The 225,977-nt window shown below is 71.2% G+C and carries 212 protein-coding genes, 4 pseudogenes and 1 riboswitch (1 of these 217 running past the window's edge); of the genes and pseudogenes, 117 read left to right on the top strand and 99 right to left on the bottom strand.

What is annotated here, in order from left to right; translation table 11 throughout:
• The 3 genes from ACZ5C2_RS19000 to ACZ5C2_RS18990 all read left to right on the top strand — a co-directional run.
• On the top strand, nt 1–317 hold the final stretch of the coding sequence (locus ACZ5C2_RS19000; protein ID WP_468792210.1) for a helix-turn-helix domain-containing protein. The gene continues 544 nt to the left of window position 1, outside the view; the window shows 317 of its 861 coding nt (coding positions 545–861); the start codon falls outside the window, past its left edge; it ends in the stop codon at nt 315–317.
• Nucleotides 318–602, top strand: coding sequence for a DUF397 domain-containing protein (locus ACZ5C2_RS18995; protein WP_468792207.1), 285 nt, complete (start codon nt 318–320; stop codon nt 600–602). It abuts the gene before it with no gap.
• A gap of 92 nt (nt 603–694) precedes the next feature.
• The gene (locus ACZ5C2_RS18990; protein WP_468792204.1) at nt 695–1,498 is read left to right on the top strand and encodes an SAM-dependent methyltransferase; all 804 of its coding nucleotides are present in this window, start codon (nt 695–697) and stop codon (nt 1,496–1,498) included.
• A gap of 237 nt (nt 1,499–1,735) precedes the next feature.
• Here the strand turns inward: ACZ5C2_RS18990 and ACZ5C2_RS18985 are convergent, their stop codons facing one another.
• The 3 genes from ACZ5C2_RS18985 to ACZ5C2_RS18975 all read right to left on the bottom strand — a co-directional run bounded on the left by ACZ5C2_RS18985 (nt 1,736) and on the right by ACZ5C2_RS18975 (nt 4,417).
• Nucleotides 1,736–3,226, bottom strand: a complete 1,491-nt coding sequence (locus tag ACZ5C2_RS18985; RefSeq protein ID WP_468792201.1) for a glutamate synthase subunit beta — start codon at nt 3,224–3,226, stop codon at nt 1,736–1,738.
• 99 nt (nt 3,227–3,325) lie between these two features.
• Entirely contained in the window at nt 3,326–3,808 is a 483-nt protein-coding gene (locus ACZ5C2_RS18980) for an anthrone oxygenase family protein (protein WP_468792198.1), read from the bottom strand.
• A gap of 45 nt (nt 3,809–3,853) precedes the next feature.
• Nucleotides 3,854–4,417: a DUF2293 domain-containing protein gene (locus ACZ5C2_RS18975; protein WP_468792195.1), complete on the bottom strand. Its 564-nt coding sequence runs from the start codon at nt 4,415–4,417 to the stop codon at nt 3,854–3,856.
• A 65-nt stretch (nt 4,418–4,482) separates the two neighbouring features.
• Between ACZ5C2_RS18975 and ACZ5C2_RS18970 the strand changes: the two are divergent.
• Nucleotides 4,483–5,114 (top strand): annotated as a pseudogene (locus ACZ5C2_RS18970) (nucleoside/nucleotide kinase family protein).
• Nucleotides 5,115–5,258: 144 nt separating this feature from the next.
• Complete coding sequence (locus ACZ5C2_RS18965; RefSeq protein WP_468792192.1) at nt 5,259–5,687, top strand: CBS domain-containing protein; 429 nt, start codon at nt 5,259–5,261, stop codon at nt 5,685–5,687.
• 25 nt (nt 5,688–5,712) lie between these two features.
• On the opposite strand, the gene corA is transcribed toward ACZ5C2_RS18965, so the two are convergent.
• The 3 genes from corA to ACZ5C2_RS18950 form a co-directional block, all read right to left on the bottom strand.
• Nucleotides 5,713–6,840, bottom strand: coding sequence for a magnesium/cobalt transporter CorA (corA, locus tag ACZ5C2_RS18960; protein WP_468792189.1), 1,128 nt, complete (start codon nt 6,838–6,840; stop codon nt 5,713–5,715).
• Nucleotides 6,841–6,999: 159 nt separating this feature from the next.
• Nucleotides 7,000–7,932, bottom strand: coding sequence for a carbohydrate kinase family protein (locus ACZ5C2_RS18955; RefSeq protein WP_468792247.1), 933 nt, complete (start codon nt 7,930–7,932; stop codon nt 7,000–7,002).
• On the bottom strand, nt 7,914–8,825 hold the full coding sequence (locus ACZ5C2_RS18950) for a pseudouridine-5'-phosphate glycosidase (RefSeq protein WP_468792186.1): 912 nt from the start codon (nt 8,823–8,825) through the stop codon (nt 7,914–7,916). Before ACZ5C2_RS18950 ends, ACZ5C2_RS18955 begins: the two co-directional genes overlap by 19 nt.
• A gap of 101 nt (nt 8,826–8,926) precedes the next feature.
• On the opposite strand from ACZ5C2_RS18950, the gene ACZ5C2_RS18945 reads away from it, so the two are divergent.
• On the top strand, nt 8,927–9,355 hold the full coding sequence (locus tag ACZ5C2_RS18945; RefSeq protein ID WP_468792183.1) for a VOC family protein: 429 nt from the start codon (nt 8,927–8,929) through the stop codon (nt 9,353–9,355).
• A gap of 27 nt (nt 9,356–9,382) precedes the next feature.
• Here ACZ5C2_RS18945 and ACZ5C2_RS18940 read toward each other — a convergent pair whose 3' ends face one another.
• Together ACZ5C2_RS18940 and ACZ5C2_RS18935 are read right to left on the bottom strand one after the other, a co-directional pair.
• Nucleotides 9,383–9,958 carry a methylated-DNA--[protein]-cysteine S-methyltransferase gene (locus ACZ5C2_RS18940; RefSeq protein WP_468792180.1) on the bottom strand — a complete coding sequence of 192 codons (576 nt, stop codon included), beginning with the start codon at nt 9,956–9,958 and terminating at the stop codon, nt 9,383–9,385.
• A gap of 63 nt (nt 9,959–10,021) precedes the next feature.
• On the bottom strand, nt 10,022–10,900 hold the full coding sequence (locus ACZ5C2_RS18935) for a glycerophosphodiester phosphodiesterase (protein ID WP_468792177.1): 879 nt from the start codon (nt 10,898–10,900) through the stop codon (nt 10,022–10,024).
• Nucleotides 10,901–11,179: 279 nt separating this feature from the next.
• On the opposite strand from ACZ5C2_RS18935, the gene ACZ5C2_RS18930 reads away from it, so the two are divergent.
• The 6 genes from ACZ5C2_RS18930 to ACZ5C2_RS18905 all read left to right on the top strand — a co-directional run bounded on the left by ACZ5C2_RS18930 (nt 11,180) and on the right by ACZ5C2_RS18905 (nt 19,717).
• The gene (locus ACZ5C2_RS18930) at nt 11,180–12,040 is read left to right on the top strand and encodes an MHYT domain-containing protein (protein ID WP_468792174.1); all 861 of its coding nucleotides are present in this window, start codon (nt 11,180–11,182) and stop codon (nt 12,038–12,040) included.
• Between the two features lie 40 nt (nt 12,041–12,080).
• On the top strand, nt 12,081–14,222 hold the full coding sequence (uvrB, locus tag ACZ5C2_RS18925) for an excinuclease ABC subunit UvrB (protein WP_468792171.1): 2,142 nt from the start codon (nt 12,081–12,083) through the stop codon (nt 14,220–14,222).
• Nucleotides 14,223–14,357: 135 nt separating this feature from the next.
• The gene (locus tag ACZ5C2_RS18920) at nt 14,358–14,936 is read left to right on the top strand and encodes a TerD family protein (protein ID WP_468792168.1); all 579 of its coding nucleotides are present in this window, start codon (nt 14,358–14,360) and stop codon (nt 14,934–14,936) included.
• A 79-nt stretch (nt 14,937–15,015) separates the two neighbouring features.
• On the top strand, nt 15,016–17,025 hold the full coding sequence (locus ACZ5C2_RS18915; RefSeq protein ID WP_468792165.1) for a TerD family protein: 2,010 nt from the start codon (nt 15,016–15,018) through the stop codon (nt 17,023–17,025).
• 304 nt (nt 17,026–17,329) lie between these two features.
• Complete coding sequence (locus tag ACZ5C2_RS18910) at nt 17,330–18,331, top strand: TerC family protein (RefSeq protein WP_468792162.1); 1,002 nt, start codon at nt 17,330–17,332, stop codon at nt 18,329–18,331.
• Between the two features lie 285 nt (nt 18,332–18,616).
• Nucleotides 18,617–19,717, top strand: coding sequence for a calcium:cation antiporter (locus ACZ5C2_RS18905; protein WP_468792159.1), 1,101 nt, complete (start codon nt 18,617–18,619; stop codon nt 19,715–19,717).
• A gap of 17 nt (nt 19,718–19,734) precedes the next feature.
• Here ACZ5C2_RS18905 and ACZ5C2_RS18900 read toward each other — a convergent pair whose 3' ends face one another.
• Nucleotides 19,735–20,781 (bottom strand): S66 family peptidase, encoded by a 1,047-nt coding sequence (locus ACZ5C2_RS18900; RefSeq protein ID WP_468792156.1) that lies wholly within the window; start codon nt 20,779–20,781, stop codon nt 19,735–19,737.
• 100 nt (nt 20,782–20,881) lie between these two features.
• Between ACZ5C2_RS18900 and aroQ the strand changes: the two genes are divergently transcribed.
• Nucleotides 20,882–21,355, top strand: a complete 474-nt coding sequence (gene aroQ / locus ACZ5C2_RS18895) for a type II 3-dehydroquinate dehydratase (protein ID WP_468792153.1) — start codon at nt 20,882–20,884, stop codon at nt 21,353–21,355.
• A 47-nt stretch (nt 21,356–21,402) separates the two neighbouring features.
• On the opposite strand, the gene ACZ5C2_RS18890 is transcribed toward aroQ, so the two are convergent.
• Entirely contained in the window at nt 21,403–22,056 is a 654-nt protein-coding gene (locus ACZ5C2_RS18890; RefSeq protein ID WP_468792150.1) for an MBL fold metallo-hydrolase, read from the bottom strand.
• Between the two features lie 39 nt (nt 22,057–22,095).
• Complete coding sequence (locus ACZ5C2_RS18885) at nt 22,096–22,788, bottom strand: maleylpyruvate isomerase family mycothiol-dependent enzyme (protein ID WP_468792147.1); 693 nt, start codon at nt 22,786–22,788, stop codon at nt 22,096–22,098.
• Between the two features lie 223 nt (nt 22,789–23,011).
• Here ACZ5C2_RS18885 and uvrA point away from each other — a divergent pair, with 223 nt between their 5' ends.
• Nucleotides 23,012–26,026 carry an excinuclease ABC subunit UvrA gene (uvrA, locus tag ACZ5C2_RS18880; RefSeq protein WP_468792144.1) on the top strand — a complete coding sequence of 1,005 codons (3,015 nt, stop codon included), beginning with the start codon at nt 23,012–23,014 and terminating at the stop codon, nt 26,024–26,026.
• A 74-nt stretch (nt 26,027–26,100) separates the two neighbouring features.
• Here uvrA and ACZ5C2_RS18875 read toward each other — a convergent pair whose 3' ends face one another.
• Nucleotides 26,101–27,018 (bottom strand): carbohydrate kinase family protein, encoded by a 918-nt coding sequence (locus ACZ5C2_RS18875; RefSeq protein ID WP_468792141.1) that lies wholly within the window; start codon nt 27,016–27,018, stop codon nt 26,101–26,103.
• Nucleotides 27,015–28,097, bottom strand: coding sequence for a LacI family DNA-binding transcriptional regulator (locus tag ACZ5C2_RS18870; RefSeq protein WP_468792138.1), 1,083 nt, complete (start codon nt 28,095–28,097; stop codon nt 27,015–27,017). The genes ACZ5C2_RS18875 and ACZ5C2_RS18870 overlap by 4 nt, the downstream gene beginning before the upstream one ends.
• A 292-nt stretch (nt 28,098–28,389) precedes the next feature.
• On the opposite strand from ACZ5C2_RS18870, the gene ACZ5C2_RS18865 reads away from it, so the two are divergent.
• Nucleotides 28,390–28,809: a Rieske (2Fe-2S) protein gene (locus ACZ5C2_RS18865; protein ID WP_468792135.1), complete on the top strand. Its 420-nt coding sequence runs from the start codon at nt 28,390–28,392 to the stop codon at nt 28,807–28,809.
• 6 nt (nt 28,810–28,815) lie between these two features.
• Here ACZ5C2_RS18865 and ACZ5C2_RS18860 read toward each other — a convergent pair whose 3' ends face one another.
• A complete protein-coding gene (locus ACZ5C2_RS18860) occupies nt 28,816–29,763 on the bottom strand; it encodes a hypothetical protein (protein WP_468792132.1) in 948 nt (315 codons plus the stop codon).
• 602 nt (nt 29,764–30,365) lie between these two features.
• Between ACZ5C2_RS18860 and uvrC the strand changes: the two genes are divergently transcribed.
• From uvrC to ACZ5C2_RS18800, 12 genes are all read left to right on the top strand, one after another.
• Nucleotides 30,366–32,453: an excinuclease ABC subunit UvrC gene (gene uvrC, locus ACZ5C2_RS18855; RefSeq protein ID WP_468792129.1), complete on the top strand. Its 2,088-nt coding sequence runs from the start codon at nt 30,366–30,368 to the stop codon at nt 32,451–32,453.
• The gene (gene rapZ, locus ACZ5C2_RS18850) at nt 32,450–33,454 is read left to right on the top strand and encodes an RNase adapter RapZ (RefSeq protein ID WP_468792126.1); all 1,005 of its coding nucleotides are present in this window, start codon (nt 32,450–32,452) and stop codon (nt 33,452–33,454) included. Before uvrC ends, rapZ begins: the two co-directional genes overlap by 4 nt.
• Entirely contained in the window at nt 33,451–34,518 is a 1,068-nt protein-coding gene (locus ACZ5C2_RS18845) for a gluconeogenesis factor YvcK family protein (RefSeq protein WP_468792123.1), read from the top strand. Before rapZ ends, ACZ5C2_RS18845 begins: the two co-directional genes overlap by 4 nt.
• Nucleotides 34,509–35,498 carry a DNA-binding protein WhiA gene (gene whiA, locus ACZ5C2_RS18840; RefSeq protein WP_468792120.1) on the top strand — a complete coding sequence of 330 codons (990 nt, stop codon included), beginning with the start codon at nt 34,509–34,511 and terminating at the stop codon, nt 35,496–35,498. The genes ACZ5C2_RS18845 and whiA overlap by 10 nt, the downstream gene beginning before the upstream one ends.
• A gap of 163 nt (nt 35,499–35,661) precedes the next feature.
• Nucleotides 35,662–38,616, top strand: coding sequence for a M14 family metallopeptidase (locus ACZ5C2_RS18835; RefSeq protein WP_468792118.1), 2,955 nt, complete (start codon nt 35,662–35,664; stop codon nt 38,614–38,616).
• 227 nt (nt 38,617–38,843) lie between these two features.
• Nucleotides 38,844–39,851, top strand: coding sequence for a type I glyceraldehyde-3-phosphate dehydrogenase (gene gap / locus ACZ5C2_RS18830; RefSeq protein ID WP_468792115.1), 1,008 nt, complete (start codon nt 38,844–38,846; stop codon nt 39,849–39,851).
• 153 nt (nt 39,852–40,004) lie between these two features.
• On the top strand, nt 40,005–41,216 hold the full coding sequence (locus ACZ5C2_RS18825; RefSeq protein ID WP_468792112.1) for a phosphoglycerate kinase: 1,212 nt from the start codon (nt 40,005–40,007) through the stop codon (nt 41,214–41,216).
• A 40-nt stretch (nt 41,217–41,256) separates the two neighbouring features.
• Complete coding sequence (gene tpiA / locus ACZ5C2_RS18820; protein WP_468792244.1) at nt 41,257–42,012, top strand: triose-phosphate isomerase; 756 nt, start codon at nt 41,257–41,259, stop codon at nt 42,010–42,012.
• Between the two features lie 101 nt (nt 42,013–42,113).
• Nucleotides 42,114–42,344, top strand: coding sequence for a preprotein translocase subunit SecG (gene secG / locus ACZ5C2_RS18815; protein WP_037938704.1), 231 nt, complete (start codon nt 42,114–42,116; stop codon nt 42,342–42,344).
• Between the two features lie 209 nt (nt 42,345–42,553).
• On the top strand, nt 42,554–42,889 hold the full coding sequence (locus ACZ5C2_RS18810) for an RNA polymerase-binding protein RbpA (protein WP_003957010.1): 336 nt from the start codon (nt 42,554–42,556) through the stop codon (nt 42,887–42,889).
• Nucleotides 42,890–43,025: 136 nt separating this feature from the next.
• Nucleotides 43,026–44,678: a glucose-6-phosphate isomerase gene (pgi, locus tag ACZ5C2_RS18805; RefSeq protein ID WP_468792109.1), complete on the top strand. Its 1,653-nt coding sequence runs from the start codon at nt 43,026–43,028 to the stop codon at nt 44,676–44,678.
• Between the two features lie 90 nt (nt 44,679–44,768).
• The gene (locus tag ACZ5C2_RS18800; RefSeq protein ID WP_468792106.1) at nt 44,769–45,707 is read left to right on the top strand and encodes a hypothetical protein; all 939 of its coding nucleotides are present in this window, start codon (nt 44,769–44,771) and stop codon (nt 45,705–45,707) included.
• A 228-nt stretch (nt 45,708–45,935) separates the two neighbouring features.
• Here the strand turns inward: ACZ5C2_RS18800 and ACZ5C2_RS18795 are convergent, their stop codons facing one another.
• Genes ACZ5C2_RS18795 through ACZ5C2_RS18785 form a run of 3 tightly spaced genes read right to left on the bottom strand, consistent with a single transcriptional unit; the run spans nt 45,936 to nt 49,523 of the window.
• The gene (locus ACZ5C2_RS18795) at nt 45,936–48,218 is read right to left on the bottom strand and encodes an ABC transporter permease (protein ID WP_468792103.1); all 2,283 of its coding nucleotides are present in this window, start codon (nt 48,216–48,218) and stop codon (nt 45,936–45,938) included.
• Nucleotides 48,219–48,258: 40 nt separating this feature from the next.
• A complete protein-coding gene (locus ACZ5C2_RS18790; protein WP_468792100.1) occupies nt 48,259–49,011 on the bottom strand; it encodes an ABC transporter ATP-binding protein in 753 nt (250 codons plus the stop codon).
• The gene (locus ACZ5C2_RS18785) at nt 49,008–49,523 is read right to left on the bottom strand and encodes a PadR family transcriptional regulator (protein ID WP_468792097.1); all 516 of its coding nucleotides are present in this window, start codon (nt 49,521–49,523) and stop codon (nt 49,008–49,010) included. Before ACZ5C2_RS18785 ends, ACZ5C2_RS18790 begins: the two co-directional genes overlap by 4 nt.
• 129 nt (nt 49,524–49,652) lie before the next feature.
• Here ACZ5C2_RS18785 and ACZ5C2_RS18780 point away from each other — a divergent pair, with 129 nt between their 5' ends.
• From ACZ5C2_RS18780 to ACZ5C2_RS18760, 5 genes are all read left to right on the top strand, one after another.
• Complete coding sequence (locus ACZ5C2_RS18780; protein ID WP_468792094.1) at nt 49,653–50,924, top strand: ABC transporter substrate-binding protein; 1,272 nt, start codon at nt 49,653–49,655, stop codon at nt 50,922–50,924.
• Nucleotides 50,925–51,119: 195 nt separating this feature from the next.
• Complete coding sequence (locus ACZ5C2_RS18775; RefSeq protein ID WP_468792091.1) at nt 51,120–52,745, top strand: glycoside hydrolase family 13 protein; 1,626 nt, start codon at nt 51,120–51,122, stop codon at nt 52,743–52,745.
• Nucleotides 52,746–52,837: 92 nt separating this feature from the next.
• On the top strand, nt 52,838–54,166 hold the full coding sequence (locus ACZ5C2_RS18770; RefSeq protein WP_468792240.1) for an ABC transporter substrate-binding protein: 1,329 nt from the start codon (nt 52,838–52,840) through the stop codon (nt 54,164–54,166).
• Nucleotides 54,167–54,171: 5 nt separating this feature from the next.
• The gene (locus ACZ5C2_RS18765) at nt 54,172–55,536 is read left to right on the top strand and encodes an ABC transporter permease (protein ID WP_468792088.1); all 1,365 of its coding nucleotides are present in this window, start codon (nt 54,172–54,174) and stop codon (nt 55,534–55,536) included.
• Nucleotides 55,533–56,372 (top strand): carbohydrate ABC transporter permease, encoded by an 840-nt coding sequence (locus ACZ5C2_RS18760; RefSeq protein WP_468792085.1) that lies wholly within the window; start codon nt 55,533–55,535, stop codon nt 56,370–56,372. Before ACZ5C2_RS18765 ends, ACZ5C2_RS18760 begins: the two co-directional genes overlap by 4 nt.
• Before the next feature lie 133 nt (nt 56,373–56,505).
• On the opposite strand, the gene pgl is transcribed toward ACZ5C2_RS18760, so the two are convergent.
• From pgl to tkt, 5 genes are read right to left on the bottom strand one after another with little or no spacing between them, the layout of a single operon-like run.
• The gene (gene pgl / locus ACZ5C2_RS18755; protein ID WP_468792082.1) at nt 56,506–57,276 is read right to left on the bottom strand and encodes a 6-phosphogluconolactonase; all 771 of its coding nucleotides are present in this window, start codon (nt 57,274–57,276) and stop codon (nt 56,506–56,508) included.
• The gene (gene opcA / locus ACZ5C2_RS18750; protein WP_468792079.1) at nt 57,273–58,325 is read right to left on the bottom strand and encodes a glucose-6-phosphate dehydrogenase assembly protein OpcA; all 1,053 of its coding nucleotides are present in this window, start codon (nt 58,323–58,325) and stop codon (nt 57,273–57,275) included. Before opcA ends, pgl begins: the two co-directional genes overlap by 4 nt.
• On the bottom strand, nt 58,322–59,845 hold the full coding sequence (gene zwf, locus ACZ5C2_RS18745; protein ID WP_468792076.1) for a glucose-6-phosphate dehydrogenase: 1,524 nt from the start codon (nt 59,843–59,845) through the stop codon (nt 58,322–58,324). The genes opcA and zwf overlap by 4 nt, the downstream gene beginning before the upstream one ends.
• A gap of 4 nt (nt 59,846–59,849) precedes the next feature.
• Nucleotides 59,850–60,968, bottom strand: a complete 1,119-nt coding sequence (gene tal, locus ACZ5C2_RS18740) for a transaldolase (protein WP_468792073.1) — start codon at nt 60,966–60,968, stop codon at nt 59,850–59,852.
• Between the two features lie 34 nt (nt 60,969–61,002).
• Nucleotides 61,003–63,108, bottom strand: a complete 2,106-nt coding sequence (tkt, locus tag ACZ5C2_RS18735; protein WP_468792070.1) for a transketolase — start codon at nt 63,106–63,108, stop codon at nt 61,003–61,005.
• Between the two features lie 343 nt (nt 63,109–63,451).
• On the opposite strand from tkt, the gene ACZ5C2_RS18730 reads away from it, so the two are divergent.
• From ACZ5C2_RS18730 to ACZ5C2_RS18715, 4 genes are all read left to right on the top strand, one after another.
• A complete protein-coding gene (locus ACZ5C2_RS18730; RefSeq protein WP_468792067.1) occupies nt 63,452–64,405 on the top strand; it encodes a heme o synthase in 954 nt (317 codons plus the stop codon).
• Between the two features lie 96 nt (nt 64,406–64,501).
• Complete coding sequence (locus ACZ5C2_RS18725; RefSeq protein WP_468792064.1) at nt 64,502–64,834, top strand: hypothetical protein; 333 nt, start codon at nt 64,502–64,504, stop codon at nt 64,832–64,834.
• 84 nt (nt 64,835–64,918) lie between these two features.
• Nucleotides 64,919–66,025: an amidohydrolase family protein gene (locus ACZ5C2_RS18720; protein ID WP_468792061.1), complete on the top strand. Its 1,107-nt coding sequence runs from the start codon at nt 64,919–64,921 to the stop codon at nt 66,023–66,025.
• An 18-nt stretch (nt 66,026–66,043) separates the two neighbouring features.
• Nucleotides 66,044–66,778 (top strand): nucleotidyltransferase domain-containing protein, encoded by a 735-nt coding sequence (locus ACZ5C2_RS18715; RefSeq protein WP_468792058.1) that lies wholly within the window; start codon nt 66,044–66,046, stop codon nt 66,776–66,778.
• Here the strand turns inward: ACZ5C2_RS18715 and ACZ5C2_RS18710 are convergent.
• The 4 genes from ACZ5C2_RS18710 to ACZ5C2_RS18695 form a co-directional block, all read right to left on the bottom strand.
• Complete coding sequence (locus ACZ5C2_RS18710) at nt 66,736–67,746, bottom strand: COX15/CtaA family protein (protein WP_468792237.1); 1,011 nt, start codon at nt 67,744–67,746, stop codon at nt 66,736–66,738. The two genes, ACZ5C2_RS18715 and ACZ5C2_RS18710, sit on opposite strands and share 43 nt — an antisense overlap.
• 71 nt (nt 67,747–67,817) lie before the next feature.
• Nucleotides 67,818–68,588, bottom strand: a complete 771-nt coding sequence (locus tag ACZ5C2_RS18705; RefSeq protein WP_468792055.1) for an ABC transporter permease — start codon at nt 68,586–68,588, stop codon at nt 67,818–67,820.
• The gene (locus ACZ5C2_RS18700) at nt 68,585–69,508 is read right to left on the bottom strand and encodes an ABC transporter ATP-binding protein (protein ID WP_468792052.1); all 924 of its coding nucleotides are present in this window, start codon (nt 69,506–69,508) and stop codon (nt 68,585–68,587) included. The genes ACZ5C2_RS18705 and ACZ5C2_RS18700 overlap by 4 nt, the downstream gene beginning before the upstream one ends.
• A gap of 31 nt (nt 69,509–69,539) precedes the next feature.
• Entirely contained in the window at nt 69,540–70,352 is an 813-nt protein-coding gene (locus ACZ5C2_RS18695) for an AAC(3) family N-acetyltransferase (protein WP_468792049.1), read from the bottom strand.
• A gap of 160 nt (nt 70,353–70,512) precedes the next feature.
• On the opposite strand from ACZ5C2_RS18695, the gene ACZ5C2_RS18690 reads away from it, so the two are divergent.
• The 12 genes from ACZ5C2_RS18690 to ACZ5C2_RS18635 all read left to right on the top strand — a co-directional run bounded on the left by ACZ5C2_RS18690 (nt 70,513) and on the right by ACZ5C2_RS18635 (nt 79,408).
• On the top strand, nt 70,513–71,226 hold the full coding sequence (locus ACZ5C2_RS18690; RefSeq protein WP_468792046.1) for a helix-turn-helix transcriptional regulator: 714 nt from the start codon (nt 70,513–70,515) through the stop codon (nt 71,224–71,226).
• A complete protein-coding gene (sufB, locus tag ACZ5C2_RS18685) occupies nt 71,223–72,644 on the top strand; it encodes a Fe-S cluster assembly protein SufB (RefSeq protein WP_468792043.1) in 1,422 nt (473 codons plus the stop codon). The genes ACZ5C2_RS18690 and sufB overlap by 4 nt, the downstream gene beginning before the upstream one ends.
• Nucleotides 72,645–72,724: 80 nt before the next feature.
• The gene (sufD, locus tag ACZ5C2_RS18680) at nt 72,725–73,912 is read left to right on the top strand and encodes a Fe-S cluster assembly protein SufD (RefSeq protein WP_468792040.1); all 1,188 of its coding nucleotides are present in this window, start codon (nt 72,725–72,727) and stop codon (nt 73,910–73,912) included.
• A complete protein-coding gene (locus ACZ5C2_RS18675) occupies nt 73,909–74,226 on the top strand; it encodes a non-heme iron oxygenase ferredoxin subunit (protein WP_468792037.1) in 318 nt (105 codons plus the stop codon). The genes sufD and ACZ5C2_RS18675 overlap by 4 nt, the downstream gene beginning before the upstream one ends.
• A 7-nt stretch (nt 74,227–74,233) precedes the next feature.
• A complete protein-coding gene (gene sufC / locus ACZ5C2_RS18670; RefSeq protein WP_468792034.1) occupies nt 74,234–74,998 on the top strand; it encodes a Fe-S cluster assembly ATPase SufC in 765 nt (254 codons plus the stop codon).
• Nucleotides 74,995–76,266, top strand: coding sequence for a cysteine desulfurase (locus tag ACZ5C2_RS18665; protein ID WP_468792031.1), 1,272 nt, complete (start codon nt 74,995–74,997; stop codon nt 76,264–76,266). Before sufC ends, ACZ5C2_RS18665 begins: the two co-directional genes overlap by 4 nt.
• A gap of 11 nt (nt 76,267–76,277) precedes the next feature.
• Complete coding sequence (gene sufU, locus ACZ5C2_RS18660) at nt 76,278–76,742, top strand: Fe-S cluster assembly sulfur transfer protein SufU (RefSeq protein ID WP_360403784.1); 465 nt, start codon at nt 76,278–76,280, stop codon at nt 76,740–76,742.
• On the top strand, nt 76,739–77,071 hold the full coding sequence (locus ACZ5C2_RS18655; protein ID WP_103542438.1) for a metal-sulfur cluster assembly factor: 333 nt from the start codon (nt 76,739–76,741) through the stop codon (nt 77,069–77,071). Before sufU ends, ACZ5C2_RS18655 begins: the two co-directional genes overlap by 4 nt.
• Before the next feature lie 89 nt (nt 77,072–77,160).
• The gene (locus ACZ5C2_RS18650) at nt 77,161–77,481 is read left to right on the top strand and encodes a DMT family transporter (protein WP_468792026.1); all 321 of its coding nucleotides are present in this window, start codon (nt 77,161–77,163) and stop codon (nt 77,479–77,481) included.
• Nucleotides 77,481–78,023 (top strand): TetR/AcrR family transcriptional regulator, encoded by a 543-nt coding sequence (locus ACZ5C2_RS18645; RefSeq protein WP_468792023.1) that lies wholly within the window; start codon nt 77,481–77,483, stop codon nt 78,021–78,023. The genes ACZ5C2_RS18650 and ACZ5C2_RS18645 overlap by 1 nt, the downstream gene beginning before the upstream one ends.
• A 112-nt stretch (nt 78,024–78,135) precedes the next feature.
• Nucleotides 78,136–79,125 carry a 2,3,4,5-tetrahydropyridine-2,6-dicarboxylate N-succinyltransferase gene (gene dapD, locus ACZ5C2_RS18640; protein ID WP_468792018.1) on the top strand — a complete coding sequence of 330 codons (990 nt, stop codon included), beginning with the start codon at nt 78,136–78,138 and terminating at the stop codon, nt 79,123–79,125.
• A 124-nt stretch (nt 79,126–79,249) separates the two neighbouring features.
• Nucleotides 79,250–79,408, top strand: coding sequence for a hypothetical protein (locus tag ACZ5C2_RS18635; RefSeq protein WP_468792015.1), 159 nt, complete (start codon nt 79,250–79,252; stop codon nt 79,406–79,408).
• A gap of 66 nt (nt 79,409–79,474) precedes the next feature.
• Here the strand turns inward: ACZ5C2_RS18635 and dapA are convergent, their stop codons facing one another.
• The gene (gene dapA, locus ACZ5C2_RS18630) at nt 79,475–80,353 is read right to left on the bottom strand and encodes a 4-hydroxy-tetrahydrodipicolinate synthase (protein WP_468792012.1); all 879 of its coding nucleotides are present in this window, start codon (nt 80,351–80,353) and stop codon (nt 79,475–79,477) included.
• Between the two features lie 131 nt (nt 80,354–80,484).
• On the opposite strand from dapA, the gene ACZ5C2_RS18625 reads away from it, so the two are divergent.
• Both ACZ5C2_RS18625 and ACZ5C2_RS18620 read left to right on the top strand, forming a co-directional pair.
• On the top strand, nt 80,485–80,901 hold the full coding sequence (locus ACZ5C2_RS18625; RefSeq protein ID WP_468792009.1) for a phage holin family protein: 417 nt from the start codon (nt 80,485–80,487) through the stop codon (nt 80,899–80,901).
• Nucleotides 80,898–81,305 (top strand): DUF3618 domain-containing protein, encoded by a 408-nt coding sequence (locus ACZ5C2_RS18620; protein ID WP_468792006.1) that lies wholly within the window; start codon nt 80,898–80,900, stop codon nt 81,303–81,305. Before ACZ5C2_RS18625 ends, ACZ5C2_RS18620 begins: the two co-directional genes overlap by 4 nt.
• 135 nt (nt 81,306–81,440) lie before the next feature.
• Here ACZ5C2_RS18620 and ACZ5C2_RS18615 read toward each other — a convergent pair whose 3' ends face one another.
• Nucleotides 81,441–83,249 (bottom strand): endonuclease/exonuclease/phosphatase family protein, encoded by a 1,809-nt coding sequence (locus tag ACZ5C2_RS18615; RefSeq protein WP_468792003.1) that lies wholly within the window; start codon nt 83,247–83,249, stop codon nt 81,441–81,443.
• 211 nt (nt 83,250–83,460) lie between these two features.
• On the opposite strand from ACZ5C2_RS18615, the gene ACZ5C2_RS18610 reads away from it, so the two are divergent.
• From ACZ5C2_RS18610 to ACZ5C2_RS18600, 3 genes are all read left to right on the top strand, one after another.
• Nucleotides 83,461–84,903, top strand: coding sequence for a hypothetical protein (locus tag ACZ5C2_RS18610; RefSeq protein WP_468792000.1), 1,443 nt, complete (start codon nt 83,461–83,463; stop codon nt 84,901–84,903).
• A 114-nt stretch (nt 84,904–85,017) separates the two neighbouring features.
• The gene (locus ACZ5C2_RS18605; protein ID WP_468791997.1) at nt 85,018–86,457 is read left to right on the top strand and encodes an alkaline phosphatase PhoX; all 1,440 of its coding nucleotides are present in this window, start codon (nt 85,018–85,020) and stop codon (nt 86,455–86,457) included.
• Between the two features lie 492 nt (nt 86,458–86,949).
• The gene (locus tag ACZ5C2_RS18600; protein WP_468791994.1) at nt 86,950–88,545 is read left to right on the top strand and encodes a TROVE domain-containing protein; all 1,596 of its coding nucleotides are present in this window, start codon (nt 86,950–86,952) and stop codon (nt 88,543–88,545) included.
• Between the two features lie 63 nt (nt 88,546–88,608).
• Here ACZ5C2_RS18600 and ACZ5C2_RS18595 read toward each other — a convergent pair whose 3' ends face one another.
• The 8 genes from ACZ5C2_RS18595 to ACZ5C2_RS18560 all read right to left on the bottom strand — a co-directional run bounded on the left by ACZ5C2_RS18595 (nt 88,609) and on the right by ACZ5C2_RS18560 (nt 96,486).
• Nucleotides 88,609–89,826 (bottom strand): TerD family protein, encoded by a 1,218-nt coding sequence (locus ACZ5C2_RS18595; protein WP_468792234.1) that lies wholly within the window; start codon nt 89,824–89,826, stop codon nt 88,609–88,611.
• An 85-nt stretch (nt 89,827–89,911) separates the two neighbouring features.
• The gene (locus ACZ5C2_RS18590; RefSeq protein WP_468791991.1) at nt 89,912–90,136 is read right to left on the bottom strand and encodes a hypothetical protein; all 225 of its coding nucleotides are present in this window, start codon (nt 90,134–90,136) and stop codon (nt 89,912–89,914) included.
• Nucleotides 90,137–90,282: 146 nt separating this feature from the next.
• Nucleotides 90,283–91,272 carry a zinc-dependent alcohol dehydrogenase family protein gene (locus tag ACZ5C2_RS18585; RefSeq protein WP_468791988.1) on the bottom strand — a complete coding sequence of 330 codons (990 nt, stop codon included), beginning with the start codon at nt 91,270–91,272 and terminating at the stop codon, nt 90,283–90,285.
• Entirely contained in the window at nt 91,269–92,147 is an 879-nt protein-coding gene (locus ACZ5C2_RS18580) for a carbohydrate ABC transporter permease (protein WP_468791984.1), read from the bottom strand. The genes ACZ5C2_RS18585 and ACZ5C2_RS18580 overlap by 4 nt, the downstream gene beginning before the upstream one ends.
• Nucleotides 92,147–93,091, bottom strand: a complete 945-nt coding sequence (locus ACZ5C2_RS18575; protein ID WP_468791981.1) for a carbohydrate ABC transporter permease — start codon at nt 93,089–93,091, stop codon at nt 92,147–92,149. The genes ACZ5C2_RS18580 and ACZ5C2_RS18575 overlap by 1 nt, the downstream gene beginning before the upstream one ends.
• Nucleotides 93,088–94,455, bottom strand: coding sequence for an ABC transporter substrate-binding protein (locus tag ACZ5C2_RS18570; protein ID WP_468791978.1), 1,368 nt, complete (start codon nt 94,453–94,455; stop codon nt 93,088–93,090). Before ACZ5C2_RS18570 ends, ACZ5C2_RS18575 begins: the two co-directional genes overlap by 4 nt.
• A gap of 115 nt (nt 94,456–94,570) precedes the next feature.
• Nucleotides 94,571–95,353 (bottom strand): DeoR/GlpR family DNA-binding transcription regulator, encoded by a 783-nt coding sequence (locus ACZ5C2_RS18565; RefSeq protein ID WP_468791975.1) that lies wholly within the window; start codon nt 95,351–95,353, stop codon nt 94,571–94,573.
• Nucleotides 95,354–95,664: 311 nt separating this feature from the next.
• Complete coding sequence (locus ACZ5C2_RS18560; RefSeq protein ID WP_468791972.1) at nt 95,665–96,486, bottom strand: NAD-dependent epimerase/dehydratase family protein; 822 nt, start codon at nt 96,484–96,486, stop codon at nt 95,665–95,667.
• A gap of 235 nt (nt 96,487–96,721) precedes the next feature.
• Here ACZ5C2_RS18560 and ACZ5C2_RS18555 point away from each other — a divergent pair, with 235 nt between their 5' ends.
• Both ACZ5C2_RS18555 and ACZ5C2_RS18550 read left to right on the top strand, forming a co-directional pair.
• A complete protein-coding gene (locus tag ACZ5C2_RS18555) occupies nt 96,722–97,681 on the top strand; it encodes a 5-dehydro-4-deoxyglucarate dehydratase (RefSeq protein ID WP_468791969.1) in 960 nt (319 codons plus the stop codon).
• Nucleotides 97,678–98,844, top strand: a complete 1,167-nt coding sequence (locus ACZ5C2_RS18550) for a hypothetical protein (RefSeq protein WP_468791966.1) — start codon at nt 97,678–97,680, stop codon at nt 98,842–98,844. The genes ACZ5C2_RS18555 and ACZ5C2_RS18550 overlap by 4 nt, the downstream gene beginning before the upstream one ends.
• 210 nt (nt 98,845–99,054) lie before the next feature.
• Here ACZ5C2_RS18550 and ACZ5C2_RS18545 read toward each other — a convergent pair whose 3' ends face one another.
• Complete coding sequence (locus tag ACZ5C2_RS18545) at nt 99,055–100,299, bottom strand: MFS transporter (protein ID WP_468791963.1); 1,245 nt, start codon at nt 100,297–100,299, stop codon at nt 99,055–99,057.
• Between the two features lie 84 nt (nt 100,300–100,383).
• Nucleotides 100,384–100,785 carry a hypothetical protein gene (locus tag ACZ5C2_RS18540; protein ID WP_468791960.1) on the bottom strand — a complete coding sequence of 134 codons (402 nt, stop codon included), beginning with the start codon at nt 100,783–100,785 and terminating at the stop codon, nt 100,384–100,386.
• A gap of 396 nt (nt 100,786–101,181) precedes the next feature.
• On the opposite strand from ACZ5C2_RS18540, the gene ACZ5C2_RS18535 reads away from it, so the two are divergent.
• From ACZ5C2_RS18535 to ACZ5C2_RS18455, 17 genes are all read left to right on the top strand, one after another.
• A complete protein-coding gene (locus ACZ5C2_RS18535; protein ID WP_468791957.1) occupies nt 101,182–102,396 on the top strand; it encodes a helix-turn-helix domain-containing protein in 1,215 nt (404 codons plus the stop codon).
• Between the two features lie 125 nt (nt 102,397–102,521).
• The gene (locus ACZ5C2_RS18530) at nt 102,522–102,944 is read left to right on the top strand and encodes an ATP-binding protein (protein ID WP_468791954.1); all 423 of its coding nucleotides are present in this window, start codon (nt 102,522–102,524) and stop codon (nt 102,942–102,944) included.
• Entirely contained in the window at nt 102,941–103,201 is a 261-nt protein-coding gene (locus tag ACZ5C2_RS18525) for a hypothetical protein (protein WP_468791951.1), read from the top strand. The genes ACZ5C2_RS18530 and ACZ5C2_RS18525 overlap by 4 nt, the downstream gene beginning before the upstream one ends.
• A 57-nt stretch (nt 103,202–103,258) precedes the next feature.
• Nucleotides 103,259–103,852: a TIGR03086 family metal-binding protein gene (locus tag ACZ5C2_RS18520; RefSeq protein WP_365899317.1), complete on the top strand. Its 594-nt coding sequence runs from the start codon at nt 103,259–103,261 to the stop codon at nt 103,850–103,852.
• Nucleotides 103,853–104,415: 563 nt separating this feature from the next.
• Nucleotides 104,416–105,105 carry a GntR family transcriptional regulator gene (locus ACZ5C2_RS18515; protein WP_468791948.1) on the top strand — a complete coding sequence of 230 codons (690 nt, stop codon included), beginning with the start codon at nt 104,416–104,418 and terminating at the stop codon, nt 105,103–105,105.
• Entirely contained in the window at nt 105,102–106,010 is a 909-nt protein-coding gene (locus ACZ5C2_RS18510) for a dihydrodipicolinate synthase family protein (RefSeq protein ID WP_468791945.1), read from the top strand. The genes ACZ5C2_RS18515 and ACZ5C2_RS18510 overlap by 4 nt, the downstream gene beginning before the upstream one ends.
• Nucleotides 106,007–107,737 carry an L-arabinonate dehydratase gene (gene araD, locus ACZ5C2_RS18505; RefSeq protein ID WP_468791942.1) on the top strand — a complete coding sequence of 577 codons (1,731 nt, stop codon included), beginning with the start codon at nt 106,007–106,009 and terminating at the stop codon, nt 107,735–107,737. The genes ACZ5C2_RS18510 and araD overlap by 4 nt, the downstream gene beginning before the upstream one ends.
• Before the next feature lie 109 nt (nt 107,738–107,846).
• A complete protein-coding gene (locus ACZ5C2_RS18500) occupies nt 107,847–108,779 on the top strand; it encodes a carbohydrate ABC transporter permease (protein WP_468791939.1) in 933 nt (310 codons plus the stop codon).
• Nucleotides 108,776–109,672 (top strand): carbohydrate ABC transporter permease, encoded by an 897-nt coding sequence (locus ACZ5C2_RS18495; RefSeq protein ID WP_468791936.1) that lies wholly within the window; start codon nt 108,776–108,778, stop codon nt 109,670–109,672. The genes ACZ5C2_RS18500 and ACZ5C2_RS18495 overlap by 4 nt, the downstream gene beginning before the upstream one ends.
• A gap of 50 nt (nt 109,673–109,722) precedes the next feature.
• Nucleotides 109,723–110,886 carry a Gfo/Idh/MocA family protein gene (locus ACZ5C2_RS18490; protein ID WP_468791933.1) on the top strand — a complete coding sequence of 388 codons (1,164 nt, stop codon included), beginning with the start codon at nt 109,723–109,725 and terminating at the stop codon, nt 110,884–110,886.
• Nucleotides 110,883–111,728: a DUF6807 domain-containing protein gene (locus ACZ5C2_RS18485; protein ID WP_468791930.1), complete on the top strand. Its 846-nt coding sequence runs from the start codon at nt 110,883–110,885 to the stop codon at nt 111,726–111,728. Before ACZ5C2_RS18490 ends, ACZ5C2_RS18485 begins: the two co-directional genes overlap by 4 nt.
• The gene (locus ACZ5C2_RS18480) at nt 111,725–113,263 is read left to right on the top strand and encodes a glycoside hydrolase family 43 protein (RefSeq protein WP_468791927.1); all 1,539 of its coding nucleotides are present in this window, start codon (nt 111,725–111,727) and stop codon (nt 113,261–113,263) included. The genes ACZ5C2_RS18485 and ACZ5C2_RS18480 overlap by 4 nt, the downstream gene beginning before the upstream one ends.
• Nucleotides 113,260–114,618: an ABC transporter substrate-binding protein gene (locus tag ACZ5C2_RS18475; RefSeq protein WP_468791924.1), complete on the top strand. Its 1,359-nt coding sequence runs from the start codon at nt 113,260–113,262 to the stop codon at nt 114,616–114,618. Before ACZ5C2_RS18480 ends, ACZ5C2_RS18475 begins: the two co-directional genes overlap by 4 nt.
• 148 nt (nt 114,619–114,766) lie before the next feature.
• Nucleotides 114,767–115,558 (top strand): rhamnogalacturonan acetylesterase, encoded by a 792-nt coding sequence (locus ACZ5C2_RS18470; protein WP_468791921.1) that lies wholly within the window; start codon nt 114,767–114,769, stop codon nt 115,556–115,558.
• A 33-nt stretch (nt 115,559–115,591) separates the two neighbouring features.
• Nucleotides 115,592–116,926, top strand: coding sequence for a pectate lyase family protein (locus tag ACZ5C2_RS18465; protein WP_468791918.1), 1,335 nt, complete (start codon nt 115,592–115,594; stop codon nt 116,924–116,926).
• Between the two features lie 81 nt (nt 116,927–117,007).
• Nucleotides 117,008–118,120, top strand: a complete 1,113-nt coding sequence (locus ACZ5C2_RS18460; RefSeq protein ID WP_468791915.1) for a pectinesterase family protein — start codon at nt 117,008–117,010, stop codon at nt 118,118–118,120.
• Entirely contained in the window at nt 118,117–119,181 is a 1,065-nt protein-coding gene (locus ACZ5C2_RS18455; protein ID WP_468791912.1) for a dienelactone hydrolase family protein, read from the top strand. The genes ACZ5C2_RS18460 and ACZ5C2_RS18455 overlap by 4 nt, the downstream gene beginning before the upstream one ends.
• 163 nt (nt 119,182–119,344) lie before the next feature.
• On the opposite strand, the gene ACZ5C2_RS18450 is transcribed toward ACZ5C2_RS18455, so the two are convergent.
• The 3 genes from ACZ5C2_RS18450 to ACZ5C2_RS18440 form a co-directional block, all read right to left on the bottom strand.
• Nucleotides 119,345–120,178: a pectate lyase gene (locus ACZ5C2_RS18450; protein ID WP_468791909.1), complete on the bottom strand. Its 834-nt coding sequence runs from the start codon at nt 120,176–120,178 to the stop codon at nt 119,345–119,347.
• An 82-nt stretch (nt 120,179–120,260) separates the two neighbouring features.
• On the bottom strand, nt 120,261–121,118 hold the full coding sequence (locus ACZ5C2_RS18445; RefSeq protein WP_468791906.1) for a hypothetical protein: 858 nt from the start codon (nt 121,116–121,118) through the stop codon (nt 120,261–120,263).
• Nucleotides 121,115–121,690 (bottom strand): SigE family RNA polymerase sigma factor, encoded by a 576-nt coding sequence (locus ACZ5C2_RS18440; protein ID WP_468791903.1) that lies wholly within the window; start codon nt 121,688–121,690, stop codon nt 121,115–121,117. Before ACZ5C2_RS18440 ends, ACZ5C2_RS18445 begins: the two co-directional genes overlap by 4 nt.
• 103 nt (nt 121,691–121,793) lie before the next feature.
• Between ACZ5C2_RS18440 and ACZ5C2_RS18435 the strand changes: the two are divergent.
• Nucleotides 121,794–122,342: pseudogene (locus tag ACZ5C2_RS18435) on the top strand (solute carrier family 23 protein); the annotation flags it as partial.
• A gap of 77 nt (nt 122,343–122,419) precedes the next feature.
• On the opposite strand, the gene ACZ5C2_RS18430 reads toward ACZ5C2_RS18435, so the two are convergent.
• The 6 genes from ACZ5C2_RS18430 to ACZ5C2_RS18405 all read right to left on the bottom strand — a co-directional run bounded on the left by ACZ5C2_RS18430 (nt 122,420) and on the right by ACZ5C2_RS18405 (nt 128,263).
• Nucleotides 122,420–123,877 carry a penicillin-binding transpeptidase domain-containing protein gene (locus ACZ5C2_RS18430; protein WP_468791900.1) on the bottom strand — a complete coding sequence of 486 codons (1,458 nt, stop codon included), beginning with the start codon at nt 123,875–123,877 and terminating at the stop codon, nt 122,420–122,422.
• Between the two features lie 86 nt (nt 123,878–123,963).
• Nucleotides 123,964–124,626: a response regulator gene (locus ACZ5C2_RS18425; RefSeq protein WP_468791897.1), complete on the bottom strand. Its 663-nt coding sequence runs from the start codon at nt 124,624–124,626 to the stop codon at nt 123,964–123,966.
• Nucleotides 124,623–125,921 (bottom strand): sensor histidine kinase, encoded by a 1,299-nt coding sequence (locus ACZ5C2_RS18420; RefSeq protein WP_468791894.1) that lies wholly within the window; start codon nt 125,919–125,921, stop codon nt 124,623–124,625. The genes ACZ5C2_RS18425 and ACZ5C2_RS18420 overlap by 4 nt, the downstream gene beginning before the upstream one ends.
• Nucleotides 125,918–126,931: a hypothetical protein gene (locus tag ACZ5C2_RS18415; protein ID WP_468791891.1), complete on the bottom strand. Its 1,014-nt coding sequence runs from the start codon at nt 126,929–126,931 to the stop codon at nt 125,918–125,920. Before ACZ5C2_RS18415 ends, ACZ5C2_RS18420 begins: the two co-directional genes overlap by 4 nt.
• A gap of 81 nt (nt 126,932–127,012) precedes the next feature.
• The gene (locus tag ACZ5C2_RS18410) at nt 127,013–127,486 is read right to left on the bottom strand and encodes a GNAT family N-acetyltransferase (RefSeq protein WP_468791888.1); all 474 of its coding nucleotides are present in this window, start codon (nt 127,484–127,486) and stop codon (nt 127,013–127,015) included.
• A 3-nt stretch (nt 127,487–127,489) separates the two neighbouring features.
• Nucleotides 127,490–128,263: an IclR family transcriptional regulator gene (locus ACZ5C2_RS18405; protein ID WP_468791885.1), complete on the bottom strand. Its 774-nt coding sequence runs from the start codon at nt 128,261–128,263 to the stop codon at nt 127,490–127,492.
• 141 nt (nt 128,264–128,404) lie between these two features.
• On the opposite strand from ACZ5C2_RS18405, the gene ACZ5C2_RS18400 reads away from it, so the two are divergent.
• Nucleotides 128,405–129,934 (top strand): aldehyde dehydrogenase (NADP(+)), encoded by a 1,530-nt coding sequence (locus tag ACZ5C2_RS18400; RefSeq protein ID WP_468791882.1) that lies wholly within the window; start codon nt 128,405–128,407, stop codon nt 129,932–129,934.
• Between the two features lie 6 nt (nt 129,935–129,940).
• Here ACZ5C2_RS18400 and ACZ5C2_RS18395 read toward each other — a convergent pair whose 3' ends face one another.
• Both ACZ5C2_RS18395 and ACZ5C2_RS18390 read right to left on the bottom strand, forming a co-directional pair.
• Nucleotides 129,941–130,603: a response regulator transcription factor gene (locus tag ACZ5C2_RS18395; RefSeq protein WP_468791879.1), complete on the bottom strand. Its 663-nt coding sequence runs from the start codon at nt 130,601–130,603 to the stop codon at nt 129,941–129,943.
• Between the two features lie 93 nt (nt 130,604–130,696).
• Entirely contained in the window at nt 130,697–132,421 is a 1,725-nt protein-coding gene (locus ACZ5C2_RS18390; protein ID WP_468791877.1) for a sensor histidine kinase, read from the bottom strand.
• 230 nt (nt 132,422–132,651) lie between these two features.
• On the opposite strand from ACZ5C2_RS18390, the gene ACZ5C2_RS18385 reads away from it, so the two are divergent.
• The 4 genes from ACZ5C2_RS18385 (at nt 132,652) to ACZ5C2_RS18370 (ending at nt 135,846) form a co-directional block, all read left to right on the top strand.
• A complete protein-coding gene (locus ACZ5C2_RS18385; protein ID WP_468791874.1) occupies nt 132,652–133,239 on the top strand; it encodes an LURP-one-related family protein in 588 nt (195 codons plus the stop codon).
• 54 nt (nt 133,240–133,293) lie between these two features.
• Nucleotides 133,294–133,902, top strand: coding sequence for a DUF1349 domain-containing protein (locus ACZ5C2_RS18380; protein WP_468791871.1), 609 nt, complete (start codon nt 133,294–133,296; stop codon nt 133,900–133,902).
• Between the two features lie 86 nt (nt 133,903–133,988).
• Nucleotides 133,989–134,696 (top strand): DsbA family oxidoreductase, encoded by a 708-nt coding sequence (locus ACZ5C2_RS18375; protein ID WP_468791868.1) that lies wholly within the window; start codon nt 133,989–133,991, stop codon nt 134,694–134,696.
• Between the two features lie 97 nt (nt 134,697–134,793).
• Nucleotides 134,794–135,846: an aminotransferase class V-fold PLP-dependent enzyme gene (locus ACZ5C2_RS18370; RefSeq protein ID WP_468791865.1), complete on the top strand. Its 1,053-nt coding sequence runs from the start codon at nt 134,794–134,796 to the stop codon at nt 135,844–135,846.
• Nucleotides 135,847–135,973: 127 nt separating this feature from the next.
• Here ACZ5C2_RS18370 and thpD read toward each other — a convergent pair whose 3' ends face one another.
• The 6 genes and pseudogenes from thpD to ACZ5C2_RS18340 form a co-directional block, all read right to left on the bottom strand.
• On the bottom strand, nt 135,974–136,870 hold the full coding sequence (thpD, locus tag ACZ5C2_RS18365) for an ectoine hydroxylase (protein WP_468791862.1): 897 nt from the start codon (nt 136,868–136,870) through the stop codon (nt 135,974–135,976).
• Nucleotides 136,871–136,876: 6 nt separating this feature from the next.
• The gene (locus tag ACZ5C2_RS18360) at nt 136,877–137,275 is read right to left on the bottom strand and encodes an ectoine synthase (RefSeq protein WP_468791859.1); all 399 of its coding nucleotides are present in this window, start codon (nt 137,273–137,275) and stop codon (nt 136,877–136,879) included.
• 35 nt (nt 137,276–137,310) lie between these two features.
• A complete protein-coding gene (gene ectB / locus ACZ5C2_RS18355; RefSeq protein ID WP_468791856.1) occupies nt 137,311–138,582 on the bottom strand; it encodes a diaminobutyrate--2-oxoglutarate transaminase in 1,272 nt (423 codons plus the stop codon).
• A gap of 71 nt (nt 138,583–138,653) precedes the next feature.
• Nucleotides 138,654–139,160, bottom strand: coding sequence for a diaminobutyrate acetyltransferase (gene ectA / locus ACZ5C2_RS18350; protein ID WP_468791853.1), 507 nt, complete (start codon nt 139,158–139,160; stop codon nt 138,654–138,656).
• Nucleotides 139,161–139,507: 347 nt separating this feature from the next.
• Nucleotides 139,508–139,669, bottom strand: a pseudogene (locus ACZ5C2_RS18345) (mycothiol transferase); the annotation flags it as partial.
• Nucleotides 139,670–139,718: 49 nt separating this feature from the next.
• Nucleotides 139,719–140,819, bottom strand: a complete 1,101-nt coding sequence (locus tag ACZ5C2_RS18340) for a pyridoxal-phosphate-dependent aminotransferase family protein (protein WP_468791850.1) — start codon at nt 140,817–140,819, stop codon at nt 139,719–139,721.
• Between the two features lie 189 nt (nt 140,820–141,008).
• Between ACZ5C2_RS18340 and ACZ5C2_RS18335 the strand changes: the two genes are divergently transcribed.
• From ACZ5C2_RS18335 to ACZ5C2_RS18315, 5 genes are all read left to right on the top strand, one after another.
• Complete coding sequence (locus ACZ5C2_RS18335) at nt 141,009–141,860, top strand: ABC transporter substrate-binding protein (RefSeq protein WP_468791847.1); 852 nt, start codon at nt 141,009–141,011, stop codon at nt 141,858–141,860.
• Nucleotides 141,861–141,864: 4 nt separating this feature from the next.
• Nucleotides 141,865–142,701, top strand: a complete 837-nt coding sequence (locus ACZ5C2_RS18330) for an amino acid ABC transporter permease (protein ID WP_468791844.1) — start codon at nt 141,865–141,867, stop codon at nt 142,699–142,701.
• Nucleotides 142,698–143,495 (top strand): amino acid ABC transporter ATP-binding protein, encoded by a 798-nt coding sequence (locus ACZ5C2_RS18325; protein WP_468791841.1) that lies wholly within the window; start codon nt 142,698–142,700, stop codon nt 143,493–143,495. The genes ACZ5C2_RS18330 and ACZ5C2_RS18325 overlap by 4 nt, the downstream gene beginning before the upstream one ends.
• A gap of 21 nt (nt 143,496–143,516) precedes the next feature.
• Entirely contained in the window at nt 143,517–144,608 is a 1,092-nt protein-coding gene (locus ACZ5C2_RS18320) for an amidohydrolase family protein (RefSeq protein WP_468791838.1), read from the top strand.
• A gap of 187 nt (nt 144,609–144,795) precedes the next feature.
• Nucleotides 144,796–145,749 (top strand): SCO1860 family LAETG-anchored protein, encoded by a 954-nt coding sequence (locus ACZ5C2_RS18315; protein ID WP_468791835.1) that lies wholly within the window; start codon nt 144,796–144,798, stop codon nt 145,747–145,749.
• A gap of 178 nt (nt 145,750–145,927) precedes the next feature.
• On the opposite strand, the gene cobC is transcribed toward ACZ5C2_RS18315, so the two are convergent.
• From cobC to cobM, 6 genes are all read right to left on the bottom strand, one after another.
• Entirely contained in the window at nt 145,928–146,995 is a 1,068-nt protein-coding gene (gene cobC, locus ACZ5C2_RS18310) for an Rv2231c family pyridoxal phosphate-dependent protein CobC (protein WP_468791832.1), read from the bottom strand.
• On the bottom strand, nt 146,985–147,890 hold the full coding sequence (locus tag ACZ5C2_RS18305) for a sirohydrochlorin chelatase (protein WP_468791829.1): 906 nt from the start codon (nt 147,888–147,890) through the stop codon (nt 146,985–146,987). Before ACZ5C2_RS18305 ends, cobC begins: the two co-directional genes overlap by 11 nt.
• Nucleotides 147,887–148,480: a precorrin-8X methylmutase gene (locus ACZ5C2_RS18300; protein ID WP_468791826.1), complete on the bottom strand. Its 594-nt coding sequence runs from the start codon at nt 148,478–148,480 to the stop codon at nt 147,887–147,889. The genes ACZ5C2_RS18305 and ACZ5C2_RS18300 overlap by 4 nt, the downstream gene beginning before the upstream one ends.
• Nucleotides 148,477–150,159 carry a precorrin-3B C(17)-methyltransferase gene (gene cobJ, locus ACZ5C2_RS18295; RefSeq protein ID WP_468791823.1) on the bottom strand — a complete coding sequence of 561 codons (1,683 nt, stop codon included), beginning with the start codon at nt 150,157–150,159 and terminating at the stop codon, nt 148,477–148,479. The genes ACZ5C2_RS18300 and cobJ overlap by 4 nt, the downstream gene beginning before the upstream one ends.
• Nucleotides 150,160–150,358: 199 nt before the next feature.
• Nucleotides 150,359–151,594 carry a precorrin-6y C5,15-methyltransferase (decarboxylating) subunit CbiE gene (gene cbiE / locus ACZ5C2_RS18290; RefSeq protein ID WP_468791820.1) on the bottom strand — a complete coding sequence of 412 codons (1,236 nt, stop codon included), beginning with the start codon at nt 151,592–151,594 and terminating at the stop codon, nt 150,359–150,361.
• On the bottom strand, nt 151,591–152,445 hold the full coding sequence (cobM, locus tag ACZ5C2_RS18285; RefSeq protein WP_468791817.1) for a precorrin-4 C(11)-methyltransferase: 855 nt from the start codon (nt 152,443–152,445) through the stop codon (nt 151,591–151,593). The genes cbiE and cobM overlap by 4 nt, the downstream gene beginning before the upstream one ends.
• Nucleotides 152,446–152,540: 95 nt before the next feature.
• On the opposite strand from cobM, the gene ACZ5C2_RS18280 reads away from it, so the two are divergent.
• On the top strand, nt 152,541–153,269 hold the full coding sequence (locus tag ACZ5C2_RS18280; RefSeq protein WP_468791814.1) for a ZIP family metal transporter: 729 nt from the start codon (nt 152,541–152,543) through the stop codon (nt 153,267–153,269).
• A 26-nt stretch (nt 153,270–153,295) separates the two neighbouring features.
• Here ACZ5C2_RS18280 and cobI read toward each other — a convergent pair whose 3' ends face one another.
• The 9 genes from cobI to ACZ5C2_RS18235 form a co-directional block, all read right to left on the bottom strand.
• Nucleotides 153,296–154,027, bottom strand: a complete 732-nt coding sequence (gene cobI / locus ACZ5C2_RS18275) for a precorrin-2 C(20)-methyltransferase (protein WP_468791811.1) — start codon at nt 154,025–154,027, stop codon at nt 153,296–153,298.
• Nucleotides 154,024–155,520, bottom strand: a complete 1,497-nt coding sequence (locus ACZ5C2_RS18270) for a cobyrinate a,c-diamide synthase (protein ID WP_468791808.1) — start codon at nt 155,518–155,520, stop codon at nt 154,024–154,026. Before ACZ5C2_RS18270 ends, cobI begins: the two co-directional genes overlap by 4 nt.
• Nucleotides 155,514–156,122, bottom strand: a complete 609-nt coding sequence (cobO, locus tag ACZ5C2_RS18265) for a cob(I)yrinic acid a,c-diamide adenosyltransferase (RefSeq protein WP_468791805.1) — start codon at nt 156,120–156,122, stop codon at nt 155,514–155,516. The genes ACZ5C2_RS18270 and cobO overlap by 7 nt, the downstream gene beginning before the upstream one ends.
• Nucleotides 156,122–158,179 carry a putative cobaltochelatase gene (locus ACZ5C2_RS18260; protein ID WP_468791802.1) on the bottom strand — a complete coding sequence of 686 codons (2,058 nt, stop codon included), beginning with the start codon at nt 158,177–158,179 and terminating at the stop codon, nt 156,122–156,124. Before ACZ5C2_RS18260 ends, cobO begins: the two co-directional genes overlap by 1 nt.
• Nucleotides 158,180–158,348: 169 nt before the next feature.
• On the bottom strand, nt 158,349–162,002 hold the full coding sequence (gene cobN, locus ACZ5C2_RS18255; RefSeq protein WP_468791799.1) for a cobaltochelatase subunit CobN: 3,654 nt from the start codon (nt 162,000–162,002) through the stop codon (nt 158,349–158,351).
• Nucleotides 161,999–163,510 carry a cobyric acid synthase gene (locus ACZ5C2_RS18250; RefSeq protein ID WP_468791796.1) on the bottom strand — a complete coding sequence of 504 codons (1,512 nt, stop codon included), beginning with the start codon at nt 163,508–163,510 and terminating at the stop codon, nt 161,999–162,001. Before ACZ5C2_RS18250 ends, cobN begins: the two co-directional genes overlap by 4 nt.
• Entirely contained in the window at nt 163,507–164,448 is a 942-nt protein-coding gene (locus ACZ5C2_RS18245; RefSeq protein WP_468791793.1) for a cobalamin biosynthesis protein, read from the bottom strand. Before ACZ5C2_RS18245 ends, ACZ5C2_RS18250 begins: the two co-directional genes overlap by 4 nt.
• Before the next feature lie 119 nt (nt 164,449–164,567).
• Nucleotides 164,568–164,689, bottom strand: a riboswitch (cobalamin riboswitch).
• A gap of 195 nt (nt 164,690–164,884) precedes the next feature.
• Complete coding sequence (locus ACZ5C2_RS18240) at nt 164,885–165,106, bottom strand: hypothetical protein (protein ID WP_468791790.1); 222 nt, start codon at nt 165,104–165,106, stop codon at nt 164,885–164,887.
• A gap of 31 nt (nt 165,107–165,137) precedes the next feature.
• On the bottom strand, nt 165,138–166,382 hold the full coding sequence (locus ACZ5C2_RS18235; RefSeq protein WP_468791787.1) for an inorganic phosphate transporter: 1,245 nt from the start codon (nt 166,380–166,382) through the stop codon (nt 165,138–165,140).
• Between the two features lie 155 nt (nt 166,383–166,537).
• Here ACZ5C2_RS18235 and ACZ5C2_RS18230 point away from each other — a divergent pair, with 155 nt between their 5' ends.
• From ACZ5C2_RS18230 to ACZ5C2_RS18220, 3 genes are all read left to right on the top strand, one after another.
• Entirely contained in the window at nt 166,538–167,245 is a 708-nt protein-coding gene (locus tag ACZ5C2_RS18230) for a class II aldolase/adducin family protein (protein WP_468791784.1), read from the top strand.
• 405 nt (nt 167,246–167,650) lie between these two features.
• Complete coding sequence (locus ACZ5C2_RS18225; protein WP_468791781.1) at nt 167,651–168,778, top strand: alpha/beta hydrolase; 1,128 nt, start codon at nt 167,651–167,653, stop codon at nt 168,776–168,778.
• Between the two features lie 147 nt (nt 168,779–168,925).
• Nucleotides 168,926–170,326 (top strand): hypothetical protein, encoded by a 1,401-nt coding sequence (locus ACZ5C2_RS18220; protein WP_468791778.1) that lies wholly within the window; start codon nt 168,926–168,928, stop codon nt 170,324–170,326.
• Nucleotides 170,327–170,422: 96 nt separating this feature from the next.
• On the opposite strand, the gene ACZ5C2_RS18215 is transcribed toward ACZ5C2_RS18220, so the two are convergent.
• The gene (locus ACZ5C2_RS18215) at nt 170,423–170,836 is read right to left on the bottom strand and encodes a VOC family protein (RefSeq protein ID WP_468791775.1); all 414 of its coding nucleotides are present in this window, start codon (nt 170,834–170,836) and stop codon (nt 170,423–170,425) included.
• A gap of 214 nt (nt 170,837–171,050) precedes the next feature.
• Between ACZ5C2_RS18215 and ACZ5C2_RS18210 the strand changes: the two genes are divergently transcribed.
• The 3 genes from ACZ5C2_RS18210 (at nt 171,051) to ACZ5C2_RS18200 (ending at nt 174,143) form a co-directional block, all read left to right on the top strand.
• Complete coding sequence (locus tag ACZ5C2_RS18210) at nt 171,051–172,649, top strand: ABC-F family ATP-binding cassette domain-containing protein (protein WP_468791772.1); 1,599 nt, start codon at nt 171,051–171,053, stop codon at nt 172,647–172,649.
• A gap of 362 nt (nt 172,650–173,011) precedes the next feature.
• Complete coding sequence (locus tag ACZ5C2_RS18205) at nt 173,012–173,233, top strand: helix-turn-helix domain-containing protein (RefSeq protein ID WP_029385158.1); 222 nt, start codon at nt 173,012–173,014, stop codon at nt 173,231–173,233.
• Nucleotides 173,234–173,339: 106 nt separating this feature from the next.
• A complete protein-coding gene (locus tag ACZ5C2_RS18200) occupies nt 173,340–174,143 on the top strand; it encodes an enoyl-CoA hydratase/isomerase family protein (protein WP_468791769.1) in 804 nt (267 codons plus the stop codon).
• Nucleotides 174,144–174,219: 76 nt separating this feature from the next.
• On the opposite strand, the gene ACZ5C2_RS18195 is transcribed toward ACZ5C2_RS18200, so the two are convergent.
• A complete protein-coding gene (locus tag ACZ5C2_RS18195) occupies nt 174,220–175,032 on the bottom strand; it encodes a nucleopolyhedrovirus P10 family protein (protein WP_468791766.1) in 813 nt (270 codons plus the stop codon).
• 68 nt (nt 175,033–175,100) lie between these two features.
• On the opposite strand from ACZ5C2_RS18195, the gene ACZ5C2_RS18190 reads away from it, so the two are divergent.
• The 6 genes and pseudogenes from ACZ5C2_RS18190 to ACZ5C2_RS18165 all read left to right on the top strand — a co-directional run.
• Nucleotides 175,101–175,595 carry an Asp23/Gls24 family envelope stress response protein gene (locus tag ACZ5C2_RS18190; RefSeq protein ID WP_468791763.1) on the top strand — a complete coding sequence of 165 codons (495 nt, stop codon included), beginning with the start codon at nt 175,101–175,103 and terminating at the stop codon, nt 175,593–175,595.
• 25 nt (nt 175,596–175,620) lie between these two features.
• Nucleotides 175,621–175,806, top strand: a complete 186-nt coding sequence (locus tag ACZ5C2_RS18185; RefSeq protein WP_437091831.1) for a hypothetical protein — start codon at nt 175,621–175,623, stop codon at nt 175,804–175,806.
• Entirely contained in the window at nt 175,803–176,186 is a 384-nt protein-coding gene (locus ACZ5C2_RS18180) for a hypothetical protein (RefSeq protein ID WP_468791759.1), read from the top strand. Before ACZ5C2_RS18185 ends, ACZ5C2_RS18180 begins: the two co-directional genes overlap by 4 nt.
• On the top strand, nt 176,183–176,809 hold the full coding sequence (locus tag ACZ5C2_RS18175; protein ID WP_468791756.1) for a DUF6286 domain-containing protein: 627 nt from the start codon (nt 176,183–176,185) through the stop codon (nt 176,807–176,809). The genes ACZ5C2_RS18180 and ACZ5C2_RS18175 overlap by 4 nt, the downstream gene beginning before the upstream one ends.
• On the top strand, nt 176,806–177,393 hold the full coding sequence (gene amaP / locus ACZ5C2_RS18170) for an alkaline shock response membrane anchor protein AmaP (RefSeq protein WP_468791753.1): 588 nt from the start codon (nt 176,806–176,808) through the stop codon (nt 177,391–177,393). Before ACZ5C2_RS18175 ends, amaP begins: the two co-directional genes overlap by 4 nt.
• A gap of 47 nt (nt 177,394–177,440) precedes the next feature.
• Nucleotides 177,441–177,524: pseudogene (locus ACZ5C2_RS18165) on the top strand (IS5/IS1182 family transposase); the annotation flags it as partial.
• Between the two features lie 755 nt (nt 177,525–178,279).
• Here the strand turns inward: ACZ5C2_RS18165 and ACZ5C2_RS18160 are convergent.
• The 12 genes from ACZ5C2_RS18160 to ACZ5C2_RS18105 form a co-directional block, all read right to left on the bottom strand.
• Nucleotides 178,280–179,035 (bottom strand): SDR family oxidoreductase, encoded by a 756-nt coding sequence (locus ACZ5C2_RS18160; protein ID WP_468791750.1) that lies wholly within the window; start codon nt 179,033–179,035, stop codon nt 178,280–178,282.
• 4 nt (nt 179,036–179,039) lie between these two features.
• Nucleotides 179,040–180,821, bottom strand: coding sequence for a glycoside hydrolase family 15 protein (locus tag ACZ5C2_RS18155; protein ID WP_468791747.1), 1,782 nt, complete (start codon nt 180,819–180,821; stop codon nt 179,040–179,042).
• 33 nt (nt 180,822–180,854) lie between these two features.
• The gene (locus ACZ5C2_RS18150; RefSeq protein WP_468791744.1) at nt 180,855–181,220 is read right to left on the bottom strand and encodes a hypothetical protein; all 366 of its coding nucleotides are present in this window, start codon (nt 181,218–181,220) and stop codon (nt 180,855–180,857) included.
• Nucleotides 181,217–181,846, bottom strand: a complete 630-nt coding sequence (locus ACZ5C2_RS18145; protein ID WP_468791741.1) for an RNA polymerase sigma factor — start codon at nt 181,844–181,846, stop codon at nt 181,217–181,219. Before ACZ5C2_RS18145 ends, ACZ5C2_RS18150 begins: the two co-directional genes overlap by 4 nt.
• Nucleotides 181,843–183,405 (bottom strand): sodium:solute symporter family protein, encoded by a 1,563-nt coding sequence (locus ACZ5C2_RS18140; RefSeq protein WP_468791738.1) that lies wholly within the window; start codon nt 183,403–183,405, stop codon nt 181,843–181,845. Before ACZ5C2_RS18140 ends, ACZ5C2_RS18145 begins: the two co-directional genes overlap by 4 nt.
• A 204-nt stretch (nt 183,406–183,609) precedes the next feature.
• Nucleotides 183,610–184,407 (bottom strand): SURF1 family cytochrome oxidase biogenesis protein, encoded by a 798-nt coding sequence (locus ACZ5C2_RS18135; protein ID WP_468791735.1) that lies wholly within the window; start codon nt 184,405–184,407, stop codon nt 183,610–183,612.
• 51 nt (nt 184,408–184,458) lie between these two features.
• Complete coding sequence (locus ACZ5C2_RS18130) at nt 184,459–184,692, bottom strand: hypothetical protein (protein WP_468791732.1); 234 nt, start codon at nt 184,690–184,692, stop codon at nt 184,459–184,461.
• A gap of 98 nt (nt 184,693–184,790) precedes the next feature.
• On the bottom strand, nt 184,791–185,774 hold the full coding sequence (locus ACZ5C2_RS18125) for a DEDDh family exonuclease (protein WP_468791729.1): 984 nt from the start codon (nt 185,772–185,774) through the stop codon (nt 184,791–184,793).
• Nucleotides 185,775–185,892: 118 nt separating this feature from the next.
• Entirely contained in the window at nt 185,893–186,891 is a 999-nt protein-coding gene (locus tag ACZ5C2_RS18120) for a CopD family protein (protein ID WP_468791726.1), read from the bottom strand.
• Between the two features lie 95 nt (nt 186,892–186,986).
• The gene (locus tag ACZ5C2_RS18115) at nt 186,987–188,375 is read right to left on the bottom strand and encodes a CoA transferase (RefSeq protein WP_468791723.1); all 1,389 of its coding nucleotides are present in this window, start codon (nt 188,373–188,375) and stop codon (nt 186,987–186,989) included.
• Between the two features lie 120 nt (nt 188,376–188,495).
• Nucleotides 188,496–190,034 carry a S8 family peptidase gene (locus tag ACZ5C2_RS18110; RefSeq protein WP_468791720.1) on the bottom strand — a complete coding sequence of 513 codons (1,539 nt, stop codon included), beginning with the start codon at nt 190,032–190,034 and terminating at the stop codon, nt 188,496–188,498.
• Nucleotides 190,035–190,089: 55 nt separating this feature from the next.
• On the bottom strand, nt 190,090–191,619 hold the full coding sequence (locus ACZ5C2_RS18105; RefSeq protein WP_468791717.1) for a S8 family peptidase: 1,530 nt from the start codon (nt 191,617–191,619) through the stop codon (nt 190,090–190,092).
• A gap of 266 nt (nt 191,620–191,885) precedes the next feature.
• On the opposite strand from ACZ5C2_RS18105, the gene ACZ5C2_RS18100 reads away from it, so the two are divergent.
• From ACZ5C2_RS18100 to moaA, 3 genes are all read left to right on the top strand, one after another.
• Nucleotides 191,886–192,242, top strand: coding sequence for a DUF485 domain-containing protein (locus ACZ5C2_RS18100; RefSeq protein WP_468791714.1), 357 nt, complete (start codon nt 191,886–191,888; stop codon nt 192,240–192,242).
• Entirely contained in the window at nt 192,239–193,867 is a 1,629-nt protein-coding gene (locus ACZ5C2_RS18095; protein WP_468791711.1) for a solute symporter family protein, read from the top strand. Before ACZ5C2_RS18100 ends, ACZ5C2_RS18095 begins: the two co-directional genes overlap by 4 nt.
• Nucleotides 193,868–194,027: 160 nt before the next feature.
• Nucleotides 194,028–195,017 carry a GTP 3',8-cyclase MoaA gene (gene moaA / locus ACZ5C2_RS18090; protein WP_468791708.1) on the top strand — a complete coding sequence of 330 codons (990 nt, stop codon included), beginning with the start codon at nt 194,028–194,030 and terminating at the stop codon, nt 195,015–195,017.
• Nucleotides 195,018–195,135: 118 nt separating this feature from the next.
• On the opposite strand, the gene ACZ5C2_RS18085 is transcribed toward moaA, so the two are convergent.
• Both ACZ5C2_RS18085 and ACZ5C2_RS18080 read right to left on the bottom strand, forming a co-directional pair.
• On the bottom strand, nt 195,136–195,357 hold the full coding sequence (locus tag ACZ5C2_RS18085; protein WP_468791672.1) for a hypothetical protein: 222 nt from the start codon (nt 195,355–195,357) through the stop codon (nt 195,136–195,138).
• Nucleotides 195,358–195,601: 244 nt separating this feature from the next.
• Nucleotides 195,602–196,000, bottom strand: a complete 399-nt coding sequence (locus ACZ5C2_RS18080; RefSeq protein ID WP_468791669.1) for a DUF3099 domain-containing protein — start codon at nt 195,998–196,000, stop codon at nt 195,602–195,604.
• A 250-nt stretch (nt 196,001–196,250) separates the two neighbouring features.
• On the opposite strand from ACZ5C2_RS18080, the gene ACZ5C2_RS18075 reads away from it, so the two are divergent.
• Nucleotides 196,251–196,535: a GlsB/YeaQ/YmgE family stress response membrane protein gene (locus tag ACZ5C2_RS18075; protein ID WP_468791666.1), complete on the top strand. Its 285-nt coding sequence runs from the start codon at nt 196,251–196,253 to the stop codon at nt 196,533–196,535.
• Between the two features lie 73 nt (nt 196,536–196,608).
• Here ACZ5C2_RS18075 and tyrS read toward each other — a convergent pair whose 3' ends face one another.
• From tyrS to ACZ5C2_RS18060, 3 genes are all read right to left on the bottom strand, one after another.
• On the bottom strand, nt 196,609–197,877 hold the full coding sequence (gene tyrS / locus ACZ5C2_RS18070) for a tyrosine--tRNA ligase (RefSeq protein ID WP_468791663.1): 1,269 nt from the start codon (nt 197,875–197,877) through the stop codon (nt 196,609–196,611).
• A gap of 66 nt (nt 197,878–197,943) precedes the next feature.
• Nucleotides 197,944–199,338, bottom strand: a complete 1,395-nt coding sequence (locus tag ACZ5C2_RS18065; RefSeq protein ID WP_468791660.1) for a metallopeptidase TldD-related protein — start codon at nt 199,336–199,338, stop codon at nt 197,944–197,946.
• Complete coding sequence (locus tag ACZ5C2_RS18060) at nt 199,335–200,858, bottom strand: TldD/PmbA family protein (RefSeq protein WP_468791657.1); 1,524 nt, start codon at nt 200,856–200,858, stop codon at nt 199,335–199,337. The genes ACZ5C2_RS18065 and ACZ5C2_RS18060 overlap by 4 nt, the downstream gene beginning before the upstream one ends.
• A gap of 149 nt (nt 200,859–201,007) precedes the next feature.
• Here ACZ5C2_RS18060 and ACZ5C2_RS18055 point away from each other — a divergent pair, with 149 nt between their 5' ends.
• The 4 genes from ACZ5C2_RS18055 (at nt 201,008) to fabI (ending at nt 203,369) form a co-directional block, all read left to right on the top strand.
• Nucleotides 201,008–201,232: a hypothetical protein gene (locus ACZ5C2_RS18055; protein WP_468791654.1), complete on the top strand. Its 225-nt coding sequence runs from the start codon at nt 201,008–201,010 to the stop codon at nt 201,230–201,232.
• A gap of 226 nt (nt 201,233–201,458) precedes the next feature.
• A complete protein-coding gene (locus ACZ5C2_RS18050) occupies nt 201,459–201,704 on the top strand; it encodes a PIN domain-containing protein (RefSeq protein ID WP_468791651.1) in 246 nt (81 codons plus the stop codon).
• Between the two features lie 171 nt (nt 201,705–201,875).
• Nucleotides 201,876–202,595, top strand: a complete 720-nt coding sequence (gene fabG, locus ACZ5C2_RS18045; protein ID WP_468791648.1) for a 3-oxoacyl-[acyl-carrier-protein] reductase — start codon at nt 201,876–201,878, stop codon at nt 202,593–202,595.
• 6 nt (nt 202,596–202,601) lie between these two features.
• Nucleotides 202,602–203,369 carry an enoyl-ACP reductase FabI gene (fabI, locus tag ACZ5C2_RS18040; RefSeq protein ID WP_468791645.1) on the top strand — a complete coding sequence of 256 codons (768 nt, stop codon included), beginning with the start codon at nt 202,602–202,604 and terminating at the stop codon, nt 203,367–203,369.
• A gap of 96 nt (nt 203,370–203,465) precedes the next feature.
• Here the strand turns inward: fabI and ACZ5C2_RS18035 are convergent, their stop codons facing one another.
• Nucleotides 203,466–204,158, bottom strand: a complete 693-nt coding sequence (locus ACZ5C2_RS18035) for a FadR/GntR family transcriptional regulator (protein ID WP_468791642.1) — start codon at nt 204,156–204,158, stop codon at nt 203,466–203,468.
• An 82-nt stretch (nt 204,159–204,240) separates the two neighbouring features.
• Between ACZ5C2_RS18035 and ACZ5C2_RS18030 the strand changes: the two genes are divergently transcribed.
• The 4 genes from ACZ5C2_RS18030 (at nt 204,241) to ACZ5C2_RS18015 (ending at nt 207,193) form a co-directional block, all read left to right on the top strand.
• The gene (locus ACZ5C2_RS18030) at nt 204,241–205,560 is read left to right on the top strand and encodes a CynX/NimT family MFS transporter (protein WP_468791639.1); all 1,320 of its coding nucleotides are present in this window, start codon (nt 204,241–204,243) and stop codon (nt 205,558–205,560) included.
• Nucleotides 205,561–206,108: 548 nt separating this feature from the next.
• Nucleotides 206,109–206,225, top strand: a complete 117-nt coding sequence (locus ACZ5C2_RS18025) for an SGM_5486 family transporter-associated protein (RefSeq protein WP_468791636.1) — start codon at nt 206,109–206,111, stop codon at nt 206,223–206,225.
• Between the two features lie 177 nt (nt 206,226–206,402).
• Entirely contained in the window at nt 206,403–206,609 is a 207-nt protein-coding gene (locus tag ACZ5C2_RS18020; RefSeq protein ID WP_468791633.1) for a hypothetical protein, read from the top strand.
• A 65-nt stretch (nt 206,610–206,674) separates the two neighbouring features.
• Entirely contained in the window at nt 206,675–207,193 is a 519-nt protein-coding gene (locus tag ACZ5C2_RS18015; protein ID WP_468791630.1) for a SixA phosphatase family protein, read from the top strand.
• Between the two features lie 85 nt (nt 207,194–207,278).
• Here the strand turns inward: ACZ5C2_RS18015 and serB are convergent, their stop codons facing one another.
• Both serB and ACZ5C2_RS18005 read right to left on the bottom strand, forming a co-directional pair.
• Nucleotides 207,279–208,487, bottom strand: a complete 1,209-nt coding sequence (serB, locus tag ACZ5C2_RS18010) for a phosphoserine phosphatase SerB (protein ID WP_468791627.1) — start codon at nt 208,485–208,487, stop codon at nt 207,279–207,281.
• 177 nt (nt 208,488–208,664) lie between these two features.
• On the bottom strand, nt 208,665–210,428 hold the full coding sequence (locus ACZ5C2_RS18005) for a streptophobe family protein (protein ID WP_468791624.1): 1,764 nt from the start codon (nt 210,426–210,428) through the stop codon (nt 208,665–208,667).
• A 239-nt stretch (nt 210,429–210,667) separates the two neighbouring features.
• Between ACZ5C2_RS18005 and ACZ5C2_RS18000 the strand changes: the two genes are divergently transcribed.
• Nucleotides 210,668–213,184: an ABC transporter ATP-binding protein/permease gene (locus tag ACZ5C2_RS18000; protein WP_468791621.1), complete on the top strand. Its 2,517-nt coding sequence runs from the start codon at nt 210,668–210,670 to the stop codon at nt 213,182–213,184.
• Between the two features lie 91 nt (nt 213,185–213,275).
• On the opposite strand, the gene ACZ5C2_RS17995 is transcribed toward ACZ5C2_RS18000, so the two are convergent.
• From ACZ5C2_RS17995 to ACZ5C2_RS17985, 3 genes are all read right to left on the bottom strand, one after another.
• Nucleotides 213,276–214,007 carry a transglycosylase SLT domain-containing protein gene (locus tag ACZ5C2_RS17995; RefSeq protein WP_468791618.1) on the bottom strand — a complete coding sequence of 244 codons (732 nt, stop codon included), beginning with the start codon at nt 214,005–214,007 and terminating at the stop codon, nt 213,276–213,278.
• A gap of 342 nt (nt 214,008–214,349) precedes the next feature.
• Nucleotides 214,350–215,393 (bottom strand): S-adenosylmethionine:tRNA ribosyltransferase-isomerase, encoded by a 1,044-nt coding sequence (locus ACZ5C2_RS17990; protein WP_468791615.1) that lies wholly within the window; start codon nt 215,391–215,393, stop codon nt 214,350–214,352.
• Nucleotides 215,390–216,088: an SDR family NAD(P)-dependent oxidoreductase gene (locus ACZ5C2_RS17985; protein ID WP_468791612.1), complete on the bottom strand. Its 699-nt coding sequence runs from the start codon at nt 216,086–216,088 to the stop codon at nt 215,390–215,392. The genes ACZ5C2_RS17990 and ACZ5C2_RS17985 overlap by 4 nt, the downstream gene beginning before the upstream one ends.
• 248 nt (nt 216,089–216,336) lie before the next feature.
• Between ACZ5C2_RS17985 and ACZ5C2_RS17980 the strand changes: the two genes are divergently transcribed.
• The 3 genes from ACZ5C2_RS17980 (at nt 216,337) to ACZ5C2_RS17970 (ending at nt 218,519) form a co-directional block, all read left to right on the top strand.
• Nucleotides 216,337–217,482 (top strand): GAF domain-containing sensor histidine kinase, encoded by a 1,146-nt coding sequence (locus tag ACZ5C2_RS17980; RefSeq protein WP_468791608.1) that lies wholly within the window; start codon nt 216,337–216,339, stop codon nt 217,480–217,482.
• Entirely contained in the window at nt 217,475–218,116 is a 642-nt protein-coding gene (locus ACZ5C2_RS17975) for a response regulator (protein WP_468791605.1), read from the top strand. The genes ACZ5C2_RS17980 and ACZ5C2_RS17975 overlap by 8 nt, the downstream gene beginning before the upstream one ends.
• A 157-nt stretch (nt 218,117–218,273) precedes the next feature.
• Nucleotides 218,274–218,519, top strand: coding sequence for a chaplin (locus ACZ5C2_RS17970; protein WP_468791602.1), 246 nt, complete (start codon nt 218,274–218,276; stop codon nt 218,517–218,519).
• A gap of 597 nt (nt 218,520–219,116) precedes the next feature.
• Here the strand turns inward: ACZ5C2_RS17970 and ACZ5C2_RS17965 are convergent.
• A complete protein-coding gene (locus ACZ5C2_RS17965) occupies nt 219,117–219,905 on the bottom strand; it encodes a hypothetical protein (RefSeq protein WP_468791599.1) in 789 nt (262 codons plus the stop codon).
• A 162-nt stretch (nt 219,906–220,067) separates the two neighbouring features.
• Between ACZ5C2_RS17965 and ACZ5C2_RS17960 the strand changes: the two genes are divergently transcribed.
• From ACZ5C2_RS17960 to ACZ5C2_RS17950, 3 genes are all read left to right on the top strand, one after another.
• Nucleotides 220,068–220,865 carry an ABC transporter ATP-binding protein gene (locus ACZ5C2_RS17960; protein ID WP_468791596.1) on the top strand — a complete coding sequence of 266 codons (798 nt, stop codon included), beginning with the start codon at nt 220,068–220,070 and terminating at the stop codon, nt 220,863–220,865.
• A 93-nt stretch (nt 220,866–220,958) separates the two neighbouring features.
• Entirely contained in the window at nt 220,959–221,390 is a 432-nt protein-coding gene (locus ACZ5C2_RS17955) for an NfeD family protein (RefSeq protein ID WP_468791593.1), read from the top strand.
• Between the two features lie 148 nt (nt 221,391–221,538).
• Complete coding sequence (locus ACZ5C2_RS17950) at nt 221,539–222,483, top strand: SPFH domain-containing protein (RefSeq protein ID WP_468791590.1); 945 nt, start codon at nt 221,539–221,541, stop codon at nt 222,481–222,483.
• Between the two features lie 84 nt (nt 222,484–222,567).
• On the opposite strand, the gene ACZ5C2_RS17945 is transcribed toward ACZ5C2_RS17950, so the two are convergent.
• From ACZ5C2_RS17945 to ACZ5C2_RS17935, 3 genes are all read right to left on the bottom strand, one after another.
• Complete coding sequence (locus ACZ5C2_RS17945; protein WP_468791587.1) at nt 222,568–223,074, bottom strand: HNH endonuclease; 507 nt, start codon at nt 223,072–223,074, stop codon at nt 222,568–222,570.
• Nucleotides 223,075–223,274: 200 nt separating this feature from the next.
• Nucleotides 223,275–223,814 (bottom strand): YbhB/YbcL family Raf kinase inhibitor-like protein, encoded by a 540-nt coding sequence (locus ACZ5C2_RS17940; protein WP_468791584.1) that lies wholly within the window; start codon nt 223,812–223,814, stop codon nt 223,275–223,277.
• A 41-nt stretch (nt 223,815–223,855) separates the two neighbouring features.
• Nucleotides 223,856–224,638, bottom strand: coding sequence for a sporulation protein (locus ACZ5C2_RS17935; RefSeq protein WP_468791581.1), 783 nt, complete (start codon nt 224,636–224,638; stop codon nt 223,856–223,858).
• A 159-nt stretch (nt 224,639–224,797) separates the two neighbouring features.
• Between ACZ5C2_RS17935 and ACZ5C2_RS17930 the strand changes: the two genes are divergently transcribed.
• Both ACZ5C2_RS17930 and ACZ5C2_RS17925 read left to right on the top strand, forming a co-directional pair.
• Entirely contained in the window at nt 224,798–224,980 is a 183-nt protein-coding gene (locus ACZ5C2_RS17930; RefSeq protein WP_468791578.1) for a hypothetical protein, read from the top strand.
• A complete protein-coding gene (locus ACZ5C2_RS17925) occupies nt 224,977–225,588 on the top strand; it encodes a DNA-3-methyladenine glycosylase (protein ID WP_468791575.1) in 612 nt (203 codons plus the stop codon). Before ACZ5C2_RS17930 ends, ACZ5C2_RS17925 begins: the two co-directional genes overlap by 4 nt.
• Nucleotides 225,589–225,977 lie beyond the last annotated feature (389 nt).

Genomic DNA, 225,977 nt, shown 5'->3' with positions numbered 1-225,977 from the left:
AGGTCGGCGGCCCGGAGGTGATGCGTGCCCAGATCGACAAGATGCTAGAGGCCACGAAGCTGCCCAATGTGACGCTGCAGGTCGCGACCTTCGCCGGCGGGCCGCACCCCGGCACGTACGGGCCGTTCGTGCTGTTCCGATTTGCCATGCCCGAACTGCCGGACATGGTCTACAGCGAGTACCTGACCGGCGCCGTCTACCTGGACGCGCGGACCGAGGTGGCGACCCACCTCGAGGTCATGGACCGCATGGCGGCGCAGGCCGCTACGGCACATCGCACGAAGGAGATCCTCCGGGACCTCCGCAAGGAGCTGTAAATGGAACTCATGGAGTCCCGTAAGTCCCTGTCCCCGTCGCGGGTCCGCACCGAACGGATCTACAACGGCATGCCCGCGCGGGAACTGGGCAGCGAGGGCTGGCACAAGCCGTGGAGCGGCGGCAACGGAGGGAACTGCCTGGAGGCGATGAAGCTCGACGACGGCCGGATCGCCGTACGCCAGTCCACCGATCCGGACGGCCCCGCACTCATCTACACCTCCGCCGAGATGACGGCCTTCATCGAGGGAGCCAAGGCGGGAGAGGCGGATTTCCTGCTGTCCTGATGCCCGTGGCTCGCTCTACCTTTGCGTTTGTTCCCCTTCTGACTTGGCACTGACTTGATCATTAACGCTTGCAGAAACTTATGGAGTCCGTCATGACCGGGCAGCACCCCGTGGAGATCGACACGAGCCGGCCGCACCCCGCACGCATGTACGACTGGTACCTCGGAGGCAAGGACAACTACCCGGTCGACGAGGCCATGGGCCGGCAGATGCTGGCCCTCGAACCGCGTGTGCCGGTGATGGCACGGGTGAACCGCGCGTTCATGCAACGGGCCACGCGCTGGCTGGCCGGCCAGGGCGTACGCCAGTTCCTCGACATCGGCACCGGCATTCCCACGGAGCCCAACCTGCACCAGGTGGCTCAGGGGGTCGTGCCGGACGCCCGCGTCGTGTACTGCGACAACGACCCCATCGTGCTGGCCCACGCGGCCGCGCTGCTGCGCGGCACGGACGAGGGAGCGACCGAGTACCTCCAGGCGGACGTGCGTGATCCGGACGCCATCCTGGAGGGCGCGCGGAAGGTTCTCGACTTCAACGAGCCGGTCGCGCTGTCCCTCATCGCGCTGCTCCACTTCGTCCCCGACGAGGACGGCGCGCACGAGCTGGTCGGACGCCTGGTGGCGGCCCTCCCCTCCGGCAGTCACCTGGTCATCACCCACGCCACGGCCGACTTCACCCCCGAGGAGTCGAAGGCGGCCACGGAGAAACTCAGGGCAGCAGGCGTCACCCTGGCCCTCCGTTCCCGAGCGGAATTCACCCGCTTCTTCGCCGGCCTCGACCTCGTCGCCCCAGGCGTCCGGGTCCCGCACGAATGGCACCCGGACCTGGGCGACCCGGTACCGGGCCAGGAGGACGGCGTGATCCCCGGCTACGGAGCGGTGGGCCGCAAACCGTAACCACCACCGAGGGCGCCCGCGAACCATGCCCGCCGCGGGCGCCCGAGCCCACCGAGAACCGCTCCCGCCACTCAGGCGCGCAGCCGTGCCCGCCTGAGCCCGGAGTGAAGCCGAGTCAGGAGGGCGGGCGCGGCGGCACGCCCTCACGCCGGGTCCGCGCAACCTCCCCGGCCGACGGCAGCACAGGTCACCCTGCCCGCACCGGGAGTGCGCCAAAGCGCTGCCCCGCAGGCCCACTCACACCGTCATCGGACGGTCGTACGGCCCGATCGGCGCCGGCAGCCGAGTGCGACCGCCGGTGAGACAGCGGTCCACCGCCGCCGCCACAGCCCGCCCCTCCGCGATCGCCCACACGATCAACGACTGTCCCCGGGCGGCATCCCCCGCCACAAAGACCCCCGGCACGTTCGTGTCGAAATCCGCTCCCCGCGCGATCGTGCCACCCGGCTCCATCTCCAACCCCAGCCGGGCGACCAGCCCGTCCTCCCGGTCGGGCCCGTGGAACCCGAGCGCCAGCAGCACAAGATCCCCACGCAACGCCCGCTCCGTCCCCGCCACAACCCTCCGCCCGCCGTCGACCTCCACGAGGTCCAGCGAGCACACCCGCCCCTCCGCGTCCCCGACGAACCGCAGCGTGGACGCCGCGAACACCCGGGCATCCGCATCCGCCTCCGGCGCCGTCCGCAACACCCCCGCCTCCTCATGTGCCGCCAAGATCCGGTACACCTTCGGATACGTGGGCCAAGGCTCCCTGTCCTCGTCGCGCGAAGTGCCCGGCTGTGGGTAGATGTCGAGCTGGGTGACCGACGCCGCGCCCTCCCGCACGGCCGTCCCCAGACAGTCCGCACCCGTGTCACCACCACCGACGATGACCACATCACGGCCCGCCGCGGACAACGGCGACGACTTCAGATCCCCCTCGCACACCCGGTTGGCCAGCGGCAGGTACTCCATCGCCTGGTGAATCCCCGCCAGCTCGCGCCCGGGCACGGGAAGTTCACGCCATGCGGTCGCCCCCGTGGCGATCACCACCGCGTCGTACCGCGCCCGCAGCTCCGCCGCGTCCACATCCCGCCCGACCGTCGTGGACGTGCGGAACCTCGTTCCTTCCGCCCGCATCTGCTCCAGGCGCCGTTCCAGATGACGCTTTTCCAATTTGAACTCGGGGATGCCGTACCGCATCAGCCCGCCGATCCGGTCGTCCCGCTCGTACACGGCGACCGTGTGCCCCGCCCGCGTCAGCTGCTGGGCCGCGGCCAGCCCGGTGGGGCCCGAGCCGATGACGGCGACGGTCCGGCCCGAGAGCCGGTCCGGCGGAGCCGGAGGCGCGAAACCCTCCTTCCACGCCCGGTCGGCGACGGCGCACTCGACGTTCTTGATGGTGACCGCCGGCTGATTGATGGCGAGCACACAGCCCGCCTCGCACGGTGCCGGACACAACCGCCCCGTGAACTCCGGGAAGTTGTTGGTGGCGTGCAGCCGCTCCGCCGCCGCCCGCCAGTCCTCCCGTGACACCAGGTCGTTCCACTCGGGGATGAGATTGCCCAGCGGACAGGCGTCGTGGCAGAACGGGACACCACAGTCCATGCAGCGGTCGGCCTGACCGCCGATGATGGGCAGCAGCGCACCAGGGACACAGACCTCGTCCCAGTCGCGGACCCGCTCCGCCACCGGCCTGCGCGGCCACTCCTCACGGGGCGTGGTCAGAAAACCCTTGGGATCGGCCATGGCCGTATTCCTTGCGTGCGCGGGTGACAGGCCGTGCGTCGGCCGGCGGCACTCCTCCGGCCACGATACGTCCGCTCGGTCCCGCACGCAGCGGCCCCGTCACCCGGTGAGAGCCAGCACGTAGGCCAGCGCCGCCCCGGCCGAGGCGAGCGTGCGAACGTGGTTCCACATCGTCCACTCGCGTACATAGACCGGCCAGTGGGCGGCCGCCTCGGTGCCCCCCGGTTCCAGCCGGGCCAGCGCGTCGTTGCGGGGTATGTTCGCGACCACGGTCAGCCCGAACGACCCCACCAGATACAGCGCACCGCCCACCAGCAGCTCGACCGCTCCTTCCTTCGGCCACAGCACGAACGTCACCACCGTGAGCACCGCGCACAGCACGGCCGAGCCCAGGAACACCAGCATGAACCCCGGCCGCACCGCGGCCACGTTCACCGCCTGCATCGCCGCCACACCCTGTGCGGGCGGCAGCGCCGCGAGCCCTCTCATCACGAAGGTCGAGAAGGCGCAGAAGACCCCAGCCGTCAGCCCGGTCCCGAGCACGCCCAACACCGTCAGCACGAAGTACAGCCCGTCGATCATGTCCTCACCCCCGTCCGCCGGCCGGGACCCTGCCCGGCCGGCCCGTCACCACCAGTGAACCGAACCGGGACCCACCCGGCCATGGCCGAGCGGCGCGGACGCATACGCGAGCGTCCAGCACCGCACGGTGAACGCCCCGGGCGTCACACCGTGGAATCCAGCCCGCCCTCCGAGCACCCTCTCAACCGTCTCCGCCGCCACGGTGATCCGCCGCCGCACCCAAGCACCGCGGCACCCGCTCCTCAGCAGGCGGTCGCACGGTGTATCCACATGCCGTACGGACGCCACGACAGCCGCGGTCACCGCCCCCTCGGACAGCGCACACCCGCCGCGCTCCGGCCCACCCGCCCGCTGCCCCGGACCGAGACGTACGTGGTGACGGTCCGGGCACGCTCGGCCGGGCAGCCGGGCAGCCGGGCAGCCGGGCAGCCGGGCAGCCGGGGAACAGCCGCCGTATCTCCGCCGCGAACGCGCTTGCGAACCGCACCCCCTCTGCCGCCCGCCGCCGGACGTCCCGTAGCCGGCGCCGCCGTCGTGCCTCCGTGTCCGCGAGACAGCGCCGCTCGGCCTGGACGAGTGCCTCCTCCTCGAGGGCGTGGGGCGCGCCATACGTACTCCCTTCTCCACGCGCCCCGGGCCACGTTCGGTACACCGGGCTGACGCATCATGGCCGTGTGCGACTCGAGGCGATCACCTGGGACCGGCTCGGCGACATCCTCGCCGACCGCCTGCTGGAGCTGGAGACGGCCGACGGCGGGCCCTGGCCCCGGGTAGCACTCGACGGCGCCCCGGCCGCCCGCCCGGGTGACCTCGCCGAGCGGGTCGCCGGGGCGCTGCGGATACGCGGCCGTCCCTCCCTGGTCGTGGACACCGCGGGTTTTCTGCGCCCGGCCTCGGTCCGGCTGGAGTACGGCCACCAGGACGTGGAGTCCTACTACAGCGGCTGGTACGACACCGGAGCCCTGTGGCGCGAGGTGTTCGACCCCCTGGAACCCGGCGGGAGCGGACGGGTCCTGCCCGACCTGTGGGACCCCGTCACCGACCGGGCCACCCGCAGCCCCTATGCCGAACTCCCGCCCGGCGGCGTGCTGCTGCTGCACGGCCCCTCCTTCTGCGCCACTGGTTCCCCTTCGACCTGCGCATCCATGTCCTCCTCTCCTCGGGCGCCCTGCGCCGTCGTACCCCTGAGGCCGACCACTGGATGCTGCCGGCCTTCGAACGCTACGAGCAGGAGACCGACCCGGCCGGCACGGCCGACGTGCTGGTGCGGGCCGACGATCCCCGCCGTCCGGCCTGGCGCGGCTGAGGCCGGCCGGCGCGGCAGGACGGCTCGCCCGGCACGACCCGTCCTTCCGGGTGCCGTCCGCGCCCGACGCGACGAGAATGAAGGGCGTCGGGACTCGCGGTGCGATCCGCGCCGCGCCGGCCGTCCGGAACCGGGAGGTACTCCATGACCACCGCCGGAGACATCATGCACCGCGGTGCCCAGTGGATCCCCGCTCACGAAACCCTCGACCGAGCGGCCCAGCTGATGCGCGAGCTGAACGTCGGAGCCCTGCCCATCAGCGACGAGAACGAGCGGCTCTGCGGCATCCTCACCGACCGTGACATCGTCGTCGGTTGCGTCGCCATGGGCCACGATCCCGCCAGGGTCACCGCCGGCGAGATGGCCAAGGGGACCCCACGCTGGATCGAGGCGGACGCAGGTGTCGACGACGTCCTGCACGAGATGCGGACCCACCAGATCCGCAGGCTCCCCGTCATCGACGACAAGCGCCTCGTCGGCATGATCAGCGAGGCCGATCTCGCCCGGCACCTGACGCAGGACCAGATCGCCACCTGGGCCGAGAGCGTCTACGCCAGGTCCGCCACGGGCTGACCCGGCCTCCGGGGCCGGCCCGCTGTCAGAGCCAGCGGCTGCGCCGGAACGCCCGGTACAGCAGCAGACACGCCACCGATATCACGGTGATGACCATGCCGTAGCCGTATCGCCAGTGCAGCTCCGGCATGTGGTCGAAGTTCATTCCGTACACCCCGCACACCATCGTCGGCACGGCCACGATCGCCGCCCATGCGGTGATTTTGCGCATGTCCTCGTTCTGCGCGACGGTGACCTGCGCCAGGTGCGCCTGGAGGATGGAGTTGATCAGCTCGTCGAAGGCCGCTATCTGGTCCTTCGCCCGCAGCAGATGGTCGGCGACATCACGGAAGTACGCTTGTATTTCCGGTGCGACCACTCGGATCGACCGGGTGGCGAGCTCCTCCAGCGGCCGGCCGAGCGGCACCACCGCCCGTTTCAGTTCGAGGAGTTCCCGCTTGAGCTGGTAGATGCGTCCTGGATCGACCCGCGCGCCGTGCTCCGCGAACACATCCGTCTCGACCTGGTCGATGTCCTCCTGGACCGATTCGATGACGGTCAGATAGTCGTCGACCACATGGTCCGCGATCGCGTGCAGCACCGTGGACGGGCCCTGAGCGAGCTGCCCCGGATCCGACTCCAGCCCCTCGCGCAGCGGTCCCAGCGAACCGTGCCGTCCGTGCCGCACGGTGACCACGAAGTCCTCCCCGAGGAACACCATGATCTCCCCGGTGTCCACCACCTCGCTGTTCGCGGTGAGTTGCTCGTGCTCGACGTAGCAGACCGTCTTGAACACGGCGAACAGCGTCTCCCCGTACCGCTCCAGCTTGGGCCGCTGGTGGGCCTCGACGGCGTCCTCGACCGCCAGCGGGTGGAGGTCGAACAGCTCGGCGATGCCGGCGAACTCCCGGTCGGTCGGCTCGTGCAGTCCCAGCCAGACGAATCCCTCTCCGGTTTTGCGGACGTTCTTCACCGCGTCCACCAGATCCCCGCGCGCCCGGACCCGGTGACCGTCCAGGTACGTCACGCAGTTGACCACCGAGGAACCCAGCGGGGACCGGGCCGGATGACTCAGATCCACGCGAGGACGCCGCCGGGCCAGCCGGGCCACCCGGCGCAGCCCGCCGACCCCGCCGAGACTCGTGACCTTCCGCAGATTCCCCGCCATGGACATCCGGCCCCCTTGCGTGATTCCCCCGCGCCGTTCCACTTCCCGCGCTGGGCCGTCAGTCTGCCAGCCTTGAACGGATCGCGTGCGGGCCTGTGGACAGCGGTCATCTCCGGGTGTTCCCGCCTGTGGACGACGGGCGTTCGCCCTGGTGGCGCCCGCTTGTCAGGCGAGCGGCGGCGGGCGGCCCCCGGTCCGCTCCACTGCCTGCGCGCCCGCCTCGCAGCCCTCCGCCGCCGCTTGTTCCGCGTCGGCCCCCGCGAGCAGCGCCGCGAGGAACGCGCCGGTGAAAGCGTCGCCGGCGCCCGTGGTGTCGCAGGGCGTCGCCGGAACGGCGGGGACCCGGGCGTACACCTCTCCGGACCGTGCGAGCAGCGCGCCCTTGGCGCCCTGCTTGGTCACCACCAGCGGGACGCCGAGACTCAGCCGCGCCGCAGCGTCCACCGCATCGGACGAACCCGTCAGCAGGCACGCCTCGTCGCGGCTGGGCAGCAGCACGTCCACGCCCTCGACGAGCGCCAGGAAACGGTCGGTGCCCAGTGTGACGACGAACCCGGCCGACGCCGGATCCAGACTCACCGGTACCCCCCGCGCACGCGCCGCCTTCAACGCCACCGCGACGAAGGCCCGGCTCGGTTCGGTGAACAGCAGATAGCCCGACAGATGCAGCCGCGTCACCCCTTCCAGCAGCGTGTCCGACCAGTCGGCGGGACCGAGCCGCAGCGACGCTCCGCTGTCCGTGAGGAAGGTCCGCTCGGCTGCCGCACCCTCGTCGACCAGACAGATCACCGTCCCCGTCGGTGCCTGTCCGTCCACGACCAGCAGGGGGCGGACCCCGCAGGCGGCCAGCTCTCTCTCGTGCCAGGCCGCCGTGTCCGCGCCCACCCGGCCCAGGAGCCGCACCTCGGCGCCGCCCCGGCGCGCCGCCCAGCAGGCCACATTGGCACCCGCGCCGCCCGGGACCGTCCGGATCGCGGCCGCCGTGTCCGTCCCCGGAGCGAGCGGTCCCCGGTGCCGGGCCACCACATCCGTGATCACATCACCGACGACCAGCAGCGCTCCGTCCCGCACGGCCTCCCTCACTCCCCGGCGGCCCAGGCCGCCGCGACGCGCGCCGCCAGACGTACGTTGCCCCGCACCGCGGCCAGGTTCGCGGCGAGGGAGGCGCCGTCGGTGCGCCGGACCAGATGGCCGAGCAGGAACGGGGTGACAGCCTGGCCGGTGACCCCCTCCGCCTCGCACGCGCGCAGCGCCTCGTCGAGCACCCGCGCGTGCACCCCGGGGTCCAGCTGCTCGTCCTCGGGCACGGGGTTGGCCACGATCAGCGCCGACTCGGGCCCGCCGAGCGCGTCCCGCGCCCGCATGACGTCCGCCACCTGCCCGGGTGTGTCCAGCCGCCAGTCCACCGCATGCCCCGAATCGGACAGGTAGAAGCCGGGGAAGCGGTCCGTGCCGTACCCGGCGACCGCCACCCCCAGGGTTTCCAGCCGCTGCAGGGTCGCGGGTACGTCCAGGATCGACTTCACCCCCGCGCACACCACGGTGATCCGCGTACGCGCCAGCAGGCCCAGGTCGGCCGACTCGTCCTGGGTCACCGTCCACTCACGGTGCACCCCGCCGAGCCCTCCGGTGGCGAACACCCGTACACCTGCCAGCGCCGCGAGCAGGGACGTGGCCGACACCGTGGTAGCTCCGCTCGCCCCGGCGGCCACCGCGAGCGGCAGATCACGATGGCCCAGCTTGCGGATGCCGTCCTCGTTCGCGACCCGCTCCAGTTGATCCTCGTCCAGGCCGACCAGGGGGCGCCCGTCCAGCACGGCGATCGTCGCCGGCACCGCGCCCTCCTGCCGTACGGCCGCCTCCAGCTCGACCGCCACCTGAAGATTGCGTGGCCGGGGCAGCCCGTGCGCGATGATCGTGGACTCCAGGGCCACCACCGGCCGGCCCGCGGCGATCGCCTCCCGCACCTCTTCCGACACCCTGAGCACCACGCGCCTGCCTCCTGTCCGCCGCCTCTCTCTCATCTCTGGCGGGCCGCGCCCCGGGCCAAACCCCTTGCGTGCCCTCACGCGGGTCACGGAGTCTGGCAGACATGACGGACCACACGACTCGTCTCGACCACATCGTCCTGTGGGTGCGGGATCCCCTCGCAGCCGCCGGCTTCTACCATCAGGCCGTGGGCCTGGAGCCCGTCCGGCTCACCGACTACTCCGCGGGCGAGGCGCCCTTTCCCTCTGTGCGGGTCAACGAGGAAACGATTCTCGACCTCATGCCGCTGACCATGGCGGAACGCATGACGATGCTTCCCGGCGCCGCCGAAAGCTCGGGCCACCCCGTCAACCATGTCTGCCTGTCTCTGCCGGCCGACCGCTTCGACGCCCTCCGCAGCCGCCTGGAGGAGCAGTCCGTACCGCTGACGGACCTCTCGCACGACTCCTTCGGTGCGCGGGGGCGGGCCAGGCGCAGCTTCTACTTCCGCGACCCGGACGGCAACGTGCTCGAAGCGCGGCACTACGACTGACCCCGGACGCCCGGCGTGCCCGAGCCGTCAGAACAGCGGCTCGGGCAGCACACCCTCCAGGGCGAGCAGCTGCCGCTTGGTCTCCAGCCCGCCCCCGAACCCGCCGATGCCCCCGTCGCGCTCCACGACCCGGTGGCAGGGCACGATCACCGGAAGCGGGTTGGCGCCCATGGCCGTTCCCACGGCCTGGGCACCGCCCGGCTGGCCCACCCGCCCGGCCAGATCGCCGTACCCCACGACCCTGCCGAACGGCACCCCGGCGGCCAGTTCCCGCAGCACCTCGCGGTTGAAGCCCGATATCAGCGACCAGTCCAGCGGCAGCTCGAAGGAGCGACGCTCACCCGCGAAGTACGCCTCCACCTGGCGTATCGCCTCGGCCAGCAGCGCGGAGCCGGACTCCTCGGCGGACGCCGTTCCCAGCTCGGCCGGTTCGGTGCCGAGCCGGGACGCCAGCCGCTCCAGCGCGCTGTCGCGCGTCTCGTCCGTGGCGTGGAACACGACGTTGACCAGGCCCTCGCGGGTCGCGGCCAGCAGCAGCGGGCCGATGCCGGTGCCCACGACGGCCCACACGACCCGCTGCTCGTACTGTCCATGGCTGTCCATGCGCCCCACCGTACGACCCGCCACCGACAACGCCGGGCGGACGCCGGTCACATGGACGGACGATCAGCCGCCCACCGCGTCCCGCACCACATCGGGCGTGTTGGTGATGATCCCGTCCACCCCGAACCCGGCGACCCGCCGCGCCGCGACCGCGTCGTTCACGGTCCAGGTGAGCACCTCCATCCGCTTGCCGTGCGGCCCCCGGAAGCCGTGTACGGCGGCGACGTAGGGGGCGGACAGCGAGCCGTGCGAGGGGTTGATCTGGTCGGTGAAGGCCGCGTACGAGGGCAGGTCCGCGACGGGCGGCGTGCCCAGGAACCCGGTCTTCACCGCGGGCTTCAGATCATGGACCGTCCGTATGCTGTCCGCGCTGAAGCTCTGCACGACGAGCCGGTGTTTCACATGCCGGCGGTCGAGCCACCCCTCGTTGCTCAGGACCTTGAGGGTTTCGCGTTCGATGCCCGGGTAGAGCTGGGGGTTCTTGAGCTCCAGCAGCAGCTTCTGGTCGTACCGCTCCATGCGGTGCACGAACTGCTCGAGAGTGGGGACACGCGCGCCCGCGTACGCGGGGTCGAACCAACTGCCCGCGTCGAGTCGGGCGATCTCCGCCGCGGTGAAGTCCCGCACCTTCCACGGAGCCCGGTCGGGGAAGACCTCCTCGACGTCGGTGGTGCGCTGCAGGCTGTCGTCGTGAAGGACGACGAGTTCACCGTCCCTGGTGCGCTGGACATCGTTCTCCACCCACTCGACATCGAGGGCGGCCGCCTTGTCGACAGCCGCAAGCGTGTTCTCGGGTGCGTATGCGGAGGCGCCCCGGTGGGCGACGATCACGGGCCCGGGGCCGCCGTGGTCGGCGGCGGCCTGCGCGGGGGAGAGCGGGAGCAGAAGGGCGGCGGTTCCCAGGAGCGCGGTGGTCGAGGCGGCGACGGCGCGTGCGTGCATGCGTACTCCTCGCGTCGAACGATCACGGTCAGGTCAACTGTGACAGCAGACGGTCAACGCGAGACGGGTGCAGGATGGCCAGAGATTGAACGGAGACATCCGAAGCCCGCACACGAGTGCCACACACCTGGGGCAAGGACGTGTTTCTTTGCCGGAGAGTCGTTCGACCGTTCCGGTGGGGGTCATACTCTCTGCGTCAACCCGGACCGCCGTCGCGGTCCCGGGAGGGGGACACATCGAGACATTGCGGGACGTACCGGGCGGGAAGGGCAGCCGCGCATGCAGGGCACGGTCGACGGATTCAGCTACGGCCTGGCCACACCGCTGGCGGCCTTTCTCATGGCCTGCCTGGGCGGCGCCCTGGGGTTGCGCTGTACCACCAGATCCATGTCGGCGCCCCGCCGCCACCGACCCGGCTGGCTGGCCCTGGGGTCCGTGGCCATCGGCTCCGGCATATGGACGATGCACTTCATAGGCATGATGGGTTTCGCGATCGAAGGCACCCCGATCCACTACGACCGTGCCCTGACGTTTGCGAGTCTCGCGGTCGGCATCCTCATGGTGGGAACCGGGATCTTCATCGTCGGATACCGGGGCGCCTCCGGAACGGCCCTGTTCACCGGGGGCACCGTCACCGGTCTCGGCATCGCCTCGATGCACTACCTCGGCATGGCCGGCATGAGCCTTGACGGACGACTGGAGTACAACACCGCCGTGGTCGCCGCCTCCGTGGCCGTCGCCATGGCCGCCGCCACTGCCGCCCTGTGGGCCGCCGGGCAGGTGAGGGGCTTCCTGTGGAGCGTGGGCGCGAGTCTCGTCATGGGGCTCGCGGTCACCGGAATGCATTACACCGGCATGGCCGCACTCGACGTGCACGTCCACGGCACGGCCACCCCGGCCGACGGGGAATCGGCCGCCGCACTCCTCGGGCCCCTGATGGCCGGCCCGCTCGCCTTCCTCGTCCTCGTGGGCATCGTGGTGATCTTCGACCCGCTGATGGTCACGGGCGGGCCGGGCAGCCCTCCCGCCGAGCGCAAGCCCGGCATCCCCGCCCACCCGGTCCACCACCGCCCGGCGCGCTCCCGGCTGCGGCTCCGCGGCCCCGTGGAACACCGCTCCCGGACCCCGCAACGACGCTGATCCGGACCCGTTGTCAGTGGAGGGCCGTACGGTGGATGACATGCGGCCCGTTTCCCAGATCGAACGCACGGTGGCGCCCTTCGAGGTCGTCAGCCCCTACCAGCCCAGCGGTGACCAGCCGACGGCCATCGCCGACCTCGCCCGGCGCATCGAAGCAGGCGAGAGGGACGTCGTCCTGCTCGGCGCGACCGGTACCGGCAAGTCCGCCACCACCGCGTGGATGATCGAGAAGCTCCAGCGCCCCACCCTGGTGATGGCGCCGAACAAGACCCTGGCCGCCCAGCTGGCCAACGAGTTCCGCGAGCTGCTGCCGAACAACGCGGTCGAGTACTTCGTCTCGTACTACGACTACTACCAGCCCGAGGCGTACGTCCCGCAGTCGGACACCTACATCGAGAAGGACTCGTCGATCAACGAGGAGGTCGAGCGGCTGCGTCACTCGGCGACCAACTCGCTGCTCACCCGGCGCGACGTCGTCGTGGTGGCTTCCGTCTCCTGCATCTACGGTCTGGGTACGCCGCAGGAGTACGTGGACCGTATGGTCCCCCTCCGCGTGGGCGACGAGTTCGACCGCGACGAGCTGCTGCGCCGCTTCGTGGACATTCAGTACACGCGCAACGACATGGCGTTCTCCCGGGGCACCTTCCGTGTGCGCGGCGACACCATCGAGATCTTCCCGGTCTACGAGGAGCTCGCCGTCCGCATCGAGATGTTCGGCGACGAGATCGAGGCGCTGTCCACGCTCCACCCGCTCACCGGCGAGATCATCAGCGACGACCAGCAGCTCTACGTCTTCCCCGCCTCCCACTACGTGGCCGGCCCCGAGCGGCTGGAGCGCGCGGTCAACGACATCGAGAAGGAGCTCGGCGAACGCCTGAGCGAGCTGGAGAGGCAGGGCAAGCTGCTGGAGGCCCAGCGACTGCGTATGCGCACCACGTACGACATCGAGATGCTCCGCCAGATCGGCTCCTGCTCCGGCGTGGAGAACTACTCGATGCACTTCGACGGCCGTGCCCCCGGCTCACCGCCGAACACCCTGCTCGACTACTTCCCGGACGACTTCCTCCTCGTCATCGACGAGTCGCATGTCACCGTCCCGCAGATCGGCGCCATGTACGAGGGCGACGCGTCCCGCAAGCGCACCCTCGTCGACCACGGATTCCGGCTCCCCTCCGCCCTGGACAACCGCCCGCTGAAGTGGGAGGAGTTCCAGGAGCGCATCGGGCAGGCCGTCTATCTGTCGGCCACCCCCGGCCAGTACGAGCTCTCCCGCTCGGACGGCTTCGTCGAGCAGATCATCCGACCCACCGGCCTCGTCGACCCCGAGGTCGTGGTCAAGCCCACCGAGGGCCAGATCGACGACCTGGTGCACGAGATCCGCGCGCGGGTGGAGAAGGACGAACGCGTCCTCGTCACCACGCTCACCAAGAAGATGGCCGAGGACCTCACCGACTACTTCCTCGAACTCGGCATCCAGGTCCGCTACCTGCACAGCGACGTCGACACCCTGCGCCGGGTGGAGCTCCTGCGGGAGCTGCGCAGCGGCGAGTACGACGTCCTCGTCGGCATCAACCTGCTGCGTGAGGGTCTCGACCTGCCCGAGGTGTCCCTGGTGGCGATCCTCGACGCCGACAAGGAGGGCTTCCTGCGCTCGGGCACCTCCCTGATCCAGACCATCGGCCGCGCGGCGCGCAATGTCTCCGGCCAGGTCCATATGTACGCCGACAGGATCACCCCGGCGATGGAGAAGGCCATCGACGAGACCAACCGCCGCCGGGAGAAGCAGGTCGCGTACAACCGGGCGAAGGGCATCGACCCGCAGCCGCTCCGCAAGAAGATCAACGACATCGTCGCGCAGATCGCCCGCGAGGACATCGACACCGAGCAACTGCTCGGCTCGGGCTACCGCCAGGCCAAGAAGGACGGCGGCGGCGCCAAGTCGCCCGTACCCGCCCTCGGCAACAAGGCCGTAAAGAACGCCAAGGGGGCCAAGGGCAAGGCCGCGGAGACCGTGCCGACCGACCGCCCCGCCGCCGAACTCGCCGCGCAGATCGAGGACCTCACCGCGCGGATGCGCTCCGCCGCGGCCGACCTCCAGTTCGAGATCGCGGCGCGGTTGCGCGACGAGGTGTCGGAGATGAAGAAGGAACTGCGTCAGATGCGGGAGGCCGGCCTGTCCTGACGTCCGCGTACGGGATGTGTTGCAAGAACGACACAAAGTGCGGACCTGGGTACGTCACTGTCAGTGCCCCTGCGTAGGGTTCTGGTCAACCGCGGTTCCGCGGCAACAGGGGAAGTTCGAGAGGGGAATCAGCGCGTGACCGTCAACATGACCAAGGGTCAGGCCATCAGTCTGCAGAAGAACGACGGCGGCAGCCTGACCGCGGTGCGCATGGGTCTCGGCTGGCAGGCGGCTCCCCGTCGCGGCCTGTTCGGCTCGCGCACCCGCGAGATCGACCTGGATGCCTCGGCCGTCCTGTTCGCCGACAAGCAGCCGGTCGACGTCGTCTTCTTCCGCCACCTGGTGAGCGACGACGGCTCCGTGCGCCACACCGGTGACAACCTCGTCGGCGGTGTCGGCCAGGGCGGCGACGACGAGGCCATCCTCGTCGACCTGTCGCGGGTCCCGGTCCACATCGACCAGATCGTCTTCACCGTGAACTCCTTCACGGGCCAGACTTTCCAGGAGGTGCAGAACGCGTTCTGCCGCCTCGTCGACGAGACCAACGGTCAGGAGCTGGCCCGCTACACGCTGGCCGGCGGTGGCGCCTACACGGCCCAGATCATGGCCAAGGTGCACCGCACCGGATCGGGCTGGACCATGACGGCGATCGGCAACCCGGCCAACGGCCGCACCTTCCAGGACCTGATGCCGGCGATCCTGCCGGTCCTCTAGGCACCGAAGGCGAACCGGCCTCGGGCGGGGCCGGTGAGCGGCAACGATCCATCAATCGCGAAGCAGGGGGACGAAGGCGATGACGGCCGAGCTGGTGCGGGGACAGAACCACCCGCTCTCCCAGTCCCGTCTGGAGATCCGGGTTTCGGCCGGCACGCCGGTCGTGGCCGCGGCCGCGCTCGGGGACGAGAACGGCCGGATCCACGGAGTGGAGTGGGTGGCCCACCCGGGCGCCCCCACCCAGCCCGGTCTGGAGGTGTCGCGTCAGGCGGCCGCCGACCACCGTCTCGCGGTGGACCTGGACGCCATGACGGACGCGGTCCACCGCGTCAGTGTGCTGCTCGCCCTGCCCGTCCGGGACGGCGGCCCGGGGCCCGCCCGGTTCGGCGCCGTGGCGGCCCCTTTCGTCGCCGTCACCGGCCTGGACGGCGACGAGGTCGCCAGCTACACCATCACCGGCCTGGAGTCGGAGTCGGCCGTCGTCGCGCTGGAGCTCTACCGGCGGCAGGACGCCTGGAAGGTGCGCGCCGTCGGCCAGGGCTACGCGGGCGGCCTGGCCGAACTCCTGACCGACCAAGGACTCCCCGAGGCCGTACAACTCGCGGGCAGTATCAGCGACGCGGTCGCGCGGGGCCTCGCCCGCTCCGTGCAGGCGCCCCCGACCCGCACCTCCGACGGCGACCGCTCCCGGCAGGCGGCCGCCCCCGCGGTCGGCCCAGACCAGAGCAGCACCGTCCCCCAGGGCACGCCCGGCCCGGTAGCGCCGTCGTACGGCGGACAGCAGGCCGGCGGGCCCGCTCAGGGCGGACCGCAGCCCGCTTACGGCGCGGCCGGCGCGACGGACCCGTCGCCGCCCACCGGCGGAGGCCCGGTCGACTACAGCCACCCCCGTCGGCAGAACTCCGCCCCGCCGCCGCCCCCGCCCACCGCGCCGCCACCCCGGCCCGGGCAGCCCGCGCAGCCGGTCGCGGGGGACGCGACCGGCTGGTCCATGGAGGAGCGGCTCTACAACCAGGTCTGGGGCATGTTCGAGGACCTGGCCCGCACCACCGCCGCCTACCGGAGCGCCGTCGACTTCGCCGAGTCGCGCATGGACAAGGAACTCGAGCAAGCCCTGTCCGACCCGCGCAGCCGGATCGGTGGACAGGGCGACGCCGCCCGCGGGACCGCCCGCGCCCGGCACGCCCAGCTCGTCGGCCAGGCGCGGGAGTCCCTCGACCGCGACCTCGCCCAGCTCGTCGCCGAGGCCGAGGTGGTCGAACCCGCCCTGCCTCCGGCGTTCGCCCGCTGGGACAACCCCGCCTGGCACGCCTACCGGGTGCCGATGGAGATACCCATGGCGATCCGCCTGGGCGATCTCCGACTCCCGGAGGCCGACCCGATCCGCATCCCGATGCTGCTCCGGCTGCCGCTGGAGCGGGGCATGTGGATCGACAGCGGCCGGGCCGACTCCATCGACGGGTCGTTCACCGACTCGCACGACGCGCGGCGCCTCGCCATGGAGACGGCGGTGGCGCACGCGGCCCGGCTGCTCGCCGTCTACCCGGCGGGCGAGTTCACCGTGCACGTCGTCGACCCGGCCGGATCCGGTGCGCAGGCGCTGGCACCGCTGACCCGGACCGGTGTGCTGGCCACCCCGCCCGCCCAGGGCGCCGGGGGTGTCACGGAGATGCTCGGCCGGCTCACCGAGCGGGTCGACCTGGTACAGATGGCGCTGCGCGGAGGCGCGCCGGACGCGCTGCCGCCCGGCTTCGACACCTCCCAGCAACTGCTGATCGTCAACGACTTCCCGCACGGCTTCGACGACCGGGCCGTGAACCAGCTGCGCTACCTCGCCGACGAGGGCCCGTCCGTCGGTGTCCATCTGATGATGGTCGCGGACCGCGAGGACTCCTCGGCCTACGGCCCGCTGCTGGACCCGCTCTGGCGTTCACTGCTGCGGCTGACCCCGGTGCCCGACGACCATCTGGCCGACCCGTGGGTGGGGCATGCCTGGACGTACGAGCCGCCGCTGGTGCCGCCCGGCAGCCAGATTCTTGATCAGGTGCTCACCCAGGTCGCCGCGGCCCGCCGGGCCTGGAACCGGTGACCCCGCGCATCTCTTGACCGCGCGTACCCGTTGACCCAGCTCACGTAGAGCCCTCTGACCAGCGCTTTTGTATGTTTCTTTACGTAGGCCTTTGCCAAGCCTTGGTGATTGGGTACTCTTGACCGCACGGAGGGGAGTACTCCCTGTCTGTGCGGCGACCCCGTCAATACGGATCAGGCCAGATCCCGGGGCGTCGGCCCGAAGGACCGTCCGGACGCGCTCAAGCGCCGGAGGCCCGGGTGGAAGAGACCTCCGGCAGCGACGACGCTGACATTGCCTGTGTGACGTATCTGCCGGAGGCGCAGTGGATGTATCCCTGACCCTATGGGTCCTGACCATCGTGGGCCTGTGCGCCCTCGTCGCGGTCGATTTCTTCATCGGCCGCAAACCGCATGACGTGTCCATCAAGGAAGCCGGGATCTGGACCATCGTCTGGATCATCCTGGCTGCGCTCTTCGGGCTCGGCCTGCTGATCTGGGGCGGGGGACAAGCCGGCGGCGAGTTCTTCGCGGGCTACATCACCGAGAAGTCACTGAGCGTCGACAACCTTTTCGTCTTCGTCCTGATCATGGCGAAGTTCGCGGTGCCGTCGCAGTACCAGCAGCGGGTGCTCCTGGTCGGCGTCCTCATCGCCCTGGTGCTGCGCGCGATCTTCATCGCCGCCGGCGCCGCGATCCTCGCCAGCTTCTCGTGGGTGTTCTACATCTTCGGTGCCTTCCTGATCTGGACCGCCTGGAAGCTCATCCAGGAGGCCCGGACCGACGGGGACGACGAGGAGTTCGAGGAGAACAAGCTGCTCAAGGCGGCCGAGCGCCGCTTCGGCGTGGCCGACCGGTACCACGGCACCAAGCTGTGGATCGAGGAGAACGGCAAGCGGGTCATGACCCCGATGCTCGTCGTCATGCTCGCCATCGGCACCACGGACGTCCTGTTCGCGCTCGACTCGATCCCAGCGATCTTCGGCCTGACTCAGGACCCGTACATCGTGTTCACGGCGAACGCGTTCGCGCTGATGGGCCTTCGGCAGCTGTACTTCCTCATCGGCGGACTGCTGCGGAAGCTGGTCCACCTCTCCTACGGCCTGTCGATCATCCTCGGCTTCATCGGTGTGAAACTGGTGCTGCACGCGCTGCACGAGTCGGGGGTCCATGTCCCCGAGATCAGCATCCCCGTGTCGCTGGGCGTGATCTGCTCGGTCCTGATCGTCACCACACTCACGAGCCTCCGGGCCTCCCGCAAGCAGGCCGAGGCCGAGGTGCCCGCAAGCCGGGGTGAGGGCTCCCCGAAGAACAACATCGACGTCTGAACCCGTCGAGCGTGTCCACACCGGCACCGGGAGCGGTGGCCGATGATGTGCTGCCCTTCGCTCCCGGTGCCGGCCTGTCCGCACCCGTGCCGCCCGTCGGCGCCGACCGTGTTCCACCCGTACCAGGAGGCCATGCGTGCCCGTGAGGACCGCGAGACGATCAGGAGGACGCATCGAAGGGACACGCCGAGCGGCCGTGACACCCTCCGTACCCACCATGGTCGGCCGTCGTGCGGAAGGCTCCAGCAGGGTGCGACGCACCCTCACGGCTGGGACGATCACGAGATGACCGCAAGGCTCAGGTCATTCGCGACACAGTGGACGACCTCGGTACCGACCCTTGCCGTGGTGCTGCTGGTGCTGATCTGGGGCCGCGATCTGTCCGGCGGGATCGTCGCGGTGGTCACCCTGGTCCTCGCGGCGTCGGTGCTTGCGGCCGTGCACCATGCCGAGGTGGTCGCCCACCGGGTGGGAGAGCCCTTCGGCTCCCTGGTGCTGGCCGTCGCCGTCACCGTCATCGAGGTGGCGCTGATCGTTACGCTGATGATCGACGGCGGGGAGCAGAGCGCGACACTCGCCAGAGACACCGTGTTCGCGGCCGTGATGATCACCGTCAACGGCATTCTCGGGCTGAGTCTGCTGGTGGGCTCGCTACGTCACGGCACGGCGGTCTTCAACTCGGAAGGCACCGGAGCGGCGCTCGCCACCGTGGCCACACTGGCGACCCTCAGTCTGGTACTGCCGACGTTCACGACGAGCAAGCCGGGCCCGGAGTTCTCCACCGTGCAGCTCGCCTTCGCGGCTGTCTCCTCGCTGGTCCTCTACGGCCTGTTCGTCGCGACCCAGACGGTCAGACACCGCGCCTACTTCCTGCCCACGGTCAAGCAGGGCAAGGCGGCCGAACCGGTGGAGCACGCCCCGGCGCCCTCCACCCGCACCGCCCTGATCAGCCTGGGGCTGCTGGGCCTGGCCCTGATCGGAGTGGTCGGTCTGGCCAAAGGGGTCTCGCCCACCATCGAGTCGGGAGTGGAGGCAGCAGGACTGGGCCACTCCGTCGTCGGTGTGATCATCGCCCTGCTGGTCCTGCTCCCCGAGACCATCGCCGCGGTGCGCGCCGCGCGCCGCAACCAGGTGCAGACCAGCATGAACCTCGCGCTCGGCTCGGCGATGGCCAGCATCGGCCTGACCATTCCCGCCGTTGCGCTGGCCTCCCTCTGGCTCACCGGCCCGCTCGTCCTCGGCCTCGGCAACACCCATATGGTGCTGCTCGCCCTGACCGTGGTGGTGAGCGCCCTGACCGTGGTGCCCGGCCGGGCCACCCCCCTCCAGGGAGGGGTGCACCTGGTGCTGCTCGCCGCCTACCTCGAACTGGCGGTCAACCCGTAGGGACAGCCCGTCCGGAGTCAGTACGTGACGGTGATACGCCGGGCGGGCCCGTCGACGCGGACCACACCGCCGTAGGGGATCACCAGCTGCGGATCGGTGTGCCCGAGGTCCACGTCGAAGACGACGAGGGTGTCGGGCGCATAGGTCCTCATCGCCCGTGTCACGGCCGCACGCTGTTCGGCGGCGTAGGCCGCACCCTCCTCGGGAGCGTTCGGCCGCTCGAAGGACCAGGTCTTCGGGCGGCCCATCAGGAGCGCCGAGAAGCGTCCGAGCAGTCCCCGCTCACCCATGTTCCGCAGGGTTCGGAAGACCTCCTCCCCGCTCGGCAGCTCCTCCGAGGTCTCCAGGAACAGCACGCCGCCCTCGTACGCGGACAGGTCCCGCGCGACCCCACGGCCGGCCATCAGCATCCAGCCGACGATCTCCAGACAGCCGCCCCAGGTGCGGCCCTCCACCACCCGGTCGGCGTTCACCCAGGTCCAGCCCGAGCCGGGGCGGGTCTCCGGCTCCGCGTCGAACGTGGCGGGGTCCGCCCAGTCACGATTCACGTCGTTCCACCGTTCGGCGGGGCGCAGTTCGTACGGGCCCGGGGTGAACAGAGCCGCCCGCAGGGACTCGGCGGTCTGCGGGTGCATCGCCCCGGGGCGGCCCAGCTCGACCATCACGCTCCCACCGTGGAACGCGACCATCCCGGTCTCGCGGAGAAGGGCGAGGAGGTTGGTGTTGTCGCTCATCCCGAAGAACGGCTTCGGGTGGGCGCGGATCAACTCCCGGTCCAGCAGCGGCACCACGGTGATCTGGTCGTCACCGCCGATCGACGCGATGACCGCCCTGATGTCCGGGTCGGCGAAGGCGGCATGGATGTCGTCGGCACGTTCCCGGGGTGTGGAGCCCATCCGGCGCGTCGCCGGATACTCGACCGGCTCCAGCCCGTACTCCTTGCGCAGCCGTTCCAGACCCAGCTCGTACGGGAGCGGGAAGAGCCCGGGAAGACCGGAGGAGGGGGAGATCACGGCGACGCGGTCGCCCGGTGAGGGCTTGGGAGGGTACGAAGGGGTCGTCATGACGGGAGGCTAGGGCCGGGCGGGCCCGCGTCGCACCGTGATAAACCGGGGGAGCAGCGGTTCCGTCGAGAACCGTCCACCCCGACGGACCGGAGAAACCGTGCCCCGCAACCTGGCCAACGCCCCGATCATGATCCTCAACGGCCCCAATCTGAACCTGCTCGGGCAGCGCCAGCCGGAGATCTACGGTTCCGACACGCTCGCCGACGTCGAGGTGATGTGCGCCGAGGCGGCGGCCGGGCACAACGGCACGGTCGACCTGCGCCAGTCCAACCACGAGGGGCAGCTCGTGGACTGGATCCACGAGGCCCGGCTGAACCACTGCGGGATCGTCATCAACCCCGGCGCCTACTCGCACACCTCCGTGGCGATCCTGGACGCCCTCAACGCCTGTGACGGGCTGCCGGTGATCGAGGTCCACATCTCCAACATCCACCGGCGCGAGTCGTTCCGGCACCACTCCTACGTCTCGCTGCGCGCGGACGGCGTCATCGCGGGCTGCGGCGTCCAGGGATACGTGTTCGCCGTGGAGCGGATCGCGGTGCTCTCGGGCCCGGGACTGGCCCGGGCGTAAGCCCCGTCCGCACAACGGGCGCTCATGACGAAGTCGCCCGCCGCCCGTCACCACCCCCGCGCGCGCCACTCCGGCAGATGCGGGCGTTCCGCGCCCAGGGCGGTGTCGTCGCCGTGCCCGGGATAGACCCAGGTCTCGTCCGGGAGGGCGTCGAAGATCTTGTTCTCCAGGCCCGACATCAGAGACTGGAAGTCGTCGGGGCCTGTTGTTCTCCCAGGACCGCCCGGGAACAGGCAATCCCCGGTGAACACGTGCGGATGTCCGTGGGGATCGTCGTAGACCAGGGCGATCGAGCCGGGTGTGTGTCCGACCAAGTGGCGGGCGGTCAGCTCCACCCGCCCCACGCGGATCGTGTCGCCGTCGTCGACCAGCACGTCGGTCGGCACCGGGATTCCGTCGGCGTCGTCCCGGCCTGCGTGGGTGCGGGCACCGGTGGCCGCCACGACCTCGGCGAGCGCCTGCCAGTGGTCACCGTGCCGGTGGGTGGTGACGACGGACGCGATGCCGTCGTCACCGATCGTGCCCAGCAGGGTCTCCGCGTCGTTGGCCGCGTCGATCAGCAACTGCTCGTCGGTGGCCCGGCAACGCAGCAGGTAGGCGTTGTTGTCCATGGGGCCGACCGCGACCTTCGTGATCATCAGGTCCTTGAGTTCGTGCACGTCGGCTGGGCCGCCGACCGTCACCCGACCGCTGTACGTCATGACCGCCAGCCTATCGCCGGAACCGGCGGGGGACAGACCTCAGAGCGGGGGAAGCGGCGGAAGACCGCCGCCCTTCACCGCCAGCCCGGAGCCGTCCCTGCGGCCGGCGAGCCAGCCCAGCAGGTCGGCCGCCGTCCCCTCGACCGCGAGCGGACCGCCGTCCGCCCCGCCACCGGTCGTCCAGGTCCGGCCGACGTCCACGGCGGCCAGCGAAACCGGCGCCACGTCCTGATGGCCGCTGAACCGCGCCGCGAGAAACCCGATCTCCCGCTCCGTGAACGTGGCCGGCAGGTTTTCCAGCTCGTAGCCGATCGCGAGGTCCACGTGGTGCAGCTCCACCTCGACCCACCGCCGGAACGGCACCCGCTCCGCGCGGTCGGTGACTCCGTTGCGCAGTTCCACCGTGCGCGACCAGTCCGCCGGGGCGGCGCACACCGCGCGGAGGCGCTCAGCGCTCTCCCGCACGTCGGCGAGCTGGACGTCGAGGGGGCGCGTGGCGTCCCGCTCGATGTCGGCGTCCCGGGCCTCGCCCGAGACGTACATGGGACGGCCCTCCAGAACGTTCACCACAGCGTCCGCGTTGCGGGCGAGGTGGGCCAGCACATGGCCGCGGGTCCAGCCGGGCAGGCGTGACGACTCGGTCACAGCCGCGTCGTCCAGTGCGCCGACCGCGGTGAGCAGCCGCTCGGTGGCGGCGTGTACCGACGCCAGGTCATCAGCGTGATCAATCATGGTACTGACCCTAGCCCTGTCGCACCTGCAGGTGAAGGTGGTCGAGTGCGACCCGAAATCGAATGCACGTGCTATAAGCTCGGATGTGGCGTCGGGCATGCTGGAGAGCCGGGGTTTGTTGACAACCCGTGAATCCGAACCGGCGTTGTCAGTGGCTCCCCCTAGTCTGAGAAGGACGGGGGCCCCGCCCCTGTCACTTCTCTCAAGAAAGGTGCGGACCGGCGTGGCCGACCGTCTCATCGTCCGTGGAGCGCGCGAGCACAACCTCAAGAACGTCTCGCTCGACCTCCCGCGCGACTCGCTCATCGTCTTCACGGGCCTGTCGGGGTCGGGCAAGTCCTCGCTCGCCTTCGACACGATCTTCGCCGAGGGCCAGCGGCGCTACGTGGAGTCGCTCTCCTCGTACGCCCGGCAGTTCCTCGGCCAGATGGACAAGCCGGACGTCGACTTCATCGAGGGCCTCTCCCCGGCGGTCTCCATCGACCAGAAGTCGACCTCCCGCAATCCGCGCTCCACGGTCGGCACCATCACCGAGGTCTACGACTATTTGCGGCTGCTCTTCGCGCGCATCGGCAAGCCGCACTGCCCCGAGTGCTCCCGGCCGATCTCCCGCCAGTCGCCCCAGGCCATCGTCGACAGGGTCCTGCAGCTGCCCGAGGGCAGCCGATTCCAGGTGCTCTCCCCGCTGGTGCGCGAGCGCAAGGGCGAGTTCGTCGACCTCTTCTCCGACCTCCAGACCAAGGGCTACTCCCGCGCTCGGGTGGACGGCGAGACCGTCCAGCTCTCCAGCCCGCCCACGCTGAAGAAGCAGGAGAAGCACACCATCGAGGTGGTCGTCGACCGCCTCACGGTGAAGGACGGCGCCAAGCGCCGCCTCACCGACTCCGTGGAGACCGCCCTCGGCCTGTCCGGCGGCATGGTCGTGCTCGACTTCGTCGACCTCCCTGAGGACGACCCCGAGCGCGAGCGCATGTTCTCCGAGCACCTGTACTGCCCGTACGACGACCTGTCCTTCGAAGAGCTCGAGCCCCGCTCCTTCTCCTTCAACTCGCCTTTCGGCGCCTGCCCCGAGTGCACCGGCATCGGCACGCGCATGGAGGTCGACCCCGAGCTGATCGTCCCCGACCCGGACAAGAGCCTCGACGAGGGCGCCATCCACCCCTGGTCGCACGGACACACCAAGGACTACTTCGGCCGTCTGATCGGCGCCCTCGCGGACGCACTGGGCTTCCGTACGGACATCCCGTTCGCGGGCCTGCCGCAGCGCGCCAGGAAGGCCCTGCTGCACGGCCACAAAACGCAGGTCGAGGTCCGTTACCGCAACCGCTACGGCCGCGAGCGCCGGTACACGACGGCCTTCGAGGGCGCCGTTCCCTTCGTCAAGCGCCGGCACAGCGAAGCCGAGAGCGACGCCAGCCGCGAGCGCTTCGAGGGCTACATGCGCGAGGTGCCCTGCCCCTCCTGCGGGGGCACCCGGCTCAAGCCGGTCGTCCTCGCCGTCACGGTCATGGGCAAGTCCATCGCCGAGGTCTCCTCGATGTCCATCAGCGACTGCGCGGACTTCCTGGGCGAGCTGAAGCTCACCGCACGCGACAAGAAGATCGCCGAGCGCGTGCTCAAGGAGGTCAACGAACGGCTGCGGTTCCTGGTCGACGTGGGCCTGGACTACCTCTCGCTGAACCGCGCGGCGGGCACCCTCTCCGGCGGTGAGGCCCAGCGCATCCGCCTGGCCACCCAGATCGGCTCCGGACTCGTCGGCGTGCTCTACGTCCTCGACGAGCCGTCCATCGGGCTGCACCAGCGCGACAACCACCGGCTGATCGAAACCCTCGTCCGGCTGCGCGACATGGGCAACACGCTCATCGTCGTCGAGCACGACGAGGACACCATCAAGGTCGCCGACTGGATCGTCGACATCGGCCCCGGCGCCGGTGAGCACGGCGGCAAGGTCGTGCACAGCGGCTCGCTCAAGGAGTTGCTGGCCAACGCCGAGTCGCAGACCGGCCAGTACCTGTCCGGCAAGAAGGCCATCCCGCTGCCCGACATCCGCCGCCCGCACGACCCCTCGCGCCGGCTCACGGTGCACGGCGCCCGCGAGAACAACCTGCAGGACATCGACGTCTCCTTCCCGCTGGGTGTGTTCACCGCGGTCACCGGTGTGTCCGGCTCCGGCAAGTCCACGCTGGTCAACGACATCCTCTACACCCACCTGGCCCGCGAGCTGAACGGCGCCCGCAGCGTCCCCGGCCGGCACACGCGTGTCGACGGCGACGACCTGGTCGACAAGGTCGTCCACGTCGACCAGTCCCCCATCGGCCGCACCCCGCGCTCCAACCCGGCGACGTACACCGGCGTCTTCGACCACGTCCGCAAGCTGTTCGCCGAGACGACGGAGGCGAAGGTCCGCGGCTACATGCCGGGCCGGTTCTCCTTCAACGTCAAGGGCGGCCGCTGCGAGAACTGCGCGGGCGACGGCACGATCAAGATCGAGATGAACTTCCTCCCGGACGTGTACGTCCCGTGCGAGGTCTGCCACGGCGCCCGCTACAACCGGGAGACCCTGGAGGTCCACTACAAGGGCAAGTCCATCGCCGATGTTCTGAGCATGCCGATCGAGGAGGCCATGCACTTCTTCGAGGCCGTCCCGGCGATCTCCCGCCACATGAAGACGCTCCACGACGTCGGCCTCGGCTACGTGCGGCTCGGCCAGGCCGCGACCACCCTTTCCGGCGGCGAGGCACAGCGGGTGAAGCTCGCCAGCGAGCTGCAGAAGCGCTCCACCGGCCGCACGGTCTACGTCCTGGACGAGCCGACCACCGGTCTGCACTTCGAGGACATCAGCAAGCTGCTGACGGTCCTGTCCGGCCTGGTGGACAAGGGCAACACGGTCATCGTCATCGAGCACAACCTCGACGTGATCAAGACCGCCGACTGGGTCGTCGACATGGGCCCCGAGGGCGGGTCCGGCGGCGGTCTGGTCGTCGCGGAGGGCACTCCCGAGCAGGTGGCCGGCGTTCCGGCCAGCCACACCGGCAAGTTCCTGCAGGAGGTCCTCGGCGCGGAGCGGATCAGCGACGCCACCCAGGTGCGTGCCCCGCGCAGGGCGGCGGCCAAGAAGACAGCCGCCGCCAAGGCCGGCACCAGGAAGACCGCCACCAAGACGGTCGACAGCGACGCAGCCGGGAAGACGGTCACCAAGGCCGTCCCGAAGAAGACGACGCGGGCCGCCAAGGCCTGACCGTCACGACGCGTACGGACACGCGCCGAGCCGCGCGGGGGCCCATGCCCCCTGTGGCGCGGCGCGTGCGTGCGTCAGGCGCCTTCCCTCTTCAGCTCATGTGCGTACGGGGGTTCCGCGCCCGCGCGGGAACAGGTGATCGCCGCCGCGCGGGCCGCGAAGCCGAGCAGACCCGCCCAGCCCTGTGCGCCCAGCGAGGCCACTCCCTCGGCACTGAGTGCGTCCCGCTCCGCGAGGCCGTGCAACAGCGCCGCGTTCACCGTGTCACCGGCGCCGATCGTGTCCACCACCTCGATCCGCTCGCCCGGCACGGAGTACTCGCCGCCCTCACTGGTGTACACGGTCAGCCCGTCGCCGCCCCGGGTGACCACGACGGCCGCCGGGCCGGCCGCCAGCCACTGACGCGGCGACCCGCCGAGCCACCGGGCGTCCTCCTCGGACAGCTTCAGCAGCGACACCGACGGCAGCCAGCTCCTGAACCGGGCCCGGTAGGCGTCGGCGTCCGGGATCAGGCCCGGCCGGACATTGGGGTCCAGTGCCGTGAACACGCCCTGCGCGGACGCGGTGCGCATCAGCTTCTCGTAAGCGCTCGCACCCGGCTCCAGCACGAGGGAACAGGTCCCGAAGGACACCGCGCGGGCACCGGCGGGCAGCGCCTCGGGCACCGAGAACAGCCGGTCCGCGGTCCCCTCCACGTAGAAGGAGTACACCGCCGAGCCGTCCCCGCCGACCGTGGCCACGGCGAGCGTCGTCGGCTCGTCGCCGCGCTGAACCGGCGACACGTCCACCCCGGTCTCCCGCAGCCGGTCCAGCAGCGCCTCACCGAAGGCGTCACGGGACACCCGGGAACAGAAGGCGGTGGGGGAGCCCAGGCGGCCCAGCGCCACCGTCGTGTTGAAGGGCCCGCCGCCGAGCGCCGGCGTCAGCGCCGCCAGCGCACCCGCGCCCTGCGGTACCAGGTCGATCAGTGCCTCACCTGCTACGACGATCACGAGGGGTTCCCTTCTCCGGGGCGGTCGGGCCGATCGGGTTGCTCGGTCGGGGTGATCGGGTTGTTCGGGCAGCCGCAGGACGTGCGGTGCACCAGGGCGCAGGGGAGCTGTTCTGTCCGAGCGGGCCGGTCCGGTTCGGCGAGGCGTTCCAGCAGCACGCGTACGGCCCGGGCGCCGATCTCCCTGCTGGGCTGGGCGACGGCCGTGAGGCGGGGCGAGAACAGGTCCGCCCAGGCGAAGTCGTCGAAGCAACACAGAGCGATGTCCTCGGGCACGGACAGTCCGCGGTCCCGCAGGGCGCGCAGCGCGCCGATCGTCATGGCGTTGTTGGCGGTGACCAGTGCGGTGGGCGGTGCGCCGAGGGCCAGCAGACCGGCAGTGGCCCGCTGCGCCCCGGCCGTCTCGGAGTCGCCGTGCACCAGGAGCCGTTCGTCGTACGGAAGACCGGCCGCCGCCAGCCCGTGCCGGTAGCCGGTGATCCGCTCGGTGGTCGTGCTGAGCCCCGGCAGCCCCGCGACCAGGCCGATCCGACGGTGGCCGAGCCCGGCGAGGTGGGTCACCAGACGGGCTGTCGGTTCTGTGCTCTCGGCGCAGACCTGGTCGAAGCGGAGCCCGTCTCCGTTCCGGGGCGCGTCGACCAGCCGGTCGAGGAACACGGTGGGTACCTGGTGGCGTCCCAGGTAGGCGAGGAGCTCGCGCGGCTGAGCCGACGGCGCGATGATCATGCCGTCCACCCGGCGCTCGTGCAGCAACTGGACGACCTTGCGCTCGTGTGCCGGGTCGTCGTGCGGGTCGGTGATGAGGAGGCTGTAGCCGTGCTCCAGGGCCGCGGCCTCGACACCCTGCAGGATCTCCGTGAAGTACGGGTTGCTGATCGCCGACACCGCCAGGCCGATCGACCGGGTCCGGGACGTCACCAGGGAGCGGGCCAGGGTGTTGGGGGTGTAGCCGAGTTCCTCGACGGCGTCGAGGACGGCCTGGCGGGTGCGCGGGAGTACCGGGCGGGTCTCGTTGAGGACGTGCGAGACGGTCGCGACGGAGACGCCTGCGCTGCGGGCCACGTCGGCCATGGTTGCCATCGGGGCGCTCGTTTCCTGCCGTCACCTACGGGTTGGTGGGCACCGTAACCCATGCGGGCGGTGTGCGTAAACGCTTGCGTAAACGTTTACGTAGTGCCGGCGCTGGGCGGGGGGCGTCTGCGCAGCCCGGTGCTTTGCGGGGTGCCGTCGCGCCCACCCGTGCCGCCCTGCGGCACGACTGCCCGCGGTGGCGGTGAGGCGGAGGCGGGTCACCCGCGCGCGGCCGGCCCGGGCGTTCCCGGTATCGTCCCTGGTGACCCCCGTCTGCTGCCGTTTCACCAGTGGAGCTCTCATGTCCGCCCGACCCGTCGCGAGCCGCCGTACCGTTCTGCGAGGCGCGGCCCTCACTCCCGTCGCAGCACTGGGGCTCACCGCGTGCAAGGGCGGCGACGACAGGCCCGCCCCGCTGAGCGGGCCCGTCGAGCTCGGACCGGAGAGCGAGGTCGGCAAGGGCGGCGCGAAGCTGTACCGGGACCACAATGTGGTGGTCAGCCGGAGCGGTGACGGCACCCTCAAGGCGTACGACACCCTCTGCACACACGCGGGCTGCCCCATCAACGAGCTGGACGGGACGAAGCTGGTCTGCCCGTGTCACGGCAGCGAGTTCGACGTCACCACCGGCAAGGTGCTGCGCGAGCCGGCCGTGGCGCCCCTGAATGCGGTGACCGTCGAGGTGAAGAACGGCACGCTGGTCGCCAGTCCCCAGGTCTGACCGGAGTCACTCCCAGTCCCAGGCGATCCCCATGTAACCCGACCGCACGCGCGGTTCCACGAGGTGCACCGAGTGGTGCTGCCCCCTGAGCGGCAGGTCCTGGCGCCCTCCGCGCGGTGCCGCCGTCGAATGCTGGGTGAACCGGTGGCAACGAACGGGGAGCGCTCCGGGGTCGAAGCACACCTGGAGCGCGTACTGGCCGCCGGGGGAGTCCGCCCCGCGCACGTACTCGCGCGAGACCCCGGCAGTGCCGTCCTCGACGGCGTAGCGGAAGAGGAAGGTGTCGCCGGCCCGCAGCCTGGTGTCGAAGAGCAGCTCGGCGGCGAGCACACCGGTGTCGTGGTGCCGGCGAACGCGCCCGGTACGGCAGTTCTCCAGGGCGTGCACGGTCATCCGCTCCGGCGCGGAGCCGGGGTCGCCGCGGTGGACGGCCACATAGCGGTCCACGCCGTCCCGGTGGGCCCGCACGATGTGGTGGGACTCGCACTGCGCCAGTTCGCGGTGTGCTCCGATCCGCACCCGTTCGTGGTGTCCCAGGGTGTGCAGTCCGCCGTCGCGAGGAGTGCCGAACTCGGCCAGCAGGCGTTCCAGGGCGCCCGAGGCCTCCACCAGGGAGCGGTAGGAACGGCCGGGGGAGCGACGGTTCACCGTGCGTTCGTCCGACTCGGCGAGCAGCCGGATCAGTGACTCCTCCGGCAGTTGCAGGATCTCCTCCAGGGCCCGGACGGCACGCAGCGACTCCGGGCGCTGCGGACGCCGGGCGCCCTGCTGCCAGTAGCTCAGGCTGGTGACGCCCACCTTCACGCCGTGGCGCGACAGGTGGTGCTGCACCCGCTGCAACGGCAGTCCCCGCGCGGCTATCGCGGCGCGCAGGGCGACGTGGAACGGGCCGCCACGCAGGGCCGAGTCCAGTTCCGCGGTGGCGACGTCCGCGTGCTGTGTGGCGTGCGGCATGCAGGGGCCTTTCTGTATATGTCCACAACGGCTGGTCAGACCGTTCGCGCGGGGCACCCCGGGGTCCGCCCCCGTCGGCGCGGCGGAGCCTTCACATCCGTACGCCGTCGTTCAGGGCCCCGAGTTCCCCCGCATTGAAGCGTGTTGACCAAGTCCGGACAACACCTGGAGCCCAACAGCGGCGCACACCTGCCGGGGGCCGCACCGGCCCTCGGGCCGGCACGGCCCCCGGGGCACGTACCGTGATGCGGTTTTCGTCCTGGCTAGGAGCCGTCGGCTCCGTCCTGCTCCTGAGGGCGCGACCGCAGGCGCTTCGCCCGCACGATGTCCGGATCGCGTGGGTCGAGCGATTCGAGGAGCGCGGACGTCTCGTCCGTATACCGGCGGGTCCGGGCCGGTCGTCGTGGTTTCTCGATCCGCGTCTGTCGCATCCGACCAGCCCTCCGACTCGTGACCGCCCACATCACCGTCCGCCGATCGCCTGAGGGACGGAACCCTCACCTTCCCGCTTCCCACCCGCCGTAACCCCATCCGCGCCCCGTCGACCTCCGCCTGTCCACAGCCCCGCCGCGCTGTCGGTCCCCGCCAGTAGGGTGTGAGACATGGCCGACCCCTCCAGCTACCGCCCCAAACCGGGTGAGATCCCCGACTCGCCGGGGGTCTACCGGTTCCGCGACGAGCACCGCCGGGTGATCTACGTCGGAAAGGCGAAGAGCCTGCGCCAGCGCCTGGCGAACTACTTCCAGGACCTGGCCGGGCTGCACCCCCGCACGCGCTCCATGGTGACCACGGCCGCGTCCGTGGAATGGACGGTGGTGTCCACGGAGGTGGAGGCGCTCCAGCTGGAGTACTCCTGGATCAAGGAGTACGACCCCCGGTTCAACGTCAAGTACCGCGACGACAAGAGCTACCCGTACCTCGCGGTGACGATGAACGAGGAGTTCCCGCGCGTGCAGGTGATGCGCGGTCACAAGAAGAAGGGCGTCCGCTACTTCGGTCCGTACGCGCACGCGTGGGCGATCCGCGACACGGTGGACCTGATGCTGCGCGTCTTTCCGGTCCGCACCTGCTCGGCGGGAGTCTTCAAGAACGCCGCCCGCACCGGCCGGCCGTGTCTGCTCGGCTACATCGACAAGTGCTCGGCACCCTGTGTGGACCGGGTCTCCGCCGAGGACCACCGGGAACTGGCCGAGGAGTTCTGCGACTTCATGGCCGGCCGCACGGGCACCTACCTCCGCCGTCTGGAGAGGCGGATGACGGAGGCGGCCGAGGAGATGGAGTACGAGCGGGCCGGACGCCTGCGTGACGACATAGGGGCCCTGAAGAAGGCCATGGAGAAGAACGCGGTCGTGCTCGCCGACGCGACCGACGCCGATCTGATCGCGGTCGCCGAGGACGAGCTGGAGGCGGCCGTTCAGATCTTCCACGTGCGCGGCGGACGCGTGCGCGGCCAGCGCGGCTGGGTCACCGACAAGGTCGAGGAGGTCACCACCGGCGCCCTGGTCGAGCACGCCCTGCAGCAGCTCTACGGCGAGGAGACCGGTGACGCGGTCCCCAGGGAGGTCTTGGTCCCCGCCCTGCCGGACCCGGTGGAGCCGGTCCAGCAGTGGCTCACCGGGCGGCGAGGATCGAACGTGTCCCTGCGCATCCCGCAGCGGGGGGACAAGAAGGCCCTGATGGAGACGGTGGAGCGCAACGCCCAGCAGGCCCTCGTGCTGCACAGGACCAAGCGGGCCTCCGACCTGACCACGCGCTCGCGCGCGCTGGAGGAGATCACCGACGCCCTGGAGCTGGACAGCGCCCCGCTCAGGATCGAGTGCTACGACATCTCGCACCTCCAGGGTGACGACGTGGTGGCCTCCATGGTCGTCTTCGAGGACGGACTGGCCCGCAAGAGCGAGTACCGGCGCTTCCAGATCAAGGGCTTCGCCGGACAGGACGACGTCCGCTCGATGCACGAGGTGATCACCCGCCGCTTCCGGCGCTATCTGGCGGAGAAGGAGCGCACGGGGGAGTGGACCGACGGCGAGGACCCCGGTGCTCGCACACCGGCCGGAGGTCTGGCCGAACCGCCCGCGAACACACTCACCGAGGACGACGGCCGTCCCAGGCGTTTCGCCTACCCGCCCCAGCTCGTGGTGGTCGACGGCGGTGCCCCGCAGGTCGCGGCGGCCCGGCGGGCGCTGGACGAGCTCGGCATCGACGACATCGCCGTGTGCGGCCTCGCCAAGCGGCTGGAGGAGGTCTGGCTGCCGGGCGACGACGACCCGGTGGTGCTGCCCCGTACCAGCGAGGGCCTCTACCTGCTCCAGCGGGTTCGCGACGAGGCGCACCGCTTCGCGATCACCTACCAGCGCGCCAAGCGCGCCAAGCGCTTCCGCTCCAGCCCGCTGGACGACGTACCCGGCCTCGGCGAGACCCGCAAGCAGGCGCTGCTCAAGCACTTCGGTTCGTTGAAGAAGCTGCGATCGGCGACAATCGACCAGATCCGCGAGGTTCCGGGCATAGGCCGCAAGACGGCCGAGACGATCGCCGGGGCCCTCGCTCAGACGGTACCCGCCGCCCCAGCCGTGAACACGGCGACGGGCGAGATCATGGATGACACCGAAGAACCCGGGCAGGCGACGGGTTATCCCGGGGAGCCCGTGTCCACGGGTGCCCCGGACGAACGACGGGGGCAGGAACGATGACGGAGCACGAGACAGGGCCCGCGGCAGAGCAGGACGGGGCGCGCCAGCACACTGGCGGGACCGAAACCCGCGGGAGCGCCCGCCGGAACAACGGAGCACAGGTGGAAACGGGCAAGGAACAGGCCGGGACGTCCGAGGCGGCCATCCCGGAGCTGGTGATCATCTCCGGCATGTCCGGGGCCGGCCGTTCGACGGCCGCGAAGTGTCTGGAGGACCTGGGCTGGTTCGTCGTGGACAACCTGCCGCCCGCGCTGATCCCCACCATGGTGGAGCTCGGTGCGCGCTCCCAGGGCAACGTGGCGCGGATCGCGGTCGTCGTCGACGTCCGTGGCCGGCGCTTCTTCGACAATCTGCGCGAGTCCCTCGCCGACCTCGAAGGGCGGGGCGTCACCCGGCGCACCGTCTTCCTGGAGTCCTCCGACGAGGCCCTGGTGCGCCGCTTCGAGTCGGTGCGCCGCCCGCACCCCCTCCAGGGCGACGGCCGCATCGTCGACGGTATCGCCGCCGAGCGGGAGCTGCTGCGCGAGCTTCGCGGCGACGCCGACCTGGTGATCGACACGTCCAGCCTCAATGTGCACGAACTGCGCGCCAAGATGGACGCCCAGTTCGCCGGCGAGGAGGAGCCCGAGCTGCGGGCCACGGTCATGTCCTTCGGCTTCAAGTACGGCCTCCCGGTCGACGCCGACCTGGTCGTGGACATGCGATTCCTGCCCAACCCGCACTGGGTCCCCGAGCTGCGCCCGTTCACCGGCCTCAACGAGGAGGTGGCGGCGTACGTCTTCAACCAGCCGGGTGCCAAGGAGTTCCTCGACCGGTACGCCGAGATGCTGCGGCTGATCGCCGCCGGCTACCGCCGTGAGGGCAAGCGCTATGTGACCATCGCCGTGGGCTGCACGGGCGGCAAGCACCGTTCGGTCGCCATGTCGGAGAAACTCGCCGCCCGGCTCGTGGCCGAGGGTGTGGAGACGGTGGTCGTCCACCGGGACATGGGACGGGAATGACACGACGTACTCCGCGGCTGAGCCGGCTGCGCAGAGCGGTCCCCGAGGGCCGCGTCGGCCGCCCGGTCGAAACCCGTGGCGCGAGACCGCGCCGCAGAGGCGCCCAGCCCAAGGTCGTCGCCCTCGGCGGCGGCATGGGCCTGTCCGCCTCACTCGCCGCCCTGCGCCGGATCACCGGCGACCTCACCGCCGTCGTCACCGTCGCCGACGACGGCGGCTCCAGCGGACGCCTGCGCGACGAACTGGGGGTGCTGCCCCCCGGCGACCTGCGCAAAGCCCTGGCCGCGCTGTGCGGGGACGACGACTGGGGCCAGACCTGGGCGCGCGTCATCCAGCACCGCTTCCAGTCCCACGGCGATCTGCACGAGCACGCGGTCGGCAATCTGCTGATCGTCGCCCTGTGGGAGCAGCTCGGCGACCACGTCCAGGCGCTGGACCTGGTGGGCCGGCTGCTCGGCGCGCACGGGCGCGTACTGCCCATGTCCGCCGTACCGCTGGAGCTCCAGGCCCTCGTCAAGGGCCACGACCCGGAGCGGCCCGAGGAGATCGACACCGTCCGCGGACAGGCCACCGTCGCCCTCACCCCCGGCGAGGTGCAGTCCGTGCACCTCGTACCGAACGACCCGCCGGCCGTCCCGGAGGCGGTGGAGGCGGTCCTCGACGCGGACTGGGTGGTGCTCGGCCCCGGCTCCTGGTTCTCCTCCGTCATTCCGCATCTGCTCGTGCCCGAACTGCTGGACGCCCTCATCGGGACGAAGGCCCGGCGAGTGCTCTCGCTGAACCTCGCGCCGCAGCCGGGAGAAACCGAGGGCTTCTCTCCGCAGCGTCATTTGGAGGTTTTGGGACGACACGCCCCTAAACTCGCCCTGGACGTGGTGCTGGCCGACGAGGCCGCCGTGCCCGACCGCGATGCGATGACCGATGCCGCCAAGCGGTTCGGCGCCGCGGTCGAGCTGGCCCCCGTGGCCCGGCCCGACGGAAGCCCCCGGCACGACCCGGAGCTGTTGGCCGCCGCGTACGACCGTATTTTTCGGATGCATGGAAGGATCGGCCCATGGCGATGACGGCAGCGGTGAAGGATGAGATCAGCCGGCTCCCCGTCACCCGTACCTGCTGCAGAAAGGCGGAGGTCTCCGCCATTCTGCGGTTCGCCGGCGGCCTCCACCTGGTGAGCGGGCGCATCGTGATCGAGGCGGAGCTGGACACCGCGATGGCGGCGCGCCGGCTCAAGCGGGACATCCTGGAGATCTTCGGTCACAGCTCCGAACTGATCGTGATGGCGCCGGGCGGACTGCGCCGCGGCTCGCGTTACGTCGTCCGGGTGGTGGCGGGCGGCGACCAGCTGGCCCGCCAGACCGGGCTGGTGGACGGCCGGGGCCGCCCGATCCGCGGATTGCCCCCGCAGGTGGTCTCGGGGGCCACCTGTGACGCCGAGGCGGCCTGGCGCGGCGCGTTCCTGGCGCACGGGTCCCTCACGGAGCCCGGCCGATCCTCCTCCCTGGAGGTGACCTGCCCCGGCCCCGAGGCCGCGCTCGCCCTGGTCGGTGCCGCCCGCCGGCTGCACATCGCCGCCAAGGCGCGCGAGGTGCGCGGTGTGGACCGGGTCGTGGTCCGCGACGGCGACGCGATCGGCGCGCTGCTCACCCGGCTCGGCGCGCACGAGTCGGTGCTGGCCTGGGAGGAGCGGCGGATGCGTCGCGAGGTGCGCGCCACGGCGAACCGGCTGGCCAACTTCGACGACGCCAACCTGCGCCGCTCCGCCCGCGCGGCCGTCGCGGCCGGTGCCCGGGTCCAGCGCGCGCTGGAGATCCTCGGCGACGACGTCCCCGAGCACCTCGCCGCGGCCGGCCGGCTGCGCATGGAGCACAAGCAGGCGTCCCTGGAGGAGCTGGGCGCGCTCGCCGACCCGCCGCTCACCAAGGACGCCGTGGCCGGCCGGATCCGCCGGCTGCTGGCCATGGCCGACAAGCGCGCCTCCGACCTCGGCATCCCGGGCACGGACGCCAACATCGGTGAGGATCTGGACGACAAGCTCGTCGTCTGACGGCCCGCATCGCCTGACGGCCGATCAGCACTCCGGCGTCGGCGCCCACTTGGGTGACCGGCGCCGGTGCTCGTGTGTCGCCGCGGCACCCTTGACTCGATCATGTTGTGTCATGAGCCTGGCATCTGTTCGCCGCTGTGGCGGACCACTCTCTGGGGGGCTCATGAGACACAGAGCGAGATCGATCCTCGCTGTCGGCACGCTCCTGATCGGCGGAGTGGGCTTCGCACCCACCGCCCAGGCACAGCCCGCGGGCCCCGCGGCCTCCGACCCCGAGGCGGTCAAGGTCTTCCGCGCCGACGTCACCAAGAAGCAGGTGTCCCTGCTCCTGGCGGCCGGACAGGACGGTCACGAACTCGGCGAGCGGGTGCCCGACAAGGGCACCGCCACCGTCGAGGTCTACCTCACCGACGGACAGGCGCAGAAGCTGGAGAGACAGGGCGTCGACCTGACCGAGCACACCCTCTCCGCCCGTGCGGAGGCCCGGGTCGAGGACGCCGCCGAGGGCGTGTTCCGCCCGTACGGCGCGAAGGGCGGACTCAAGGAGGAGATCTTCCGCACCGCGCGGGAGCACCCCGGCCTCACCAAGGTCGTCTCCATCGGAAAGACGGTGCGGGGCCAGGACATCCTCGCCCTGAAGCTCACCAAGAAGGCAGGGAAGACCAAGGACGGCTCCAAGCCGGCCGTCCTCTACATGTCCAACCAGCACGCGCGTGAGTGGATCACCCCGGAGATGACCCGGCGGCTGATGCACCACTACCTGGACACGTACCGGACGGACAAGCGGATCAAGAAGATCGTCGACACCACCGAACTGTGGTTCGTCCTGTCCGCCAACCCCGACGGCTACGACCACACCTTCGCCGACGACGCCAACCGCCTGTGGCGCAAGAACCTGCGGGACGTCAACGGCGACGGCGTCATCGGTACCGGTGACGGCGTCGACCTCAACCGCAACTTCGCCTACAAGTGGGGCTACGACGACGAGGGCTCGTCCCCCAACCCCACCAGCCAGACCTACCGCGGCGCGAGCCCCGGCTCCGAGCCCGAGACCAAGGCCATCGACGCCTTCCAGAAGCGCATCGGCTTCACGTACGGCATCAACTACCACTCCGCGGCCGAGCTCCTCCTCTACGGAGTGGGCTGGCAGGTCGCCACGCCCACCCCCGACGACGTCCTCTACGAGGCTCTCGCCGGGACGCCCGGCAACTCCGCGATCCCCGGCTACCACCCGCAGCTCTCCTCGGAGCTGTACACCACCAACGGCGAGGCCGACGGCCACGCGGCCAACGTCAACGGCATGGCGATGTTCACCCCCGAGATGTCGACCTGTCAGACCGTCTCCGAGACGGACCCCGACGACGAGTGGAACGCGGGCGACTGCCGGTCGGGCTTCAACTTCCCCGACGACGAGAGACTGATCCAGCAGGAGTTCGCCAAGAACATCCCGTTCGCGCTCTCCGTCGCCGAGTCCGCCTCGCACCCCGACCGGCCGTCCTCCGCGGTCGGCCTCGAGGCCGCGGACTTCACCCCGGCCGCCTTCGGCACGTCGTACGCGCGCGGCTCCGGCCAGGAGGTCTCCGTCGTCGCACGCAGGGCCGTACGCGACAAGGAGCTGAAGTACCGCGTCAACAACGGCCGTACGCACGACGTGGATCTCAGGCGCTTCAAGGGCGGCGAGCGGTACGGCGGGGAGGACAACCTCTACTTCGACGAGTACCGGGCGAAGGTGAGGCACGGCGGGCCCGGAGACAGGGTCGAGGTGTGGTTCACCGGCGAGGTCCGCCGGGGTGAGAAGAGCGTGAGCGAGCGCTTCACCTACACCGTGGCCGAACGCCCCCGCGCGGACGTTCTCGTCGTCTCCGAGGAGGGCGCGAAGGCGACACAGACGCAGACGTATGTCGACGCGCTGAAGGCCGGCGGCCGCCGCGCGGCGGTCTGGGACGTCGCCGAGCAGGGCGCCCCGGACGCGCTCGGCGTGCTGAGCCACTTCCGCACGGTCGTGCACCACACCGGTGCGGCCACCCCGGGCGTCGCCACCCAGCTCCAGCTGCGGGCCTTCCTCAACGAGGGAGGCCGGCTGATCGAGGCGGGCGAACAGGCGGGCGGCAGCGTCGACCTCGGCGGCGGCACCCTCTCCGACGACTTCAGCCAGTACTACCTGGGCGCCTACAGCCGCACCTCGACCCCGGGGGCCACCGGCTTCACCGGCGCCGGCGGGCTGAGCGGCTTCACCGGCCCGCTCGGCGACGTGCCCGGCAACCCGCTGGACCGGGCCGGCACCTACGGCGTCACCTCCGACGAACTGCCCGCCGAGCAGTACCCGCGGTTCGCGAGCGCCGGAGCCGGACAGTTCCCCGGGACGGTCAACCCCTACGGGCCCTACGCCGGCTCGTACATGGCCGCCGCCGTACACACCGACGACGCCTACAAGCGCCTCACCCGCACCGTCGACCTCACCGGCACCGCCGCGGCCGAGCAGCCCGCCCTGCGCACCCGGCTGCTGTGGGACACCGAGCCCGGATACGACAACGTCATCGTCGAGGCGCACACCACCGGCGCCGACGACTGGACGACCCTGCCCGAGGCCGGGGGCGCCACCCGCAGCACCGTGCCGGCCGAGTGCGCGGCCGGCTTCTACATCGGCGGGCATCCCTGGCTGGAGCACTACCTGACCCTCGCCGACGACGGCTGCACCGCGAGCGGCACCACCGGCTCCTGGAACAGCCTCACCGGATCCTCCGGCGGCTGGCAGCAGGTGGAGTTCGACCTGAGCGCCTACGCCGGGAAGACGGTCGAGGTGTCCCTCACCTATGTCACCGACCCGGGCAGCGGCGGCCACGGCGTCCTCGCCGACGAGGCCTCCCTGGTCGTCGGCGGCACGGCCACCGGGACCGAGGGCTTCGAGACCTCGCTCGGCGTCTGGAAGGCGTCCGGACCGCCCGCGGGCAGCCCGCCCGTACTGAAGGACTGGACACGCACCGGAGCGCTGTTCCGGACCCATGGCGCGGTCACCACCGACGACACCGTGCTGCTGGGATTCGGCCTGGAGCACCTGACGTCGGCGGCCGACCGGTCCGCGTTGCTGAGGAAGGCGCTGGCCGCCCTCGACGGGTGACACCGCACGTCAACACGGACCGACTTGCCGTAGCGAGATGGGGTGAGAAGGGTCCATCGGTAAGTGGCGGTACCTGCCCTACTGGCGGGTAGGTACCGCACTGCCGGGTATGGGGCAACTCGATGTCACGGCCGGGGCGCCGGAGAGGTAGGGTCGGCAGTGGTCGGGGACATCCCAAATACAGCTCGCCGGCGTCAGAGCCGGCGTACCAACGAGGAGATCGGTTCGTGACGATCCGCGTAGGCATCAACGGGTTTGGCCGCATCGGCCGCAACTACTTCCGCGCTTTGCTGGAGCAGGGCGCCGACATCGAGATCGTGGCCGTCAACGACCTGGGTGACACGGCGACCACGGCACACCTGCTGAAGTACGACACCGTTCTGGGCCGCCTCAAGCAGGAGGTCTCGCACACCGAGGACACCATCACCGTCGGTGGCAAGACGGTCAAGGTCCTCTCCGAGCGCAACCCCGCCGACATCCCGTGGGGCGAGCTGGGCGTCGACATCGTCATCGAGTCGACCGGCATCTTCACCAAGAAGGAAGACGCCGGGAAGCACATCACCGGCGGCGCCAAGAAGGTCATCATCTCCGCCCCGGCGAAGAACGAGGACATCACCCTCGTCATGGGCGTCAACCATGACCAGTACGACCCGGCGAACCACCACGTCATCTCCAACGCCTCGTGCACCACCAACTGTGTGGCGCCGATGGCGAAGGTGCTCGACGAGAACTTCGGCATCGTCAAGGGCCTGATGACGACGGTGCACGCGTACACCAACGACCAGCGCATCCTGGACTTCCCGCACAAGGACCTGCGTCGCGCGCGTGCCGCCGCCGAGAACATCATCCCGACCACCACCGGTGCCGCGAAGGCCACCGCCCTGGTGCTGCCGCAGCTCAAGGGCAAGCTGGACGGCATGGCCATGCGCGTTCCGGTTCCGACCGGTTCCGTCACCGACCTGGTCGTCGAGCTCTCCCGCGAGGTCACCACGGAAGAGGTCAACGCCGCCTTCCAGAAGGCCGCCGAGGGCGAGCTGAAGGGCTACCTCGAGTACACCGAGGACGCGATCGTCTCCTCCGACATCGTCAACGCCCCGGCATCCTGCACCTTCGACTCGTCCCTGACCATGGTCCAGGACGGCAAGAGCGTGAAGGTCATCGGCTGGTACGACAACGAGTGGGGCTACTCCAACCGTCTCGTCGACCTGACGGTCTTCGTGGGCAACCAGCTCTGATCGTGGAGCAGGCGACCTGATATGAGTGCAGGGCTCGGCCGGTGCGGCGACGCGCGGGCCGAGCCCTGACGCACGTATCGGAACAGTCGCCCTCTTTCGATCACGAGCGATCACGAGCGAACACGAGCTGCGAGCTCTAGCCAGGGAGCCCCTATGAAGACGATCGACGAACTCCTCTCCGAAGGTGTCGCGGGCAAGCGGGTCTTCGTCCGCGCCGACCTCAACGTGCCGCTGGACGGCACCACCATCACCGACGACGGCCGTATCCGCGCCGTGGTGCCCACCGTCGAGGCACTCGCCGGGGCGGGCGCCCGCGTGGTCGTGGCCTCGCACCTGGGCCGCCCCAAGGGCGCCCCCGACCCCGCCTTCTCCCTCGCTCCGGCCGCCGCGCGCCTCGGTGAACTCCTCGGCGCCGACGTGGCCTTCGCGAACGACACCGTCGGCGAGTCCGCCGGTGCCACCGTCGCCGGCCTCGCCGACGGACAGGTCGCGGTCATCGAAAACCTGCGCTTCAACGCCGGCGAGACCAGCAAGGACGACGCCGAGCGCGGTGCCTTCGCCGACCGGCTGGCCGCCCTCGCCGATGTGTACGTGGGTGACGGCTTCGGCGCGGTGCACCGTAAGCACGCCTCGGTCTTCGACCTCCCGGCACGGCTGCCGCACTACGCCGGACACCTCATCGCCACCGAGGTCGGCGTGCTGAAGAAGCTCACCGACGACGTCCAGCGGCCCTACGTGGTCGCCCTCGGCGGCGCCAAGGTCTCCGACAAGCTCGCCGTCATCGACCAACTGCTCGGCAGGGCCGACCGCATCCTCATCGGCGGCGGCATGGCGTACACCTTCCTCAGGGCCCAGGGCCACGAGATCGGCACGTCCCTGCTGCAGGAGGACCAGATCCCCGTCGTACGGGAGTACCTGGAGCGCGCCGGGAAGACCGGCGTCGAACTGGTCCTGCCGGTCGACACACTGGTCGCGGCCGAGTTCCCCGACATGAAGACCAAGGCGCCGGCCAACCCCACCACCGTCGCCGCGGACGCCATCCCGGCCGGTCACATGGGTCTGGACATCGGTCCCGAGACCCGCAAGCTGTACGCCTCGAAGCTCGCCGACGCCGCCACCGTCTTCTGGAACGGCCCCATGGGCGTCTTCGAGCACCCCGACTACGCCGAGGGCACCAAGGCGGTCGCCCAGGCCCTCGTCGACTCCCCGGGCTTCACCGTGGTGGGTGGCGGGGACTCCGCCGCCGCAGTCCGTACCCTGGGCTTCGACGAGCAGGCATTCGGCCACATCTCGACCGGAGGCGGCGCCTCCCTCGAATACCTCGAGGGCAAGACGCTCCCCGGCCTCGCCGCACTGGAGGACTGACCCTCACATGACCGCACTGGAAAACGGCCGCACGCCGCTGATGGCCGGCAACTGGAAGATGAACCTCAACCACCTCGAGGCCATCGCCCACGTCCAGAAGCTCGCCTTCGCCCTGGCCGACAAGGACCACGAGGCCGTCGAGGTCGCCGTCCTGCCGCCCTTCACCGACCTGCGCTCCGTGCAGACGCTCGTCGACGGCGACAAGCTGAAGATCAAGTACGGCGCCCAGGACATCTCGGCGCACGACGGCGGCGCCTACACCGGTGAGATCTCCGGCCCCATGCTGGCCAAGCTGAAGTGCACCTACGTGGCGATCGGTCACTCCGAGCGCCGGCAGTACCACGCCGAGACCGACGAGATCGTGAACGCCAAGGTGAAGGCCGCCTACAAGCACGGCATCACCCCCATCCTCTGCGTCGGCGAGGAGCTGGAGGTGCGCGAGGCGGGCAACCACGTCGGCCACACCCTCGCCCAGGTCGAGGGCGGTCTGAAGGACCTCCCGGCCGAGCAGGCCGGGACGATCGTGATCGCCTACGAGCCGGTGTGGGCCATCGGTACCGGCAAGGTCTGCGGCGCCGAGGACGCCCAGGAGGTCTGCGCCGCCATCCGCGGCAAGATCGCCGAGCTCTACACCCAGGAGCTGGCCGACCGGGTCCGCATCCAGTACGGCGGCTCGGTCAAGTCCGGCAACGTCGCCGAGATCATGGCGCAGGCCGACATCGACGGTGCCCTGGTCGGCGGCGCCGCCCTGGACGCCGACGAGTTCGTCAAGATCGTTCGTTTCCGCGACCAGTGAGTATGCCGTAGCGGCGATCCGTCGTACCCTTGCGGGGTCCAGCAGTGTGCTGGGCCCCGCGTCGTCCATCCGAGTCCGAGGAAGTTGGTCCAGCCGTGGTTATGGGGTTCTCCATCGCCCTGATCGTCTTCAGCCTGCTGCTGATGCTGCTGGTGCTGATGCACAAGGGGAAGGGCGGCGGCCTCTCCGACATGTTCGGTGGTGGCATGCAGTCCTCCGTCGGCGGCTCCTCGGTCGCCGAGCGCAACCTCGACCGGATCACCGTCGTGGTCGGTCTGCTCTGGTTCGCGTGCATCGTGGTGCTCGGCATCACGATGAAGGTGAACAACTGACCCAGGGCGAATTCCGCTCGCATTTCCACGTAAGGCCCCATGTTCGGTACGCGCAGCTGAGCGCGGCCTATCATGGGGCTTGCGTCTGGATGCGAGGGAAGGTAACTCCTATCACTGGACGCGCGTTGGGCCTTACGTAGACTGAGGCGCTCGCAGCGAAGCGGAAGGCCGACTCGCTTCGCGGCACCATCACGCAGGGAGTTACAACCGTGGCAAGTGGCAACGCGATCCGGGGAAGCCGGGTCGGGGCGGGGCCGATGGGCGAGGCCGAGCGCGGCGAGTCCGCGCCGCGGCTGCGCATCTCCTTCTGGTGCTCCAACGGGCACGAGACACAGCCGAGCTTCGCAAGCGACGCGCAGGTGCCCGATACCTGGGACTGCCCCCGCTGCGGATTTCCGGCCGGGCAGGACCGCGACAACCCCCCGGACCCGCCGCGCACCGAGCCCTACAAGACCCACCTCGCCTATGTGCGGGAGCGTCGCAGTGACGCGGACGGCGAGGCGATCCTCGCCGAGGCGCTCGCCAAGCTGCGAGGAGAGATCTAGGCCGGCCGGGCAGGTTCCGGGCCTCTCCACCGGGCGCGTTCGCACTCCGGACTCCCTCGGCCTTCTTCACCGCTGATCAATTAGGTTGGGAACAGCCGGCACAGCGGACACCCAAGGAAGAAGGCTGAAGTCCGAGATGAACGCAGACGGCCGTACGAGGCTCAACCAGACGCCCGAGTGGACCGCACTGGCCAAGCACCGCGAGGAGCTCGGTGAGGTGGGGCTGCGCGAGCTGTTCGCCGCCGACCCCGGCCGCGGCACCGGGTACACCCTCCGGGTCGGTGACCTGTACGTCGACTACTCCAAGCACCTGGTCACGGACGAGACCCTGCGGCTGCTGCGCGAACTGGCCGAGTCCACCGGCGTGTCCGGCCTCCGGGACGCCATGTTCCGCGGCGAGAAGATCAACACCACCGAGAACCGGGCCGTGCTGCACACCGCGCTCCGGGCCGCCCGGGACGCGGTGATCGAGGTCGACGGGGAGAACGTCGTCCCGGCCGTGCACGCCGTCCTCGACAGGATGGCCGACTTCGCCGGCCGGGTCCGCTCCGGCGAATGGACCGGCCACACCGGCAAGCGCATCCGCAACGTCGTCAACATCGGCATCGGCGGCTCCGACCTGGGCCCCGCCATGGCGTACGAGGTGCTGCGCGCCTGGACCGACCGTGACCTCACGGTCCGTTTCGTGTCCAACGTGGACGGCGCCGACCTGCACGAGGCGACCCGGGACCTGGACCCGGCCGAGACGCTGTTCATCATCGCGTCCAAGACCTTCACCACCATCGAGACGGTCACCAACGCCACCTCCGCGCGGACCTGGCTGCTGGACGCCCTCCAGGACGAGGAGGCGGTCGCCAGGCACTTCGTCGCCCTGTCGACGAACGCCGAGAAGGTCGCCGGGTTCGGCATCGACACGGCGAACATGTTCGAGTTCTGGGACTGGGTCGGCGGACGCTACTCCTACGACTCGGCGATCGGGCTGTCGCTGATGATCGCCATCGGCCCGGACCGCTTCCGGGAGATGCTCGACGGGTTCCGGATCGTCGACGAGCACTTCCGCACCGCCCCCGCCGAGTCCAACGCGCCGCTGCTGCTGGGTCTGCTGGGCGTCTGGTACGGCAACTTCCACGACGCGCAGTCGCACGCGGTGCTGCCGTACTCGCACTACCTGTCGAAGTTCACCGCCTACCTCCAGCAGCTCGACATGGAGTCCAACGGCAAGTACGTCGGCCGGGACGGGCGCGAGGTGGAGTGGCAGACAGGACCGGTCGTGTGGGGCACCCCGGGCACCAACGGGCAGCACGCCTACTACCAGTTGATCCACCAGGGTACGAAGCTGATCCCGGCCGACTTCATCGGCTTCGCCGAGCCCGTCGCCGAGCTGAGCGACGAACTCAAGGCCCAGCACGACCTGCTGATGGCCAACTTCTTCGCCCAGACGCAGGCTCTCGCGTTCGGCAAGACCCCGGACGAGGTGCGCGGCGAGGGGGTGCCGGAGGAACTCGTCCCGCACAAGACGTTCAAGGGCGACCACCCCACCACCACGATCCTCGCGCGCGAGCTCACACCGTCCGTGCTCGGCCAGCTCGTCGCGCTGTACGAGCACAAGGTGTTCGTGCAGGGCGCGATCTGGAACATCGACTCCTTCGACCAGTGGGGCGTCGAACTCGGCAAGGTCCTCGCCCAGCGCGTCGAGCCCGCCCTCACCGACGGCGCCGAAGTCCCGGGTCTGGATGCCTCCACCAAGGCCCTGGTCGCCACCTACCGGGAGCTGCGCGGCCGGCGGTAGTGCGATGCGGGGGAGCGGGCGGCGGGGCCGCCGTCCGCCTGCCGTAGAATCCCCGGCGATCATCACAGCGAGCGCTCGGGGGAGCACAAGGTGGCACGTACGCACGGAAGTTGGACCGGCGGCACACTCAGAGCCCGGACCTTCCTGAAGCCCCATCATGTCGCGAGGGCGGTGTTCCACCCCGCGTGGATCCCGCCGTCGATCGACCCCTCCATCGAGCGGCTCAAGCGCATCCGCGTCGTCGCCGGAGCGGTCGCGTCCATCGGCGTCTACACCGTCCTGGAGGGCGGCTTCGACATCACGGAGCTGCTGGAGAACGCGCTGACCGCCTCGGCGGTGCTGCTCTTCCTCACCCCCATGACGGTCGGTGTGATGCTCTTCGTCTGGCGGCGCACCGGCACCGTGCGCCGGCTGAAGGTGTCGCTCCTCAACTCCCTCAAGCTGCTCCTGCTGTTCATCGGCTGTGTGGTCGCCCTGGTGCTGCTGGTGCAGACGACGAACGCGGCCGCCGGCAACCCGCTGATGATCCTGGGGGTGGGCGTGACCATGATGTGGATGCTCGTCTTCGTGGGGCACGGAGCCGTGCGGGTCTCCGGCAACTTCTTCGGCACGGCCGCCGTGCACCGCTGTCTGCCCGCGCTGCTCGCCACGGTGACCACCTGGCTGATGGCGATCCCCGACCTCGTCACCGGCGATCTGCACGGTCTCGGCCTCACCATGGGCATCGTCTTCATCCTCGGGGCCCCGGTGACCGTCACGGCGATCGCCCTGCTGGAGACCGGTCGGCTGAAGCGCCGCTACGGCATCCGCCTGGGCACCCACCCCGCGAGCCTCCCGCCGATCCCCGGCCCCGTCCCGCCCATGGGACCGCCCCACGTACCCCCGCGGGGGAACCCGTACGGCCACCCGCAGCCTCCGTACGCACCCGGGGCGGGCGGCACCCCGTACGTCCCCGGCGTGGGCGCGAACCCGTACGCCCCGCAGTCGCCGTACACCGCGCATCCCCCGCACGGCCCCTACGCCGGCTGACCGCCGCCCCGCTGCGGACGTCCGCGAGGCGGCGGAGGGTGGCTCGTGGGGCGGGGTGGTGGGGTCCGGTGCGGCGGCTGTGGGGGACAGGACCGGTGGCGGGTCGGGACAGGACCGGTGGCGGGTCGTCCGGCCGCCCGGGGGCTGGGAACCGCTCGGCGTCGAGTGCGTGTGAGGTCGGCTGACGCTGGGCGTGTGGGCTCACCCCGGCCCGGGCGGGCCGGGGGTTCAGGCTGCGGCGCTCAAGGTGTCCGCGAGGCGGCGGCGGGCGGCCCGGGCGGCCGGGAGCGCGGCGAGGGCGGCGGCGCCCAGCACCGCGGCCGTCCCGAGCAGCAGGAGGAGCACGGGGGAGGGCCCCCGGGCGATCCCCGCGCCGATGCCGCTCGATCTTCCCTGGGCATCGATCAGCCAGTGCGCCAGCGGCAGTCCGAGGGCCATGGCGAGCAGCACGGCCCCCAGGGCCGTACTCGCGATGGCCGTGACCGTGACGGCGGTGATCTGCCGGGGGGAGAGGCCGATGGCCTTGAGCGCCAGCAGATCGCGTTCGCCTTCGCGGACCGTGCCGCCGATCGCCGTCAGCAGTTCGATCAGCCCGATCAGCGCGAGGATCACGATCAGCCCGAGCACGACCGCGCGCAGCGGGGACAGCCCGTCCGCCGGATTGGTCACGGTGTGCACGTCCAGGTGGCCGTGGCCGGCCGAGGCCAGCCGGGCGGCGACCGTGTCCGGGTCGGCGCCGGGGTCCAGCCGGAGCTGGTAAAGGCTCGGCCGCAGGTCCGGGTCGTTGGCGCGGAGGGTGTCGAGCGAGGTGGAGATGACCCGGCCGGCGTTCTCCGGTTCGATGCTGCGGCCGACGATGTGCAGGATCTGCGGCTGGTCGCCGACGGTCATCCGCACCCAGTCGCCGACGCGGACGTGCAGCAGGTCGAGCAGCCCCTGTCCGGCCACCGCCTCGTCCGGTCCCCGTGCGGCGCGGCCCTCGGCCAGCGTGAACGGGTACGGCTCCTGGCGGGTGCCGAGTCCGCGCAGGGCGATGGTGGCGGTCTGGCCGGGGACCAGCGCGGCCACCTCCACGCCGGGGTAGGCGGCGGCGACCTGCGGATCGCGCTCCAGCAGGGTGCGGGCCTCCCGGTCGCCCAGTGAGGCGTCCGCGCGGACCCCGAGCGCGGTGGGCAGTCCCATCTGCTCGGGACTGCTGTGGAAGCGGTCGATGGTGGTCCAGGCGCTCAGTGCCACGACGATCAGCAGCAAGGGCAGTGTCAGTCTGCCCACCGCGCCCAGCGAGCGCGGCCGGCGGGTGAACGCCTTGTGCCAGCCCAGGACCAGCGCCGGCGGTACCCGTGCCCCCAGAGCCCGCCGCGCCACTGCGGTGAGCGGTCCGGCCGGGGACGCCGCGGGCCGCGGCACCGGCACCGGCGGCACCCGTCCCGCCCGCCAGGCGGCCAGGCCGGTGGTCGCGCCGATGAACAGCACCGCCCCCGCCGGCACCGCGAAGAGCGTCACGGTGTGGCCTGGCAGCCCCTGCCACACGGCGACCGCGTCACCGATCCGCCCCGGCACCGCGCTGCCCAGCGCCTCGGTGAGTGCGGCGGCGGCCACGGCACCGAGCAGGGCGTAGACCAGGTGCTGGATCAGGAACACACGGACGACCTGGCCGGGCGTGAAGCCGATCGCCTTGAGAATGGAGAGGTCGCGCAGGTGCCCCCGGATCCGGGTGGCGATCGCCCCGTGCACGGCGAATCCGGCGGCGACCAGGGCCCCGAGTCCGAACAGGCCCAGCACCTGGCCGAGCAGCCGGTTGTCGCCCTGCGCCTCGGCACGTGCCTGCTGCCAGGTGGCCACCTCGCCGATCGCCCCGGCGCCCAGCTCGGTCACCGCCCGCTGCACGGCGTACCCGGTCTCGCCCGGGTCGGTCAGCCGCAGCCCCACCACCTGGCCGCCCGGGTCCGTCACGGTCGGCGGCAGGGCCCACACCAGGCCCGTCCGCTCACCCGGCCGGTAGCGTGGCTCGGCGCTGTCGGCGATGCCCACCACGGTCAGCTTCCGCGCGGTGCCGGGCACGCTGAGCGTGTCACCGGGGGCCGTCAGCAGCGCACGCGCGAGCCGGCTCTCCAGGACCACCCCGTCCGGAACGGCCGGGTCCAGCCAGCGCCCGGAGGCGATCAGCGGGCGGCCCACTTCCGGCTCGGCGGTGGTGCCGCGCAGTTCCACCGAGGCACGGCCGCCCCGTGAGGCGAGGGTGACCGAGGCCGTCGGGTAGGGGCCGGCGACGGACTCCACGCCGTCCAGGCCGGCCAGCTTCCCGGCGTCGGCGCTGGCGGTGGTGTGCAGCGTGACATGCGCGCCGTGCGCCTGGGTGAAGACCCGCTGCCAGGGGTTGGTGGCGTACCCGAACAGGGCCGCTGCCAGCAGCAGGGACGCGACGATGCCCGCGGTGGCGAGAATCAGGAACAGTGCCTCACCGCGGTGCGTCCGCAGATCGGAGTGCGCCCAGCGCAGAGTCGCTCGCACCGGCGGTCAGTCCCTGGGAGGGCTGTCGTGGAAGCGCATGTCAGTCCTTGAGCTCCAGTACGCCCGATGTTCCGGCCCGGCGGGGCGGTGTGCCGCCGTCGAGTTCCGCGTCGTCGGCGATCCGGCCGTCGAAGAAGCTGATCACCCGGTCGGCGGCGCTCGCCAGCCGGGCGTCGTGCGTGACGAGCAGGATGGTCTGCCCGCGCCGGTGGAAGCGGGACAGCAGCCGCATCACCTCGCGGGTGCCCTTGCTGTCCAGGCTGCCCGCGGGCTCGTCGGCCAGCAGCAGCGGCGGATGGTTGACCAGCGCCCGTGCGAGGGCGACCCGCTGCTGTTCACCGCCGGACAGTTCGCCCGGCATGCTGCGTTCCTTGCCCCGCAGTCCGAGCTCGGTGAGGAGTTCCTCCCGCCCGGCGCGTGCCTTCTTCGGTGGCGTCCCGGCGAGGAGGGCGGGCAACTCCACGTTGTCAGCGACCGACAGGTCGGAGACGAGGTTGAAGAACTGGAAGACGATTCCGATGCGCTTGCGGCGCTCCACGGCCCAGCGGGCCTCGCTGTAGCCGTCGGTGCGCTCGCCGTCCAGCCAGATGCTGCCCGCGTCCGGACGCTGGAGCCCGCCGAGCAGATGCAGCAGGGTCGACTTGCCCGCACCGGACGGACCGGTGATCGCCACGAACTCGCCCTGCGTCACCCGCAGGTCGACCCCGCGCACGGCGTGCGCGGGGGCGCCCTCGCCGTGGTGCGTCTTGACCAGGTGCTCGGCGCGCAGCACTTCAGCGGGGCTCTCGCTCACTGAAGCTCCTCCAACTCTTCCTGGCACCGTTCCAGCCAGTCGAGGTCGGCCTGCAGATGCAGCATCGCGCCCTCGATCAGCAGATGGGAGATGCGGTTGTCCCGGTTCTCTGCGGCGGCCAGCTTGGACAACTGCCGCATGGTGTTCAGGTACTGTCGTCGCTGCCTGTTGATCAGGGCGATCTGGTCGGCGAGACCCGTCTGCGGGGCCAGGGCCAGTTTCATGAAGAACTCGTCTCGCACCCGCGGCTCGTCCGCCGTCTCCTCGTACCAGCCGCGCAACGCCTCCCGCCCGGCGTCGGTGAGGTGGTAGACCTTCTTGTTGGGCCGGCTCGACTGCTCGATGTCCTCGCCCTCGATCAGTCCGGTCTTCTCGAGGCGGCCGAGGGTGACGTAGATCTGGCCGACGTTCGGCTGAGGGTACGCGGAGCCCAGCAGTTGCTCAAGGTCCTGCTTGAGCTCATAGCCGTGGGCCGGGCCGCGGGCGAGCAGCGCCAGGAGGGGCAGCCGCACTCGTGCTCTCCTCCCCGCGCGTTCCGGTTAATGTGCCGCGGGATCTAGTATCACGCATACCTAACAGGTATACATGGCCTCTGACTCCCGGACGATGGTGCCCGGGTGCCGGTGTACGGGGAGGAACCTATGCGGTGGATCCATGCCGCGGGTAGGGGCCTCCTTGTCCTGGTCGTCGTCCTGACCGGTTACGTCGCCTCCGGCGCGCGCGCCGACGAGGCCGGCGGGGGCGGTCGCGGACCGCTCACCCTGGCCACCGCCGGTGACCTCACCGGCTATCTCGGTTCGGTGCTCGAGGGCTGGAACCGCGCCCACCCCGGTGAGAAGGTCACCCTCGTCGAACTGCCCGACTCCGCCGACGAGACCCGCGCGCAGATGATCACGGAACTGCGCGGAGGTGAGCGCGGCCGGTTCGACGTGCTCAACATCGACGTCAGCTGGACCTCGGAGTTCGCCGCCGCGGGATGGATCCGCCCGCTGCCGCGCGACCGCTTCCCGCTCGGCACCTTCCTGTCCCCGGTCGTGGCCTCGGCGACCTACGACGACCGGCTGTACGCCGTGCCGTACGTCACCAACGCCGGGCTGCTCCTCTACCGCAAGGACATCCTGGCCGAGGCGGGTGTCCCGCCGCCGCGCACCTGGGCCGATCTGGAACGGGCCGCGAAGACCCTCGCCCCGCGGTACGGGCTCGACGGCTACGCGGGCCAGTTCCTGCCGTACGAGGGGCTGACCGTGAACGCGGCCGAGGCCGTCTACTCGGCGGGCGGCACCATTCTCGGCGACGAGGGCGAGCGGGTCACCGTGGACTCCCGGGCGGCGAGGGAGGGCATCGGCTTCCTGACCCGCGGCGTCCGCGAGGGCTGGATACCGAAAGAGGCGCTGGCGTACAAGGAGGAGGAGTCCAAGCAGGCCTTCCAGAACGGGCGGCTGCTCTTCCTGCGCAACTGGCCCTACGCCTACGTCGCCGCGTCCGCCCCCGGTTCCGAGGTCGCCGGCAAGGTCGGCGCCGTACCGCTGCCGGGACCGGACGGTCCGGGCACCAGCGTCCTCGGCGGCTCCAACCTGGCCGTCAGCACCCACGCCCGGCACCCCGACTCCGCCGCGCGGCTGATCGCGTACCTCACCAGCGAGCGCGTGCAGCGCCAGGTGCTCACGCGCGGCGCGCTGCCGCCCGTCCGGGCCGACGTGTACGAGGACCCGGCGCTGATCCGGCGGTTCCCGTACCTGCCGACCCTGCGCGAGAGTGTGCGCACCGCCGCTCCGCGCCCCAAGAGCCCGCACTACGACCAGGTGAGCCTGGTGGTGCAGGCGGTGGTGCACGACGCGATGACCGGGCGGCAGACGCCCGAGGCCGCGGTGCGCCGGCTGGCGGGCGAACTCGCCGCCGTCTCCTCGCGTTAGACCGACGCGCGGATCCCTTCCTAGTTACTTGTTAGGTAACGCGGACGTCTCAACTGTGCCCGTTATCTCTCGTTGCATCCTGATCTGCGGCTGCCAACCGCCCAGTAGCTTCGGCAACTTCATTGACACCCTCTCGACACCGTTACCTAACATGCATGCATAACGAACAGCGCTCCTCACAGACAGGTCAATGGGGTGAACAGGCACCACTGGTGGCGTGACGCGGTGATCTATCAGGTGTACGTCCGCAGCTTCCTGGACAGCACCGGTGACGGCATCGGTGATCTCGCCGGGGTCAGGGCGGGTCTGCCGTACCTGAAGAAGCTCGGCGTGGACGGGATCTGGCTGAGCCCCTTCTACCCCTCGCCGCAGCACGACCACGGCTACGACGTGGCCGACTACCGCGACGTCGACCCGGTCTTCGGCGACCTCGCCGAGTTCGACCTGCTGGTGACCGCCGCCCGCCGGCTCGGTATCAAGATCCTGCTGGACATCGTCCCCAACCACTGCTCCCACGAGCATCCCTGGTTCCGCGATGCCCTCGCCGCCGCCCCCGGCAGCCCCGAGCGCGCCCGCTTCCACTTCGCCGACGGCCGCGGACCGGACGGCGCCGAGCCGCCCAACAACTGGCACGCCATGTTCGGCGGCCCCGCCTGGACCCGCGTCACCGAGTCCGACGGCCGCCCCGGCCAGTGGTACCTGCACATGTTCACGCCCGAACAGCCGGACTGGAACTGGCGCGAGGCCGAGGTCGCCGCCGAATTCGACCGCACCCTCCGCTTCTGGCTGGACCGGGGCGTCGACGGCTTCCGCATCGATGTCGCCGCCGGCCTGTACAAGCACCCCGAGCTGCCCGACTCCCCGGACCCGGAGGCCGACGCCCGCACCCGCGATTCGGTCAACCCGCTCGCCTGGAACCAGCCCGAGGTGCACGACGTGTGGCGGCACTGGCGCGCCGTGTGCGAGGAGTACACCGACCGCGACGGCCGCGAACGCCTCCTGGTCGGCGAGGTCTCCGTCCCCACCGCCCGCGAACACGCCCGGTACGTCCGCGCCGACGAGCTCCACCAGGCCTTCTTCTTCGACCTGCTCGGTGCCCCCTGGGACGCCGACGCCTTCCGCAAGGTCATCACCGAGGCCATGCAGGACATCGCCGGCACCGGCTCGACCGTCACCTGGGTCCTCAACAACCACGACCAGGTCCGTACCGTCACCCGCTACGGAGAACCCGCCCCTGAGGGCAGCGGACTCGGCGCCGCCCGCGCCCGCGCCGCCGCGCTGCTGATGCTGGCGCTGCCCGGAGCCGCGTACATCTACCAGGGCGAGGAACTGGGCCTGCCCGAGGTCGTGGACCTGCCGGACGACGTGCTCACCGACCCGATCTTCCGCCGCACCGGCAGCCGGGCGCGCATACGCGACGGATGCAGGGTGCCGCTGCCCTGGTCGGGGCAGGCCTCCCCGTTCGGCTTCACCTCCGGCGCCGAAGGTGCCAAACCCTGGCTTCCGCAGCCGGAGTACTTCGCCGAGTACGCCACCCACCGCGCCCTCGCCGACACCCGTTCCTCCTGGCACCTGTACCGCGATGGCCTCCAACTCCGTGCGGCCCTTGCTCAGTTGGGCGAGGGAACGCTGCGCTGGCTGGACACCCAGCAGCCCGGCGTCCTCGCCTTCACCCGCGGCGGCGACCTCGTCTGTGCCGTCAACTTCACCGCCGCCCCCGTACCCGCTCCGGTTTCCGGCACCCCGCTGCTCGCCAGCGGACCCTGCCCGTCCGGAGTACTCCCCGGCTCCACCGCCGCCTGGTGGATCGACGGCTACTGAGGCAGCCCCCGAGGCGCCTCCCCCAACGGCTCCGAGACAGCCACTGCACAGCAAGTCCGGTCAACTCCCGTATCCCCGAAGGGACATCGATGATGATGCGACGACGTACCACCCTGCTCACCGGATGCACCGCCCTCGTCCTCGCGCTCGGCGCGACCGCCTGCGGCAGCGACGACCCCGTATCGGCCGGCGGCGGCGACAAGTCGCTCGACGGCCAGACCGTCACCGTCGCCGGAGTCTGGTCCGGCAGCGAGCAGAAGAACTTCCAGAAGGTGCTCGACGCCTTCACCGAGAAGACCGGTGCCAAGACCCAGTTCGTCTCCACCGGCGACAACGTCTCCACCGTCGTCGGCAGCAAGATCGAGGGCGGCAACGCCCCCGACGTCGTCATGGTCCCGCAGGTCGGCGTGCTCAAGCAGTTCGCCGAGAACGGCTGGCTCAAGCCGCTGGACGCGAAGGTCAAGACCACCGTGGGCGACAACTTCGCCGACGTATGGCAGACCTACGGCAGCGTCGACGGCACCCTGTACGGCCTCTACTTCAAGGCCGCCCACAAGTCCACGGTCTGGTACAGCCCCGAGGCCCTCGAACAGGCCGGCGTCACCCCGCCGAAGACGTACGACGCCATGCTGAAGGACGGGCGGACCATCTCCGACTCCGGACTCGCCGCCTTCTCCGTCGCCGGACAGGACGGCTGGACCCTCACCGACTGGTTCGAGAACGTCTACCTCTCCCAGGCCGGACCCGAGAAGTACGACGCCCTCGCCGCGCACGAGATCAAGTGGACCGACCCGACGGTCGTCGAGGCGCTCACCACCCTCGGCAAGCTCTTCCAGGACAAGCAGCTCATCGCCGGCGGCCAGAAGGGAGCCCTCAACACCGACTTCCCCGGCTCGGTGGAGAAGGTCTTCGGTCCCTCGGCCGAGGCCGCCATGGTGTACGAGGGGGACTTCGTCGCAGGTGTCGCCAAGGACCAGTTCGGCAAGAACATCGGCACCGACGCGAACTTCTTCCCCTTCCCGCCGGTCGGCGACGGCAAGGCCCCCGTGGTCAGCGGCGGCGACGCGGCCGTCGTCCTCAAGGACGGCAAGAACGGCAAGGCCGGCATGGCGCTCCTGGAGTACCTGGCGAGCCCCGAGGCCGCCGCCGTGTGGGCCGAGGCGGGCGGCTTCCTCTCACCGAACAAGAAGCTCGACCCCTCCTCCTACGGAGACGACGTCACCCGCGCCACCGCCAAGTCCCTGATCGCCGCCGGCGACTCGGTCCGCTTCGACATGTCCGACCAGGCCCCCGCGGCCTTCGGCGGCACCAAGGGCGCCGGCGAGTGGAAGATCCTGCAGGACTTCCTGCGCGACCCCGCCGACCCGGCCAAGACCGCGGCCGAGCTCGAGAAGGCCGCCGCCAAGGCATACGGGAACTGAGGACCATGACCGCCACACTGCTGAAAGAGGCGAGTCCTCCGGCACCTGTGCACCCCGACGGCGCGCGCGGCCGCCGCCTGCGCCGTCGGGGGCGGGTCATCGCCCTGCTGTTCGTCCTCCCCGCGCTGCTCCTGCTGGGCGCGCTGGTGGTCTACCCGGTGCTCTTCTCGGTCGGCCGCAGCTTCTTCGACGCTTCCGGCAACGAGTTCGTCGGCGGCGAGAACTACACCGAGATGTTCCGGGACCCGACCACGCTCAAGGCCGTCCGCAACACGGCCATCTGGGTCGTCGTGGCACCGACGCTGCTGACCGGGCTCGGTCTGATCCTGGCCGTCCTGGTGGAGAAGGTCCGCTGGGCCACCGCCTTCAAACTGCTGCTGTTCATGCCGATGGCGGTGTCCTTCCTCGCGGCCGGCATCATCTTCCGGCTCGCCTACGACGAGGACCCGGACAAGGGCGTCCTCAACGCCGCCGTCGTCTCCGTGCACGACGCGTTCGAGGGCACCTCCTCCTACCCGACCGCCCGTGCCCGCGACGGCGAGGGGCTGACCAAGCAGGCGGACGGCTCGTACGTCACCGGCGCGGACGTCTCGCCCGGCGGCACGGCCGCGCTGGGGCTGGTCGGCGTCGCACCCAAGGATCTGCCGGGCGACGCCGAACCCGCCGCCGCCGCGGCGGCGGGGAAGGCGGGCTCCGACGAGGTGCGCGGTGTGGTGTACCTCGACTTCACCCCCGGTGGGGGAGGGGAGCCGGGCGTGGTCGACCGGGAGGAGAGCGGCCTGCCCGGGGTGACGGTGGAGGCGGTGCGCGACGGGAAGACGGTCGCCGGCACCACCACCGCGGCCGACGGTTCCTTCCGCCTCACCGGACTGGACAGCGGCTCGTACGCGATCAAGCTGCCGTCCTCCAACTTCGCGGCACCCTACGACGGCATCTCCTGGCTCGGCCCGGCGCTCGTCACGCCGGCGATCATCGGAGCGTACCTATGGATATGGACCGGTTTCGCGATGGTGCTCATCGGCGCGGGGCTCGCGGCCCTGCCGCGGGACGCGCTCGAGGCCGCGCGCATGGACGGTGCCAACGAGTGGCAGATCTTCCGCCGCATCACCGTTCCGCTGCTCGCGCCCGTCCTCACCGTCGTCTTCGTGACCCTGGTCATCAACGTCATGAAGGTCTTCGACCTGGTGTACATCATCGCCCCGGGACCGGTGCAGGAGGACGCGACCGTGCTGGCGACCCAGATGTGGCTGGTGTCGTTCGGCGGCGGCAACAACCAGGGCCTCGGCAGTGCGCTCGGTGTGCTGCTCCTGCTCCTGGTCATCCCCGCCATGGTGTTCAACGTCCGCCGCTTTCGAAGGAGTCAGCGATGAACGCGATCCGGCGCGGACTCGGCAACACGGTGGTGCAGGCGTTCCTGGTCGTGATCGGCCTGGTGTGGATGACTCCGCTGGCCGGTCTGTTCCTGTCCTCGCTGCGTTCCGCCGAGGACACCGCCAAGGGCGGCTGGTGGACCGTGTTCACCGGCCCGGGCCAGCTCTCCTTCGACAACTACTCGGCGCTGCTGGAGAACTCCGGCATCACCCAGGCGTTCTGGAACACCGTGCTGATCTCGGTGCCGACGACGGTGCTGGTCGTGGTGGTGGCGGCGCTCGCCGGATATGCCTTTGCCTGGCTGGACTTTCCGGGGCGGGACACCGTGTTCCTCGTCGTCGTCGCGCTGTTGGTCGTGCCCGTGCAGATCGGGCTGCTGCCGGTCGCCAAACTCTTCGGACAGCTGGGGCTGTTCGGGACGATTCCCGGCGTCGTGCTGTTCCACGTGGCGTACGGGCTGCCGTTCGCGGTGTTCCTGCTGCGGAACTACTTCGCGGAGATGCCGAAGGAGATGCTGGAGGCGGCGCGGATGGACGGGGGGAGCGAGTGGCGGATCTTCACCCGGCTGGTGCTGCCGGTGGGACGGCCGGCGATCGCCTCTCTTGCGATCTTCCAGTTCCTGTGGGTGTGGAACGACATGCTGGTAGCGCTGCTGTTCGCGGACAGTTCGTCGCAGCCGCTGACGGTGCAGCTGCAGTCGCAGATCCGGCAGTTCGGGAGCAACATCGACGTGCTGGCGCCGGGGGCGTTCCTGTCGCTGGTGGTGCCGGTGGCCGTGTTCTTCGCGTTCCAGCGGCACTTCGTGCAGGGGGTCATGGCGGGGTCGGTGAAGTAGGGGTGGGGGCGGTGGGGATTTCGCCCCCGCCGCCCCTTCCCTTCCCGTCCCCGGGGCTGCGCCCCGGACCCCAACGGCCCGGACGGGCCTTGTCCTCAAACGCCGGACGGGCCGACTGTGCCGGACGGGCCGGTCATGCCGACGCCGGTGGGTACAGCGAGCGGGGCAGCTGTGAAGCTGCTGTCCTGTCCAGGAGCCACAGGGTGCGGGAGCGGCCCTGAGCGCCCGCTGCCGGGGCCTGGATCTCGCCGGCGCCCGACAGGGCGATCGCCGCTGCCTCCGCCTTGTCCTCGCCCGCGGCCAGGAGCCAGACCTCCCGGGCCGCCCGGATGGCGGGGAGGGTCAGGGTCACGCGGGTCGGCGGGGGTTTGGGGGCGCCGTGGACGCCGACCACCGTGCGTTCCGTCTCCCGGACCGCCGGGAGTTCCGGGAAGAGGGACGCCACATGGGTGTCCGGGCCCACGCCCAGCAGCAGGACGTCGAAGGTGGGGACGGGGTCGCCCGCGGCGGCCAGTTCCTCCGCGTAGGCGGCCGCCGCCGCGTCCACGTCGGATCCGTGCGGGCCGTCCGACGCGGGCATGGCGTGCACACGCTCGGGGTCCAGCGGCACCGCGTCGAGCAGCGCCTCGCGGGCTTGGGAGACATTGCGCTCAGGGTCGCCCTCAGGGAGGAAGCGTTCGTCGCCCCACCACAGGTCCAGCCTGGGCCAGTCGATCGCGTCCCGGGCCGGGGCCGCGGCCAGCGCGGCCAGCAGGCCGTTGCCGTTGCGGCCACCGGTCAGGACCACGGACGCCGAGCCCCGGGAGGCCTGCGCGTCCACGATCCTGGTGATCAGCCGTGCCGCGGCGGCCTGCGCCATCAGCTCCTTGTCCCGGTGCACGACGACCTGCGGTGTCGTACTCATTTCGCCGCCGCCCTCTTCACCGGTGCCTGCGCCGTCGCCTGGGCCGCGGGAGCTTTCGCAGCCGACTCGACGGGAGCGGGGACCGCTTCCCGTTCTCCTTTGGCCGGCGCCCCCTCCCCGTTCGGGCGCTTCAGGCGCTCCACGCCGTAGCGAAGGGCCGAGGCGTACGTGTCGTCCGGGTCGAGGCGGCGCAGCTCCTCCGCGATCAGCTCCGCCGTGTCCCGGCGCTTGAGCGCCACCGCGCGCCGGGGCTGGCCCTGTATGGACAGCGTCGCCAATGAGCCGTCGGCGCGGTCCAGCGCGATCGGGCCGCAGTCGGTGTCCATGCGCACCGCCGTGAGTCCCGGGCCGTCGGAACGGGAGCGCCTGACGGGGACGTCCAGCCGGTCGGCGAGCCACATCGCCAGCAGCTCACAGCTCGGGTTGAACTCCTCGCCCTCCACCTCCACGCCCTGCACCTCGCAGGCGACCTGGTCCAGCGCCGCGGCCAGCATCGAACGCCAGGGCGTGATGCGGGTCCACGACAGGTCCGTGTCGCCGGGGGTGTAGGCGTCGGCGCGGGCGGCGAGCTCCTCCACCGGCTTCTCGCAGGCGTAGGTGTCGGTCACCCTGCGCTGGGCCAGCGCGCCCAGTGGGTCCTGTGCCGGGTCCAGCGGGGCGTTGACCGGCCACCACACCACCACCGGGGCGTCCGGCAGCAGCAGCGGCAGCACCACCGACTGGGCGTGGTCGACGACCTCGCCGTAGAGGCGGAGGATGACGGTTTCACCGGTGCCGGCGTCCGCGCCGACCCGGACTTCGGCGTCGAGGCGGGACTGGGTGCGGTCACGGAGTGAGCGGGAGACGCGCTTGATGACCACGAGCGTGCGCGAGGGATGCTCGTGCGAGGCGTCGCTCGCCGCCTTCAGCGCGTCGTAGGCGTTCTCCTCGTCCGTCACGATGACCAGCGTGAGCACCATGCCGACGGCAGGGGTGCCGATGGCGCGCCGGGCCTTCACCAACGCCTTGTTGATCTTGCTGGCCGTGGTGTCCGTGAGGTCAGTTTTCATGGCCGGCGCCAGCTCCGTCCGTCTCGCTCGAGCATGTGGTCCGCCTCGACGGGTCCCCAGGTACCCGCCGGGTACTGGGCCGGCCTGCCGTTGGTGTCCCAGTACTCCTCGATCGGGTCGAGGATCTTCCAGGACAACTCGACCTCCTCCGTGCGCGGGAAGAGGTTGGAATCGCCGAGCAGGACATCGAGGATGAGGCGCTCGTACGCCTCCGGGCTGGACTCGGTGAACGACTCGCCGTAGGCGAAGTCCATCGACACGTCCCGGATCTCCATCGACGTGCCCGGCACCTTGGAGCCGAAGCGGACGGTGACGCCCTCGTCGGGCTGGACGCGGATGACGATCGCGTTCGAGCCCAGTTCCTCGGTGGCCGTGGAGTCGAACGGGGAGTGCGGGGCCCGCTGGAAGACGACCGCGATCTCGGTGACACGGCGGCCGAGCCGCTTGCCGGTGCGAAGGTAGAAGGGGACGCCCGCCCAGCGGCGGTTGTCGATGCCCAGCCGGATCGCCGCGTAGGTGTCGGTCCTGGAGGAGGGGTCGATGCCCTCCTCCTCCAGATACCCGACCGCTTTCGCGCCGCCCTGCCAGCCGGCCGCGTACTGCCCGCGCACGGTGTCCCGGCCCAGGTCCTTCGGCAGCCGTACGGCACCGAGCACCTTGGTCTTCTCCGCCGCCAGCGCGTCCGCGTCGAAGGAGGCCGGCTCCTCCATCGCGGTCAGCGCGAGGAGCTGGAGGAGGTGGTTCTGGATGACGTCACGGGCCGCGCCGATGCCGTCGTAGTAGCCGGCCCGGCCGCCGATGCCGATGTCCTCGGCCATGGTGATCTGCACATGGTCGACGAACGACCGGTTCCAGATCGGCTCGAACATGGTGTTGGCGAAGCGCAGCGCCAGGATGTTCTGGACGGTCTCCTTGCCCAGATAGTGGTCGATCCGGAAGACCTGGTCCGGGGCGAACACCTCGTGGACGATCGCGTTGAGTTCCTCGGCCGACTTCAGGTCGTGGCCGAAGGGCTTCTCGATGACCGCGCGCCGCCAGGAGCCGTCGGTCTGGTCGGCCAGACCGTGCTTCTTCAGCTGCTGGATGACCACCGGGAACGAACGCGGCGGCACCGACAGGTAGAAGGCGAAGTTGCCGCCCGTGCCCTGGGCCTTGTCCAGCTCCTCGATCGTGCCGCGCAGCCGCTCGAAGGAATCGTCGTCGTCGAAGGTGCCCTGCACGAAACGCATGCCCTGGATGAGCTGTTGCCAGACCTCCTCGCGGAAGGGGGTCCGGGCGTGCTCCTTCACCGCGTCGTGGACCTCCTGGGCGAAGTCCTCGTTCGCCCACTCCCGGCGGGCGAAGCCCACCAGTGAGAAGCCCGGGGGCAGCAGCCCCCGGTTGGCGAGGTCGTACACGGCCGGCATGAGCTTCTTCCGCGACAGGTCGCCCGTGACGCCGAAGATGACCAGGCCCGACGGCCCCGCGATACGCGGGAGCCGTCGGTCCGCCGGGTCACGCAGCGGATTGCTGCTCGACAAGGTGTCAGCCCTCCGAGGGGGCGAGGCGCTGCAGCTCGGCCTCGGTCGACTTCAGCAGGTCGTTCCAGGACGCCTCGAACTTGTCGACGCCCTCCTCCTCCAGAAGCTGCACCACGTCGTCGTACGCGATGCCGAGCGCCTCGACCGCGTCGAGGTCGGCGCGGGCCTGCTCGTAGGTGCCGGAGACGGCGTCGCCCCGGATCCCGCCCTGCTCCTCGGTGGCGTACAGCGTCGCCTCCGGCATGGTGTTCACCGTGTTCGGCGCCACCAGCTCGTCGACGTACATCGTGGCCTTGTACGCCTTGTCCTTCACACCGGTCGACGCCCACAGCGGACGCTGCTTGTTGGCGCCCTCGCGCTCCAGCGCGCTCCAGCGGTCCGAGGCGAAGACCTCCTCGTACGCCTGGTACGCCAGACGCGCGTTGGCGATGGCGGCCTTGCCGCGCAGCGCCTTGGCCTCGTCGGTGCCGAGCGCGTCGATCCGCTTGTCGATCTCGGTGTCCACGCGGGACACGAAGAAGGACGCCACGGAGTGGATCTTCGACAGGTCCAGGCCGCGCTCCTTGGCCTTCTCCAGGCCGGTCAGGAACGCGTCCATGACCTTGCGGTAGCGCTCCAGGGAGAAGATCAGCGTCACGTTGACACTGATGCCCAGACCGATGGTCTCGGCGATGGCCGGGATACCGGCCTCGGTCGCCGGGATCTTGATCAGCGTGTTGGGCCGGTCCACCAGCCAGGCCAGCTGCTTGGCCTCGGCGACCGTCGAACGGGTGTTGTGCGCCAGCCGCGGGTCGACCTCGATCGAGACCCGGCCGTCACGGCCGTCGGTGGCGTCGAAGACCGGGCGCAGGATGTCGGCGGCGTCGCGGACGTCCGCCGTGGTGATCATGCGGATGGCCTCTTCGACGGTGACCTTGCGGGCGGCGAGGTCGGTCAGCTGCGTGTCGTAGCCGTCGCCTTCGGAGATCGCCTTCTGGAAGATCGTCGGGTTGGTGGTGACGCCCACGACGTGCTGCTGGTCCATCAGCTCGGCGAGGTTGCCGGACGTGATCCGCTTGCGCGACAGGTCGTCCAGCCAGATCGCGACGCCTTCGTCGGAAAGGCGCTTCAATGCGTCTGTCATGGAAATTCCATCTCCTACGTGTCGAATATGGGCGTCAGCGCTGGGCTGCGGCGATCCCAGTAGTTGAATCAAGTACAGCCCTGGCGACGTCCGCCACGTTCTCGGCCGTGAAGCCGAACTCCTCGAACAGCACCTTGCCGTCGGCGGAGGCACCGAAATGCTCCAGGGAGACGATCCGGCCGGCGTTCCCGACGTACTTGTGCCAGGTGAGACCGATCCCCGCCTCGACGGCCACGCGCGCTGTCACAGAGGGCGGCAGGACGCTGTCCCGGTACCCCTGGTCCTGCTCCTCGAACCACTCCACGGACGGCATCGACACCACACGCGTGGGCACACCGTCGGCCTGGAGCCGCTCGCGCGCCCCGACGGCGACGTGCACCTCGGAACCGGTCGCGATCAGGATGACCTCCGGCTCACCACCGTCGGCGTCGAAGAGGACGTAGCCGCCCTTCGCCGCGTCCTCGTTCGGCTCGTACGTCGGTACGCCCTGGCGGGTCAGCGCCAGACCGTGCGGGGCGCCCTTGCCGAACTCCTTCGTCCAGCGGGTGAGGATCTCCCGCCAGGCGATCGCGGTCTCGTTGGCGTCCGCCGGGCGGACGACGTTCAGGCCGGGGATGGCCCGCAGCGAGGCAAGGTGCTCGACGGGCTGGTGGGTGGGGCCGTCCTCGCCCAGGCCGATCGAGTCGTGCGTCCACACGTACGTCACCGGCAGGTGCATCAGCGCCGACAGCCGCACGGCGTTGCGCATGTAGTCGGAGAACACCAGGAAGGTGCCTCCGTAGATACGGGTGTTGCCGTGCAGCGCGATGCCGTTCATCTCCGCGGCCATGGCGTGCTCACGGATACCGAAGTGGATCGTGCGGCCGTACGGGTCCGCTTCGGGCAGCGGGTTGCCGGCCGGGAGGAACGACGACGTCTTGTCGATCGTGGTGTTGTTGGAGCCCGCCAGGTCGGCCGAGCCGCCCCACAGCTCCGGGACCACCGCGCCGAGCGCCTGGAGCACCTTGCCGGACGCGGCACGGGTGGCGACACCCTTGCCCGGCTCGAACACCGGGATGGAGTCCTGCCAGCCCTTGGGCAGCTCACCGGCGGCGATCCGGTCGTACTCGGCGGCGCGATCCGGGTTGTTGTCCCGCCACTGCTGGTACGACTTCTCCCACACGGCCCGGGCCGCCTCGCCGCGCTCCAGCGCCTTGCGGGTGTGGCCGATGACCTCGTCGCTGACCTCGAACGTCTGCTCGGGGTCGAAGCCCAGCACGCGCTTGGTCGCCGCCACCTCGTCGTCGCCCAGCGCCGAGCCGTGCGCGGCCTCGGTGTTCTGCGCGTTCGGGGCGGGCCAGGCGATGATCGACCGCATGGCGATGAAGGACGGCCTGTCCGTCACCTTCTTCGCCTCCTGGATCGCGTCGTAGAGCGCGTTCGGGTCCAGGTCGCCGTCCGGCTTCGGGGCGACGCGCTGCACGTGCCAGCCGTACGCCTCGTACCGCTTGCAGGTGTCCTCGGAGACCGCCGTCTCGGTGTCGCCCTCGATCGAGATGTGGTTGTCGTCCCACAGCAAGACCAGGTTGCCCAGCTTCTGGTGCCCGGCCATCGAGGACGCCTCGGCGGAGATGCCCTCCTGGAGGCAGCCGTCACCGGCGACGCAGTACACGAAGTGGTCGAAGGGGGACTCGCCCTCGGCGGCCTCCGGGTCGAACAGACCGCGCTCGTAGCGGGCGGCCATCGCCATGCCCACCGCGTTGGCGACACCCTGGCCCAGCGGGCCGGTCGTGGTCTCCACGCCCGTGGTGTGGCCGTACTCCGGGTGGCCAGGGGTCTTCGAGCCCCAGGTGCGGAACGCCTTCAGGTCGTCCAGCTCCAGGCCGAAGCCCGCCAGGTACAACTGGGTGTACAGGGTCAGGGACGAATGGCCGGCGGACAGCACGAACCGGTCGCGCCCGACCCAGTCGGCGTCCGCCGGGTCGTGCCGCATCACCTTCTGGAAGAGGGTGTACGCGGCAGGCGCCAGGCTCATCGCCGTACCCGGATGGCCGTTACCGACCTTCTGTACGGCATCGGCGGCCAGGACGCGGGCGGTGTCGACGGCCCGCTGGTCCCACTCGGTCCACTCGAGGTCTGTGGTGGTCGGCTTTGTGCTCACCCTGAGTCAGGGCTCCTCTCCACATGAATTCGGATGCCGGTGACTGCCCACCGGCGAGGTCGAGCCTACCCCCGTAGGACGTGCGTTCTTCCGAGTCGTTCCAGAGTGCGGGCACTGCCTTGGATCCGCCTCCTGACTGGGAAGTTTCCGCATTCGGCAGATGAATACGGAGCCGCTCATCCGGGTGCTCAATCGAGCCTGGAGCCGCACCTCGGAGGGCGTCGTCCAACACGAGCCGACCCCCGCGAATGTCCGGGTCTGGGCAACGTCTACAGTGGCGTGGTACGCGCGAGCCTTTACCGCCACTTCACCTGGGGAGGCTTGCTGGGATGTCTCTGTAGGGGTGTACGTGACGGCCGTTGAATCCCGTCCAGCGGGAGTGCTGGGTACCAGTCAGAGCACCGCTCATCGGCCGTTCGGGGCCCGTGCGATGGCATTCGTGGCTCTCACCAAACCGCGGATCATCGAACTGCTGCTCATCACCACCGTCCCGGTGATGTTCCTGGCGCAGCAGGGCGTGCCCGACCTGAAACTGGTGCTGCTGACCTGCGTCGGCGGCTACCTCTCCGCGGGCGGCGCCAACGCGCTGAACATGTACATCGACCGCGACATCGACGCGCTGATGGACCGCACCTCGCAGCGTCCGCTGGTGACCGGCATGGTCAGCCCGTGGGAGTGCCTCGCCTTCGGCATCGCCCTGGCGGTCGTGTCGACGCTGCTGTTCGGCCTCACCGTCAACTGGCTGTCGGCCTGGCTCTCCCTCGGCGCGCTCCTCTTCTACGTCGTCGTCTACACGATGATCCTCAAGCGGCGCACGTCGCAGAACATCGTCTGGGGCGGCATCGCCGGCTGCATGCCGGTACTGATCGGCTGGTCCGCGGTCACCAACTCGGTGGCGTGGGCGCCGGTCATCCTCTTCCTCGTCATCTTCTTCTGGACGCCGCCGCACTACTGGCCGCTGTCCATGAAGGTGAAGGACGACTACGCGCGCGTCGGTGTGCCGATGCTCCCGGTCGTCGCCGGAAACAAGGCGGTCGCCAAGCAGATCGTGCTGTACAGCTGGGTCATGGTCGGGGTGTCCCTGCTCCTCACCCCGCTGGGCTACACCGGCTGGTTCTACACGGCCGTCGCCCTCGTGGCGGGCGGCTGGTGGCTGTGGGAGGCCCACGCGCTGCTGAACCGCGCGAAGGCCGAGGTGACGGGCGGCAAGCTCAAGGAGATGCGCCTCTTCCACTGGTCCATCACCTATGTGTCGCTGCTCTTCGTGGCCGTCGCGGTGGACCCCTTCCTGCGGTAACGGCTCCCGGAACGCCGCTCGGCGGGCGGGGTGCGTGGCCAAGGCCACGGACCCCGCCCGTCGCCGTTTGATCTACCCGTCGGTAGCATCCTGGTCATGGCAGACACGCAGCAGGTGGACCCGAAGGCCGAGAAGAAGGCGGCCCGGCTCGCCCAGCAGATCGGCGGCTTCGCCAAGGCGCACCGCGGCGCCGAGGGGAAGATCCAGTACCTCGGACAGCGCGGCGCCCGGATCGTCCTGGTCGGCGAGGACGGTGAGTGGGGCGATCTCTTCGCCCCCTCGATGGAGATCGCCCACAGGGCCGTCGAGAAGGCGGGCATCACCGTCCACGAGGACTTCGACGGCGAGTTCGCGGCGAAGGTGAGGACGGGCCCGTACGAGTGGAGCCGTATGGCGGGGATCCAGGTCGGCGGCCCCTCGAACGGCTGAGTCCGCCCCGGGCCATACCTACTCGCCGGTTCACTCGTTGGGACCTGTAGGCAATGACAGCGTCCACACGGGGAGAGCCGGGAGATGATCGACCCGCCGTACCTCGTGGACCAGTACTGCCACGGAGTGCTCCGTACGGAGCTGGGCCTCGGCACCTTCGAGGCCCAGCTGGCCCGTACCGAGGGCCCGCCCGCCCCCGGCACCACCCTCTTCGACACCCAGACCGGGTTCGCCGTACGCCGCTGGTGCCCGCCCCTGCTCGGTCTGGAGCCGCACTGTCCGCCCGCCCGGTATCTCGCCCGGCGCCGTGAGCTGGGCATGATCGAGGCGGGGCGCCGGCTGCTGCGGGGCAGCGGCATCACCGCCTACCTCGTCGACACCGGTCTGCCCGACGACCTCACCGGGCCCGCCGAGCTGGGCCGGGCGGGCGACGCGGACGCGCACGAGATCGTCCGCCTCGAACAGCTCGCCGAACAGGTCGCCGACACCTCCGGCACCGTCGAGTCCTTCCTCGCCAACCTCGCCGAGTCCGTGCACGGCGCGGCCGCGCACGCGGTCGCCTTCACCTCGGTCGCCGGGTCGCGGCACGGGCTGGCGCTCGCCCCCGAGCCGCCGGGGGCGGGGCAGGTGCGCGGTGCGGCAGGGCGCTGGCTGGCGGGGCGCCGGGCCGGGGACGAGCTGAGCGACCCGGTGCTGCTGCGGCACCTGCTGTGGATCGCGGTCGCCTCCGGCCTGCCCCTCCAGCTCCACGCCGGCCTCGGCGCACCGGGCGCCCGCATCGACCGCACCGACCCCGTCCTGCTCACCGACTTCGTCCGGGCCAGCGCGGGCCTCGGCACCGACCTCGTCCTGCTGCACGGCTATCCGTACCACCGCCACGCCGCCCACCTCGCCGGCGTCTTCCCGCACGTCTACGCCGACTGCGGCGCCGCCCTGGTGCGCACCGGCGCCCGCGCGGCGACCGTTCTCGCGGAGATCCTCGAACTCGCCCCCTTCGGCAAGATCCTCTTCTCCAGCGGCGCCCGGGGCCTGCCCGAGCTGCACGTGGTCGGCGCCCATCTCTTCCGCGAGTCACTCGGCCGGGTGCTCGGCACCTGGGTCTCCGAGGGAGCGTGGTCGCCGGCGGACGCCCAGCGGGTGGCCGGCCTGATCGCCTCCGGGAACGCGGGAAGGGTGTACGGGCTGGTCTGAGGCGGTAAGACTGGCCGGATGCCGACCGACGCCCTGCTCGACCGCTTCCTCACCGGTCTGACACCGCTCGGCCCCGTCGCGGTGTGGGCGCACGGCTCCCTGGCGGGCGGTGACTACCGGGAGGGCCGCAGTGACCTGGACCTGATCGCGGTCCTGAACCGTCCGATCCGCGCGCGGACGCTGTGGCGGATCGCGCTGCTGCACGCCCGGCTGCGGGTTGAGCCGCTCGCCGGCCTGCTGCACTGCACCTACCTCACACCGGACACCGCGGCGGACGCCGGCCGGCGCCATCTCACCTGGGCGCACCAGCAGCTGTTCAAGCGCCCCGTCACTCCCGTGACCAGGACGGAACTGCACATCTTCGGCCGGGTGCTGCACGGGGCGCCGCCCGCGGACGTGCTGCCGCCGGTACCGGACGGCGAGCTCGCCGCGTTCGTGGTGCGCGACCAGCGCGACTACTGGCGGCGTGAGGTGGACCGGGCCGCCAACTGGACGCAGGACGTATGGGTCGACCTGGGCCTGCTGACCTTCGCCCGCGCCACCGTCACCCTGCGCGAGGGCCGCCTGATCTCCAAGCGGGAGGCCCTGGACGTACTGCCCGGCCTCGGTGCGCCCGGCGAGGTCGTCGCGGACATCAGGAGGCGGCGCTACGACAGCGCCCCATCGCCCGCCGGGGAGTGGGTCCTGCGTCGGGCCCGGCTGACCCGGGACTACCTCGGACCGGCGATCGACGGGCTCGTGGCGGGCTCCTGAGCGGGCGGCTCAGGAGCGTCCGGGGCCGTCGACGCCGGGCGTTCGCGCAGCGACAGCAGGACCAGGAATACCCAGATCCACATCACGCACGAGCCGAACATGTGCAGGCCGACCAGGGCCTCGGGGAGGTCGGTGAAGTACTGGACGTAGCCCACCGCGCCCTGGGCGAGCAGGATCAGGAACAGCTCGCGGGTGCGGTCCAGGGGCGCCTTGGGGGCGTCGACCGCCTTGAGGACGAACCACAGGGCGAACGTCAGCGTCACCACGATCCACGCCAGCACGGCGTGCAGCTTGCTGACCGTCTCCCAGTCCAGCGGCATCCGCTCGACCTCGCTGGAGTCACCCGCGTGCGGGCCCGCGCCGGTGACCACCGTGCCGACCGCGATCAGCAGCACGGAGGCGGCCACCAGGAACCACACCAGCTGCCGCACGGCCTTGCCGACCAGCGGCCGGGGTGCGCCGTCGCCCTCGCGGGTGCGCTGCCACATCACCGTCGCGACCGCGATCAGTGCCGAGGACAGCAGGAAGTGCGCCGCGACCGTGTACGGGTTCAGACCGACGAGGACCACGATGCCGCCGAGGATCGCGTTGCCCATGACGATCCAGAACTGGGCCCAGCCCAGCCGGGTCAGGCTGCGCCGGTACGGCTTCTGGGAGCGGGCGGCGACGATCGCCCAGCCGACGGCCGCGCACAGCACGTACGTCAGCAGGCGGTTGCCGAACTCGATGACGCCGTGGATGCCCATCTCGCTGGTGTTGGTGATCGAGTCGTCGGTGCACTTGGGCCAGGTCGGGCAGCCCAGGCCGGAGCCGGTGAGCCGGACGGCACCACCGGTGACCACGATGACCACCGCCATGACGAGCGCGGCGAGGGCCGCCCGGCGGACGGTCCGGGGATCCGGGGTCCAGCGTGCGGCGATGAAGGCGAGCGGGTTGCGCGCGGTCGCCTGGGCGTCGGCGCGGGTCACGTTTGGCACCCGCCCATCGTAAGGCGCCGCTTGTGCACGCTTTCACGAGGGTCGGTACGGGGCATTCCGGCTCACTCCCAGCGGAAGAACGTCCCGGCCGCCGCGAGTCCCGCGACCGCCCACACGGCGAGGACAGCGAGGTTGCCCCACGGCATTCCGGCCCCGTGCTGGAGCACGTCCCGCAGCCCTTCCGAGAGAGCCGAGATCGGCAGCAGGCCGAGCACGTCCTGGGCCGCGTCCGGGAACCTGTCCAGCGGTACGACGACCCCGCCGCCGACGAGCAGCAGCAGGAAGACCAGGTTGGCGGCGGCGAGCGTCGCCTCGGCCCTGAGCGTGCCCGCCATCAGCAGACCGAGCCCGGAGAAGGCGGCTGTTCCCAGGACCAGCAGCAGGAACACCGCGAGGGGGTTGCCCTGGGGGGACCAGCCGAGCGCGAGGGCGATCACGGTCACGAGAAGTACCTGGAGCACCTCGGTGACCAGCACCGAGAGGGTCTTCGCGGTCATCAGGCCCCAGCGGGGCAGTGGCGAGGAGGCCAGCCGCTTCAGCACGCCGTAGCGGCGCTCGAAGCCGGTCGCGATGGCCTGCCCCGTGAACGCCGTGGACATCACCGCGAGCGCGAGGATGCCGGGGGCGAGGAAGTCCACCGCCTCGCCCTCACCGAGGTCCACCACGTCCACGGTGCCGAAGAGCACCAGCAGCAGCGTGGGGATGACCACCGTCAGCAGCAGCTGCTCGCCGTTGCGCAGCAGCATCTTCGTCTCGAGGGCCGCCTGGGCGGAGATCATGCGGGCCAGGGGCGCCGCACCCGGCTTCGGTGAGTAGGTGCCGGTGGCGGTCACGCGCGCAGCTCCCTGCCGGTCAGTTCGAGGAATACGTCTTCGAGGGTGTGCCGTTCCACGGAGATCCGGTCCGGCATCACACCGTGCTGCGCGCACCAGGACGTCACCGTGGCGAGCAGCTGCGGGTCGACCTCGCCGACGACCCGGTACGAGCCCGAGGTCACCTCGGCGGCCGTGCAGCCGTCGGGCAGGGCCTTCAGCAGCGAGACCACGTCCAGGCCCGGCCGCCCGGAGAAGCGGAGCGTGTTCTCGGCACCGCCCCGGCACAGCTCCTCGGGGGAGCCCTGGGCGATGACCCGGCCGGCGTCGATGACCGCCACGTCGTCGGCGAGCTGCTCGGCCTCGTCCATGTAGTGGGTGGTGAGGATGACGGAGACGCCGTCGTCGCGCAGATCCCGTACCAGGTCCCAGGTGGCGCGGCGGGCCTGTGGATCGAGGCCGGCCGTCGGCTCGTCCAGGAACACCAGCTCGGGGCGCCCGACCACGGCCATCGCCAGCGCGAGCCGCTGCTGCTGGCCGCCGGAGAGCCGACGGTAGGAGGTCCGGCCGCAGGAGCCGAGCCCCAGGCGCTCGATCAGCGCGTCCACGTCCAGCGGATGGGCGTGCAGCTTCGCCACGTGCCGGAGCATCTCGTCGGCCCGCGCACCCGAATAGACGCCGCCGGACTGGAGCATCACACCGACGCGCGGCCGCAGCGCCGCCGATTCCCGCACCGGGTCGAGGCCCAGGACGCGTACGGTGCCGGAGTCCGGCCGCCGGTACCCCTCGCAGGTCTCCACCGTGGTCGTCTTGCCCGCCCCGTTGGGGCCGAGCACGGCGGTCACGCCCTGCCGGGCCACCAGGTCGAGGCCGTCCACCGCGGTCTTCGTGCCGTACCGCTTCACCAGGGCCTGCACCTGGACCACGGGCTCGCTTCGCATGGGACACGAGTCTAGGGAGACCGCCCGGGTCTCAGACCGCGGGGTGCTGGAATTCCTCCTCGCGGGGCCGGTGCACCGGCAGCCAGCCCTCGGCGTAGGCCACCGCGTCCGCCACCGGGAAGAGCCGCGCCTCGGCCGCTCCGACCCTGCCGCGTACGACGGGGCGGTCCCGTTCGAAGTCGTGCCCCAGCTCGTCGAACCGCTCGGAGGTGATCGACACCTCGCTCACCGTCTCCCAGCCCTCCCGGCCGGGGCGGCCCACCTCCACGCGCGGGGAGGGGACACGGTACTCGGCGAGGTGGAAGCTGGTGCAGCTGCCGTAGCCGGTGCCCAGCAGCAGCACCCGCGCACCCAGCCGCTCCAGCTTCGCCAGCGGGCTGCGCTCACCGAGCCGGCAGTCGGTCGCGTGCCCGGCGACGATCTCCGCTGCGCGGGGCCCCACCGCCGCGAACGACGTCTGGGGATGTGCGCTGCGCACGGCGCCCGGCCAGGTCCGTACCGTCTCCGGGATGACGCCGACGCCGCGCGAGGGCGTGGTCAGCGGGTCGTAGGCGGGCATGGTCGCCCGAATGGCCGCCCACCACTCCTCGGGCACGGGCGGGGCCTGCCACAGCGCCGGGTCCGAGAGGTCGCCGGACTGGGTGGGGACCACCAGCGTGCCGTCCGGGCCGAGCGCGTCGAGCAACGACCGGACCACTGTGACCGGTCCGCCGTTGACCCAGCCCAGGGAGCTGAGCGAGGAGTGCGCGAGAAGGGTCTCTCCCAGCCGGACACCGAGCTCGCGCAGCTGCGCGGTGAGGGTGCCCCGGACGACGAGAGGGCCGGTCGGAGGGGGTACGGACATGGTCCGGAAGTGTTCCGGACGCCGCAGCCGGACGCCACCGATTTGATCGATCAAAGATCGTTTCCGCAGGTCGGATTAGGGTTACCTAAGTGACGCAGCGCACTTCGGGCCGTTCGGGCGCGGCTTGCCGGGTCCGGATGAATTACGCAACAATGGCGTTGTGAAAAACGTTGGCGAGGCTCCCCACGAGGAACTGGCAACCGGTGAGCGGTCCACCCGCAACCGCGTCGCCCGTTCCATCCTGGACCACGGCCCGTCGACCGTCGCCGAGCTGGCCGAGCGCCTCGGACTCACCCAGGCGGCCGTACGCCGGCACCTGGACGCACTGGCCGCCGACAATGTCGTGGAGGCCCGCGAGCGGCGGGTCTACGGCGCGCGCACCCGCGGGCGCCCGGCCAAGCTGTTCGCCCTGACGGACTGCGGACGGGATGCCTTCGACCAGTCCTACGACAAGCTGGCCGTGGACGCCCTGCACTGGATCGGTGAGCAGGAGGGCGGCGGTGAGGCGATCGCCGCGTTCGCCCGCGCCAGGATCGCCGCCCAGGCCGGGGCCTACCGCAGGGCGGTCGAGGGCGTGGCGCCCGAGGCGCGGACGGAAGCGCTGGCCAAGGCTCTGAGTGCGGACGGGTACGCTGCAACCGCGCGCAGCGCACCGGTCGGCGAGCAGCTCTGCCAGCACCACTGCCCGGTCGCCCACGCCGCCGAACAGTTCCCGCAGCTCTGCGAGGCCGAGACGGAATTCTTCGCCGAGCTCCTCGGTACGCATGTGCAGCGACTGGCGACCATCGCGCACGGCGACGGCGTCTGCACGACGTTCATCCCCAAGATTTCCCACCAAGCATCTGAAAGCACGTCCGGGAGGAACCCCGCATGACACTCCCCACGGAGACTGCCCACCCCGAGCTCGACGGGCTGGGTACGTACGAATACGGCTGGGCCGACCGTGACGACGCCGGAGCGTCGGCGCGCCGCGGCGTGGACGAGGACGTCGTCCGGGACATCTCCGCCAAGAAGGACGAGCCGGAGTGGATGACCAAGCTCCGCCTCAAGGGCCTGCGCCTGTTCGCGAAGAAGCCCATGCCGAACTGGGGCTCCGACCTCTCGGGCATCGACTTCGACAACATCAAGTACTTCGTGCGCTCCACGGAGAAGCAGGCTGAGTCGTGGGAGGACCTGCCCGAGGACATCAAGAACACCTACGACCGGCTGGGCATCCCCGAGGCCGAGAAGAACCGCCTCGTCGCCGGTGTCGCCGCCCAGTACGAGTCGGAGGTCGTCTACCACCAGATCCGTGAGGACCTGGAGGAGCAGGGCGTCATCTTCCTGGACACCGACACGGCCCTGAAGGAGCACCCGGAGCTCTTCAAGGAGTACTTCGGCACGGTCATCCCGGTCGGCGACAACAAGTTCGCGTCGCTGAACTCCGCGGTGTGGTCGGGCGGCTCCTTCATCTACGTCCCGCCGGGCGTGCACGTCGAGATTCCGCTCCAGGCCTACTTCCGGATCAACACCGAGAACATGGGCCAGTTCGAGCGGACCCTGATCATCGTCGACGAGGGTGCCTACGTGCACTACGTCGAGGGCTGCACCGCCCCGATCTACAAGTCGGACTCGCTGCACTCCGCGGTCGTCGAGATCATCGTCAAGAAGAACGCCCGCTGCCGCTACACGACCATCCAGAACTGGTCGAACAACGTCTACAACCTGGTCACCAAGCGCGCCGTGGCCTACGAGGGCGCGACCATGGAGTGGGTCGACGGCAACATCGGCTCCAAGGTGACGATGAAGTACCCGGCCGTCTACCTGATGGGCGAGCACGCCAAGGGCGAGACGCTGTCCATCGCCTTCGCCGGCGAGGGCCAGCACCAGGACGCGGGCGCCAAGATGGTCCACATGGCCCCGAACACCTCGTCCAACATCGTCTCCAAGTCGGTGGCGCGCGGTGGTGGCCGTACCTCCTACCGCGGTCTGATCGAGATCGGGGAGGGCGCCCCGGGCTCCAAGTCCAACGTGCTCTGCGACGCGCTGCTCGTCGACACGATCTCCCGCTCGGACACCTACCCCTATGTGGACGTCCGCGAGGACGACGTGTCCATGGGCCATGAGGCGACCGTCTCCAAGGTCTCGGAGGACCAGCTCTTCTACCTGATGAGCCGTGGTCTGAGCGAGTTCGAGGCGATGGCGATGATCGTGCGCGGCTTCGTCGAGCCGATCGCCAAGGAACTGCCGATGGAGTACGCGCTCGAGCTCAACCGGCTGATCGAGCTGCAGATGGAAGGCGCGGTCGGCTGACACCGGCCGGGGGTGGCCACCGGCCACCCCGCCGTTCCGTCAAGCCCCTTAAGCAAAGGAAAGCGAGCACTACGACAGCCATGGCTGAGGCTCAGAACATTCCCGTGGGTTCTACCACCGCGGGCTCGATCGCGGTGGCCGCCGAGTCGACCGTCGCCACCCGTATGAGCGCGCCGCCGTCCTTCGACGTGGCGGACTTCGCCGTCCCCCACGGCCGTGAGGAGGAGTGGCGGTTCACCCCGCTGGAGCGGCTGCGCGGTCTGCACGACGGCACCGCCACCGCCACCGGCGAGGGCGTCAAGGTCGCCGTCGAGGCGCCCGAGGGCGTCACCGTCGAGACCGTCGGCCGCGACGACGCGCGGATCGGCCGCGCCGGCACCCCGGTGGACCGGGTCGCCGCCCAGGCGTACTCCTCCTTCGAGCAGGCCTCGGTCGTGACCGTGCCGAAGGAGACCGTCCTCACCGAGCCGATCCGCATCGCGGTGCACGGCGAGGGCGGCGGCACCGCCTACGGCCACCAGGTGATCGAGCTCGGCGCGTTCGCCGAGGCGCTCGTGGTCATCGACCACACCGGTGACGCGGTGCTCGCCGCCAACGTCGACCTCGTCCTCGGTGACGGCGCCAAGCTGACCGTCGTCTCCGTCCAGGACTGGGACGACAAGGCGGTGCACGTCGCCCAGCACAACGCCCTCGTCGGCCGCGACGCCTCCTTCAAGTCGGTCGTCGTCACCTTCGGCGGCGACCTCGTGCGCCTCCACCCGCGGGTGACCTACGCCGGTCCCGGCGGCGAGGCCGAGCTGTTCGGCCTCTACCTCACCGACCAGGGCCAGCACCAGGAGCACCGTCTCCTGGTCGACCACAACATGCCGCACTGCAAGTCCCACGTCGTCTACAAGGGCGCGCTCCAGGGCGACGCCGCGCACGCCGTGTGGATCGGTGACGTGCTCATCGAGGCCAAGGCCGAGGGCACCGACACCTACGAGATGAACCGCAACCTGGTCCTCACCGACGGCGCCCGCGTCGACTCCGTGCCCAACCTGGAGATCGAGACCGGCGAGATCGTCGGCGCCGGCCACGCCTCGGCGACCGGCCGTTTCGACGACGAGCAGCTCTTCTACCTGATGGCCCGCGGCATCGCCGAGCAGGACGCCCGCCGGCTGGTCGTCCGCGGCTTCTTCGCCGAACTCGTCCAGCAGATCGGCGTCCCGGACATCGAGGAGCGCCTGATCGGCAAGATCGAGGAGGAGCTGGAGGCGGCGGTCGGATGACCTTTCAACGCGCCTGCGGGCTGAGCGAGCTGGAGGAGGACACCCCCAAGCGGGTGGAACTCGACGGCACGCCGGTCTCCCTCGTGCAGACCTGCGGGGAGGTGTTCGCGATCAACGACATCTGCTCGCACGCGAACGTCTCGCTGTCGGAGGGCGAGGTGGACGACTGCCACATCGAGTGCTGGCTGCACGGCTCGCGTTTCGACCTCCGTTCCGGCAAGCCCGACGCCCCTCCGGCGACGCGCCCCGTCCCCGTATACCCCGTAAAGATCGAAGGGGACGACGTGCTCGTCTCCCTCACCCAGGAGTCCTGAGGCACCCATGGCAACGCTTGAAATCCGAGACCTGCACGTCACCGTCGAGGCCGACAACGCCACGAAGGAGATCCTCAAGGGCGTCGACCTCACCGTGAAGCAGGGCGAGACGCACGCCATCATGGGCCCCAACGGCTCCGGCAAGTCGACCCTCGCCTACTCCCTCGCGGGGCACCCCAAGTACACGATCACCGGCGGCACCGTCACCCTCGACGGCGAGGACGTCCTGGAGATGTCCGTCGACGAGCGCGCCCGCGCCGGCCTGTTCCTCGCCATGCAGTACCCGGTCGAGGTCCCCGGCGTCTCCGTCTCCAACTTCCTGCGCACCTCCGCCACCGCCATCCGCGGCGAGGCCCCCAAGCTGCGCACCTGGGTCAAGGAGGTCAAGGAGGCCATGCAGCGCCTCTCGATCGACCCCGCCTTCGCCGAGCGCAACGTCAACGAGGGCTTCTCCGGCGGTGAGAAGAAGCGCCACGAGATCCTCCAGCTCGAGCTGCTCAAGCCGAAGGTCGCGATCCTCGACGAGACCGACTCCGGCCTGGACGTCGACGCCCTGCGCGTCGTCTCCGAGGGTGTCAACCGGGTCCGCGAGTCCGGCGAGGTCGGCACGCTGCTGATCACGCACTACACGCGTATCCTGCGCTACATCAAGCCCGACTTCGTCCATGTGTTCTCGGCCGGCCGCATCGTCGAGTCCGGCGGCGCCGAACTCGCCGACAAGCTGGAGAACGAGGGCTACGAGGCGTACGCGAAGGGTGGCGTATCCGCGTGACACAGCTGCCGGGCCTCCTCACTGTGCCCAATCTTCTGGGCGAGGCGATCCGCAAGGACTTCCCCATCCTGGACCGCCAGGTCCACGACGGCCGGAAGCTCGTGTACCTGGACAACGCGGCGACCTCGCAGAAGCCCCGCCAGGTGCTCGACGCCCTGAGTGAGTACTACGAGCGCTACAACGCCAACGTCCACCGCGGTGTGCATGTGCTCGCCGAGGAGGCCACGGCGCTGTACGAGGGCGCGCGCGACAAGGTCGCGGAGTTCGTCAACGCGCCCTCGCGCGACGAGGTGATCTTCACCAAGAACGCCTCCGAGTCGCTCAACCTCGTGGCCAACATGCTCGGCTGGGCCGATGAGCCCTACCGGGTGGACCACGAGACCGAGATCGTCATCACGGAGATGGAGCACCACTCCAACATCGTGCCGTGGCAGCTGCTCGCGCAGCGCACGGGCGCGAAGCTGAAGTGGTTCGGGCTGACCGACGACGGCCGCCTCGACCTCTCCCACATCGACGAGGTCATCACCGAGAAGACGAAGATCGTCTCTTTCGTGCTGGTGTCCAACATCCTGGGCACGGTCAACCCGGTCGAGGCGATAGTGCGCCGCGCCCAGGAGGTCGGCGCCCTGGTGTGCATCGACGCCTCCCAGGCCGCGCCGCACATGCCGCTGGACGTCCAGGCCCTCCAGGCCGACTTCGTGGCCTTCACCGGCCACAAGATGTGCGGACCGACCGGCATCGGTGTCCTCTGGGGCCGCCAGGAGCTGCTGGAGGACCTGCCTCCGTTCCTCGGCGGCGGCGAGATGATCGAGACCGTGTCGATGAGCTCGTCGACCTACGCGCCGGCCCCGCACAAGTTCGAAGCGGGCACCCCGCCGATCGCGCAGGCGGTCGGTCTCGGGGCGGCGATCGACTACCTGTCCGCCATCGGCATGGACAAGGTCCTCGCCCATGAGCACGCCATCACCGAGTACGCGGTGAAGCGCCTCACCGAGGTTCCGGACCTGCGCATCATCGGTCCGGCCACGTCCGAGGACCGAGGCGCCGCGATCTCGTTCACCCTGGGTGACATCCACCCGCACGACGTGGGCCAGGTCCTCGACGAACAGGGCATCGCGGTCCGGGTCGGCCACCACTGCGCGCGGCCGGTCTGCCTGCGGTACGGAATTCCCGCGACCACACGAGCGTCGTTCTATCTGTACTCCACGCCGGCCGAGATCGACGCACTGGTCGACGGCCTGGAGCACGTACGGAACTTCTTCGGATGAGGGGCTGAGGCGTGAGGCTGGATTCCATGTACCAGGAGGTCATCCTGGACCACTACAAGAACCCGCACGGCCGGGGTCTTCGGGATGGCGACGCCGAGGTGCACCACGTCAACCCGACGTGCGGCGACGAGATCACGCTGCGCGTGAAGTACGACGGTACGAAGATCAGTGACGTCAGCTACGAGGGACAGGGCTGTTCCATCAGCCAGGCGTCCGCCTCCGTGCTGAACGACCTGCTGGTCGGCAAGGACCTCGCCGAGGCGCAGAAGATCCAGGGGACCTTCCTGGAGCTGATGCAGTCCAAGGGGAAGATCGAGCCCGATGACGCGATGGAGGAGATCCTGGAGGACGCGGTCGCGTTCGCCGGGGTGTCCAAGTATCCGGCCCGGGTCAAGTGCGCCCTCCTCAGCTGGATGGCGTGGAAGGACGCGACGGCCCAGGCGCTGGGCGCCGACGCCGAAAGGACAACGGCATGAGCGAGACCGTGGAGATGAAGCCGGCTTCCGAGGAGGAGGTCCGTGAGGCCCTGCTGGATGTCGTCGACCCCGAACTGGGCATCGACGTCGTCAACCTCGGCCTGATCTACGGCGTCCACATCGACGACTCCAATGTGGCGACCATCGACATGACCCTGACCTCGGCGGCCTGCCCGCTGACGGACGTCATCGAGGACCAGGCGAAGTCCGCCACGGACGGCCTGGTCAACGAGCTGCGCATCAACTGGGTCTGGATGCCGCCGTGGGGACCGGACAAGATCACCGACGACGGTCGTGAGCAGCTTCGGGCGTTGGGGTTCAACGTCTGACATCCGCTTCGTCCGGGAACGGCGGCGCTCCTTCGGGGGCGCCGCCGTTCCCGTGTGGGGGCCGGGTCCCGTTGTGTACGCTCGTACATATGGGATACCTGCTGCTGGCCGGGGCCATCGCCGCCGAGGTGTGCGCCACCACCGCCATGAAGTACAGCGACGGCTTCAGCAGGCTCTGGCCCTCGCTGCTGACCGTGCTCGGATACGTGGTCTCCTTCGCCCTCCTCGCCCAGACGCTCCGCACCGTCGCCGTCGGCACGGCCTACGCCATCTGGGCCGGGGTGGGCACCGCCGCCATCGCCGCCATCGGCGTGGCGTTCCTGGGGGAGGGGCTGACCGCCGCGAAGGCCGCCGGGATCGCACTGATCATCATCGGCGTCGTGGTGCTGAACCTGGGCGGGACGCACTGATGGCCCGGCGCCACGATCCCGAGCGGCGGCAGCGGATCATCGACGCGGCGATCCGGGTCGTGGGCCGCAGCGGCATCGCCGGACTCAGCCATCGCAGCGCCGCCGCCGAGGCCGATGTTCCGCTCGGCTCCACCACGTACCACTTCACCACCCTCGACGAGCTGATGGTCGCCGCCCTGCGGCAGGCCAACGAGAGTTTCGCCAAGGCGGTCGCGGCGCGCGGCGGGCTCGAGGATCCGCGCACCGATCTGGCGACCGAACTCGCGGCCCTGATGGGCGAATGGCTCGCCGGTGAGCGCACGGGGGTCGAGCTGGAGTACGAGTTGTACCTGGCCGCGCTGCGCCGCCCCGCCCTGCGTCCCGTCGCGGCCGAGTGGTGCGAGGGGGTGGCCGAACAACTGTCCCGCCGCACGGATCCCGTCACGGCGCGGGCGCTGGTCGCGCTGGTGGACGGCATCTGCCTCCAGGTGCTGCTGACCGGTACGCCCTATGACGAGGGGTACGCCCGGGAGGTGCTGGGGCGGGTGATCCCGACGGGGTGAAAGCGTGGGGTCCGGGTGGCTCGCCCGGGACGGGTGCGGGCGGTTCGCCCGGCACGTGAGATGCCCGGGGACCGGTTCGCGTCCGTGGCCGCCGGGCGGTTAGGTTGCCCTTATGACCGACACGACTGCTCAGAGCACCACCGGCGCAGTGGCCGCCGGCCTCGCCACCCTCGCCGCCGACGGCACCGTCCTCGACACGTGGTTCCCCGCTCCCGTGCTGACCGCCGAGCCCGGACCCTCCGGCACCGAGCGGCTCTCTGCCGAGCGGGCAGCCGAACTGCTGGGCGGAGGCGCCACCGCGGCGGTCGGGCCGGACGCCCGCAGGGGCGTCGAGGTCGTCGCGGTCCGCACGATCATCTCGTCGCTGGACGAGAAGCCGGTCGACGCGCACGACGTCTACCTTCGTCTCCACCTGCTCTCCCACCGCCTGGTGCGGCCGCACGGCCAGAACCTGGACGGCATCTTCGCGCACCTCGCCAATGTCGCCTGGACCTCGCTCGGTCCGGTCGCGGTCGACGACCTGGAGAAGGTGCGGCTCAACGCCCGCGCCGAGGGCCTGCACCTCGCTGTGACGTCCGTCGACAAGTTCCCCCGCATGACGGACTACGTCGCCCCCAAGGGTGTCCGCATCGCCGACGCCGACCGGGTGCGGCTCGGTGCGCACCTCGCCGAGGGCACCACCGTCATGCACGAGGGCTTCGTCAACTTCAACGCCGGCACGCTCGGTACGTCGATGGTGGAGGGCCGCATCTCCGCCGGCGTCGTGATCGGTGACGGCTCCGACATCGGCGGCGGCGCCTCCACCATGGGCACCCTGTCCGGCGGCGGCAACGTGCGCATCTCCGTCGGCGAGCGGTGTCTGATCGGCGCCGAGGCGGGTGTCGGCATCGCCCTCGGTGACGAGTGCGTGGTCGAGGCCGGGCTGTACGTCACCGCCGGTACCCGGGTCACCATGCCCGACGGCGAGGTCGTCAAGGCCCGTGAGCTGTCCGGCGCCTCCCACATCCTGTTCCGCCGCAACTCCGTCACCGGCACGGTCGAGGCCCGCCCGAACAACGCGGTCTGGGGCGGCCTCAACGACGTTCTCCACAGCCACAACTGACCCACCTGTCACGCCCGTACGGGTTACTCCCCGTTACTTCGGGGTCGTTGTGGCGGATGAACGGGTGGACGCAGAGTCCGATCAAACGCCGGGACGACTGACACACAGGAGATGGGGACGGGCGATGACGAACAAGTGGGTGTGGGGCGTGCTCCGTTGTGCGGTCGGAGTGATGGGCGTAGCGGCCATACTGATGCTGTGCGGGACGCTGGCGGGCACCGCCCACGCGGAGGACGCGCTGGAGCACTTCCCGCTGCTCGGGGACGGATACGTCTGGGATTGACGTGTGGGCCGGGGGACTGCTCGGCGGGCCGGATCCTCATGTGGTGGGGGTCCGGCCCGCCTGCCGTCAGGCGGTCGCCAGGTCGTAGGTCCTTCTGAGTCCGGCCGTCGTGCGCGGGCCGGCCAACTGCAACGGCGGGCGCACCGGGCCCGCGGGGAGGCCCAGTTCGGCGAGGAGCGCCTTGGCCGTGACCGTGCCGGGAAGGCCGTTCGCCATCATCGCCTCGATGAGGGGCGTCACCTGGTGCTGAAGGCGCGTGGCGTCGGCCGTCCCGCCCGCGTCGAAGGCGTCCAGGACGGCACGGATGAGGGCGGGTGCCACGTTGGCGACCGTGCTGACGCAGCCGGCGGCGCCGACCGCGTACAGGGCGAGGTTGTGTTCGTCGCAGCCGGCGTAGTACGCGAGAGCGGTGCGGGAGATCACCTTCTGCGCCGACAGGAAGTCGTACGAGCAGTCCTTCACCGCCACGATCCCCGGGTGCTCGGCGAGGCGGAGCACGGTGTCCGGTTCGATGCGTACGCCCGTGCGGGCGGGGATGTCGTACAGGGCCAGGGGGAGAGCCGTCGCGTTCGCGACGTCGACGAAGTACGCCTCGATCGCGTCCTGCGGGGGGCGGCTGTAGTACGGGGCGGCCACCAGGAGACCGTCGGCGCCGGCCTTCTCCGCCCCGCGGGCCAGCTCGGTGGTGTGGGCCGTGTCGGGGGTGCCGATGCCCGCGACGATCGTCGCGCGGGTGCCGACCGCCTGGCGCACGGCCGTGATGAGGGCCGACTTCTCGGCGTCCGTGGTGGTGGGGGATTCACCCGTGGTGCCGGAGAGGACGAGGCCGTCGCAGCCGTGGGAGACCAGGTGGTCGGCCAGACGCTGGGCGCCGTCCAGATCGAGCGCGCCGGTGGGGGTGAACGGGGTGATCATCGCGCAGAGGATGCGGCCGAAAGGGGTCATGGAGGTAGTGTCGGCTTCCGCGCTGTGAAGTTCCACTTACATGTGATGACCGATATTGATAAGTATCGCTTTATGGATAACGGAGGGTGCACGGGGGTACTCGGGTCCCCCGACCCGAGAGGAGGCGCATCGTGACCGGAACCATCGAGCGACGGCCCGTTCGCGACGAGCACAGCGTGGGCGAGCTCGTCGGGCAGGCCACCGAACAGATCTCACGGCTCGCACGGCAGGAAGTGGCGCTCGCCAAGGAAGAGCTGGCGGAGAAGGGTCGCCGCGCCGGGAAGGGCGGCGGGATGCTGGGGGCGGCGGGCGCGTTCGGCTACGCCGGGCTGCTGGCGCTGGCCGGTACGGGTGTCGCTGCGCTGGACCTGGTGCTCCCCCTGTGGGCCGCGGCGCTGATCGTCACGGGCGTGCTGTTCCTCATCGCCGGTGTGCTGGCCCTCGCCGGTCGCGGGCAGTTGCGCCGGGCCACGCCGCCCAAGCCGGAGAAGGCGCTGGGCAGCGTGAAGGCCGATGTGGACGAGATCAAGGGAAGGGCGCACCGATGACGCACGATGTGAGGCGCGCGGGGTCCCCGGCAGGGGCCCATGTGGATGCGAAGGCGGAGGCCGCCGCTGCGGCGCAGGGGGCCAAGGGACCCGATGAGCTGCGACGCCAGATCGAACGGACACGGCACGAGCTCGGCGACACCGTGGAGGAGTTGGCCGGGAAGATGGATGTGAAGGGGCGGGCGAAGGCGCGGGCCGACGATCTGCGGGACCGGGCCGGGGCGATGACCGTGCAGATGCGGAGCAGCGCCGCGCACGCCGGGGAGGCCGGCAAGCGGCACCGCAAGCCGGTGATGATCGCGGGTGCGGTGGTCGCCGTTGTCGTGGGCGCGGTGATGGTGCGGCGCCATTCGTTGTTGACCGTGCCTGCGGCGCGGCGGTCGGTTGTGCGGGGGTGCGCGTAGCGCCCACGGTGGGCGGGGCCGGGTCGGGGGTTGCGCGAGTTCGGGCACCGGAGAGGTGCCCGAACTGACGCGCCGGCCGCTGCGGGCGGTTGTCCGCGCCCCGTCCCCCCGACCACCGTGGGTGGCCGCGTTCCCCTACGGGCGGAAGCGCAGGATCTGCGGGTCGTGGTCGCTGATCTGGTCGTGGAACTCCGCGTTGATGTGCACGCTGTCGTAGCTGAAGCGGCGGATGGACGGCGTGATCAGGATCTGGTCCAGGACCTGGCTGTTGCCCTGGTAGACGTAGGAGTAACGCTCGGATCGGGGGAGCGACTTGATCGCCGACCAGAGGGTGCCGCGGCCCTCGAGGATGTCGGTCGTCTCCGAGAACTCGAAGTCGTTGATGTCGCCCAGGGCGACGACCTTCGCGTTCCGCTGGGTCGCCAGGATCTTCGCCGTGAAGTCGTGCACCGCCTCGGCCTGGAGGTGGCGCTGGGTCTCCGAGCTGCGGGACGGGGGCTGGTACTGGGAGGTCAGGCTCTGGTCGCCGCCCTTCGAAGCGAAGTGGTTGGCGATGACGATGACCGTCCGGCCCCGGAACGTGAACTCGCCGGCCAGCGGCTTACGGCTGTCCTCGAACGCCTCCGAGGCCGGGTCGATCCGCCCGGGGGAGAGGGTCAGGGCCGCCCTGCCGTGAACCTTGGTCACGTCGGTGGGGGTGGTGGCGTCGCCGCCGGGACGGTCGGTGAAGGAGACCCGGGCGGGGTTGAAGAGGAACGCCTGGCGGATGTTGCCGCCCGGCTGGCCGCCGTCCTGTTGGTCGGCCGGGTCGACGGCGCGCCAGTCGTAGCGCGGACCGCCGGCCGCCTCGATGGCGTCGATCAGCTTGGCCAGGGTCCGGTCGGCGGCGACCGTGCCGTCGTCGGTGACGCCGTTGTTGTCCTGGATCTCCTCCAGGGACACGATGTCGGGGGAGCTGAGGTTGTTCACGATCGCGGCGGCGTGTGCGGCGAAGGTGTCGTCGGAGGGGTCGAGGTTCTCGACGTTGTAGGTCGCGATCGCCAGTTCGGAGCTGTGCTGTCCGCGAGTCGTCTCACGCTGCAGATTCCCGGACTCGAGGGAGCCCAGGGCGCCCGCCACCAGGGTGTAGCCGCCGAACTGGTTGTAGTCCAGGGGGCCCGTGGTCTCCCCGGCGAGGGTGTCGCCGACGTTCGCGTCGGGGAAGTCGGCCGCCTTGCCCAGCGACTGGATCTGGAGGCGGCCGGTGTTCTGGGAGTCGTACGAGCCGTAGACCGTGCCGCCGCGGAGGTTGCGGTGCTCCCAGGGCTTCACCGTGACCCAGAGTTCCGTGTACGGGTCGGTGGCGCCCACCACCCTGGTGTCGGAGACCTGGACGTTCATGCCCTCCAACGACTCGTAGAGGTCCAGGGCGTACTGGCCGGGACGCAGGCGGAGGTCGTTGACCGAGCCGTTCGGGGTGGCCGTGTACGCGGCCGGTACGGATCGCGCGGTGATCGGGGTCGCGGCCGGGACCGCGTTGCCGCTGGAGACGACCGTGAAGACCGGGCGGGTGATCTCCGTCAGGGACTGGTTGCCGGAGGACGTGCCGCCGGGGACGTACTCCGAGACCGTGCCGGAGACGGTGACGGCGTCGCCGACCGCGACACCCTTCGGCGTGGACCCCGTGAAGACGAAGACGCCCTCGCTGGTGGCCGGGTCGGCGTCCGGAGCGGGGTCCTGGATCCAGAAGCCGCGCGACGAGCCGTAGGTGCGGATGCCGGTGACGATTCCGGTCACATCGGTGACCTGCTCGCCCGCGTACGGCGATATGCGGGTGTCGCCCTGGACGTCATGGATGCGCACGGAGTCGGCGTGCGCGGGAGAGGTGAGGACGACGGTGGATGCCGCGGTGCACACGGCGGCAACGATGAGCGCGGCGATACGCGCGGACGACTTGCTCGGCAACGGATTCCCTCCGGGAACGTGATCTACGCCGGGACGAGGGTGGAGCGTGGTCACTCCCTGTCTACGCGCGTCAATCTCCAGCCTCGCCAAGCCACTTGTCAAGGTTTCGGCCATGTACGGTCCCCGAAGGGGAGATGAAGCGGGCGGCATGGGTGGAAATCCGTCTAGGCTGAGTGGCTGAGTCGTAAGAAGGCCTAGGAGAAACAAGCCGATGTCAGACAGCTCCATCCTGCCGCCGGCGCGGCTGCGCCCCGAAGCGGAGCTGGCGCGCGACGCCCTGTCCACCCCGGTGCTGTCCCGCGCCGCCCGGCTCGCCCGCTGGGCCGGGCCCGAGACCCGCGTGGACGCAGGTGGCGGGCTCGTCGAGGAGCAACTGCCCGCGGCCGCCGCGGAGCTCGAGCTGACCGGGGACGAGGCCGCGGCCCACGTCGGCGAGGCCTGGCGCATCGCCGTCGACACCGGACTCCTCGAGGTCGTCGACGAGGAGGAGGGCACGGTCGCCGCGGGCGCCGAACTGGCGCTGCTCACCGGGGGGTCACCGCAGGACGTGCTTCGCCTGTGGCTCGCCGCCCTGGAAACGGTGCTCGGCGACGCGAGCGTCCCGGACCTGGGCGGACTCCTCGACGCCATCGCCGACGGCGAGGGGTCCGGAGAGCTCGGCCTCGACGCGCCGGACTGGGACCCGGAGGCAGAGGCCGAGTTCCTGGACGGAGTGCTCGGCAACCTCTACCTGTTGACGGTCGGGGCGGAAGAGCAGGGTCCCGCAGGGGCGCCCGTGCCGCTGCCCGCGCTGGCCGCGTCGGTGATCGTGCCCGACGACATGGCCGAGCCCACCAACGACGTCCTGGAACAGGTGTCCGACGCGATGATGCGGCTGGACGACCGGTTCCGCATGCTCGAACCGGTGGGGCTCGTCGAGTACCAGCCGGTCGACGAGACGCTGATGGCCGACGCCGACGAGGAGCCCGCGGCACCGGGGGACGACATGGACGTCTCTCGTTACGGCATGGTGCGGCTCACCCCGCTCGGGCTCTACGGACTGCGCGCCCGGCTGCTGGAGGCCGGATTCGAGGCGCCGGTGGTCGGGGACCTCGCGGACAAGGGAGCCGACGTTCTGCTCGACGGCACGGCCGTCTTCCCGCCGGCGGCCGCCCACGCGGAAACCGAGTACTGGCTCGCCCGGCGCGAACCCCTGGCCTCCGCACGCGAGTTGCTGGCGGCGGCACGCGGCGCCGACAAGGGTGCGCCACTGCGGCGGCTGCGGTGCCAGCAGGCCCTGTCGCTGGTCGGCCCCTCGGCCGAGCCCGCCCTGCGGGAAGTCCTGGGCGATCCCGAACTGGGCGGGCTGGCGCGGGTGTGGCTGGCAGAGCACGGGGCGACCGAGGTGCCGCCACCGTCCGAGGCCCTGATCTTCTGGCTGACCGTCGACACGGTCGCCGCGCAGCTCGCCGCCGAGGGCAACTCCGAGGAACTGCGCTCCCTGGTGGAAGGGCTGGCGCGGCAGCACAGCGGCTTCTTCGACACGGCCTGGCGGGTGGACCACCCGGCCACGGCGGACGTACTGGAGGCCATGGGACGCCTGCATCCGGACAAGAAGGTCGCGAAAGAAGCACGGAAGGCCGCGTTCAAGGCCCGCTCCCAGCACGGGGGATGAGCTTCACGGGAGCGTGGGACGACGTGACCTCCCCCGTTCAACCGGCGTTCAGGTAGCGGCGGAAGCGTGACGGGCGCAGTGCCCACGGCCCGCCCACCGTCACCTGGAGACAGCATGTCGCTCACCCGCAGGGACTTCGCCGGAACCTCCGCCCTCACTGGTGCCGGCATCGCGCTGGCGGGCACGGCCGGCGCCCTCGCCTCCGCGCCCCACGCCCTCGCCTCCGCCGACATCGCCGGGGAAGCGGCCGACCGGCACGGGGGCGTCGGCTACGGGCCGCTCGTGCCGGACCCGGAAGGGCTCCTCGCCCTGCCCGCGGGGTTCACCTACCGCGTCCTCACCCACGCCGGCAGGACTCGGCTGGAGTCCGGTGAGTTCACGCCCGCCGAGCACGACGGAACGGCCGCCTTCCCCGGCCCCCGCGGGGGCGTCCTCCTGGTCAACAACCACGAGATGGACGGCCCGCGTGACGAGGCCGCGTTCCCGGTGCCGCTCACCGAGGGCCTGGTCTACGACCCGGCCGCACCCGGCGGCTGCACGATCGTCGAGGTGCGCCCAGGCGGCGCCGTCGCCGAATGGGTCGGCATCGCCGGCACCGCCAACAACTGCGCGGGCGGCAGCACTCCCTGGGACACCTGGCTGACCTGTGAGGAGAACTCCGACCTGGCCGGCGAGAACGGCATGACCAGGGACCACGGCTACGTCTTCGAGGTCGACCCCGCCGACCGCCGTGCCAACCGCGACCCCAAGCCGCTGAAGTTCTTCGGCCGCTACGACCACGAGGCCGTCGTCATCGACACCAAACGTGGCCACGCCTACCTGACCGAGGACGCCGACGGCCCCAACGGCCTCTTCTACCGCTGGACCCCGCCACAGGGCTTCCGCCACGGCCCCGGCAGGTTCCGCACCCTCGCCGACGACGCGGGTGTTCTCCAGGCGCCCAAGTGCTACGACTCCGGCGGCCGGTACGTCGACGACCTCTCCCGGGCCACCAGGACCGGCACGGTGTACGGCGTCGACTGGGTGGACGTGATCGACCGTGACGCCCGCGACGTGGCGGTCCGTGAGCAGTTCGGCCCGGGCGAGGTGACCCGCGGCCGGAAGCTGGAAGGCATGTGGTGGGGCGACGGTGGGGCGTACATCGTCTCCTCGTACGCCCGTGACGAGAGCCCCGTGCAGCACGACGGCCAGGTCTGGTTCTACGACCCCGGGCGCCGCACCCTGACGCTCAAGGTGCTGCTCGGCGTCGACCGGGACCCGGCGGGGGACGGCGCCTTCGACGGACCGGACAACATCACCGTGTCGCCGTACGGCGGTCTGATCATCGCCGAGGACGGCGACGGTGTGCAGCACCTGTTCGGGGCCACCGACAGCGGACGGACATATCCCGTCGCCCGCAACGAACTGAACGTCGGCACGGACGAGGAGCCGGAGTTCAGCGAATTCACCGGCGTGACCTTCTCGCCCGACGGCAGGACCCTGTACGCCAACATCCAGGAGCCGGGGATCATGGTCGCCATCACGGGGCCCTGGAAGCGGCAGAGGCGACGCTGAACTCGAGGACGAGAACAAATCGTTGGCCCGGCCCGCGGCGGTACTCCTAAAGTGATGCACGTCCAGGTGCGAAGGCAGGACCTACTTCCACTCATCATGGGGCGGTCACGGGTTCGAGTCCCGTCACCGGCACAACACGCCGGTGTAGCTCAGGGGTTAGAGCACCTTTGTCGGTTCCGCCGACTTCGATCTCTGGACACCACAACTTCACGCACCTCCCGGTGCGCGGGCGACGGCTACTTCACTTTCCATGAATCCAGGCCGCCGCCGACTTGATCTCGGGAGGCGCGGCATGTGGTGGGTGCCCGGTGCGCAGGCAGCGGGTCCTTCCGGGATCAGGTTCATTACGGGTTCGAATCCCGTCGTCGGCCCAGTGCCGACGTGGCGGAAATGGAAGACGCGCCTGACGTGTTCCGTCGCCGACCCGGTTCTCGGGCACCCTCCTCTGTCGCGCCTCCCTCCGCAAGCCACATGAGTTCGGGGGACTTCACCATGGCGCGATTCAACATCCGCTCCGCCAAGCCGCAGCCGACGTCGCGAGTGACGTCCACCGGCCGTGTGCTGCGTACGTACGAGGGCGGCCGCGGCCGCGAGCGGGACGCCCGCTCCGAGCTCTTTCTGCTCTCGGTGTCCCACTTCGTGACGCAGCAGACCTTCTACGAGAGCGGCGACCGCCGTGACGACCGGTTCGCGAAGCTCGTACGCGAGCTCGCCGTGAGCGACCCCTCCTGGACGGCAGGCCTGCTCGGCTGGCTGCGCGGCGAGGGCAACCTGCGGACCGCGTCGATCGTGGGGGCCGCCGAGTACGTCAAGGCCCGCCTGGACGCCGGCGCGACCGGCGGCCCGTCCAACCGGCAGGTCGTGGACTCCGTGCTGCGACGTCCCGACGAGCCCGGTGAGCTGCTCGCCTACTGGACCACCCGCTACGGCCGGAGCATTCCGAAGCCGGTCAAGCGCGGTGTCGCCGACGCCGTGCGCCGGCTCTACGGCGGCAGGTCCCTGCTGAAGTACGACACCGCCTCCAAGGGCTACCGCTTCGGCGACATCCTGAACCTGGTGCACGCGGCGCCCGACCCGGACAAGCCGTGGCAGGGCGAGCTGTTCCGGTACGCCCTCGACCGCCGGCACCACCCGGACACCGCGGTGCCGCCGGCCTCGAACCGTGTCCTCACCGCGCACCGCGAGCTGATGGCGCTGCCCGTCGAGGAGCGGCGCGCGGTCGTCACGGCGCCCGACGGCGCCGAGCGGCTCGCTGCCGCGGGCATCACCTGGGAGGCGCTGGCGGGCTGGCTGCAGGGGCCGATGGACAGGGCGGCCTGGGAGGCCGTGATTCCCTCCATGGGGCCGATGGCGCTCGTCCGAAACCTGCGCAACTTCGACGAGGCCGGCGTCTCCGACGAGGTCGCCGCCCGGATCGCCGGCCGTATCGCCGATCCGGCGGAGGTGGCGCGGTCGCGGCAGTTCCCCTTCCGGTACCTCGCCGCGTACCAGCACGCGCCGTCGCTGCGCTGGTCGTACCCGCTGGAGCAGGCACTCGGCCACTCGCTGGCGCATGTGCCCGCGCTGCCGGGCCGGACGCTGGTCCTCGTGGACCGCTCGGGTTCGATGTTCTACTCGCGGATGTCGGACCGCTCCGAGCTCACCCGCGCGGACGCGGCGGCGGTCTTCGGTACGGCGCTCGCGCTGCGTGCGGCCAAGGCGGACCTCGTCGAGTTCGGCTCGACCAGCAACCGGGTGAGGTTCGGCCGGGGCGAGTCGGTGCTCAAGATCCTCGGCCGGTTCGGCGACCTCGGCGGGACCGACACCACCGGGGCGGTGCGCCGGCACTACAAGGGGCACGACCGGGTGCTGATCGTCACTGACGAGCAGTACGCCCACAGCCACCACGGCGACCCGACCGAGCAGGTCCCGGCCCAGGTGCCGGTCTACACCTGGAACCTCGCCGGTCACCGCGCGGGCCACGGCCCGTCGGGTACGGCGAACCGGCACACCTTCGGTGGTCTGTCGGACGCCGCCTTCCGGATGGTTCCGCTGCTCGAGGCCGGGCGGGACGCCGACTGGCCGTGGGCAGCGGCAGCGGCAGCGTGAGGTGACACCGGGCGTCTCGTGACAGGGACGCCCGGTGTTCCGTACCCGGGGCCAGGGGGCTGTCTAGAGCGACTGGGCGGCCGGCTTCACCATGCTGCGGACCGTGCGGCCCTTCACGAAGTCGCCCATCGCGGTCATCTCCCACTCGCCGGAGAACTGGCGGATCAGCTTCGCCATCAGCACGCCGGTCTGCGGTTCGGCACTCGTGAGGTCGAAGCGGACCAGTTCCTCGCCCGTGGTGGCGTCCAGGAGGCGGCAGTACGCCTTGGCGACCTCGGTGAACTTCTGGCCGGAGAAGGAGTTGACCGTGAAGACCAGGCCGCTGACCTCCATGGGAAGACGGCCGAGGTCGACGGTGATCACCTCGTCGTCCCCGCCGCCCTCACCGGTGAGGTTGTCGCCGGAGTGGCGGATCGCGCCGCCCACGATCTGGAGCTTGCCGAAGTAGCAGCTGTCGATGTGGTTGCGCTGCGGGCCGTAGGCGATGACCGAGGCGTCCAGGTCGATGTCCTTGCCACGGTAGGCCGGCTCCCAGCCGAGGCCCATCTTGACCTGGGAGAGCAGCGGGCGGCCGCCCTTCATGAGGGAGACGGTCTGGTTCTTCTGGAGGCTGACCCGGCCCTTGTCGAGGTTGATCTTCCCGGCGCCGGGGGCGGCGGCGGGCGGCGCCGGGGGTGCGGCGGGGGCGGCGGGAGTGGTCGGCACGGAGGGCGCCTGCGGGGCGGCCGGCTGGACGGGCGGGGCCACGGGCTGGGCGGGGGCGGCTGCCGGCTGGGCCGGGGCGGCCGGTTCCTCGACCGTGACGCCGAAGTCGGTGGCGATGCCGGCCAGGCCGTTGGCGTAACCCTGGCCGACGGCGCGGGCCTTCCACGCGCCGTTGCGCAGGTAGATCTCGACGACCACCAGCGCCGTCTCGGTGCCGAGGCCCGGGGGCGTGAAGGTGGCCAGGACGGTGTTGTCGTCCGTGCCCCGGATGGTGGCCGTCGGTTCGACGCCCTGGAAGGTCTGGCCGGCGGCGTCGGGGCTCGCGGTGACGACGATCTTCTCGATGCCGGGGGGCACGGCGGTGGTGTCGACCGTGATGGCGTCGGGGCTGGAGCCGCCGCCGGAGCGGTAGGTCACGCCGGGGCCGGCGGGCTGGTTGTAGAAGATGAAGTCGTCGTCGGAGCGCACCTTGCCGTCGGCGGTGAGCAGCAGGCCCGATACGTCGAGCCGCACCGGAGCGGCGACGTCCACCGTCACGCGGGCGGTGGGGAGAGGGATGTTCGAGCCGGGGGTCATAGCTGTCATGCCGGGTGAACGAGCGGGACGGTTTTGCCGTTCCCTTACCTGTGGCCCGTTTGGCGCAGTCGGTTTTCGGCCGGACTCAGCGGCGGTTGCGGGGGTGGTTCCGGGCGGTTCGTTCGTTGCCGCGTTTGTAGTTTCCCGTCCAGCGGGCCATGACGAGCTGGGGGTCGGGGGCGGAGGTGACCTCGGTGAGGAAGCGGGTGGCCCGGTCGCCGTGGAGGGTGGTCGCGGGGCGATGGTGATGGGTGATGTGGACGGTGCCGGTGGCGTGTGCCTCGTAGGCGAAGCCGTTTGGTCTGGGCATGCCGGGGATGGTACGGGGGCGAGGGCGGGGCGACCCAGGGGTTTTCCGGTCCCGCCGCCCCTCCCCGTCCTGCCCCCCGGGGGGCTCCGCGCCCGGCCCCCGGAGCGTGTGCCCCGCCCTCACCCGAAGCGGTGGGCCGAGAGAGGTCAGGGAACCACCACGATCTTCCGGCCCACGCCCGCCGCGAACTGGTCCAGGGCCTGGGGGTACTGGTCCAGGGGGAGGCGGTCGCTGATGAAGACGTCCGGGTCCAGGACACCGCCGGAGAACAGTTCCGCCGCCCGCTCGTAGCTGTGCAGCACGGCCATCGACCCCGTGATCGTGATCTCCTGGTTGTAGATCCGGTACGGGTCGATCTGCACCCGCGTCGCATAGTCGGCGACCCCGAACTGCAGGAACGTCCCCGCCTTCGCCACCCGCTCCAGTCCGTCCTGGATCGCCGCCGCGTTCCCCGTCGCGTCGATGACGAGGTCCCACCCCTGCGGCCGGTCCAGCTCGTCGGGGTTCGCCGCCGACGCGGAGACCCCCAGCCGCCGCGCCGTCTCCAGCCGCGCCGGGTTCAGGTCGACCATGTCCACGCTCGCCGCCCCGGTCCGCTTGGCCAGCTCCAGCATCATCAGCCCCATGGTCCCGGAGCCGTAGATCAGGACGTGCGCGCCGAGGCGCGACTGGAGCACGTCGTAGCCGCGCACCGCGCAGGACAGCGGCTCGACCAGTGCCGCGTCCTGGGTGCGCACATGCTCGGGGAGTTTCACGCAGTTCGCGACCGGCGCCACCGCGTACTGGGCGGCGCCGCCCGCCGTGGTGACGCCGATCGCCGCCCACCGCTCGCACATGTTGTTGTGGCCGACACGGCAGTAGCGGCACTCGTGGCAGTAGAGGGAGGGGTCCACCGCCACCTGGTCGCCGAGCGCCACCTCCGTGACCCGGGAGCCGATGCCGACGACCTCGCCGGCGAACTCGTGGCCCGGCACGATCGGGAGCTTGGGGGCGAACTCGCCCTGGAGGATGTGCAGATCCGTGCCGCACAGTCCGCAGGCCGCGACCTCCACGACGACGTCGCGGGGCCCTGGCGTCGGGTCCGGGACCTCGGCGACGACGGCCTTGCCCACGGACTCGATGACGGCGGCCTTCATTTCACGGCTCCCAACGACAGGCCCTGGACGAGTTTGTCCTGGGCGGCGAACCCCGCGGCGAGCACCGGCAGGGAGATGACGAGCGACGCGGCGCACACCTTGGCCAGGAACAGGCCCTGACTGGTGATGAAGCCGGTCAGGAAGACGGGGGCGGTCTCGGCGACCACGCCCGTCAGCACCCGGGCGAACAGCAATTCGTTCCAGCTGAAGATGAAGCAGATCAGCGCCGTCGCCGCGATACCGGGCAGGGCGATCGGGGCGACCACGCGTCCCAGGACCGTCGGAAGTCTCGCCCCGTCGATCTGGGCCGCCTCGATGATCGCGACCGGCACCTCGGCGAGGAAGGACTGCATCATCCACACCGCGATCGGCAGATTCATCGCCGTGTAGAGGATGACCAGCGCCCAGATGTTGTCGAGCAGGCCGGTGTTCTTCGCGAAGAGGTAGATGGGCAGCAGGCCGGCCACCAGCGGCAGCATCTTGGTGGAGAGGAAGAAGAACAGGACGTCGGTCCACTTCTTCACCGGCCGGATGGACAGCGCGTACGCGGCGGGCACGGCCAGGAGCAGCGTCAGCAGCGTGGAGACCACCGAGGCGGTCATGGAGTTGATCATCGCGGGCCAGGGGCTGGCGCCGCCGGTCAGTCCGAAGAACTCGCGGTAGCCGTCGAGCGTCAGCGGGGCGGTCACCGAGGGCGGGTTGGTTGCCGCGTCGGCCTCGGAGTGGAAGGACGTGAGGACCATCCACAGCAGGGGCGCCACGAAGGCGAGACCGGCCAGCCAGGCGACGATGCCCAGGGCGCTCGCCCGGAGCCTGCCGCCCGGCCGGGGCCGGCGGGCCGGGGCGGTCGGGGTGGTGGTGGCGACGGTGGCCATCAGCGGGACACCTCCTCGCGGAACAGCGACGACACGACGCGCAGTGCGAAGGTCGCCAGGATGATCGAGCCGATCACGACGATGACGCCGGCCGCGGAGGCGAGACCGTTCTCGTGGGCCTGGTAGAAGGTCTGGTAGATCGTGTACGGCAGGTTGGCGGTGCCCAGTCCGCCGGAGGTGATGGTGAACACCGCGTCGAAGTTCTGCACGATGTAGATGGAGCCGAGCAGCACGCCCAGTTCGAGATAGCGGCGCAGATGCGGCAGCGTGATGTGGACGAACACCTGCCAGTCGCTCGCGCCGTCCATCCGGGCGGCCTCGACCAGCTGGGAGTCGCGGCTCTGCAGTCCGGCGAGCAGGATCAGCATCATGAACGGCGTCCACTGCCAGATCAGCGAGGCCTCCACCGCCATCAGCGGCATCTCGGAGATCCAGTCCGGCTGCGCGGCCCCGTCCCCGCCGATCGCGTGGAGAATGCCGTTGAACAGCCCGTACTCCGGGTTGAACAGGACGTGCTTCCACAGCAGCGCGGCGGCCACCGGCACCAGCAGGAACGGGGCGATGAGCATGGTGCGCACCGCGGCCCGGCCGCGGAAGCGGCGGTCCAGGAGCAGGGCGAGGAGCAGCCCGAGGAGCAGGCTGACCAGCACCACGGTGACCGTGAGCAGGATGGTCGTCCAGATCGACTTCCGCAGGGCGGGGTCGCTCAGCACATCGCCGTAGTTGGAGAATCCGGCAAACGTGCGGTCGTCCGGGTAGAGCGCGTTCCAGTCGAAGAACGAGATCACCAGCGTGGCCACGAAGGGCAGCTGCGTCACGACGATCATGAAGACCAGCGCGGGCAGGAGCGGAGCGCGGGTGGCCCAGGCGCGCATGCGGTTCGGCCGCGGGGCCGCCGGCCGCGGAGGAGCTGCGGCGGCCCGGGCCGTCTTCGTCAGCGTCATGACGCCTCGTACTTCTCGGCGACGGCCTCGGCGAGCTTCTGGGCCTTGGCCAGCGCGTCGTCCACCGACTGGCGGCCGGCGATGGCGGAGCTGATCTCCTGGGAGAACTTGGTGCCGAGGTCGGTGAACTCGGGGATGCCGACGAACTGGATGCCGGGCGCGGGCCGGGGCTGCACGCCCGGGTCCTCCGGCTTGGCATTCGCGATGGCGTCGCGGGTGACGTCGGCGAAGGCGGCGGCCTGCTCGCGGTACTCCGGGATGTCGTAGGTCGAGGCGCGCTTGCCGGCCGGCACGTTCGACCAGCCGATCTTCTCGCCGACGAGCTTCTCGTACTCCTTGCCGGACGCCCACGAGATGAACTTCCAGGCGTCCTCGGCGTTGTCGGACGAATTCTGAATGCCCCACGCCCAGGTGTAGAGCCAGCCGGAGCTGTCGGTCTTCTCGACCGGCGCGGGCACGTAGCCGATCTTGCCCTTGACCGGGGAGCCGTCGGCCTCCAGGGAGCCGGCGCCGGCCGTGGCGTCGTACCACATGGCGGTCTTGCCCTGGGTCATGTTGTTGAGGCACTCGGCGTAGCCGGACTGGGCCGCACCGGCCTCGCCGTGCTCACGGACCAGGTCGACGTAGAACTTCGTGGCCTCCTTGAACTCCTCGGAGTCCAGGCGAGCGGTCCAGTCCTTGTCGAACCAGGTGCCGCCGAAGGTGTTGACGACCGTGGTGAGCGGGGCCGTCACCTCGCCCCAGCCGGGCAGGCCGCGCAGGCAGATGCCCTTCATCCCGGCGCTCGAGCCGTCCACCTTCGCGGCCAGGTCGGCGACCTGGGTCCAGGTGGGCTTCTCGGGCATCTTCAGCCCCTCCTTCTCCAGGACGTCCTTGCGGTACATCAGGAAGGAGGACTCGCCGTAGAACGGCTCACCGTAGAGCTTGCCGTCCTCGGCGGTGAGTGCCTTGGTCATCGGGGGCAGGATGTCGTCCTGGTCGAAGGCCTTGTCGCCCTTGACGTACGAGTCCAGGGAGTGGAGCCAGCCGTTCTTGGCGTAGATCGGGATCTCGTAGTTGCTGAGGGTCGCGACGTCGTACTGGCCGGCCTGGTTGGCGAAGTCCTGGCTGATCTTGTCTCTGACATCGTTCTCCGGCAGCACCGTGAAGTTCACCTTGATGCCGGTGTCCTTGGTGAAGTTGTCGGCGGTGAGCTTCTGGAGCTCGACCATCTGCGGGTTGTTCACCATCAGGACGTTGATGGAACGGCCGTCGGACGATCCGGACCCGCCGGCGCCCGAACAGGCGGCGAGCGGAGTGATCAGCGCCACTGACGCGGCGACGGCGAAGAGGGAGCGGGGTATGCGTCGGCTGTCGGTTCGCATGCGGTACTCCTGGTCGTATGGGGACAAAACGGGAGCTGTGAGGTTGTGCGGGCCCGCGGTGGGTGGCTGAGCCGGTGGTGCGGGGACGTGGTGGAGCGGCGGGGCGGCCCGGCTGTCAGACGCGGATGACCTGCGGCCCGAGCAGGGAGTGGCGGTGGGCCTCGGAGGCGGGGAGCAGGGTGCTGGTGACGATCGCCTCCAGCGCGCCGATCTCGGCGAAGCGGCAGAAGCTGACCGCGCCGAACTTGGTGTGCACCCCCGCGAAGACGGTCCGTCGTGCCGACCGGATGGCCTGCGCCTTCACCTCGCTGACCGCCGGGTCGGGGGTGGTCAGGCCGTGTTCGCGGGAGATGCCGTTGGCGCCGATGTACGCCAGGTCGATGACGAATCCGGCGAGCATCTTCGTGGTCCAGTGGTCGACGGTGGCCAGCGTGCCGGAACGGACCCGGCCGCCGAGCAGCAGGACGGAGACGTTCTCGGTCTCGGCCAGGGCACCGGCGGTGGGCAGGCTGGCGGTGACCACGGTCAGGGCCCGGTCGAGGGGCAGGGCCTCGGCGATGAGCTGCGGGGTGAAGCCCTCGTCGACGAAGACCGTCTCCGCGTCCCCGAGCAGCTCGGCCGCCGCGGCCGCGATCCTGCGCTTCTCGGGGACGTGGCTGGTGGCGCGGAAGGCGAGCGTCGTCTCGAAGCCGGCGCTCTCCACCGGGCAGGCGCCGCCGTGGGTGCGGCGGAGCAGTCCGTGGTCCTCAAGTACGCGCAGGTCCCGCCGGACGGTTTCCCTGGCCACGCCCAGATCGGTGGCGAGCGCGGTGACCTCGACCGAGCCGGTGGCCCGGGCCAGGAGAACGATTTCGCGCTGGCGTTCCTCGGCGGTCTTCGCCGTTCTGGACGTCGTCATCGCCGCCACCCGCTTCCGTACGGTCTTCCTTGCCTGATCGCCTCCGTCCGGCCGAGCGGAGCTGCCCGTTCGGGCCCGGTGGCGTCCATGGGGCAAGTTGTACAGCGGTGCTTACGAGCTGAACAGGCCTGTTGCGGATCCGATGCTGCCCGCTTGTGCCCGTTTGGCGTGCTGCTTGCCCGTCTTCGACCTGCATGACCGCAGGCGTGGACGTGACTTCGGGCAGCACGGATGCCCGAATGCGGGAGCGGACGGGCCCGTTCGGTGCCCGTCCGCTCGTGTGAGGGTCGTGATTGAGCCGGGTCGAGGGGTCAGTACGGCCAGAGGGGCGGGTCGGTGACGAAGTGGCCGCCCAGGCAGGCGTGCGCCGGGTCGTCCGGGGCCGGCTCGCCCTGCTCGGCGATCAGCTTCCCGGCGTACGGCTCGGAGTCGTCCCGCGGTTCGTAGCCGAGCGCCCGCGCGGAGCTGAGGTCCCACCACAGCCGGGTGTTGGCGGAGGAGCCGTGGACCACGGTGTGCCCGACGTTCTCGGCGGTCAGCGCCGCGTGGAAGAGGCGGGCGCCGTCGGCGGGGCTCATCCACAGCGAGAGCATGCGCACGCTGGTCGGCTCGGGGAAGCAGGAGCCGATGCGCACGGAGACGGTCTCCAGTCCGTGCTTGTCCCAGTAGAGCTGGGCGAGGTCCTCGCCGAAGCACTTGGACAGGCCGTAGAAGGTGTCCGGGCGGCGTGGTGTGTCGATGCCGATGAGGGGGTCGTCGCCCCGGGGGCGCGGGGTGTAGCCGACGGCGTGGTTGGAGGAGGCGAAGACGATGCGCCCCACCCCCTCCTCGCGGGCGGCCTCGTACAGGTTGTAGGTGCCCTCGATGTTGGCCCTGAGGATCTTGTCGAAGGACGCTTCGAGCGAGATGCCCGCGAGGTGGACGATCGCGTCGACGCCGCGGACCGCGTCGCGCACGGCGTCCCCGTCGGCGAGGTCCGCGACGATCGAGTCGGGCTCGCCGTCGACCGGGTGCAGGTCGAGCAGGCGCAGCGTGTAGCCGTACTCGGGGAGCAAGTCCCGCATCAGGGTGCCGAGGCCGCCGGCGGCGCCGGTGAGCAGAACGGTGCGGGGAGCGGTGCGGGGAGCGGGCATCCTCGGGTCTCCTTGCGGCGCCGGCCGGGTCGCCCGTACATATGGGCGCACGACATTCATATTCATGGACACGCTAAGGAGGTGGGGTGCGGCCCGTCAAGTATCCCGCGACTCCCGCGCGACTTCCCGCGGAACGTCGGAATTGACTGGTGTGGGGCGCGACGCGGTGCTTGACCGGCGTCCCCGGGGCGCCTTAGCGTGGGGTCGTTCAGGGATATGGACGTGAATCAAGAATATGGACCAGGGAGAGCTTGTGACCTCAGCCCCTCTCGCCGCCCGACTCGAAGTCCCCAGCGGGCCGTTGTTCTTCCCGGTCACCGCGTACGGGCCGGACGGCGCCGTCGACCTCGACACCTACCGGCTCCATGTGCGGCGCGGAGTGGAGGCCGGGGCCGCCGCGGTGTTCGCCGCCTGCGGGACCGGTGAGTTCCACGCGCTGACGCCGGAGGAGTTCGAGAGCTGTGTACGGGCCGCGGTGGAGGCCGCGGAGGGACGCGTACCGGTCGTCGCGGGCGCCGGCTACGGCACCGCGCTCGCGGTCCGCCAGGCCCGGCTCGCCGAGCGCGCCGGGGCCGACGGGCTGCTCGCCATGCCGCCGTACCTGGTCAAGGCGGGCCAGGAGGGGCTGCTGCGGCACTACCGGGAGATCGCCGGTGCCACCTCCCTGCCGGTGATCGTCTACCAGCGCGACAACGCCGTCTTCACGCCGGAGACCGTCGTGGGACTGGCCCGCACCGACGGGATCATCGGCCTCAAGGACGGCCACGGCGACCTCGACCTGATGCAGCGGACCGTCAGCGCCGTACGCGTGGCGGGCCCCGGGGACTTCCTCTACTTCAACGGGCTGCCCACCGCCGAACTCACCCAGTCCGCCTACCGGGGCCTCGGCATCACCCTGTACTCGTCCGCGGTGTTCTGCTTCGTGCCCGAGATCGCCCTCGCCTGCCACACCGCCTTCCGTACCGGCGACGGTGCCACCGTGAACCGGCTGATCGACGGCTTCTACCGGCCGTTCGTCGAACTGCGCGCCAAGGGCGCCGGCTACGCCGTCTCCCTCGTCAAGGCCGGCGTACGGATGCGCGGCCTGGACGTGGGGGAGGTGCGGCCCCCGCTGCACGAACCCGCGGGGGATCATGTCAAGCAGCTCGCTCAACTGATCGAGCGGGGACTCGCGCTGCTCGAGGAGGGCCAGTGAAGGCGTCGGCGTTCGTCTACCCCTGGGACGTCAACGGGGACCCGGAGGCCCCCGCGCGGATCGCCGCGCTCGGCACCGCACAGGTGACGCTCGCCTCCGCCTACCACTCCACCCGCGCGCTGACCCCCCGTCACCCGCGCCACCGCGTCGTCACCGCCGAACACGCGGCCGTGCTCTACCCGGCCGGCGAGGACCGTTGGTCGGGCCGCGCCCTGCGTCCCTACGCGGCCGGTGACTGGGCACCCGGCGACGCCTTCGGCGAGGCGGCCGCCGCGCTCACGGACGCGGGCCTGGAGGTGCACACCTGGGTGGTCCTCGCCCACAACTCCCGCCTCGGCGCCGAGTATCCGTCGACCTCGGTGGTCAACGCCTACGGCGACCGCTACCCCTGGGCCCCGTGCATCGCCCAGCCCGCCACGCGCGCCTACCTGACCGGCCTGGCCGCCGAGGCGGCGGTCCGCCCCGGCGCCCGCGGCACCGAACTGGAGTCCCTCGGCTGGTACGGGCTCGCCCATCTGCACGCCCACGACAAGACCGCCGGTGTCGGCCTCGGGGACGCCGGGCAGTACCTGATGTCCCTGTGCTTCTGCCCGTCCTGCCGCGACGGCTACGGGGCCCGGGGCCTGGACGCCGACGAACTCGCCGCCTCCGTACGTACCGCGCTGGAGCCGGCGTGGCAGGGAGCACCCTCCGACGGCGGCTGGGCGGGCGTCGCGAGCCTCCTCGGCGAGACCCCGGCGACCGTCACCCGCGCGTGGCGCGACGAGACGGCCCGCACACTCCAGGAGCAGGCGGTGACCGCCGTACGGGAGGAAGCACCCGAAGGCTTCCAGGTGTTGTTGCACGCGGACCCGGTCTCCTACCGCTGCGGCGCCAACGCGGGCGTCGACCCGGCACACATCGTCTCCGTCGCCGACGGCGTGGTCGTCCCCTGCAGCGGAGGGCCCGGCTCGCTGACCCCCTTCGCCCGGGAGGCCGGCCCGGACACCGTGCTCGCCGCCAACTTCACCGTGGTCTCCGGCATGGGCGGCAGCCCCGGCACCCTCGCGGCGGACGCCGAGGAGGCCCGCCACCTCGGCGCCACGGAACTTCGGCTGTATCACGCCGGATTGGCGTCGGACGGGGATCTGTCGACGGTGCGCTCGGCACTGGCCGGGCTCTGAGACGACAGGCTCCAGGACGCCCACCCGAACCGGGACCCGCCGTGCTCTGCCGTGGGCCGGCCGCGGGGTCGCGTCACGCGGGGCCGGGCCGGAGCTGTGGGCGGGGACGGGGATGCGTTCGGCGGCTGCTCCGGCGCCCGCCGTGCTCCGCGGCGGGGCAGCGGGGATGGTGGCCGGAGGCCGGCTGTGGGCGGGGCGGGGGACGCCCTGTCATACGGGCCCGGGGCCGGGTGGTGGTCCGGTGACGCTGCCGTCGGTGACGGTGCGGGGGCCGGCGGGACGCCGGAGCAGCGCCGCCGCCGTCGCCGCCAGGACGCCCCCGAGCACGGCCAGCAGCAGCCGGTGGTCGACGAGTTCGACCAGCGCCGCGCCCGCCGCCAGACCGAGGACGTTCGGGGTGAACACCAGGGTGTTGGCGGTGGCGGTGACCCGGCCCAGCAGCGGCGCCGGGGTCTCCCGCTGCACGGCGGTCAGCGTGGCGATCAGCACGGCGGGCAGTCCCGCGCCGATCGCCGCGCTGCACACCCACGCCAGGGGGTCGTCCGGCACCGCGCGCAGTGCCACCGCGAACGCCAGTACGGCGATGCCGTACGCCGCGAAGCGCCGGGCGCCGAAGCGGCGCAGCGCCGGACCGGAGAGCAGCCCGACGATCACGGACCCCGCGCCCTGGACGGCGTACAGCACTCCGGCATAGGCGGGGGAGTGGCCGAGGTGCTCGACCACGGCGTAGACCAGTGCGCCGCTGAAACCCGCGCAGAGCATCGTGGCGCCGCCGGCCAGAACCAGTGGACGCAGCCCGGGGTGGGTCCACAGGTGGCGGGCACCCTCGGCCGTCCGCCCACGGCGGCTGCCCGTCGGGGGTGCCGGCCGGTCCTCCCGTACCCGCAAAGACGCGTACACCAGCGCGGCCAGCAGGAAGGTGACCGCGTCCAGGACGGCGACGCCCGCCCCGCCGTACGCCGCGTAGAGACCCGCCCCCGCCAGCGGGGCCAGCAGCTTCATGCCCTCGTTGGCGGTCATCCGCAGCCCGTTGAAGTCGCCGAGCAGGCAGTGGTCCACGGCGGTGGTGATCAGCGCCGACTCGGCCGCGTCATGGACGACGCCGGCCGCTCCGTACACGAACAGCACCGCGTACAGCAGCCACAGGCCGCCCGGCGAGTCGACGGTGCAGAGGGTGAGCAGCAACATCGTCATCAGCAGACTCGCGCCGATCAGCAGCGGCCGGCGGCGCACCCGGTCGGCGACCGTCCCCAGCAGCGGGCCGGCCAGGGTCGGCGACCACATCGCCAGCATGCACAGGGCGGCGAGGCCGTCCGAGCCGGTGAGGTCCTTGACCCACACCCCGGAGGCCAGCCACAGCGCGGAGGTACCGAACCCGGAGATCACCACCCCGGTGAGACAGAGCCCCGCATTCCGGTCCCGCAGCACGCGGGCCGTTGTCCACGTCGTCGTCATGCCTGGTCATCGTGGAGCTAAGGGCCGTCCGTCGGGATCGGGCAGGTGCCTTAGATCGCGTCGCGGCCGGCGATCCCGCCTTGGTCAAAGCCCGTACCATTCGTCCCGTTCGCCAGGCGTCCCTGCATGGAGGAAAGTGCGCACAACGCCCCATGCATGATCGAGGGACAGGATGAAGTCCCCGGTGAAAACGGCCGGTTCGTCCATGATCACGACTTCGAGTTCGGCATCCGGTGCGGCGGTCCCGTCACCCACATGAAGGGACGATCCGCCGGAGTCGTCGAAGAGATGGATGACCGCGTGATCACCCTGGAAGCCCAGAGCCAGCCAGGGGAAGCCGCCGCCTGGCAGCCGGACTTCGAGGTACCCCTGGCCGCGGATACGCAGTTCCTCCAGGTGGCCCGCAAGCTCTTCAACGGGCGTGTGTCTTTCGAACCCGGTGAACCGGCCGGTCTTCAGGGTTGTCGCCGCCCACACCGCGCTCATCCCTGCCCCTTCTGCCCCTGTCACGTTACTTGACCATCTCCTGAAGCCTTCAGAGACGTCCGGCTGGTGCACGGCGCGTCGGTAGCAGATGAGGGCCCTCGCCAACCAGCAAAGACGGAAATGCTCAGCCTCTCGCTCGGAGTGACGCTGCAGCGACCCAGGAACTGTTCGGGGGCCTCGTTGGCTCCCTGTGCTGCCGCGCTCGGCCTTCTTCACGTCACGTCCTGGTCGAGTGGGCCATCAGGCTCATCGTGACCCGAGAGAGTGACCGCCACTGCAAGCAACCACCGCACCGACGTGCGCTTGCGCAGGCCATGGCTTGACCGCCCTCGACGGGACGGAGGCGGGCGGAGATATCGGTGCTTTCTCCCCGTCGTGCGGGCGTACCGTGGCTGCGTGGCAAACGAAAACCTGGGGAAGACCCTGCGCCGCTTGCGCCGTCTGGCCTCTCTGACGCAAGAAGAGCTGGCCGAGCGCTCCGAAGTGTCCGTCGATGTGATCCGCCATCTCGAACAGGGGCGGAAGCACTCGGCACGCCTCCCCACGCTGCACGCGCTGGCGAACGGTCTCGGCGTGGAGTTGACCACGCTCCTGGGCGACCCACCGGCGGTCTCCTCGACAGGGGAGAACGATGGACCGCGTTTCGTGTCGGTGCGCCGCGCCATCATGCCGGCACTTTTCGGACCGGAGCCCGCGCCGCCAGGGCCCGACTTCTCGCCGGACCGGCTGCGGGAGCAGATCGCGGAAGGCTGGACGCAGTACCACTCCGCCGAGTTCGACACGGTGATGAAGGCGCTGCCGGAACTGATCTCGGATGCACACGCCGCCACGGCCTCGGGGAACCACGACGACCGCCGGGCCGGCTTCGCCGCACTGGGCAAAGTCCTTCAGCTCGCCGGACACGTCGCCGTGCGGATGGGAAAGACGGATCTCGCTCTCATCAGTTTGGAGCGTGCGATAGGCGCTGCGGGGCAGTCCTCTGATCCGCTGCTGCTGCCGATGATCGTCAATTCCACGGCGTGGACGTACCAGCGGCAGGGGCGTCTGGACGACGCGCTGAGTGTCGCGCTCCGGGCCGCCGAGGACATGGCGAACGCGGGTCGTACGGAGACAGCCGACGGCTTGAAGGTGTGGGGCGCGTTGACCATGAGTGCTGCCACGTCGGCCGCACGGAGCGGCGACTACGAGCGCGCGGCAGCGATGATGGAAGCGGCGGAGAAGGAAGCCGCCCGCGTCGCCACGTTGCCCGATGGCGGAGACAACCGCATGGTCAGCGTCTTCAGCCCGTCGTCGGTCCGCATCGAACGCGTCCGGCTCGCGGTGCAGTACGGGCACCCGCAGGACGCTCTGGTGTTGGCCAAGGGAATGCGGCTGAGCAAGGACACACCGCCCTCCTGGCGTACGTGGCTGCTCCTGGACGTGGCACGAGCCCACACGGACAGGGGCGACGCGGCTGGAGCGGTGAAGACCCTGGAGTCCTTGCGCCGTGTGGCACCGACCTGGATGCAGCACCACACGTTGGCCGTGGCCATCGTGCGTGACCTCTGGGCACTCCCCAACCACCCGCCGGGCCTGCGACCGTTGGCGGAGTTTCTGGGGGTCGGCGAATAGCGTGGTGAAAGTGGGGCGTTGCGTCCCTGCCAGCGTTCCCGGCATGTCGCTTGCATGAGAGGACAGCGCCCCGGCGGCCGTGCGATCGGCCTCTGGGCTTGGCTGATCCGAGAGAGCAGAACGACATGCCGCAACCTGCAACGCGGGCTCGTAGGACCGGACACCCCGGGTACGGCGAGACCCTGCCGCGTCGGCCCGAGAGTGCCGCGCCCGCTCGGCGCCTGGTCCGCGCCGCGTGTGCCGCGTGGTGCCTGGACGACTTGGCCGAGGACGGTGTCCTCATCGTCTCCGAACTGGTGTCGAACGCGATCCAGCATGCCCGGCGGGGCTCCATCCGGGTGGTTGTCGAGAGGCCTGACGCGACATGCGTGCGCATCGCCGTCGTGGACTTCTCGAAGGACCTGCCGGTGCGCAGGGCGCCGGGCCCCGAGGACGAAGGAGGGCGCGGGCTTGCTCTCGTGGCGGCGCTGGCGACGCACTGGGGTACCGAGCCACTGCCGTGGGGGAAACAGGTGTGGGCGGAACTGCACGGTAGGGGACGCGGATGACCGGCGAACAGACGCGGCGCGCGTGGGTGGGCGACCTGGTCCATGACGAGGAAGCCGGCCGGCGCGGGATCGTCGCGGACGTGCACGGCGGCGCGACGTGGATGCTGCGGTCGGAGCACGGGCCGGTTCGGTGGGCCTCGCAGCAGCCGGAGCGGCCACGGGTGGTCAAGACCCGTGAGGAGAGGCTGCGGGACCGCGATGCCCGACGCTCACCACGACGGCAGCCCCGGTTCGACAGGAAAGGCAGGGGGCGATGAGTTCCGTGGTTCCGGTCGGTCTTCCTCTCAAGGACCACCATCAGGAGGAGCAGCCCGATGACCGACAGCATGTTTGATCTCGGACCACAGACCCGGATCGTGGCGCGCCTCGCCGAGGGCGTCACCGAGCCGCAGCTGGCGCACGGGACGCCCTGTCCGGAGTACGCCGTACGCCACGTGCTGGGCCACCTCCTCGGGCTGGCCGTCGCCTTCCGTGACGCCGGGCGCAAGGATCTGGGCGTCACCACGGACACCAGCCCGGAGGGCGCCCTGCCCGACATCGGCCCCGGCTGGCGCGAGGAGCTGCCCAAGGTGCTCGACGAGCTCGCCGAGGTCTGGCGGGATCCGGCGGCCTGGACCGGCATGACCCGTGCCGGCGGCTTCGACATGCCGGGTGAGGTCACCGCCGCCGTGGCCGCCGACGAACTGGTGATCCACGGCTGGGACCTGGCCCGCGCGACCGGTCAGCCCTACGATCCCGACCCCGCCGCGCTGGAGGTCTCGCACGCCTTCCTGCTGGCCGCAGCCGAGGAGGGTGACCGGGGCGACGGGATCTTCGGCCCCGTTGTCCCCGTCCCGCCGGACGCAACGCTTCTGGACCGGACGATCGGCCTCAGCGGCCGGGACCCGGGCTGGACGCGGCCCGCATGACGCGGACACGCGGGCCGGCGAGCGGCGCGTAGCCTCCCTGCGCCGCTCGCACCCTCCAGGCGCCGCTCGCACCCTCCAGGCGCCGCTCGCACCCTTCCCGCGCCACTCGAACCCTCCCCGCCCCTTCCCGCCCCTCGGCTCCGGGCGCCTCCACCGCGGAGAACGGCGCCGAGGTGCGGGTCGGGCGCGGAGTTCCTGTGTGTTCGCAGAGTTGCGCCGGCACACGGATGCGGCGTGGATCGGCGCCGTACGGTCTCCTGTCCGCACGCCGGCCGCCGACCATGCGGGCGACGCCTCCCGCGCGCCAGGCGGCGGGGAGGCCCGCCGGGTTTTCGGCGCCCGGACACCCGTTCGCGTCGCGACAGCGAACCAGTTTGCCGGATGCGCCGCGCGAGACGGCAGTAAGCCCTTTCTGTCGGAACTCGACTTCCTCTGTCAGAAGCATTGACGAACCTCCGTGCCCGCTCCTACGGTCATCCGCGTCGTACTTCGTACGTCATATATGAGACGCGATACGCGAGATCCGATACGCGAGATCGACACGCGAGATCCGAGAGGCGCGCATGACCTCTGTGCCCACGCCGATCCCCTCACGCACGCAGTACGTGCTGGAGGAGATCAAACGCCGCATCCTCACCGGCCGGTTGACACCGGGCCAGGCCCTGGTCGAGACCGACCTCGCCGCACAGTTCGGGGTGTCCAAGACCCCGGTGCGGGAGGCGCTCAAGACCCTGGCCGGCACGGGTCTGGTCGTGATGAGCCAGTACAAGGGCGTCACGGTGCGCATGGTCGACGCGGACATGGCCCGCGAGGTCTACGACGTGCGGCTGCTCCTCGAACCCGAGGCGCTCAAACGCGCCGTGCGCCGCGGTGCCTCCCTGGACGCCGCACGCGACGCGCTGACCCGGGCCGACGGGGCCGGCGACACCGCCGAACGGTCCCTCGCCAACCGCGAGTTCCACCGCGCCCTCTACGTGCCGTGCGGCAACCCGCTGCTCGGCCGGATGCTCGACGAGGTGCGTGACCAGGCCGCTCTCGTCTCCGCCGTCGCCTGGGCCGCCGACCCCTCCTGGGAGCGGGAGGCCGGTGAGCACCGGGAGATCCTGCGGCTCGCCCTCGACGGGGACGCGGACGGCGCGGCACGCGCCCTGCACGCGCACATCGCCTCGTTCGTGCGGCGTGCCTTCCCCGGAGCGGAGTTCGACGGGGAGTTCACGGCCCCGGAAGCCCAGAGAGAGGACGGTCAGGCATGACGGCGACGTTCGAGACCCAGCGGGCGGCCCTGGCCGACGTGGTGGCGATCCCGGTGACCCCGTTCGCCGAGGACGGTTCCATCGCCCCGGACATCTACCGGGCCCTGCTGCGCCGTCTCCTCGACGGCGGCATCACGACCCTCACCCCCAACGGCAACACGGGCGAGTTCTACGCCCTGACCCCCGGAGAGCGCCGCCTGGTCACCGAGTTGACCATGGAGGAGGCCGGCGACCGCTCGGTGGTCCTGGTCGGGGTGGGCCACGACGTGCCCACCGCCGTCGACTCCGCGCGGCACGCCCGTGACCTCGGCGCGCAGATGGTGATGGTGCACCAGCCCGTCCACCCCTACGTGTCCCAGAGCGGCTGGGTCGACTACCACCGGGCCATCGCCGGGGCCGTGCCCGAACTGGGCGTCGTCCCCTACATCCGCAACGCACAGCTCACCGGCGCCCGCCTCGCCGAACTCGCCGACACCTGCCCCAACGTCATCGGCGTGAAGTACGCCGTGCCGGACGCGGCGAAGTTCGCCGCGTTCTCCCGGGACGCGGGACAGGAACGGTTCGTATGGGTCGCGGGACTCGCCGAGCCGTACGCCCCCTCCTACTTCTCGGCAGGCGCCACCGGCTTCACCTCGGGCCTGGTCAACGTCGCCCCGTCCGTCTCGCTGAACATGCTGGAGGCGCTGCGCTCCGGCGACTACCCGACCGCCATGAAGGTGTGGGAGCAGATCCGCCGCTTCGAGGAGCTGCGTGCCGCCAACGGCTCCGCCAACAACGTCACCGTCGTCAAGGAGGCCCTCTCCTCGCTCGGCCTGTGCCGCCGTGAGGTCCGCCCGCCGAGCCGGCCGCTGCCGGAGAGCGAGCGTGCCGAGGTCGCCGCGATCGCCGCGGGGTGGTCGATATGAACCCCAGGAAGTCCCCCGAACAGCTCCGCAGCCACCAGTGGTACGGCACCGACGGCCTGCGCTCCTTCAGCCACCGCGCCCGCACCCGCCAGCTCGGCTATCTGCCCGAGGAGCACTTGGGCAAGCCCGTCATCGCGATCCTGAACACCTGGTCCGACATCAACCCCTGCCACGTCCACCTGCGCGACCGCGCCCAGGCCGTCAAGCGGGGGGTCTGGCAGGCCGGCGGCTTCCCCCTCGAATTCCCGGTCTCCACCCTGAGCGAGACCTTCCAGAAGCCGACCCCCATGCTCTACCGCAATCTCCTCGCCATGGAGACCGAGGAACTGCTGCGGTCGTACCCGGTCGACGGGGCCGTGCTGATGGGCGGCTGCGACAAGTCCACACCCGCCCTGCTGATGGGCGCGGCCAGCGCCGATCTGCCCGCCGTGTTCGTGCCGGCCGGACCGATGCTGCCCGGCCACTGGCGGGGCGAGGTGCTCGGTTCCGGCACCGACATGTGGAAGTACTGGGACGACAAGCGGGCCGGTGTCATCGGCGACTGCGAGATGCAGGAACTGGAGAGCGGCCTGGCCCGCTCGCCCGGCCACTGCATGACGATGGGGACGGCGTCCACACTGACCGCCGCCGCCGAGGCCCTCGGTGTCACGGTCCCGGGCGCGTCCAGTATCCCGGCCGTCGACTCCGGGCACGACCGGATGGCCGCCAGGGCGGGCATGACGATCGTCGAACTGGTCCACAGGGACCGGAAGCTGAGCGACATCCTCACCGCGGACGCCTTCGAGGACGCGGTGACGACCGTCCTCGGACTCGGCGGCTCCACCAACGCCGTCATCCATCTGATCGCCATGGCCGGACGCGCCGGCGTCAAGCTCACCCTCGACGACTTCGACCGCGTCGCCCGCACCGTCCCGGTGCTGGCCAACGTGCGGCCCGGCGGACAGACGTACCTGATGGAGGACTTCCACTTCGCGGGCGGTCTGCCCGGGTTCCTCTCCCGGATACCCGACCTGCTCCATCTCGACCGTCCCACCGTCTGCCACGACACCCTGCGCGAGCAGCTCGCCGGCGCGCGGGTGCACGACGACGACGTCATCCGGCCCCGCGACAACCCGGTGGCGGACGAGGGCGGGGTCGCCGTCCTGCGCGGCAACCTCTGCCCCGACGGCGCCGTCATCAAGCACATCGCCGCCGCACCGCACCTGCTCGCGCACACCGGTCCCGCCGTCGTCTTCGACGACTACCGGCAGATGCAGCGGACCATCAACGACCCGGCGCTGAACATCACCGCTGACAGTGTGCTGGTGCTGCGGGGCGCCGGACCCAAGGGCGGGCCGGGCATGCCCGAGTACGGGATGCTGCCGCTGCCCGACCACCTGCTCAAGCAGGGCGTGCGGGACATGGTGCGGATCTCCGACGCCCGGATGAGCGGGACGAGTTACGGCACCTGTGTGCTGCACGTGGCCCCCGAGTCGCACGTCGGCGGGCCGCTGGCCCTGGTGCGCACCGGGGACTCGATCACCCTCGACGTCGGCAACCGCGAACTCCGGCTCAACGTCGACGACGAGGAGCTCCAGCGGCGCAGGGCGCGGTGGACGCCGCCGCCCGAGCGCCACGAGCGCGGCTACGGCGCGCTCTACAACGACCAGATCACCCAGGCCGACACCGGCTGCGACTTCGAGTTCCTCGCCCGCCCGGGCACGGTCCAGGACCCCTACGCGGGCTGATCCTCCGCACCGGGTGGATCCCGCACACCTACGAAGAAAGCGCTTGCTCCGCTCCACGTGCCAGCTCACGCACCACACAGCACGACGTACCGAGAAACGGAGAACAGTCATGGCCCAAGCCGCAGCCGTGGCGAAACCGCCCACGCCACCCCGGCGGCGCCGTGCCTCCGCCACGCCCCGCAGGCTCCCTTACCTGCTGATCGCGCCGGCCGCCCTGCTCATGCTGGGGTTCATCGCGTACCCGGTCATCAGTGTCTTCTACTACAGCCTGCAGGAGTACAACCCCACCAAGCCCTGGAGGAACGGCTTCGCGGGCTTCGACAACTTCACCCACATCTTCACCGAGGACCCGCTGTTCTGGGACACCCTCGTCTTCAGCGCCAAGTGGGTCTTCGTCGAGGTCACCCTGCAACTGCTGTTCGGTCTCGCCCTCGCCCTCGTCGTCAACCAGACCTTCGTCGGCCGGGCCCTGGGCCGCGCGCTGGTCTTCTCCCCGTGGGCCGTCTCCGGTGTGCTGACCTCCGCGATCTGGGTACTGCTCTACAACTCCCAGACCGGCATCACCCGTTACCTCGCGGACATGGGTATGGGCGACTACGGGGTCAGCTGGCTGTCGGACACCTCCACCGTCTTCCCGGCGGCGATCGTCGCGGACCTGTGGCGCGGTGTCCCCTTCTTCGCGATCCTCATCCTCGCCGACCTCCAGTCCGTCTCCAAGGACCTCTACGAGGCCGCCGAGGTCGACGGGGCGAGCCGCTTCCAGCAGTTCGTCCACATCACGCTGCCGCACCTGAAGGACGCCATCATCCTGTCCACCCTGCTGCGCGCGGTGTGGGAGTTCAACAACGTCGACCTGCTCTACACCCTGACCGGCGGCGGACCCGCGGGCGTGACCACGACCCTGCCGCTGTACATCGCCAACACATCCGTCGACGCCCACGACTTCGGCTACGCGTCGGCCCTCACGACGGTCGCGTTCGTGATCCTGCTCTTCTGCTCGATGGTCTACCTGCGGCTGAGCAAGTTCGGAGGCGAGAAGTGATCACCAAGGAGGCCATCGTGGCCGCCCCCGCGCCCGTACGTACCGCCCCCGAACCGCCGCGGCCGGCGAAGAAGCGCCGCGCCTGGGACGAGGCACCCCGCTGGCAGATCTACCTGCCCCTGGGCGTCTACCTCGTCTTCACCCTCATCCCCTTCTACTGGATCCTGCTCTTCGCGCTGCGCCCGGCCGGCTCCACCTCGCTGGTGCCCTGGCCGATGACCACGGCCCACTTCGAGAAGGTCTGGACGGACCGCAGCTTCGGCACCTTCTTCCAGAACAGCGTGCTGGTCGGCGTCGCCACTCTGATCATGACGACCCTGGTCGCGCTGGCCGGCGGTTACGCGCTCGCCCGGTTCGACTTCAAGGTCAAGCGGGCGTTCATGCTGGCCCTGCTCTGCTCCCAGTTCGTGCCCGGCGCACTGCTCCTGGTCCCGCTGTTCGAGATCTTCGCCGGACTGCAGATGATCAACTCCCTGGTCAGTGTCATCATCGCCGAGACGGTCTTCCAACTGCCGCTGTCGATGATCCTGATCAGCAACTTCATCAAGAACGTGCCCTACTCCCTGGAGGAGGCCGCCTGGGTCGACGGCTGCAACCGGTTCCGGGCCTTCCGGGTGGTCGTCCTGCCCCTGCTGCGGCCGGGCCTGATCGCCGTCGGCTCCTTCGCCTTCGTCCACTCCTGGAACCACTTCCTGTTCGCCCTGATGTTCCTCAACAACCAGGAGAAGCAGACCATCCCGGTCGGCCTCAACACCCTGATGAGCGCGGACAGCGTCGACCTCGGCGCGCTCGCCGCGGGCGGCATCATCGCGGCCGTCCCCGTGGTGATCGTCTTCGCCTTCATCCAGAAGTGGCTGATCACCGGGTTCAGCGCGGGGGCGGTGAAGGGATGACCGCGCCTACGACCGCACCCGGCCCGGGGATGACACCCGGCCCGGGGGTGATGCCCGGACAGCCCCTCCCCGTCGTCCTCGCCGGTGCCCGCGGCCACGGCCGCTGGCACGTCGAGAACATCCGCCGGCTCCAGGAGAAGGGAGTCGTCACGCTCGTCGGCATCTGCGAGCTCACCCCGCTCACCGAGGACGAGTTCGGTGGCGAACTCCCCAAGCAGTCAGCCGACTTCGGTGCGTTGCTCGACTCCACCGGCGCCCGGATCGCGGTGATCTGCACCCCGATCCCCACCCACACCGACCTCGCCCTCGCGGCGGCCGGGCGGGGCGTGCACCTCCTACTGGAGAAGCCTCCGGCGCCGTCGTACGCCGAGTTCCGCCGGATGGCCGACGGGGTCGCCGCGGCCGGCGTGGCCTGCCAGATCGGCTTCCAGTCGCTGGGCTCGGGCGCCGTGCCCGCGATCCGCGAGCTGGTCGCCGAGGGTGCCGTCGGCCGGGTGGTGGGCATCGGCGGGGCCGGTGCCTGGGTGCGGCCCGAGGCGTACTTCCGGCGGGCGCCCTGGGCGGGCCGGCGCCGGCTGAACGGCGTCGACGTGATCGACGGGGCGCTCACCAACCCCCTCGCGCACGCCGTCGCCACCGCCCTCGCGGTGGGCGGGAGCACCCGCGCCGAGGACGTCGCCGGCATCGAGACCGAGTTGCTGCGCGCCAATGACATCGAGTCCGACGACACCTCCTGCGTGCGGATCACCACCACGCGGGGCGGTTCGGTGACCGTTGCCGCGACGCTGTGCGCCGAGCGGGCGGACGAGCCGTATGTCATGGTGCACGGCACCAGCGGCCGGATCACCCTCTGGTACAAGCAGGACCGCGTGCTGCTCCAGCGCGCGGACCACGGCCCCGAGGAGATGGGCTTCGGCCGCACGGACCTGCTGGAGAACCTGGCCGCCCACCTCACCGACGGCACCCCCCTGCTGGTCCCCCCGGACGAGACGGGCGCCTTCATGCAGGTCGTCGAGGCGATCCGCGAGGCTCCCGAGCCGGCCCCGCTGCCGCCCGGCGCCTGGCACCGCGTCCCCGGTGAGGACCGCCGGGTCGTGCCCGGCATCGACGGTCTCGTGGCGGCCGCCGCCGACACCCTTTCCCTCTACTCCGAGCTGGGTGCCCCCTGGGCACTGCCCGCCCACCACCTGCCGAAAGAGGTGAGCACCCGATGACCGGCAACGACTCCGTGGTACTGCGCGTCGCAGGCCGGCCCGTCGGCCGGTACGTCACCCGGCCCGAACTGCCCGTCCGCCTCTCCCCGCGGCCGTATCTGCACCCCGTCACCACCCTGGCCGGCACGGCCGTCACCGAGCTGAGCCCCGCCGACCACGCACACCACCTCGGCGTCGGTGTCGCCGTTCCCGACGTCGAGGGGTTCAACTTCTGGGGCGGACGCACCTATGTCCGCGACCGGGGGCCGACCGAACTGGACAATCACGGTTCCCAGCGGCACGCCGCCTACCAGCTGCGCGACCCCGACGGGTTCGTCGAGGAACTGCGCTGGGTGGCGGCGCCGGGCGAACTGCTGCGCGAGCGCCGTACGGTCGCCGCCACCGAACTCACCAGCGCCGCCTGGGCGCTGGACCTCACCTTCTCCCTCACCAACGTCACCAGTGCGCCGCTCTCCTTCGGCAGCCCCGCCACCAACGGCCGCCCCGGCGCCGCCTACGGCGGCTTCTTCTGGCGGGCCCGCAAGGAGGAGACGGCACCGGACGTCTTCACCGCCCACGCCGAGGGCGAGAGCGAGGTCCACGGCCGGACCGCCGGCTGGCTCGCCCTCGCCGGATCCACCTGGACCCTCGTCTTCGCCGGGGTCACCGCGCCGACCAGGCGCGACCCCTGGTTCGTCCGCACCGCCGAATACCCCGGTGTCGGCTCCTCCCTCGCCCACGACGCACGGCTGCCGCTCCCGCCCGGCGAGACGGTGGTCCGCCGGATCGTCACCGTCGTCGCCGACGGCCGCCTCGGCCGCGACGAGGCCGCCGCCCTGGTCCGCAGGGCGGTGAGCGCATGAGCGTCGAGCAGAGGGACCTCACCTACCGCAACCCGGTCCTGAACGCCGACTGGTCCGACCCGGACGTGATCCGCGTCGGCGACGACTTCTACCTGACCGCCTCCAGCTTCGGCCGCGTCCCCGGACTGCCCCTGCTGCACTCCCGCGACCTGGTGAACTGGACCCTCGTCGGCCACGCCCTCGAACGCCTGGAACCCGAGGGGGAGTTCACCACCCCCCGGCACGACTGCGGGGTCTGGGCCCCCGCCCTGCGCCGCCACGACGACCGCTTCTGGATCTTCTGGGGTGACCCCGACCAGGGCATCTTCCAGGTCAACGCCCCAGAGATCCGAGGTCCCTGGAGCCGGCCGCTCCTGGTGAAGGCCGGCAAGGGCCTGATCGACCCCTGCCCCCTGTGGGACGACGAAACCGGCGAGGCGTACCTCGTGCACGCCTGGGCCAAGTCCCGCTCCGGCGTCAAGAACCGACTGACCGGCCACCGGATGCACCCGCACGGCACCGAACTCCTCGACGAGGGCAAGGTGATCGTCGATGGTGACCGCATCCCCGGCTGGTTCACCCTGGAAGGGCCCAAGCTCTACCGGCACGACGGCTGGTTCTGGATCCTCGCCCCCGCCGGGGGAGTGGAGACCGGCTGGCAGGGCGCCTTCCGCTCCCGCGCGTTCTTCGGCCCGTACGAGGAGAAGGTGGTCCTCGAGCAGAAGGACACCGACGTCAACGGCCCCCACCAGGGAGGCTGGGTGCGCACCCCGTCCGGCGAGGACTGGTTCCTGCACTTCCAGCAGCGGGGTGCGTACGGGCGGGTCGTGCACCTCCAGCCGATGCGCTGGGACGAGGGAGGCTGGCCGGTACTCGGGGACGACGGGGCCCCCGTCGCCGTACACCGTCGTCCGGACCTGCCCGCGCAGCCGCTCGCCGCTCCGGCCACGGACGACGACTTCCCCGGCGGCCGCCACGGCCGCCAGTGGCAGTGGGCCGCCAACCCCCGGGACGGCTGGGCGACCCAGCACTCCGCCGACGGACTGCGGCTGACCTGCGTACGCTCCGCCGACGCGCACGACCTGCGCACGCTGCCCAACGTTCTCACCCAGCGGCTGCCCGGCGCCCCGTGCACCGTCGAGGTGGAGCTACGGCTCGACAGCGAGGAACCGGGAGCGCGCGCCGGACTCGCGGTCCTCGGGGACGCGTACGGCTGGATCGGGCTCCAGCGGGGCACGGACGGCACGGCGCACCTGGTGCACCGGTTCGCCGAAACGGTCGCCGAGAGGGAACGGGACGCCGCTCATCCGCGGCCCGCTCCCGGCGGCCGGGCACGGCTGCGCATCGACATCGGTGACGGTGCGCGCTGCCGCTTCTCGTACGACACCGGGGACGGCCTGCGCCCCTCCGGTCAGATCTTCGCCGCCACGCCGTGGCGCTGGGTCGGTGCCCTGCTCGGCCTGGTCGCCCTGGCGCCCTCCGGTCAGGGACACGCCGGCACCGCCACGTTCACGCAGTTCAGGATCAGTATCCAGAAGAAGAGAGCCGACCAATGAAGATCAGCATTCTCGGAAACAGCACCGGCAGAGGCCGCCGCACACCGGCCGTCGTCGCCCTGGGGGCCGTGCTCGCCCTGACCGCCACCGCCTGCGGTGACGACGGCGGTGCCGGCGACGACGGCGCCGAGGGCAGCGGCAAGGGCAAGATCGTCTTCTGGGACAACAACGGCGGTGTCCGCACCGAGATCTGGAAGGAGATCATCGCCGACTTCGAGAAGGCGAACCCCGACATCGACGTCCAGTACGTCGGCATCGCCTCCACCGAGTACCAGTCCAAGGTCGACACCGCCATCCAGGCCGACGGTCTGCCGGACGTCGGCGGCATCAGCGCCTCCATGCTCGCGGGCTTCGCCGCCCAGGGCGCACTCGACCCGCTGGACGACCGGCTGGGCGAGTCGTCCCTGAGCGGCAAGCTGAACAAGGACATGGTCGAGTCGCTGCGCGCGGCCGGCGGCGGTGACGACAAGCTGTACTCGGTCCCGACCTCGGCCAACAACGGTGTCCTCTACTACCGCACCGACCTGTTCGAGAAGGCGGGCCTGGAGGAGCCGACCACCTGGGACCGGTTCTACGAGGCAGCGGAGAAGCTCACCGACAAGGGTGACAACAAGTTCGGCTACACCATCCGCGGTGGCGCCGGCTCCATCGCCCAGGCCCTGGACGCGATGTACGGCCAGTCCGGCATCACCTCGTTCTGGGACTCCACCGGCAAGAAGACCACGGTCAACGACCCGAAGAACGTCGAGGCCCTGGAGAAGTACGCGGGGCTGTTCAAGCGGGCCACCCCCGCCGCCGACCTCAACAACGACTTCACCAAGATGGTCGCGCAGTGGGACTCCGGTGAGATCGGCATGCTGAACCACAACCTGGGCTCGTACCAGGACCACGTGAAGGCGCTGGGTGCCGACAAGTTCCGGGGCATTCCGCAGCCCACCGGGCCCGCCGGCAAGCGGGTGCAGGTCTCCAACCCGGTCGACGGCGTCGGCATGTTCAAGAGTTCCAAGAACAAGGATGCCGCCTGGAAGTTCATCGAGTTCGCCACGTCGGCGCAGTCCAACTCGAAGTTCAACGAGTCCGCGGGGCAGGTGCCGGCGCACCTGGACGCCGCGAAGGACGAGTGGATCGGCAAGGCCGAGCCGACGAAGCTGGCGGCGGACGCGTTGAGTGACGGGTCGACGAGCATTGTGCAGCTGCCGTACTACCTGCCGGACTGGAACACGATTTCCAAGGCGGAGAGCGAGCCGAGCTTCCAGAAGGTGCTGTTGGGGGACATGAGTGCGAAGTCCTTCCTGGACGGGTTGGCCGAGAAGCTGAACGAGGCACAGGCCGAGTGGGATGAGCAGATGGGGTGATCTGTGCGGTCGCGCCGTGGGGCGGCCCGTGGGTTCCGGGCTGCGGGCCGTCCGTGGTTGATCGCGCCCACGCGGCGGAGCCGCATGTCGATACAGCCCCGCGCCCCTTCGGGGCGCTTCCCGTCCCCCTCGCTGGAAGGCACAGTCCGTGTCCCTTACGAGAAGACACCTTTCCGCCGTTGGGCTGGGAATACCCCTGGCCCTGGCCTTGACCAGACCCGTCGAAGCCGCCGGCCGGCACCGCACTCTCTACATCGCCGGCGATTCGACGGCGGCCCAGAAGTACGCCGATGCCGCGCCCGAGACCGGGTGGGGAATGGCGTTGCCGTTCCTGCTCGGCCGGCGTCTCGATGTCGCCAATCACGCCGTGAACGGGCGGAGTTCCAAGAGTTTTGTCGATGAAGGGCGGCTCGAGGTGATCCTCTCCTCGATCCGGCCAGGCGATCTCCTGCTCGTCCAGTTCGCGCACAACGACGAGAAGAGCGCCGATCCCAGCCGCTCCACCGAGCCCTGGACGACGTACCAGGAGTATCTGCGGATGTACGTGGACGGGGCCCGGGCCCGGGGTGCCCGGCCCGTGCTGGCCACCGCCGTGGAGCGGCGGCGGTTCGACGCGGACGGGCGGGCCGTGCCCAGCCACGGGGAGTACCCGGCGGCGATGCGGGCGCTGGCGCGGCGGGAGCGGGTTCCGCTGCTCGATGTCCAGTCGCTGTCACTGGCGTTGTGGCAGGAACTCGGGGCCGAGGAGACCAAGAAGTACTTCAACTGGACGGCGACCGAGCAGGACAACACGCACTTCAACCCGCCGGGCGCGATCGCCGTGGCACGGCTGGTCGCCCGGGAGCTGCTGCGCACCCGGGTGCTCGCACCGCGCGATGTGCGGCGGCTGGACGAGGGATTCCCGGAGTCGTGGATCACCTGGCCGGAGGCCGTCGCGTAACACCCCCTGGACCGTGAAAAGGAGAGCCGCACCATGAACGCAACTGGATGGCATGGGCATGCCACACTGAGAGCCGCCTCGCTGGCCGGCTGCACCGCCCTCGTGCTTGCCCTGACCGGCACCGGCGCCCAGGCCCACTCCCCGTCGCACCACCACCGTGACGCCGCCCGGCAGTCGCTGGGCGCGGGCGACGGCTGGGGTTCCCACGGCACCGGCACCACCGGAGGCGCCGACGCCGACCGCGAACACGTCTACACCGTGGACACCTGGGCCGAGTTCAGGGCGGCCCTGGACGACGGCGGTGACGCACCGAAGATCATCAAGGTGAGAGGGACCATCGACGCCGTCTCCGAGGGCTGCGCCGCGCTCGCCGCGCCCGGGTACGACTTCGACGCCTACCTGGAGAAGTACGCACCGGAGACCTGGGGCCTGGAGCAGGACCTGAGCGCCGAGCCCGACGACAGCCCCGAGGGGCTGCGCAGGGCGTCCGCCGCGGTCCAGGACGCCGCCATCAAGGCGGACATCCCCTCCCGCACCACGATCATCGGCGTCGGCCGGAACGCCGGTATCAAGGGCGCCAGCCTGCAGATCAAGGGCGTGGACAACGTCATCGTCCGCAACCTCACCCTCGAGAGCCCGATCGACTGCTTCCCGCAGTGGGACCCGACCGACGGCAGCCGGGGCAACTGGAACTCCGAGTACGACACCGCCGTCGTTTACGGCTCCACCCATGTGTGGCTGGACCACAACACCTTCACCGACGGCGAGCACCCCGACAGCGAGGCCCCGACCCACTTCGGCATGCTCTACCAGCAGCACGACGGCGAACTGGACATCGTGCGGGGCGCCAACTACGTCACCGCCTCCTGGAACGTCTTCACCGAGCACGACAAGACGATCCTCATCGGCAACAGCGACAGCGAGTCCACCGCCGCCGGCGACCGGGGCAAACTGAAGGCGACCTTCCACCACAATTTGTTCGCGGACCTGGTCGAGCGCGCGCCGCGGGTCCGCTTCGGGCAGGTCGACGTGTACAACAACCACTTCGTCGCCGACGCCGGCTACTCCTACAGCTTCGGCATCGGCAAGGAGTCCCAGCTCGTCGCCGAGCACAACGCGTTCACTCTGCCCGAGGGCACCAGCCCGGCGAAGATCCTCAAGCGGTGGAACGACTCACCCCTCACCGCCAAGCACAACCTGGTCAACGGCAAGCGGGTCGACCTGATCGCGGCGCACAACGCGGAGTTCCCCGACGCGCCCCTGCGGTCCGGCGCCGGGTGGACCCCCGCCCTGCGCGCCGCGGTCCACCCGGCCTGGGCGGTCCCGGTACTGGTCGAGCACGGCGCGGGAGCCGGCCGTATCAGCTGACCCGCCCGCCGGCCGGCGCGGTCCGTCCCCGCTCTGCCGCGGACCGCGCCGACCCGTCTGCCGTCATCCAAGGAGCCCCGCATGCCCTCGCCCCTGTCCCGAAGGACCTTCCTGCTCACCGGTGCCACGGCCGGCACCGCGCTCGCCCTGTCCGCCGCCCCCGCACAGGCCGGTCACCGGCCCCGCGGCGCGTTCGGCCGCTACGGCTCACCGTCCGCCCGGCTCACCCCCGGCACCCTGTACGTCCACCCGCGCGGCGCCGGTGACGTCACCTCCGTCCAGGCCGCCGTGACCGCCGCGACCGGCACCGGACGCACCCTGGTCATCGCGCCCGGCATCTACCGCGAGACCGTCTCCGTCGACGCCGGCCGCACCGGCATGACCTGGCTCGGAGCCTCCGAGAACCCCCGTGACGTGGTGATCGTCCACGACACCGCGGCCGGCACCCCCAAACCGGACGGCTCCGGCACCCACGGCACCTCCGGCTCCGCCACCACCACCGCGCGCCCCGACGGCTTCACCGCCCGCTGGATCACCTTCGCCAACGACTGGCTGCGCACCGACCTCCCCGGAACCAGCGGCACCCAGGCCGTCGCCCTCAAGGTGCAGGGCGACCGCAGCACCTTCACCCACTGCCGGTTCCTCGGCCACCAGGACACCCTGTACGCCGACTCCCTCTCCCCGGACGCCTTCGCCCGCCAGTACTTCTCCCACTGCTACGTCGAGGGCGACGTCGACTTCGTCTTCGGCCGGGCCACCGCCGTCTTCGAGCACTGCCACTTCCGCACGCTGATCCGCCCCGACCTCACGGCCGCCCCGTACGGCTTCGTCTTCGCGCCCTCCACCGCCGGCGCCAACCCGCACGGCTACCTGGTCACCCGGAGCAGGATCAGCAGCGAGGCCCCCGACGGTTACTACAAGCTGGCCCGGCCCTGGGTGCCCAGCTCCGACCGCACCGCCCGCCCGATGCTCACCGTCCGGGAGACCCGGCTGGGCGCCGGTGTCGACGCGGTCGCGCCGTACACCGACATGGCGAGCGGCCACCCGTGGCAGGAGCAGCGGTTCGCCGAGTACCGCAACACCGGGCCCGGCGCGGTGATCAGCGTGCCCGGGAACAGGCCCCAGCTCACCCGCGCCGAGGCCGCCTCCCGCACCAGGGAGACCCACCTCGGCGACTGGCGGCCCCGCGGATGACCTCCGTCCCGGGCCCGCCCGGCCTCCACCAGGCGCTCAGGGACGACCTGACCTTCCCACTCGCCTGGGGTACCTCGCCCGTACGGGACGTCGAGGCGTGGCGTCGGGTGGCCCGGGCCAAGGTCGAGGAACTGCTCATCGTGCCGGAGCAGGAAACGGTCCGGTACGCGCCCGAGTACACCGCCGGACCCGACGCGGACGGATACAGCCGGGAGCTGCTGACCCTCTCGCTCACCCGCCACACCCGCGTCCGCGGCGCCCTGCTCACCCCGCACGGCACCGGTCCGTTCCCGGCCGTACTGCTGCTGCACGACCACGGATCCCGCTTCGACATCGGCAAGGAGAAGTGTGTCCGGCCCTGGTACGACGACACCCGGCTCGCCTCCGCCGAGGAGTGGGCCGGGCGGTACTTCGACGGACGCTTCACTGGCGACGAACTCGCCCGCCGTGGCCATGTGGTGCTCTGCCTGGACGCGCTCGGCTGGGGTGAGCGCGGGCCCCTCGGCTACGAGCGGCAGCAGGCGCTGGCGAGCAACCTCTACCACCTCGGCTCCTCCCTCGCCGGACTTCACGCCCGCGAGGACCAGCGGGCCGCGGCCTTCCTGGCGGGCCTCGACCGGGTGGACGCCCGCCGGGTCGCCGCCGTCGGGTTCTCCATGGGCGGCTACCGCGCCTGGCAGGCCGCGGCCCTCAGTGACCACATCGCCGCGGCGGCGAGCGTGTGCTGGATGACGGGGCTCAAGGACATGATGGTGCCCGGCAACAACACGCTGCGCGGGCAGTCGGCGTTCCACATGCTCCACCCGGGGCTCGCCCGGTACCTCGACATCCCCGACGTGGCCAGCATCGCCGCGCCGAAGCCGATGCTGTTCTTCCACGGCGGGCTCGACGCCCTGTTCCCCGCCGACGGGGTACGCGTCGCCCACGACAGACTGCGTGCCGTCTGGCGTGCCTGCGGCGCCGAGGAGCGGCTGCTGCTGAGGACCTGGCCGGAGTACGGCCACACCTTCAACACCGTGATGCAGGACGAGGTGTACGCCTGGCTGGACTCCGCTCTCTGAGGAGACCGGGAGGCGTGTCCGGGGAACGCCCCCGCCGGTCGTCACCGGCGGGGGCGTCCGAGGGCCGGCCGAGTGGGGGCTCGGTCACGGCCTTCCGGTGCGTGTCCGAGGGGGGCTCGGACGACGCGCACCGGCCCGGGGGGCGGGCCGGTGGATCGGGGGGTCACTCGTAGCTGATGTCCGAGCCGGAGAAGTTGCAGGTCCGGCCGTACGGGCCGACCGGTGAGAGTTTCTTGGGCTCCTTGCCGGTGTTGTTGCCCGTGAAGCGGACGCAGGTCTCGATCTTCTTCTTGCTGTCGCCGTGGATGCGGACGTCGCGCAGGGCCGCCGTGTCGCCGTAGTTCTCGTTGACACCGACGATGGACTTGCCGGGCGCGGTGATGTCCACGTCGTTGATGATGACCGTACGCGGGTACTGCTTCTTGCAGTTGCCGCAGGAACGGACCAGCTTGCCGAAGTTCTCGACCCGGAACTTCGAGACGACGAGCTTGCCCGCGCCGTTGAACTGCAGCACCTTGTCCTCGGCGTTCCTCGCGCCGCCCCCGTACACCGTGTACACGGCCGACGACGACGTGCCCTTGAAGCTGGCCGCGTCCTCGCCGACGTCCAGCCACCACACGTTCTGCAGTGTGCAACTGCCCTTGCAGTGCACGCCGTCGGCGGCCGGGGTGCCGATGATCACGTTCTTCAGCGTGGCACCGTCGGCCAGTTCGAAGACCGGGTCCTGGCCCTCGTCCTGGCTGTCCCCGCCCAGGGCGCCGGTGCCGTAGAACTTCTTCATGCCGCCGTCGTAGACGCCGGAGACCGGCACGGTCCTGGACACCGGCTTGCTGCCGGTGTCGGACGGCCAGGACGACGCGGCGCCCGCGGTGGACAGCATCGTCGTGGTGACGATCGCCGTACCCGTGACGCCGAGCGCACAGACCCCGGCGATCACGGCCCGCCGCCTGGTGGTCCGGCGGCGGTGGGAGACGCGCTGTTCGGCTCGTGCAGTCATGCTCGTTCCTTGCGTGGGAGAGTCTTTGCGTCTCCTGGTCGCCACCGGTGCGGGAAAGGTTGCCGTGTCCGGCGACATCCTTCTACGAGCCGCCTCCGGCCGCCGCGTCCTTGTCCTCCTGCTGTGCGAAGTCGCCGCCGACGGCCCGCTGTTCCGGCCCGGCACCGGCCGTCACCGCGTAGGTGTCGCCACTGGCGTCCCGGCCGCCGCGGTCATGGTTGTACTGACCCGCGAACACCCATGTGCCCGCCGGGACCGTACGGCCCTTCCTCAGCGTCCAGGTGTACACGAGGAGGCCGTCCCGCTCGTCCACCACGAGGTCGAAATCGCCCTCGGGCAGAGAACGCCAGGCGCCCGTGGAGGTCACCCCGCCGGTCTGCTCGATCCGCAGCTCCACGGTGAGCGCGGTCAGCCGGACCCTCGTCTTCAGCGTCACGTTGCTCTGCGCCCAGAACTCGTTGCTGTGCGGGTCCACCGAGCCGTCCGACCACAGCGGGCCGTCCTCGGTCCCGGCCGGCGGCCGGGAGGCGACGCCGGGCGAACTCGGCGTGCCGGCCGTCGGAGTGGACGTGTCCCGGGGCTTGCCGGGGGCGTCCGATGAGGGGTTGACCGGCGGCTTCGGCGCTCTGCTGGTCGCCTCCGGCGACGGCGTGGACGTCGGGGAGACGGCCACCTGCCGGTGCGGCGGAGCCTCTTCGCCCTTGACCGCGGAGGCGACCGCGTACCCTCCCACCGCCAGCACCCCGGCCACCGCGGCCGTCGCACCCGCCACCCGCACCCAGCCGAACACCGGCGGACGCTTCGCCCGGTGCTCCGGACGCGCCGGCCCGGCCATGCCGCGCTCCACCCGCGCCAGGATGCGCTCCCGGTCCGGCTCGTGCGCCCCCGCCGCCTCACGCAGCCGGGCGCGCGCCTCCTCGTGCGCGTCCCGCCGCGTCATCGGTCCCCTCCCGCGGCCTCGTCGGCGCGCGCGGTCGCCGCCACCGCCGCGTGCACGCGTCGCGGCGCCTCATGCGTGCCCAGCAGCCGCTGCAGTTCGGTCATCCCCTTCGAGGTCTGGCTCTTCACCGTACCCACCGAGATGCCCAGGGCCAGCGCGGTGTCCTTCTCCGACAGGTCGAAGGCGTGCCGCAGCACCACACACGCCCGCTTGCGGAAGGGCAGCCGGCGCAGCGCCTCCTGGACATCCACCACCCCCGGCACGTCGGGGTTCTCGGTGCGTTCCTCCCGCGGCGACCAGAACAGCGCGACCCGCCGCCGCTCGCGCACCGCGCTGCGGATCCGGGTCCGGGCCAGATTGGCCACCACACCGCGGGCGTACGCGACGGGATGGTCGGCCGCGCGCACCCGGTCCCAGCGGTGCCACAGCGCCAGCAGCGCGTCCGCCGCCAGATCGTCGGCGGTGTCCGCCTCGCCCGTCAGCAGATGGGCCAGCCGGGACAGTTCGGCATAGTGGCGTTCGAAGAACGCGTGGAACTCCACGGAGGCGTCGTCGTCGACGACGGTGCCCACGGCGACCTCCCCTCACACGGCGTGAGTGGTGGAGCGTAGCAGTGATCATTCACGTGTCCGTGCGGTGGGTCGAACGGTGTCCGGTCCACCGGTAGTCGACGCGGGGTTCGTCAGCCGTATCCCGGCCGAGGCCGGGCTGCTCGACGAACAGGGCAAGGAGCCGGGCCTCGGCCGGGTGCTGCTCATCGACGGTGCCGCGGCCGTCGCGGGCGGCGCCGCCTCCGCCTCGTCGGCGACCTCGTACATCGAGTCGGCGGCCGGTGTCGGTGAGGGCGCCCGTACCGGCTTCGCCAACCTGGTCACCGGCGGACTGTTCGGTCTGGCGCTGTTCCTGACCCCGCTGCTGACCATCGTCCCGCTCCAGGCGGCGGCCCCCGCGCTCGTCGCCGTCGGCTTCCTGATGATGACCCGGGTCAAGCACATCGAGTGGGACCGCTACGAGATCGCCATCCCGGCGTTCCTCACCATCGCCATGATGCCGTTCGCCTACTCCATCACCAACGGCATCGGCGCCGGCTTCGTCGCCCACGTCGTCATCAAGACGGTGCTGGGGCGGGCGAAGGAGGTCCACTGGCTGCTCTGGGAGACTTCGGCGCTGTTCCTGGTGTACTTCGCCATCGACCCGATCGAGCAGCTCCTCGGCGTCAAGTAACCGCGCGGAGTGACGGGCCGCCCCCCGGGGGGAGGGGGACGGCCCGTCCATACAGACGGCCCGGCGGCCGGAAAGGTTCAGTCCCGCAGCGCCGCCTTCATCGCGGCCTTGGCGACCGGGGCCGCCAGACCGTTGCCGCTGACCTCCGAGCGGGCCGCGTCGGACTGCTCCACCACGACCGCCACGGCGACCTCCTCGTCCGAGGAGTCGGACGTGGCGTACGAGGTGAACCAGGCGTACGGCGACTCGCTGTTGTTCTCCCCGTGCTGTGCGGTACCGGTCTTGCCGCCCACGGTGGCGCCGGAGATCCGCGCGTTGGATCCCGTGCCCTCGGCGACGACCGTCTCCATCGCCGACCGGAGCTGCTCCGCGGTCGAGGCGCTGACGATCCGCTCGCTCCCCGCCGCCTCGTCGTAGTCCCTCAGCACCTCGCCGCCGCTGTCGGTGATCTGCCCGACCATGTGCGGCGAAGCCAGCTCGCCGCCGTTCGCGATCGCCGCGGACACCATCGCCATCTGCAGCGGCGTGGCGGTCACGTCGAACTGGCCGATCCCGGTCAGCGCGGTCTGCGACCGCTCCATGTCCGAGGGGTACACGCTGGTGTGGGCACGCACCGGCACGTCCTGCGTCCCGTCGTTGAAGCCGAACCTCTCGGCCATCTCCCGCACCTTGCCCTCGCCGAGGTCGACGGCCATCTTCGCGAAGACGTTGTTGCAGGAGTACTGCAGCCCGACCCGGATCGAGGCATCCTCACAGGGGGCGCTCGGGTTCTCGTTGGTGAGCTCCGTGACCGTGCCCGGCAGCGTGTACGGGTCGGGGCTGTCGGTCTTCTCGTCCACCGACGCGTACAGCCCGTCCTCCAGCGCGGCCGCCGCGACGACCAGCTTGAACGTCGACCCCGGCGGCAGCGGCTGCCGCAACGCCCGGTTGGTGAGCGGCTTGTCCGGGTCCTCGGTGAGCTTCTCCCAGGCCCTGCCCGCGGTGTTGGCGTCGGTCAGCGACTCCGGGTCGTACGACGGGGTCGACACCACCGCGAGGATCCGGCCCGTCCCCGGTTCGATCGCGACCACCGCGCCCTTCTTGTCGCCCAGCGCCTCGTAGGCGGCCTTCTGCACCGCCGGATCGATGGTCGTCACCACGTTGCCCGGGCCGGCGCGCCGGCCGGTGACGGTGTCCATCACCGTCTTCAGCCGGGGGTCCGTGCCGTTGAGCAGATCGGCGTAGATGCCCTCCAGCTGTGTCGGGGCGTAGGCCTGTGAGGCGTAGCCCGTCACCGCCGCGTACAGCGGGCCGTTCACGTACGTGCGTTTGTAGGTGAGGTCGCCTCCCTCCGTGCGCGCCGAGCCGGTGACCGACTCGCCCGCCACGACGATGTTCCCGAGCGGCTCCGCGTACGTCTCGATCGCGTTGCGCCGGTTGTTCCTGTCGTCCGCCAGTGCCCGGCCCTCGTAGAACTGCACCCAGGTCGCCCTGATCAGAAGGGTGAACACCAGCAGCAGCGTGAAGACCGAGGCACGCCTGATCGTCTTGTTCATCGCATGCGGACAGACGAACCGGAGGGGGCGAATCGTTCCCTTCCGGCCGATTTCTCATCGGGCGTTCATGAAAGCCGGCCGACCGCTCATCCCTCGCGCAGGAAGCCCGCCTCGTACGCCGCGATGACGGCCTGGGTGCGGTCCCGGGTGCCCGTCTTGGCCAGCACCGAGGCCACATGCGTCTTCACCGTCGCGGAGCCGACCGCCATCCGCCGGGCGATCTCCGCGTTGGTCAGCCCGCCCGCCATGTGCCGCAGCACCTCGCTCTCGCGTCCGGTCAGCCGTGCCACCCAGGCGGGAGGCGCGGGGCGGGTCCGTGCGTGCTCGGTGGCGAGGGTGCGCACGGCCGCCGGGAACAGCAGCGTGTCGCTGCGGGCCACCAGCCGCACCGCCCCGACCAGCGCGTCGGCCTCCGCCCGCTTGAGGAGGAACCCCGCGGCTCCGGCGCGCAGGGCGTCGTACACGTAGGAGTCGTTCTCGAAGGTGGTGACGACGACGATCCGGGGCGGCGAGTCGAGACCGGCCAGGATCTGCTCGGTGGCGCGGATGCCGTCGGTCTCCGGCATCCGGACGTCCATCAGCACGACGTCCGGCCGTCGTTCGCGTACGACGGCCACCGCCTCGGCGCCTGTCGAGGCTTCACCGACCACCTCCAGATCCGGCTCGGCGGACAGGATGGCCCGCAGGGCGGTGCGCACCATGCGTTCGTCGTCGGCGAGGACGACACGGATGAGGGCGGGGCCGGTCATGGGCGTTCCTCGGGAGGGTGATGCGGTCCGGAAGGACCGGGTGCGGCCGACGGGTGGGTCACGGGCAGCCGTATGTGCAGGCGCCAGGTGCCGTCCGCCGGGCCCGCCCGGGCCGTGCCGCCCAGGAGACGGGTGCGGGACGCGATGCCGGTCAGGCCGTGGCCGCCGTCGGGGCGGGTGGGGGCGGGTGCCGTGAGCGGGTTCTCGACGGTGATCTCCAGGTGGCCGGCGCGCAGTTCGGCGCGGACGGTCACCGTGACGCCCGCACCGGCGTGCTTGAGGGCGTTGGTCAGGCCTTCCTGGACGATGCGGTAGGCCTCCCGGGAGAGCACCGGCGGCAGGGTCGTGAGCGGTGCGCCGATCGTGGCCGTCACCGTCGCCCCGGAGGCCCGGGTGCGGCGCAGCAGACCGTCCAGGTCTGCGGCGAGCGTGGGCGCAGGAGTCGCGCCCGGCGCGTCGCCGTCCCGCAGCACACCGAGCACCGCGTCGAGTTCGCCGACCGTGCGCCGGGTGGTCTCCTCGATCGCCGTGAGGGCCTCGCGGACGAACTCCGGGTCGGTGTCGAGGACCCGGCGGGCCGCGCTCGCCTGCAGGGTCACCGCGCTCAGCGCGTGCCCCACCGAGTCGTGCAGCTCGCGCGCCAGCCGGTTGCGTACGGCGAGGTCGGCGGCGCGTGCCTCGGCGGCGGCGAGCCGGTCCTCGGGGGTCGGGCCGAGCAGCGCGGGCGCCCAGCGGGCCAGCAGCGCGCCCGCGCCCGCCGCGCAGGCGGCCAGCGCGAGGAGCGACGCCACCCCCGCGACGGGCGCGAGCGCCAGTGCCCACGCGTGGTCCAAGACGGCCGGCAGCCCGAAGCGGGGGTCCCGCAGCCCCGCAGCGAGCGGCAGCACGATCAGCACGGCCGCGAACGGCGGCAGCGCCAGGGACATCCCGGCGATGATCCCGCCGAACCCCAGATGCAGCGTGAACCAGGCCGCCGTACGGCTCTTGGCGGCCCGGCCGCGGGCGGGCCCGTCGGCGAGCAGGGCCGCGTCCACCCCGCACAGCCAGCGCACGGCGGCGCTCTCCAGCGGCCGGGTCAGCGGGAACAAGGAGGTGACGGCGGCGAGCGGCAGGCCCACGGCGAACGAGGCGAACTGGAGGACGATCGACGAGAAGACGGCGTCGGAGCCGGTCAGGGGGCCGATGACGACCGTGCCGACCAGGACGTACGGCATGGCGAGCGCGCCGCCCAGGATCAGATGGATCCAGCGCAGCCGCGCCTGCCGGCCGAACAACGGCCGCAGGAACCCCCTCACGTCACCGGGTGCCCGGAGGTCCCGGCGGACCGCGCCGCGAGGAAGCGGGCGCCGACGGTGGCGACGAGCAGGCCGACGATCATCTGGCCAGCGTAGGTCAGCAGCATCAGCGCCGTCGGGCGGTCGGCGGGATCACCCCCGGAGAGCAGTGCGGCCGCCGTCATCCAGCCGCCCCAGCAGGCCACGGCGCCGGAGCCGATCGCGGCGAGGGCCAGCGGTACCCGCACCGGCAGCGTGGGAAGGCGCCGGAAGGCCAGCACGAGAGCCCCGGCGACCGCGGCCAGGAGGGAGACGACGTACAGGGACTCCAGGACGTGGAAGTCGCTGCCCCGGTCCGTGACGACGCCCTCGTTCAGCCCGGCGGTGCCGCCGCAGGCCCACACCGTCCGCAGCGTCAGCGGGAACAGCGCGAACGCGGCGGCCGTCACCGCGACGGCCCGCTGTGCCGTGCCCGTCGCCCCGGCGGGCAGGTCCCCCACCGGGCCCTGCCACAGACGGCCCCAGCGTTCCCGGGCGTACAGCACGAACAGCGTGCCCAGGGCGAGGCCCTGGACGATGAACCCGGTGTAGACGAGGGCGAACACCCACGCGTGCAGGAAGGGCTCGCCGTCGCCGCCCGAGGTGCCCGCGGCGCTGCCGCCGAACACGCGCACCAGCAGCTGGAGCGGATAGCCGGCCATGATCGGCGTCAGCAGTCCCGTCGCCACCCACATCGGCACCGCGAGCGCCCACGCGGGCACCGCGCGGCCCCACGGCCGGGTGAGCAGCAGCGCGAGCGCGATCACCGCGCCGTCCATCAGGATCGTGAGGACGTTGGCGACGGCCATCCCGGTGGGGTGGTCCAGCAGCGGACTGCCGGCCGGGATGCCGGCGTGACTGCCCGCCACCCACGCGGTCTTGAGGGTGAGATACGGCAGGCAGGCCACGACGGCGACGGCGCGCAGCAGCCTGCGGGGACGGGGGAGCGCGGGGCCGCCGTCGGTGACGGCGGGGGCGAGTGTCTGCGACATGCCCTCACGGTCCCGCGCGGCGGCCTGCCGCCACGTCCTGCACGGTGACGATCCGCCTCCGCCGTGCGGAGGAGGGCCGGATCAGCCTTCCAGGGTGAGCACGAGCTCCTCGATCTCCGCCCCCCGCGCGGGGGCGTACGCGGTGGCCCGCGCGGTGACCTCGAAGCCGCACCGCTCAAGGACCCGTCGCGACCCGGCGTTGTCCGCGGCCACGCGCGCGTACAGCGGGCGTTCGTCCACCTCGGCCAGCAGGGCGCGCAGCGCGGCCGTGGCGACGCCCCTGCCCCAGTAGGCGCGGTCGACCCAGTACGTCACCTCACGCTCGCCCGCCTCCCCGTACACCGCCGCGTTCCCCACCACGTCCCCGTCGCCCAGCACCGTGCGTGCCACGATCTCCGGGGAGCTGCGGATGAGCGCCCAGTGGGCATCGAAACGGTCCTGGTCGGCCGGGTCCTCGGGCGTGAAGGCGGCCATGCGCAGCGCCTCCGGATCGTTCAACTGGCGGTAGAAGACCGGCAGATCACTGTCGTGCACCGGTCGCAGGGCGATATCCACGGGTCAGAGCCTCCGGGTGGCGAGGGCGAGTCGGTCGCGGGCGTCGAACAGGGCGTCCTTGACCAGCTGCTCGTGCGCGGGGGTGAGCCGGGCCACCGGCACCGAGCAGCTGATCGCGTCCCGCGCGGGGGTGCGGTACGGGATCGCCACACCGAAGCAGCGCAGCCCCAGCGTGTTCTCCTCGCGGTCCACGGCGAAGCCCTGCTCCCGCACCAGGTGCAGCTCCTCGATGAGCTTCTCCCGGTCGGTGATGGTGTGCTCGGTCAGGGCGGGCAGGGTCTCCGGGAGCATCTTGCGCACCTGCTCGTCCGGATACGTGCTCAGCAGCGCCTTGCCCAGCGACGTCGAGTGTGCGGGCAGCCGGCGGCCGACCCGGGTGAACGGGCGCAGGTAGTGCTGGGACTGGCGGGTGGCGAGATAGACGACGTTGGTGCCGTCGAGCCGGGCGAGGTGGATGGTCTCGGTGGTGTCGTCCGAGAGCCGGTCCAGCGTGGGCCGGGAGGCCGCGACGACCTCGTCGCCGTCGATGTAGGACGTGCCCACCAGCAGCGCCCGCACGCCGATGCCGTACCGCGTGCCCGTCGCGTCGGTCTCCACCCAGCCGAGCTCCACGAGGGTGCGCAGCAGCATGTAGAGGCTCGACTTGGGGTACCCGACGGCCTCCTGGACCGCCGCCAGGGAGTGCATGCCGGGGCGCCCGGCGAAGTATTCGAGCAGTTCCACGGTCCGCACCGCGGACTTGACCTGCGCCCCGCCGCCTGTCTCGCCAGCCGACATCGCCCTTGACCCCTTCGTTCGCCGGAAATAGTCTCCGAAGCGCATTCATCTACAGAGACAGCGTTCAGTATATCGAACACCGCTGATGGATGACGTACATACTGCGGCATCGCATGCGGCAATCAAGTGGAGGGACCCCCGGTGGCAGCAGCACCAGTCTGGAGTGTCGACCCCCGAACCGGGAAGCAGCGCGAACAGGTTGCGGTGGAGGCCACAGCCCAGGAGGTGGACGCCGCCGTCGGCGCAGCGCACGAGGCGCGCGGCGCGCTGACGGACCGCGCCGTCCGCGCGGCCTTCCTGCGCACGGCCGCCGAAGAGCTCGAGGCCGCCCGGGACCAGCTCGTCGAGGCGGCCGACGCGGAGACCGCGCTCGGCCCGGCCCGGCTCACCGGCGAACTCGCCCGCACCTGCTACCAGCTGCGCGCCTTCGCCGGCATCGTCGACGAGGGAGCCTTCCTCGACGTCGTCATCAACCACCCCGACGACACCGCGACCCCGCCCATCCCCGACCTGCGCCGCTACAAGATCCCGCTCGGCGTCGTCGCCGTCTACTCCGCCTCCAACTTCCCCTTCGCCTTCTCCGTGGCCGGCGGCGACACCGCCAGCGCGCTGGCGGCCGGCTGCCCGGTCGTCGTCAAGGCCCACCCCGACCATCCCGGACTGTCCGAGCTGGTCGCCAAGGTGCTGCGCCGGGCCGCGGCCCGGCACGACATCCCCGAGGGCGTACTCGGCCTGGTGCACGGCTTCGAGGCCGGCATCGAGCTGATCAGGCACCCGAGGGTCGCGGCGGCCGGTTTCACCGGCTCCGTCCGCGGGGGCCGCGCCCTCTTCGACGCGGCCGCCGCCCGGCCGGTCCCCATCCCCTTCCACGGTGAACTGGGCTCCCTGAACCCCGTCGTCGTCACCGAGGCCGCCGCCGCCGAGCGCGGTGAGGCCATCGGCGCCGGGCTGGCCGGCTCGATGACGCTGGGCGTCGGCCAGTTCTGTGTGAAGCCCGGTCTCGTCCTCGCGCCCGCCGGACCGGCCGGTGACGGACTGCTCAAGGCCCTGACCGAGGCGGTCAGTGACACCGACGCGGGCGTCCTGCTGGACCACCGCATGCGCGACAACTTCGTCGCCGGGGTCGCCGAGCGCACCGGACTGCCCGACGTGGAGTCCCCGGTCACCCCGGGCGCGGGCGGCGAGCACACCGTCAGCGCGGGCTTCCTCACCGTCCCCGCGAGCCGGCTGGCCCAGGACGGCGTGCACGACCTGCTCCTGGAGGAGTGCTTCGGGCCGGTCACCGTGGTGGCCCGCTACGAGGACGACAGCGAGGTGCGCGGTGTGCTGTCGCGGCTGCCGGGCAACCTCACGGCGACCGTGCAGCTGTCCGCAGGGGAGGCGGCGGGCGAGGGCCGCGGGGCCGAACTGGTGCGGGAGCTCACGCCGCTCGCGGGACGCGTGCTGGTGAACGGCTGGCCGACGGGGGTCGCGGTCGCCCCGGCCCAGCACCACGGCGGGCCGTACCCGGCGACGACCTCCACGTCCACGTCGGTGGGCGGTACGGCCATCGAACGGTGGCTGCGGCCGGTCGTCTACCAGGGAACGCCCGAGGCACTGCTGCCCGCGGAGCTCACGGACGACAACCCCCTGGGACTGCCCCGACGGTTCAACGGCACGCTGGAGCGCTGACGTCACTCACCCCGCGGTCGGCTCCAGGCCCGCGTCCCGGGCCAGGAGCGCCGCCTGGACCCTGTTGTCGCAGTCGAGCTTGGCCAGGATGCGGCTGACGTACGTCTTCACCGTGGCCTCGCTCATGTGCAGCCGGGCCCCGGCGTCCGCGTTGGACAGGCCCTCGCCGAGCAGGGCCAGTACCTGGCGTTCGCGTTCCGTCAGGCCGGCCAGGCGCCGGCGCGCCTCCTCGCCGCGCACGGTGGCGGCCGGGGAGGCGAGGGTGTCCACCACGTGCCGGGTGGCGGCCGGGGACAGATAGGCGTTGCCGGCCGCCGCCGCGCGCACCGCGTGGATCAGCTCCTGCGGTGCGGAATCCTTCAGCAGGAAGCCCGCGCTGCCGTGCCCGAGCGCTCGCAGGACGTTGTCGCGTTCCCCGAACGTGGTCAGGATCAGTACGCGTACTCCCGGTGCGGCGCGGCCGATCTCGGCCAGCGCGGTCAGCCCGTCCATCACGGGCATCTGGATGTCCAGCAGGGCCACGTCGACCGCGGTGCTCCGGGCGGTCTCCACCGCTTCCCGGCCGTTCCGCGCCTCGGCGACGACATCGATGTCGTCGGCCGAGGTCAGGATCATCCTGATGCCGGCCCTGATGAGCGGCTCGTCGTCGGCGACGAGGACCCGGATCACGCGGCCTCCTGCGCGGTGTCGGTGTGACAGGCGGATGGTGGAGCCCGCCCATCATGCCCGATCCCGTCGCGGGTGCGGCCCTGTACCGTCGGGTCATATCTCGTGCGGGTAGGACTCCTTGGCGGACAGCTTCCCGTCGCGGAAGCAGAACCGGTAGACGATGTCCTCCTCGTCGTCCACGAAGTGCTCGCAGGCGGCGTCCTTGGGCAGCGGCGGGCCGTCCTTCTCCACACCGTCGAGCAGTATCGAGTCACCCTGCGGGAACTCCTTCCTGAGGTCCCGCTCGGCGTCGCCGATCTGTGCCGACTCGTACACGCTCGCCGGGATGACGCCCGCCTCCACCTCGTCCATCAGCTTCGACACACCCCACACCAACAGGGCGATCACGCCCGCGACGAGGACGACGGCGGTGAGGGCACATCCCAGGGCGAGGTTCTTCTTGCTGCTCATGATGGCGGCGAACTCCTTCTGCGGATCGGAGCGGTGTTCGTTGACCGCTCCACCGTCGCCCGCCGGACCCGCACCGGTCTGCCACCGGAAGTCGTCGTCCGCGGCGACGGAAGTCGCGCCGTGCGGGCGGGACCGGGCCTCGCCGTCCTTGTAGGGCAGCACCCCGGCGAGACGGAAACCGCCGTCGGGGGTGTGGCCGGTGTGCACCATGCCGCCGACGAGCCGGGCGCGCTCCCGCAGGCCCGCCAGTCCCTGCCCCCCGCTGATCGGGGGCGGTCCGTCCGGTGCCCCGGCCGGCACCGGACCGTTGGCCACCTCGACCACCAGGCTGTCCGGTTCATAGCGCAGGGACACGGTGATCAGGGCGCCCTGCGCGTGCTTGTGCGCGTTGGTCAGGCCCTCCTGGGCGATGCGGTACACCGCGTGGTCGGCGGCGGGCGCGAGCGGCCGTTCGGTGCCGGTGCGGCGCAGCTCCACCGGCGTGCCCGCGGCCCGGGACGACTCGACCAGCTTGTCGACGGAGGCCGCCACGCGGGCGGTCGGGGGCCCGGTGTCGTCCTCGGGTCCCGGCGCGGGCGCCTCCACACCGTCCCGCAGGATGCCCACGGCCTCGCGAAGCTCCTGCATCGCCGTTCTGGAGGCCTCCCGGAGGATGCCCACCCCTTGCCGCTGGCGGCCCTTCAGCTCCGGGTCCACCTCCAGGGCCCCGGCGTGCACGGCGATCAGGGCGAGCTGGTGGCCGAGACTGTCGTGCATGTCCTGGGCGATGCGCTGGCGTTCCAGAAGCCGGGCCTGCCGTGCCACCATCGCCTGCTCGCGCACCAGTTGGGCGTTGTGCCGCTGCAGGGCGTCGAGCAGGCTGTGGCGCTGCGCGCGGTACCGGGAGGCCAGACCCGGCACGACCGCCAGCACCAGGAAAGGGGATCCGCTCAGCACGGCCGCCATCAGCAGCGACATCCCGAGGTCCTCGGAGCCCACGTTCAGGGCGGAGGCGATCAGATAGAGCACGAGCCCGGCCGCGTACGCGCCCAGCGCCCGCCACGGCCGCTTGATGCGGCTGCCCGCCGACCAGCTCGCGTACATCAGCAGCGGAAACGTGCCGACGACCGTTCCGGCCAGGACCGACGACACGAGCAGCACGGTCGCCGGCAACGCGCGGCGGGCGAGCGACAGGAGGGCGACGACCAGCGCCGCGGCACCGCCCCGGGCACCGGATCCGGTCTCCGTCATGTACAGAAGCCCCGCGATACCGGAGAGCACCACCGCGAGCGCGATCTCCCCGACGAGCCGTTTGCGGGTCCAGGGAGAGGCGGCGGCGAGGCGGCGGCGCAGCGGCAAAGGGGTGGGTGGTATCTCTGCTTGGTCCACGCGCAGACCATAGAGGGCCGCCCCCGGGCGCCCGCATCCCCCCTTCGACGCGGTGCCGGACGACGAAAGAGAACACGCCTCCGCCACCGGCCCTGCCTCTTTGGTCGCTGCGGCCGACGACTTAGGGAGACTGCCCCGGACCGGGACGCGGGGCGAGGATGGCTCCCCCGGACGCGAACGTGAGCGACGGCGCCGGATACCGACGACTTGGGAGTACAGCGGTGGACACCATGCGAAGGCACGCGAACGACCGTTTCACCGTCCGGCAGAAGACCGCCCTCATGATCAACCGCTATGTCGTGACCGAGACGCTGCCGAACGGCTCCGACGGCAAGGTTCTCGCCTTCGCCGAGCAGAAGCGGATGTCGCTCAGGGAACAGATGACGTTCTACACCGACGAGTCCAAGAAGTGGGTCCTGTTCACCGCTTCGGCACGCCAGACCATCGACCTCGCCGCCGTCTACGACGTGCGCGACGAGGAAGGAAACCCGGTCGGCACGTTCAGCAAGAGGTTCGGTGCCTCCCTGCTGCGCTCGACGTGGGAAATGGACCAGCCGGGCTCGATCGCCGCCGTCGGGCGGGAACGCAACCGGTTCGTGGCGGTGGCACGCCGGCTCTGGGGGCTGGTGCCGGTCGACTTCGTGCCGTTCATGTGGCCGTACCACTTCGACTTCACCTCGGACAGCGGGCCCGTGATGAGGGTCGACAAGAAGTTCGGGCTGCGCGACCGCTATGCCGTCGAGGTGTCCTCGCCCACGCTCGACCTGCGCCTCGCCATCGCCCAGGCCGTGGCCCTGGACGCCCTCCAGTCCCGCTGACCGGGACGCCGTCCTTCGGCCCCGGCGCCGGGACCCGCCTGGGACAATGCCGCCATGGACCTGAACATCGCCGAACTTCCCTTCCCGCTGCGCACCTACGGCCCCGGCGGCTCCTGGTCCTATGAGGACGGTGTCCTCACCGGATGGGCCGGACCCCGGCAGGACCGTTTCGTGCCGCCCACCGGTGAGGCCCTGGAGCCCGCCGCCGACGCGCCGCGTCTCCTGGGCGCACCCGAGGGCGACTTCCAGCTGATCGCCCGGGTCACGGTCGGCTTCGCCGGTACCTTCGACGCCGGGGTGCTGTACGTCCACGTGGGCGAGCGGGCCTGGGCCAAGCTCTGCCTGGAGTACTCCCCGGACGTGCCCACCGTCTGCACGGTGGTCACCCGGGGCCACTCCGACGATGCCAACTCCTTCACCGTCGAAGGCAGTTCGGTGTGGCTCCGGGTGAGCCGCACCGGCCGTGCCTTCGCCTTCCACGCCTCCCGCGACGGCGAGCACTGGACCTTCGTCCGGTTCTTCACCCTCGGGGAGGAGAAGGAGACCGGCGCCGCCCTGGTCGGCTTCATGACGCAGTCGCCGATGGGGGAGGGCTGTGTGGTGACCTTCGACCACATCGAGTACCGGCCGCACTGGCCGCGCGATCTGCGGGACGGCAGCTGAGGGGAATGGAAGCAGCTGTTTGAATGTTCATATAGTTCCCGGTGGGAGACTCCCTCCCTCGTGACGACCCTGGAGAGAGCCGACTCATGCGCGTCGAGATCTGGAGCGACATCGCCTGCCCCTGGTGCTATGTCGGAAAGGCCCGCTTCGAGAAGGCGCTGGCCTCCTTCCCGCACCGTGAGCAGGTCGAGGTGGTGCACCGTTCCTTCGAGCTGGACCCGGGGCGGGCCAAGGGCGACACCCAGCCGGTGATCACCATGCTCACCAGGAAGTACGGCATGAGCCAGGCACAGGCCGAGGCCGGCGAGGACAACCTGGGCGCCCAGGCCGCCGCCGAGGGCCTGCCCTACCGCACCCGGGGGCGTGACCACGGCGGCACCTTCGACATGCACCGCCTGCTGCACCACGCCCGCGAGCACGGGCGGCAGGTGGAACTGCTCGACCTGCTCTACACGGCGAACTTCGCCGAGGAGCGGACGGTCTTCGACGACGAACGGCTCGTCGAGCTCGCCGGCGCCGCCGGTCTCGACGCCGACGCCGTACGCCAGGTCCTCGCCGACCCGGAGGCCTACGCCGATGAGGTCCGCGCCGACGAGCGCGAGGCCGCGGAGCTCGGTGCGACCGGTGTGCCGTTCTTCGTGCTCGACCGCAAGTACGGCGTCTCCGGCGCCCAGCCCGCCGAGGTCTTCACCCAGGCACTCACCCGGGCCTGGGGCGAGCGCCCGCCTCTGAAGATGGTCGACGACGGCGCCGAATCCTGTGGCCCGGACGCATGCGCGGTGCCGCAGCACTAGAAACGCGCAGGTCAGCGCGTACGCATAAGCCTTCCTTGGCGATATCGCGCAGAATTCGGCAATGGACGGGGAGATCCCTGGGCCGCAGAGTGGTTCCATGGAGACCTTCGACCACCTCGTCCGTGCCGAGTTCACCCCGAAGAACACCTACCTCAACACCGCGAGCAGCGCTCTCCTGCCCGCCCGCACCGTGGCCGCGCTCCAGGAGGCCGCGCGGCTGCGCGCGGAGGGCCGCCCGCTCGATCCGCTGTTCGCCGATGTCGAGGCATGCCGCGCCGCGTACGCCCGGCTGGCCGGCGTCCCCGTCGAGCGGGTGGCGGCCGGTGCGACCGTCGCGCTGCACACCGCGCTGATCGCGGCCTCGCTGCCGCCGGGCGCCGAAGTCCTCACGGCGGAGGGCGACTTCACCTCCGTACTGAACCCCTTCCACACACGCGGCGACCTCAAGGTGCGGTCCGTGCCGCTGGAGCGGCTCGCCGACTCCGTACGGCCCGGCACCGCGCTCGTCGCGGTCAGCGCCGCGCAGTCCGCCGACGGCCGGATCGCCGACCTCGCCGCCCTGCACGAGGCGGCGCGCGGCCACGGCACGCGCACCTACGTGGACTTCTCCCAGGCGGCCGGCTGGCTGCCGGTGACGGCCGACGCCTGCGACTACAGCGTCACCATCACCTACAAGTGGCTGCTCGGCCCGCACGGCGCGGCCTTCCTCATCGTCCCCGAGGACTTCGGCGATCTGACACCGGTGCAGGCGGGCTGGGTCGCGGGGGAGAACCCGTGGGACAGCTGCTACGGCCCGGTCGCCGAACTCGCCCACTCCGCACGGCGGTTCGATACCACCCCGGCCCTGCTCGACTACGCGGGGCTGCGGGCATCCCTCGAACTCGTCGAGGAGATCGGCGTGGACGTCATCCGCGCCCACGACCTGGCCCTCGCCGAACGTTTCCGCTCCGGGCTCGCGACCCTGGGCCGCACGCCCGTGCCGTCACCCGGCTCGCCGATCGTCTCCGTACCCGGACTCGGCCGGTTGCAGGCGGAGTTGGCGGACGCCGGCATCCAGGTGTCGAACCGCGCGGGCAATCTGCGGGCATCCTTCCACCTCTACAACACGGCCGACGACGTGGACCGGTTGCTGGACGTGCTGTCCGGCTGACCGTCCACAAGGGCACACGGCAGCGGGCCGGTGCCTCCCTGTCCCACACGAGGAGGCCCGGCCCGCAGTCCTGTGGTGCGCCTACGTCACCGTTGTCACAACCCCCGGACCCCCGGCCGGAGCCGGGTCACCGGACGGGAGTGAAGTCCCGTGCCCCGATGAACTCGGGCCGCCGGATCGGGGCCGCGAACGGCTCGACCGCCGCGTTCTCGACGCTGTTGAACACGATGAACACGTTGCTGCGCGGGAACGGCGTGATGTTGTCCCCGGAGCCGTGCATGGCGTTGCAGTCGAACCAGGTCGCCGAGCCGGCCTTGCCGGTGAACAGCCTGATGCCGTACTCCGACGCCATCTTGGTCAGCGCCTCGTCGGACGGCGTCCCCGCGTCCTGCATCTGCAGGGACTTCTTGTAGTTGTCCTTCGGCGTGGCCCCCGCGCACCCGAGGAACGTCTTGTGCGACCCCGGCATGATCATAAGACCGCCGTTGGTGTCGTAGTTCTCGGTGAGCGCGATCGAGACCGAGATCGTACGCATGTTCGGCAGGCCGTCCTCGGCGTGCCAGGTCTCGAAGTCCGAGTGCCAGTAGAAGCCGCTGGCCCCGAAGCCCGGCTTGACGTTGATCCGCGACTGGTGGACGTAGACGTCCGAGCCGAGGATCTGCCGGGCCCGCCCGACGACCCGCTCGTCGCGCACCAGCTTCGAGAAGACCTCGCTGATCTTGTGTACCTCGAAGACGGACCGGATTTCCTTGGACTGCGGCTCCACGATCGAACGCTCGTCCGCGCGGATCGCCGGGTCGGTGACGAGCCGCTCCAGCTCGCGCTGGTACACGCCGACCTCGTCCGGTCCGATGAGCTGGTCGATGGCGAGGAAGCCGTCGCGGTCCAGGGCCTGCAGATCACCGGCCGAGACGGGCCCCGGGGTGTCCGGGCCGCCCCAGACGACCGGGTCCTGCCGGGGGGTTGCCACCTCGGTGGCGCCGCGGGTGGGATAGAGATCGGTGACGTTCGTGATCGTGGTCACGGTGACTCACACCTCCTCGGTGAGCAGCGGGTATACGCCGTTCTCGTCGTGGTCCTCCCGTCCGGTGACGGGCGGGTTGAAGACACAGATGCAGTGGAAGTCCTCCTTGACCTTGAGCGTGTGCCGCTCGTGGCCGTTGAGGAGGTACATGGTGCCCGGGGTGATGCGGTACGTCTCCCCGGTCTCACGGTCGGTCAGTTCGGCCTCGCCCTTGGTGCAGACAACGGCCTCGATGTGGTTCGCGTACCACATCGACGTCTCCGTACCCGCGTACAGAATCGTCTCGTGCAGGGAGAAGCCGACCTTCTCCTTGGCGAGGACGATGCGCTTGCTCTCCCATGTGCCGGACGCCGACTTCACGTGCCGGTCGGTGCCCTCGAGCTCCTTGAACGAACGGACGATCACGGTGTGGCGATGCCTCCTTGGCTCGGATGCGTGGTTCAGGCGGTTTCACGGACGGCGCGGGCGAGGGTCCTGAGGCCCTCGTCCAGCTCGTCCGGGGTGATGGTCAGCGACGGGAGCAGCTTGACGACCTCGCTCTCGGGGCCGGACGTCTCGATCAGCAGTCCGAGTTCGAAGGCGCGTGTGGCGATCCGGCCCGCGCGGTCCTTGTCGTGGAACTCCATACCCCACACCAGGCCGCGGCCGCGGTACTCCTTGACGTCGGCCGGGTTCTCCTCGGTGATGGCGATCAGCGCCTGCTCGACCTGCTCGCCGCGCGAACGGGTCTGCTTCTCCATCGCGGAGCCGTCGGCCCAGTACGCCTCCAGGGCCGCGGTGGCCGTAACGAAGGCGGGGTTGTTGCCGCGGAATGTGCCGTTGTGCTCGCCCGGCTCCCAGACGTCCAGTTCGGGCTTGAAGAGGGTGAGCGCCATCGGCAGTCCGTAGCCGCTGATCGACTTGGACACGGTGACGATGTCGGGCGTGATGCCGGCCTCCTCGAAGGAGAAGAAGGCGCCGGTACGGCCGCAGCCCATCTGGATGTCGTCGACGATGAGCAGCATGTCCTGGCGTTCGCACAGGTCGGCCAGGGCACGCAGCCACTCGGGCCGGGCGACGTTGATGCCGCCCTCGCCCTGCACGGTCTCGACGATCACGGCGGCGGGCTTGTTGAGACCGGAGCCCTGGTCCTCCAGGAGCCGCTCGAACCACAGGAAGTCCGGCACCTGGCCGTCGAAGTAGTTGTCGAACGGCATCGGCGTGCCGTGCACCAGCGGGATGCCGGCGCCGGCCCGCTTGAAGGCGTTGCCGGTCACGGCGAGCGAGCCCAGCGACATGCCGTGGAAGGCGTTGGTGAACGACACGATCGACTCGCGCCCCTTCACCTTCCGCGCCAGTTTCAGCGCGGACTCCACGGCGTTGGTGCCCGTCGGGCCCGGGAACATGACCTTGTACGGCAGGTCGCGCGGGCGCAGGATCCAGTTCTGGAAGGACTCCAGGAAGGCGCGCTTGGCCGTCGTCGACATGTCGAGGCCGTGCGTGACGCCGTCCCGCTCCAGGTAGTCGATCAGCGCGCGTTTCAGCACCGGGTTGTTGTGCCCGTAGTTGAGCGAGCCGGCTCCGGCGAAGAAGTCGAGGTACTCGTGGCCGTCCTCGTCGTACATACGGCTGCCGTGCGCACGGTCGAAGACGGTGGGCCAGCCGCGGCAGTAGCTTCGTACCTCGGATTCGACGGTCTCGAAGACGCTGAGGTCGGGCTGGGTGATGGTCACGAAAAATCGCTCCTCGGTGGCGTGGGAGGTCAGAGGGAGTCGGAAGATCGGGGGCGGGCCGGACGGACCGCTCAGGGCGCGAGCGGCCCGATGCGGTACAGGACCTCGGGGTCGTGCGGCCCGTCGGGGAACTGGCCGGCGTCGAACAGCACCTCGCGCTCCAGCAGGGCGCCGTGGCGCTCCGCGAACGCGGTGAACAGGCGCTCGGACGCGGTGTTGCCCGGCGTGATGGTGGTCTCGACGGTGTCCACCTCGTGCTCGGCGGCGGTGCGGGCGGCCAGACCGTCGAGCAGGGCGGCCGCGAGACCGCGGCCGCGGTACGACGCGTCGACCGCGACCTGCCAGACGAGCAGGGTGCGCGGGCTGTCCGGCCGCAGGTATCCGCTGACGAAGCCGATCGGCTCTCCGCGCTCGTCGCGAGCGACGGCCGAAGTGGCGGCGAAGTCACGGCACCACAGCAGATAGCTGTACGACGAGTTCAGGTCGAGGACCTTCGAGTCCCTGGCTATCCGCCACAGCATGGCTCCGTCCGCCACGGTGGGGCGGTCGATTTGCAGGTCTGCTTGTGCGGCAGTCATGCGAATTGAACTTACCCAGGTAAATTCAAAATTGCATCGTCTGTCGGGGTTACGTACGGGCGCGATCTATGTTATCGCACGGGTGGGCGGGTCCGCGCGAGAGTCTGCCGAGATGCCCCATTTCTCCTGGTGGATAGGGTGTAAATCGGGCGCCATGTGGAACCGGTCACAAGTGTGTAACTCCCGTGACGCTGCACTTCCCGTTATCAAAATTGTGGCGTTTAGGGCCGGGGAAAGCGGGCAGAAGAAGACGGGAAGCTGCTCCGCAAGGTAATCAAGAAATAAGTGAAAGAATGCTGCAGGAGAATGCGTGCGAGGGATTCTGATAATCCCACAGAATTCACGTTCCGGTCGAACCGGTTTCGCTCGACCTCGGCGAGATGCTGTACCAGCCCGAGCAGGGTCGGCGCCGACGGCTCGACGGAGGGCGGCCGCAGCTGCGCGTCGTCCAGCCCGGCACACTTCAGCGCCGACGTCCCCCGCTGATCGTCCAGCCACTCCTCCAGCATCGACCGCTCGTCACCGGTGAACCGGGGGACGGGGCGCCCGTCGGGCCGGTCAGCGCCAGGCCGCCTCGGTCGCGGACAGGGCCGCCGGGAGATCCACCGTCAGACCCGCGTCCGTCATCGCGGTGCCGAGGGCCGTCAGGCAGGCGCGTACCGTGCCCGGGGCCGCCTCGGGGCCGTAGTGGTTGACGCGGATCATCTCCCCGGCAAGGGCACCTCCGCCCGCGGCCAGCGGAAGGGCCGGGTCGGCGGACAGGGCGCGGGCCACCAGATCCGAGGCCACCGTGCCGGCCGGCGCCCGCAACGTCGTGGCGACGGGTGCCGCCTCCGCCGCGTCGCGCACGTACGGCTCCAGCCCTCCGCCCAGCGCGAGCGCACCCGCCCGCGTCGCGGCGGCGGCCGACGCGTGCCGGGCCATCACCGTCTCGAGGCCCGCCGCCTCGATCCGCTCCACGCACGCCTGAAGCGCCAGCATCTCCAGCTGTGCCGGCGCGTGCGGCAGCGCCTTGCGGCCGCCGTCGATCCAGCGCTCCCTCCAGTCCAGCAGCGAGAGGTAGGAGCGGCGCGGCGCCCGCGGATTCGCCACCATCCGGGCCCACGCCCGTTCACTCACGGACACCGCCGACACCCCGGCCGGACCGCCCATCGCCTTCTGCGCCCCGATCACGCACAGGTCCACACCCCACGCGTCCGGCAGTACGGGCTCCGCCCCGATCGAGGCGACCGCGTCCAGGTAGAACAGCGCCCCGTGCGCCCGCACCACCTCGCCGATCTCCGCCACCGGGTTGGTGTTCCCGGTGGCCGCCTCGGCGTGCACCAGGGACACGAAGTCGATCTCGGGGTGCTCCGCGAAGGCGGCCCGGATCTGCTGGGCCGTGACCGCCGTGTGGAAGGGCACCGTCAGATCGATCACGGTGGCACCGCAATCCCTCAGCCAGTCGCCGAAGGTCCGCCCGTAGGGGCCGGTGATGACGTTCAGCGCGGTCGTGCCGGGGCCGGCGCTCCCTCGGATCGCGCCCTCCAGCGGCAGCAGCGCCTCACCCTGCATGATCACGACGTCCTGCCGGGTGCCGAGCAGCCGTGCCACCCGGTCCTCGATCGAGGCGAAGTGCGCGGCGCCCATGGGGGGCAGGCCGAGGAGAAGGTGGGTCACAGCGGTGCTCTCTCTTTGCTTCGCGACTGCGCGGGTACGGACGACGAAGTCGAGGGTAGACCTTCGCCCGAAGGGAAGCCCGACCGCAGGGATCTCAGGTCGGACGGCCCCGCGACCATCGGTTTGGTTTGAGATGCTCAAACCTCTCCTTATAATCGGAACTTATCGTTCCTTGAACAGGAGGCTCCCGTGAAGACGCACCCCGGCCGCCGGACCCGCATTCTGGCCGCCACCACCGCGACGGCCGGGCTGCTGCTCCTGACCGCCTGCACCTCCAGCGACGACGGTGGCAGCGGCTCCACGACCGCCGCCGGCGGTGTCGAGCTCGTCAAGGCGGGCCAGCTCACCACCTGCACCCACCTCCCGTACCCCCCCTTCCAGTCGGAGATCGACGGCAAGGTGCAGGGCTTCGACGTCGCGCTGATCGACCTGGTCGCCGAGGACCTCGGTGTGCGGCAGGAGATCCTCGACACGCCGTTCGAGAACTTCAAGACCGGCGCCTTCCTCAACTCCGGCGAATGCGACCTGGCCGCGGCCGGTATGACCATCACCGAGGAGCGGAAGAAGAACGTCGACTTCTCCGACCCCTACTTCAACGCCACCCAGGCCGTCCTGGTCGACAAGGACAGCGGGGTCACCTCCCTCGCCGACGTGAAGTCCAGGAACGTCAAGCTCGGCGCCCAGGCGCAGACCACCGGCGAGGACCACGTCAAGAAGGAAGGCTTCGACCCCGTCTCCTTCGAGTCCTCCGACGCCGTCCTCAACGGCCTGCGCACCGGCCAGGTCAAGGCCGTCGTCATCGACTACCCCGTCGTCCAGGGCTGGCTGAAGGACAAGGCCAACGCCGACGCCTTCGAGGTCGCCGAGCAGATCGACACCGGCGAGCAGTACGGCGTCACGGTGAAGAAGGGCAACACGGCGCTGCGCGAGGCCATCAACAAGGCACTCGCGGACGCCAAGGCCGACGGCACGTACAAGAAGCTGTACGAGCAGTGGATCGGTCCGTACGACGAGTCCGCCGCCTCGCCGGCCGCATCCTGATCCCATGGCCGACACGGAGAAACTGCCACTCCAGCCGAAGAAGAAGGGCCTGACCAGGCGCCAGAAGCGCAGCCTGTCGCGCGGCATCCAGTACGCCGTCTTCGTCGCGGCCGTGATCGCCTTCGCGGTCTCGGCCGACTGGGACCGGCTGCGGAACCAGTTCGCCCAGGTGGACATCGCCGAGCGGATGTTCCCGGACGTCATCACGCTGGCGCTGAAGAACACCGTGCTCTTCACGGTGACCGGTTTCGCCGTCGGGCTCGCCCTCGGCATGGTGATCGCGCTGATGCGGCTGTCGTCCGTCGGGCCGTACCGCTGGCTGGCCGGCATCTACATCGAGATCTTCCGCGGCCTGCCCGCCCTGCTGATCTTCATCTTCATCGGCGTGGCCGTGCCGCTCGCCTTCCCCGGCACGGAGATCATCGGCGGCACCTACGGCAAGGTCGCCCTCGCGCTCGGCCTGGTGGCCGCCGCGTACATGGCGGAGACGATCCGGGCCGGCATCCAGGCCGTGCCCAAGGGACAGATGGAGGCCGCCCGTTCGCTGGGCTTCTCGCCCGCCCGGGCCATGATCTCCGTCATCGTCCCGCAGGCCTTCCGGATCATTCTCCCGCCGCTGACCAACGAACTCGTGCTGCTGTTCAAGGACTCCTCGCTGGTGCTGTTCCTCGGCGTCACCCTGGAGGAGCGCGAACTGTCCAAGTACGGCCGCGACCTGGCCAGCCAGACCGCCAACTCCACCCCGATCCTGGTGGCCGGCCTGTGCTACCTGCTGATCACCATCCCGCTCGGCTTCGTCGTGCGCCGCATGGAGGCCAAGGCCCAGGAGGCCGTGAAATGACCCCGAGCCCGCCGGAGATCCGCGTCAGCGGTCTGCACAAGTCCTTCGGTGACAACCATGTGCTGCGCGGCATCGACCTGGAGATCGGCCAGGGCGAGGTCGTCTGCGTCATCGGCCCGTCCGGCTCGGGCAAGTCGACCCTGCTGCGGTGCGTGAACCTCCTGGAGGAACCCACCAGCGGTGAGGTGCACGTCGGGGGTACGGAACTCACCGACCCGGACGTCGACATCGATGCCGTACGCCGTCGTATCGGCATGGTCTTCCAGCAGTTCAACCTGTTCCCGCACCTCACCGTGACCGAGAATCTCACGCTGCCGCAGCGCCGGGTCCTGCGCAGGGGCAAGGCGGAGGCCGCGAGGGTCGCCGCCGGGAACCTGCGGCGGGTGGGCCTCGCCGAGAAGGCGGACGCCTACCCGTCCTCCCTCTCCGGCGGCCAGCAGCAGCGCGTCGCCATCGCCCGCGCGCTGGCCATGGGCCCCGAGGTGATGCTGTTCGACGAGCCGACCTCGGCGCTCGACCCCGAGCTGGTCGGCGACGTCCTGGCCGTGATGCGGATGCTCGCGCACGAGGGCATGACGATGATGGTCGTCACCCACGAGATGACCTTCGCCCGCGAGGTCGCCGACCGGGTCGTCTTCATGGACGGCGGGGTGATCGTCGAGGACGGCACCCCCGAGCAGGTCATCGGCAGGCCCCGGCACGCACGCACCCGGCACTTCCTCTCCCGCCTCCTCGACCCCGCCATGGCGGACGTCGAGGAGGAGACCTCCGACCAGGTGGGCAAGTCGCTGTAGCGCCTGATTAAGGTGCCGTGTATGAGCGAACGCGCGGTGCTGCACGTGAAGGGGCGGATCCTCGTCGGCCCGGACGAGGTCCAAGACGAGCTGTGGGTCGTCGACGGGCGGATCTCCTACGACCGTCCCGTCGGCGCCCGTGACGTCCGCACCGTCGACGGCTGGGTGCTGCCCGGACTGGTCGACGCCCACTGCCATGTGGGCCTGGACCGGCACGGCGCCGTCCCCGACGAGGTCGCCGAGAAACAGGCGCTCACCGACCGCGACGCCGGTGCCCTGCTGCTGCGCGACGCCGGATCGCCCTCCGACACCCGCTGGACCGATGACCGCGACGACCTCCCGAGGATCGTCCGGGCCGGCCGGCACATCGCCCGCACCCGCCGCTACATCCGGAACTACGCCTGGGAGGTCGAGCCCGACGATCTCACCGCGTACGTCGGCCAGGAGGCCCGGCGCGGCGACGGCTGGGTGAAGCTGGTCGGCGACTGGATCGACCGCGACCTGGGCGACCTGTCGGCCTGCTGGCCGCGCGGCGCCGTCGAGGCGGCCATCGCCGAGGCCCACCGGCTGGGCGCCCGCGTCACCGCGCACTGCTTCGCCGAGGACTCCCTGCGGGACCTGGTCGAGGCCGGCATCGACTGTGTCGAACACGCCACGGGCCTCACCGACGACACGATCCCGCTCTTCGCCGAACGGGGTGTCGCGATCGTCCCGACCCTCGTCAACATCGCCACCTTCCCCGCGCTCGCCGACGGCGGCGAGTCCAGGTTCCCGCGCTGGTCGGCCCATATGCGCCGGCTCCACGAACGCCGCTACGACACCGTGCGCTCCGCCTACGACGCCGGAATACCCGTGTTCGTCGGCACGGACGCCGGCGGCAGCCTCCCGCACGGCCTGGTGGCCGACGAGGTCGCCGAACTGGCCAAGGCCGGCATTCCGCCCGTCGAGGCCCTGGCTGCCGCCACCTGGGCGGCCAGGACGTGGCTCGGCCGCCCAGGCCTGGAGGAGGGCGCCCCGGCCGACCTCGTGGTCTACGCCTCCGACCCGCGTGCGGACGTACGCGTGCTGGCGGACCCGCGCCGGGTGGTGCTGGGCGGGCGCGTGGTCGGATAGCGACGCCCGCCCGGCGAGGTCGGTGGGGTGTACGAGGGTGACGGCGGGGAACAGCCGTACCTCGGGATTCGAACGGGCCCACTGGTTCACCCCGAAGGAGTGAAGAGTCGGCGGATCACTGACGGCCCGCTGTTCGCACGGACATTCTTTCCGGGTCCCAGTCATGTCTCATGGGGGTCCCACCACCTTGAACACCATCAACTTCCGCATATCCGCCCGCCGTTGGGCCACCGTCGCCGCGGCCACCGCCCTCGCCGCGGGTCCCGCCGCGCTGGCCGGCGCGGGCCCCGCGCACGCCACCGAGGGACACGGCAGCGCGAGCGCCGCCGTGCTGCGCACCGGGCTCGACGTGTCCCTGCTCAACAAGACCGTGCGCGCCCCGCTCGCCGTCACCCTCAACGAGGTCCACGCGCCGCAGAGCGCGCGGAAGACGGCCCTCACGGCCACCCTCGACGGCGTCGACGGCGGCAAGCCCTTCAGCGTGCTGCGGGCGGAGGTGGCCGACGCGAAGGCGACGGTGAACGGCGACCGGGCCGAGGCGTCCACCACCCTCGCCAAGGCCCGGCTCCATGTGCCCGGTCTGCCGCTGCTGTCGGTCGTCGAACTCGACGCGGTGAGCTCCAGGGCGGTCTGCGAGGCCGGGCAGGCCCCGCACGCCTCGGTGACCCTGCCCGCCTCCGTGACGGTGCTCGGCAAACGCGTCGCCCTGACCGCCGGCGGCCCCACCCATGTCGAGGTGCCGGGCGTCGGCGAGGTCCGGCTGGACCTGTCGAAGACCCGGACCACCTCGACCACGGCCGCGGCGACCGCGCTGCGACTCGATGTCGCTGTCAATCCGTTGAAGCTCGGTGTTGCCGAGGTCGACGGCACGCTCACCCTGGCGGAGGCCGCGTGCGAGGCCCCTGCCGGGGGGAAGCCAGAGGCGGCGCCGGCCGAGGCGGGGGAAGCGGAGCCGGACGCGCCCGAGGCCGCGGGTGTCCATCCGCAGGGAGCGCGGGCGGAGCGGGCCGCGCCCGCCGAGACCAATCTGGCCGAGACGGGCGGCGACTCGATGACTCCGTACGTCGCGGGCAGCGCGATCGCCCTCCTGGCGGCGGGCGGCGGAGCGGTCGCGTTGTCGCACCGGGGCCGCAGGAGCTGAGGCGGGACCGTTGTCCGCGGGCCCGGCTCAGGGGTTGTTCTCCGCCCCCGCCGCCCCTTCCCGTCCCCCGCCGGAGGGGCTGGGTCCAGCCCCTCCGGCGTTTGAGGAGCGGGGTCTGGGGCGGAGCCCCAGGGTTGGGACGGGAAGGGGCGGCGGGGGCGATGCAAGGTGCGGTGATTCAGGGGGATCCCAAGACCCGCCCCAGCACGGACAGGAAGCCGTCCGTCGTCTCCCGGTCCCGTACCGCCAGGCGCAGCCAGTCCCCGCCCAGCCCCGGAAACGTGTCCCCCCGGCGTACGGCGTAACCGAGGGTGCGCAACCGTCGTCGTACCGTCGCCGCCTGCGGCAGCCGGACCAGCACGAAGGGGCCCGCGGCCGGCTCGGCGACCCGGACACCGTGGGCGGTCAACTTCTCCAGCCCCGCCACCAGATGCGCGCGGTCCGCCGCGATGCGACGGGCCGCGTCGGCCGCCTCCGCGAGCGCCCGGGGACTTACGCACGCCTCCGCCGCCGCCAGCGCCGGTGTCGAGACCGGCCACAGCGGCTGGGCGCGCTCCAGTTCCGCGACGGTCTCCGGGGCCGCCAGGACGTAGCCGATCCGCAGCCCCGCCAGCCCCCACGTCTTGGTGAGGCTGCGCAGCACCACCAGACCCGGTACATCCGTACGCCCGGCCAGCGCCTCCCGCTCACCCGGCACCGCGTCCATGAACGCCTCGTCCACCACCAGCGTCCGCCCGGTGCGGGCCAGCCCGGCCACGGTGGCGGCCGGGTGGAGTACGGACGTCGGGTTCGTCGGGTTGCCGATCACCACCAGGTCCGCGTCCCCGGGCACCGCCGACGGGTCCAGCCGGAAGCCGTCCGCCTCCCGCAGCAGCACCCGGTCCACCGTGTGCCCGGCGTCCCGCAGCGCCGCCTCCGGCTCCGTGAACTGCGGGTGCACCACCACCGGCCGGCGTACCTTCAGCGCCCGCGCCAGCAGCACGAACGCCTCCGCCGCACCGGCCGTCAGCAGCACCCGCTCCACCGGCAGCCCGTGCCGCGCCGCCACCGCAGCCCGTGCGGCCCGCCCGTCGGGGTAGGCGGCGAGCCCGGACAGCGACGCGGCGATGTGCTCACGCAGCCACGCCGGGGGCGTGCCGGTGCGGACGTTCACCGCGAGGTCGACCAGTGCCGAACCGTCGTCGCGGACCTCGGCGTCGCCGTGGTGGCGCAGATCGTGCCCGCCGCCCACGGGATCAGTGCGCATGGGAGTGGGCGTGGCCGTGCCCGTGGTGGTGGTGACCGCTGTCGTCGGGGTGGAAGTGAGGCTGCTGCGGCTGACCCACCTTGTCCTCGAAGCCCGGCAGCGCGATCCGGTACACGCACGAGTCGCAGTTCATCCTGAGATCACCCTTCACGGCCTCCTCGTACCGCTCCATCACCAGATCCAGCAGCTCCGGTTCCGGACCGATGACGTCCGCCGACCGTACCCCGGTCTCCGGATGGGCCGCCGCCCACCGGGCCGTCTGCCGCCGCACCCGGTCCGGCAGGATCCCGGTGAACAGGAAGTACGGCAGCACCACCACCCGCCGGGCACCGAGGCGCGCACACCGGTCCAGCCCGCTCGGCACGTCCGGCGCCGCCAGCGACACGAACGCCGTCTCCACGGCCGCGTAGCCCCGCCCCTCCCACAGCAGCCGCGCCGCCCTGAACACCTCGGCGTTCGCATCCGGGTCCGTCGACCCGCGCCCCACCAGCAGCACCGTCACCTCGGACACGTCCCAGGACGGGTCCACCGCCTCGGCCAGCCGCCGCTCCAGCACACTCAGCAGCGCGGGGTGCGGGCCGAGCGGACGGCCGTAGGCGTACGAGACACCCGGGTGGCGCTCCTTCTCGCGGGCCAGCGCCGCCGGGATGTCCCCCTTGGCGTGCCCGGCGGACACCAGCATCAGCGGAACGGCCGCGAACCGCCGCACTCCCCGCTCCACCAGCTCGGCGACGGCCTCACCCAGCGGCGGCGGGGACAGCTCGATGAAGCCGCCCGCTACGGGCAGTCCGGGATGACGGCGCCCCAGCTCCCGCACGAAGTCACGGAACGCCTCCGCTCCGGCGTCGTCCCGGGTGCCGTGGCCGGCGATGAGAAGGGCGGGCGGGGTGGTCACAGGTTCTCCTCGGGTCCGGGGGAAACGGGGTGGTACAGCAGGGCGTTGAGCGCGGCGGCGGCAACCGCCGACCCGCCCTTCTCGGACACGTTGCTCACGGCGGGCAGCCCGCTCTCGCGCAACGCGGCCTTGGACTCGGCCGCCCCGACGAAACCGACGGGCAGCCCGATGACCAGGACGGGGGAGGCGTCGAGCGTCAGCAGCTCCTCGAGGGCGGTCGGCGCGCAGCCGATCACCCACAGGGCGCCGGGCCCGACCTCCTCGTACGCCAGCCGCACGGCGTGGGCCGAACGCGTGAGCCCCGGCCCGGAGGCGGCTTCCCCCAGCCGGCACACGGTCTCCCGGCGGGTGATGCCGGCCGCGACCATCTCCACGTCCACCACGACCGGCGCCCCGGCGTGCAGCGCGGCGTGCGCGCGAACCAACTCGCCCTCGTCCAGGACGAGATCACCGGCGTAGTCCAGGTCGGCGGCGGAGTGGACGACCCGCTCCACCACCGCCCGGGTCAGCGGCGGGAAGTGCGAGGTGTCCAGGCGGGCGCGCAGCCGCCGGAAGGACTCCTGCTCGATGGGGTGCACCACGCGGTTCACCGGGCCTCCTCCTGCCAGCGGTAGCCCCGCGGGGTGACCATGCGTCCCGCGATCTCCCGGGTCGCCCTGTTGCCCACGGTCACGACCGTCATCATGTCGACCGTCGCCGGGTCCAGCGCGGCCAGCGTGGTCAGCCGGCTCGACTCGTCCGCGCGGGACGCGTTGCGCACGACCCCGACCGGCGTCGCCGGCTCCCGGTGCTCCGCGAGGATCGCGAGGGCCTTCGGCAGCTGCCAGTCACGGCCCCGGCTGCGCGGGTTGTAGAACGTCACCACGAGGTCCGCCTCGGCCGCCGCCCGCACCCGCCGCTCGATGACCTCCCACGGCGTGTGCAGGTCGGACAGGCTGATCGACACATGGTCGTGGCCCAGCGGCGCCCCCAGGACCGCCCCGGCCGCCAGCGCCGCCGTCACTCCCGGCACCCCGAGCACGTCGATGTCGTCGGACGCCTCGGCGAGCGCGGGGGAGGCCATGGCGTAGACCCCCGCGTCGCCACTGCCGATCAGCGCGACCGCATGCCCGCGCCGGGCCTCCGCGACGGCCGTACGGGCCCGCTCCTCCTCCGCCCCGAGCCCGGACTCCAGTACGCGCGTGCCCGGTCGCAGCAGATCGCGGATCTGGTCGACGTACTGGTCGAGGCCCACCAGCACGGAGGCGCGCCGCAGTTCTGCCTTCGCCCGCGGGGTGAGCAGATCCCGCGCGCCCGGCCCCAGGCCGACCACCGCGAGCCGCCCGCGCCCCGGACGCCGCACGACGGCACAGGTCGCCATCGCGGGACGTCCCGCCGACTTCCTTTTGGGCACGAGCAGTTCACCCCCGTTCACCAGCGCGGCGGCCTCCGCCACCGACGGGGTGCCGACGGCGGCGAGCGGCGCGTCGGAAGGGTTGGGCACCTCGACGCGGGCCAACTCCCCCGCGGTGTGCGTCACCAGGGGCACCCCGAGCCGCCGGGCCGCCTCCACGATGCCGGGCTCGCCGGCCTTGGCGTCCACGGTGGCCAGCTCGGCGAGCGACGCCGCCGACAGCCCCGCCCCGCGCAGGACGCCCTCGACCAGAGCGAGAACCTCCTCCACGGGGACACCCTTCGAGGCACCGATCCCAGCGACCAGGGTGGGTGGCCGGAGCACCGCCTCCCGTGCGCCCCACTCGACCAGACGGTCCGTGACACGGATCGTGTACGACCCTTCGCCGGCGACCGGGAGCGGCGGCAGCGGCCAGCCCACCTCGGCGCGCAACGCGACCGCCTCACCGTCCAGCAGCGCCCGCGACACGGCGGCGACGTTCCCCTCCACCGGCAGACCGAGGGTGTCCAGACCCGGCAGTCGGACCGCGTCGGTCGCCGTCGTCACCACGGGCTCCGCACCCAGCACCTCGCCGACCGCACGGGCCAGCTCGTTCGCCCCGCCGCCGTGCCCGCCCATCAGCGACACGGCGTACCGTCCGCCCTCGTCGACACAGACCACACCGGGATCGCTCGCCTTGTCACCGAGCAGCGGCGCCACCAGCCGCACCACGGCCCCCGTGGCGAGGAAGCACACGAGCTGCTCGCACTCGGCGAACGCGGCCCGCACGGCGTCCCCCACCGGACCCGCGTACACGCGCGTACGGTCCGGCCACGCGGCGGCGAGCCGGTCCCCCGCGGCCCTGCCGGCCGCCGTCGCCGCGATGAGACCGATCATCGGGTACCCCCCACCAGTGACCGGTCCGGTCGCGCAGCACCGAGCGAGCCCCGGGCCGCCACAGCTGTACCTTCCGACGACGTCGTGAGCCGGGCCGGTGTCGAGTCGGGCCGTGCCGATCGGGTCGGGCTCGGCGGCCGCCTGTCGGGCGGACGAGGGGAGTGAGCCGGGGACCGCCCCTGCTCGCTGAGGAGAGCGTTCAAAGCCCGGCTCCTTCGGTACGGCCGCGGGGCCGGACGCCCCACAGCAGGAAAACGGGGTTGGCCGCCGCCAGCCGGGTCACGTCCCCCGGCAGCGGCGCCAGCCGCGACGACTGCAACAGCACCCCGTCGCAGCCGAACCCGGTGCCGGTCAGCGCCTCGCGCACGGCCGGCACCCGGTCGAGCGCGGCCAGCGCGACCACGACCGTCCGCCGGGCCCGCCGCGCGCAGGCGGTGACAACGGCGGGCAGCTCCCGCCCGCCCCCGCCGACGAACACGGCGTCGGGATCGTCGTCGAGCCCGGACAGCACCTCCGGCGCCGTCCCGTGCACCACGCGCACGTCGACCCCGTGCGCGACGGCGTTGGCGCGGACCCGCTCGACCCCGTCCGGCGTCTTCTCCACCGCCGTGACGGCGGCACCGAGCCGCGCGCACTCCACGGCCACGGACCCCGACCCCGCACCGACGTCCCACACCAGCTCACCGGGACGCGGCCCCAGCCGGGCCAGGGCCAGCGCCCGTACCTCGAACTTGGTGATCATCGAGTCGCGGTGTGCGAACTCAGCCTCCTCCAGCGCCCATCCGGTGGGCCCCGCCGACGGGCCCGCGACCGTACGCACCGGCCCCGGCGCACGCGCCTCGTCCAGACACAGCACGACGTTCACCGCCGTGCCCCAGTCACGGACGGCGGCCTCGGCGGGCGTCACCCGCTCCACCCGCTCCCCACCGGAACCGAGCGCGGAGGCGACCACCAGGACGCGCGGGTGACCGAGCAGCGCGGCCCCCAGCTCGGCCGGACCCGCCGCGGGCCCCGTCAGAACGGCGACCTTCGGGTGCGCCCGGCACAGGTTCACCGCCGTACGCGGATCCCTGCCGTGCGCGCTGACCACCACGGCGTCGTCCCACGGCAGCCCGGCCCGCGCGAAGGCGGCGGCCACGGAGGAGACCCCGGGCCGCACATCGAGCCGCTCGGCACCGAACCGTTCGGCCAGCGCCCGCACGATCCCGAAGAACCCGGGGTCCCCCGACGCCAGCACCACGACCGGCCGTTCCTCGGCGACGTACTTCTCCATGGTGTCGAGCGCGGGTGCCACCGGACCCAGCACGACCCGTTCTGCCCCCTCCGGCAGCCGCACGGCGTCCAGATGCCGCCGCCCGCCGACCACCAGCTCCGCGCCGGCTGCCACCCGGGCGTCGAGCGGCGCGCCCGTTCCCGTCCCGATGATGGTGATCACGTGCCCGCACCCCGTGAACGCAAGGCCCTGCGCGCCTCCGGGTCGGCCTTGCGGAACCCGTGGAAGTGTCCCGGGTGGTACAGGTGCGAGCGGGTGCCGTGCGCGTCGAGCGCCGGACCGACCAGGAACAGCGTGTGCTTCCACAGCTTGTGTTCCTTGACCGTCTCCTCCAGCGTGCCGATCGTGCACTTCACGACCAGCTCCTCCGGCCAGGTCGCCTGATACGCGACGACGACCGGCGTGGACGTCGGGTAGCCACCCTCCAGCAGCTCCCGCACCAGCTGACCGCTGCGGGCGGCCGACAGGAAGACCGCCATGGTGGTGCCGTGCCGCGCGAACTCGCGGACCTCCTCACCGGGCGGCATCGGCGTCTTGCCCCCGCCGAGCCGGGTCAGGACGACGGACTGCGCCACCTCGGGAATGGTCAGCTCGCGCCGCGCGAGCGCCGCGACGGCCGAGAAGGACGACACACCGGGCACGATCTCGGTCGGGATGCCGAGCTCCGCACACCGGTCGACCTGCTCCTGCGTGCCACCCCACAGCGCCGGATCGCCGGAATGGATCCGTGCGACCTTCAGTCCCTCCGCGCGGGCCCGCCCGTAGACGGCCACCACGTCCTCCAGGGACATGGTCGCCGAATCGAGGATCTCCGCGTCCTCCCGCGCATGCCGCAGCACGTCCTCCTGCACCAGGCTGGCGGCCCAGATGACCACATCGGCCTCGGCGATGGCCCGGGCGGCACGGAACGTCAGCAGATCGGCGGCGCCGGGTCCGGCCCCGACGAAGGTCACCCTGCCGGTGAAGGTACCGGCGGGGGAGCCGGTGGAAGCACCGGTGGCGGCATCGGCCATGGGATGCGGTCCTCTCCTGGGAATGATCGAAGACGGTGGGCGGTGAGCGGCTGTCACGCGTGCGTGACCGGCCACCGATCGGATACGAAGAACGCATGGCGGTCTTCGTCGCGCTCGGCGCGTTCCTGATGACGCTGGCCGGCGGCTGGTCGGCACATCGCGTGACCGACCGCCGCCATCTGGTGCTGGGCCTGGCCGGCGGGCTGATGCTGGGCGTCGTCGGCCTGGAACTCCTCCCGGAGTCCCTGGAAGCGGCAGGCACCGAGATCCACGGGGTACCGGCGGCCCTGCTGCTCTTCGTCGGCGGTTTCCTGCTCGCCCATCTGGTGGAACGCCTGCTGGCCCACCGACAGGCCGCCCACGGCGCCGGGGAGAGCGAGGGCCGCACTCCCGAGGTGGGCCTCACCGCCGCCGCCGCGATGGTCGGTCACAGCGCCATGGACGGTGTGGCGATCGGCGCCGCCTTCCAGGTCGACGACAGCATGGGCGCCGCCGTCGCGGTGGCCGTCATCGCCCACGACTTCGCGGACGGCTTCAACACGTACACACTCACGCGGGTCTACGGCAACGCCCGCCGCCGCGCGCTGATGATGCTGTTCGCGGACGCGGCCGCACCGGTCGTCGGCGCGGCGTCCACTGTCTTCTTCACGCTCCCGGAACCCCTGCTCGGTGGCTACCTGGGCCTGTTCGGCGGCGCGCTCCTCTACTTGGCGGCGGCCGAGATCCTCCCGGAGGCCCACCACGAACACCCGGCCCGCTCCACACTGCTGTGCACGGTCGCGGGGGTGCTGTTCATCTGGCTGGTGGTGGGCGCGGCGCACTGAGCACGACCCGCGCCGGCCCGGGCCGTTCACAGTTTCCCGCCCCGCCCGCCGTCGCGCCGCGGCGGCGCGATGAGCGTGGAGAGGTACGGCAGGGGCGTCCCGTCCAGCTCGGCGGCCCGCCGCACCGACTCCTCCGGCAGGCCGAGCGCCGACCCCCACACCGCGTCGCCGATCCGCCCGGTCTCCCGCAGCGCCTCGGCCACCTCACCTGCCTGCCGCCCGAACTTGTACGCGACGACCGTCCCGGGCCCGGCCAGCGCGTCCTTCAGCACGGCGGCCCCGGCGGTCACCGGCACCAGCGTGAGCGGTTCGGTCCCCTCGGTCAGCACCGCACCCGAGCGCGCGGCCAGATCCTGCATGGCGGTGATCCCCGGCACGGTCTCGACAGCGGCGTCGGGCACCAACTCGCCGACCGTCTGCGCGAGATACGTGAACGTCGAGTACACATGGGGGTCCCCGATGGTCGCGAAGGCGACGCAGCGGTGCTCCCGCAACAGCCCGGCGACCCGCTGCCCGGCTGCGTCCCAGGCCGCCTCGCGCCGCGTCCGGTCGGTTCGCTCGTTCAACGCGAACACCACCCGGACGACCTTCTCCGCGGCCACATAACGCAGCACGGTCGCCTCGGCCCGCCCCCGCTCACCGCCGTCCATGACGGGTACGACGACGACATCCGCCGTCCGCAGCGCCTTGACCCCCTTGACGGTCACCAGCTCCGGATCCCCGGGTCCGACCCCGACCCCGACCAGCCTGCTGCTCATGACGTCCGGCACCTCTCCACGAACCGACGGGCGACACCGGGCTCGGACGCCCAGTGCGTGTGCAGATAGCTCGCGTGCACACCGCGCTGTACGAATCCCTCGACGCTCCGTTCGGGCGCCCGCACACCCCACGCGGGAGCGGCGCCGGCGCCCGGCTCGACGACGGTCCGGTGGAACTCGTGCCCCCGCATCCGCGTCCCGGCGGCGGCCAGCACACTGTCGGTCACGGCCACGGCGTCCCGGTAACCCAGGGTCAGCCGCTCCGCCATCCGCGCGGAGGCATCGAGCACCCCGCACATGGGCAGTCCCTCCAGTTCACGGCACAGATACAGCAGCCCGGCACACTCGGCGGCCACGGGAGCCCCGCGGACGGCCAGTTCGGCAACGGCCTTGCGCAGGGGCTCGTTGGCGGACAGTTCGGAGGCGTACACCTCGGGAAACCCACCCCCGATGACCAACCCGGCCGTCCCCTCGGGGAGCTCCTCGTGCCGCAGCGGGTCGAAGGGGACCACCTCGGCCCCGGCGGCGGAGAGCAACTCGGCATGCTCGGCGTACGAGAACGAGAAGGCGCTCCCACCGGCAACGGCGACCCTCACGGCCCGTCCGGCCACTCCCGGCCCGCCCGGGGATCGGGGACGAGACCCGTCCGGGGCCGAAGGGGGATCCGGGGGCACAGCCCCCGGGGACGAGGGGGGTCCCCCCGCTCGAGCGAAGCCGAGAGTGGGGGAGGGAAGGGACGGCGGGGGCGAGGAAGCCACGGCCCCACCCGCGTCCCATCCCGAACAGCCCAGCGCACCCGCACCCCGCGCGAGTGCGGCCAGCGCTTCCAGATCGCAGCCCGCGGCCACCTGTGCGGCCATCGCCCCAACGGCCTCGACCGCCTCGGCCCGCCGCTCGGCAACCGGCACCAACCCCAGATGCCGAGACGGCGTCTCCACCCGCGCGGCCCGCCGCAGAACCCCCGACACCGGAACCCCGACGGACTCCAACGCCTCCCGCAACAACCCCTCATGGCGGTCCGAGGCGACCTTGTTGAGGATCACGCCCCCGACCCGCACCTCCGGATCCCAGCTCACGAACCCGTGGACCAGTGCCGCCACCGACCGCGCCTGCGACGACGCGTCGACCACCAGCACCACCGGGGCCCGCAGAAGCTTCGCCACCTGCGCGGTGGACGCCAGTTCACCCTCCCCCGAGGCCCCGTCGTACAGCCCCATCGCACCCTCGACCACGGCGATGTCGCACCCGCGCGCACCGTGCGCGAACAGCGGCGCGATCAGCTCCGGCCCGCACAGGTACGCGTCGAGGTTGCGCCCCACCCGCCCGGTGGCCAGCGAGTGATACCCGGGATCGATGTAGTCGGGCCCCACCTTGTGCGGGGACACGGCGAATCCCCGCGCGGACAGCGCGGCCATCAACCCGGTGGCAACGGTGGTCTTCCCGCTCCCCGACGAGGGCGCGGCAATGACCAGCCGTGGAACGGATCTCACCACTCGATGCCCCTCTGCCCCTTCTGCCCGGCATCCATGGGGTGCTTCACCTTCGACATGTCGGTCACGAGGTCGGCGAACCCGACCAGCTTCTCCGGCGCGTTCCGCCCCGTGATGACCACATGCTGTGTCCCCGGACGCTCCCGCAGCACGGACACGACCTCATCGGTGTCGATCCATCCCCAGTGCATCGGGTAGGCGAACTCGTCCAGCACGTACAGCCGGTACGTCTCGGCGGCGAGGTCCCGCTTGACCTGCTCCCAGCCCTCGCGGGCCTTCTGCTCGTTGGTGGAGTTGTCCCCTTGCGGATCGCGCTGCACCCACGACCAGCCCTCACCCATCTTGTGCCAGTCGACGCTCCCGCCCTCACCGGAGGCGCCCAGCACGCGCAGCGCGTTCTCCTCGCCGACCTTCCACTTCGCCGACTTGACGAACTGGAACACCCCGATCGGCCACCCCTGGTTCCACGCCCGCAGGGCGAGCCCGAACGCAGCGGTGGACTTGCCCTTCCCCACACCCGTGTGCACGACGACCAGCGGCCGATTGCGCCGCTGCCGGGTCGTCAGCCCGTCATCGGGTACGGCACTCGGCTGTCCCTTCGGCATTACGCGGCCCTCCTCGAAGTCCCCTGTACGTCCCTGACCAGCCCGGCGATCGAGTCCGCCCGCAGTTCGTCCAGCGTCACGGCACCGCCGCCCAGCTCACCGGCCAACCGCCCGGCGAGCCCCAGCCGTACCGGCCCCGACTCGCAGTCCACGACCACCGACGCGACACCCTCGGCCGCGAACAGCCGTGCCGCACGCCCCGCCAGCGCGACCGGCTCCGGACCACCGGTCGCCCGTCCGTCGGTCACCACCACGACCAGAGCCCGCCGCGCCGGGTCCCGCAACCGCTCCACCCGCAGCACGTCGTGCGCTGTGAGCAGCCCCGCCGCCAGCGGTGTGCGCCCACCGGTCGGCAGCGACTCCAGCCGGGCCGCCGCGACGTCCACCGACGACGTGGGTGGCAGCGCCACATCGGCCGCCGACCCCCGGAAGGTCACCAGCCCCACCTTGTCCCGCCGCTGATAGGCGTCGAGCAGCAGCGACACCACGGCACCCTTCACGGCCCCCATCCGCTGCCGCGCGGCCATCGACCCGGAGGCGTCCACGACGAACAGCACGAGGTTCGACTCACGCCCCTCGCGCGTGGCCTGCCGCAGATCGTCCCGCCGCACCACCAGACCCGGCCCGGACCGGCCCCGCGCCCGCTGGTGCGGAGCCGCCGCCCGGACGGTCGCCGCCAGGTGCAGCTTCGTCAGCGCGCCGTCCGGCCGCCGCGCGCCCGTCGTCCGTCCGTGCTCGGTCCGCGCCCGCGACCGCCGCCCGGCGGAGCCCTCGCCGATCCCGGGCACGCTCAGCACCTTGGTGCGGAACGGCTCGGCGGCACCCACCGGGGGCCGCTCACCGGAACCGGCCCCCGAGGGACGCGACTCCCCGGCCCCCTCGGACCCGTCGGAGCCCTCGGACTTCTCGGACCTCTTGGCCTCCCAGGCCTCGGGCGTCGCCCCCGCGTCACCGTCCTCGGGACCGTCGGCAGGTGACTCCCCGCCACCCCCGCCACCCCCATCGGGTCCGTCCGGCCCGTCCGGATCGGTGTCGGGATCGTCGTCGCCCCCGAACTCCTCCAGTGTCTCGTCGAGCTTGTCCTCGTCGAGGCCCGGCGCGTCGAAGGGGTTCCGCCTCCGCCGGTGGGGGAGGGCCAGGAGCGCAGCCTGCCGCACGTCCTCGGCCAGCACATCCGTCCGCCCGGCCCAGGCCGCCAGCGCGGTCGCCGTACGCGCCATCACGATGTCGGCCCGCATGCCGTCCACCTCGAACGCCGCGCAGGTCGCCGCGATCTGCCGCAGCGCCCCGTCACCCAGCCGCACCGACGGCAACAACTCCCGCGCCGCCACGATCCGCGCCCGTACGGCGGCCTCCTCACCGGACCACCGCGCGGCGAACCCGGCGGGGTCGTCGTCGTACGCCAGCCGTCGCCGTACGACCTCCACCCGCTGGTCGGGCTCGCGCGAGGCGGCCACCTCGACGGTCAGCCCGAACCGGTCCAGCAACTGGGGTCGCAATTCGCCTTCTTCGGGGTTCATGGTCCCGACGAGCAGGAATCGCGCCGCATGCCGTACGGAAACGCCCTCGCGCTCCACATACGAGGCACCCATCGCCGCGGCGTCCAGCAGCAGGTCGACCAGATGGTCGTGAAGGAGATTGACCTCGTCGACGTACAGAATCCCCCGGTGCGCGTCGGCCAGCAGCCCCGGCTCGAACGCCTTCACGCCCTCCACCAGCGCCCGCTCGATGTCGAGCGCGCCCACAAGCCGGTCCTCGGAGGCACCGACGGGCAGCTCGACCATCCGGGCCGGCCGGGAGCCCGAGGCCCCCGGCTCGTGTGGCCCGTCCGGGCAGGCGGGGTCGGGAGAGGCCGGGGCACAGGAGAAGCGGCACCCTGAGACGATCTCCACCTCCGGCATCAGCGCCGACAGCGCACGCACAGCCGTGCTTTTCGCGGTCCCTTTCTCTCCCCGGACCAGGACTCCACCGACCGCAGGGCTTACGGCGTTGAGAAGCAAGGCCAGGCGAAGGTCTTCCTGACCCACTACAGCGGTGAAGGGGTAGGGCGTGCTCACGCGGTGATCACTCCTTCGGGTGACTCAAGGTGAAGCGGCCCGAGGTGAGGCCGATCGCCGGTCAATGTGGTGGCGTGCTCCCCGCACGCGCGGGGGTGTTCCGGGCACTGCCAAGTCGACCGCGGTTCGTGCACTGTGCTCCCCGCATCCGCGGGGATATTCGGGGAGATCACTCGTCTCCCTCCAGATCTCCCTCGAGTTCGAGGTAGGCCGCCCGGAGCCGGTCCAGGGTCTCCTGGTCCGGTTCCGCCCAGAGCCCACGGTCTGCCGCCTCCAGCAGACGTTCCGTGATGCCCCGCAGCGCCCAGGGGTTGGACGTGCGCATGAACTCCTGGTTCTCCGGCGAGAACACGTACTCGGACGCCAGCTTCTCGTACATCCAGTCATCGACCACGCCCGCCGTGGCGTCGTACCCGAAGAGGTAGTCGACGGTCGCGGCCATCTCGAAGGCGCCCTTGTAGCCGTGCCTCCTCATGGCACTCATCCAGCGGGGGTTGACCACCCGTGCACGGAAGACCCGGTGCGTCTCCTCGCCCAGCGTCCGGGTCTTCACCTGGTCCGGGACGGCGGAATCCCCGACGTACGCCTCGGGGCTCGCACCCGTCAGGTGCCGCACCATGGCGACCATGCCGCCGTGATACTGGAAGTAGTCATCCGCGTCATGGATATCGTGCTCGCGCGTGTCCACGTTCTTCGCCGCCACCGCGATCCGCCGGAACGCCGTCTCCATGTCCCCCCGCGCCGCCCGTCCGTCGAGCCCGCGCCCGTAGGCGTAGCCGCCCCACACCGCGTACACCTCGGCGAGGTCGGCGTCGGAGCGCCAGTTCCGCGCGTCGATCAGCGGGAGCAGACCGGCACCGTACGCGCCCGGCTTGGAGCCGAAGATGCGGGCCGTGGCACGCCGCCGGTCGCCGTGCTCGGCGGTGTCCTCATCGGCGTGGGCGCGTACGTGGTTCTGCGAGGCGGGCTCGTCCAGCTCCGCCACCGCCCGCACCGCGTCGTCGATCAGCCCCACCACGTGCGGGAACGCGTCCCGGAAGAACCCGGAGATACGCACCGTGACGTCGATCCGCGGCCGGCCCAGCTCATCGAGGCCGACCACCTCGAACCCGGTCACCCGCCGCGACGCGTCGTCCCACACCGGACGGCAGCCCAGCAGTGCCAGGATCTCGGCGATGTCGTCACCCTGGGTGCGCATCGCCGACGTGCCCCACACCGTCAGGCCGACGGACTTCGGGTACTCACCCGTGTCCTGCAGATACCGCCGCAACAGCGAGTCGGCCAGCGCCTGCCCGGCCTCCCAACTGAGCCGTGAGGGGATCGCCTTGGGGTCGACGGAGTAGAAGTTCCGCCCGGTCGGGAGCACGTTGACCAGCCCGCGCGTGGGCGAACCCGACGGTCCCGCCGGGACGTAACCGCCGTCCAGCGCCCGCAGGATGTGCCCGATCTCGTCCGTCGTACGCCCCAGCCGGGGCACGACCTCCTCGCATGCGAACCGCACCACGGCCACCGCGTCGGAAAGTTCGGCGCCCAGCACCTCCCGTACCAGCGGGGGAGCCGAGCCGGTCGCCCAGCCACGCTCCTCCATCCCCTCCGCGATCCGCCGGCACAGCTGCTCCAACAGGTCGATCGCGTCGGCGCCCGTACGCGACGGACCGTCCACCAGGCCCGTCAGCTCCACGGGCACCTTCACCGGCGCACCCGGTTCGGCCAGCAACTCCTTCTCCACCAGCCCGAAGTGCTCGGCCAGCGCGGCCCGCAGGCCCGGCAGCGCGTTCGCCCGCCCGCCCCACACCTGTGAGGCGCGCAGCACCGCCAGCACCAGGTTCACGCGCGGTTCGCCGACCGGACCACCGCCCAGGATGTGCAGGCCGTCGCGGATCTGCACGTCCTTGATCTCGCACAGATAGCCGTCGATGTGCATGACGAACGCGTCGAAAGCGTCGTCGTCCGGCTGATCGTCCACCTGCAGGTCGTGGTGCAGTTCGGCCGCCTTCACCAGCGTCCAGATCTGCGCGCGCACCACCGGTGCCTTCGCCGGGTCCAGGTCGGAGACCAGCGCGTACTCGTCGAGCAGCTGCTCCAGCTTCGCCAGATCGCCGTACGTGTCGGCCCGCGCCATCGGCGGAACCAGGTGATCGACGACCGTGGCGTGCCCGCGCCGCTTGGCCTGCGTGCCCTCACCGGGGTCGTTGACGATGAACGGGTAGATCAGCGGCAGGTCACCCAGCACCGCGTCCGGAGCACATCCGGCGCTCAGTCCCAGCCCCTTGCCCGGCAGCCACTCCATCGTGCCGTGCTTGCCCATGTGCACGATCGCGTCGGCGCCGAAACCGCTCTCCAGCCAGCGGTAGGCCGCCATGTAGTGGTGCGACGGCGGCATGTCGGGGTCGTGGTAGATCGCGATCGGGTTCTCCCCGAAGCCCCGCGGCGGCTGGATCATCACCACGACGTTCCCGAACCGGAGCGACGCGAGGACGATGTCCTCCCCGTCGACGTACAGCGACCCCGGCGGCTCGCCCCACGCCGTCCGCATCCCGTCCCGCAGCTGTGGGTCCAGTTCCTCGAACCAGGCCCGGTAGTCCGCCAACGGCACCCGCGCGGGCGCGGCGGCCAGCTGCTCCTCGGTCAGCCACTCGACGTCGTGCCCGCCCGCCTCGATGAGCCGGTGGATCAACTCGTCGCCGCCAGGGGGGTATCCGTCGACCGTGTATCCCGCGTCCCGCAGCGCGTCCAGCACCCGTACCGCCGAGGCCGGGGTGTCCAGCCCCACCGCGTTGCCGACGCGCGAGTGCTTCGTCGGGTACGCGGTGAAGACGAGCGCCAGCTTCTTCTCTGCGTTCGGCTTGTGCCCCAGCCGGGCGTGCCGTACGGCGATCCCGGCCACCCGCGCGGCCCGCTCCGGGTCGGCGACGTACACCGGGACGTCGTCGGGGCCCTGCTCCTTGAAGGAGAACGGCACCGTGATCAGCCGGCCGTCGAACTCCGGGATGGCGACCTGCATCGCCGCGTCCATGGGGGACAGAGCGGCGTCCGACTCCTCCCACGCGGCGCGTGACGACGTCAGACAGAGCGCTTGCAGCACCGGTACGTTCAGGTCGGCGAGCGCCCCGATGTCCCAGGCCTCCTCGTCGCCTCCCGCCGACACCTGCGAGGCGTGCGTGCCGCCGGCCGCGAGCACGGTGGCGACGAGGGTGTCGGCCTCGGCCAGCAGCTCGTACAGCTCCGGGTCGGCGCCGCGCAGCGAACCGCAGTAGACGGCGAGGGCGTTGGCGCCCCGAGCCTCGATCGCGTCGCACAGCGTGTCCACGAAGGCGGCGTTGCCGCTCAGTTCGTGCGCGCGGTAGAAGAGCACGCCGACCGTCGGGCGGCCGGTGTCCAGAGGGCGCTCGCCGTGGACGCCGTACTCCGGCGTCCTTCGCGGCTCCTCGAACCCCTCACCGGTCAGCAGCACGGTGTCCGACAGGAACCGGGCCAGTTCGGCGAGGTTGCCCGGGCCGCCCTCGACGAGATACCGCAGTGCCTCCGCGACCACCCCGGCCGGTACGGTCGACTCGGCCATCAACTCCGCGTCCGGGACGGTCTCCCCGCCGAGCAGCACGGTGGGGATCCCGGACGCCTTCAGGGCGGCGAGCCCGTCCTCCCACGCCCGCTTGCCGCCCAGCAGTCGTACGACGGCGAGGTCCGCGCCGTCGAGCAGCGCGGGCAGCCCGTCCGCCACGTCCACGCGGGTCGGATTGCCGATCCGGAAGGAGACACCGGTGGCGGCCCGGGCCGCCAGGAGGTCCGTGTCGGCGGTCGACAACAACAACACTGTGCTCATGCGGGCGCTCCCGGTGGAATGAAGGGCAGTCCTCGTGGCGCGCCGGACTCGATGAGCCGCCACAGCGCGTCGGTGTCCGCGTGCTGTTCGATCAGGTCGCCGAGCCGGTCGAGCTGCTCCTCGCGCAGCGCGGCGAACGAGGTGTCGGGGGCCGGTACGAAGCGCCGTCCCGCGGCGGTGGCCACCTCGCGCAGGAAGGCGCGCCGGAAGCCGTCCGACTCCAGCGATCCGTGCCAGTGCGTGCCCCAGGTATGGCCGACCCGGCAGCCGTCCAGGAAGGCTTCGCCCGCCACGACGTCGGCGACCCCGTGATGGATCTCGTACCCCTCGACGGACTCCCCGAGGGCCCGGCCCACGGGCCGGGTGAGCGTCTTCTCGCGGGCGAACCGCACCCGCACGGGCAGGATGCCGAGCCCGTCCACGTGCCCCGCGTGGCTCTCGACCTCGTCCTCGATGTGCTCGCCGAGGATCTGGAAGCCACCGCAGATTCCGAGCACGGGGCGCCCCTCGGCCGCCCGGCGCCGCAACGCGTCCGCCAGCCCGCGTTCGCGCAGCCACCGAAGCGCCCGTACGGTGCCGCGGGTGCCCGGGAGCACCACGAGGTCGGCGTCGGCCAGTTCCTCCGGCCGGTCCACGAACCGCACCACGACACCCGGTTCGGCGGCGAGGGCGTCGACGTCGGTGAAGTTGGACATCAGCGGCACCGCGCACACGGCGACCCGCAGGACGTCCTCGCCCACCGGCGCGGCCACGACCGACTCCCGTACGGCGCCCCGCAGGGACACCCGCAGGCCGTCCTCCTCGTCGATGCCGAGGCCGTGTTGGAAGGGCAGCACGCCGTACGTCCGCCGCCCGGTCAGGCCGCGCAGCATCCCAAGACCCGGTTCCAGCAGTGAGACATCGCCCCGGAACTTGTTCACCAGGAACCCGGCGACCAGCGCCTGGTCCTCGCGGGACAGCAGGGCGACGGTGCCGAAGAAGGACGCGAAGACGCCGCCCCGGTCGATGTCGCCCACCACCAGGACCGGCAGCCCGCCGCCCCGGGCGATCCCCATGTTCACGATGTCCGTGCGCCGCAGATTGATCTCGGCCGGGCTGCCGGCGCCCTCGCAGATCACCGCGTCGTACGTGCCCCGCAACCGCTCCAGGCAGTCCAGCACCGTGCCCAGCAGTCGCTGCTGCCGTCCGCCGTGGTAGCCGCGCGCGCTCATCTCACCGACGGGCCTGCCCAGTAGCACCACCTGGCTGGACCGATCGCCGCCCGGTTTGAGCAGCACGGGGTTCATCAGCGCCGTCGGCTCGACCCGGGCGGCCTGCGCCTGCATGGCCTGCGCCCGCCCGATCTCGGCGCCCTCCCGGGTGACGTACGAGTTCAGCGACATGTTCTGCGCCTTGAACGGCGCGACCTTGACGCCGCTTCGCACCAGCCACCGGCAGATCCCGGCGGTGATCACGCTCTTGCCGGCGTCCGAGGTGGTCCCGGCGACCAGCAGACCCCCACCGCTCATGACGTACGCCCCTTCACGACGCTCCGCGCGAGGACGCCGGCCCCGAGGGCGAGCCAGCCGACGCGCCGTGAGAGCCGTACCGCCCGGTCGATGTCGGACACGGCCACGGCCCGGCCGCCGCCGCCCAGGACGGGCCGCTGCTCGACCCGTCCGCCGTAGGAGAGGGTCCCGCCGAGCCGCACGCCGAGGGCGCCCGCGAAGGAGGCTTCGACGGGCCCGGCGTTGGGGCTCGGATGCTTGCGTGCGTCGGCCCGCCACGCCCGCAGGGCACCACGCGGGTCCGGGCCGCCGAGCGCGGCGAGTACGGCGGTCAGCCGCGCCCCCGGCCAGCCGACGACGTCGTCGAGACGGGCGGAGGCCCAGCCGTAGCGGAGGTGGCGGGGCGACTTGTGGCCGACCATCGCGTCCAGGGTGTTGACGGCCCGGAAGCCGAGCAGGCCCGGCACTCCGGCGACGGCACCCCACACCAGCGCGCCGACGACGGCGTCGGAGGTGTTCTCGGCGACGGACTCGACCACCGCGCGGGCGATCTGGTCGGCGTCCAGCGCCTGCGGATCCCGGCCGCACAGGTGCGGCAGGCGGGCCCGTGCCGCCTCGACGTCCCCGGCCTCCAGTGCCCGTCCGATGGTGCGGGCCTCACGGGCCAGCGAGGTCCCGCCGACGACGGCCCAGGTGGCGACACCGGTCAGGGCGGCGGAGGCGGCGGGGGAGGAGCGTACGCAGCGGGTGGCGAGGCTTCCCAGCGCGACGGCCGAGCCGACACACACGGCGGTGTGCACGGCGCCCCGGCCCCGGTCGTCCCGCCACAGCACTCGTTCCACGGCAGCCGCGGCCCGCCCGAAGGCGGCGACCGGGTGCCCGCGGCGGGGATCGCCGAGCAGCAGGTCGCCGAGGAGGCCGGCAGCGGCGCCGTACGCGAACACGCGATCGGCACCCATGGGTTCAGCCGGTGACGGATCCGGAGGGAGCGGCCCCGAAGCGGGGTGGAGTGTCGCTGATCGACCTCGACAGGCTGCCGCGCATGGCGATATGTCCTCACTCAGGGTGTCCACGCCCTGGTTCGACGAGACCGGCGGCGAGAGTTCCTGGCTCCCGGGGGTGTTCCACCCCCGGTGACAGTGGCGGGACCGCGCCGGAATCGCACCGGCTTCCTCTCCTGCCGCCGTATTGGCTCAGGCAGTCCACCACGCCTCCGGAAGGGCCGTCAACTTGCCGTTGACCAGCGAGGCTGAAGTGTGCTGAGGCCCACAGAGGGGCTCCGGTGGGTGAACCGCGGCGGGGCGTGCATACGGCGACGGGCGGTGCGGGGGCCGAGGCTCCCGCACCGCCCGTCGGACGGAGACGATCCGCGGTCAGGTCATGACCGGGGAAAGGTCAGGCCATGATCAGGTAGATCCCGTACGCCACCGCCGCCGCGCACGCCGCGAAGCAGGCGTAGGCGCCGGTGACCGCCAGGGCCGCGGACTGGCCCTGCGTGGCGGCCCGCTCACGGCGGGACAGGCCACTGATGCCGAGGGTGAACAGGCCCACCAGGGCCACGGTGACCACGAGGCTGATGCCGAAGACGGAACCGAGGGCCGCCCAGTCGATCTTCATGGTGCTCTTCTTCCTTCGTACCGGGTCGCGGTCAGGCGGGGGTCTTGGCCGACGGTGCCGGGCTGGTGAGGGCCGGGATCGTGGCCGCGAGTTCCTCGGTCACGGTGCCCGCGGGAGGCGGGTTCACCGCGGCCATCGCCTGGGTCACCACGCCGGACGGCTCCTCGTCCGGCACCTCGTGGTCGTTGACGTTGGTGTGGTCGATGACCTCACGCCGGGAGATCTTCCAGATCGCCGCGCTGGAGGCGACCAGGAAGACGGCCACGACGGCGGTGCCCCCGGAGCCGAAGCCGCAGACCCACTCGGCGAGGGCCGCCACGAGGGCCGCCGCCGGCAGCGTCAGACCCCAGGCGACGAACATGCGGGTGGCGGTCGACCAACGGACGACACCGCCCTTGCGGCCCAGGCCGGCGCCCATCACGGAACCGGAAACGGAATGCGTGGTGGAGAGGGAGAAACCGAGGTGCGAGGAGGCCAGGATGACCGTCGCGGCACTGGTCTGGGCGGCGAAGCCCTGCTGCGGCTGGAGGTCGGTCAGGCCCTTGCCCATGGTGCGGATGATGCGCCAGCCGCCGAGGTAGGTGCCGAGCGCGATGGCGATGCCCGCGGAGAGGATGACCCACATGGGCGGGTCGGAGTCGGGGGCGACGGCGCCGCCGGCCACCAGGGCGAGCGTGATGATGCCCATCGTCTTCTGGGCGTCGTTGGTGCCGTGGGCCAGGGAGACCAGGCCGGCGGAGGCGATCTGGCCGGCGCGGTAGCCCTTCTCGGCGGCCTTGCCATCGGCCTTCTTGCCCATGCGGTAGGTCAGCCGGGTCGCGAACATCGCGGCGAGGCCGGCCACCAGCGGGGCGGCGATCGCGGGGAGCAGGACCTTGGTGACGAGGACGTCGCCGTGCACCGCGCCGAAGCCGGCGGAGGCGACGGTGGCGCCGATCAGACCGCCCATGAGGGCGTGCGAGGAGCTGGACGGCAGGCCGACCAGCCAGGTCATGAGGTTCCAGAGGATCGCGCCGACCAACGCGGCGAAGATGACCTCGGGACGGATGCCGGCCTCGTCGACGAGGCCTTTGGAGATCGTGTTGGCGACCTCCACCGAGAGGAATGCGCCTACAAGGTTCAGCACGGCGGACATGGCCACCGCGACCTTGGGCTTGAGGGCACCGGTCGAAATGGTCGTTGCCATCGCGTTCGCGGTGTCGTGGAAACCGTTCGTGAAATCGAACGCGAGTGCGGTTACCACCACAATCGCGAGGATCAGCGAGAAGCTTTCCATTTACCCAGGCAATCGTTCGAGGTCATTGGCTGGTCGAACGTAAGTAACCAGGGTGAACGGAAGATGAACTGGAATGGGCATCGTGGTGACCGTAAGAGGGGGCGGTCGCTCCGCCGGTCGGCCCATGCCGCGGGGCCGCCTGGCAGGATCGCGGTATGGCTGAACAGAGGCGGGACGGTCGGGAAACGGGTACGGGGGAGCCGCGGGGGAGACGCGTGCTCGAGGAGGAGGCGCGGGCCTGGACGGAACTCGTCGAGGCCGCGCGCCGGACTGTCGCCGACGGACTCGTGGTCGGCACCTCCGGCAATGTCTCGGTGCGGGTCGGCGATACGGTCCTGGTCACCCCGTCGGGCGTGCCGTACGACCGGCTGACGGCGGACGACGTGACCGGAGTCGACCTCGACGGCCGGCAGGTGCTCGGCACGCTGGTCCCGACCAGCGAACTGCCCATGCATCTCGCGGTGTACCGCACCACCGGCGCGAACGCCGTCGTGCACACGCATGCCGTGCACGCCACGGCCGTCTCCACGCTCGTCGAGGAGCTGCCACTGATCCACTACATGGCCGCGGCGCTCGGCGGCCCCGTCCGGGTCGCCCGCTATGCGACGTACGGCACCGACGAGCTGGCCGGGAACATGCTCCGCGCCCTCGACGGCCGCACCGGCTGCCTGCTGCAGAACCACGGCACGGTCACCCACGGGACGACCCTCGCCCGGGCCTACGACCGCACGGCCCAACTGGAGTGGATGTGCAGGGTCTGGCTGACCGCGTCATCCGTCCCGGGCCTGTCCCCGCACCTCCTGAGTGCGGAGCAGCTGACAGAGGTGGCCGGGCACCTGCGCGGCTACGGACAGCGTGGCTGACCGGAACCGGGCGGCACTCCTCCGGAACCCCGGACACCAACCGGGGCGAGCGGGCCGGGAGGGGGCGAAGCGAGTCCGGAGCGCCTGGGGGGTGACAGCGAGCGGGCGTATTCCCTGAGCGGCGCGGAGAACCGCGCGAACGGGGGTTCGGGGGCGGCGCCCCGGTGGGTGGGACGGGAAGGGGCGGCGAGGGCGATGAAGCTCCCGGGTGCTGCGCCCGGGGCGCGCACATGCCTGAGGGGAGCGGCCTCAAGCGGAATCGGGCGGCCGGTGCCGACCGGAGTGGCCAGGGCCGAACCGCGGTGGAGGTGAGCCGGACCAGCCGGGGCCGGTTCCCGCCCGTCCGGACCGGCGCGGCACCGCGCCCACTGGCCGGTTGTGCGTTGCGACCGGACACTGGAAGGCGTGCGCACTGTCAGAGCGACGGCCGCTGCCGTCACCGCCGTGATAGGGGCCGGCGCCGCCGCAGTGGCCGCCGGCCGGTTCGCCAGCGACGCCGCCCTCAGGATCCCGCCGGACGGCCCCCTGCCCACCGAACCACGGCTCACCGTCCACGCCACCGCCGCCGGCCAGGTCACCCTCACCCGCGATCTCGCCGCGCTCCGGGCCGGCCGCCACGGTCTCACCGGCGACGGCTTCCACGCCGTCGTCGGACCCGTGCTGTCCGGCGCCTCGACATCCGCCGACACCGTCGTGCGCCGGCTGGAACGCGTCACGCACGGCACCCCGGAACCCGGCGACCGGGCCTGGCTCACCCCGAACCTGTACGCCGGCGACCCGGGCACCGCCCTCGGACTGGACCACACCGCCCTCGAAGTCCCCGGCGAACTCGGTTCTCTGCCCGTCTGGTTCGTGCCGGGCGCCCGGGACACCTGGGTGATCGCCGTGCACGGTCTCGGCACCACCCGGGAACACGCCATGAACGTCATGGAGTTCCTGCACCGCCACCGCTTCCCGGTGCTCGCCCCCGCCCACCGGGGCGACCCCGGCGCACCGAGTTCCCCGGACCGCCTCAACCACCTCGGCGAGACGGAGTGGCGCGATCTCGACGCGGTCCTGCACCACGCGGTGCGCTCAGGCGCCCGGCAGGTGATCCTCTACGGCTGGTCCAGCGGCGCGGCCATGGCACTGCGAGCCGCAGCCCGCTCCGAGGTGCGCGAACGCGTCGCCGGCCTCGTCCTCGACTCGCCCGTGCTCAGCTGGGAGGCGACCCTGCGCGCCCTCGCCGCGGCCCACCGCACCCCGGGCGTGCTGCTGCCGCTGGCCGTCCGCGCCGCCCAGGGCCGCACGGGCCTGTACGGCGAGCGCAGCCCCGGCGCCGTCCACCTGGACCGGGTCGGTGTCCCCACGCAGATCTTCCACGGTCCCGACGACACGGTGGCTCCCTGGCGGTTCTCCCGCCGCCTCGCCGCGGCCCACCCGAACACCGTCACCCTGCACACCGTCAGGGGCGCTGCCCACGCCGCCATGTGGAACGCCGACCCGGAAGCCTACGAAGAGGCCCTGCGGCGCTTCCTCACCCCGTTGATGTGAAGCCGGTTCCGAAGATTCCGTTTAGTCGCGTACGAGTGGCCTGATTCCCTCCCTCCGCCCGCTTCCAGACCCCGGGTGCGGGCCGCCCCCGCGCCCCCGCCGGCATTCCGTTTGGGTTTTCGGACCGTCAACCGCGAGACTGCATCCGTGACGTCCCGTATCCCGCGCGACTCCAGGCTTCGACTCGTCCGCCCGCGACCCCTGGCCGCCGCCCCCACAGCGATCAACCAGCAGCGCCCGCGCCGTCCCGCGCCACGCCCTCCGGAGGGCACCCCCGCACCGGCGGAGCTGGCCAGAATGGCGCGCTCCGGTCTGGCCGCGGCGGCCCGCGTAGCCCGCTGGGCCGACGCCGCCCTCGGCCCCGGCGGGGACAGCGCCACCGCCGACGGCAAGGCCACCCTCTCCGACGCGACCGCGGAACGGGCGGCCCTCGCACTCGGCCTGACCCCCACTCAGGTCCGCGCCGACTGGGACACCGCCCGGCTGGCCGGCCTCATCGAGGTGCACGGCGACACCGCCCGTCCCGGCTGGCGGCTGCGGGCCTGGAACCGCGACGACAGCGCTGTACTGCGCGGCTGGGTCGCCCTGTGCGACGCCTGGTCGCTGGCCCATCCCGAACCCGCGGCGTACGAGCCCGCCGCCGTCGCCGAGGTCGTCACGGCCATGCCGCAGGTGCTCTCCTTCCTCCAGCTGTCGGCCGGCCCCGTCCCCGTACCCCAGCTCCTCGACCTGTTGCAGCAGCGGGTCACCGAGCTCCGTACCGAACGCTGCGAGATCGACTACGTGCCGCAGGCCGATGTGCCCCGCCCCGCGCCGGCCACCGCCGACGCCCCGCTCGAGCCGCTGCTCGACTGGGCGCTGCGCGCCCTGGCCTCCGTCGGCGCCCTCACCTACGGCGACGGGCAGGCCACGCTCACCCCGCTCGGCAGCTGGGCGGTGTGGGTCAAGCTGGAGCAGATCTGCGTCGCCGCGCAGAGCCCCGCCGGGAACATCGAGCAGGGCGCCGAGGACATGCTGCGCGGCTGCGGCCGACTGCGCCCCAACGCGGCCCGCGCCGAATACCGGGCCTGGCTCGCCGCCCGGCCGGTCGGCAGCGCCGTCACCGAGCTGATCGACGCCGCCCGCGGCGAGGACGCCCTGCTGCGCGGCCTCGCCTTCGAGGCGCTGCGCGTGGTCGGCGCCCCCGCCGAACCCGAGGTCCGCGCCGTGCTCGACGAGCCGACGCTGCGGCCGTACGCACTGCTGTGGCTCGCCGAGCACGACGGCGCCGACCCCGAGGACGCCCACGAGGTCCTCACCCGGGAGGAGTCCACCTGGCTGTGGGTGGACACCGCCGCCGCCGTCGCCGACCACGGTGAGGCCCCGCTGCTGGTCCGGCACCTGGAGTCCGCGGTGCAGCCGACCGTCCCCGCGCTTCTCAGCGAGGTGCGCGCCGTCGGCCATCCGCGTACCGTGCAGGTCCTGGTCGCCCTCGCGGCCGCCCATCCCGACCCGGCCCTGGCCAAGGCGGTCCGCCGAGCCGCCTTCCACGTCCACACCGGCGGCTGACCCCGACGCCACCGTCCCGAGCACCGCTCGGCCGCACGGCTGCTCCGGGGCAGGCTCCCGGGACAGCGCCTCCGCGCCGTCCCGAGGACCGGTCCCTCAGCCCCCGGTCTCCGGGGCGTACGTGCCGAAGCTCCAGACGTTGCCCTCCACGTCCCGGGCCATGTAGTCCCGTGAGCCGTAGTCCTGGTCGGTCGGAGGCATGAGGATCTCGGCGCCCTGCTCCACCGCGCGGCGGTGGTGTGCGTCGACATCGTCCACGACGATGTACACCCCGGCCGGGCCCGCGCCCTTCATCGCCGTGTCGAACGCCCCGCCGCGGCCCTTCGAGCCCAGCATCACCACGCCGTTGCCCTGCACCAGCTCGGCATGCATCACCATGCCGTCCTCGCCCTCGTAGACGGACAGCTCCCTGAAGCCGAATGCCTCCGTGAGCTGCCGGATCGCCGCCTTCGCGTCCCCGTACAACAACGTCGGAATGACGCTCGGACGCCCGCCGCCCGTGCCTGCCATGACGATCACTTCCCTGTGTCTCGCGTGCACCGGAATGTCCAGTTGCCACCCAGTCTGGCATCGGGCACTGACAACCACCGGGACGCCGGCACGCAGAAAAAGCTGTTGCACGGCCCCGTTAGAATGGTTCTCATGGCCATTCTCCTCGCGCATTAGACGGCGGGAACGTCCTCAGCCGCCCACCGCCACCCCATACCTGCCCAGGAGTCTGTCCGTGATCTCCGCCTCCGGCATCGAGCTGCGCGCCGGTGCCCGCGTCCTCATCGAAAGCGCCACCTTCCGCGTCGCCAAGGGCGACCGCATCGGCCTGGTCGGCCGCAACGGCGCGGGCAAGACCACTCTCACCAAGGTCCTCGCGGGCATGGGCATCCCTGCCGGAGGCACCGTCACCCGCTCCGGCGAGGTCGGCTACCTGCCCCAGGACCCCCGCACCGGCGACCTCGACGTCCTCGCCCGTGACCGCATCCTCTCCGCCCGCGGTCTCGACGTACTGATCCGCAAGATGCGCGACAACGAGCAGCGCATCGCCAACGGGCAGGGCGCCACCCGTGAGAAGGCCCTCAAACAGTACGAGCGCCAGGAGACCGAGTTCCTCACCAAGGGCGGATACGCCGCCGAGGCCGAGGCTGCCACCATCGCCGCCGCGTTGAACCTGCCCGACCGGGTGCTCGGCCAGCCCCTGCACACCCTCTCCGGTGGTCAGCGCCGCCGCGTCGAGCTCGCCAGGATCCTGTTCTCCGACGCGGACACCCTGCTGCTGGACGAGCCGACCAACCACCTCGACGCCGACTCGATCGTCTGGCTGCGCGACTACCTCAGGACCTACCGCGGCGGCTTCATCGTGATCTCCCACGACGTCGACCTGGTCGAGACGGTCGTCAACAAGGTGTTCTACCTGGATGCCAACCGCGCCACCATCGACGTCTACAACATGGGCTGGAAGCTCTACCAGCAGCAGCGCGAGGCCGACGAGAAGCGCCGCAAGCGGGAGCGGCAGAACGCCGAGAAGAAGGCGTCCGCGCTGCATTCTCAGGCCGACAAGATGCGCGCCAAGGCCACCAAGACCGTCGCCGCGCAGAACATGGCCCGCCGCGCGGACAAGCTGCTGGCCGGCCTGGAGGCCGAGCGGAAGTCCGACAAGGTCGCCAAGCTGCGCTTCCCCGAGCCGTCCCCGTGCGGCAAGACCCCGCTCATGGCGGAGGGACTGTCGAAGTCCTACGGCTCGCTGGAGATCTTCACCGACGTCGACCTGGCCATCGACAAGGGTTCCCGCGTCGTCATCCTCGGCCTCAACGGTGCGGGCAAGACCACCCTGCTCCGTCTCCTCGGCGGCGCCGAGAAGCCCGACACCGGCCAGGTCATCGAGGGCCACGGCCTCAAGCTCGGCTACTACGCGCAGGAGCACGAGACCCTCGACCCGGAACGCACGGTTCTGGAGAACATGCGCTCCGCCGCCCCCGACCTCGACCTCGTCGAGGTCCGCAAGACGCTCGGCTCGTTCCTGTTCTCCGGCGACGACGTGGACAAGCCCGCCGGTGTCCTCTCCGGCGGCGAGAAGACCCGTCTCGCGCTGGCGACCCTCGTCGTGTCGTCGGCGAACGTGCTGCTCCTCGACGAGCCCACCAACAACCTCGACCCGGCCAGCCGCGAGGAGATCCTCGGCGCCCTGCGCACCTACAAGGGCGCGGTCGTCCTCGTCACGCACGACGAGGGCGCCGTCGAGGCGCTCCAGCCGGAGCGGATCATCCTGCTGCCGGACGGCGTCGAGGACCTGTGGGGTGCCGACTACGCGGACCTGGTCGCCCTCGCCTGAGGCGCCGGAGCGGTCAGCCGGGGTTGATCGAAGAGGTGATCCACTGCGTATGGATCATTCGGCCCATCGGTGATCCATCATTCGTGTGAGATCTCCTCATCCCGAGGTGTGTCCTACACGGATTTCGCGGCCGCGTTCCCGCCGACGCGGGGGCCGGCCGCCGCGCCTTTCTGACCAGGTACTTCTCGGAAGAACCCGAGGAGAGGTGTCGACGGCACCTCCCGGAATCAGTAATTCCGTATGTGGGGATGCGCTCCCGTCGTCACAACCTTGTCCCATCGACCTTGCCGAATGGGTGGCCATCGAGGCCGGGAGGGGTGATCATGAGGAGACCAGAGCGCACTTCCCATGAGGAGGCACGGGTGGCCGAGACTCTGAAGAAGGGCAGCCGGGTGACCGGCGCCGCGCGCGACAAGCTCGCGGCAGACCTGAAGAAGAAGTATGACGCCGGTGCGAGCATCCGGGCGCTGGCCGAGGAGACCGGCCGCTCGTATGGCTTCGTGCACCGCATGCTCAGCGAGTCGGGCGTCACGCTGCGAGGGCGTGGCGGGGCGACACGGGGCAAAAAGGCCCCTTCGGCCTGACCCCGGACGACACGAGAACCCGATGGTGGCCACCCGGTCGGTCGACTGACCGGCCGGGTGGTTACTGTGCAGTCACTTAGATGACCGCACCCATCGGAGGCGCCCCATGGCTTCGTCCGCCCAGGACCTCGGTCCGGTACTCGACAAGGACGGCGTACGGCTCACCGTCGACGACACGATCGCCACGGTGACGCTGACCAACCCGGCCAAGCGCAACGCGCAGAGCCCCGCTCTGTGGCGGGCGCTGTCCGAGGCGGGCAGGCTGCTGCCCGGCTCCGTCCGGGTCGTGGTGCTGCGCGGGGAGGGCAAGTCCTTCTCCGCCGGGCTCGACCGGCAGATGCTCACCCCCGAGGGAATCGAGGGCGAGCCGTCGTTCATCGACCTCGCGCGCGGTGACGACGCCGCACTGGACGCCACCATCGCCGTGTACCAGGAGGCGTTCACCTGGTGGCGGCGCAGCGACATCGTGTCCATCGCCGCTGTGCAGGGACACGCCATCGGAGCCGGTTTCCAGCTGGCCCTCGCCTGTGACCTGCGCGTCGTCGCGGACGATGTGCAGTTCGCCATGCGCGAGACCAGCCTCGGCCTCGTCCCCGACCTGACCGGCACGCACCCTCTCGTCGGCCTCGTCGGTTACGCCCGCGCGCTGGAGATCTGCGCGACCGGGCGCTTCGTCACGGCCGAAGAGGCCGTGAACACCGGCCTGGCCAACCTCGCCGTTCCCGCGGCCGGTCTGGACGCGACCGTCCAGGACCTCGCCGCGGCGCTGCTGGCCGCGCCCAGGGACGCCGTCATCGAGACGAAGACCCTCCTGCGCGGCGCCCAGGACCGCACCTACGAGGAGCAGCGCGCCGCCGAACGAGCTGCCCAGGCGCGCCGCCTGCGCGACCTGGCCGGACTCGGCGAATAGGACACGGGCGACGCCCGTCCCCGGCAGTGGGCGGTCACCGGCCGCCGGCAGGTCCGGCGGTACCTCCACCACGGCCTCATGCGCTGCTCGCACCGCCTCCCGGGGACGGTGACCCGCCCGCACCGCGGGTCCCGGTGGGGGCCGGTCGGTCGAGCGCGGTCACCAGGACGGCTACCGTCGGCCGGTCCGGCAGTGTCGCCGCCACGGCCTCGCGGACCGCTCGGGCCACCTCCAGGGGCCGGCGATCCGCCCGTACCGCGAGGTCCACGCGCACGTGGCGGCGGGGCAGGGCCGCACCGCCCGGGTGCTCGGACAGATGGACCGGGCGGCCCAGCGTGCCCGTCAGCCGGGTCACCCCCGGGACGGCGAGCGCGGCAGCCGCGACACGGCCCGCCACCGAGTCGCCGGGGTCCGGCCGGTCGGACGGCTCGGGCTCGCGCGCCGGCGCGACGGGCGGTGCGGGCGGCGGCTCGGCGTCCAGCAGCTCCGTCACCCGCAGGTCGACCTCCGTCACCACCAGCCCGATCCGTTCCGCCGCGGCCTCGGCCAGTGCCGCACGCAGACGGGACGCCGTCACCGGCAGCGGCTGCACCGCCGTGGCCGCGAACTCCACGGTCAGCCGCAGCGGCCCCGGCGGCAGCGCGCTCGGCGGGGTCGGCACGGCCGGCTCGCCCGCGTCCTCCGGTCCGGCGAGCCCGATCCGCAGACCGTCCATGCGCACGCCGGGCGCACCCCGTGCCACCGCGCGCCGCAGCAGTACCGCCGCCGCCCGCTCCGCGATCCACGCGCCGTCACGCGTTTCCCCCAGGGGCACGATCCTGCCCAATCCCACCTGTTGCCTCACCGCGTGCGTCCATCGGTCCGCTGTCACTCCTCCAGCCTGCCGCATTCCTGGCGCGATATCGGGCAACCATGCATACGGTTGTCGAAGGAGGACGACCGAAGGGATGTACGGCGATGACCGACATGACCGACGGAGGCTCGGTACGAGCCTCCGACCCCGAGAAGAACCTCGTGGAGAGCACCCCGCGGAAGGGTCAGGGAAGCCGGCGTGGCGGAGGTGACCCCTCCACCCGTGGCCGCACCACGGTCGCCGACGGAGTCGTGGAGAAGATCGCCGGGCTGGCCGCCCGGGACGTGCTCGGTGTCCACGCCATGGGCAGCGGGCTGTCGCGGACCTTCGGAGCGGTACGCGACCGGGTGCCCGGCGGCACCAAGTCGGTCGCACGCGGTGTGAAGGCCGAGGTCGGAGAGGTGCAGACCGCACTCGACCTGGAGATCGTCGTCGACTACGGCGTCTCCATCGCCGACGTCGCCAGGGATGTACGGGAGAACGTCATCGCGGCGGTCGAGCGGATGACCGGATTGGAAGTGGTCGAGGTCAACATCGCGGTGAGCGACGTGAAACTGCCCGACGAGGAGGACGAGGAGCCGGAGGGCCGCCTTCAGTGAGACTCGGTGAGCGGAGGAGCGCACGATGAGCATGGCCGTGGTCGGCATGATCGCCGGCATGGCACTGGGCTTCGCCGGATACTTCGGCGGATTCGGTGCCTTTCTGTTGGTGGCTGCCCTGGGCGCCGTCGGTTTCGTCGTCGGGCGGTTCCTCGAGGGGGACCTGGAACTCGGCGACTTCTTCCGCCCTCGTGACGAACGGCGGCGGTGACCGCGGTGAGCACGGGTGCCGTCGAACTGGGCGGACGTCCGGCCGACGTCGTGGCGGGCGAACGCGGGGCGACCAGGATCGCCGACCGGGTGGTCGCGAAGATCGCCTCGCAGGCGGCGCGCGAGGCCCTCGGCACGCCGGCGCCGGGCGCCGCACCACCGCATGCGAACGTGGTCGTAGGTCACGACGCCGCCCGGGTCCGCGTGCACATCGAACTCGACTACCCCGGCGACATCGGCCGCCGGTGCCGACAGGTGCGGCGCCGAGTGGTCGACCGGGTGCGCGCCCTGACGGGCATGACCGTTCCGGAGGTCGTCGTCCAGGTGGAGCGGCTGCATCCGACGGCGGCCTTCGGCGCGGAACACGGGAGGACGCGATGAGCGAACCCCACGGTGCGGTCGCGGAGCAGAGCCCGCCGCCCGCGGAGGACCGGGCGGCCGAGGCCGGAGGGGCCGACGACGGGCACAGGCGCTTCTGGACGGCACGCCGGGTCCCCGCGGCCCTGCTCGCGCTGGTGACCCTGGTGATCGCGGGTGCGTTCCTGTATGACATCGCCGCCGTACGCGCCCACCGGGACGGGATGAGCTGGCGCCGGGAACTGGCCCGGCAACTGGCTGAGCGGCCCCTGGACGACATCTGGGTGCTGACCGGTGCGGGCGTCGCGGCCGCGCTCGGTCTCTGGCTGTTCCTGCTCGCCGTGACGCCCGGCCTGCGCTCCCTGCTCCCGATGCGCCGCACCCATCCCGACGTACGCGCGGGACTCCATCGAGACGCCGCCGCGATGGTGCTGCGTGACAGGGCCATGGAGGTGGCCGGGGTGCAGTCGGCCCGGGTCAGGGTGAAGCGCGCCCGCGCCGATGTCCGCGCGGTGTCGCACTTCCGTGAACTGGATGACGTACGTGCCGACTTGTCCGCGGTGCTCGACGAGGCGGTCGAAGGGCTGGGCCTGGCCCGGCCGCCCGCACTGTCGCTGCGTGTGCGGCGGCCCGGACGGAAGGGGTGACAGCCGTGCTCAAGAGCGTCAACCGTGTGCTGCTCGCACTCGCCGGCCTCGTGCTGCTCGCCCTCGGCGGTGCGGTGCTGGCGATTGGGCTGGGGGCGCCGGCCCCCTCCTGGTGGCTGCACGACGGACGGCACGACGTGCTGCTGGACGAGGCCGAGCGGACCCGGTGGCGGGACGCGGGCTGGTGGTGGCCGGTCGTCATCGCCGCCCTCGCCGTACTGGTCCTGCTCCTCCTGTGGTGGCTGCTCGCGGTGCTGCGCAGGCGGAGGCCGGCCGAGCTACTCGTCGACACCGGCGACGGCGAGGGAGCGGCCCTGCGCGGCCGGGCACTGGAACACGTCCTGGCCCAGGAGGCCAACGGCCTGGACGGCGTCGCGGAGGCCCACGTCGTGCTCACCGGCCGCCGCGGCAACCCCCGGACGCGGATGCGCCTCACCCTGGAACCGCATGTCGACCCCGGCAGCGCCCTGCACACACTCACCACCGGCGCCCTCACCCACGCCCGCGACTCGACGGGCCTCACCACCCTGCCGACGGAGGTCCGCCTGCATGCGGCAAAACACCGCCCCGAACGAGTAACCTAGCCCGCTCCCGCATCGGCTCCTGCTTTCGTGGCGCCCCCGTTGCCGCTCGCAATGACGTCACCCAGCTCATCCCGCTGCTGCAGGCCGTGCCGCCGGTGCGGGGCAAACGCGGCAGGCCCCGGCGCCGCCCGGACGTGGTGCTGCCGCCCAGTCTGGGACCTCGGGGTGAAACCAGTGATCGCTCGCCGTGGCACCGAACACGGCTGGCAACCCTAGAAGGCGGGCCAGCAGGAACCGGGGGGAGGCGTGGGGTTGACACGATTCCCGCGACGCATTTCCAACGGCCAGCGCTGGTCAATGACCTCCGCGGCCTCCTTGCAGGCGCCACACGCGTTGCTCCGATCCGGCATCCACCAGTACGGAGAGACCGAGAGACCCTCGTGTTCTATGCCGCACAGGGTCGCGCCGGAACCTGTGTAGGCGTAGGCCGTGTCATAGGCATGGGCCACGTTCTCAGGGAGGCTCGGTGATTCTGCCCGCTCCCAGCGCCCGTGCAGGGGCTGGTACTGCGGCCGCGAAACCTCATGGGGATCATGTCCCTGCTCGGTCCACGCATAGCACCAGCAGCAGAACCACCGCTCCTTCACCGGCAAGTCCCACGCCTCTCGCCGTTCCGCTACCGGCGCCTGCCGCATCTCGTGTCCACACACATCACACGTCACAGCCGGATCCTGCCATGGCAGCTCTACACCTACCTCTGGCAGCAGACTCTCGGCCGAACCGCGTTCCGATAGGGGTTCTGAGGGCCTGGGAGGTACCCCGGGGCGGCACGGGTGGGCGGTGGGGTTACCTCCCGCTCGAGCGCAGCCGAGAGTGGGGGAGGCACCCCGCCGGCGCCGGGCTGCGCAGCCAGCCCCTGCCCCGCCCCGACTCCGCGCCGGGTGGATCAGAACCCGTGCCGGAGACCCCCGTCCACCGGCACCATCACCCCCGACATGTAAGAAGCCGCCGGCGACAGCAGAAACGCCGCCGTCCGCCCGAACTCCTCCGGCGTCCCGTACCGCCGCAACGGAATCCGCGACTCGGCGGCCTGCCGCGTAGCCTCCGGATCCGCGGACAGCGCATCCAGTTCCCGCACCCGGTCCGTATCGATCCGCCCCGGCAGCAGCCCCACCACCCGAACCCCCCGCGGCCCCAGCTCGTCCGCGAGCGACTTGGCGAACCCGGCCAGCCCCGGCCGCAGCCCGTTCGAGATCGTCAGCCCGGGAATCGGCTCGTGCACCGACCCCGACAGCACGAACCCGATGACGCCCCCCTCGCCCAGTTCCCCCGCCGCCGCCCGCGCCATCCGCACCGCGCCGAGGAACACCGACTCGAACGCCGACCGCCACTGCTCGTCGGTGGTGTCGGCGACGAACCCCGGCGGCGGCCCGCCCACGCTGACGAGAATGCCGTCGAAGCGCCCGAACCGCTCCCGCGCGGCAGCGATCAGCCGCGCCGGCGCCTCAGGGTCCGCGTTGTCGACGGCCACCCCGACCGCGTCCGGCCCCAGCGCGGACGCCGCCTCAGCGACGGACTTCTCCTCCCGCCCCGTGACGACCACCTTCGCCCCGTCGGCGACGAGCGACCGCGCGGAGGCGTTGCCCAGTCCGCGGGTCGCCCCGGTGACGACGTACACCCGGTCCTTCAGCCCAAGATCCATGGCTCTATCCTGCCCCCTCGCCCCCGTACAGGGCGAGGGCGGTGTTCACCAGACCGATGTGACTGAACGCCTGCGGAAAGTTCCCCAGCATCCGCCCGCCCACCGGGTCGTACTCCTCCGCCAGCAACCCCACGTCGTTGGCGAGCCCCAGCAGCCGTTCGAACAGCTCGCGCGCCTCCTTCGTCCGGCCGGTCATGTGCAGGGCGTCCGCCAGCCAGAACGAACACACCAGGAACGTGCCTTCGTGGCCGGGCAGCCCGTCGAGGGCCGCGGCGTCCGAGGTGTAGCGGCGTACGAACCCGCCCTCGCACAGTTCCGTGCGGACCGCCTCGATGGTGCCGAGCACCCGGGGATCGTCCGGCGGCAGAAAGCCCACGCGGGGGATCAGCAGTAGCGCCGCGTCGAGCTCACGTGAGCCGTAGGACTGCGTGAACGTGTTCCGCGCGGGGTCGTACCCCTTCTCGCACACCTCCCGGTGCACCTCGTCCCGCAGCTCCCGCCAGCCGTCCAGGTCCCCCTCGAGATCCGGGAAGTCCTCCATGGCGCGCACCGCGCGGTCGGCCGCCACCCACACCATCACTTTGGAGTGCACGAACTGGCGCCGGCCGCCGCGCACCTCCCACAGCCCCTCGTCCGGCTGCCGCCACGCCGTGCGCAGAAAACGGAACAGCGCCGACTGCAGGGCCCACACGTCCGGTTGTGCCGACAGCCCCGAACGCCGGGCCAGGGCCAGGGAGTCCACGACCTCGCCGTACACGTCCAGCTGGAGCTGGTTCACGGCGTCGTTGCCGATCCGCACCGGCGTGGCGCCGCCGAAACCGGACAGCCACGGCAGCTCGAACTCCGGCAACCGCCGCTCGCCCGCGAGCCCGTACATGATCTGCAGGTCCGCCGGGTCGCCCGCGACCGCGCGGAGCAGCCAGTTGCGCCAGGCCTCCGCCTCCTGCTGGAATCCGGCGGCCAGCAGCGCGCTCAACGTCAGCGTGGAGTCGCGCAGCCAGCAGAAGCGGTAGTCCCAGTTGCGCACCCCGCCCGGCTCCTCCGGCAGCGAGGTGGTGGGCGCGGCGACGATGCCGCCGGTGGGGCGGTAGGTGAGCGCCTTGAGCGTGATCAGCGACCGGACGACCGCGTCCCGGTGCGGGCCGTCGTAACAGCATTGGGCCGCCCAGTCCTGCCAGTCCTTGACGCTGTGCCGCAGGGAGGAGTAAGGGTCCACCAGCGCGGGCCGCGGCTCGTGGGAGGGATGCCAGGTCAGTACGAACGCGACCCGCTCACCCTCCTTCACCGTGAACTCCGAATGGGTGCCCAGGTCCTCGCCCCACGTGGGCACCTCCGGGACGCTGCGCAGCCACGCCGAGTCCGGACCGGCCACGGCCACCCGGTGCCCGTCGGACCTGCGTACCCAGGGGACGACCGAGCCGTAGTCGAACCGCAGCCGGAGCGTACTGCGCACGGTCACCTCACCCCGTACGCCCTGCACGATCCGCACCAGGTCGGGTGCGCGGTGACGCTGCGGCATCAGGTCGGTGACCAGCACCGCCCCCTCGGGGGTCTCCCATTCGGTGTCCAGGACCAGGGTGTCCCGGCGGTACGAGCGACGGGTGTACCGGTCCGCCCCGACCGGGGCGATCCGCCAGTACCCGTTGTCCTCGTCGCCGAGCAGCCGGGCGAAGCAGGCCGCCGAGTCGAAGCGTGGCAGGCAGAGCCAGTCGACCGAGCCGTCCGCGCCCACCAGGGCAGCGGTCTGTTCGTCGCCGATGAGCGCGTAGTCCTCGATACGGTGCACGGAGTGCGGGTTCCCTGCCATCGGGTGCGGCAATCAGTGGCGCAACCGGGGGAGTGACGGACCGTCGGCCGCGGCGGCGCCGTTGCCGGAGAAGATGACACCGGGGTCGGCAGGGGCCTGGTTGAGCACCCACAAACCGATCAGCGTGGCCAGCGCGAAGACGACGGCGACGAGTACCGCGAGGACGAGCCGCCGCCGGCGTTCCCGGCGCAGCCACTCGCCGCGCGCGGTGCGGTAGGCGTCGGGATCGGGCAGTACCCCTCCGGCCAGCGCCTGGAGAGCGTCGCGCAGTTCCCGTTCGGTGCGCTCCGTGGCCGGCGGGCGGGGCGGCTCGGCCCGGTCGTGGTCCGTGCGGTCCGTGCTGGTGCCACGCGACGGAGTCGCATCTCGATGCGTCATCGCCGGGCCTCCATCGCCTGGGTCAGCGCGGCGATTCCGCGCGAGGTGTGTGTCTTGACGGAGCCACGGGTGATGCCCATCGCGGCGGCTATCTCGCTCTCCTTCAGCCCGAGCCAGTGCCGCAGCACCAACGCCTCGCGCTGCCGGGCCGGAAGATGCTGGAGGGCGTCGATCAGCACCCGCTGGTCGTCGTGGAGCAGCGCGGTGTTCTCGGCGGAGGCCACGGTCTCGTCGGACGGGGCCGGCGGACGCTCCTCGTGCCGGCGGGCGACCTGGAGGTGGCGTATCCGCATCCGGGTCAGATTGCAGACGGTGGAGCGCAGATACGCCTCCGCCGCGGCCACGTCCTTCAGCCGCCGCCACCTGCGGTAGATCTGGTAGTACGCCTCCGCCACCACGTTCTCCGGGTCGTCGGCGCCGAGCAGCACGGCGAGCCGCAGCATCGAGGAATAGTGCAGCTCGAAGAGACGGGCGACCCCCGCCTCCCGCTCCAGATCGGCCGGTCCGGTGACGGCGGGCCCGAGCGGTCCGGCCGGGACCGCCGCCGCAGGCGGGGGCGAAGGCGGGGGTGGGGGCGCCGCGAGGGCCGGCGGCAGAGTGGTCCGGGCATGCTGTCGGCGTCTCATGGGTGGTTCGCTCCCGTCTCCGGACGCCGCCCGGCCATCAGGCGGGACGGCAGGTCGGTGGCGTCGGCGCCGCGTGCGACACCGAGCCGTGCGAGGACCGCGGTGCCGGCCACCGCGACGGTCAGATTGAGCAGCAGGGCGGCGACCCCGGCGTAGATCTCCACCGGTCCGGCGCCGGTGTCGAGCGGCACGATGGAGGAGAACCCCTCGCGCACCACCAGGTACGTTCCGGCGGCCATGCCCACGGTCCACCCGGCGAGCAGCGCCCGCGGATGCAACCACCGCGTGTACAGGCCGACCGCCACCGCCGGGAAGACCTGCAGGATCCACACCCCGCCGAGCAACTGGAGGTTGATGGCGTCCTGGTCGCGCAGCCCGAACACGAACGCCACGGCACCGACCTTCGCGGTCAGCGACACCGCCTTGGCGACCCGCACCTGCCGTTTCGGCGTGGCCGTCGGGTGGACGTACTCGACGTACACGTTCCGTACGAAGCTGGTCGCCGCGGCGATCGACATCACCGCCGCCGGCACCAGCGCCCCCACGACGATCGCGCCGAACACCAGCCCGGCCAGCGGGCCCGGCATCAGCCGGTCGACCAGCATCGGCACCGCCGCCTCGGCACCGCCCTCGGGGGCCCGCACCCCGGCCGCCAGGGCGGCGATGCCGAGGAACCCGAACAGCGCCAGCAGCGCGGTCCAGGCGGGCAGCCCCGCCGACACCTTGCGCAGCGTGCGCGTGCCGTCGGCGGCGAACCCGGCGGTGAGCACATGCGGGTACATCAGCAGGGCCAGCGCGGATCCGAGCGCGAGCGTGGCGTAGGCGGGCTGCTGCTCCGGTGACAGCAGAAGCGGGGAGTGCGCCGCGTCCGTACCGCCGAGGGCCCGCGCGGCCCCGTCGAAGACCGCGCCGAAACCGCCGAACCGCCTGAGGACCAGCCAGCAGACGGCGGTGAGCGAGACGAACACCGCCACCGCCTTCAGGGCGGAGATCACCGTGGGCGCACGCAACCCGTGCCGGTAGGTGGCCACGGCCAGTCCGGCGAACACCGCCACCATCACCAGGTCCCCGGTGGCACCGCGCGGATACAGTCCGCCCGCGCTGAGCACCGCGCGGATGCCGAGCAGTTGGAGCGCCAGGTACGGCATCGTCGCCAGGATCCCGGTCAGCGCGACGACGAGGGCCAGCGGGGGCGAGCCGTAGCGGCCGCGCACGAAGTCGGCGGCGGTGATGTAGCCATGCCGCCGGGCCACGCTCCACAACCGGCTGAGCAGCACGAACGCGAGCGGACAGACGATCACCGTGTACGGCACCGCGAAGAAGGCGGGTGCGCCGTTGCCGTACGCCAGACCCGGTACGGCGGTGAAGGTGTACGCCGTGTAGATCGTCCCGCCGAGCAGGAGCCAGGTCCAGCCGGGGCCGAGACTCCGGTCGGCCAGCGCCCAGCCCTCCAGCGAGGGCAGCCTGTCGCTCGGCCGGAGCCGTCGCGCGGTGACGGCGAGCAGCGACGCCCCGCCGATCACGGCGAGGAACGTCGCGGTCATGGCATTGCCGGCCATGAATCACCGTCCCCGTCCTTGGAGTGCTGGGCCCTCGGGGGAGAGTTGCGCGGAGGGCCCGCCCGGATGACACCGGACGGATGGCCCATCCGTCCGGCACGCCGCGTCACTCTCGCACAGAGTGCCCAGAACCGGGAGAGGAGCGCAGGTCACAGCACGGTCCGGTGATTCCCGGCTACGGCGCGTGGCTCCTGAACGGGCCGGTTACACCACCGCGGGTTCCGCATCCTCGACGTCCGCGTCCTCGGTCGCCGTCCGTGTCCGCTCCCGGCGCTCGCGGCGCACCAGGACGACCCAGCCGACCGGCACGGCCGCCGCGAACAGCCACCACTGGATGGCGTACGCGTAGTTCAGCGCCGCGTTCTCCTCGCCGGGGTTCCCGAGCCGTTCCGGTGTGCCGTCCTTCGGCTCCGGCGCAGTCTGCGCCACATAGCCGCCGAGCACCCGGGCGCCGAGCCGCCCGGCCTCCCGCTCGCTGTTGATCAGCATGATCTGCCGGTCCGGCAGACCCTCGAGGTCCTTGATACCGCTCGCCTCGGTGGTCTCGTCGGGCATCAGCCGGCCCCGGATCGTGATCTCACCGCGCGGTGGGGCGGGGACCTCGGGGAAGGCGGTCTGGCTCGGCCCGTCCGCGGGGATCCAGCCCCGGTTGACGAGCAGGACCCTGCCGTCGTCGAGGACGAAGGGGGTGAGGACGTGGAAGCCGACCTTGTCGTCGGCATTGGTGCGGCGGCGGACGACGACCTCGCGGGCCGTGTCGAAGTGCCCCTCGGCGGTCACGGTGCGGTACCGCTCGCCGCGGGTCACGGCGTGTCCGGGGGACGCCAGCCGCTGCACGGGCACCGGATCGGCGGCCAGCGCGTCGGTGACCAGCTGGTTCCGGGCGGCGCGCTCGTCGTGGCGGCCCATCTGCCAGCTGCCCAGCCAGATCATCGTGGGGATGAGCAGCAGGGCGACCAGGGTGATGATCACCCATTGGCGGGACAACAGAAAGCGGTACACCCCACGACCGTACAACCCGGCCGCGGGGTGCATTGAGGCGGGTACGTCCCTTCACACCCGATCCACGATCCCCGCCTTTCCCTCCGCGCGGGCGCAGTGGGCGCCGCAGTACCAGTGCCCGTCTGCCTCGACGCCCTGGCCGATGATCTGCACCCGGCAGTGCTCGCAGATCGGGGCCATGCGGTGGATCGCACAGGAGAAGCAGTCAAAGACGTGCACCACGCCCTGCGCGTGCACCTCGAAGGTCATTCCGTAGCTGTTGCCGCACACTTCGCATGTCGCCATGGGCCACAGGGTGGGCCGTCGGCCCGGGCGGGGCGAGCGGGTGGCGGGCGAGTCGCCCGTCAATCACCCGTCCGTACGGTCCGGCCGTCGCGCCCCGCTCAGCCCGACGACGCGGACTCGACGTCCCCGAGCAGCTGGCCGAACGCCGCCTCGTCGACCACCGGTGTGCCGTACTGCCGGGCCTTGACCACCTTGGACGTGCCCGATTCCGGGTCGTTGGTGACGAGGAGGCTCGTGAGCCGGGACAGACTGCCGGCGACATGCAGCCCCGCCTCGGTCGCGCGGTCCTCCAGCAGGTCCCGCTCGACGGAGGTGTCACCGGAGAACGCCACCCGCATCCCCTGCTTGAGCCGCTTGCCCGGTTCGTACCGCCCCGGGTTGGGATAGGGGCACGCGGGCCGCTTGCGGGACGGGCGCCAACTGGCCGGCCGGTAGCCGCCGTGACCCGCCTGCTGCCCGATGCGGGGCCGGTCCGTCCACTCCGTCAACGGCAGGCACTCGTGCAACGGCAGCCGTACACCACCCGCCGCCGCGGCCCGCAGACTGGGCCGGAACGCCTCGGCCAGCACCCGTGCGTCGTCCAGTGCGTGGTGCGCCCGCTGCTGCACGACGCCGAAGTGCGCGGCGAGCGACTCCAGCTTGTGGTTGGGCAGCGGAAGCTTCAGCTCCTTGGAGAGGGCGATGGTGCACAGACGCTGCTTCACCGGCGCCTCACCGCGCGCGCGGGCGTACTCCCGGGCGATCATCTGCCAGTCGAAGACGGCGTTGTGAGCGACCAGTACCCGGCCCTCCAGCCGGGTCGCGAACTCCGCGGCGACGTCCCGGAAGAGGGGCGCCCCCTCGAGCATCCCGCTCGTCAGGCCGTGGATCCACACCGGGCCCGGATCCCGCTCCGGATTGACCACCGTGTACCAGTGGTCCTCGACCTCGCCCCGCGCGTCCAGCCGGTAGACGGCCGCGGAGATGATGCGGTCGTCCCGGGCCAGCCCCGTGGTCTCCACGTCAACGACCGCGTATCCCCGGGGATACGCGGTCGGCCACGCGGTGGGGGAGGAGGCTGCGGCGGTGAGGTCTTCGAGCATGGTCCATGAGGATACGGGCCGCGACCGACACCGCTCTCCGTCAGGTGCCCTGTACGGGCCGCCCGTTCGGATACAGGACATGTCCGGACGGGTTCCGGGAACCGTTCGGGGCGCGCGTTCACCAGCGGATCGGCACCGGCAGCGCCGTCAGCAGTCCTGACACCGCGACCACCAGCGCGAGCGCGTACACCTCCGCCCGCGCGGGTGAACTCGCGCTCAGCGGATCGGCCGCGCGGGCCAGCCGGATCCGCGCCCACAGCGCCAGGGCGGTGACACCCGCCATGAGGATCACCTTGGCGACCAGCACACGCCCGTACGCCGTGTCCGTCAGCTGCTCCAGGATGGTCTCCGACGGCATCCGGCGCAGCGAACTCCACACTCCCGTCCCGGTGATGGCGGCGAGCAGAACGGTCGCCGCGCGCGCGTAGCGCCCCAGCAGCGCGGCTCCCGCCTCCGTCTTCTGCCACAGCCTCAGCGTGCGCAGCGCGTACACCAGACCGCCCGCCCAGAGCGACGCGCACGTCAGATGCACCAGTGTCAGCCCGGAGCCGATCAGCGGGCTGTACTCGGTGCCCGGATGCGCGCGCAGGGCCTCCGCGACGACGATCGCGGTCAGGGGCCAGACCTGTGTCCCGGGACGGCCGGAGGCGGCGCACAGCGCCGCCACGAGGAAACCGTTGACCTCCAGCAGGGCGAGTTTGCCGTCCCGGGAGTCGTAGAGGCCGCCGACGTCGATGTCCGCGATGCCGTCGGGGATCAGATTGCCGGTGGCCACGACGGAGGCGAGGCCGAGGGCGGCCACGAAGCCGGTGGAGTTCGCCGCGGCGGACCAGCTGTGGGGCAGGGCGGCGGGAGCGCCGGGAACGGAGCGGGCGAGCCGCCGTACGAACAGTTCGCCGACGGGTATGGCCAGCGCCGCGAACAGCGCCGTGCGCAGCAGGGCTATCCCGCCGGTGCCGGGCGCGTCCGCCTCCCCCGTGCCGTGCAGCGCCGGGGACGGACCGAGCAGCGGTATCAGCGCGCCCAGCGCCACCAGCACGAGTACGGCAGTGGCCCGCCCGGCGCCGGGACGCCGTGCGCCCCCGTGCGCACCGGTCACCCCGGACCTGGGTTTCATCGGAGTCACCCCAGGATCTTCACAAGATCGCACAGGCGAGGGCAAGTGCCGGGCGGAATGCGAAGATTGCGACTCCATTTGTGTGCCGGAATCCGTCAGTTCCAGCGTGCCGGGTCGGATCCCCATCTCCCCGGCGATCGCACCCAGTCGCCCGGACCGTCGGCGAACGTCACCGGCGGCAGGGCGTGGCGCAGCCTGCCCAGCGCACTGTCCGCCTCCGCGAGCCAGGGGCCGGGACGCACCTCACCGGCGGTCGGCTCCTCCGCGCGCCCCGCCCCCTCCAGCAGCCACCCCGCCGCCCCCTCCAGCAGCCACCCCGCCGTCCGCGCCAGTGCCACCCGTACGAGCCTGCTCCCGCCCTCGTCCGTCTGCCCGGTGAGTGCCCGCAGCACCCCGGCCGCCAGCAGGTACCCCGTGCCGTGGTCGAGCGCCTGGGCCGGCAGTGCTCCCGGCCGGTCCTCCGTCCCCTCGACCGCGGCGATCCCCGTGGCCACCTGCACCAGGCTGTCGAAGCCGCGCCGGCCGCCCCACGGCCCATACGCGCCCCACGCCGACAGCTCGGCCACCACCACTCCGGGCCGCCGCTCGGCGAGCGCCTGCGGAGTCAGCCCGAAACGGTCCAGGGCGCCCGGCCGGTATCCGGTGACCACCACGTCCGCCGTGGCGAGCAGCTCCTCGAAGGTGTCCCGGCCGGTGCCCAGGTCCAGCAGCGCCGACCGCTTCCCGAAGCCGGTGTCGGCGTGCTGGTCGGGGAGTTCCGGCAGCCACGGGGCGTCCACGCGCAGGACGTCCGCGCCGAGCAGCGCGAGGGTGCGGGTGGCGACCGGGCCGGCGATGACCCGGGTGAGGTCCAGCACCCGCAGCCCGGCGGCCGGCAGGAGCGGATCCCGGCCCACCCGCGTGAGCACCCGCGCGGGGGAGGCGTCCAGCCGCGCGAACTCGACCAGGGGACGGGACCGCAGGGCCGCGGCCTGTTCGTGCGCCGCCCACTCCTGCGGCCCGCGCAGGGCGACGGCGAGGCCGCCCGCCGCGTACACCGTCTCCTCGGCCTCGCGCGCGGACCGCTCCGCGAGCGCCGCCGCCACCGCGTCCGGTTCCTCCGCCACGCCCAGCGCGGCGAGCAGCCGGCTCCGGTGGTGGGGATAGTTGGCGTGCGTGCGCACCCACCCGTCCGCCGTGCGCCAGAACCGCGACAGCGGCGCGAAGCTCTCCGGGGCCCGCCCGGCGACCAGCAGATGCCGCTCGCTGACGAACGCCGTCGCCACCGCCCCGTCGTCCACCCGCACCGCCGGCACCTCGCCGCCCCCCGCCCGCCGGGCCCCGAGTTCGGCGGCGGCCAGCGCGCACGCGCCCACACAGGCGCGCGCCACATCCCGTACCGGGAGCCGGGCGGGCAGCACACCGGGCCGTTCGACGGCCGACACACGTGTGAGGAGGGCGGGATCGCCGCCCAGGGCGGACCAGGCGGACGCGATATCAGTCATGACGGCACTATGCGGGATCGACTCGGTCAACGTACGGGAGGGTCGCGGTGAACGGACTGCGACGGCGAGGGGGCCGGGCGCATCCGCCCGGCCCCCTCTTCTCGACGACGTCCGTACGGACTACCGCGTCACGGCGTCCAGCGCGTCGGCGGTGCCCCAGCCGTAGAAGCCGTTGCGGTTCTTCGGGCCCTCGCACACCGCGTCGACCTTGCCGTCGCCGTTGATGTCGTACGGGTCCGTGCAGGCGGTGGCGTCGGCCTGCGCGTACAGCAGGGCCTTCACCAGCGCCGGCGGGGCGTACGGGTGCGTCGACTTGATCAGCGCGGCGACACCCGCGACATGCGGGGAGGCCATCGACGTACCCGCCATGTAGCCCCACTTGCCGCCGGGCAGCGTGCCCAGGATCAGACCGCTGGTGGCGGGCGGGGCCGGCGTCTGATAGGCCGTCGAGTCGCCGCCGGGCGCGGCGATGTCGATGACCCCCAGGCCGTGGTTGGAGAACGACGACTTCAGACCCTTGGCGCCGGTCGACGCCACCGTCACGACACCCGGCAGCTGGGTCGGGATGTCGAGGCACTCGCTCGGGTCGACGACCCGGTCCGACGGGGTGCCGTCGTTGGGGGAGACCGGGTCGGTGATCTCGTCGGCCGCGAGGTCGTAGTTCTCGTTGCCGGCCGCGGCCACATTGACCGCGCCCTTGCGCTCCGCGTACTTCGTGGCCCGGGTGACGGCCTCGAGGAGCGCCTTCTGGTCCGGGTCGTCCTCGCAGTTGAAGTACCAGGGGTCGGTGTAATAGCTGTTGTTGGTGACGTCGACCCCGTGTTCGGCCGCCCACATGAAGCCGCACACCACGGCCTCGGTGTAGAAGTAGCCGTCCGGGTTGGACACCTTGATGCCCGACACCTTCACCCCGGGCGCCACCCCCGTCATGCCGATGCCGTTCTTGGCGGCGGCGATCTCACCGGCGACATGCGTGCCGTGCGGGCTCTCCTCCGCGCTCGGCCGCCAGGCACCGTCGCTCGTGTCCGGCTTGCCCGTCACACAGTTGACGGACGCGGCCCGGTCGAAGTTGGGCGCGATGTCCGGGTGGGTGTCGTCCACGCCGGTGTCGATGACGGCGACGGTGACCTTCGAGCTGCCCAGCGACTTCTCGTGCGCCTGGTCCGCCTTGATGGCGGGCAGGTCCCACTGGAGCCCCTGGAGCGGATCCTGCCCGTCCGCGGCCTCGGCCCGCGCCTCGGCGGCCTCGGAGGCACTGAGCACCTTCGGGGTCCCCATGTCCGCGGTGACCGCCGAGGGCAGCGGGGCGTTGCGGGTGGCACCGGCCGACTGAACGCCGCGCACCGTGCGGACGGTCTTCGCGAAATCGGCGTTGGAGGAGTGGACGACGATGACGCCGATCCTGTCGTACGACGTCACGATCGTGCCGCCGGCCTTGGCGATCGCCTTCTTCACATGCGCCGGTGTGCCGTGTCCGCCCCGGACGTTGACCACATAACTGAGCGAGGCCGCGTCGGCGTCGGCGGCGGCCGCGGCCGGCCGGCCGTCGGCCGGGGCGGCGGTGGCCGCGGTGTTCGGCAGGAACGCCAGCGCGGTCGCCATGGCCATTCCGGCCGGGACGACGAGCGCGCGGCGGTGGCGCGGGTGAGACGCTGTCATGAAGTCTCCAGTTCGTTCACTGTTGCGGGAGGACGGGACGGGCGGGACCGCGGGCTCACTTGACGGCGCGCAGCGCGTCGACGATGCCGAAGCCGTAGAACCCGTTGACCCGGTTGCCGCCCTCGCATGTCGCGTCCTGCACGCCGTCACCGTCCTGGTCGTACGACTCCGGGCAGCCCGGGTTGTTCGCCTGGGCCTTCAGCAGCGCCTGCAGCGCCGCCGGAGAGGCCCACGGATGCTTGGACTTCAGCAGCGCGGCGACACCGGCGGCGTGCGGCGAGGCCATCGAGGTGCCCTGCAGGAAGGCGTACTCGCCGTTCGGCATCGTGGACAGGATGCGTCCGTTCTGTGACGGGGTGTCCGGGATCTGGTACTTGCGGTCACCGCCCGGCGCGGCCACGTCGACGACCCGGTGGCCGTACGTGGAGTAGTACGACTTGAGGTTCTGCACACCCGTCGCGCTGACCGTGACCACACCCGGGAGCTGGGTCGGGAGGTCGTAGCACTCGCTTGGGTCGATGGTGCGCTCGACCGGAGTGGTGTCGTTCGGGCTGGACGCGTCGTCGATGGCGTCCGAGGCCAGGTCGTGGTTGGAGTTGCCGGCCGAGGCGAGGTGCAGCGTGCCCTTGCGCTGCGCGTACAGCTGGGCCCGGTTGACCGCGTCGACGATCGCCTTCTGGTCCGGGTCGTCCATGCAGTTGTACAGCCACGGGTCCACGTAATAGCTGTTGTTCGTGATCTCCACACCGTGGTCGGCGGCGAACACGAAGGCGCAGACGACGTTCTCCGGGTAGAACAGTCCGTTGTCCGGGTCGCTGACCTTGATGCCGGCCACCTTGACGCCGGGCGCGACACCGGCGACGCCGATGCCGTTGCGGGCCGCGGCGATCTCACCGGCCACATGGGTGCCGTGGTAGTCCTCGTCCGTGTACGGCCGCCAGGCGCCCTCGCTGGTGTCCGCCTTGCCGCCCACGCAGTTGGCCGACTGGGAGGCGGAGAAGTTCGGGGCCAGGTCCGGGTGGGTGTCGTCGACGCCGGTGTCGATCACGGCGACGGTCACCTTGCTGCTGCCCGGGTTGATCTTCGCGGCCTTGTCGGCGCCTATCGCCCGCAGGTCCCACTGGTCCGCCTCGAGCGGCTCGCTGCCGGGAGTGTCCGCGGAGGCGGCCTTCGTCCGCGCCGCCTCGGCGGCCGTCACATAGTCGGCGGCGCCCTCGTCGGTGGTCCCCGCGCGGGTCAGCGGCGCGGTACGGGTGGCGCCGGCCGACTTCACGCCGCGCGCCTCACGGATCTCCTTGCCGAAGTCCGGGTTCGCCGAGTGGACGACGATCACACCGATCCTGTCGTACGTGACCACGACGGTTCCGCCGGCCTCGGCGACCGCCCGCTTCACCGAGGCGATCGTGCGGCGGTCCACCTCGGTGTTGACGACGTACGCCAAGGTGGGCGCGTCCGTCGCCTGCTCGGCCGACACCGTCCGCGGGGCCGCCGAGGCCGCCCCCGGCAGGAAGCCGAGCGAGGCGGTCAGGGACAGCACGACGGGTACGGCGAGAGCGAGCCGGCGTCTGGAACGCAGATGAGCCATGGGATCTCCACATCATCCGGAAACGAAACCGGCCCGAGACACGGGTGGTGCTCGGGCAGGTACATGACGGGGTAGTGCAGGGTGAAGCTATCCCGCGCGCTCGCCGGCCAGCAATCATTTGCGGGAAACGGCTTCGCGAAGCGGCCGGGAAAAGAAGCGCCGGCCGTTGAACCGGTCCTCGCGTGGCGCCGTGCCCTTGGTCAGGAAGCGCGAGGACACTCGCTCTTCGTCCCCGCCCGAACCTGACCGCAACGCGAGGAGACTCCGTGGCCGCCGAAACACCGCCCCCCTCCACAGAACAACACAAACTCCCCACGCCCGAGGAGTTCACCAAGGTGCAGGAGAGCGCTGAGTTCGGTGAACTGCGCCGCTCCCACCGCTCCTTCGCCTTCCCGCTGACCATCGCCTTCATCGCCTGGTACCTGCTGTACGTCCTGCTGTCCAACTACGCGGGCGGCTTCATGGGCGCCAAGCTGTTCGGCAACATCAACGTCGCCCTCGTTTTCGGTGTGCTTCAGTTCCTCACCACGTTCCTCATCGCGTGGTGGTACTCCCGGCACGCAGCCGCCAACCTCGACCCCAAGGCCGAGGCCATCAAGACCCGTATGGAGGGTGGCGCATGAGCCCCTCGATCACCCACGTCACCCTCGCCGCGAACGAGGCGAGCGAACACCGCACGCTGATCATCGCGCTGTTCGCGCTGTTCGTCGTCGCCACCCTCGGCATCACCGTCTGGGCGGGCCGGCAGACCAAGGACGCCGCCGACTTCTACGCCGGCGGACGCCAGTTCAGCGCCTTCCAGAACGGCCTCGCGGTCTCCGGCGACTACATGTCGGCCGCGTCCTTCCTCGGCATCGCGGGCGCCATCGCCATCTTCGGCTACGACGGCTTCCTGTACTCCATCGGCTTCCTGGTCGCCTGGCTGGTCGCCCTCCTCCTGGTCGCCGAGCCACTGCGCAACTCCGGCCGCTACACGATGGGCGACGTCCTCGCCTACCGCATGCGCCAGCGCCCCGTGCGCACCGCCGCCGGTACCTCCACCATCGTCGTGTCGATCTTCTACCTGCTGGCCCAGATGGCGGGCGCGGGCATCCTCGTCTCGCTGCTGCTGGGCATCACCTCCGACGCCGGAAAGATCCTCATCGTCGCCCTCGTCGGTGTCCTGATGATCGTGTACGTCTCCATCGGCGGCATGAAGGGCACCACCTGGGTCCAGATGGTCAAGGCCGTGCTGCTCATCGGCGGCACGATCCTCATCACGTTCCTGGTGCTGCTGAAGTTCAACTTCAACATCTCCGACCTGCTGGGCAGTGCCGCCGAGAACAGCGGCAAGGGCGACGCCTTCCTCGAGCCCGGCCTGCAGTACGGCGCCGACAGCGTCACCAAGCTGGACTTCCTCTCCCTCGGTATCGCGCTGGTGCTCGGCACCGCCGGTCTGCCGCACATCCTGATCCGCTTCTACACGGTGCCCAACGCCAAGGCCGCCCGTAAGTCCGTGAACTGGGCCATCGGCATCATCGGCGGCTTCTACCTGATGACCATCGCCCTCGGCTTCGGCGCCGCCGCGCTGATCTCCCAGGAGGAGATCATCGCGTCCAACCCGTCCGGCAACACGGCGGCCCCGCTGCTCGCGCTGCACCTCGGCGGCGTCGACTCGGCCTGGGGCGCCATCCTGCTCGCCACCATCTCGGCGGTCGCCTTCGCGACGATCCTCGCCGTGGTCGCCGGACTCACCCTCGCCTCGTCGTCCTCCTTCGCGCACGACATCTACGCCAACGTCATCCGCAGGGGACAGGCCACGGAGAAGGAGGAGATGAGGGCGGCACGCTGGGCGACCGTCCTCATCGGCGTCGTCTCCATCGCGCTCGGCGCCCTCGCCCGCGACCTGAACGTGGCCGGCCTGGTCGCACTGGCCTTCGCGGTCGCCGCGTCCGCCAACCTGCCGACCATCCTCTACAGCCTGTTCTGGAAGCGGTTCACCACCCAGGGCGCCCTGTGGTCGATCTACGGCGGTCTCATCGTCGCCGTCGGCCTGGTGCTGTTCTCGCCCGTGGTCTCCGGCGACCCCAAGGCGATGTTCCCGGGCGTCGACTTCGCCTGGTTCCCGCTGAAGAACCCGGGCATCATCTCCATCCCGTTCGGCTTCCTGATGGGCTGGCTCGGCACCGTCCTGTCGAAGGAGGAGCCGGACGTCAAGAAGTACGCGGAGCTGGAGGTCCGGTCCCTCACCGGCACCGGCGCCCACTGATCCACACCTCACGCGGCGGCCGCGTCGCAGGGACCCCTGGAGGCCCCTGCGACGCGGCCGTCCGGCATCTCGTCACCTCGGGCCGCTGTGGGTTGTCGGTGGTGTCACGTACGCTCACAGGTACGGGCATGAGTGATCCGCGTCGAGGGAGGGGGCCCACGTGCTCATCGACACCTACGGCCGAGTGGCCACCGACCTGAGGGTCTCGCTGACCGATCGGTGCAATCTCCGCTGCACCTACTGCATGCCCGAGGAGGGACTGCAGTGGCTGGCCAAGCCCGACCTGCTCACCGACGACGAGATCGTCCGCCTCATCGACATCGCCGTCACCTCCCTCGGTATCGAAGAGGTCCGCTTCACCGGCGGCGAGCCCCTGCTCCGTCCCGGTCTCGTCGGCATCGTCGAGCGCGTCGCCGCCCTGGAACCCCGGCCGCAGATGTCCCTCACCACCAACGGCATCGGCCTCGGACGCACCGCGACCGCGCTGAAGGAGGCGGGCCTGGACCGGGTCAACGTCTCCCTGGACACCCTGCGCCCCGACGTCTTCAAGACCCTCACTCGCCGCGACCGCCACAAGGACGTCCTCGACGGCCTGCACGCGGCCCGTGAGGCCGGTCTGACCCCCGTGAAGGTCAACTCGGTCCTGATGCCGGGGCTCAATGACGACGAGGCCCCCGACCTCCTCGCCTGGGCCGTGGAGCACGACTACGAACTGCGCTTCATCGAGCAGATGCCCCTGGACGCCCAGCACGGCTGGAAGCGCGACGGCATGATCACCGCCGGGGACATCCTCGCCTCCCTGCGCACCCGCTTCGAGCTGACCCCCGAGGGCGACGAGGCGCGTGGCTCCGCGCCGGCCGAGCGCTGGCTGGTGGACGGAGGCCCGCACCGCGTGGGCGTCATCGCCTCCGTCACCCGCCCCTTCTGCGCCGCCTGCGACCGCACCCGTCTCACCGCCGACGGACAGATCCGCACCTGCCTGTTCGCCACCGAGGAGACCGACCTGCGCGCGGCCCTGCGCTCGGACGCCCCCGACGAGGAGATCGCCCGCATCTGGAAACTGGCCATGTGGGGCAAGAAGGCGGGCGCGGGCCTGGACGACCCGTCCTTCGTCCAGCCGGACAGGCCGATGTCCGCCATCGGCGGTTAGGGGCTGCGCCCCTCAGGGGCGCGGGGCTGTATCGATGTGCGGCTCCGACGCGTGGGCGCGACCAGCCACGACGCGCCCGCAGCCGCGGACGACCGCCGCCACCCCGGCCCAAGGGCCCTCACACGTCCCGCGTCCCCCACTCCTCGAACCGGACGACGTCCTTCAGGAACCCACGCACCCCGAGGAACTGCGACAGATGCTCGCGGTGCTCCTCGCAGGCGAGCCACGTCTTGCGGCGCTCGGGGGTGTGGATCTTGGGGTTGTTCCAGGCGAGCACCCACCCGGCGGCGGCACGGCAGCCCTTGGCGGAACAGATCGGGGTCTCGGGATCAGGGGTCATCACACCGCCGACCCTAACCCGGTCGGCGCAGCCCGAAGTCCCCGGAAAAGGCGACGCCGAGCAGCCACGGGGGGAGCTGCCCGGCGTCGGTCAGTCGCTCCGACGGGGGATGCGGAGCGCGTACGAAGTATGTCATGGGTCACCCCGCCCCCGGCACCGGAAGCACATGATTGATCTGAGCTTTTCTTGAGCTTGGCGGAGAAGTGACTTCCGCTTGCCGCCGTTTCCCCTCACGCCCCGATCCTCAGCGTCTCTCGGGCCGCTCCGTTCGTCCGCCCGGCGAAGGCTCTGACGCCACATCTTCCGTAGGGGATTCCGCGGAACCGTCATTCGTCCGCGACGGTGCGATCATCGGCTTCATCGGCGTCGTCACGAAGGTCGACGGCAGTGACGGCGTGTTCTCGCGCCCCGCGTTGGCGATCACCACTGCGACGTACGGCAGAACCGCTCCGAGTACCAGCGCCACGATCGCGACATGCCGCTCCACGTTCCACAGCGTGGTCGCGAGGATGACCGAGATCGTACGGACGACCATCGAGATGACATACCGGCGCTGCCGCCCGCGCACGTCTTCCTGGAGGCCCGTCCGGGCGCCGGTGATCCGGAACACCTGGGCGCTGCCGCCGCCATGCTGCTTCCGCATCACATTTCACCATCCGCCCGCAATCGGACTCTTTCCCGCCCTGGCCGCCTGCCGCCCGGCCGGGGAACCGGGGTCCGGACAGCTCAACGTTACGCCGCCCCCCGCACGGGTCACGAGCCCGGGTCGGCTCCTGTCCCGGCCTTACGGCGTGCGCGTCGTCGCCCGTACGCCCTGCTCGACATGCGGCGTACGGCGTGTCGTCCGACACTGGTCGCAATGCTCGCGTCAAGCCGTTGTAAGGAGGCATCCCATGGGCTGGTTGTGGGCGATCATCGTGGGTTTCGTGCTCGGTCTGCTTGCCAAGGCGGTGATCCCCGGCAAGCAGCACATCCCGCTGTGGCTGGCCACCATCTGCGGCATGATCGGCGCTGTCGCGGGAAACGCCCTCGCACGGGGCTTCGGGATCGAGGAGACGCGGGGCATCGACTGGGGCCGGCACATCTTCCAGCTGGGCGCGGCGATCGTCATCGTCCTGCTCGCGGAGATGCTGTACACCGCGATGCAGCGCAGGAAGCACCAGCGGCAGCGGGTCTGACGCCCAGCCGTAGGGTGACGAAGGGGCGGTTCCCGGCCCGCCGCCGGAAACCGCCCCTGAGCAAGCCGTCGGCTCAGCCCGCCGTGACCTCCACCGCCGCCAGGTTCTTCTTGCCCCGGCGCAGCACCAGCCAGCGCCCGTGCAGCAGGTCCTCCCCGGCGGGGACCGCGTCCTCCGCGGTGACCTTGACGTTGTTCACGTAGGCGCCGCCCTCCTTCACGGTGCGCCGCGCGGCCGACTTGCTCGGCACCAGACCGACCTCGGCGAACAGGTCGACCACCGCCGAGAGCTCGGCCACCTTGACGTGCGGTACCTCGGAGAGCGCCGCGGTCAGCGTGCGGTCGTCCAGCTCGGCCAGCTCGCCCTGGCCGAAGAGGGCCTTGGAGGCGGCGATCACGGCGGCCGTCTGCTCGGCGCCGTGCACCAGCGTCGTCAGCTCCTCCGCCAGTGCCCGCTGCGCCGCCCGGGCCTGCGGACGCTCCCGCGTCCGCTCCTCCAGTTCCTCCAGCTCCTCCCGGGACCTGAAGGACAGGATCCGCAGGTACGACGAGACGTCCCGGTCGTCCGCGTTCAGCCAGAACTGGTAGAACGCGTACGGCGTCGTCATCTCCGGGTCGAGCCAGACCGCGCCGCCCTCGGTCTTGCCGAACTTGGTGCCGTCCGCCTTGGTCATCAGCGGGGTCGCCAGCGCGTGCACGTCGGCGTGCGGTTCGAGCCGGTGAATCAGGTCCAGGCCCGCTGTGAGGTTGCCCCACTGGTCGCTGCCGCCCTGCTGGAGCGTGCAGCCGTGGCGCCGGTAGAGCTCCAGGAAGTCCATCCCCTGCAGCAGCTGGTAGCTGAACTCCGTGTAACTGATGCCCTCGGCGGACTCCAGACGCCGCGCGACCGACTCCTTCGTCAGCATCTTGTTGACGCGGAAGTGCTTGCCGATGTCCCGCAGGAACTCGATGGCCGACAGACCGGCCGTCCAGTCGAGGTTGTTCACCAGCGTCGCGGCGTTGTCGCCCTCGAAGGACAGGAAGGGCTCGATCTGCGCGCGCAGCCGGGTCACCCAGTTCGCGACCGTCTCCGGGTCGTTCAGGGTGCGCTCGGCCGTCGGCCGCGGGTCGCCGATCTGACCCGTCGCGCCACCGACCAGCGCCAGCGGACGCAGGCCCGCCCGCTGGAGGCGGCGCATGGTGAGGACCTGGACCAGGTGGCCGACGTGCAGGCTGGCCGCGGTCGGGTCGAAACCGCAATAGAACGTGACGGGACCGTCCGCGAGCGCCTTGCGCAATGCGTCCTCGTCAGTGGACAGGGCGATCACGCCACGCCACTTCAGCTCGTCGACGATGTCCGTCACGGTTCTCGTGTCTCCTCGATGATCTACGGCCGGTCGGGCGACGGCCGGTGGTGAACGCCTACGAGGTTATACGCCCTGGCTGACAGAGCTCATATGGAAATCGGGGACCCGCAGCGCCGGCATCGCCGCCCTGGTGAACCAGTCGCTCCACTCCCTGGGCAGCGTCCTCTCCGTACGGCCCGCCTCCGCCGCCCGGCCGAGCAGGTCCACCGGCGACTCGTTGAACCGGAAGTTGTTGACCTCGCCGGTGACCTCGCCGTTCTCGACGAGGTACACGCCGTCCCGGGTCAGCCCGGTGAGCAGCAGCGTCGCAGGATCGACCTCGCGGATGTACCACAGGCAGGTCAGCAGCAGCCCGCGCTCGGTGGCCGCGACCATCTCCTCCAGCGACCGGTCCTCGCCCCCGTCCAGGATCAGGTTGTCGATCCCGGGTGCCGTCGGCAGTCCGGTCAGGCCCGCGCTGTGCCTGCTGGTCGTCAGCCGGTTCAGCTCCCCTTCCCGCACCCAGTCCGTGGCCGTCAGCGGCAGCCCGTTGTCGAACACCGACTGGTCACCGCCGGAGGAGTGCGCGATCACGAAGGGCGCCGACTCCAGACCCGGCTCGTCCGGGTCGCTGCGCAGGGTCAGCGGCAGCTCGGTCAGCCGCTCTCCGACCCGGGTCCCGCCACCCGGCGTGGAGAACACCGTGCGCCCCTCGGCCGCGTCGCGACCGGAGGCCGACCACAGCTGGTAGATCAGCAGATCCGCCACCGCGGACGGCGGCAGCAGCGTCTCGTACCGGCCCGCGGGCAGATCGAGCCGGCGCTCGGCCCAGCCCAGCCGTACGGCCAGCTCGGCGTCGAGTGCCGTCGGGTCGACGTCCTTGAAGTCCCGCGTGGAGCGCCCCGCCCACGCCGAACGGGTCCGGTCCGGCGACTTGGCGTTCAGCTCCAGCGTGCCGTTCGGCTGGTCGTGCCGCAGTCGCAGTCCCGCCGAGGTGCCCAGGTAACTGGAGACCAGCTCGTGGTTGGCGAAACCGTACAGCTCCCGGCCACCGGCACGCGCGCGGGCGAACGCCTCGCCCAGCGCCGGAGCGAAGTCGGCGAACACGGCGGACGAGGTCTCCGCGGGTGCTTCCGTGAACCCGGGGGAGGGGGCCACCCCGGTGACCAGCGGCTGGGCGTCCTCGGCCGGACCCGCACCCCGCGCGGCGGCCTCGGCGGCCCGCACCAGCGGCTCCAGCTCGTCCACGGTGACCGCCGACCGGGAGACCACCCCGGAGGCCGTGCCCTGCGCGCCGTCCACCGTGGCGATCACGGTGAGCGTGCGCCCGCGCGTGACGCCGTTGGTGGTGAGCGCATTGCCCGCCCAGCGCAGATTGGCGGTGGACTCCTCGTCGGCGATCACGACACAGCCGTCGGCCCGGGACAGCTCGAGCGCGCGCTCGATGATCTCGTGCGGCTTCTTCACAGGCGCGCTCATCGCCCGGCCTCCTGCGTCGTGTTGAGGATGTTGACTCCCTTGAAAAGGGCGGACGGGCAGCCGTGCGACACCGCGGCCACCTGCCCCGGCTGGGCCTTGCCACAGTTGAAGGCACCGCCCAGGACATACGTCTGGGGACCGCCGACCGCCGCCATGGAACCCCAGAAGTCCGTGGTCGTGGCCTGGTAGGCGACGTCCCGCAGCTGGCCCGCCAGCCGGCCGTTCTCGATCCGGTGGAACCGCTGCCCGGTGAACTGGAAGTTGTACCGCTGCATGTCGATCGACCAGGACCGGTCGCCGACGACGTAGATGCCCCGGTCCACGCCACCGATCAGATCCTCCGTCGACATCCCGGCCGGATCCGGACGCAGCGACACGTTGGCCATGCGCTGCACTGGCACATGGCCGGGGGAGTCCGCGAACGCGCACCCGTTGGACCGCTCGAACCCGGTCAGTTTCGCGATCCGCCGGTCCAGCTGGTAGCCGACGAGGGTGCCGTCCTTCACCAGGTCCCAGGACTGCGCCTCGACACCCTCGTCGTCGTAGCCGACGGTCGCCAGGCCGTGCTCGGCGGTGCGGTCTCCGGTGACGTTCATCAGCTCGGAGCCGTATCTCAGCTTCCCCAGCTGGTCGAAAGTGGCGAACGACGTCCCCGCGTACGCCGCCTCGTAGCCGAGCGCCCGGTCCAGCTCGGTGGCGTGCCCGATGGACTCGTGGATGGTCAGCCACAGGTTGGACGGGTCCACCACCAGGTCGTACAGCCCCGCCTCGACGCTCGGCGCCCGCATCTTCTCGGCGAGCAGCTCCGGGATCCGCGCCAGCTCGTCGTCCCAGTCCCAGCCGGTGCCCGTCAGATACTCCCAGCCACGCCCGACGGGCGGCGCGATGGTCCGCATCGAGTCGAACTCACCGCTGGAGCCGTCGACCGACACGGCCGTGAACACCGGATGCAGCCGCACCCGCTGCTGCGTCGTCACGGTCCCGGCGGTGTCGGCGTAGAACTTGTTCTCGTGCACGGTGAGCAGCGAGGCGTCGACGTGGTCGACCCCGCTCGCCGCCAGCAGCCGCGCGCTCCACTCGGCGAGCAGCCCTGCCTTCTCCCCGTCGGGCACGGCGAACGGATCGATGTCGTACGACGACACCCACGTCTTCTCGGAGTGCACCGGCTCGTCTGCCAGCTCCACCCTCTCGTCCGACCCGGCCGCCCGGATCACCTTCGCGGACAGCTTCGCCATGGCCACGGCCTGCGAGGCGACCTTGGCGGCGGCGTCGAGGGTCAGATCCACCCCGGACGCGAACCCCCAGGTCCCCCCGTGCACCACGCGCACCGCGTACCCGAGGTCGGTGGTGTCCGACGACCCGGCGGGCCGGGCGTCCCGGAACCGCCAGGACGCGCTGCGCACCCGCTCCAGGCGGAAATCCGCGTGCTCCGCCCCGAGCGCCCGAGCGCGGGCGAGGGCGGCGTCGGCGAGGGCCCTCAGCGGCAGTGCCAGAAACGACTGATCGACTTCATGGGGCACGGGTGGAAATCCCTTCGGGGCTTGCCTGTACTGACCATTGGGGGCAGTGAACCACGTCTCACGCAGCGGGCTCCCCTGAAATGCCTGGCGCGCGCACGACCGGCAAACCGCCGGCGAAAGGGGTGGGGTGGGGCAGTAGGGTGAATCAGTTGCGTGGTCCCATGTGGCGCCTCTTCGAGGCCTACCTGGCCCGCGCCGTCGGCGAAGCCCCTGCCTCCGGCAGACCCGGAGTCGTGGAGGTGCCGGTAGGGGAAGGGCGACTGAGGATCTGGCGACACGTCGTCGACCTCTCCCGGCCCTGGCGGAACCCGGCCTCGGACATCGACGCCCTCGCCGCGTCGATCGACACCGTGCGCGGCAGGGGAACCGCATGAAAGCGACTGCGGCGGCCCGGGTGTAGGTACCTTCAGGGATATGTACGCACAACCTGCCCGCTGTGAAGGGGGCGCGGTATGAGCACCATTTCCGTCCGTGAGTTCTCGTACAACCCCAGCGCGGTCTTCGCCCGCGTCGAGAAGGGCGAGGCGATCGAGGTCACCCGGCACGGCAACGTGATCGCGATACTGCCACCGGCCGGAAGTCCCATGGACCCTGGACCTCATGGGGCACTTTCCGAAGGCCATGGAGGATCTGGACGCCCGGATCACCGAAGTTCTCCTCACCCGAGAGATACGTGATGCGGCGGCTCTGCTGGTCGGGCGGCTGAGGACGCTGGACGCGATTCACGTGGCCAGCGCGCTCTCCCTGCGGGACGATCTGACCGCCCTGGTGACCTACGACCGCAGGATGCTCGAGACAGCTCGCGCCGAAGGACTGTCGGCTCACGCGCCTGGTATGGCGGACTGACCCGGGCGCTGGACTGTAGGAACCCGACAGGAGGCCGCGAGCGCCACTGTCGGTGCCCGAATGTCCCGCGGCGGGCGCGGACCGATAGGTTTTCGGGTAGGCCGCCCGTCATCGCCGCCCGTCGTCCGGGCGTTCGGGCGGGTAAAGAACCGCTATCGAAAGGGTGATCCGTTGAGCCGCTCGGTTCTCGTCACCGGAGGCAACCGGGGCATCGGCCTCGCCATCGCCCGCGCGTTCGCCGACGCCGGCGACAAGGTCGCCATCACGTACCGCTCGGGGGAGCCGCCGGCGGTCCTCACCGAATTGGGCTGCCTGGCCGTCAAGTGCGACATCACCGACACCGAGCAGGTGGAGCAGGCCTACAAGGAGATCGAGGAGGCGCACGGCGCCGTCGAGGTCCTGGTCGCCAACGCCGGCATCAACAAGGACCAGCTGTTGATGCGGATGTCCGAGGAGGACTTCACCTCGGTCGTCGACACCAACCTCACCGGCACCTTCCGGATCGTCAAGCGTGCCAACCGCGGCATGCTGCGCGCCAAGAAGGGCCGCGTCGTCCTGATCTCCTCGGTGGTCGGACTGCTCGGCTCCGCGGGGCAGGCGAACTACGCCGCCTCCAAGGCCGCGATGGTCGGTTTCGCGCGCTCCCTCGCCCGTGAGCTGGGTTCGCGCAACATCACCTTCAACGTCGTCGCGCCCGGCTTTGTCGACACCGACATGACCAGGGAGCTCACCGAGGAGCAGCAGACGAAGATCCTCTCCCAGGTGCCGCTCGCCCGGTACGCGCAGCCCGAGGAGATCGCCGCGGCCGTGCGGTTCCTCGCCTCGGACGACGCCTCGTACATCACTGGAGCCGTCATTCCCGTTGACGGCGGACTGGGAATGGGTCACTGAAACACCATGAGCGGAATTCTCGAGGGCAAGCGCGTCCTGATCACCGGTGTGCTGATGGAGTCCTCCATCGCCTTCCACACCGCCAAGCTGGCCCAGGAGCAGGGCGCTGAGATCATCCTGACCGCGTTCCCGCGGCCCACGCTGACCGAGCGCATCGCCAGGAAGCTTCCCAAGCCCACCAAGGTCATCGAGCTCGACGTCACCAACGACGAGCACCTGGGCCGCCTGGCCGACGTGGTCGGCGAGGAGCTCGGCGGCCTCGACGGCGTCGTGCACTCCATCGGCTTCGCGCCCCAGGACGCGCTCGGCGGCAACTTCCTGAACACGCCGTTCGAGTCGGTCTCCACCGCCATGCACGTCTCGGCGTTCTCCCTGAAGTCGCTCACCATGGCCTGCATGCCGCTGATGCAGAACGGCGGGTCCGTCGTCGGTTTCACCTTCGACGCGCAGTACGCCTGGCCGCAGTACGACTGGATGGGCCCGGCCAAGGCCGCCCTGGAGGCGACCAGCCGGTACCTGGCACGTGACCTGGGCAAGCAGAACGTCCGCTGCAACCTCGTCTCGGCGGGCCCCATCGGCTCGATGGCCGCCAAGTCCATCCCGGGCTTCGGCGAGCTGGCCTCGGTGTGGGACAACCGCTCCCCGCTGGAGTGGGACCTGAAGGACCCGGAGCCGGCCGGCCGCGGTGCCGTCGCGCTGCTGAGCGACTGGTTCCCGAAGACCACGGGCGAGATCGTCCACGTGGACGGCGGACTGCACGCCGTCGGCGCCTGACCGGACGCCTCACGAAGGCCCGCGTTCCGTAAGGGGCGCGGGCCCTCCGCGATGCACGACCCCGTACGGCCGGTGCCGCGCCTCGTACGGCGTGGCTCAGCCGGCGGAGGGCGGACCGAACCGCCCCGGACGGCACACGAACGGATAGGCGGCGGCCTCCTCGGCCGCTGTCGCCGCGTCACCCGCGCGGATCGCGTCCACCAGCCGCCCGTGGTCCATGTGCGTCTCCGGGGACATGCCCTCGCTCACGTCTCCGCGCAGCCAGTCCCGCAGCACCTCGCTCAGGTCCGCGTACATCGCGGTCATCACGTCGTTGTGCGAGGCGGCCACGACGGCCAGGTGGAACGTGGCGTCCGCCGCCACGAACGCCTCCGCGTCCCTCGACTCCCAGGCGTCCTCCCGGCGCAGCAGCAGGGCGTCGATCTGCTTGAGGTCCCTGTCCGTACGCCGCTCGGCGGCCATCCGCGCGGCGGCCGACTCCAGGGTCGAACGCAGCTCGGCGATGTGCCGGGGGTCGGCGTCGGCGAAGCGGCGGTGCATCACACCCGCCAGTTCGCTCGTGGCCACCACGTACGTGCCCGAGCCCTGGCGGATGTCCAGCAGCCCGTTGTGTGCCAGCGCGCGGACGGCCTCGCGGACCGTGTTGCGGGCCACTCCCAGCTGCTCGACCAGCTCCGGCTCGGTGGGAATGCGTGCGCCGACCGGCCACTCGCCCGAGGTGATCTGTGCCCGCAGAGCGGTGATGACCTGTTCGGACAGCGCCGAACGGCGCGGATGGCTCAGAGGCATGACACACCTTCGCACGACAGGGGTGCCCTTCGGCGACCTCGGCATGGACAACCAATCATCCCATGATTCTATGATGGACCTCATGGCTCGCGAGGTAACCCGGACCCTCAGGTCCACGACCGCACGTATGTCGGCCACCCCCGAAGTCCGAGCGGCCTTCGGGGACGGCGCCGTGCGCGCGTGGCGGACGCGGCTGATCGTCGTCGGCATCGTGCTGGCCGCGCTGAACCTGCGCCCCGCCATCACCAGCCTCGGCGCGCTGCTCGAGGAGGTGCGCCACGGGCTGGGCATGAGCGGCAGCGTCGCCGGACTGCTCACCTCCGTGCCCGCGCTGTGCTTCGCCGTCTTCGGTGTCACCGCCCCCCGCCTCGCCCGCCGCTTCGGGGCGGGCGCGGTGGTCTGCGCCGGCATGGTCGCCATCGTGGCCGGCCTGCTGATACGCCCGTACACCGGTGGCACGCCGGCCTTCCTGGCCACCAGCGCCCTCGCACTGATGGGCATCGCCGTCAGCAACGTCCTGATGCCGGTCATCGTCAAGCGCTGGTTCCCCGACCGGGTCGGCTCCATGACCGGCCTGTACTCCATGGCCCTCGCCCTGGGCACCGCCACGGCGGCAGCGGTGACCGTCCCGGTGACCGGCGCGCTGGGCGGGAACTGGCAGTCCGGCCTCGCCGTGTGGGCGGGTCTGGCGGCCGTCGCCGTGCTGCCGTGGATCCCCTTCGTACGGGAACGGGGCGGGGCGCCGGACGAGCGGGCCCCCGCGCGGGACGGGGGTGGTGCCGCGCGGGCGCGCCGGGCAGCCGCCGAGGTGCCCGCGCTGCGCATCACCCGCAGCCGTATCGCGTGGGCGCTGGCCGTCTTCTTCGGCCTCCAGGCCACCGCCGCCTACATCACCATGGGCTGGATGGCGCAGATCTTCCGGGACGCGGGCGTCCCCGCGGGCACCGCCGGGCTGCTCCTCGCGGTCACCATGGTGATGGGTGTGCCGCTGGCCTTCGTCATACCGCGCCTCGCCGCCCGCCTGCCCCACCAGGGCCCGATCGCCCTCGCGCTGGGCGTGAGCGGCCTCGTCGGATACGCGGGCCTGTACCTCGCGCCGGCCGCCGGTGCCTGGGCCTGGGCCGTGCTGCTGGGCATTGCCAACTGTGCCTTCCCGCTGGCGCTGACCATGGTCGGGATGCGGGCCAGGACGAGCGCGGGCGTGGCCCAGCTGTCCGCCTTCGCGCAGAGCACCGGCTATCTGATCTCCATCCCCGGACCGCTCCTGGTGGGCGTGCTCTACCAGCACAGCGGCGGCTGGGGGCTGCCGATCGCCCTGATGGCCGGCCTGATGATCCCGCAGATGATCGTCGGTGTGCTGGCGGGCCGCGACCGCACGGTGGAGGACGAGGCGACGGCGTAGGAACTTGGGGCTGTGCGGCTGTGCGGCTGTGCCGCGTGGGCGCGAAGAGTGCCGCCAGGGGCGCGGGGAACTGCGCGAACGGGGGTCTGGGGGCGGAGCCCCGCAGGGACGGGACGGGAAGGGCGGTGCGGGCGGGGCAAGGGAGCTCCCCATGCCCGGGAGCCGCCACGCCCTCGACCGCCCCGATCCCGCCGATGCGCCGCCCCGGCCCAGCCGCACTGCGCGTGGACCGGGGCGGCGAAGCCGCGTCGCACCTGAGGCCACGACCGCCGGCCCTCGCGGGCCCGACCCCGACCGCCCGGCACGGCCGGCAAACGGGTGCGCGGCACGGCCCGGGGAACGCCCCTGCCCGGCACGCCAGGAGGTCTGCGGCTGGTCGGCCGGGCGCCCCGTACCCGGTGCCGAGCGACTGCCTGTATCCGGTGGTTGACAGACCCCGTGCACGCGGCACACGGCCCGACCCCGGGCAGACAGCCCACCCCCGGCCGGCAGGCCACCGTGCCACCCCCGAGGCACGCCGCGGGCGAACGGGGTGCGAGACTTGCCGTATGCCAGTACTCGACCCGAATCCGCGGAACGGCCAGCGGAAGCTGCTGCTCGTCTTCGGCGCGTTCTTCGCCATCTTCATCGTCATCGGCGTGATCGCGACCATCCTCGCCCCGTGACGTCCTCCGGCGCCCCTTCCGGGCGGGATGGTGGTGCTGGCACCACCATCCCCTAGGGGGCCAGGGTCAGGGTCAAGTAGGTGGGTCACCGGATGGGTTGAGGCCCCCACGATCCGTACCTTCGAGATGTGGCCTCCAGACGGCGGGTCACGGACACACGAAGAGCGGAGGCCCCCCATGTCGGCGCGCACGCACACCCGGCCCCACCCGGCCCCCCGGGGCGGCGCCGACACCCGGCTGCCGTGGTGGGCCCTGGCCCTGCCCACGCTCGCCTTCGTGGCGCTCCTCACCCTGATCCTCAACCCCGCCGACGCCCAGGCGGCCGCCGGTGAGCCCACGATCACCCACCTCGTAGAGCGCGCGCAGCAGCTCATCATCCGCTGAACACCCTGGGAAGCACTGGTCAACTCCCTGCGCCCCGTGGCCTGTTTCGTGCGAAGCTGGGCTGTATGAGCGTCGCAGAACCCCGCAGGATTGTCCTTTTCCGGCATGCGAAAGCCGACTGGCCGCCGGTGTCCGACCATGAGCGCCCTCTCGCCGAGCGGGGCCGCACGGACGCCGCAGTCGCCGGACGCAAGCTCGCCGACACCGGCATCGGCTTCGATCTGGCCCTGTGCTCCACCTCGCTCCGGACCCGTGAGACCTGGAAACTCGCGGTCCACGAGTTCCCGCAGCGGCCGAAAACGGTCTACGAGGAGCGGATCTACGAGGCTTCCCCCGGCGAGCTGATCGCCCTGCTCAACGAAACCCCCGACGACGCGCAGAACGTCCTCCTGGTCGGCCACAACCCGGGTATCCAGGGACTCGCCGACATTCTGGCCGGCGCATCCGAGGGTGACGCCCGTGAGCGCATGAGCCGCCGTGGCTACCCGGCCGCCGCCTTCGCCGTCGTGTCCTTCACCGGCCCGTGGAAGTCCCTCGAGCCCGGTGTCGGCACGCTGGCCGACTACTGGGCCCCGACCGAGTGATACCGGGCCTGCCCATGCTCACGGCCGTCCCCATGCTCACGGCCGTGCCCGGGCCCAGAGCCGCGACCGAGTCCGGGCGGGCGGCTCAGCCCAGGTCGAGCGTGTCCGCGGCCTCGACCTCTTCCCGCGTGACACCCAGCAGATAGAGGACCGTGTCCAGGAAGGGGAAGCTCACCGCCGTGTGAGCGGCCTCGCGTACCACCGGCTTGGCGTTGAAGGCGACACCCAGCCCCGCCGCGTTCAACATGTCCAGGTCGTTCGCACCGTCACCGATTGCCACCGTCTGCGACAGCGGCACCCCCGCCTCGGCAGCGAACCGGCGCAGCAACCGGGCCTTGCCCGGCCGGTCCACGATCTCGCCGGTCACCCGGCCGGTCAGCTTCCCGTCGACGATCTCCAGGGTGTTGGCCTGGGCGAAGTCCAGCCCCAGCCGCTCCTTCAGGTCATCCGTGACCTGGGTGAAACCACCGGAGACCACGCCCACTTGATAGCCGAGGCGCTTGAGCGTACGGATCAGGGTGCGGGCGCCCGGCGTCAGCCGCACCTCGCTGCGCACCTTGTCCACCACGGAGGCGTCCAGCCCTTCCAGCAGCGCCACGCGTGCGTGCAGTGACTGCTCGAAGTCCAGTTCCCCGCCCATCGCGGCCGCCGTCACCTCCGCGACCTTGTCCTCGCAGCCGGCGTGCGCGGCGAAGAGCTCGATCACTTCGTCCTGGATCAGCGTGGAGTCGACGTCCATGACGACCAGGCGCTGCGCCCGCCGGTACAGCCCCGCCCCGACCACGGCGATGTCCACCCCGAGCCTGGCGGCGTCGGTGACCAGCGCGGTGCGCAGCGGTTCCGTCTCCACGCCGGACACCGCGAACTCCACCGCCGTCACCGGATACTTGGCCAGCCGGAAGATACGGTCGATGTTGCCGCCGGCCTTGGTGATCCGCGAGGCGATCGCCGCCGTCGCCTCCGAGGTGAGGGGATGGCCCAGCACCGTGACCAGGGAGCGGCCGAGCCCGCGCGGACGGTTGTCGCCCTTGCCGGAGATGATCTCCGCCTGCATCTTCATCGACTCCGCCCAGCTGTGGACGGTCGCCCGCAGATCCCCTTCCAGGCCCGCGGGCGGCTCACTCACGAGCGCGCAGAGCACGATGCGCCCACGGGTGACGACCTGCTCGATGTCGACCACGTCGACCGAGTAGGCGGCGAGGGTGTCGAAGAGGCCGGCCGTGATGCCCGGCCTGTCCTTGCCGAAGATCTTGACAAGGAGAGTGGGGACGTCGGAGGTCTGCGATGCGCTCATGGTCCTCCCACCGTATCCGGCACGCAGTGCCCCGCGCCTCCGAGGTCCGCCAGCCGGACAGCTTCCCCACTCGCCCCCGCCGGAATGAGCCTCTCCGGCGTTCGAGGAGCGGGGTCCGGGTGCAGCGCCCTCCGGGGGACGGGAACGGAAAGGGGCGGCGGGGCGAAAAGGGACCGGTCACGGCGAGGGCGGCGGCGGTGGCGGCGGCGGTGGTGGCCCCTCGTCCGGCCACAGGGATGGCCGCTCGACACTCCCCGCGCCTCCCCCGTTCCGAGTCCCGGAGCCCCGCCGAGGTCCGCGTCGGCCGGTCGGCCCGACGGGCCCTGTCACGGTGGGTGCGCCGGAGACATCGCCCCCGCCGTCGCCGCGAGCGGGCGGGACGGGCGGCTCCAGGGAGTCGGGCGGCACCCGCAGATACGGATTGGTGTCCGGATGAGGTGGCCGGTAGGAAGCCCCCGGCGTGTACGGCCCGGGCCGCGTCGCGTCCCCCCGCTCCGGGTGCCCGTCCTCCCCCCGCTCCCCGGCCCCCTCGGCCTCCGTGTCACCCCGTGCCAGGATCGCCGCCCGCGCCCCCGCTGCCCCGCTCGCCCAGGCCAGCAGCGCCCCCGTCGCACCCGCGCCCACACCCCATACCGCCCCCAGCAGCAGTGCCGTACCGAGGTGCCCGCGCAGCTCGATGCCGGCCTCGAACGCGTCGAAGCCCAGCACGGACAGCGAGGCGTCCGCGGACACCTCCGTCAGCCAGGCCAGCAGCGGCAGCGTCAGTGCCGTGGCGACGCCCAGGCGCAGCGCACACCGCCCCGCGAACCCGGCCACGCCCGACCGCCCCGCCGGGACCGGCGTCGGCACCGGCGTCCGCACTGCTGTCAGCACCCCGGCCAGCAGCATCATCACGGCGGCGGCCACCCCCAGCAGCCACACCCTTCCGTCGAGCTCGGCCAGCCGACCCAGCGTGACGGGCCGGTCCGAGCCGGCCCGCAGAAGGTCGCCCACGGGGTGCGGCAGCACCCCGAGCAGCGCCCCGCTCGCCCGCCCGTCCCAGGGCACGAACAGACCGATCGGTATCCCGAGCCACACCCCGTTCGGCGCCCCCAGCAGCGCCGCCCCCGCGATCCTCCTGGGGTGGTCGTCGCCGATCGCCGCGTACCCCGCCGCTGCGAGCCCTGCCGCCACCGCCACCAGCAGCACCATGACGACGGCGGACACCGCGGGCCGTACCACCCGGTGCAGGGCGTCCCAGCCTCGCGGCACAGGTGTACGGCGGGACGCCAGCAGGGCGACCAGCAGCACACCGGCCGACCAGCCGAGACCACCGAGCAGCGTCGGTGCCGTGTCGACGGTGAATCCGACCGCGGCCCGAGCGTCGACGAGATCGCCGACCCGGTCCGGCAGCAGTCCTCCGACGTCCCCCAGCCCCGGAATCTCGACCCCGCCATCGCCCGCGCCCGGCAGATCGTCCAGCCCCAGCGAGCCGCCGTCGATGGTGATGGCGTCGTGCCCGGCCCAGGCCAGTCCGCCCGTCATGGCGACGAACAGCGCGACCACCGCTCCCGCGCGGGCGAGGAGTTCGGCGAGGGAGACCACCACTCCCGCCGCCCGCAGGGACCGCAGAAAGAAGTACGCCAGCAGCAGCGCGCCCACCAGGCTCACGCCCAGCGGCGTGAGGTCGATGGCCGTCCCGGCCTCCGCGCCCGACAGCCCGAAGGCGGACACATCGCCGGACGGCGTGACCGAACCGCCCGCCCCCAGCGCCACCACGGCGGCGGTCATCGGCCCCAGCGAACCGGCCGCGTCCGCGTCCAGCAGACGCAGCCCGAGCGCCGCCGTCCCCGCCATCCCGATCAGCGCCCAGCTCACCGCGGCGATCGCGGACATCAGTGCATCGACCCACGGCACGCGTGTGCCGGGCCCCGCGACATCGACGCTCGTGACAGCACTCATGGCAGACCCCCCGATCCGCGGCGCGGCAGAAGGCCGCGCATGCCCCCCTCGCGTGGTTTACCACTCTCCGGGACGATTTCAACCCCGCCGACACACACGGTGGATGTGTTGGTGCGCGCTCGTGACAAGGCCCGGCTTTCGGTCAGAGGGCCGAGCCTGGAATAGTTCCCCACGATGTTCGACATCCCTAGACTCCCTGCGATGGGGGAAATTCGGGGGACAACTCAGTGGGGCATGGAGTGCCGGAACTCGTACTGGAATCAAACGGACGGACCTGGACGCTCGATCCGTCCAGGGCTTACACCCTCGGGCGTGATCCGCAGGGGGACGTCGTACTGGACGACGCCAGGGTCTCCTGGCGTCACGCCACGATCAGCTTCAACGGGCGCAGTTGGGTCATCGAGGACCACGGCAGCACCAACGGCACGTTCGTGCAGGGGCAACGGATCCACCATCTGGAGTTCGGCTCCGACACGGTGCTGAACCTGGGCAACGCGACCGACGGGCCGCGCGTGACCCTCACCGGCGCCGCGGCCCCGGCCGCCACGCCGCAGGGTCGGCCGCAGCAGCCGTACGCCGCCCAGGGCGCAAGCGCCGGCTGGGCCCAGCAGGCGCCGCAACAGCAGCAGCCCGCCCAGCAGGGCTGGCAGCAGGCGGAACCGCGGCAGTCCGCGCCGCACATCCCGCCGCAGCAGGGACCCGGCAGCGGCGCGGGGGCGCCGCCGGTCTACGGCGACCGCAGCCCCACCACGTTCCACCAGTTCTCCCTCGGCCGTGTGATGCGCATCGGCCGTGCGCTGGAGAACGACCTGGTCGTCTCCGACCTCCAGGTCTCCCGCAACCACGCCGAGTTCCACTCGACGCCCGACGGGCGCATGGAGATCCGCGACCTCGGCTCGCACAACGGTACGTACGTCAACGGTCTGCCGATCGCCAAGGGCGGCTCACAGCTGCTCGGTCCCACCGACGTCGTGGGCGTCGGTCACTCGACGTTCCGGATCGTCGGTGACCGGCTCGAGGAGTTCGTCGACACCGGTGAGGTGTCCTTCTCCGCCCGTCATCTGACCGTCACGGTCGACGGCGGCAAGCAGATCCTCAAGGACGTCTCCTTCGGCGTCCCCGAGAAGTCGCTGATCGCGGTCATCGGCCCGTCCGGCTCCGGCAAGTCGACCCTGCTCAAGGCACTCACCGGCTATCGGCCCGCGGACCGGGGAGAGGTCCTCTACGACAACCGCAACCTCTACAAGCAGTTCGCCGAGCTGCGCCAGCGCATCGGTCTGGTTCCGCAGGACGACATCCTGCACAAGGAGCTGACCGTCAAGAAGGCCCTCAAGTACGCGGCCAAGCTCCGCTTCCCGGCCGACACCACGGCCGCCGAGCGTGACGCCCGTATCGACGAGGTGCTGCGCGAGCTGAAGCTGGACCCCCACAAGGAGAAGAAGGTCACCTCCCTCTCCGGAGGCCAGCGCAAGCGTGTCTCGGTGGCCCTGGAGCTGCTCACCAAGCCGTCGCTGATCTTCCTGGACGAGCCGACCTCCGGCCTCGACCCGGGCATGGACCGCGATGTCATGCAGCTGCTGCGCGGCCTGGCCGACGACGGCCGCACCGTCCTCGTCGTCACCCACTCGGTGGCCGAGCTGGCGAGCTGCGACAAGCTGCTGGTCATGGCGCCGGGCGGCTCGGTCGCCTACTTCGGTCCGCCCGAGGAGGCGCTGAACTTCTTCGGCTACGACACCTGGGCCGACGTGTTCTCCGCCTTCGAGAACTACCGTGACTACGACTGGGCGGGCCGCTGGAAGGGCTCGCAGCACTACCAGATGTACGCCGCGGACATCGACGCGGTCGCGCCGCAGTCCGTACAGGTGCCACAGATGCAGGCCATGCGGCCGCCGAAGCCGCAGAGCTGGATGTCGCAGTTCGTCACCCTGGTGCGGCGCTACATCTCGGTGATCGTCTCCGACAAGGGCTTCCTCGCCCTGATGGTGATCCTGCCGGCCGTTCTCGGCGCTGTCAGCCTGCTCATCGACGCGGACAAGGGCCTGCTGCCCAATCCGCCGAACCCGCAGACCGGCCGCATCATCCCGAACGGCACGGCCACCACGGTGCTGCTGATCCTCGCCGTGGGTGCCTGCTTCGCGGGCGCCGCGAACTCCGTACGTGAGCTGATCAAGGAACGGGTCATCTACGAGCGGGAGCGCGCCACCGGCCTGTCCCGCTCGGCGTACCTGATGTCGAAGGTGTTCGTGCTCGGCATGATCACCGTGCTCCAGGGCCTGCTGGTCGGTGTGATCGGCTTCTCCAGCCGGGAGCTCCCGGAGGAGGGCCTGGTCTTCGGCGGCTTCACGCTGCTGGAGCTCTCCGTGCCGATCATGGCGCTCGGTTTCACCTCGATGATGTTCGGCCTGATCATCTCCTCGCTGGTGAAGACCGCCGAGAAGACCATGCCGCTGCTGGTGATGTTCGCGATCATCCAGGTCGTCTTCACCGGCTGTCTGTTCGCGTTGCACGGTTCGATCGGCGTCAACCAGTTCTCGTTCCTGATGCCGTCGCGCTGGGCGGTCGCCGCCTCGGGCGCCACGCTGGACTTCAACAGGATCAGCCCGCCGGAGACGGCCGGGGACACCGATCCGCTGTGGGAGCACACGGTCGGGGCCTGGGTGATGGACATGGGCGCGCTGATCGTCCTCGGCGTGATCTGCGGCTTCTTCGTGGCCCGCTTCCTGCGCCGTCACGAGCCCGAGGTCATGCGCAAGTAATCCGCGCCGGACGGCTCCGAAGGGCGGCACCCCGTCAGGAGGGTGCCGCCCTTCGGCGTCTTCGGTTCGCGAGAAGAGGTCCGCGCCGACCTCAGTACGCGCTGTCGACGTTGTCCATGGTGCCGTACTTGTCGGCCGCGTAGTTGCAGGCGGCGGTGATGTTGGCCACTGGGTCGTAGATGTTCTTCGGGGTGCCCGGGACGTGGTAGGCGTCGAACGTCGGCGGGATCACCTGCAGCAGCCCCTTGGACGGGATGCCGTTCTGGGCGTTGACGTCCCAGAGGTTGATCGCCTTCGGGTTGCCGGACGACTCTCGCATGATGTTGCGGTGGATGCCGTCGTAGGAGCCGGGAATACCGCGCTTCTTCATGATGGCAAGCGACTCACGGATCCAGCCGTCCAGGGTGTTGCTGTAGGTCTTGGGAGCGGCCTTCTTCACCTCGACGCGCTCGGCGGCGCGGCTTGCGGGCTCCTTGACCTGGCGGGCCTTCTCGGCCTCGGCCTTCGCGGCGGCAGCGGCGGCCTTCTTCTCGGCGGTGGCCCGGGCCTCGGCCTCCTTCCTCGCCGCGATCCGCTCGACCTTGACGCTGGAACCGGCGAGCTGGTCGGTGACGCCGGCCTTGACGTCCTGGATCGGCTCGGTGCTGTACGCGACCTTCGCCGCGGGGGCGGCGGCCTCGGTCGTGGTGCTCGTCGACGCGTTGCTCGGAACGGCGGAGAACCCGATGGCGGCAGCACCGAGGGCGGCGACACCGGCGACGGCGAGCCTGTGGTGACGGGTCAGCGCACGACTATGGCCACGGGTCAGGATGTTCTTGGACATGCGGGACGGACCTCTTCGAATAGCGCGGAGGTCGCTCAACGTCCGGTGGGGACATGGTGCTTCCGGCACGAACGCCGAGGATCCGGGACCCACGGCGCTGAGCGACGCAGCCATTCTTAGCGGCCGCGAAAAGGCAGGGCAAAGGTGTGACGTACGAAGCCGGGTAGTGGATCCGGTATGGCAAAACGGGGCAGACGGTGCAATCTGTCCCGCTCGGATGGGCGTTATGCCTCTCCTACTCTGATTCGTACGTGATGTGCATCCTATGCCCGGCCTCACACCGGCCGCCCCTCGCTCTCACTCGAAGTTGCTGGAGCAATGCACTGTGTGAGGTGGTCCCGGTCACTGCGGAAGGATCAGGTGTACATCCCCGAACTCGTGCCAGAGATAGCGCCCGCGCAGCGCCTCCTCGTACCCCCGGTCGATCGCCGCCCGCCCCACGACCGCCTCCAGCATCAGCAGATGCGAGGCCTCCGGCTCGTGCAGCCCGGTCAGCAAGCCGTCCACCACCCGCACCCCCCGCTCCGGGGTCACCACCAGGCCGGTCCACCCCGCCCCGGCCCGCACCACCCCGTCCGCCCCGGCCGCCGACTCCACCGCCCGTACGGCCGTCGTCCCGACCGCGATCACCCGGCCGCCCCCCGCTCCTACGGCGCCGATCAGCCGCGACGACGCCTCCGGCACCCTGTACCGCTCCGGATACGGCGGCTCGTGCGCCTCTGCCGAGGCCACCCCCGTGTGCAGCGTCACCGGGGCGAACTGCACCCCGCGGCTCACCAGCTCCGCCACCATCCGCGCGGTGAACGGGCGCCCCGCACTCGGCATCTCCGCGCTCCCCGCCCCGTCCGGTGACGGCAGCGCGAACACCGTCTGGTACGCCGACAACGGCTGATCCCGCTCCGTATGGGCGTACCGGATGGCCCGCCCGTGCTCCCGCAGCAGCCCGAGCACGTCACACGACGCGCGCGCCCACCACAGCCGCTCACCCCGCGCGCTCAGCGGCTCTTCCAGCACCAGCCGCGCACCACCGACCAGCCGCACCTCCGTATCCGCGGGCGCCCCCGTGCGCGCACGCGTGGTGCCCCGCCCGTCGGGCTCCCGCAGCTCCACCGCCCAGCGGTCGTCGTCACCGCGCGTGGAGAAGTGCACCACCACGCGCGCGTGCCCGATCCACCCGCCGACGGCCGCCGCCAGCGTGGGCGAGGTGTTCACCACCAGCAGATCCCCGGCCCGCAGCAGCCGCGGCAACTCCACGAAGGCGTGATGCGACACCTCCGTACCCCGCGACACCAGCAGGCGCACCGAGTCCCGGTCGAGACCGGGCCCGCGCTGCTCCACCGGCACCCGCGCGGACAGCTCGTCCGGCACCCGGACCGCCAGCGTCACCGCCGCTCCTCCAGCAGCGTCGGAGCGCCGTAGCGACCGCTGGCCGGCCGCTCGTCCAGCAGCCGCAGGAACGCGGGCACCACACGGGCCGGCTCGGGCCGCGGACCGTCGTCGTCCGGTACGGCCGCCGCGTACAGGTCCGTAGCCATGTCGCCGGGATCGACCGCCCACACCCGCAGCTCCGGCTCCTCCTCCGCCAGCACCGCCGCCAGCTGGTCCAGACCCGCCTTGGACGCCCCGTACCCGCCCCAGGCCGGATAGGCCTCGGCGGCGGCGTCCGAGCTGACCACGACCACCGCGCCGGCAGGCGCGGCCCGCAGCAGCGGCAGTGCCTCCTGCACCATGCCCAGCGCCGCCACCAGGTTCACCTCCAGGGCCCGCCGCAGTCCCTCCAGCGGCAGCTCCTCCAGCCGGACGAGCGGCTCGGCGCCGAGCGCGCTGGCGTTGTGCACCAGCAGATCCACCCCGCCCAGCCGCCACGCCGCCGCCACCAGCTCCGCCCGGTGTCCGGCATCCGTGACGTCCCCCGGCAGCGCGGTCACGCGCGACCCGTACTCCGACACCAGGTCCGCCGCCTCCGCCAGCGGAACCGGCCCCCGTGCGTCCAGCACCAGGTCCCAGCCACGCTCCGCCAGCGCCAGGGCGAGCGCCTTCCCGAGCCCTCTCGAGGCCCCCGTGATGATCGCGACCGGCATGGCAACCGTCCCCTCGTCGTCGTCGACGCCGCGTGATCGGCGTGTGCCCAACGTAGGGACCGGCCCGCCGCCGTCGCCTCGGGCCGGGGACGCAGGGGCCCGGGTCCGTTCGCCCTACGCCGCCGTCCCCGGGTCCCTGGTCCTACACCCCGGACGTGGCGCGGGCCCTCGGACCTAGGTCCATCGCCCGGCGGACGGCCACCACCTGCCCGATCCCCGCTGTCACAGCCCGCCGGTACCGTGACGACATGAGCCACAGCCCTCGGTCCGGCCTCGCCGCGGTGAGCGCCGCGTTGCTGGCCATGAGCAGGCATCTCGAGGTGCGCGACGTCCTCAAGACGATCGTCGCCTCGGCCCGTGAACTGCTCGACGCGCAGTACGCCGCCCTCGGCGTGCCCGACGATCACGGCGGCTTCGCCCAGTTCGTGGTCGACGGCGTCAGCGACGACCAGTGGAAGGCCATCGGCCCTCTGCCGCGCCAGCACGGCATCCTCGCCGCGATGCTGAACGAGGCGACCCCGCAGCGCCTCGCCGACGTGCGCCGCGACCCGCGCTTCGAGGGCTGGCCCAGCGCCCACCCCGACCTGGCCGACTTCCTGGGCCTGCCCATTCGTGACGGCGACGAGGTCATCGGAGCCCTGTTCCTGGCCAACAAGCGTCGCGCCAAGCCGGAGGGCACCTGCGGCTTCACCGGGGACGACGAGGAACTGCTCGGCATCCTCGCCCAGCACGCCGCGATCGCCCTCACCAACGCCCGGCTCTACGAACGCAGCCGCGAGCTGACCATCGCCGAGGAACGCTCCCGCCTCGCCCACGAACTGCACGACGCCGTCAGCCAGAAACTCTTCTCCCTGCGGCTCACCGCCCAGGCCGCCACCCGCCTCGTCGACCGCGACCCGTCCCGTGCCAAGGGCGAACTCCAGCAGGTGGCCACCCTCGCCGCCGAGGCCGTCGAGGAACTGCGCGCGGCGGTCGTCGAACTGCGCCCCGCGGGCCTCGACGAGGACGGCCTGGTCGCCACGCTCCGCACGCAGGTACGGGTCCTCGACCGCGCCCACACCGCGCGGGTGACCTTCACCGGCCACGGCGTACGTGCCCTGCCCGCAGCCCAGGAGGAGGCGGTGCTGCGCGTCGCCCAGGAGGCCCTGCACAACGCCCTGCGGCATTCCGGGGGCGACCGCGTCGACGTCACCCTGGACCGCCGGGGCGGCGGGGCGGTCCTGCGGGTCAGTGACGACGGCAGCGGGTTCGACCCGCGTATCGTCCGCCGCGCGGGCCGCCATCTGGGCCTGGTCTCCATGCGGGACCGGGCGAGCGGGGCCGGCGGCAGGCTCACCGTGGAATCGGCGCCCGGCAAGGGCACCACGATCGAGATGGAGGTCCCCGGTGGCTGACGCAATCAAGGTGCTCCTGGTCGACGATCACCAAGTGGTACGCCGGGGTCTGCGCACCTTCCTCGAGGTGCAGGACGACATCGAGGTCGTCGGTGAGGCCGCCGACGGGGCCGGGGGAGTCGCCCTGGCGGGCGAACTGGGGCCCGACGTCATCCTCATGGACGTCAAGATGCCGGGCATGGACGGCGTCGACGCGCTGCGCAGGCTCCGTGAAATGGAGCATCCCGCGCGCGTGCTGATCGTCACCAGCTTCACCGAACAGCGCACGGTGGTCCCCGCCCTGCGCGCCGGCGCCGCCGGCTACGTGTACAAGGACATCGACCCCGACGCGCTCGCCGGAGCCATCCGCTCCGTGCACGCCGGGCACGTTCTCCTCCAGGCGGAGGTGGCCGGCGCGCTGCTGTCCCAGGAGGAGAGCGGAGCCGCCCCGGGGCGCGCCGGCTCCCTCACCGAACGGGAGCGGGAGGTGCTGAGTCTGATAGCGGACGGCCGGGCCAACCGGGAGATCGCCCGCGCCCTGGTGCTCTCGGAGAAGACCGTGAAGACCCACGTGTCGAACATTCTGATGAAGCTCGACCTGGCGGACCGCACCCAGGCCGCCCTGTGGGCCGTACGCCACGGCGTCAGCGGCTGACCCCGGACGCCTCCGGCCGGGCGGAGGGTTCCCCTCCGGTCCGAGATTCATACCGTAGTGGGAATGCCCCCGGATGGCCGTATCCATTGTCGGCGCCGGGCGTTCTCCAGCGCATGCTGCGGCGCCTGCCGCAGTCATCGCGAGGAGGGCTCGGAAAGTGAAGAACCTGAAGAAGGCAGCGGCCGTGACGATGGTGGCCGGTGGCCTGCTCGCCGCCGGCACCGGAATGGCCTCCGCCACCGACGGCAGCCACGCCGACGGCTCGGCCATGGGCTCCCCGGGCGTCGTCTCGGGCAACGTCATCCAGGTCCCGGTCGACGTCCCGGTCAACGTGTCCGGCAACAGTGTCAACGTCATCGGTCTGCTGAACCCGGCCTTCGGCAACACCGCCGTCAACCACTGACGCCGCCCAGCAAGAGCCCCGGCCGCCCGGCCCCCACCCAGGCGCCCGGGGCTCGGCACCACCCCGAACACCCCCAGCCACCCCTACCCCCGGCTCCCCGCAGGACCGCGTTCCCCGCGCTACCGCTCCCCGGCTCCCGCGGTACCGCTACCCCCCGCCCTTCGCGCTACCGCTACCCGGCTTCCCGCGCAGTACCGCTCCCGGCTCCCGCTCCCGACTTCCCGCGGTGCCGTTCCCCGCTCCCTCCGTTCCCCGCTCCCTCCGTTCCCCGCTCCCTCCGTTCCCCGCTCCCTCCGCTCCCCGCTCCCTCCGCTCCCCGCTCCCTCCGCTCCCCGCTCCCTCCGCTCCCCGCTCCCTCCGCTCCCCGCTCCCTCCGCTCCCCGCTCCCCCCGTTCCCCGCGGGCAGTCGTGCCGCTGGGGCGGCACGGGTGGGCGCGGCGGCACCCCGCAGGCGCCGGGCAGCGCGACTCACCCCCGGCCGACCCAAACGCCGGTCCACCCCGCAAGTCCGGGTCGCACAGGCCACCCCCCGACGCGCACCCGCACCCGCACCCGCACCCGCACTTTCACCCGCACCGGCCCCCGAGCCCAAAAACCTCACCCCACCCCCCGCTCCTCCACAACGGAGTTGTACGCGGCGACCACCGCCCGCCGAGCCGTCCGCTCCACCGGCCGCAACGCCCCCGCCCGCGCCGACATCTCCGACGCACTCACCGCACCCCCGTGCCCCACACCCCCCGCCAGCGAGACCAGCGCCCCCACCCGCTGCGCGAGCTCCAGCACCCGCACCGCCCGAGGCGGATACCCCGGCGCCAAGACCTCCCGCCCCCGCGAGGCCGACGCCCGCACCCGGTACGCATCGATCGCCGCCTCCGCCACCGGCCCCGACCCGGCCACGTCCAGTCGCGTCAGGACCTCGGTCGCCTCCCGCAACGCCTCCGCCAGCTCCCGTTCCGCCTCTCCGAGCGAGGGCACATCGGCCGGCGGCGCCTCCCACACCGGCAGACAGTGCCAGACGACCTCGACGTGCACATCACCGTCGGGTCCGGCCTCGTACACCTCCGGCACCAGCCCCAGCGCGACCCCGGAGCAGACCACCGCCTCCTCCGCCTCCAGCGCCCGCGCGTTGAACTCCGGCGGCCCGCTCAGCCCCAGTGGATGACCCGGCGCCGGCAGTGCCAGCCGCAGCCCGCTCACCCCGAGTGCCCGCAGCCGCCCCAGCGCCAGGGTGAGTCCCACGGGCGCGGACTCGTCCGGCAGCCCCTGCACCCGGTGCACCGCGTCCTCCGCCACGACGGCGAGCACGGCGTCGTCCGGCGAAACGAGTCCGGCAAGCAGGGCATTTCCCCAAGCGGCAAGGCGTCCAGAGCGAGGTTCCGAGAGCATGCGTACACCCTAGACAGGCCCAAGAACCGGACCGGAGGAATGTCCGGGTCGACCAGTGGCGTAGATTTCATGATGGGCTGCGCCCATGGGGGCGGCGGACCGACCCACAAGGCGTACGCGACAGCCGAGACAGGCCACACTGCAAGGGGAGACAACGCGCTCATGAGCGATGTTCTGGAGCTTCAGGACGTATCTGTGGTCCGTGAGGGCCGGGCTCTGGTGGACCAGGTCTCCTGGTCGGTCAAAGAGGGCGAGCGCTGGGTCATCCTGGGCCCCAATGGCGCGGGCAAGACCACCCTTCTGAACCTCGCGTCCAGCTACCTCTACCCCAGCAAGGGCACCGCCACCATCCTCGGCGAGACCCTCGGCAAACCCGGCACCGACGTCTTCGAGCTGCGTCCCCGCATCGGCATGGCAGGCATCGCCATGGCCGACAAACTGCCCAAGAAGCAGACCGTCCTGCAGACCGTGCTCACCGCCGCCTACGGCATGACCGCCGGCTGGCAGGAGGAGTACGAGGCCATCGACGAGCAGCGTGCCCGCGCCTTCCTCGACCGCCTCGGCATGTCCGAATACCTGGACCGTAAGTTCGGCACCCTCTCCGAGGGCGAGCGCAAGCGCACCCTCATCGCCCGCGCCCTGATGACCGACCCCGAACTGCTGCTCCTCGACGAGCCCGCCGCCGGCCTCGACCTCGGCGGCCGCGAGGACCTCGTACGCCGCCTCGGCCGTCTCGCCCGCGACCCGATCGCCCCCTCCATGATCATGGTCACCCACCATGTCGAGGAGATCGCCCCGGGCTTCACCCACGTCCTGATGATCCGTCAGGGCAAGGTCCTCGCAGCCGGCCCGCTGGAGCTCGAACTCACCTCCCGCAACCTCTCCCTCTGCTTCGGCCTCCCGCTCGTCGTCGAACAGGTCGGCGACCGATGGACCGCCCAGGGCCTCCCGATGGCCTGAACCCCACAAAGGATCAAACCCCGAAGCACCAAGCCGCGTTCAAACTGATCGGCGCCCTGTCGGCGACCGGGTGTGCGGTCCTACGATGGCCAGGTGGACATCGACGCATGGCTGTGGTGGCTGATCGGCGCGGCGGCACTCGGCATCGGGCTGGTGATCACCGCGATGCCGGAACTCGGCATGCTCGCGGTGGGCGCCGTCGCCGCGGCAGTGGTCTCCGGTATCTTCGGCGGCGGAGCCGTCGCCCAAGTCGCGGTCTTCGCCATCGTCTCGACCGCGCTCATCGCCGTCGTACGCCCCATCGCCAACAGACATCGTGCCCAGCGGCCCGAACTCGCCAGCGGCGTGGACGCCCTGAAGGGGAAACAGGCCGTCGTGCTGGAGCGCGTCGACGGATCCGGTGGCCGGATCAAGCTCGCCGGCGAGGTCTGGTCGGCACGCGCCCTCGACACGGGCAGTGTCTTCGAAGCGGGTCAGGAAGTGGACGTTGTGGACATCGAGGGAGCCACCGCCATCGTCATGTGACCCCGCACGAGACAACTGGGGTGAACAATCCCCCAGTTGCACCGATGGTCTGACAGACTCGACCAGCAAGATCTTCAACCGCGAGATCTGCCACAGGCACAAGATCTGCCGTAGGCGCCGAGGCTAAGAAGGGTTCGGGGAACCGACGATGGAACCGATCATCATCGTCCTGATCATCCTGGTGGTGTTGGTCTTCATCGCCCTGATCAAGACGATCCAAGTCATCCCACAGGCGAGCGCGGCCATTGTCGAGCGCTTCGGCCGCTACACGCGGACACTCAACGCGGGCCTCAACATCGTCGTGCCGTTCATCGACACCATCCGTAACCGCATCGACCTGCGCGAACAGGTCGTCCCCTTCCCGCCCCAGCCGGTGATCACCCAGGACAACCTGGTCGTCAACATCGACACCGTCATCTACTACCAGGTGACCGACGCACGGGCCGCCACCTACGAGGTCGCCAGCTACATCCAGGCCATCGAGCAGCTCACCGTCACCACCCTGCGCAACATCATCGGCGGCATGGACCTCGAACGGACCCTCACCTCCCGTGAGGAGATCAACGCGGCCCTGCGCGGCGTCCTCGACGAGGCCACCGGCAAGTGGGGCATCCGTGTCAACCGCGTCGAGCTCAAGGCCATCGAACCGCCCACCTCCATCCAGGACTCGATGGAGAAGCAGATGCGCGCCGACCGGGACAAGCGCGCCGCCATCCTCCAGGCCGAAGGCGTCCGGCAGTCCGAGATCCTGCGCGCCGAGGGCGAGAAGCAGTCCCAGATCCTGCGTGCCGAAGGTGAGGCCAAGGCAGCGGCCCTGCGCGCGGAGGGCGAGGCCCAGGCCGTCCGTACGGTCTTCGAGGCCATCCACGCCGGCGACCCGGACCAGAAGCTGCTCTCCTACCAATACCTCCAGATGCTCCCGAAGATCGCCGAAGGAGACGCCAACAAGCTCTGGATCGTCCCCAGTGAGATCGGCGACGCCCTCAAGGGTCTCTCCGGCGCGATGGGCAACTTCGGCGGGCTGGGCGGCAACGGCACCTCAGCTCCCAGCGTTCCGGCCCAGGAACGCCGCGAGAAGCCCTCCATCGACTGAAACCACTCAGGGGCGCGGGGAACTGCGCGGCCAACCACAGCGCACCCGCAGCCGGGTGATCCCCACGCCCCTACGGCGAAGCCCTTACGCCGCGTCCAACGCCAACCACTCGGGAAGCGCCTCGAACTCCGCGGAGCCCAGCGCCAACAGCATCGCATCGGCGGGCGTCGGCTCGAACGGCTTACGCAGCAACGGCATACCCGCCTGCTCAGGCGTCCGGTTCGCCTTCCGGTGGTTGTCCTCCGCACAGGACGCCACCGTGTTCAGCCATGTGTCCTGTCCGCCGTGTGACCTGGGTACCACGTGGTCCACGGTCGTAGCCCGCCGCCCGCAGTACGCGCACCGGTGCCGGTCCCGGACCAGAACACCCCGCCTCGACCACGGCGCTTGTCTTCGGAACGGCACCCTCACGTAGTGGCAGAGCCTGATCACCCGGGGCGCCGGTATGTCGACCGCGGCTCCACGCATCCGCAGTTCGGGGTGGGCCTGCTCGACGACGGCCTTGTCCTGAAGCACCAGAACGACGGCGCGGTTCAGCGTCACCGTCGACAACGGCTCGAAGCTCGCGTTCAGCACCAGCGTGTCCCGCATACCAGCCCACCTCCCGTGTGCACCGGCCCACCCCTCGGCGGACTGGGATCAACTCTGGCCGGGCACGCCGAGATGGACAACGCAATATCCACTGCTCCTGCGGGAGGTGACCCCCGCGACCCCCTCGGCAGAAAAATGCCCGCCCCTGATCAATTCCAAGACCAGGGGCGGGCAAACGCTCGATGAATGCTCGGGGCCGCTCAGGAGCCCGCGGGCACCTCGTACTCACCGATCAGATGGGCGCGGGCGATCGTGTGGAACCGCAGGTTGAAGCCCACGACGGCGGGAGAGACGTCCGCGTCCGGACCCAGCTTCTCCTGGTCCACGGCGTACACCGTGAACACATACCGGTGCGGCCCGTCCCCGGGCGGCGGCGCGGCCCCACCGAAATCCTTGCTGCCGTAGTCGTTGCGCACCTGTACGGCGCCCTCCGGCAGCCCTTCGAAGGAGCCGCTGCCCGCACCGGTCGGCAGCTCGGTCACCGAAGCCGGGATGTCGAACACCACCCAGTGCCAGAACCCGCTGCCCGTCGGGGCATCCGGGTCGTAGCAGGTCACGGCGAAGCTCTTGGTCTCCGACGGGAAGCCCTCCCACCGCAGGTGCGGTGAGGTGTTGCCGGCCGTGTGAACCTGAGCGTCCTTGAGCGCCGCCCCTTCCTTCACCTCGTCGCTCGTCACCGTGAACGACGGCACGGGCGGATGGAAGTCGTGGGGGAGCGGCCGCCGCTTGAGCTCGGGCACCTCGGTACCTCCTGATCGTCTTCGTCCAGTCGGAACCGAGCCTAGAACCAGTTGCGCTTGCTGCCGACCTCCGACAGCCACTGGTTGAGGTACGCCGTCCAGTCGGTCCCCTGGTAGTCGTTCAGCCCCACCTTGAAGGAACGGAAGGTGTCGCTGCCCTCGCTGAACAGACCCGGCTTCTTGTCCATCTCCAGCACGACGTCCATGGCCTGCTCGTCGGCCACGAAGCTCAGCTCGACCTGGTGCAGACCTCGGTACTGCTGCGGCGGGAAGAACTCGATCTCCTGGTAGAACGGCAGCTTCTGCCGGGTGCCACGGATGTGGCCGCGCTCCATGTCGGCGTTCTTGAAGCGGAAGCCCAGCTGGATGAACGCGTCCAGGATCGCCTTCTGCGCGGGCAGCGGGTGCACGTTGACCGGGTCCAGGTCGCCCGAGTCCACGGCCCGGGCGATCGCCAGCTCGGTGGTCACACCGATGTTCATCCCGCGCAGCGGCTGCCCGTCGATCATCGTGATCGGCGTCTCCCACGGAATCTCCAGCCCGAACTGCACGGCGTGCACCGCACCCGCCTGGAGCTCGAAGGCACCACCCAGCGACGACTTCGTGAACTCGATGTCCTGCTTGTACTCCTGGTCGCCGCTCTCGACCTCGACCTTGGCCTGCAGACCGACCGACAGACCTTCGATCTGCTGGTTCACGGACCCGCCCTCGATCCGCACCTCGCCCTGGACGACCCCGCCCGGAACGACGTTGACCTCGTGCAGCACCGTCTCGACCGAGGCCCCGCCGGCCCCCAGACTCGCCAGCAGCTTCTTGAACGCCATGACTCTCCCTCTGTCGCCCTGCTATCGCTTCTGTGCAAGGACCGCTGATCCCTAACAACGCGATCCGGCCGTGGCCGGTTCCGTCGACCCTCACCCTGGCAAGTGCGGCGCCCGGTGACCACCCCGTGGCACCGGCCGTCTCCAGTACCCTCGGACGGCATGATCGCGACCCCCGACCGTACGCCCCTGCCCAGGAACTTCCTTGACCGCCCCGCCATCGAGGTCGCCCCCGGCCACCTCGGCCGGAGCCTGGTCCGCGGCACCCCGGACAGTCCGGTCGCCCTACGCCCGACCGAGGCGGAGGCCTACATCACCCAGGCCATGTCGCGTCGGTCAGCATGAATCGTATGGATCTCGCTCACCCCGCTGAAGAAGTCGGCCTCAAGCTGCTCGGCGCCGTTCTCACCCACGAGACGCCCGAGGGAACCGTGAGCATCAGCATCACGGAGACCGAGGCGTACTCCGGTACGGCCGATCCCGCCTCCCACGCCTACCGGGGCAGGACACCCCGGAACGCCGTCATGTTCGGACCCGCGGGACACCTGTACGTCTACCGGTCTCACGGCCTCCACTGGTGCGCCAACATCGTCACCGGGGCAGACGGCATCGCATCGGCTGTCCTCATACGGGCCGGCCGGGTCATCGAAGGGGAAGACCTTGCGCGCGAGCGACGAGGGGACAAGGTCGACAGTCCACGTCTCGCGCGAGGTCCGGGAAACCTCTGCCAGGCGCTCGGCATCACGGCAGAGCACAACGGCACGGACGTGGTGGCAGGCGCCTCGGTCACGCTGTCCGAGGGTGAGCCCGTACCCGCCGCGCTCATCCGGGTCGGTCCCCGAGTGGGCGTGAGCAGAGCCCACGACTGGCAGCACCGCTTCTTCCTCGCCGGTGATCCAACGGTCTCGGCGTACCGACTGAGCCCGCGAGCCAAGCCGCCCGCCGGAGCCTGAGCCCCGTGCCGCGGGGTCGCCGAAGTTGACTCGACCTTGGAATGTGCGTAGTGTAGTCCGAGCCGCTTGAACCGGGTACGGCGATCGCCTGCAGCCGGAAGTGGCCAACCCACTACCTACGATCACCCTCAGCGGGGTCGAATGTGTCATGTCCGCATGACTGAATTCAGAACCGCAGTACTCGATTATGAATCGAGCGGGGGAATCGGTTAACGTAGTGAATGTCGAAAGGCCGACAGGCGAAAGCCGCGGGCCGACCGGCATAACCCGCCGACTGGGAATCAGGCCCGAAAGGATCTGATAGAGTCGGAAACACCGAAGGGAAGCGCCCGGAGGAAAGCCCGAGAGGGTGAGTACGAAGGAAGCGTCCGTTCCTTGAGAACTCAACA

It is taken from the genome of Streptomyces sp. NPDC031365 (genome assembly GCF_055569765.1).
Note: the sequence above shows the minus strand (reverse complement) of the source record. Positions and strands in the feature narration are given on the sequence as shown.

Bases quoted from the DNA above. Each gene is read 5' to 3' on its own strand.
- ACZ5C2_RS18605 (WP_468791997.1), top strand. From the start codon at position 85,018: ATGTCGCTCACCCGCAGGGACTTCGCCGGAACCTCCGCCCTCACTGGT.
- ACZ5C2_RS18905 (WP_468792159.1), top strand. From the start codon at position 18,617: ATGACCGCAAGGCTCAGGTCATTCGCGACACAGTGGACGACCTCGGTA.
- pgi (WP_468792109.1), top strand. From the start codon at position 43,026: ATGAACGCAGACGGCCGTACGAGGCTCAACCAGACGCCCGAGTGGACC.
- ACZ5C2_RS18720 (WP_468792061.1), top strand. From the start codon at position 64,919: ATGATCGACCCGCCGTACCTCGTGGACCAGTACTGCCACGGAGTGCTC.
- ACZ5C2_RS18520 (WP_365899317.1), top strand. From the start codon at position 103,259: ATGACCGACAGCATGTTTGATCTCGGACCACAGACCCGGATCGTGGCG.
- ACZ5C2_RS18545 (WP_468791963.1), bottom strand. From the start codon at position 100,299: ATGACGACGACGTGGACAACGGCCCGCGTGCTGCGGGACCGGAATGCG.
- ACZ5C2_RS18130 (WP_468791732.1), bottom strand. From the start codon at position 184,692: ATGGCGACATGCGAAGTGTGCGGCAACAGCTACGGAATGACCTTCGAG.
- ACZ5C2_RS18595 (WP_468792234.1), bottom strand. From the start codon at position 89,826: ATGACCCCCGGCTCGAACATCCCTCTCCCCACCGCCCGCGTGACGGTG.
- ACZ5C2_RS18050 (WP_468791651.1), top strand. From the start codon at position 201,459: ATGGGGCACTTTCCGAAGGCCATGGAGGATCTGGACGCCCGGATCACC.
- cobM (WP_468791817.1), bottom strand. From the start codon at position 152,445: ATGGCCGATGCCGCCACCGGTGCTTCCACCGGCTCCCCCGCCGGTACC.
- ACZ5C2_RS18965 (WP_468792192.1), top strand. From the start codon at position 5,259: ATGACCACCGCCGGAGACATCATGCACCGCGGTGCCCAGTGGATCCCC.
- ACZ5C2_RS18555 (WP_468791969.1), top strand. From the start codon at position 96,722: ATGGACCAGGGAGAGCTTGTGACCTCAGCCCCTCTCGCCGCCCGACTC.
- cobO (WP_468791805.1), bottom strand. From the start codon at position 156,122: ATGCCGAAGGGACAGCCGAGTGCCGTACCCGATGACGGGCTGACGACC.
- ACZ5C2_RS18700 (WP_468792052.1), bottom strand. From the start codon at position 69,508: ATGCGAAGCGAGCCCGTGGTCCAGGTGCAGGCCCTGGTGAAGCGGTAC.
- ACZ5C2_RS18500 (WP_468791939.1), top strand. From the start codon at position 107,847: ATGGCCCAAGCCGCAGCCGTGGCGAAACCGCCCACGCCACCCCGGCGG.
- ACZ5C2_RS18995 (WP_468792207.1), top strand. From the start codon at position 318: ATGGAACTCATGGAGTCCCGTAAGTCCCTGTCCCCGTCGCGGGTCCGC.
- rapZ (WP_468792126.1), top strand. From the start codon at position 32,450: ATGACGGAGCACGAGACAGGGCCCGCGGCAGAGCAGGACGGGGCGCGC.
- ACZ5C2_RS18940 (WP_468792180.1), bottom strand. From the start codon at position 9,958: ATGGACAGCCATGGACAGTACGAGCAGCGGGTCGTGTGGGCCGTCGTG.
- ACZ5C2_RS18230 (WP_468791784.1), top strand. From the start codon at position 166,538: ATGGCTGAACAGAGGCGGGACGGTCGGGAAACGGGTACGGGGGAGCCG.
- ACZ5C2_RS18085 (WP_468791672.1), bottom strand. From the start codon at position 195,357: ATGACCCCTGATCCCGAGACCCCGATCTGTTCCGCCAAGGGCTGCCGT.
- cobI (WP_468791811.1), bottom strand. From the start codon at position 154,027: ATGAGCAGCAGGCTGGTCGGGGTCGGGGTCGGACCCGGGGATCCGGAG.
- ACZ5C2_RS17950 (WP_468791590.1), top strand. From the start codon at position 221,539: ATGGAACCGATCATCATCGTCCTGATCATCCTGGTGGTGTTGGTCTTC.
- ACZ5C2_RS18990 (WP_468792204.1), top strand. From the start codon at position 695: ATGACCGGGCAGCACCCCGTGGAGATCGACACGAGCCGGCCGCACCCC.
- ACZ5C2_RS18115 (WP_468791723.1), bottom strand. From the start codon at position 188,375: ATGACTGATATCGCGTCCGCCTGGTCCGCCCTGGGCGGCGATCCCGCC.
- ACZ5C2_RS18865 (WP_468792135.1), top strand. From the start codon at position 28,390: ATGTCCGCCCGACCCGTCGCGAGCCGCCGTACCGTTCTGCGAGGCGCG.
- ACZ5C2_RS18560 (WP_468791972.1), bottom strand. From the start codon at position 96,486: ATGCCCGCTCCCCGCACCGCTCCCCGCACCGTTCTGCTCACCGGCGCC.
- ACZ5C2_RS18185 (WP_437091831.1), top strand. From the start codon at position 175,621: ATGAGCATGGCCGTGGTCGGCATGATCGCCGGCATGGCACTGGGCTTC.
- ACZ5C2_RS18915 (WP_468792165.1), top strand. From the start codon at position 15,016: ATGACGGCCGAGCTGGTGCGGGGACAGAACCACCCGCTCTCCCAGTCC.
- ACZ5C2_RS18385 (WP_468791874.1), top strand. From the start codon at position 132,652: ATGCGAAGGCACGCGAACGACCGTTTCACCGTCCGGCAGAAGACCGCC.
- ACZ5C2_RS18570 (WP_468791978.1), bottom strand. From the start codon at position 94,455: ATGCGAACCGACAGCCGACGCATACCCCGCTCCCTCTTCGCCGTCGCC.
- ACZ5C2_RS18325 (WP_468791841.1), top strand. From the start codon at position 142,698: ATGACCCCGAGCCCGCCGGAGATCCGCGTCAGCGGTCTGCACAAGTCC.
- ACZ5C2_RS18020 (WP_468791633.1), top strand. From the start codon at position 206,403: ATGTCGGCGCGCACGCACACCCGGCCCCACCCGGCCCCCCGGGGCGGC.
- ACZ5C2_RS18215 (WP_468791775.1), bottom strand. From the start codon at position 170,836: ATGGCAGGCACGGGCGGCGGGCGTCCGAGCGTCATTCCGACGTTGTTG.
- ACZ5C2_RS18025 (WP_468791636.1), top strand. From the start codon at position 206,109: ATGCCAGTACTCGACCCGAATCCGCGGAACGGCCAGCGGAAGCTGCTG.
- ACZ5C2_RS18250 (WP_468791796.1), bottom strand. From the start codon at position 163,510: ATGAGCGGTGGGGGTCTGCTGGTCGCCGGGACCACCTCGGACGCCGGC.
- ACZ5C2_RS17965 (WP_468791599.1), bottom strand. From the start codon at position 219,905: ATGCTCTCGGAACCTCGCTCTGGACGCCTTGCCGCTTGGGGAAATGCC.
- ACZ5C2_RS18405 (WP_468791885.1), bottom strand. From the start codon at position 128,263: ATGTCGGCTGGCGAGACAGGCGGCGGGGCGCAGGTCAAGTCCGCGGTG.
- ACZ5C2_RS18580 (WP_468791984.1), bottom strand. From the start codon at position 92,147: ATGGCCACCGTCGCCACCACCACCCCGACCGCCCCGGCCCGCCGGCCC.
- uvrB (WP_468792171.1), top strand. From the start codon at position 12,081: ATGCGGCCCGTTTCCCAGATCGAACGCACGGTGGCGCCCTTCGAGGTC.
- ACZ5C2_RS18475 (WP_468791924.1), top strand. From the start codon at position 113,260: ATGAAGATCAGCATTCTCGGAAACAGCACCGGCAGAGGCCGCCGCACA.
- ACZ5C2_RS17945 (WP_468791587.1), bottom strand. From the start codon at position 223,074: ATGCGGGACACGCTGGTGCTGAACGCGAGCTTCGAGCCGTTGTCGACG.
- secG (WP_037938704.1), top strand. From the start codon at position 42,114: ATGGGGTTCTCCATCGCCCTGATCGTCTTCAGCCTGCTGCTGATGCTG.
- corA (WP_468792189.1), bottom strand. From the start codon at position 6,840: ATGTCCATGGCGGGGAATCTGCGGAAGGTCACGAGTCTCGGCGGGGTC.
- ACZ5C2_RS18140 (WP_468791738.1), bottom strand. From the start codon at position 183,405: ATGGCCGGCAATGCCATGACCGCGACGTTCCTCGCCGTGATCGGCGGG.
- ACZ5C2_RS18460 (WP_468791915.1), top strand. From the start codon at position 117,008: ATGCCCTCGCCCCTGTCCCGAAGGACCTTCCTGCTCACCGGTGCCACG.
- ACZ5C2_RS18585 (WP_468791988.1), bottom strand. From the start codon at position 91,272: ATGAAGGCCGCCGTCATCGAGTCCGTGGGCAAGGCCGTCGTCGCCGAG.
- ACZ5C2_RS18900 (WP_468792156.1), bottom strand. From the start codon at position 20,781: ATGACGACCCCTTCGTACCCTCCCAAGCCCTCACCGGGCGACCGCGTC.
- ACZ5C2_RS18530 (WP_468791954.1), top strand. From the start codon at position 102,522: ATGCCGCAACCTGCAACGCGGGCTCGTAGGACCGGACACCCCGGGTAC.
- ACZ5C2_RS18005 (WP_468791624.1), bottom strand. From the start codon at position 210,428: ATGAGTGCTGTCACGAGCGTCGATGTCGCGGGGCCCGGCACACGCGTG.
- ACZ5C2_RS18330 (WP_468791844.1), top strand. From the start codon at position 141,865: ATGGCCGACACGGAGAAACTGCCACTCCAGCCGAAGAAGAAGGGCCTG.
- ACZ5C2_RS18885 (WP_468792147.1), bottom strand. From the start codon at position 22,788: ATGATTGATCACGCTGATGACCTGGCGTCGGTACACGCCGCCACCGAG.
- ACZ5C2_RS18190 (WP_468791763.1), top strand. From the start codon at position 175,101: ATGACCGACATGACCGACGGAGGCTCGGTACGAGCCTCCGACCCCGAG.
- ACZ5C2_RS18600 (WP_468791994.1), top strand. From the start codon at position 86,950: ATGGCGCGATTCAACATCCGCTCCGCCAAGCCGCAGCCGACGTCGCGA.
- tpiA (WP_468792244.1), top strand. From the start codon at position 41,257: ATGGCCGGCAACTGGAAGATGAACCTCAACCACCTCGAGGCCATCGCC.
- ACZ5C2_RS18375 (WP_468791868.1), top strand. From the start codon at position 133,989: ATGCGCGTCGAGATCTGGAGCGACATCGCCTGCCCCTGGTGCTATGTC.
- ACZ5C2_RS18655 (WP_103542438.1), top strand. From the start codon at position 76,739: ATGAGCGAGACCGTGGAGATGAAGCCGGCTTCCGAGGAGGAGGTCCGT.
- ACZ5C2_RS18510 (WP_468791945.1), top strand. From the start codon at position 105,102: ATGACGGCGACGTTCGAGACCCAGCGGGCGGCCCTGGCCGACGTGGTG.
- ACZ5C2_RS18620 (WP_468792006.1), top strand. From the start codon at position 80,898: ATGACGCACGATGTGAGGCGCGCGGGGTCCCCGGCAGGGGCCCATGTG.
- ACZ5C2_RS18125 (WP_468791729.1), bottom strand. From the start codon at position 185,774: ATGCTCGAAGACCTCACCGCCGCAGCCTCCTCCCCCACCGCGTGGCCG.
- ACZ5C2_RS18065 (WP_468791660.1), bottom strand. From the start codon at position 199,338: ATGAGCGCGCCTGTGAAGAAGCCGCACGAGATCATCGAGCGCGCGCTC.
- ACZ5C2_RS18490 (WP_468791933.1), top strand. From the start codon at position 109,723: ATGCCCGGACAGCCCCTCCCCGTCGTCCTCGCCGGTGCCCGCGGCCAC.
- ACZ5C2_RS18590 (WP_468791991.1), bottom strand. From the start codon at position 90,136: ATGCCCAGACCAAACGGCTTCGCCTACGAGGCACACGCCACCGGCACC.
- ACZ5C2_RS18480 (WP_468791927.1), top strand. From the start codon at position 111,725: ATGAGCGTCGAGCAGAGGGACCTCACCTACCGCAACCCGGTCCTGAAC.
- ACZ5C2_RS18145 (WP_468791741.1), bottom strand. From the start codon at position 181,846: ATGAGACGCCGACAGCATGCCCGGACCACTCTGCCGCCGGCCCTCGCG.
- sufB (WP_468792043.1), top strand. From the start codon at position 71,223: ATGACACTCCCCACGGAGACTGCCCACCCCGAGCTCGACGGGCTGGGT.
- ACZ5C2_RS18575 (WP_468791981.1), bottom strand. From the start codon at position 93,091: ATGACGCTGACGAAGACGGCCCGGGCCGCCGCAGCTCCTCCGCGGCCG.
- ACZ5C2_RS18200 (WP_468791769.1), top strand. From the start codon at position 173,340: ATGGCTTCGTCCGCCCAGGACCTCGGTCCGGTACTCGACAAGGACGGC.
- opcA (WP_468792079.1), bottom strand. From the start codon at position 58,325: ATGAAAACTGACCTCACGGACACCACGGCCAGCAAGATCAACAAGGCG.
- ACZ5C2_RS18150 (WP_468791744.1), bottom strand. From the start codon at position 181,220: ATGACGCATCGAGATGCGACTCCGTCGCGTGGCACCAGCACGGACCGC.
- ACZ5C2_RS18540 (WP_468791960.1), bottom strand. From the start codon at position 100,785: ATGAGCGCGGTGTGGGCGGCGACAACCCTGAAGACCGGCCGGTTCACC.
- ACZ5C2_RS17960 (WP_468791596.1), top strand. From the start codon at position 220,068: ATGAGCGATGTTCTGGAGCTTCAGGACGTATCTGTGGTCCGTGAGGGC.
- whiA (WP_468792120.1), top strand. From the start codon at position 34,509: ATGGCGATGACGGCAGCGGTGAAGGATGAGATCAGCCGGCTCCCCGTC.
- serB (WP_468791627.1), bottom strand. From the start codon at position 208,487: ATGAGCGCATCGCAGACCTCCGACGTCCCCACTCTCCTTGTCAAGATC.
- ACZ5C2_RS18890 (WP_468792150.1), bottom strand. From the start codon at position 22,056: ATGACGTACAGCGGTCGGGTGACGGTCGGCGGCCCAGCCGACGTGCAC.
- ACZ5C2_RS17930 (WP_468791578.1), top strand. From the start codon at position 224,798: ATGATCGCGACCCCCGACCGTACGCCCCTGCCCAGGAACTTCCTTGAC.
- cobN (WP_468791799.1), bottom strand. From the start codon at position 162,002: ATGAGCACAGTGTTGTTGTTGTCGACCGCCGACACGGACCTCCTGGCG.
- ACZ5C2_RS18870 (WP_468792138.1), bottom strand. From the start codon at position 28,097: ATGGCAACCATGGCCGACGTGGCCCGCAGCGCAGGCGTCTCCGTCGCG.
- ACZ5C2_RS18515 (WP_468791948.1), top strand. From the start codon at position 104,416: ATGACCTCTGTGCCCACGCCGATCCCCTCACGCACGCAGTACGTGCTG.
- sufD (WP_468792040.1), top strand. From the start codon at position 72,725: ATGGCTGAGGCTCAGAACATTCCCGTGGGTTCTACCACCGCGGGCTCG.
- ACZ5C2_RS18780 (WP_468792094.1), top strand. From the start codon at position 49,653: ATGCGGTGGATCCATGCCGCGGGTAGGGGCCTCCTTGTCCTGGTCGTC.
- ACZ5C2_RS18845 (WP_468792123.1), top strand. From the start codon at position 33,451: ATGACACGACGTACTCCGCGGCTGAGCCGGCTGCGCAGAGCGGTCCCC.
- pgl (WP_468792082.1), bottom strand. From the start codon at position 57,276: ATGAGTACGACACCGCAGGTCGTCGTGCACCGGGACAAGGAGCTGATG.
- dapD (WP_468792018.1), top strand. From the start codon at position 78,136: ATGACCGACACGACTGCTCAGAGCACCACCGGCGCAGTGGCCGCCGGC.
- ACZ5C2_RS18980 (WP_468792198.1), bottom strand. From the start codon at position 3,808: ATGATCGACGGGCTGTACTTCGTGCTGACGGTGTTGGGCGTGCTCGGG.
- ACZ5C2_RS18465 (WP_468791918.1), top strand. From the start codon at position 115,592: ATGAACGCAACTGGATGGCATGGGCATGCCACACTGAGAGCCGCCTCG.
- fabI (WP_468791645.1), top strand. From the start codon at position 202,602: ATGAGCGGAATTCTCGAGGGCAAGCGCGTCCTGATCACCGGTGTGCTG.
- ACZ5C2_RS18770 (WP_468792240.1), top strand. From the start codon at position 52,838: ATGATGCGACGACGTACCACCCTGCTCACCGGATGCACCGCCCTCGTC.
- ACZ5C2_RS18525 (WP_468791951.1), top strand. From the start codon at position 102,941: ATGACCGGCGAACAGACGCGGCGCGCGTGGGTGGGCGACCTGGTCCAT.
- ACZ5C2_RS18110 (WP_468791720.1), bottom strand. From the start codon at position 190,034: ATGACAGCGTCTCACCCGCGCCACCGCCGCGCGCTCGTCGTCCCGGCC.
- ACZ5C2_RS17935 (WP_468791581.1), bottom strand. From the start codon at position 224,638: ATGGCGTTCAAGAAGCTGCTGGCGAGTCTGGGGGCCGGCGGGGCCTCG.
- ectA (WP_468791853.1), bottom strand. From the start codon at position 139,160: ATGACTGCCGCACAAGCAGACCTGCAAATCGACCGCCCCACCGTGGCG.
- ACZ5C2_RS18430 (WP_468791900.1), bottom strand. From the start codon at position 123,877: ATGAACAAGACGATCAGGCGTGCCTCGGTCTTCACGCTGCTGCTGGTG.
- ACZ5C2_RS18985 (WP_468792201.1), bottom strand. From the start codon at position 3,226: ATGGCCGATCCCAAGGGTTTTCTGACCACGCCCCGTGAGGAGTGGCCG.
- ACZ5C2_RS18650 (WP_468792026.1), top strand. From the start codon at position 77,161: ATGGGATACCTGCTGCTGGCCGGGGCCATCGCCGCCGAGGTGTGCGCC.
- ACZ5C2_RS18080 (WP_468791669.1), bottom strand. From the start codon at position 196,000: ATGCGGAAGCAGCATGGCGGCGGCAGCGCCCAGGTGTTCCGGATCACC.
- ACZ5C2_RS18445 (WP_468791906.1), bottom strand. From the start codon at position 121,118: ATGACGCGGCGGGACGCGCACGAGGAGGCGCGCGCCCGGCTGCGTGAG.
- ACZ5C2_RS18120 (WP_468791726.1), bottom strand. From the start codon at position 186,891: ATGAAACCCAGGTCCGGGGTGACCGGTGCGCACGGGGGCGCACGGCGT.
- ACZ5C2_RS17925 (WP_468791575.1), top strand. From the start codon at position 224,977: ATGAATCGTATGGATCTCGCTCACCCCGCTGAAGAAGTCGGCCTCAAG.
- ACZ5C2_RS18715 (WP_468792058.1), top strand. From the start codon at position 66,044: ATGCCGACCGACGCCCTGCTCGACCGCTTCCTCACCGGTCTGACACCG.
- ACZ5C2_RS18240 (WP_468791790.1), bottom strand. From the start codon at position 165,106: ATGAAGATCGACTGGGCGGCCCTCGGTTCCGTCTTCGGCATCAGCCTC.
- ACZ5C2_RS17980 (WP_468791608.1), top strand. From the start codon at position 216,337: ATGAGCCACAGCCCTCGGTCCGGCCTCGCCGCGGTGAGCGCCGCGTTG.
- sufC (WP_468792034.1), top strand. From the start codon at position 74,234: ATGGCAACGCTTGAAATCCGAGACCTGCACGTCACCGTCGAGGCCGAC.
- ACZ5C2_RS18935 (WP_468792177.1), bottom strand. From the start codon at position 10,900: ATGCACGCACGCGCCGTCGCCGCCTCGACCACCGCGCTCCTGGGAACC.
- ACZ5C2_RS18030 (WP_468791639.1), top strand. From the start codon at position 204,241: ATGGCTCGCGAGGTAACCCGGACCCTCAGGTCCACGACCGCACGTATG.
- tal (WP_468792073.1), bottom strand. From the start codon at position 60,968: ATGACAGACGCATTGAAGCGCCTTTCCGACGAAGGCGTCGCGATCTGG.
- ACZ5C2_RS18645 (WP_468792023.1), top strand. From the start codon at position 77,481: ATGGCCCGGCGCCACGATCCCGAGCGGCGGCAGCGGATCATCGACGCG.
- cobC (WP_468791832.1), bottom strand. From the start codon at position 146,995: ATGCGCACTGATCCCGTGGGCGGCGGGCACGATCTGCGCCACCACGGC.
- ACZ5C2_RS18635 (WP_468792015.1), top strand. From the start codon at position 79,250: ATGACGAACAAGTGGGTGTGGGGCGTGCTCCGTTGTGCGGTCGGAGTG.
- ACZ5C2_RS18455 (WP_468791912.1), top strand. From the start codon at position 118,117: ATGACCTCCGTCCCGGGCCCGCCCGGCCTCCACCAGGCGCTCAGGGAC.
- ACZ5C2_RS18245 (WP_468791793.1), bottom strand. From the start codon at position 164,448: ATGGGTGCCGATCGCGTGTTCGCGTACGGCGCCGCTGCCGGCCTCCTC.
- ACZ5C2_RS18035 (WP_468791642.1), bottom strand. From the start codon at position 204,158: ATGCCTCTGAGCCATCCGCGCCGTTCGGCGCTGTCCGAACAGGTCATC.
- ACZ5C2_RS18860 (WP_468792132.1), bottom strand. From the start codon at position 29,763: ATGCCGCACGCCACACAGCACGCGGACGTCGCCACCGCGGAACTGGAC.
- ACZ5C2_RS17995 (WP_468791618.1), bottom strand. From the start codon at position 214,007: ATGTCCAAGAACATCCTGACCCGTGGCCATAGTCGTGCGCTGACCCGT.
- ACZ5C2_RS18075 (WP_468791666.1), top strand. From the start codon at position 196,251: ATGGGCTGGTTGTGGGCGATCATCGTGGGTTTCGTGCTCGGTCTGCTT.
- ACZ5C2_RS18450 (WP_468791909.1), bottom strand. From the start codon at position 120,178: ATGACTGCACGAGCCGAACAGCGCGTCTCCCACCGCCGCCGGACCACC.
- ACZ5C2_RS18610 (WP_468792000.1), top strand. From the start codon at position 83,461: ATGTCAGACAGCTCCATCCTGCCGCCGGCGCGGCTGCGCCCCGAAGCG.
- cobJ (WP_468791823.1), bottom strand. From the start codon at position 150,159: ATGATCGGTCTCATCGCGGCGACGGCGGCCGGCAGGGCCGCGGGGGAC.
- ACZ5C2_RS18765 (WP_468792088.1), top strand. From the start codon at position 54,172: ATGACCGCCACACTGCTGAAAGAGGCGAGTCCTCCGGCACCTGTGCAC.
- ACZ5C2_RS18380 (WP_468791871.1), top strand. From the start codon at position 133,294: ATGGACCTGAACATCGCCGAACTTCCCTTCCCGCTGCGCACCTACGGC.
- ACZ5C2_RS18320 (WP_468791838.1), top strand. From the start codon at position 143,517: ATGAGCGAACGCGCGGTGCTGCACGTGAAGGGGCGGATCCTCGTCGGC.
- ACZ5C2_RS18105 (WP_468791717.1), bottom strand. From the start codon at position 191,619: ATGGCTCATCTGCGTTCCAGACGCCGGCTCGCTCTCGCCGTACCCGTC.
- ACZ5C2_RS18675 (WP_468792037.1), top strand. From the start codon at position 73,909: ATGACCTTTCAACGCGCCTGCGGGCTGAGCGAGCTGGAGGAGGACACC.
- ACZ5C2_RS18415 (WP_468791891.1), bottom strand. From the start codon at position 126,931: ATGTCGCAGACACTCGCCCCCGCCGTCACCGACGGCGGCCCCGCGCTC.
- dapA (WP_468792012.1), bottom strand. From the start codon at position 80,353: ATGACCCCTTTCGGCCGCATCCTCTGCGCGATGATCACCCCGTTCACC.
- ACZ5C2_RS18945 (WP_468792183.1), top strand. From the start codon at position 8,927: ATGACGGACCACACGACTCGTCTCGACCACATCGTCCTGTGGGTGCGG.
- ACZ5C2_RS18565 (WP_468791975.1), bottom strand. From the start codon at position 95,353: ATGACGACGTCCAGAACGGCGAAGACCGCCGAGGAACGCCAGCGCGAA.
- ACZ5C2_RS18370 (WP_468791865.1), top strand. From the start codon at position 134,794: ATGGAGACCTTCGACCACCTCGTCCGTGCCGAGTTCACCCCGAAGAAC.
- ACZ5C2_RS18485 (WP_468791930.1), top strand. From the start codon at position 110,883: ATGACCGGCAACGACTCCGTGGTACTGCGCGTCGCAGGCCGGCCCGTC.
- ACZ5C2_RS18175 (WP_468791756.1), top strand. From the start codon at position 176,183: ATGAGCGAACCCCACGGTGCGGTCGCGGAGCAGAGCCCGCCGCCCGCG.
- uvrC (WP_468792129.1), top strand. From the start codon at position 30,366: ATGGCCGACCCCTCCAGCTACCGCCCCAAACCGGGTGAGATCCCCGAC.
- ACZ5C2_RS18015 (WP_468791630.1), top strand. From the start codon at position 206,675: ATGAGCGTCGCAGAACCCCGCAGGATTGTCCTTTTCCGGCATGCGAAA.
- ACZ5C2_RS17985 (WP_468791612.1), bottom strand. From the start codon at position 216,088: ATGCCGGTCGCGATCATCACGGGGGCCTCGAGAGGGCTCGGGAAGGCG.
- ACZ5C2_RS18095 (WP_468791711.1), top strand. From the start codon at position 192,239: ATGAGCCCCTCGATCACCCACGTCACCCTCGCCGCGAACGAGGCGAGC.
- ACZ5C2_RS18760 (WP_468792085.1), top strand. From the start codon at position 55,533: ATGAACGCGATCCGGCGCGGACTCGGCAACACGGTGGTGCAGGCGTTC.
- ACZ5C2_RS18235 (WP_468791787.1), bottom strand. From the start codon at position 166,382: ATGGAAAGCTTCTCGCTGATCCTCGCGATTGTGGTGGTAACCGCACTC.
- ACZ5C2_RS18725 (WP_468792064.1), top strand. From the start codon at position 64,502: ATGGCAGACACGCAGCAGGTGGACCCGAAGGCCGAGAAGAAGGCGGCC.
- ACZ5C2_RS18825 (WP_468792112.1), top strand. From the start codon at position 40,005: ATGAAGACGATCGACGAACTCCTCTCCGAAGGTGTCGCGGGCAAGCGG.
- ACZ5C2_RS18975 (WP_468792195.1), bottom strand. From the start codon at position 4,417: ATGGCGCGCCCCACGCCCTCGAGGAGGAGGCACTCGTCCAGGCCGAGC.
- ACZ5C2_RS18280 (WP_468791814.1), top strand. From the start codon at position 152,541: ATGGCGGTCTTCGTCGCGCTCGGCGCGTTCCTGATGACGCTGGCCGGC.
- ACZ5C2_RS18930 (WP_468792174.1), top strand. From the start codon at position 11,180: ATGCAGGGCACGGTCGACGGATTCAGCTACGGCCTGGCCACACCGCTG.
- ACZ5C2_RS18425 (WP_468791897.1), bottom strand. From the start codon at position 124,626: ATGACCGGCCCCGCCCTCATCCGTGTCGTCCTCGCCGACGACGAACGC.
- ACZ5C2_RS18160 (WP_468791750.1), bottom strand. From the start codon at position 179,035: ATGGATCTTGGGCTGAAGGACCGGGTGTACGTCGTCACCGGGGCGACC.
- ACZ5C2_RS18835 (WP_468792118.1), top strand. From the start codon at position 35,662: ATGAGACACAGAGCGAGATCGATCCTCGCTGTCGGCACGCTCCTGATC.
- araD (WP_468791942.1), top strand. From the start codon at position 106,007: ATGAACCCCAGGAAGTCCCCCGAACAGCTCCGCAGCCACCAGTGGTAC.
- ACZ5C2_RS18695 (WP_468792049.1), bottom strand. From the start codon at position 70,352: ATGTCCGTACCCCCTCCGACCGGCCCTCTCGTCGTCCGGGGCACCCTC.
- ACZ5C2_RS18195 (WP_468791766.1), bottom strand. From the start codon at position 175,032: ATGCGGCAGGCTGGAGGAGTGACAGCGGACCGATGGACGCACGCGGTG.